The organism is Agrobacterium sp. rho-13.3, from assembly GCF_033957765.2.
Classification (GTDB): Bacteria; Pseudomonadota; Alphaproteobacteria; order Rhizobiales; family Rhizobiaceae; genus Agrobacterium.
Map to the genome: position 1 here is coordinate 342,045 of NZ_CP192774.1, position 223,555 is coordinate 565,599.

Sequence of the window (223,555 nt, forward strand, 5' to 3'; positions counted from 1 at the left end):
GGCGTCGATTTCGATGGCGTTGTCTTTAAAGTCCGCGCCGAGAATTTGCGCCATGCGCGCCAGATGGTCGTCACCGGTTGCCGGAAACTCCAGCGTCGAGCGGTCGGTGCCCGAAAGCACGAACCGGATGTGCGGAAAGGCAATTGCCATGCGTTTGACAATTTCGGTAATCGCCGCCGCTTCCGCCTTCTCTGTTTTCAGAAACTTCAGGCGCGCAGGTGTCGCGAAAAACAGGTCGCGCACTTCCACGATTGTGCCGGTGTTGGAGGCGGCTGGCCGCACCGGCGAAAGTTTGCCGCCCGCAACCGAAATAATCGCACCCTCTGCGGCCCCTTGCTGCCGGCTGGTGATCGTCAGCTTGGCGACGGAGCCGATGGAGGGCAGTGCTTCGCCACGAAAACCCAGGGTGCGAATATCGTCCAGCGTGGCCGAAATCTTGGAGGTGCAATGTCTGCGGATCGCCAGTTCCAGATCGGCTGGCGACATGCCACAGCCATTGTCGGTAATCCGCACCAATCCCTTGCCACCACCGGCGGTCGCAATCTCGATGCGCGTCGCACCGGCGTCAATGGCGTTTTCGATCAACTCCTTCGCGGCACTCGAAGGACGTTCGATGACCTCGCCGGCGGCGATCTGGTTGATGAGGGTTTCTGAAAGCTGTTTGATGGACATGCCGTCATTTTCGTGGATTCGGCTGCCGTATGAAAGCGAAATCCGATGAACGGACAAAGATGTCGTCGTTGTCCCGTAATATATTTCTCGTGCACAATGTTAAGCACCTTTTAAGGGGAAAACTCTAATATTCCACCAACTTGAAATGACTGCAGCATTATGTCCTTTCGGCATGGCCGAACGGGTGTGTGACGGAAAGCTGGGGACCGTTCACATTGTCTTGAAACGCTGCTTCAAGCCTCAAACCCGCATGTCCGACATCTTTCGCCGTGTCCCTATGGTCCGTGGCCGGTTTTTCGCGAGTGTATTGAGTTTTGAAACGTGCATGTGAGACTTCGCAATGAATGATATGGCGTCGCCTGTCGCAGCCATCCATGCTGCCATGCTTGACGTCGTTTGCGATGCGATTTCCTCTGCGCTCATCATTTACGATCGCGATGACCATATTGTTTTCATCAGCCGTGAGATTTTCAGTTATTTTTCCGCAGGCGGTATGCACGTCGCTGTGGGTATGCGCCTTCGCGACTTTATCGCTGTGGCCTATGATCTTCGTAAAACGACCAGCGGCGATCCGCTGCCGCGCGGTGTGGAACGGGAAGACTGGATTGCCGAGCAACTGGCATCCCATTGGAAAGAGCGCTCTGAAAATCTGGAGCAGCGCCCCGGCGACAGATGGGTTCGCGCCGCCAAAAGACGCCTCTCATCCGGCATGGGCATTTGCGTTTTCACGGACATTTCCGAGCAGAAAAAACGCGAGGATCAGTGGCGCTCAGACATCGAGCGGGTACAGCTGACCGAGGAAATTCTGGACACGCTGCCCCTTTCGGTTTTCGTCAAGGACCGAAATACCACCTATGTGGCCGTCAATAAGGCGGGTTGTGCGCTGCTGGAAACCCCTGCCGATCTTATTTTGGGACGCACGGTATCCGATATTCATGCCGATCCGCTGGCCTCGCGGATTGATGCCATGGATCATCATGTTCTTAAAACCGGCACACCCGCTATTTTGCCGGAACGGGTGACGCGCCTTACGGGCGAAGAAGTGCTCGTCATCACCAGAAAACAACGGGTGGGCAAGCCAGGCCGCTATTTTCTTGTCACGACCATGGATGACGTGACAGCCTTTGCAACGGTTGGAGCGGACGGCACAAGTGCCATTCCCGGTCTGGAACACCTGTCTTTCGTCCAGTCTTCTTATATGGATGATGAACATCATCAGGCCTCACAAATATTGAAGGGTCGCAGCATTCTGCTGGTCACGCCGAATGCCCATCTGGGCCAACTTGCGCACAAAAAAATGCTCTCCGTTGGCGTGGATTGTGCTGTTGCCGTCAGTCAGGCCGAACAGAAAGCCTTCATGGAGTTTGCCGCATCGGCGAACGTCCGCATTGATCTTGTGATCGTCGATGTCCAGATGAATATCGCCTGCCTCGATCTTCCGCAGGCCTATGGTGTGGAGGCGATGACTGCCGATGACTTCCAGCTGGAAAGTTCGCTCATCACCCAGATCACGCGGCACTTCCGGCTCAATAATCACCCCTTGTCAGCCGCGCCGACAGATGGAAACTGGGAAATATCCACCCAGCGGACGGCTGCAATCTCGAAAAAAGCATCGCTCGACGTTCTTGTGGTGGAAGACAACAACATCAACCAGATCGTCTTTTCGCAAATTCTCGAAGGTTTGGGCCTCAGCTATAAAATTGCCGCCACGGGGCAGGACGCCGTCCAGTTGTTCGAACAGGATCATCCCTCGTTTGTATTGATGGATACGACACTGCCGGACTTCGATGGTTTTGAAGCAACGCGCAGATTGCGAAAGCTCGCAGGCGCGGAGCGCCCGCGCACACCGGTCATCGGCGTCGTGGCCCAGGCATTTGAGGGGGATCGTCAGGCCTGTCTGGATGCCGGCATGGACGAGATGTTGTTGAAGCCGATTAGCCCGGATATGGTGGAGGTGCTATTCAGACGTTTTCTGCCGCAACAGGACCATCGTATTCGCGGCTGAGCGCGGTAAAATAGACCGTAGGGTTTACGATTACTGTTAATTTTGATGGCTATTTCACAGGCTTTCGAACTAGTGTTTTGTTAAGAATCAAATCTCATTGTCAGCGAAAATCTTCACAGTCTGTGGATCAGGATGCGCGAATGAAATCGCAGGGGCCAAATGTGCCGCAGGTAAGCCAGCATGAGCTGCAAGCGATGGCTTATAGCGATCCGCTGACGGGTTTGGGTAACAGATATCGGCTGCGCGATAAAATCCGCATGTTGGCGGCAGAACGCTCCAGTGATCCTGCGCCTTTTACCATCGGTGTCGCCAATATCGACGGTTTCAAGCCGATCAACGATCTTTTCGGCGTGGAAGCGGGCGACGAGATTCTCTGTCAGGTCGCACATCGGCTCAAGGCCTGCGTGCCGGATGGCGCCATCGTCACCCGCCATGATGGCGATGAATTCGCTTTTGTGCTGCCTTTGGTGTTCGAGCGCATGGGGGCAGAGCGTGTCGGCCAGATGATCAAGGATGTGCTTTCCGCGCCCTATGATCTCGGTGATCGAAATGTTCGATTGTCCTCGTCATTCGGCTTTGCCATCTACCCTTTTGCGGGCGAGGATTTCGAAGACCTGTTAAAGAGCGCGGAGACCGCCCTCTACCGCTCAAAGCGTCGCGGGCGCGGACAAATTACCGTCTATTCGCGGGAAATTGCGCAGGAAATGAAGCGCGCAACGCAGCTTGAGCAGGCGCTCAGAAACGCCATCATCACCGATGCGGTCGATGTGCATTTCCAGCCGATCGTGCGCCTCAATGATGGCACGCCGATTGGGTTTGAAGCTTTGGCGCGCTGGAACGACCCGGATCTGGGCTTCGTCACACCCTCGGTGTTTGTGCCCTTGGCGGAGGAACGTGGTTTTATCGATGCGCTTTCGGAAACATTGTTGCGAAAAGCAGCAGAAGCCGCGCTATCGTGGCCGCGTGAACTGTTCCTGTCATTCAATCTGTCCTCGGCGCAATTGATGGACCCCGGCACCTCGGAAAACATTCTCTCCATTCTGCGGCGGGTCGGTCTTGATCCCCGTCGTCTGGAGCTGGAAATCACCGAAACGGCGGTCATGACCTCCGCCGATACCGCGCAACGCATCATCTCCGACCTTCAAATGGCCGGTGTTCGCATTTCGCTGGATGATTTCGGCACTGGCCAGTCAAGCCTTGGCCGCCTGCGGGATTTTTCCTTCGACAAGGTCAAGATCGACCGCGCCTTCGTCTCTCGCATCAGCACCGATCGTCCGTCCGAACACATCATCAAGGCCATCGTCGCCATGTGCGACGGGTTGGATCTCCAGGTGGTTGCCGAGGGCATTGAAGACAAAAGCGAAGCCGAAAAACTGCGCGGCCTTGGCTGTGCGATGGGCCAGGGCTATTTTTACGGCCGCCCCGTGGATGCTGCCGCCACACAGCGCTACTTGCAGGAAAACTACCGGGATATCCCGCCATCTGGCCGGGATTTTGGGTGATTTTTTAGGTTGAATGCCGATCCCCCAAAACTCCGTCATCCCGGACCTGATCCGGGATCCAGTTCGATCAAGTCCTTGATCGAGAAAGACTCTTTCGCATCGCAGACGCGATGCTGCTGGATGCCGGGTCAAGCCCGGCATGACGGTGGGCAATCACCGAAGATCAGCGCTTAAACCCGATAAGCGCCGTCCAACACACCCTTCACCGATATTGCAAGATCAAACGTCGCACCATACAGAGGGTTCGCCTGCACGGTCGCCTCGTCCAGCCCTTCGCAAGCGGAGGTCACAGCCAAACGATCCGCCGCAGCGCCGAAAAAGGCCGGGCATGTCGATTGCAGCGCCGGCACTTCGTAGCGATCCAGATGTTGGCCTGCGGGCGAATAGCGATCCACAGCGCCGACACCCCAACAGGCATTCCAGATATTGCCATCCGCATCGCAGACAGAGCCGTCAATGCCACCCTTTTGCCCGGCCCGGTCGATGAGCACCTTGGCTGGGCCGGTCGGCAGGCCGGTGTCGGCGTTGAGCGGAACCGTCATGAGCTGGTTGGCCCGTGTGTCCACGTAATATCCCGTTGCACCGTCTGGCGAAAAGCAGATGGAGTTGGAGATGCTGATCGTGTCAAAAAGCGTTGTGACCACGCCCTTTGCGACGTGATAGATGGCTCCGGCGCCATCTTCCGCCTTTTTGCCCATGGTGCCGATCCACAATGCGCCGCTCTGGTGAATGCGGCCATCATTGGAGCGATTGCCGGGCTTGCCCGGTTCGAAATCGGCATGAAGGGACAGTTCGCCGGTTGCCCGGTCGCGAATGAAGATGCCATCTTCCGATGCCAGCAACTGCTGTTTATCATCGATGCGCGCCACCACGCTGGCCTTGAAGGGCAGGGCAATCACGGTCTTTTTGCCGGTGGCCGGGTCGAGTTCGTGAAGCTCTTTGCCCAGAATGTTGAGCCACCAGATCGAATTGGTGATCGGGTCGAAGCTCGGCCCTTCTCCCAACAGCAATTGCGTGGAATCCAGCACCGTGCCTAAAAATTTGTGAGTTTCAGCCATTCTTATGCTCCGATAACGGCGTCATAGGCCTTGACGGTAATCACTGCGCGTTCCCGCACGTCTGCCGCCGTCATGCCCGGCTTGTAAAGGCTGGTGCCGAGGCCGAAGGCTGTTACGCCGATGCTGGTGTAATCGCCAAAATTCTTGTCGGAAACGCCGCCAACCGCCGCAACCAGCGTATCCTTGGGCAGAATAGCCTTGATTGCGCTGATGCCGGATGGTCCAAGGACGCTCGCTGGGAAGAACTTCAGGCCCGTGGCTCCCGCTTTAAGGGCCAGAAGCGCCTCGGTTGGCGTCAGAACGCCGGGCAGGGTCACCATGCCTTTTTCGCGGGCGGCGGTGATAACCTCGACATCGACATTGGGGCTGACCATCAGCTTGCCGCCAGCCGCATCAAGTTTCGCAACGTCTTCAACCGTCAGCACGGTGCCCGCGCCAATCAGCGCGTCTGATGGGGCAAGCTTTGCGGCAATTTCGATGGAGCGGAAGGCGTCCGGTGAATTCAACGGAATTTCGATGGCGCGCAGGCCGCTTTCCAGAAGCGCAACAACGATACCTTCGGTTTCTTCAGGCTTGATGCCGCGCAAAATGGCGACCAGCGGGTATTTCATGGGAGGGAATGGAATGCGCATGATGGTGATCTCCTTGGAGCATCGGCCCGAAAATCGGAATCGATTTTCGGAAAGCACGATGCGTCATTTCAAAAAGTTAGAGCACCGCCGTGTGTCCAGTAGGACGCACGGCGCTCTAGTGCCAGATGGCGTTTGCGGCGGCAACAAGTCCACGGCGAACGGCCTCATCGGCATCTATCGTTACAAATTCAATGGAAAGAGCGTCAAAGGCGGCCTTGTAAAGCTCGCCCAGTGCGCCGGATGCAATCAGCACCACTTTTGATCCCTTAGGCGCGGTCGAATGCGCGCCTGCAATCTCCAGCCCAATCATGGTGCCGGACAGTTTTGCCTTCGCATCCGTGGCGGAAAGACCGTGTAGCAACTGGCCCGAGCGGACGGTGAACAGCCGGTTCGTTGCCATTTGCGGGTTGTTGTAGCTGTCGGCCACGGCAGCGCGGAAGGCTGGCAGATCGCCCGTAAAGAGTTCCGCCTCGGCAACGGCATGGGACAGGATGGAATGTTTCGAAATGACGTCGAACAGTTCCCCGGTCATGAAGGTGGAAAAACCAGTGACCTTGAGAGTGCTGACATTGACCCATTTGGAATGTGTGCCGGGCATACACACCAGTTGCTCGCCGGACCTGTAATCTGCCGATAGCGCGCCGAGAAGCTGGGTTTCCTCACCGCGAATGACGTCTGGCGTGTCTGTGCTGCGCTGGGCAAGTCCGGGCAGAATGCGAACATCGTCCTGCTGTCCGGGCACACGCACGGCGCCTTTCAAAACATCCGATAGGTCGGCGGGAACGTCCACATAGCCTGCTTCCACCCAGCCCTGACGCGCGCCTGCCATGCCGCAGATGATGACGGGAAGGCCAGAGGGTGCGGAAATTGCCGCAAGATGGGCGGCCAGCACCTCGGGAAATCCTGTCCGCATGGCGGTCGTCATGCCTTCGGCGCTGCGTCGCTCGGCCAGGATTTCACCGGATTGACCGATCAGCCAGAGCCGGAAACTGGTCGTACCCCAGTCCACGGCAACGAATGCGGCTTCAGACATTACAAAAGACCTCCATCAATGATGATTGTTTGAGCCGTCATTCCGGCAGATGCCGAAGAGGCCAGAAATAGGCAGGGGCCGACAAGATCGTCAGCCGTCAACGCGCGTTTGAGGCACTGGCGGGACACGGTGTGCGACACCGAATCCTCCGTCAGCCACAGTTCCTTCTGCCGCTCGGTCACGATCATGCCCGGCAGGATGGCGTTGACGCGAATGGTCTCGGGCCCAAGTCGTCCGGCGAGGCTTTTCGTCAGGCCGATAATGCCCGCTTTCGCAGTTGCATAGGCAGGCAAATCGCCCATATTCAACAGATAGGAAATGGACGAGAAATTGATGATCGACGCCGCTTGGGCCTTGCGCAGATAAGGCAAAGCCGCCTGCGTCACGAAAAACACCGGCTTCAGGTTCACCGCGTGGTTGGCGTCCCAATAGTCGCTGGTCACGGTGTCGATATCGTGCCGGTCATCCCACGCGGCATTGTTGATCAGAACACGAATGCCATCAGTCGCCTGAGCGGCGGTTTCCACCGCCTGCGCCAATTGTGGCTGGTCCCGAAGGTCCGCCCGCACAAATGTCACCGGATGCCGCGTATAGGTCGACAGCGTTTCGGCAAGGGCTTGGCTGGCTGGTTCATTGATATCGATGAACGCGACTTTCGCGCCCTGCTCTGCAAATGCAGTGACAAGCGATGCCCCAATGCCAGTGCCGCCACCGGTAATCAGCACGCCTTGATCCTGAAATTCGGACGTCCGTTCAGAGTTTTCCGTCGCCATGGCACCAGATAAGGATTGAAAGTTCCATTATTTGGAACTAAGTTTCATTGAATGGAATATTGCGCTTTGCCCGTTGCCAATGTCAAGGGTGGCAGATTGGCGCACGGAGAATAACATGTCCGTCAGCGATGGCGATAAAACAGAGGATAGCGCAACCGGCACGCTCGGCAAGGCCATCGCTTTGCTGGAAATCGTCGTCATGTCGCCCGTGCCGCTGCGGTTTACCGATCTTCTGCAGAAATCCGGCCAGCCACGCGGCACACTTCACCGGCAACTTGCCCATCTTCTGGAAGAGGGTTTGCTGGAGCAGAACGAAGACCAGACCTATGCGGCTGGCGTTCGGCTTTTGACGTTCGCATCGCAAGCCTGGAGTGGCAATGACCTGCGCTCCATCGCTGCACCCCACCTGCGTATCCTCCATGAAAAAACGCAGGAATCGGTCCACCTCGGCGTGCTGCGCGGCGCGGAAATCATCTATCTCGACAAGATCGATGGAAAGCACGCGGTGCGGATGTATTCGCAGATCGGTCGCGTCTCGCCCGTCTATTGTACGGGCGTCGGCAAGGCGGCGCTGTCTCTGTTGTCGGAAGCGGAGCTCACCGATGTCATCCGTGACGTGCAGTTTCGCGCCCACACGCCCAACACCATCCTGTCCGCCGACGCGTTGAAAACCGAGGTCGACCTCATTCGCCATCGCGGCTATGCGTTTGATCTGGAAGAGCATGAAAGCGGTATTCAATGCATCGCTGTTGCTGTGCCCGCGCCTGCAAAAAGATTTCAGGCGGCGATCTCCGTCACCGGTCCTGCCTATCGTCTGACGCGAGAACGTCTGGAGGAATGGGCCGATTTGGTCGTCGATGCCGCGCAGAATATTTCCAAAGATATGTCAGTACGTCTACCGCCAAATTAAGAGTGATTGAGCAGAGACAAAATACAATTATGTCTAAATTTTCGGGACTTGAGAAACTCTAGCAAATACTGGTCCAACTTTTGTTTGCAAAAAATTCATAAATTGATAATTGCGGTCATAGAAATTTAGTTTTACCGAATCCATATGAATTTAAGCTGACCTGTAAAGAATCATAATCAATGCCTAATACAGAAATTCCTCCTTCTGCCCCCATGGGAGCGGAATGTGCGCAAGAAGTGGCAGAAGCAAAAACGCAGTTTGATATTTTCCGCTTCATGAAAAGAATGGCGGAATCCTGGGGGATGACTACCTTCGTGGTTGCCAACTTTCCATCTCACCTCGCTCTTGAAATATCGCAATACACCGTCATCACCAATTGGCCGACAGAGCTTATCCATCAGTATGACGAGACGGGTCTTCTCCCGCGTAGCCATGTTATGCGCGAGTTGAAGCAATCCTCCGTTCCCTTTGTGGCCGATAAGGACTTTGTGGTCCGTGGGTACAAGGAGGACGAGGCAAAGATCGTGGTTGATCTTTTCGAACGCTTCGAAATGCTGAACGCGATGTGGTGCCCTGTTCAAGATGCCACGGGACAGAGAGGTGCGGTCGGAATGCACGGCAACAGGTCGACCTTCTCACCTCAGGAGATGGCCGAGATCGCTTATGTAGCGGCGCATGTTTTCAGCCGCCTTGCCTATATACGCAGCCTTGATTCACGCATCCCCGAAACACTGACCGATCGTGAAATCGACTGTCTGAACTGGACGGCGGCAGGAAAAACCAGCGCTGAAATCGCTGAAATTCTGGTTCTGTCGGAGCACACCGTCAATCATTATCTCAACCGCGCCACCAAGAAGCTGAGTACGGTCAATCGCACCCAGGCCGTAGCAAAGGCTTTGCGCGTGGGCTTGATAAAGTAGTAATATTTTCGTTTTTTTGATTGTTATCTGAACCAACGTGAGCAATTCTCGGATTGCTCACGGCAGAGGAGATTCGTTTGACGGGTGGGAATGGCTTCAAGGCTGGATTTTCTCCGACGATTGATTGCGCAGTCCTTGTTGTTGCTGCCGAAAAAGGCTTTGCCGCTGACGAGGGCATTTCCCTAGACCTTCTTAGAAAACCGTCTGTCCGTGATGTGTTGAGCGAGTGGAGCAAGAGCGAGCTTCACGGCCTCCATCTTCCGGCTTCACTTCCCGTCGCCTCTGCCCTTGGCCTGCCGGATTTGCCTGCCGGTCTGATTGCACCCTTCGTTCTGGCAACGGGCGGCGCCACGCTCGCCGTATCGCAAATTCTGCACGATGATCTGGCCGAACAGGGCATGAAAATCCCCGATCCCGGCACGGTCGCGCGCGCCTTGGCGCGCGTGTCGTCATCAAGGCGCGCCGCTAAATTGCCGTCACTGGTCTTTGCGGTCGAACATTTGCTGTCGGTCTCGTCATTCGAGTTTCGATATGTCATGGCAAGCGCCCGGCTGCTGAATGGGCGCGACTTTACCCTTGTCGATGCCGCGCCTGCCGAAATGCCGGATTTGCTGGAAAGCGGGCAGGTCGATGGTTTTTATGTCGCAGAACCCTATGGCTCCTTCGCCGTCTTGCGCGGCACCGCACGCATCCTGACCACGAAATCGCACATTTGGCAGAATGCGCCGGAAAAGGTTCTGGCTGTTTCACGTGCATGGGCAGACGCAAACTCCACGACGCTCGAAGCCCTGTTGCGTGCGCTTTACAGAGCGGGTGAATGGTGTTCCAGCCATGCCAATATTGAGGAACTTGCGGGCATTCTTGCCGCGCCCCACTATCTCGGAGTGGATGGTGATCTTATTTTGCCAGCACTGACAGGTTACATTTCCCATTCCCCGGCGCGAATGCTGGACTGTCCCGGTTTCTTTTCCACCAGCGGCAAGGCGGCAAACTTCCCTTGGCAAAGTCAGGCGCTGTGGTTCTTCAGCCAGATGCTGCAACGACAGGATTGCCCGGCAGATTTCATCGATGATGAAAAAGCCTATGAGGCGGCATGCGGTTCGTTTCGACCGGATATCTTCCGCAAGGCGGTAAAGCCAATTTTCGCGCCGGTGCCGTCTGCCAATATGAAGCTTGAGGGAACGTTGCACGCGCCCGTTCATGTTGGCGCATCGCGCTCCGGTCTCATGCTTGGGCCTGATGCTTTCTTCGATGGGCGGGTTTTCGACCCAGAAAAATTCCAGACCGAAAACGAAACCTGAGGATCCAGCGGAAGTTTGCGCTTTCCCATTGGCGAAGTGCGCCCGCTTGGTTATTGAGGGGTTAAAGCATGTCGCGCAAAAGTGTGCAGCGGTTTTGCGACAACGACATGCGCAAAACAAAAAAGCATAAAGCGTGTAGCGTGTTTTTTCACGCAACACGCTTTATCGGGCACAATGGAAGCTGGCATGACACAGGTTGACAAGAAGCAGATCGAACAGGCGTTGCAGAGCGTCGTCTATCCGGGCAGCGATAAAAACATTGTCGCGCTTGGCATGGTGTCGGAAATTTTCATTGCCGATGCCAAGGCTTTTTTCTCCATCACCGTTCCGGCGGATCAGGCCGATAGCATGGAGCCGTTGCGGCTCGCCGCTGAAAAAGCAGCGCTGAGTGTTTCCGGCATCAAGTCGGCCATGGTCGCGCTGACGGCAGATCGCAAACCCGGCGCAAATCCAGCCCCAAAACCCGCTGCGCCACAGGCCAAAGGCCCGCCGCAGCCGCGCACAAAAGCCGGCGTCCCCGGTATTGGCGCGATTATCGCGGTCGCCTCCGGTAAAGGCGGGGTGGGCAAATCCACCACTGCCGTCAATCTGGCGCTTGGCCTCCAGACGCTTGGCTTGCGTGTCGGCATATTGGACGCGGATATTTACGGCCCGTCGCTTCCCCGGCTTTTGAAGCTCTCCGGTCGTCCGCAACAGGGGGAAGGGCGCACCATCGTTCCCATGGAAAATTACGGCCTCAAGGTCATGTCCATGGGCTTTCTGGTGGATGAAGAAGCGGCAATGATCTGGCGCGGCCCGATGGTGCAATCCGCCTTGATGCAGATGTTGCGTGAAGTATTGTGGGGCGAGCTGGACGTGCTGGTGCTGGACATGCCGCCCGGCACGGGTGATGCACAATTGACCATTGCCCAGCAAGTGCCGCTGGCCGGTGCCGTCATCGTGTCCACCCCGCAGGATATGGCGCTGATCGATGCGCGCAAGGGCATCACCATGTTCGGCAAGGTCGAGGTGCCCATTCTCGGTGTGGTCGAAAACATGAGCTACTTTATCGCCCCGGATACGGGCAACCGATATGACATCTTCGGCCATGGCGGCGCGCGGGCGGAAGCAGAACGCATCGGCGTTCCTTTCCTCGGCGAAGTGCCGTTGACCATCTCTATTCGTGAGTTGTCGGATGCCGGAACGCCGGTCGTCGTGGCAGAGCCGGATGGGCCGCAGGCCCGTATTTATAAGGATATCGCACAAAAGGTGTGGACGGAGGTGAGTGCCGGGTCACGCAAACCCGCACCTCGCATCGTGTTTGAGTAGTTACCACAGGTAGTTCAGAGGCTAAAATACGCCCGAATGGCTGTGCTGTACGCATAGCTGTCATTCTTTTGTCTGGATTGACGGTTTGCAACACGAGAAATTTTTGCTGTAACCCTCTGTTTTGCTTCGTTTCTTCATGTCGTCACTGTGGTTTTCGATAATCGGCCACAACTGCACTGCAAAAATATCGCTTGCTTATTGGCCGTATTGGTCGCATAGGCCGCGCCGCTTGATCGCTCGCCCATTCCGGACGTTTGCGGAAGCTACACATGATGTGTTAGAGCAGCATTCCGGCAATAGTCCGGGTTGCTGACCGGAGAAACTGATTGATCAAAGCCTATCGCTCGAATTGCGAGGCAATCAGCCTGTCGGCGGACCATAAGGTCACGCAGATTTCGGACGATATTGTCTGGATCGACCTGATCAACCCCAGCAGAGCCGAGGAAATGCACGTCGAGAGCCTGCTTGGCATGGAGCTGCCGACCCGCGAAGACATGAAGGACATCGAGCCTTCCAGCCGTCTTTATATGGAAGACGGCAATGTGTTCATGACCGGCTCTCTGGTGTGGAATGCGGATTCCCGCGATCCACGGCTGACCGATGTTGCTTTCGTGCTGGCTGGCAAACGGCTGGTCACCATCCGTTATGCGGAACCCAAGTCCTTCAACCTGTTCATCGCTGCCATCACCCGCGTGCCGCACGAAATGCGCAGCGGCACGGCGCTGCTGATGAAGCTGCTCGAAACCATCGTGGATCGCACCGCCGAAATTCTGGAAAATTCCGTGGTCCGTATCGATACGGTTGCCGCAGGCATTTTCGGAGATCAGGCACGCAGCAAGCGCAAGGCACCGCGCTATCTGGAAGACAAGATTGCGGATATTTCCGCCTATCACCGGCTGATATCGAAGGTGCGTGATAGTCTGGCGTCTCTGTCACGCCTGCAATCGTTCCTGCACGCAACGCCAAATGTTCAGCAGGACAAGGAAGCCCGTGAAATGGGCCGTTCGCTCAGCCGGGATATCCAGTCCCTGTCGGAGCACGCGTCGTTCATTTCCGGCAATCTGACGTTCCTGCTCGATGCGGCGCTGGGCATTATCAATGTCGAGCAGAACGCCATCATCAAGATTTTCTCCATCGCATCGGTGGTTTTTCTGCCGCCGACGCTCGTGGCATCCGTTTACGGAATGAACTTTAATGTCATGCCGGAGTTGCAGTGGTCCTATGGTTATCCACTGGCAGTTTTCGTCATGCTCATATCGGCCATCATTCCGTTCATCTTTTTCCGCTGGAAGGGCTGGCTGTAACGAGCCAGAATCAACATGTCTCATGCCTTGGATAAGGACAATATCGACAAGCCCGAAGCGGATGATCACCGTAAGACCGGTTTGTTTGCCGCGATGCTTGGGTCTATCGGTGTCGTTTACGGCGATATCGGCACCAGCCCGCTTTACGCCTTTCGCGAAGCCTTGAAGCCCATTTCCTATGATGGCGTCACCGAAGCGGAAGTCATCGGCCTCATTTCGCTGATGATCTGGGCGCTTACCATCATCGTCACCATCAAATACATCTGTTTTCTGCTGCGGGCAGACAATGATGGCGAAGGCGGCACGCTGTCGCTTCTGGCACTGTTGATGAAAACGGCGGGCACAAAGCGCAGCCTTCTCATCATGCTTGGCCTCATTGGCGCGGCACTCTTCCTCGGCGACGCGATGATTACGCCGGCGCTCTCCGTCCTGTCGGCGGTGGAAGGCCTGAAGCTCGTCACACCGCAGATGGATTCCTTCATCATTCCCATCTCGGTCGGCATTCTGGTTGGCCTTTTTGCCATCCAGTCGCACGGCACGGAAGTTGTCGCCAAGTTCTTTGGCCCCATCACGGCCGTCTGGTTTCTCGTGATGGGCCTGGTCGGATTGCTGCATATTTCGGATGATTACAGCATTCTTTATGCCTTCAATCCCGTACACGCCGTCGAATTTCTGCTCAGCGAAGGTTTTTACGGCCTCGTGGTTCTCGGTGCCGTGTTCCTGACGATTACCGGTGCCGAAGCGCTCTATGCGGATTTGGGGCATTTTGGCCGCCGACCCATTCAGTGGGCGTGGTTCGTGCTGGTGTTTCCAGCCTTGACGCTCAATTATCTGGGGCAGGGCGCGCTCGTCCTGAAAGACCCGTCGGCCATGTCCAACCCGTTTTACCTGATGTTCCCGCAATGGGCCTTGTTGCCTGCGGTCATCTTGGCAACGGCGGCAACCATCATCGCAAGTCAGGCGGTGATAACAGGCGCGTTCTCGCTGGTGCGTCAGGCCATCAACCTTGGTTATCTGCCGCGCATGGAAATCCTGTTCACGTCTGAAACCAATACGGGGCAAATCTACCTGCCATCGGTCAACACCGTTCTTCTCTTCGGTGTCGTGGCACTGGTGCTGACATTCAAGAGTTCGGATGCGCTGGCCACCGCCTACGGCATCTCGGTCACAGGCGCGATGGTCGTCACCAGCCTGCTGTTCTTCCAGTTTGCACGCAGCCATTGGAAGTGGTCGAATTCGCTGGCGATGCTGGTCATCTTCCCGTTCATTTCGCTGGAGCTGATTTTCCTCGGGGCCAACCTTTTGAAAATCCATGATGGCGGTTACGTGCCGGTGCTGCTGGCGCTCGCTTTCGTCGTTATCATGACCACATGGCAGCGCGGCTCGAAAATCCTCTTCGCCAAAACCCGTCGCACGGACGTGCCGTTGAAGGCCTTCGTGTCATCGGTTGAAAAGGAAAGCTCGCACGCGCCGGTTCGCATTCCCGGCACGGCCATCTTCCTGACCGGCGACCCGGAAACCGCACCCGCAGCCCTGCTGCACAATCTCAAGCACAATCACGTCCTGCACGACAAGAACGTGATTTTGACGATCCGCACCGAAGACACGCCCCGCGTTCATCAGGAAAACCGCTATACGATCACCAAGGTCAGTGAGCGTTTTGTCATCGTGGAGCTGCACTTCGGCTTCATGGAAACGCAAAACGTGACGCAGGCGCTGGGCCATCTGCGCCGCACCGGTTACAAGTTCGATATCATGTCCACGTCGTTTTATCTGGGCAGACGAAAACTGGTGGCGGACCCCAAATCGGTCATGCCCGGTTGGCAGAACCGCCTGTTCATCGGGCTGGCCGAAACGGCGGCAGATCCTTCGGATTACTTCCGCCTTCCCACCAATCGCGTGGTGGAACTCGGCTCGCATGTGGTGATCTAAGCCACTCTGACCTGACACATTATAGTGGGCGCCATCTTCCAAACCGAAGGTGGCGCCTTTTTCGTGAACGGCCACACGTTAACGTGAAGCCGTGCCAAAGCGCGCCGTTAACCATGCATCAAGGTTAATGAGAGATTATCCGGCTGTATCCAAGTGTGTTGCGTGTGTCCGGAGTACTGGTTTTGCGTTCAAGAAATGTATCGCGTCGCGGGTCCTTCCTGTCGCTTGAGAAGTGGACATCGCCCGTTGTTTTTGGCCTCGCGGCTTGGCTCGCCTTTCCTTCATTTGCAGCACGGGCCGATCTGGCATCGCTGTTGGCCGGGCTGGATGCCGGTGGCCAGCAATGGCGCATGGTGCTGACCAATTCTCCCGCCGGTTCCGTGCACAGCGCATCGCTTGCATTCAACGATGCCGATGCCGCCTTGACACTCAGCGGTTCCGGCATGACCACGGCGGATGGCCGCAAGGTTGCCTTCGTCACGGGCAAAAGCGGCAAGGAAACCAGCCCCGATAGCGACCGCGTCAATCGCGCCGCCAAAAAGGGGCGGGTGGTCTCCAATGAAATCATGCAGCCGCCAAAATCCTTCACGGCAGGCTCCGTTCTGCAACGCACCAGCATGTTGGATATAGAGCCGCTGAAGCGCAAGGACCGCACCGCCTTCGTCAAAGACAAGAAGAGCAAGGATATCGAACTTGCCTCCTTCTATTTCCGCCGGGATGAAACCAAGTCGGAAAAAAGCGTCTCTCCCATGCTGGCGGAGCTGATCACCAATCGCAACGCCGATGTGCTGGCCACCGCCTATGCGCCGCCAGCCCCGGATTTCGCCCGCGAATCGCCGTTCGATGCCATTCTGAAAAAACCTGATGCGGGCCGCTTCATTCCAACGATTGACCCCGACGACCATTCCTGGGCGGCCACGCCTTTGCCAGCGGAGGTGTTTTCCGCCGCAGAACAGCAATGTCTGGCATCCGGCATCTATTTCGAGGCCAGAGGCGAATCGGTCAAAGGACAGGCTGCCGTCGCGCAGGTCATTCTCAACCGCGTCCGCAACCCCGCTTACCCCAAAACCATCTGCGGCGTGGTCTATCAGAACAAGGATTGGCGCAATCGCTGCCAGTTTTCCTTTGCCTGCGACAATATCAAGGACCGCATCAACTCCGAGCGCCATTGGAAAATGGCCCGTGAAGTGGCCATGGCGACCTCGGCTGGCAAGATTTGGCTGGCAGAAGTCGGGTCGGCCACCCATTATCACGCTGTTTATGTGCGCCCGGCCTGGGGCAAGAGCATGAAGAAGGTCGGTAGAATCGGCTTGCACGTCTTCTACCGCACCTATGGCGGCGGGTGGAGCTGATATTCCGGGCTTTTTGCCGGGATAAACGTGTCAAAATTGCCGATTCCGCGGGCCAACACTGTCATAAATCTTCAGATATACGGCAAGTAATTGTTTTAGCTCAATAATTTTGTGCTTAAACAAGGGCGTTGAGTGCCTTGACTACAGAAGCCCCTAAAACTATGTTGCGCGCGACTTCAGAGCGGGCTGGAACTGGCTTAAAGCCCTGCCGTTTACAACTCCAAAGAGTTCTGGCAACGCTGGAACGGAGCAAAAAGGCAGGATTTGAGAATGACCGGCAACCGTAACGATAGTCTGGATGAGCGCCGCAAGCACCTTGCCGAAGAACTGGCAAAAGTGCGGGTGGATGACGAGGCGGAGAAGCGGATAGAGCAGAACGCGCAGGAGAGCCGGAAAGGCTATGCACTCGCGATCAAGCTGTCTTCCGAATTTATCTCGGCCATTATCGTCGGTGCGATGCTGGGTTATCTTCTGGACTATTTTGCTGGCACGACGCCGTGGGGAATGATCATTCTTCTTCTTCTCGGTTTTTGTGCAGGCGTGCTGAACGTTCTGCGTTCTGCCGGAGTGGTGGCAAAACCGCCGCTTCTGGAAGGCGGACTGGGGAAAGACGAGGGTGGAAAGAAGGGCGAGTAATCGCCGCTTTCCATATAAAGAAGTAAGGCCGCATTTTGCGGCAATAGGTAAAGAGGGCATACGGTGGCAAACGATCCGACCCATCAGTTCATGGTAACGCCGATCATTCCGATTGAGATCGGTGGCGTCGATTTTTCGTTCACCAATGCGTCGCTTTTCATGGTCGCAACGGTGGCTGCTGCCTCCGGCTTCCTGTATTTCGCAACGTCGAACCGCGGTTTGATCCCAACCCGCATGCAGTCCGTTGCTGAAATGTCCTATGAATTCATCGCATCGATGCTGCGTGAAGGCGCTGGCAAAAAGGGAATGGTTTTCTTCCCGTTTGTCTTCTCGCTGTTCATGTTCGTGTTGACTGCAAACCTGCTCGGCATGTTCCCGTATTTCTTCACGGTCACCAGCCAGATCATCGTCACATTCGCGCTGTCATGCCTGGTTATCGCAACGGTCGTCGTTTACGGTTTCTATAAGCATGGCCTGCACTTCCTCGGCATTTTCGCTCCTGCGGGCGTGCCCAAGGTGCTGTTGCCGCTTGTGTCGTCGATTGAAATCATTTCCTTCCTGTCGCGTCCCATCAGCCTTTCCGTTCGTCTCTTTGCGAACATGCTGGCCGGTCACATCACGCTGAAGGTTTTCTCGGGCTTCGTCGCTTCCATGGGTGCTTTGGGCGCTCTGGGCATCGGTGGCGCAGTCCTGCCACTCATCATGACGGTCGCTATGACCGGTCTCGAATTTCTCGTAGCTTTCTTGCAGGCATATGTCTTTGCGGTACTCACTTGCATGTACCTGAACGACGCCGTGCATGGTGGTCACTGAGAATAAAGTCGCTGACCCCAAAACGGGTGTCAATAACAGCCGCAACAACCAGTTCTAAGGAGTCTTTACATGGAAGCGGAAGCAGCAAAGTACATCGGCGCAGGTCTCGCATGCCTCGGCATGGCTGGTACGTCCCTCGCTCTCGGCCGTATCTTCGGCGATTTCTTGTCCGGCGCACTGCGCAACCCGTCTGCCGCTGACAGCCAGTTTGGCCGTCTGGTATTCGGCTTCGCCGTTACCGAAGCTTTGGGCATCTTCTCGTTGCTCGTCGCTCTTCTTCTCCTGTTCGCTGTCTAATATCAGCATCAGGTATGGATCACGGCTCGCCAACAGCGTGCCGTGATCCTTCGCATTTGCAGTCCCCTGGAGGTGAGCATGTTCGTGACCGAGGCTTTTGCCCAGTCAGCACCGGCGTCAACTGAAACGAATACGGTAACACCGGCTGTCGGCCAAACAGCTCCGGAAGCCACACATACGGAAACCGGAGTGGCACATGATGCCGGTCACGGATCCCCTGTGTTCCCACCGTTCGATCAGTCCACTTATGCGTCCCAGCTTCTGTGGCTGGCAATTACATTTGGTCTTTTCTACGTCCTGATGAAAAAGGTCATCGTGCCCCGCGTTGGTGGCATTCTTGAAGACCGTCATGGCCGTATTGCACAGGATCTCGATGAAGCGTCCCGGCTGAAGGCCGAAGCGGATGCCGCTATCGAAACTTACGAAAAAGAACTCAGCGCTGCTCGCGCCAAGGCTGGCTCCATTGCCGCTGCCGCCCGCGAAGCCGCAAAGGTCAAGGCAGATGCAGATCGCGCCGCTATCGAAGCTTCGCTGGCTGAAAAGCTGGCCGCTGCGGAAGCACGCATCGCCGGCATCAAGCAGCAGGCACTTGCAGACGTCGGCACCATTGCCGAAGAAACTGCCACCGCGATCGTCGATCAGCTGATCGGCGTCAAGGTCAAGGATGCTGATGTCAAAGCAGCTGTAACAACTGCATCCGCAGTGAAGGGAGCTTGATATGGCGTTCGATGCAACATTTTTCGCACTCGTCGGCCTCGTTCTCTTCTTCGTCCTGATTGCCTATCTCAAGGTTCCAGGCATGTTGGCAGGCTCGCTCGATGAGCGCGCCGGCAACATCAAGGAAGAACTGGCAGAAGCCAAGCGGCTGCGTGAAGAAGCCCAGCACCTGTTGGCCGAATATCAGCGCAAGCGCAAAGAAGCCGAAGCTGATGCTGCCAACATCATCGCATCGGCTGAACGCGAAGCCGCAGCACTGACCGCAGACGCCAAGGTCAAGACGGAAGAGTTCGTCGCGCGCCGTAACGCTCTGTCGGAACAGAAGATCAAGCAGGCGGAAGCCGATGCCATCGGTGCTGTCCGCGCCGCTGCTGTCGACATCGCCATTGCCGCGTCCGAAAAGCTGATCGCAGAAAAAACAACTGCCGCAGCAAACGCAAAACTTTTCAAATCCGCCATCGGCGAAGTCAAGTCGCGCATGAACTGATAGGATCTTCGAGGGCGGTTATGCCGCTTGCGTTGTGAGGTCTGAAATTTCGAACCCCGTTGATGTTTATCGACGGGGTTTTTTGTTTGGTTTGTAGTTCAGTTGATTGATTCCGGGCAATGAGTTCAACGGACATGCGATGATGAAAATTGTCACGATAGCAGCCGCACAAACCCACGAGTATCAGGATGATTTTGAGGGCGCTCTATCCTGTTTGGTGGAGTTTTCGAGACAGGCAGAGATACGGGGTGCGAAATTACTGTGTTTCCCGGAAGCTTTCTTGCAGGGCTATGTAACCGAAGAGACATCAGCGAGAAAAATCGCCTTTGATATCGCGTCTGCGCGCTTCCAGCACATCCTTCAACTATTCTCGAAGACAACTCCCGTCATCGTTGTCGGATTTATTGAAGTGTCTGATGGTAAACTGTTCAACAGCGCCGCCGTCATCGAAGGTGGGAAAATGATCGGCTGTTATCGGAAGTCGTTTCTTTTACCCAAAGAGGCCGCCTTTTGCGCGGGGGAGGAAATGCCAGTTTTTAGCGTCGGTGCGCTGAAGTTCGGGATAAATATTTGCTACGATACGAACTTTCCCGCATCCGCTCGGCGGGTTGCCGACGGTGGTGCAACAGTCATCCTCTGTCCTGCGAACAACATGATGAGACGTGAGCGTGCTGAGACATTTCGCGACGTGCACAACGCTGTTCGCGGCAAGCGATGTCAGGAAACCGGCTTGTGGCTTTTATCTGCAGACGTGACGGGTGAAGGCAATGGCCGCGTTTCTTTGGGGCCAACCGCTTTATTAAACCCGGATGGTCAAGTTATCGCACAATTACCATTTGGGAAGCCGGGGCTGCTGGTGGTCGATGTTCCGATTGTTGTTTGAATAGAGTTCAATCCACCCTCAAAGGCCTGAAACTCATCCGATGCAGCGGGCAGGGGCCGTTTGTCTCAATGGCTTGCAAGTGGGCTGGCGTGCCGTATCCGGCGTGTTTTCCAAAACTGTATGCCGGATAAATCAAACCGGCCTTTTCCATCATCCGGTCTCTTGTGACTTTTGCGACGATGGAGGCGGCGGCGATGGAGACGGAGCGGGCGTCGCCCTTGATGACGGCCTTGGCGGCGCAGGGAATGCCGGGCGGCACGTCGCGGCCATCGGTCAACACCATTGCGGGCGCAATGTTCAGGCCCAGAACAGCGCGGCGCATGGCGTCCAGACTGGCGCGCAATATGTTCATCCTGTCGATCAGTTGTGGTCCGGATGAGGCGATGGAAACGATGGATGTTTCCATGATTTTTTCAAACAGCATTTCCCGTCGAGCTTTGGTCAGCTTCTTGGAATCATTCAGCCCATCGGGAATATGGTCGGGATCGAGAATCACAGCAGCGGCCACCACAGGCCCGGCCAGAGGGCCGCGCCCGGCTTCGTCCGTGCCGGCAACCGGCCAGTGGCCATGTTTTCTCGCCTCAAGCTCCAGACTGAAATCCGGGCCGGTGATGAGCAGATCAAAGAGGGCAGGAGAATCGGATGCTGTGCGTTGCTTCATGCGGCGGAAACTCGCACAGGCAACCGATCTCCTGCAAGCCCCCGGCCGCTGCGATATGTGCGGCAGCCGGATAAGGGGCGTGGCCACCGCGTGAGGTCGATCAAGATCTCGGGTGTTCTCTCAATTGGGGCGGAAAGAACACGAATCGCATGCGAGGCGGCAAATGCCGGGGGCATAGCCCGTAGCGCAGGGGTTAAGACACTACGGGTATTCTCAAAATGGCAACGACAAACATGCCATCATCAATATCAAAGCAGCGAAAGCTGCACGCCTGCACCTCCCGGCGCAATGAACAGATCATCACGCAGTTGAATGCCACGGCGAACGAGACCCAGCCTCTTGGTCGTCATCTCGAACCGACGGCCAATCTGCCAGGCATAGGGTCCAGCACCCTTCATGCGCTTGCCAAATTCCGCATCGTAATCCTTGCCATCGCGCATGGAGCGCACCAGCGACATGACGTGCTGGTAACGGTGCGGATAGTTGCGCAACAACCATTCGCGAAACAACGGGCTGACTTCCAGCGGCAGACGCAAAAGCACATAGGATGCTTCTGTCGCCCCGGCCGCTTTTCCGGCCTCCAGCACACGTTCGATTTCATGGTCGTTGAGCGCGGGAATGACAGGGGCCATCATCACGGCGGTGGGAATGCCCGCATCTGTCAGTGTCTTGATCGCTTCCAGCCGTTTGGAGGGCGTGGATGCCCTTGGCTCCATGCTGCGCGCCAGCTTCTTATCCAGCGTGGTGACGGAGATGCCGACCTTCAACAATCCCTTCTGCGCCATAGGAGCCAGAATATCGATATCGCGGGTGATCAGCGCCGATTTGGTGACGATGACCACCGGGTGTTCGGCCTTCGCCAATACCTCAAGGATCTGCCGCATGATGCGCCATTCCCGCTCGATGGGCTGGTAAGGGTCGGTATTGGTGCCGATGGCAATGACGCGGGCCTTGTAGCCCGGCTTTGCCAATTCCCGCTCCAGCACCTTTGCCGCATCCGGCTTGGCAAACAGCTTCGCCTCGAAATCCAGCCCTGGGGAAAGCCCCATATAACTGTGCGTGGGCCGTGCGAAACAATAGATGCAGCCATGTTCGCAGCCCCGATAGGGATTGATGGAGCGATCGAATGGAATATCAGGCGAATCATTGCGGCTGATGATCGTGCGTGGCTTTTCCACCTGCACTTCGGTGCGAAATTCCGGCAGTTCCTCCAGAATCTGCCAGCCATCATCGAAGGCTTCGCGCTGCAACGGTTCAAAACGTCCAGTCGGATTCATGCCCGCACCGCGCCCGCGGCGACGGTCTATCTCGATCCGCAAACCGGATGCGTCGGCCAGCGCATTGGCAATATCCGGCGTATGGCCCGGCTGAAAAGCAGCCTGCCCCGAAAGCACATCTTGTCTCATCTGGATACTCCTGCCAGCATTTGCCAGCTTGGTGGATAACCAGATTTCTAACTGAGAAGTGAGAACAATACAAGAACAAAATGAAATATCGGCAGATGGTATTTTGTTGTGCGTTGCAGTATGCTTTTGCTACTTTACCGACATAACGGCTCGCACACTGATAGGTACATGCTCACAGTCATCATGGAATGCCGGGACCAGGAACCGGAACTCGCGCACACGCTGTCTACACTTGTCTCTGGCGCCGTCGAAGGGCTGATCAGTGATGTGATCGTGCTTGACCACGCCTCGCAGGATGGCTCGTCACGGGTGGCGGAGGCAGCGGGCTGCCGTTTTTACACGGAGTGGGATATTGCCGATATCGTTGCTTCGGCGCGCGGCGAATGGATTTTGATGATGGAGCCGGGCAGCCGCCCGCAGAGCGGGTGGATCGAGGATATTCTCGAATATACCGCGCTCAATCAGGCATCGGCGCGGTTTTCGCCGTCGCGCCATTTCCGGCCATCGCTCATCGCCCGCTTCATACGCCGCAAGCCGCCGCTGGAGTATGGTCTGCTGTTGCGCAAGCAGGAGGCTTTGTCTCTGGCCAAATCCGGTATGTCGCTGGATCAGTTTCCAAAATCGCAAAAGCCGCGCCGCTTGAGCGCAGAACTCATTCCTTCTTCTGCGTTGCGGGCCGCACGATAATCAGGATTGCGCCTTGCCGCGTTTTAAATGCTCATCCAGACGCGGCATGATTTCCACGAAATTGCACGGCATGTGGCGGTAGTCGAACTGCGCTTTGAGAATGCCGTCCCACGCATCCTTGCAGGCACCCGGAGAACCGGGCAGCACAAAGATGAAGGTGGCATTGGCAAGCCCCGCCGTGGCGCGTGACTGGATGGTGGACGTGCCTATTTTGTCATAGGAAATGCGGTGGAACACGGCGGAAAAGCCATCCATGCGCTTCTCAAACAAAGGCTCCAGCGCGTCCGGCGTCACGTCACGGCCCGTAAAACCGGTGCCGCCGGTGGTGATGACCACGTCGATGTTGTCAGACAGCGTCCAGCCGCGAACCTTGTCCTGAATAGCTGCCTTGTCATCCGGCACAATCGCGCGGTCCACCAGCAGATGGCCTGCGTCTGCAATGCGGGCGGCCAGCGTATCGCCGGATTTGTCGTCAGCCAGCGTGCGGGTATCCGAAATGGTCAAAACCGCAATGCCAACGGGAATAAAGGGTCGCTCGGTGTTCATGTCTTTGGCCCTGTGATGGTTGCGGTCGCCTGAACATACCAGTCCGGGCGCTGGTCGCGAAGTCTGGTCGCGGCGGTTTCAGCCTCTGCCATTGTGGCAAAAAGCCCGAAACAGGTGGCGCCGGAACCGGACATCCGCACCAGCGATGCACCCGCTCGTGAAAGCTGATCGGAAACCTCTGAAATATCCGGCAGCACCACGCGCGCTGGCGGCTCAAGATCGTTGCGGCTTTTTTGAATGAATTCAAACCAACTGGTGTGGCCGCGCTCGCCAAGCGGCGGATGATTCTTCTCAGTCAAACGCCTGAAAATTTCCGGTGTCGAAACGCCCTTCAACGGATTGACCAGCACCATAAACAGCGTCGGCAGGTCATCAAGCAAATCGATGTGTTCGCCAATGCCGCGCGCGATCAGCGGCTGGCTGGCGAGGCACATCGGCACATCGGCCCCAAGCTTCACCGCGATGGTCTGGAGTGTCTCAGCATCTCGCGCGACGTTCCAGTGTCGCAACAATCCACGCAAAGCCGCCGCCGCATCTGCCGAGCCACCACCAATACCGGAAGAGATGGGCAGATTTTTTTCAAGGTGAATGGAAACGGGTCTTAGGTTTGAACCAAATGCTCCTCGCAGAAGATCACGCGCCTGAAGCACGAGATTGTTGCGCGGCTCACCTTGCGACAACAGGCGCGCGAATGGACCGGAGATGGAAAACCAATCCTCCGGCGCGTCCTGAATGCGGATCACATCACCCACCTCGGTGAAGGTCACCAGGGATTCGAGCAGATGATATCCATCTGCCCTCATGCCAACGACATGCAGAGCGAGGTTGATTTTGGCTGGAGCGGTCTCGATTGTCTCGACCGCTCCGATAGGCTCATGCGACCGCATACTGCGTCAGGATTTCTTGTCCGGGGTAGGGGCCGGTGCCACAGGCGGCGGTGGTGCCTGTTCCTTCTTGGCGGTGTTTTCCGCGTCTTTTTCCAAGGCTGGCAGGCCGTTGGCGATCTTTTCTTTCACCTTGGCCTTGTCCACATCGTCGCTATCGCCAATCAGCGCACGGTTCCACTGGTAGACGGCCTCGATCTTGCGGCCCACGCGCCAATAGGCATCGCCCAGATGGTCGTTGATCGTCGGGTCACCGGCGCGAAGCTCGATAGCACGCTCCAGTTCCGTCACCGCCTCATCGAAAGCGCCAAGGCGGAAATGTGCCCAGCCGAGCGAATCAACGATATAACCATCGTTGGGACGAAGCTCGACAGCACGGCGGATCATGTCGATCCCCTGATCGAGATTGATGTTCTTGTCGACCCAGGAATACCCCAGATAGTTCAGAACCTGCGGCTGTTCCGGGCTGAGTTCCAAAGCGCGCTTGAAGTTTGGCTCCGCCTTGTCCCAGTCTTTCAGGCGCTCATAGGCAATGCCGCGCTGGAAAAAGATCGTCCAGTCGGTTTTTTTCGGCACGGAACCGATAACCTCGACGGCCTTGTCATAATTCGCCGCCATGGCGGCGAAGTCCTTGGCATCTGATAGCACCGAGCCATAGGCAAGATAAGAGCGAAGGTCTGTGGGGTCGGATTCCAGCAAGGCTTTAAGGTGCGTGCGCGCCTCGCCAACCTTGTCGGTCTGCGCCAGCGTCAGGCCCAGTTGCAATTCGGAAATGCGGTGCATCGGCGAATCGGCCGGAACTTCACGGTAAAACTGAATGGCCCGATCAGACTGTTTCTGCGCCTCGGCCAGTCCGCCAAGCAGAATGAGCGTATCGGCACTTTTCGGGTCCAGCGCACGCGATGTCTGGAGGTAAAGCGTGACGATTTCTTCAGCGCCCTCGCGGTTCAGCGCACCGGCGATGGAGAACATCACGGCGGCGGCACCCTCAACGGCAGTTTCAACCTGCTGTGCTGGCTTGTCACCCTTGTCGATGCTCTGGCGCAGCGCCTTCAGCGGCGCATAATTGGGGGCAAAACCATCGCCCACGGCAATGGTGTCGAGTGCCTTCTGCTTGTTGCCGGCCTTGGCTTCCAGACGGGCCAACGCCATCACGGCGCGCATGTAGGTGTCGGTGGCGGTCGCGCCGCCTTCGCGGTCGGCCACGGCATCGTTCAGGCTCTTGCGTGCCGCTTCCGTGTTGCCGGTCACAAGGGCGATGGCACCTGCATGATATTTCTGGAAAATCGAGAACCAGCCCGGTCCCTTCATGCCGTTGACAAGAGCCAAGGCTTCCTTGCCTTTGCCGCTGCCTGCGCGTGCCCATGCCGTCAACAGCGTGTTGACCATGCGGTCCAGATCATTCGGACCGCTATATTTCAGGACTTTTTCCGCATTGGAAAATTCCTTGTTCTTGATGTCGGACAGCGCCCGAACGATGGTCGTCACGCGCTCCACGGAGCTGTCGTCTTTCAGCGAATCGGCAATCTTTGCGCCGGCGTCAAAATCACCGCTGAGCAATTGCGCGATCATCAGACGCTGGCGGATTTCCGAATTGGCCGTGTCGAAATCCAGCGCTTTTTTGTAAAGCGTGATGGCGGTCGCGTAATCCTGATCCACATCTGCGGTGCGGGCGGCAAGGAATGCGCCAGAAAAGGTGTTGACCTTGGCAGGGTCGAATTTGACGGTGTTGTCCGCCTTCGCGGTATCTTCTGCCTTGGCGGCGGCAGGCTTTGTCTGCGCAAACACGGTGCTGGGGCCAGCGCTGACAGAAAGTGCGGCAATGAACGCCGCGCCGCAGAGAAGACGAAATGCTGGTTTGCGCCGCATGAAGAAACCTTTGCTTTTGTGCATATGCACCGAAACGCCGTAATGCTTGAAGTGAAAATATGCCCGAACCGTTAAGTGATTCACGCGCTGACGCACCACGTCACGATAGAATGGCTTTTTTGGAGCAAGCCTGCAAGAAATTCCACCAGCGACTTTGGATTTGTAAAAAGTCAGCATCGCGGACAAACAGAACCGTTTGCCGCGACGCCCGGAAATCCGTCAGTTCACACGCTCGATGCAGAAGTCGATGACTTCCATCAATGCATCTTTCGAAGCGGAATGTGGCAGCGGTGCCAGCGCATCACGGGCAATGGTGCCGTAATGATTGGCGCGGGCAATGGTGTCGGACAGACCATTGTATTTTTTGATCAGACCCAGCGCCGTTTCCAGATTTTCATCCGTGCTTTCGCCGTTTTCGATGGCGCGTTTCCAGAAGGCGCGCTCCTGCTCCGTGCCGCGGCGATAGGACAGAATAACCGGAAGCGTGATTTTTCCTTCGCGGAAATCGTCGCCGGTGTTCTTGCCCAGATCAGCGGATTTGCCGCCATAATCCAGCACATCATCCACCAGCTGGAAGGCAAGACCGAGGTTCATGCCATAGGATTTCAAGGCGCTGCGGGTGGCCTTGTCGGTCTTGGCGACAATCGGCCCCACTTCGGCAGCGGCAGCGAACAAAGCTGCGGTCTTGGCGCGGATAACCTGAAGATAATCATCTTCGGTGGTTTCCATGTTCTTGGCAACGGAAAGCTGAAGAACCTCGCCTTCTGCGATAACGGATGCGGCGGTGGACAGCACATCCAGCGCATCCAGAGATCCGACATCCACCATCATGCGGAAGGCCTGGCCCAGCAGGAAGTCACCCACCAGAACGCTGGCCTGATTGCCCCAGATGGTGCGGGCCGTCGATTTGCCACGGCGCAGATCGCTTTCATCCACCACGTCGTCATGCAAAAGCGTCGCCGTGTGCATGAACTCCACGCTGGTCGCCAGCTTGATGTGGTTTTCGCCCTCGTAACCAAACATGGTGGCAGAGGCTAATGTCAGCATGGGGCGCAGGCGTTTTCCACCCGAAGAGATCAGGTGATTGGCCACTTCGGGGATCATCTGCACATCGGAACCGGCCTTGGAAAGAATAAGCTGGTTCACCCTTTCCATATCTGGACGGGTCAGGTCGACAAGCGGCTTGACGGATGCGAGTTTGTTTTTGCTTTCTTCAAGCGGTATGACGACGCCCAACGGACCGGACTCCTGTTCAGTAATTGGGGCCGACAATAGAAAGCGACGTGGAAAGCGGCAAGGGGCGAATTGCCTCACGCCGTTCAAAAAGATGGGAATTCTGGTGGAAATTGACCTATGCGTGAACTGATTCGGACAAATGATGCCGTTCTTCTGTCTTTTGCGGAAAGTCTTATGAAGGATGCCGGCATACATTGCTTCATCGCCGATCAAGGCATGAGTATTCTCGAAGGCTCTCTGGGGCTTCTGCCACGCCGCTTTCTGGTGGAGGATGAGCGCGCCGATGAGGCACGGCGTATCTTCATCGATGCCGGGCTTTCAGACGAGCTTCGCGAAGACAAGGCTTGAGAAAATCCATGGCTGACACCGTTTCCGAAACAATCGATGCGTTTCATCGCGGTCGCTTCCAAATTCTCCAACCCAAGGGTAGGGGCCACAGGGCGGGCATGGACGCCATGCTGCTGGCCTCGCTTGTGGCCGATGAAAGCGCGTGCCGGGTTGCGGATCTGGGTGCCGGGGCCGGTGCTGCTGGCATGGCCGTGGCGTCGCGTCTCAAAAACGCTCAGGTCACGCTGTTTGAAATGTCTCCAGAAATGGCCGATTTTGCCCAGCGAAGCCGCGAACTGCCCGCCAATGCCGAGTTTGCGCCGCGCATAACGGTGCGCCAGGCCGACGTAACACTCCGCGCCACGGCCCGCATCGAGGCTGGCCTGCTGGATAATCACTTCCACCACGTCATCATGAACCCGCCCTACAATGACGCGGGCGACCGCAAAACCCCGGATGCGCTGAAAGCCGCAGCCCACGCCATGACGGACGATCTGTTCGAACACTGGCTCAGAACCGCCGCAGCCATCATGGTTCCCGGCGGCCAACTGTCGCTCATCGCCAGACCCCAATCCATTGCCGACATCATCACCGCCTCCGGCCGCCGCTTCGGCGGCATCGAAGTCACCCTGATCCATCCGCGAGACGGTGAAGACGCGGTGCGTATGCTCCTCACCGCCATAAAAGGCTCCCGCGCCCGCCTCACGTTCCGCGCGCCGCTCATCATGCATGAAAATGGCAGCCATGCGTTTGCGCGTGTGGTGGATGATTTGAGCAATGGGCGGGTGGGGTATTTGCGGAATGATGTGCGAGAGCGGAAATAAAGACGATCTGAATCTTTGCTACTGCTCGTTAGCATAGGTTCAATTTTTATAATTTTATAAATTTCAGAATTTTTGAGGCCGTTTTGATTACGTTTACACCCGCTCGCGGTATGATTTTGATATGCAATTTCGATATGGCGACCGTGCCGCCAGAAATGCGAAAAATTCGCCGGGTCGTGGTTGTGTCTCCGAAATCATACAATAAGCGGCCCAGCATGGTCATCCCGGGGAAATGCGTTGTGGTGCCATTTTCAGCAACAGAGCCACGTACAACACAGCCATCTCATGTGCCGATACCCGCCGACGCGTATGAGAGTTTGACGAAGCCAGTGTGGGCGATATGTGAGATGGTCGCTCACGTGTCTCACGCCCGTCTCGATCGTGTAGCATCCGGGCAAAAATTCTTATCTGAGCCAATGACATCTACTGATATGGCGCTGATTGAGAAGGCCTTACGACATGCGTTAGGGCTTACAGTACCTTGACTTTTTAAGCGATGGGGGCTACAAAAAAGTCACTTCCCGAAAGGGGCTTGCGGGCCTGGCCAAAGCGAAAGCTTCGGTCAGGCCTAAATATTTTCAGCCTCTATTTGCCCAAATGAAGCTTCGCTAATGTTGGCGTCATAATCGCCCGTATCGCGCACATTGAGAGCTCAAGACACCGTCTTCTGCACCAAATTATCCCCACCCCGCCATTGCGTTTACCCACGCGATACATACATCCGTCATCAGAAACGAATTGAAATGAGGATAAGATGGCCGGATTTTTGAAGCGGTTGGTGCCGAAGCGGTTTCGCAAGACGGAGTTGGTGATTCCGGTTGTGCGGATGCACGGGGCCATCATGGCGGGCGGCAGTCAGCTTCGTCCGGCGCTCAATCTGGCATCTTATGCGCCGCTGCTGGACAAGGCGTTCGGCATGAAGGAAGCGCCTGCCGTTGCCATTTCGCTGAACTCGCCCGGTGGGTCGCCGGTGCAGTCGCGCATGATCTACAATCGCATTCGCCAGCTCGCCGAGGAAAAGAACAAGAAGGTGCTGATCTTCGTGGAAGATGTGGCGGCATCCGGCGGTTACATGATTGCGCTGGCAGGAGATGAAATCATTGCCGATCCCACCTCCATCGTCGGCTCTATCGGCGTTGTCTCCGGCGGCTTCGGTTTCCCTGAGTTGCTGAAAAAGCTTGGTATAGAGCGTCGCGTTTATACGGCGGGCCAGAACAAGGCCATTCTTGATCCTTTCCAGCCGGAAAAAGAAGGCGACATCGATTATCTGAAATCGCTTCAGCTCGAAATCCACAATGTTTTCATCGAGATGGTCAAGTTGCGTCGCGGGTCTAAACTCAAAGACGATCCGACAATCTTCTCCGGCCTGTTCTGGACGGGTATGCGCGGCCTCGATCTCGGCCTTATCGACGGGCTGGGCGACATGAAAGACGTGCTGCGCCGCCGTTACGGCGAAAAGGTCAAGCTTCAGCTCGTCAGCGGCGGCCGCAGCCTGTTTGGTAAAAAACTGCCGGGCGTTGGCTTCAACGCGGAAAGCATTGCCGCCTCTGCCGCTTCGGGACTTGCGGAAGTGGCGGAAGAAAAGGCATTGTGGGCGCGTTACGGATTCTGATGGAACAGACATAAATGGCCCAACTCATTACCATCGCCCTGCTCGTGTTCGGGGCGATCATTCTTTACAAGCGTTTCGTCCAAGACGCCGAAAAGCTGTCTTCCAAATCGAAGCGGCAGGAAAAAGAACGCGAAACAGGTGCCACCGGCACGCTGATCAAAGACCCGACAACGGGTGAATATCGCGTCAAGAAAGAGGACGAGGTTTAACCTTCGTCTGAGATTTCTGACAACTTAGGTTTGAAGCAAATTTACGGTGATTAAGCTTCCTTTTTTACGCCGTCATCCCGGACTTGATCCGAAAAGACTCTTTATCGCCGCAGACGCGAGGCTGCTGGATTTCGGTTGAAAGCCGGAGAGAACAAAGCGTTGGCGGTTACCAGCCGCCCCCACCACCGCCGCCGCCGCCAGACCCCGATGAACCGCCGCCGCCAGAAAAGCTGGAGGACGAGGAGGACGTGGTCGGCTGGGGAATGGTCGAGGCGATGGTGGATGCCATGGACGACGAAAAACCACCGATCCGGTCGCCGAAATTGCTGTAATTTCCGCTGTACCAGCCCGGCGCATAAGCGGCAGTCGCGACACCCGCTGCCGCAGTGGCCAGCCATGTTTCAAACGTGTTGCTCCATGGCTTTTCAACCCCCAGCGCCACGGCATAGGGCAAAAGCGTTTCAAAATGCTGCGGCGACATTTGCGGGGCACCCTGCATGTTCATCCGGTCTTTTTCAGCCAGCGTCAGATAGTTTCGCAAGCCTTCGATGCCATCCATCAACTTGCGTCCAAGCGGCGTCGGTGCGCCCATCAGAAACAGGAAAAGCACGTTGATGAGAACGATCAGCCCGATGGCCGCCACCGCCAGCGAATTGGCATCATGGACATGATCGAAGAAAATTTTTCCCAAAAGGCTGGCAACGAGGATGAAGCCCACAAAGCCTGAAACGGCCATGAAAAAGATGCTGCCGATGCGTGACAGCAGAGATCTGCCGGGTTTGCGCATCTTGCCAAAAATCGCCGCAGCCACGGCAAAAAAGATCGCCGTCATCAACAGCGTGATGATCCCGCCAATGTCGTTTTCATCGAAATCACCAACGATCAGCGTGGCAACGATAATGGCGATGCTGAGCGCCAGACCGCCAATGATGTAGACGATATTGCTCCTGTAATATTTGCCGCGATGCTCTTTTTCGATGGCTGATCGGAAATCGTCGCCTGCCTTCTGAACCTTCGTGCCATTTGCCTTGTCGATGGTCAGATCATCCCCCGGCGCACCGATCGAAGCCAGCAATGTGCGCTGTCCCACGGGCAAACTGTCCTCGATCTTTTTCTTCGTCCGTCGAATGACGATGGATTTTTTGAGGTCTTCCAGCGTCACATAGCCTTTCACCGCCAGATCAAGCGCGGTTGCCGCAAGCGCCGTCCATCCGGCACCGGAAAAACCTCTATTGTCGATGTAGTTGACCAGAGCGGGCGAGACACCATCCGGCGCATCCCAACGCGGCACGATGACGCCGCCTGCCGGGTCGCGCCCCACTGCCGCCCACGCTTTGTAATAATAGCCGAACACCACCAGCAGCCCGATGCCCGCAATGATAATCGCCAGATTATCCCGCAGCCACCAGCGTCTTTCCAGCGTGGAGGAAGGGGGCTCGATAGCGGCCTTCGGCAGCTTTACCGCCACGGTCATACCTTCACCCGCAGCGAAAGGCCGCGTTCCGGCAAAGAAAACCTCGTTGCCCTCCCGCAGCACTTTGGCGTCCTTGCCGGTCGCGCCGAGTACCCCGGTGTAAACCGCCGCATCGGTCGCGCTGACATCATCTGGCAGCGTGATGGTGGCCGAAATCTCACGCATCGGAAATTGCCAGCCATTGCCGGTCACGTTCCAGGTCAACTCGTCATAGCCATCGAAATAACGGATTTGCCGGTCGGTGGTGTAGGTGATCTGGAAAACGTGTTCGCCCGTGGCCAAAAACCGGTCGGCATTGCCGGTATAGATGCGGATGCCGCCATCAATGCTCTCCGTGCGCCAGTCCTCCGTCGAACCGTCACGCTCCACGGACACAACATCGAAACCGACTTTCGTGCGGCGATTGTTGCCATCCAGCGCGTAAAGCGGAAAATCGCGAAAAATCCCGCGCTTGATCTGGTCGCCCTCGGCGCGGGCGGTGATGGTTTCCGTCACCGTCAAGGTGCCGTCGCGGGCAACATCCACCACCGAATGGTAAGACCGGATAAACTCTTCCGCGTGTGCGGGCAGGGCCGCGAGGAAGAGGACGAGTAGCGCGAGACATCTGGCAGCAATGGTCTTCACGGGCGGCGTCCTCTTTGCGGTCAATCCTGTCCGGTTTCTTTATAGGTCACGCCCAGCGAAGCCAGTTCTTTCCAATAGGCCGGATAGGTCTTGCCCACGCAGGCCGGGTTCTGAATGGCAATGCCGCCGGTCTTCAAACCCGCCAGCGCAAAGCTCATGGCAATGCGGTGGTCGTGGAACGTATCGATGGAGGCCGAAACCGTCTGGCCCGCCAGAGCAGGGTCGGACTGCACGATCAGATCGTCGCCATCCTCATGCGCCAGCCCCTCGCGAATGCCATTAAGGCCGAGAGACAGCGCCCGAATACGGTCGCACTCCTTGACCCGCAGATTGGCAATGCCCACAAAACGCACCGGCGTGTTGTTGTAAGCGGCCAGCACGGCAATCGTCGGAATGGCGTCCTGCATCTGGCTGCCATCGATTTCGGCTGGCAGATTGGGAAATTGCGCCATGACAGCATAGGCTTTCGCATCCGGCTGCGTGAAGGCGTCGGCAGGCGTGCCGATGTCGATCTTGCCTTGTGTCAACAGTTCGGCGCCCCACAGATAGGTGGCGGCAGATGCGTCGGGTTCGATGTGGAAATCACTGGCCTTGTAGCCGGTCGGATGCACCCGCCAGATGGCGTTGCTCACCCGCTCCACCTTGGCGCCAAAGGCTTCCATGGCCGATACGGTCAGTTCGATATAGCCCTTCGCACCAATCTCTTCGCCCGCCAGAATAATGTCCAGCGGCTTTGACCCACAGGGCGCGGCCATCAAAAGGGCAGAGACATATTGGCTGGAAAGATTGGCGTCGATGGTGACGCTGTCCTTGGCAAAACCCTGTCCATTGCCCTTCACCGTCACCGGCGGGCAGCCAGTTGGTGCATCCGCTTCGATGCCCAGTGAAAGCAAAGCGTCCACCAGCGGCTTGATCGGGCGTTTGCGCATATGCTCATCGCCATCCACCACCACGGTGCCGTCAGCGGAAGCCACCGCCGCCGTCAAAAACCGCGTCGCCGTGCCAGCATTGCCGAGAAAAAGCGGCTCGGTGGGCGCAGTCAACACGCCGTTGCTTTCCACCACGAAGCTCGTCGCATCCGGCTCGGAAACCGTCACCCCCATGGCGCGCAGCGCCTGCGCCATAAATAGCGTGTCGTCGCTTTTCAGCGCGCCGGTCAGAACACTTTTGCCCTTGGCAAGACCTGCCAGCAGCAAAACGCGGTTGGTGATGGATTTGGAGCCGGGCGGCTCTACCTTGCCGGAAAGGGCGTGGTTTGGCGGAGTAATGGTCAGTTCGATCATGGCTTTATCGTCTTCTCGCCAGCTGCATCGCCAGCCTTGATTTTAGAATTTCACGGAAGGAACGGCGCGGTCCGCCTCGTTGGTAATCTCGAAATAGGGTGCCTTGGCAAAGCCGAATTGCCCCGCCACCAGATTGGACGGGAAGCTTTCCACCTTCACATTCAGGTCACGCGCCGCACCGTTGTAATACCGGCGTGACATCTGGATTTCACCTTCGATGGTTTCCAGCGAACGCTGCAATTCCAGAAAATTCTCGTTGGCTTTCAGATCGGGATAGGCTTCCGCCAGCGCAAACAACTTGCCCAGCGCTTGCCCGAGCAGACCTTCCGCCTGCGCCCGGCCTTCCACATCGCCCGCCGGCACGGCCTGCGCCCGGTTGCGCAGATTGACCACCTCCTCAAAGGTGCCCTTCTCGTGCGCGGCATAGCCTTTGACGGTTTCAATCAGGTTGGGAATAAGGTCAGCGCGGCGTTTCAGCTGCACGTCGATGCCCGACCATGCCTCTTCCTTCACCTGCCGCGCTTTGACGAGGCCGTTATAAATGAAGACGACATAGAGCGCGATTGCCGCAACGACGGCCAGTGCGATGAACATTTCAGATCCCCCTCATGAAACCCCAGATGAAATATTGTGCCGAACCGCACGTTACCGTGCAATCCGCTCCCCGTCATCACCCCGCCGCGTGCAAGACTCAGGCGGCTTTGTTCCAGTTCGCACCACCCGCATCCGTCATCAGGAACGCTTCGCCACACGCCTTGGACAGTGTGCGAACGCGCAAGATGTAGCTCTGCCGCTCCGTCACGGAAATCACGCCGCGCGCATCCAGCAGGTTGAAAACATGGCTTGCCTTGATGCACTGGTCATAGGCCGGAAACACGCATTTGTGCAGCATCTGGTTGGCATTGTCGCCCGGCGCGCCGGCATCCAGCAGCGCCTTGCATTCTTTTTCGGCGTCGATGAAGTGGCGATGCAGCATGGCCGTATCGGCATATTCAAAGTTATGGCGGGAATATTCCTGCTCGGCTTGCAGGAAAACATCGCCGTAAGAAATCTTCTCGTCGCCTTCGCGGCCGTTGAAGTTCAGGTCGTAAACATTGTCCACGCCCTGCACATACATCGCCAGACGCTCAAGACCATAGGTCAACTCACCCGCAACCGGGGAGCATTCAATGCCGCAAACCTGCTGGAAGTAGGTGAACTGCGACACCTCCATGCCGTCACACCAGCATTCCCAGCCCAGACCCCAGGCGCCCAGCGTCGGGCTTTCCCAATCGTCTTCCACAAAGCGCACATCATGCAGCAGCGGATCAAGACCAATGGCCTTCAACGAGCCGAGATACAGCTCCTGAAGGTTGGAAGGGTTGGGTTTGAGAATGACCTGATATTGGTAATAATGCTGCAACCGGTTGGGGTTTTCCCCGTACCGACCGTCAGACGGGCGGCGCGATGGCTGCACATAAGCGGCCTTCCACGGCTTGGGGCCGAGCGCCCGCAACGTGGTCGCCGGGTGAAACGTTCCCGCGCCCACTTCCATATCATAAGGCTGCAACACAGCACAGCCCTTGTCCGCCCAGTAATTGTGCAGCGTCAGGATCAGCGCCTGAAAGGAACGTTTCGGGTTCATATGGTCTGGAACGTCAGTCATTTCAGTCATCACGGTCAAAAGAGGGGTAGTAAGTGCTTACTTACTTCGATGCGGACAGGTGCCACGGGGAAGGGCTGCGGGTCAAGAACTTCTGTGTGGGTGGAGTGTGCAGCCCGATGCTTCGAGGCTCTGGCTTCGCCTGCGCACCTCAGCATGAGGGCGGAGGATTTGGCGAGGAGTGGGACGTAATAGCGAGGGTGCGGCCAAGGGTGCTATGGCAGCATCCCTCATCCCTCATCCATCATCCTGAGCTTGTCGAAGGAGAGGCGGGAGCGAAGCGACCCTCGAAGGACGAGGGATGCGGGCGACATGCGCCAACCAACCGATGCTTCGAGGCTTTGCCCTCCGGCCAAAGCACCTCAGCATGAGGATGGAGGGTAAGGCACGCCCATCAAAATTCCCACTGTCACAAAAATATAAAATAAAATCAATGCTTTATAAGATAAAACCACGTAATATGAAATTTTCGCAACTTTCTCCACACGCTCCAAACCTGAGAGATAATACCCCCGTTCCGCCCTCGGATACACCGCAAGGCGTTGCGGCGAGGCGGGATCGGTGCTGGCGGTGAAGGGGTTACGCAAACCTTCACCGCCGGGGCCGGGCAGCAAATCCCCCCGGCGGCAACGGGAGGAGGATGACGCCGGTTGCGGACCGGCTGGCGTTATCGTCCCGATGCCCGAAAGGCTTAACCGCCGCCGGGTGTACCGACAGCTCATCGTCTTGTGGTCGAACGCGACCATCGGGTGAGAGGCGAAAGTCAGGCGGTACACAGGAACACGCTGCATCTGCCCCGCACCGTAGCGATACGGCGCGGACGGATCGCGAGGACGACCCGCAGCCGTTGGTGCAGCGGGACGTCTTTGCGAAAAACGGATCGATCCTCCCGCCCCTTGATTATCGGCGCGGGAGCAAATCGAAGGCAGATGGGGCCGAACTGGCAGGCGGTGTTCTGGAAACAGGATATTGCCACCCGGATGGGAAGGGTTGGACCTTGATCATGTCCGACCGGTTCTCCGGCAAGGTTTTCCCTTCGCCCTCCGGGATTGCCAGCCATGGCAAGTGGATTGCTGTCCGGCAACAACAGCCGAGCGGGGCGCTGAGAGGTGCCATTCTTGAACTACCCAACGAGGCAACTTTCTGCGCCCCGTCCGACATACCATGGCCGATCAGGCGATGGACACTGAATGAAGATCACACCACGGGCAGATGATGCCGCGTGAACGGCGAAGCTTGGGTACGAGCAAGGCCGGGATTTTTGACATGGACATGAGGCAAGATTTGAGATGCAAGATGCAGAGCGCGACGGCAGTAACCCTCATCCTGAGGTGGGAGCGAAGCGACCCTCGAAGGACGAGGGTTACGGGCAGAGTGCGTGGGGCCGGATGCTTCGAGGGCGCTGCGCGCCACCTTGTATAAGAAAACCGTTGTAACATAGCCTCGCACTGAGGGGGCGGCCGCTTCCTGGGTGCGGCTGGTTTCGGATCGTTGCCACCTTAGCCTTCAGGGCTGTTGCTGAGCCGGATCGGACTGGCCTTTTCCCACAGGACCCGAATGGTTGTCTGAACTTTAGGTTCGCATGAACGCAAGGCGGGGTCGACGGAGAGGATCGCATGATCATGAAACATTCTGGTATCGACGTTTCCAAGAACAGACTGGATATTGCAATCGAAGGCATGAAAGCGGTGTTGAGCGAGAGCAATGACAGTGCCGGTCACCAGCGGCTGATTGACCGTTTCGCCAGCGAAGGCGTCACACGCATCGGCCTTGAGGCCAGCGGCAATTATGAGGCAGCGGCTGTTGCTGCCCTGCGAAGGGCGGGCTTTACCGTGCTTGTCCTTGATCCGCGCCAGATCCACGGCTTTCGCAAATTCCGCAATGGCAAGGCCAAGACCGACCGAATCGATGCCCAGCTCATTCTGGCTGCCGTCAGCCTCCTGGCTCCCGACCGTCAGGCACCGGACCCGCGCATGCCGTCGTTTGCAGAGGATCTGACCATGATCGAGCAGATTGCCGAGGATATTTGCCGTCTCAAAACACGGCGCGAGCGTTACAGTGCAAAGGCCAATCTGCAGCTCATCGATGACAATATCAAGCGGCTGGTCAAGCTCAAGGTCAAGCGGATGGCGCACCTGACCAAACGGCTGAAAGCCCATCCCGATCTGGCTGAAAAGCTGGACCTGCTGCAAAGCATCCCCACGATCGGACCGGCAACGGCGGTGACCTTCATCATCCGCATGCCCGAGCTCGGCCATCTCAGCCGAGCCGAGGCTGCAGCCCTTGTCGGCGTTGCGCCCTACAACAAGGACAGCGGCGCGTCCTCGTCCGACAGGCATATTGCCGGAGGGCGCGTGCGGCTGCGCAAGGTCGTCTTCATGGCCGCCTTCTCCGGCAGCCAGAAACACAATCCGGCCCTGCGCATTCTTTACAGGCGCCTCATCGATGCCGGCAAGAGCCACAAGGTCGCCGTGATTGCCTGCGCCAGAAAGCTCGTCCACTTCGCAAACGCTGTCCTCGCAAGACGCAAGCCGTGGACCGAAATTCCCCAATGACAGACAAACTTTGTCTCATGGTTGCTCAGCATGAGGGCGGAGGATGTGGCAAGGAGTGCAACGTTGAAAGTCAGAGGGGGGCGAGCTTGCTCCGGCACCAGCGATGAACCACCCCACCGATATTTACATTGTGCATCCGCCCAAAACTTTGCTAGCAGAGACCAACTGAAAATCTCCATGACACCGGAATATACATATGCCTGATCTTCTGCTCGAACTTCGCTCCGAGGAAATCCCGGCCCAGCCGTCCGCCCGCAGCGCCGAAGGCGTGAGGACGGACAAGACTGAAACAAGCATGCGGGCGAAGGAAATGAACAATGCCTGATCTTCTGCTCGAACTTCGCTCCGAAGAAATTCCTGCCCGTATGCAGCGCAAGGCGGCTGGCGATCTGAAGAAGCTCGTGACCGATGCGCTGGTGGAAGCAGGCTTGAGTTATGAGGGTGCGCGTGAATATTGGACGCCGCGCCGCCTGACGCTGGATATTCGTGGCCTCAACGCCCGCTCCGCCGATGTGCGTGAGGAAAAGAAGGGTCCGCGCACCGATGCGAATGAAAAGGCGATTGAAGGCTTTTTGCGCGGCGCAGGCTTGAGCGATATTTCGCAGGCGCAAGTCGTTTCCGACCCCAAGAAAGGCGATTTTTATATCGCCATCATCAACAAGCCCGGTCGCCCTGCGGAAGAGATTATTGCGGACGTGATGCCCGGCATCATTCGCGGTTTTCCATGGCCAAAATCCATGCGCTCCGGTCCGGCCTCCATGCCGAAAGGCTCAAGCTATGGCGGCATTGAAGGCAAGGGCTCGGAAAGCCTGCGCTGGGTGCGCCCGCTGCAATCCATCGTCTGCCTGTTTGGCCCCGAACATGATGAAACGCAGGTCATTCCCTTCGCGATTGACGGCATCGTCGCCAGCAACGTGACATACGGCCACCGCTTCCACGCACCAGACGCCATCACCGTGCGCCGCTTCGAGGACTATGTTTCGAACCTCGAAAAAGCCAAGGTCATTCTGGATGCGGAGCGCCGCAAGGACATCATCCTGCATGATGCCAAGGATCTGGCCTTCGCCAACGGTCTGGACCTTGTGGAAGACGAAGGCCTTTTGGAAGAAGTTTCCGGTCTCGTGGAATGGCCGCAGGTGCTGATCGGCACCTTCGAGGAAGACTATCTGCAAATCCCCGCGGAAATCATTCGCCTCACCATCAAGACCAACCAGAAGTGCTTCGTCACCCGCCCACAAGGCGCAGAAGAAGGCCTCTCCAACCGCTTCATTCTGGTGTCCAACATCGAAGCCAAGGATGGCGGCAAGGAAATCATTCACGGCAATGGCAAGGTCGTGCGCGCCCGCCTGTCCGACGCCAAGCATTTCTGGACCCGCGACCAGGGCGACCTGCCAGACCTCGAAACGCTGAACGATTCGGCCGCCAAATTCAGCCTCGACCTGAAAAAGCCGCTGGATCAGCGCATGGCAAAGCTCGACGCGCTGAACGTGACCTTCCACGCCAAGCTCGGCACACAGGGCGAGCGCGTGTCGCGCATTCGCGAACTGGCAAAGGCGCTCGCGCCGATCGTCGGTGCAGACGCAGCGCTTGTGGACCGCGCCGTGGTTCTCGCCAAGGCAGATTTGCGCACCGAGGCCGTCGGCGAATTCCCCGAACTTCAGGGCCTGATGGGCCGCAAATACGCGACGCTGCAAGGCGAAAACGAAAGCGTCGCCGCCGCCATCGAAGACCACTACAAACCGCAAGGCCCATCCGACCGCCTGCCTTCGGACAAGGTCGCCATCACCGTCGCACTGGCCGACAAGCTGGACACCCTCGCCGGCTTCTGGGCCATCGATGAAAAGCCGACAGGCTCGAAAGACCCGTTCGCTCTGCGTCGTGCGGCATTGGGTGTTGTGCGCATTCTATTGGAGCGCAGTGTAAGACTGCCATTACTCAGTGTTGTGAAGGATCAGGATTTGCTGTCCTTCTTCCACGACCGCCTGAAAGTCTACCTCCGCGATCTCGGCGCACGCTACGATCTGATCGATGCCGTGGTCACACCAGAGTCCGACGATCTGTTGATGATCGCCCGCCGCGTCGAAGCGCTGACGGCTTTCGTCACCGATCAGGATGGCATCAACCTTCTGGCGGGCACCAAGCGCGCCACCCAGCTTCTGGCCGCCGAAGAAAAGAAGGGCACTGTCGTTGCCGATCGCGTTTCGGAAGATCTGTTGAAGCTCGATGCCGAAAAAGCGCTTTATGCGGCGATCAAGACGGCCTCTGCCGATGCCGCTATGGCTGTCGCAACGGAGGACTTCCGCTCTGCCATGCAGGCGCTGTCCACGCTTCGCGCTCCGGTGGACAAATTCTTCGAGGACGTCCTCGTCAACGACGAAGACACGGCCATCCGCGCCAACCGTCTGGCCCTGCTGAAAGCCATCCGCGAAGCGACTGGAACGGTTGCCGACTTCTCGAAGATCAGCGGGTGATGCAAACTTGCCAATAGTAACGTTTATGGTACTATAGCGAATGCATATCGTTGAATATATCGACCGCTATGGTGCAAGTCCGTTTGGTCGGTGGTTCACGAAAATTGAAGCTCGTGCAGCTTCCAAAGTGACGATTGCCTTGACCCGGATGGGGCAAGGCAATTTTTCCAACGTCAAAACCGTCGGTTCGGGTGTGTTGGAATACAGGATCGATTATGGACCGGGCTATCGGATTTATTTCGGTCGGGATGGCGAGAAACTTGTGGTTCTCCTGGTTGGCGGAACCAAGACGCGGCAACAGAACGATATCGAAGCGGCTCATGCCTTCTGGCAGGATTATAAATCCAGAAAAGGTATTTGATATGGTACTCACGCGAGCATTCAAAGAGACAGTCAAGGCAAGGGCGCAAAAAGATCCCGGCTTTCGCGCCGCTCTGCTTTCGGACGCTGTAGAACTATTGCTGGAAGGTGATGTCGAGACGGGAAAAGCCGTCCTTCGGGATTTCATCAACGCCACAATCGGTTTTGAGGTGCTGGCAGGGCAGGTGGATATGCCCGCTAAAAGCCTGATGCGGATGTTCGGTCCGAAGGGCAATCCGCGTGCCGACAATCTTTTTAACGTCATTCATGCCCTTCAAAAAGACTCCGGTATTCACCTCGCAGTCGCCGCTGCCTGAGGAACGTTCGCCACGCTGCCGCATTTATTCCTGTAATCATCATGGATTTCAGGGAGGAATGCATCATGGCCAAGAATACGATTTGCGTCTGGTACGATAAGGACGCCGAAGCCGCCGCACGCTTTTATGCGGACACATTTCCCGATAGCGTGGTTGGTCGCGTTCATCGCGCACCCGGTGATTACCCGTCCGGCAAGGAGGGTGATGTGCTGATGGTGGAGTTTACGGTGGCGGGTGTGGCCTGTGTTGGCCTCAATGGCGGGCCTGTTTTCAAGCACAATGAAGCATTTTCGTTTCAGATTTCCACGGAAGATCAGGCGGAAACCGACCGTTACTGGAATGCCATCGTCGACAATGGCGGGCAGGAAAGTGACTGCGGCTGGTGCAAGGACAAATGGGGCATCTCGTGGCAGATCACGCCGCGCGTGTTGATGGAAGCCATGGCCGCCGGTGGTGCCGAGGCGAAACGAGCCTTTGATGCGATGATGACCATGAAGAAGATCGACGTCGCCAAGATCGAGGCCGCACGGCGCGGCTGATTGCTCACGCCTCGCCACCTGAAAAATAAAACGCCGTGGATTTCTCCACGGCGTTTTGCGTCATGCGATACTGGCCTTCAAGGCCGATCAGCTTGCTTTCCGCATCTGCTGGCCTACGCCGTGCAGTGACGACGTGGAAGATTGAGACACGCGGAATGTGCGGATCAGATCGAGCAGTTCTTCGGTGTCCGTCGCCAGCGCTTCTGCCGATGCGGTCGTCTCTTCGGCCATCGCAGCATTGTGCTGGGTGGCGGCGTCCAGCTGGTTCAGCGAAGAGGAAATGGAGCGCAGGGTGGTGTCCTGCTCTGCTGCCGAGTGGGCGATCTTGCTGACGATTTCGCTGGCGGATTTGATCTGGTCGGAAATCCGTTTCAATGCATCTCCGGCTTCACCCACCAGACGCACGCCATTGCCCACCTGAGTGGAAGAGCGGGAAATCTGGTCCTTGATGCCCTTGGCGGCAGAGGCGGATTTCTGGGCCAGTTCGCGCACTTCCTGTGCCACGACGGCAAAGCCCTTACCGGCTTCACCGGCGCGGGCCGCTTCCACGCCTGCGTTCAAGGCAAGCAGGTTGGTTTGGAAGGCGATGTCGTCGATGACGCTGATGATCTTGGAGATTTCTTCCGAAGACTGCTCGATGCCGCTCATGGCGCCAATCGCCTGCTCAACGATCATGTCGCTGCGGCTTGCGTCGGTGCTGATGGAGGTGACGCGCTTTGCGGCCTCGGATGCACCATCCGCCGTTTGGCGCACGGCAACCGTCAACTCGTCCAGAGCCGCTGAGGTTTCCTCAAGGCTTGCGGCCTGACGCTCGGTGCGCTGCGAAAGCTCGTTGGAGGCGTTGCGGATTTCGTCCTTGGAGCCACCGATATCGATGCTCTTGGAATTGACCTTCGCCATGGCGGCGTCCAGATGCGAAAGCGCCTCGTTGAAGTTGTCGCGCAGTGCGGCGTAGCGGGGACCGAGGTCGCGGCAACGCACGGTCAGGTCTCCCTGCGCCAACTGTTCCAGCGCTTCGCCAATGGTGGCAACGACGCGGGCCTGAACCTCGGCTTCGTTCCGCTGCATATCCAGATTGGTCTGGCGCTCGGAGTTGAGCTGCTGCTGCTGCTCTTCCTGGCGCTGCTCCATGGTATGACGCTCGCGCACCTTCTGTTGCAGGGATGCCGTTGCCTTGGCCATGAGGCCGATTTCGTTTTTCATGCCGGTGTGGGGAATGGAAAGATTGACATTCTCATTGGCAACTTCACCCAACGCCTTGTGAATATCGTCCAGCGGTTTGGAAATGCCACGGATGACGACATAGGCTGCGGCAAGGCCAAGCAGGAACACAACGATGCCGAAGGAAAGCGCATCGATGATGGTGGAGCGAACCTGGGCCTGAAGATCATCGATGTAAACGCCGGTGACGACGACCACCTGCCACGGCTCAAACGCCATGGCGTAGGAGCTTTTGGGGAATTGCAGATCTTCGTTTTCGCCCGGCTTCGTCGCCAGAAAATCAACCTGCCCGCCACCGGCACGGCCCAGCCGCACAAGCTCATCACGAAAAGCGAAACCAGCGCTGTCCGTCTTGCCCTTGAAGCCTTGTCCGATACGTTTCGGATCGGGATGGAACATCATCTTTACATCATAATCGTAACCGAACATGTAACCATCAGGCGTGTAACGCATCGCCCCGACGACCGCGTAGGCCTGCTTCATGGCCTCCTCACGCGTCAGCGTGCCTGCTTTTTCCTTGTCGTAAAATGACTGAAGGATCGAGATGGAGGACTGCACCTGCGTCCGCATCATGCCGTAACGCTCTTCGTAAATCGCGTTGGCCGATGATCTGATCTGGAAATAGGTCGCAGTCGCAAACGCTACCATCAGCGCAACGACGAGCAGGATGAGTTGTCGGGAAATCGGCAGGTTCTTCATGAGCGCTCACAAGGGGACGAGCACCGGCACCAGAGGCAACGGAGCGACATCAATTTCGGATGAGGGAATAGCGCGTCCTGCGCCTCACATGTGCTTTCATCGCACCGTTAAGGACAGATGAAGCGTGAGAACTTTGAATAAAGATTTAAATTTTGCGTGGCATCGGGCCATCTGTAGAAAATAAATTGCGATTCGTCAAACATATGACGATTATTTTCTATCATCGGTTGTTTCGAATATTAGAACGTGACTCAGGGTGTAAGTCTTGTGAGGGTTATTGCGACTGGCGCAGGCTCAAACCTTCAAGCGCCAGAGGTGCGGTAACACCGGCTGTCACTGGTGCAATGCCTGCGCTGGTGATCACAGGTTCGACCGCAGCTGTTTTTGTCGCCGCATCGACAACGGGTGCTTTTTCAGCGAGCGCCGTTCCCACATCTTCCGCTGGAAGCCATGTTTGATTGTTGCTGACATAGGTGACGGGCGAACCGCCAAGCCATGCTTCGGTCCGCACGATCTGCTTTTTGCCGTTCACGTCGCGAATGGAAATGTCTTGCGTGCCGGGCTGCAAAGAGGAGGGGGCTCCGGTGGCGTCAACCTTTGTTTTGAGCGGAGGGCAGCTTGCGCAGGATGCGTTGACGACGCTGTCGTTCCCTGTGCGACTACCGTGGATGACTTCAATCGAAGATGCCATGGCGGAGCCGCTTGTCAGCACCAGCGCGACTGTCAGCAAAATCTTGCGCATGAAAACCCCCATCGATCGCGGTCGCTTTGCCGCTCTAACATGGGGTTATATTAGCGTGAGTTCCTTTCGATCCGGTCAGGAACTTTGGTAAAAATTGAACGAAATTACGAGTTTGCTATTTCGCGTTTTCGCGGGCAATCGCCTGCCAGCCGATGTCGCGGCGGCAGAAGCCGTTGTCCCACTTCACCTTGTCCGTCAGGGCATAGGCACGCTTCTGCGCTTCGGTAACGTCCTTGCCAAACGCGGTGACGTTCAGCACACGTCCGCCCGTCGCAACCAGTTGGCCATCCTTGAGGGCTGTGCCAGCATGAAACACTTTTGCCTCCTCGCTGGCATCGGGAACATGGGCAATCGGCGTGTTCTTGTCATAGGAAGCGGGGTAGCCCTTGGACGCCAGAACGACCGTCAGTGCGGCGTCATCGCGCCATTCAGCACTCACCTGATCCAGCGTGCCGGTGGCGGTGGCGTGGAGGATGGGCAGAAGATCGCTCTTCAAACGCATCATCAGCACCTGACATTCAGGATCGCCGAAACGGACGTTGTATTCGATCAACTCCGGGCCTTTTTGCGTGATCATCAGACCTGCGAAGAACACGCCGGAAAACGGATTGCCGTCCTTTGCCATGCCGGTGATGGTCGGTTCGATGATGTCCTTCATCGTCCGTTCGACCATCTCGGGTGTCATGACCGGGGCGGGGGAATAGGCGCCCATGCCGCCGGTGTTGGGGCCGGTGTCGCCATCACCCACGCGCTTGTGGTCCTGCGCTGTGGCCAGCGCCAGCGCCGTCTTGCCATCAGACAGGCAGAAGAAGCTGGCTTCTTCACCGTCGAGGAAGGCTTCTACGACAACTTCCGCGCCCGCCGCGCCAAATGCACCATCGAAACAGTCATCGATAGCGGACAGCGCTTCCGCCTCACTCATCGCAACGGTCACGCCCTTGCCGGCGGCCAGACCATCCGCCTTGATGACGATGGGTGCGCCCTGTTCGCGCACGTAAGCCTTGGCCGGTTCAGCGGATTTGAAGCGCTGGTAAGCGCCTGTTGGAATGTCATAACGGGCGCAAAGATCCTTGGTGAAACCCTTGGAGCCTTCAAGCTGCGCTGCTGCTTTCGATGGGCCGAAGGTGGCGATGCCTGCGGCACGCAAATCATCCGCCAGACCGGCAACAAGTGGTGCTTCCGGGCCGATGATAACGAACGCGACGCCATTTTCCTTGGCAAATGCGATGACGGCGGCATGGTCTTCGACATCAAGCGAAACCAGCGTGGCGTGGTCTGCGATGCCGGGATTGCCGGGGGCTGCAAAAAGCTGTGTGAGCAGGGGGGATTGGGCGATTTTCCACGCCAGTGCATGTTCGCGTCCGCCGGAACCAATCAACAGAACTTTCATGGTCAATATCCCTGTAATCTCGCCTTTACCGTTCTTGGTGGGGCGTTAAGGGCAGGGGCGGGAAAGGTCAAGGAGAAAGCTGCTTTTCTGTGGAATCCTGTAAGCTTCTTGTTGTCATGCCATAATCAGTATCTATGTTCGGGCAGATTTCAAAACAGCCAGAGAACCATATGTCCGCAGATAATGCCCGCCTCGCCCCGATCATCGCTTCCGAGATCAATGCCCGCGCCGAACAGGTGAAGGCCGCGATTGCGCTGCTGGATGAAGGCGCGACCGTGCCCTTCATCGCCCGTTATCGTAAAGAAGTGACCGGCGGGCTGGACGACACGCAGCTTCGCACCTTGGCGGAGCGGCTGTCTTATCTGCGCGAGTTCAACGCGCGCCGCGCTTCCATCGTCGAATCCATCAACGGTCAGGGCAAGATGACGGATGAGTTGATGGTGAAGATCATGTCATCCGTGACCAAGGCGGAACTGGAAGACCTCTACCTGCCTTACAAACCCAAGCGCCGCACCCGTGCCGAGATTGCCCGCGAGCGCGGCCTTGGCCCGCTGGCAGAGGCGATTTGGGACAACCGCAGCGCCGACCCCGCCAAGTTGGCGGAAGCCTATGTGCAGGGTGAGGTTGCCGACGTGAAGGCGGCACTGGAAGGCGCACGCGATATTGTGGCCGAAACCATGACGGAAAATGCCGATCTGCTGGGGCGTCTGCGTGACTATATGCGCCAGAACGCGACCTTCCGCGCCAAGGTGGTGGACGGCAAACAGGCGGCGGGCGAGAAGTTTTCGGACTATTTCGACCACTTCGAAAAATGGGCGACCGTTCCCGGTCACCGTGCACTGGCCATGCTGCGCGGCTGGAACGAAGAGATTTTGACGCTGACCATCGATGTGGATGCCGATGATCCATCGCCGGTGAAGCCCGCGCAGCGCAGCGTGGCAAGCGCCTTCAACATTCGCAACCTTGGCCCTGCCGACCAATGGCTGATGGATGTGGCTGGCTGGACATGGCGCGTGAAGCTTTCCACATCGCTTTCGTTGGACCTGATGCGCGAATTGCGTGAACGCTCCGAGCTGGAAGCGATCAATGTGTTTGCCCGCAACCTGAAAGATTTGCTGCTGGCAGCGCCCGCCGGTTCCCGCGCCACCATGGGGCTGGACCCCGGCATCCGTACCGGCGTCAAGGTCGCCGTCATCGATGGCACCGGCAAGCTGATAGACACAACGACGGTTTATCCTTTCCCGCCGAAGAACGATATTCGCGGCGCACAGGCCGAACTCGCAAGCCTCATTCGCAAACACAATGTCGAGCTGATTTCTATCGGCAACGGCACCGGCAGCCGTGAAACGGAACGGCTGGTGGCGGATATGCTGACGCAACTGACCGGGCCGAAGCCCACCAAGGTCATCGTGTCGGAAGCCGGCGCGTCGATCTATTCGGCTTCGGCAAGCGCTGCTGCCGAGTTCCCCAATCTGGACGTCTCCATTCGTGGCGCAGTGTCCATTGCCCGCCGCCTGCAAGACCCGCTGGCGGAGCTGGTGAAGATCGAGCCGAAGTCGATTGGCGTCGGCCAGTATCAGCATGACGTGGATCAGGGCAAACTGTCCCGCTCGCTGGATGCTGTCGTGGAAGATGCGGTGAACGCAGTGGGTGTTGATCTCAACACGGCGTCCGCTCCGCTTCTGGCGCGTGTTTCCGGCCTTGGCAGTTCCATTGCTGACGCCATCGTTCTGCACCGCGACCAGACCGGACCGTTTGCCAGCCGCAAGGAACTGTTGAAAGTGCCGCGCCTCGGCCAGCGCACATTTGAACAATGCGCTGGCTTTTTGCGCATCCCCAATGGCAAGGAGCCGCTGGATTCGTCCTCCGTGCATCCGGAAGCCTATGGCGTGGCAAAGAAGATCGTTGCGGCCTGCGGTCGTGATCTGCGCACGGTGATGGGCGACAGCGCGACCTTGAAGGCGCTTGACCCGAAAGCCTTTATCGATGAGCAGTTCGGTTTGCCGACCGTCAAAGACATTATCGCAGAACTGGAAAAGCCGGGCCGTGACCCGCGCCCCAGTTTCAAAACCGCGACCTTTGCCGATGGTGTGGATGAAATTACCGACCTGAAACCCGGTATGCTGCTGGAAGGCACCGTGACCAACGTTGCCGCCTTCGGCGCATTCGTGGATATCGGCGTGCATCAGGATGGTCTTGTACATGTGTCACAACTTGCCGACCGTTTCATCAAAGACCCGCATGAGGTGGTGAAGGCCGGTGACGTGGTGAAGGTGCGCGTGGTGGAAGTGGACGTGAAGCGCAAGCGCATCGGCCTGACCATGCGCAAGGACGGCGGCGAGGCTGCACCCCAACCCATGCGGGAAAAGGGCAACAGCAGCGCCATGCGCCATGCCAGTGCCAAACCACAGACGCGTGATGAAGGCTCGCAAGCCGGCGGCGCCTTGGCGGCAGCTTTGGCCGAGGCGATGAAGCGGCGGTGATTGGGTGAAACCGGTATTGCGCGGCAGCGGGCGTGGCTTACCCCTCTCTGCCCTGCCGGGCATCTCCCCCACAAGGAGGGAGATTGGCGAGACGCACATTCATCACGCAATTTGCAGCGTTAGAGATATGCGAGGGCTTTCCACTTGCTGATCTCCCCACCTGTGGGGGAGATGCCCGGCAGGGCAAAGGGGGGGAGCCACGCCCGCCGCCCACCACTATTGCCGCAAAAATCAACATGAAATCATTCAATTTTTTTGAAAATACACCCGCTTGAAACTTTGTATGAAAGAGATAGCTTCACTACATTATGTAAGTGTGACTTAGCTTGTTGGGGGTAAGATGGCCTCGTCTCTGCACGCGTTGTTTGCGAAAATAGTCAAAATCGGCAATCTCGTTGTGACCGGCCCCGGCGGTCTTCAGGTGTTTGGGGATGGCACCGGCAAAAGGGTGGCGCTGAACTTTACCGACGATGCCGCGATGGAGGACATCGCTGCCGATCCCGCCCTGAAACTGGCTGAGGTTTACATGGAAGGGCGCATGGTTGTCATCGAAGGTGACATCTATGATTTCCTCGCGCTCATCAAAAGCAACACACTCAGCGAAGCCCTGACCTTTGGCATGGTGTGGCGCGGCATGGCGCGCATCATTGCCGCCCGCATCAAGATGCATCTGCCGGTCAACCACAACAAACACAATGTGTCTCATCATTATGATCTCAGCGCCAAGCTGTTCGATCTTTTTCTGGATGAGGACTGGCAATATTCCTGCGCTTATTTCAACCCACCCGGTATTAGTCTCTATGAGGCGCAACTTGCCAAGAAACGGCATATCGCCGCAAAACTGATGCCGGAACCGGGGCAGCGGGTGCTGGAAATCGGCTCCGGCTGGGGCGGTATGGCCATGTATCTGGCGGAAAGTTCCGGCGTGGATGTGACCGGCATTACGCTGAGCGAAGAGCAGCTTCGGGTCTCGCGTGATCGCGCCCAAAAGCGTGGGCTGACCGACACTGTACGCTTCGAGCTTCAGGACTACCGTTATCTGCCCGCCACCACGACATACGATCGCATCGTTTCCGTCGGCATGTTCGAGCATGTCGGTCCGACGCACTACCGGGAGTATTTCACCAAAGCCGCAGAGGTGCTGGACGATAATGGCGTGATGCTTCTGCATTCCATCGGTCAGCCTTCTCCACCCTTGGCGACCAATCCGTTTATCGAAAAATATATTTTCCCCGGTGGGTATATTCCGTCGTTGGCAGAAGTGCTGCCCGCCGTGCAGAAATCCGGCCTGCTGGTGCGGGATATTGAAATATTGCCCATGCATTACGCCCACACATTGCGCGAATGGCGGCAACGTTTCGTGGCGCGGAAAGCGGAGGCGGTCGCACTTTACGACGAGCGGTTTTTCCGCATGTGGGAGTTTTATCTGGCCGGATCGGAAATGGCGTTCACGCACGAAAATCTATATATTTTCCAGCTGCAACTTGCCAAGCGTGGCGATGTTGTGCCGGACAATCGTGACTATATCGCCCGTAACGAGGCGCTTCTGCTGGAGTTTGAAAAGACCCGTGTGCCGCTCGAAAAGGTGAGTTTCTGACCATCACAGTCGGGCCAAGTCTGGTCGTGCTGGTTAACAGAATGGAAACTGAATCCTTCTAATTCTAAAGACCTCTGGTGTGTATTGCGTTTTCGGGGGCTTGTTATGGTCAAATCAAGGACGGCACTTGCCGCCTGCATTTTTTCGCTTTTTGCTGCGGGGCAGGCCTCTGCCGATGGCTGGTTTTCTGGCGATTGGTATTTGAAGCTGGGCGGAAAAGGGTTCTCCGCGCCGAATTATCAGGGCGATAACAAGAACGAGTTTCGTTTCGCGCCGATCATCGCGCTTGGTCGCGCCGGGCAGGGTGCCCGTTTTACCTCGCAAAATGACAGCGCTTCGGTGTCGCTGCTGGACAATGGCCCGATCAGCGTCGGTATTGCCGGTCGTTTCGTGCCGTCTCGCGATGCGGGTGATTCATCGGATTTGCGGGGAATGCGTGATGTGAAATGGGGTGCCGAGGTGGGCGGTTTCGCGGAAGCCTATCCAACAGACTGGCTGCGTGTTCGCGGCGAAGTGCGCCAGGGCATCCGCAGCCATACCGGCATCGTTGCGGATCTTTCTGCCGACGTCTTCACGGATTTGACGCCGGACATTCAGATATCGGCCGGTCCACGCGCGACATGGGCCAGCAAGAAATACAATGAACGTTACTTCGGCGTCAGCGCCGCGCAGTCTGCTGCGGGCGGGCCTTCGCCCTATTCGCCCGATGGCGGTCTCAACTCTGTCGGCGTCGGCGCTGGCATCACCTGGAAAGTGACCGAAAAAGCCGAGCTTGGCTCATTTGCCGAATATCGCCGCCTGATGGGAGATGCGGGTGACAGCACGCTGGTCCATGAGCGCGGCTCCAGAAACCAGTTCGTCGTCGGCGTTCAGGCCAGCTATAAATTCGGCTTCGGTCTTTGATATAACCTCACCAGACTTCTACGCTTGACGCTTTATTAAGCCAAAGCGTAGAACGCTGGCATGATTGACCACAGCGATCTTTCGGGCCGCGTTTCTGACGCGCCATCCAACAATTGGGTCTATCGGATTTTACCGAGAACCCTTTGGCCTTATGCGCAACTTGCCCGTTGGGACCGCCCCATCGGTTGGCAATTGCTGATGTGGCCATGCTTCTGGTCTGCGGCATTGGCGGCAAATGTGGCGCAGCACAGCGGCACCTTCTCATGGCCGGTTTTGCTATTCCATCTTCTGCTGTTTTTTGTCGGTTCCGTCGCCATGCGCGGTGCGGGCTGCACCTATAATGATCTGGTCGACCACAAGATCGATATGGCGGTTGCCAGAACCCGCTCGCGACCCTTGCCATCCGGCAGGGTCAGCCGACGCCAAGCCAAGATATTCATTGCCGCACAGGCTTTGGCGGGTCTGGTCGTGTTGTTGTGCTTCAACGGATTTGCGATTGTCGTCGGCCTGTCATCGCTGGTGTTCGTGGCGATTTACCCGTTTGCGAAACGCTTTACGAATTGGCCGCAATTTTTTCTCGGCCTTGCCTTTTCATGGGGCGCACTGATGGGCTGGGCGGGTCAATTCGGGTCGCTGTCGATTTCGCCCGTGCTGCTTTATATCGGCGCGATTGTCTGGACGATCGGTTATGACACAATCTATGCCCATCAGGACAAGGAAGACGACACCCTCGTCGGCATTGGCTCCACCGCACTTCTGTTCGGAGATAAAACACATGGCTGGCTGATTGCTCTTTATGGCACAGCTCTGCTCTGTATTTTTCTGGCGTTCCTGACAGCGGGCGTTAACGTGGCCGCCTATAGCGGGCTTGCCATCGCGTCCTTCATGCTGTTCCGGCAGGTGAAGGTGCTGGACATAGACGACGTCGCGCAATGCCTCGCGCTGTTCAAATCCAACAATCGGGTTGGCTTGCTGGTGTTTGCCGGGCTGCTTTTGCCATTGTTCTTTTATTGAAACAAAAACCCGGTCGCGGGTGCGCCGGGTTTTTGTGCGTCCGTAACCAGAACGCGTCCATCTGGTGGACGCGTTGCGGGTGGATCAGTTACGGGCGATGATTTCTTTGCCTTCGATCTTCATCGTCAGCCCAAGCGAACCTGTGCTGCGACGGACCAGAAAACGAGGGCGACGTTCCGCGAAGTAGGAATGGCGACGGCGTGGACGCACGGACTTGGTACGCATCGTGCCGAGGTGATCTTCCAGCGGGCGGGCAACGCCATCGGCTTCCACCATCAGCATTGGAATGCGGTAGGCTTCAGACCAGCTGCGCCAGTCAGCGGCGATGTCGCAGAGATCATGCGCCACCAAAAGCGGAATGCACAGGCTCGGATCATCATGGTGTAGTTCAAGCGTCACAGTCACCTGTCCATCACCGTGGTCGATGGCGCGTGCCGCAACACCTTTGAAAGCGCGGGCAGGAAGAGCGAAAGAAAGCGGAAGACCGCTGGAATTCAAAACCTTGCGCAACACCGCGCCGCGCTCATCAAGCGTGATAGCAACATCGGCTGAGCCGTTGTCCTTGCCATAGGTCAGCTGCTGCGGAAACCGCGTCGGGTCCATCCGGAGTGTTGCGTCTGCCCATTCGGGCTTCAGAACAGTGTTGGTCATGTCATGCTATCCTTGTTTTACCTGAGAGCCGTTTCATGGTCTCGCTCGGGACTTTTCGTCCTCTGATAAGTTCAAGATAGCCGGGGTATCTTCGTGACAGCTTAAAAATTGAGGTTAAGAAAACTTTGCATTCCCAAATGGTTAGCAAAACGCAGAGCAACAGGGTTTCGAATTCCTGAACTGGAACAAGGCTTGGTTTCCCGACGGTAAACAGCATTGGTCAAATGTGTGAAACTTTCCAGTCGCCAAAAAGGATGACGCATAAAGGGGGAGCGCATCCCCCAAACGGGTGGATCAGCTTTGGGTGGACAGAACCTTGCCAGGGTTCATGATGCCTGCCGGGTCGAAAGCTTTTTTGATGCGGTGCATCAGCTCCATTTCGATGCCGGGGCGGATAGAGGCGAGTTCATCACGCTTCAGCTGGCCGATGCCGTGTTCTGCGGAAATGGAACCGCCGAGGGACAGCACGATGCCGTGGACAATTGTGTTCATGTCACGCCAGCGGGCGATAAAGTCCGCTTTGTCGGCTCCAACCGGCTGGGAGATATTGTAATGAATATTGCCATCGCCCAGATGGCCGAAGGCGCAGATACGTGCACCGGGCAGGGCTTGCAGAACGGCGGTTTCGGCCTCAGCCATAAATTCCGGGATTTTTGACACCGGCACGGACACATCATGCTTGATGGACCCACCTTCCGGTTTCTGCGCATCCGACATGCTTTCGCGCATATGCCACAGCGCCTGCCGCTGCGCTTCGGACGAGGCGATGACGGCATCCTGAACCAACCCAGCCTCGAAGCCGGATTCCAGCAGGGTCTCAATCATCGTTTGCGCGGTTTCGGCGGAATCCGAGGTCGAGATATCGATCAGCGCATACCATGCATGGCGCGTCTGCAAGGGGTCGCGAACACCGGGAATGTGTTTGGCGGTAAATTCGATCCCGATGCGGGGCATCAGCTCAAAGCCTGTCAGCGCTGTGCCGCAGAGCGTGGATGCCCGGTCAAACAGCTTTAACGCATCCGCTGGCGAATTCAGGCCCGCAAAGGCGACCTGATGACCTTTGGGTTTGGGGAAGAGTTTCAGCACGGCGCCGGTGATGATGCCAAGCGTGCCTTCGGAGCCGATGAAGAGATCGCGCAGATCATAACCCGTATTGTCTTTTTTGAGGCGGCGAAGGCCATCCCAGATTTCGCCGGTTGGCAGAACCACCTCAAGCCCAAGGCACAATTGCCGCATATTGCCATAGGCAAGCACGGCGGTTCCGCCTGCATTGGTGGCGAGATTGCCGCCGATGCGGCAAGAGCCTTGCGAGCCGAGCGACAGCGGAAACATGCGCTCGACCTTATCTGCGGCCTGATGGACGTTATCGAGAATGCAGCCGCCATCAACGACGATGACATTGGCAACCGGGTCGATATCGCGAACGCCGCTCATGCGCTCCAGCGATAGAATGATGTCGCTCTGGTCGCTGCGCGGCGTCTGCCCGCCCACAAGGCCGGTATTGCCGGTCTGCGGCACGATGGCCGTGCCGGTGTCGCTGGCGAGTTTCATGATGGCCGAGACTTCTGCCGTCGATGCCGGTTTCAGCAGCAGGGGCGAGGCGCCCTTATAAAGACCACGATTTTCCACCAGATGCGGGGCAAGATCTGCCTCATCACGCACAGCGTTTTTCTCGCCGACGATGTCCACGAAACGCTTGATCAAATCATCGGGCAAAGTGGTTATCGTCATGAAGTCCTCGTGATGAAAGTCGTCAGGGGCGGGGGGCTGCGGCGCGGGTCAGCCGGTCGTTGATGGCTTCACCCAGACCTGTATCGGGTATGGCGGTGATGGCGATGCTGGCAGCGCCGCTGGCATCTGCGGTTTTGAGGTGATCGAACAGATTGGCGGCGGCTTCCGCCAGGTCGCCCTGTGGGCTGAGGTCGAGAACGATTGCGGCCTGCTCTTCACCGGGAATGGGTTGACCACCAAACCGGATCAAAGCCTCACCCTTTTCAACGGAGGTTGCATTCAGCCGCACCGATGCGCCGGGTGCGTAGTGGGAGGCCAGCATTCCGGGCGCTTCGATGGCGGCGGATGCTTTTTTCGGGCGGATCAGTTTGATGCCCGCCACGCGCTCGATGTCCTTGGCAACCAGACCACCGGGCCGCAACAGGCGAACGGAGCCATCCTTTTCGACTTTGACGATGGTGGATTCAACACCGACCGGTGCTGCGCCGTCATCCAGAATAAGGCTGATCCTGTCACCCAAATCCGCTTCCACATGGGCAGCGCTGGTGGAGCTTATCTTGCCGGAACTGTTGGCGCTGGGGGCGGCCAGCGGTCTGCCGAATGCCGCGATCAAGGCGCTGGCGAAACCTTTGGGAATGCGGATGCCGACGCTGTCCAAGCCTGCGGTTGCCAGCGCGTGGATGCCGCTATCCGGCTTCAATGGCAATATCAGGGTAAGGGGGCCGGGCCAGAAAGCCTCCGCCAATTTGCGCGAAATCGGATCGAAGAGCGCATACTCTTCCGCCATCGCGATGCTGGCCATGTGGCAGATCAGCGGGTTGAACTGTGGGCGACCCTTGGTTTCATAAATGCGGGCAATAGCGGCGGGGTTCGTGGCATCTGCGGCCAGGCCGTATACGGTCTCGGTGGGGATCGCGACGGGATGGCCGGATAACAAAACGTCGACGGCGTCATGCAGAGCCGTTTCCCGCTGTTTTTCAATGTCGATATGACGCGCCATATATGCTCGCACCCTTCAGGCGTGCTGCCCAAGACGGCGCACACTTTTGCGCGTCATGCTTTAGAGCGTTTCAGCCGGATTGGAAAGCCGTTTAGGCGGGATCAGAGCTTGCGGATAAACTTGCGCATCTCATCGGAGCGCGTGCCCAGCATCAGCACATTTTTCAGCGCGATTTTGGGATCGTGGGTGCGAAACAACAGGCCGTCCTGATGAATGGACTTATCGATCTGCACGGTTTTGCTGCCGTCCATATCCATGGCGATTGCGAAATACATGCGCGAATGGCGCGGATCGATATTTTCGAAAAACTGCTCGCCACCACACAATTCCGCAAAGAAATTGGCGAAATAGAAAGACCAGATCACCTGTTTTTGCGCATCGAAACTGGTGCGGGACGCGGTGACGTGGCAGTAGCCCAGATGCGGGCTGTCGTCGATGGTGCGATTAAACACCATGTTGGGAAAGCGGATGGAGGGGTGGAAGGAATTGAGCCGGGTGTAGGTCATTTCCCCCGCAGCCTGCAATTTGCGGCCGGTGATTTCGGCAACCTGATCATGTGTCAGATAGCGCGTTTCGCGGGGAACCCATTTTTCTTCATAACGGGCAATTTTGCCGGTGCGCAGAAAGTCGGAATGAGCGGTTTTGGAACGCGCAGGTGCGACTGTTTTCGCACTCGCATCGAAATACCGAATTTGCGTTCCCTTCTGCATCGGGGTGCTCCTGTTGCCGACCTTCCCTGTTTTTATCGGAGTTAAGTTAAAATTCTGTTGTCGCTCAATGGTTTATGTTAACCGTCGAGGCCGATGTCATTTGCGTCATATTGCGACGTCATTTGCGGGAAAATGAGTATCAAGTTGCTGTTTTTGAATTAAAATTCGCAAAATTCCACTTTTATGCGCCATGTCGCAATTTGTCGCCAATGCGGAAGCCGATGTCGCTGTATGTGGTGCCGAATAGGGGCGGGAATGGTTAGATCATTTCATGTAAACGCGGCATGGCACAAGAGACGTACCGCGACCCGATCGAGGACATGTCCATGGATTTGCGTGAAACCGTATTGCGCCAACTGAAAAACCGTCGTGAGGGCTTCACACTGGAGCAGCCTTTCTACGTGGATCAGGATTACTTTCAGCTGGACATGGAAAACATCTGGTATCGTGACTGGCTGTTTGTGGCGCATGATTGCGAAGTGCCGAAAACCGGCACCTATCTCACGGTTCAGGTCGGTGCCTACTCGGTCGTGATCGTGCGCGGCAAAGATGGTGTGATCCGCGCCTTCCACAATTCCTGTCGCCATCGCGGTTCGCGCGTCTGCACCACGCAAAAGGGCCAATCGGCCCGTTTGGTCTGTCCTTACCACCAGTGGACCTATGATCTGGATGGCAAGCTTTTGTTTGCGCGCCACATGGGAGAGGATTTCGACAAGGGTGATTTCGGCCTGAAGCCCGTCGCCTGCGAATCGGTTTCCGGTTACATTTTTATCTGTCTGGCCGAGCAGCCGATGGATTTTGCGCCGGTTCGCGCCGAAATCGAATCCTACATGGCGCCGCACCGCATTTGGGAGGCGAAGGTCGCCCATGAAAGCACCATCATTGAAAAGGGCAACTGGAAGCTCGTCTGGGAGAACAATCGCGAGTGCTATCACTGCGCCGCGAACCATCCTGAGCTTTGCCGCACCTACCCCGAAAACCCGAGCGTGACCGGTACCGATGGTGGGGCAAGCGACCCGGAAATCGGCGGGCATTGGGCGCGCTGCGAGGCTGCTGGCCTGCCAAGCCGTTTCAAGATCGATCCCAAGGGCCAGTTCCGTGTGGCGCGTATGCCGCTGATTGGCGATGCGGAGAGCTACACCATGTCCGGCAAACGTGCGGTTCGCCGCCCGCTGTCGGACGATGTCACCATCGGCCATATCGGCGCGCTGCTGTTGTTCCATTACCCAACGACATGGAACCACTTCCTGGGCGACCACCTGATTTCCTTCCGCGTTCTGCCGCTGGGGCCACAGGAAACGCAGGTCACGACCAAGTGGATCGTCCACAAGGATGCGGTGGAAGGAGTTGATTACAATCTCGAAGACCTGACCCATGTGTGGAACGAAACCAACGATCAGGATCGCCGCATCGTGGAAGAAAACGCCTTCGGCATTCGGTCCCCGGCCTATGAGCCCGGCCCTTATTCGCCGGAAGACGAGGGCGGTGTGATGCAGTTCGTGAATTGGTATTCCGATTTCATGATCGATCGTCTCTCTGGCGACAGGCAAAAACTGTCGGCTGTGGCGTGACGTTGATGACCATGGCCGTGACATACAAACACATCGATGAAATGAAACCGTGGAGCGACAAGCTTCACATGCTGGAATGCATTTCGGTGACGCCGGAAACGCCTGACGTGATGACGTTTCTGTTTCGCTCGGAAGGCACAAACTGGTTTCGCTACGTGCCGGGGCAGTTCGTAACGCTGGAACTTCCGGTCGGGCCAGAGCCGTTGTTTCGCACCTATACGCTGTCGTCCAGCCCTTCGCGTCCTTACGCATTGGCTGTGACCGTCAAGGCGCAGGCCAACAGCATCGGCACGCGCTGGATGTTCAATAACCTCAAGCCGGGTATGCGTATCCGTGCGCTTGGGCCGCTGGGTGACTTCTCTTATGTGCGCCACCCCGGCGACAAATATCTGTTCATCTCGGCGGGATCAGGCGTTACGCCGATGATGTCGATGGTGCGTGATATGAGCGACCGCGCGCCGCAGAGCGATATTTCCTTCATCAACTGCTCGCGTTCGCCATCCGACATCGTTTTTCGGCATGAGCTGGAATATCTCGCCCGCTTCATGCCCAACCTGTCGCTCGGTTTCATCGTCGAGCAATGCGGACGCACCGATCTCTGGTCTGGCCTCAAGGGCATGGTGGACAAGGCCAAGATCGCGCTGCTCTCCCACGACTTCATGGATCGCACCGTGTTTTGTTGTGGTCCGGAACCCTTCATGGCAGCAGTTCGCTCCATGCTGGAAGCTTCCGGCTTTGATATGGATCGTTATCATCAGGAAAGTTTTTCCCCGGCAACGCCCGTTGCGGTGGGGGAAAGCGCTGTTGCCCATGATGGCGAAGTGTTGGCGAAAATCGGCTTCACGCTGTCCGGCAAGGATGTTGCGTGCCAGCCGGGGCAGACCGTGCTGATGACGGCGCGTGCCGCGGGCGTGCGGATTGGTGCTGCCTGCGAATCCGGCATTTGCGGAACCTGCCGTGTGCTGAAACTCTCCGGTGAAGTCGAGATGAACCACAATGGCGGTATTCTCGATGAAGACATCGAGGAAGGCTATATCCTCGCCTGCTGCTCACGGCCATTGACCGATGTTCAGATAGAAGCATGAGTTAGAATCGGGTTCATTTCCCGCGAAGTGGAACCAATTTGCAATTTCTCCGTTTGCACACCATCGAAGCGCGGTTCAACGCGCGGTGTACAAAACGGAGGAAATTCATGCTGAATTTACGCAAGACGAGCGTTGCGACAGCAATTGTTGTGTTTTTGACGAGCTTCACCCCGTCTCAGGCGTTTCAGGTGCCTATTCCGATGCCGAAGCCAATTCAGATGACGACAGACAATGTCGTACCTGTGCAGTATGGCGGATGGGACAGACGAGACTGGCGCCGAGGCCGCGATTATCGCAGCGACCGTGATTTCCGCCGCTTGCCACCCCGTCAGGGTTATTACAACGGCCACCGGGGCTATCGTGATCGTCGTCCGGGCTACCGTCAGCACAATGGCTACTGGTTCCCACTGGCAGCATTTGCAGCAGGCGCGATCATCGGCGGCGCGGCCAATCAGGCCCGTCCATCCTATGGCAGCAGCCACCAGTCATGGTGTGCAAATCGCTGGCGCTCATATCGCGCTTACGACAACACCTATCAGCCAAGCAATGGTCCGCGCAGACAGTGCGTTTCGCCGTGACGTTTGATGTTTTGAAGAAGCCCGATGCAAATCGGGCTTTTTTCAGTTTATAGATTCAGATCCCGTTCAAGTAGCTGTGATTGCACTGTTAATCCCGGGTTCAGATACACATTTCTATTCTTGATATCATATAAAATACCTCACTCTGCGTGAGGCATACAGTGAGAGCAATCGTCGTTATTCACAGTGAGCCGGTCTTCAAGAACCGGTCGTGGATGGAGGAAGTCAGATGCAGAATTATATGAAAACCATTTGGGCTGCCGGGTTCTCGGCACTTGCTGTCGCCGGGTCGATCGTTCCGGCGCAGGCAATGCCGATCACGGTTGCACCGGCTGGGGTCGGTAACACCAACAATGGCGTGGTGAATGTCCAATACTGGCAGGAACGCGGCGGGTATGGCCGTGATTACGGTCGCGGCTGGTATCGCGGTCATCAGGGTTATCGCGATTATCGCCCCGGTTATCGCCAGCACAACGGCTATTATTTCCCGCTGGCGGCTTTCGCCACCGGTGCGATCATCGGCGGTGCGCTGTCTCAGCCTCGGGAAGTCTATCGCCCGATCCCTGAATATCGTCCACGTCCGGTTTATCGCGAATACACCCCGGCCCCTCGCCGTGCGGCGGGACAAAACCATGTGAACTGGTGCTTTGGTCGTTATCGGTCCTACGATGCCTATAGCAACACGTTCCAGCCTTACAACGGCCCGCGCCAGACCTGCTATTCGCCATACGGCTGATAGCATCGGCTCAAATCAAAAACCGCTCGGAACGCTCCGGGCGGTTTTTCTATGTCTGGGCGCTACAAAATCCCAACCCGCCGCAGCAGCACCCATGCAAACAATATCGACGCCACGATAAAGCTGGCCGCATAGATCGTTCCCTCGGTGCCTTCGGTGAACGGCAATGCGCCGGTGTTCATACCGAAAAAGCCTGTAACTAGCGTTGGTGGCAAGAGAAATGCCGTCATCAGCGACAGAATATAAAGGTGGCGGTTGGTTTCCGAGGAAAGCTTTGAATCGATTTCTTCATGCAGAAGCCGCGCCCGTTCCTGAAGCGCGTAAACATCATGGTCGACCGCTTCCAAACGGCTGGTCAAACGGGCGGCGACGTCTTCAAACCCCGATGGCATCTCTTCATCATCCGCGGCAGAGGCGCGGCGCATCAGCGTCAGGACCGTGCGCAAATGCCGGTGCAGACGCACGACGGTACGGCGCACGGGAGCGAGCCTGCGGCGCTCGTCCCGCGGTGCGGTGTCATAAACGAAATCCTCAATGGCGTTCAGCTCCTCGGTCGTCTCCATGACGAGGCCGATCAGAGTGCGCTGGAATTCCGCGACCAAGCCCTCAAAAACATGGGATGGTGTTGGATAACGTTTGGGGTTTTTGTCGATGGCGGCGCGAAGACGGTCTACCGAACGGAGCGGTTGCAGGCGGGTGGTGATGATGTAGCGTTCACCCACGGCAAAATGCAGCCAGCCGATATTGCGCGTTTCCTGATCGAACTCGCGCTGGAAATCGACCAGCGTTCCGTAAAGCGCACCATCGTCCACCACGATGGACGGGTGGGTCTCATGGGTCGTCAGACTGACCCGCACGCTGTCATCAAGCCCTTGCATGTTCTCGATAAAAGCGGCAACGCGTGCATCGGCTATGTTGAGATGGAGCCAGAAAAACCCGTCCTCGACCTGTAGATCGTCGAGTCGAAAGTCCGGCGGAAGGCGGGTGCATGGCTCTATCTCGGGACGGAAACGATAGGCCCAGACCAATCCGGGAATAGTGGGGTGGGGAATGTCCATGGACGTTATCCTGAGGCGAGCGTCGCGAATTGCGTCGAGGGGGAGCCGCATTCGAGGTTCGAACATGCAGAGCAGAGTTTCATGACAGTTTTATAACAGTGAAGTTGATCGACGGTCGGATTTTTGAAATTGACGTTTACGTAAAAATCATTTAGCCCCGAAGACAATCGCATTGCAGGCAGACGCTTCGGGAGGAGGCAGGATGTATACCGCACCGGTAGACGATATCGCTTTTACGCTGAAACATGTGGCAGGTCTTCAGGCCGCGCTGGACGAAGGCGTGTTCGGTGATCTCAGCGATGACATCGTCGATGCCATTCTCCACGAGGCCGGCCGGTTTGCGACGGATGAGATTGCGCCGCTTGCCGAGATTGGCGACAAGCAAGGTTCCAAGCTGGTGGATGGCGCGGTGCGTACACCCGATGGCTGGGCTGATCTTTATCGCCGCTGGGCGGACGGCGGTTGGAACGGACTGACCGCACCGGAGGACTTTGGCGGGCAGGCCCTGCCGCATCTGTTGAACGTTGCCGCGTTGGAAATGTGGAACTCCGGTTCCATGGCGTTTGCGCTTTGCCCCACGCTGACCATGGGCGCGGTAGAGGCGATATCGGCCCACGGCAGCGATGATCTCAAGGCAACCTATCTCGAAAAGCTGGTGTCCGGTACATGGACCGGCACCATGAACCTGACAGAGCCACATGCAGGATCGGACCTCGCCGCCTTGAAGGCGAGAGCAGAGCGCGTTGGCGATGGCAGTTACCGGATTTTCGGCCAGAAAATCTTCATCACATGGGGCGAACACGACGCAGCGGACAACATCATCCATCTGGTGCTGGCCCGTCTGCCCGATGCGCCCGCGGGCACACGCGGTATTTCGCTGTTTCTGGTGCCGAAGTTCTTGCCGGATGCGGCTGGAAACCCAGGCGAGCGCAACGATCTGTTCTGCCACGCGCTGGAACACAAGCTCGGCATTCACGGCTCTCCCACCTGCACGATGATTTTCGGGGATGGCCGTTATGGCGCTGAAAAGGGCGCGATTGGCTGGATCGTCGGTGAAGAGAACAAGGGTCTGGCCTGCATGTTCACGATGATGAACAATGCACGTCTGGCCGTCGGTATGCAGGGTGTGGCCATCTGCGAGGCGGCAACGCAAAAGGCGATTGCCTATGCGAAAGATCGCACGCAGGGCAAGGCACCCGGCACAAAGGCAACAGGCATGAGCCCGATCATCGAACATCCCGATATCGCCAGAACCTTGCTGACCATGAAGGCGCTGACGCAAGGCTCCCGTGCCATTTCCTTCTCCTGCGCCCACGCCATCGACATGAGCCATGCGAAGACCGATGCGGCTGAGCGAAAATTCTGGCAGGAGCGCGCCGCTCTACTGACGCCGATTGCCAAATCCTTCTCCACCGATGCCGGTGTGGATGTGGCGTCTTTCGGCATTCAGGTGCATGGCGGCATGGGTTTCATCGAGGAAACAGGCGCTGCCCGTTATCTGCGGGATGCCCGCATCGCGCCGATTTATGAAGGCACGAACGGCATTCAGGCCATTGATCTCGTCACCCGCAAGCTGCCGCTTTCCGAAGGTAGGCAGGTGCGTGGTTTCATTGGCGAGTTGAAAGAATTGGCGGATGCGGTGCGTGCGTCCAACAGGCCAGAGCTTGGCGAAACCGCCCGTTATCTCGACCAAAGCCTTACGGATCTGGAAGAGGCAACCGACTGGTTGCTGGACGCCTTGGCCAAGGGTGAAGCCACCGCAGCGCTGGCGGGAGCAACGCCCTACCAACGGCTGTTCGGGTTGGCTCTGACGGGCGCTTATCTCGCAAAAGGTGCCTTGGTGTCGGTGGAGGATGGGCAGGGGTCACACCGTGCTGCACTCTGCCGTTTCACAGCCGAAAACCTGCTGGCGGAAACATCTGCCTTGAAGGATCGCGTTATAGCCGGTGCTGCCAGCCTTGAAGCTGCCCGCACTGTCTTGGGTTAAGGAGTGTCCATGTCCACTGACCATATTCTTCTGGAACGCCCGGAAACAGCACCCGGCGTGCAGGTTATCCGCTTCAATCGCCCCGACAAAAAGAACGCGATTACGGATGCGATGTATCGCACGATGATCGAGGCATTGCAGGCGGCGGATGGGGATGGCGATATCCGCGCCATCGTATTCCTTGGCTCCGAGGGCTGTTTTTCCGCTGGCAATGACATGGCCGATTTTATGGCCTTTGCCATGTCCGGCGGCAAGGGACGGCTGGCGGCGGGGGATTTTCTGCACGCACTGGTCAGCGTCCAAAAACCCATCATCTCCGGCGTCGATGGTTTGGCGATTGGCATCGGCACGACGCTGAACCTGCATTGCGATCTGACCGTTGCCTCCAGCCGCAGCCTGTTCAAAACGCCGTTCGTGGATTTGGCGCTGGTGCCGGAAGCGGCGTCCAGCCTGCTCGTGCCGCGGATCATGGGCCACCAGCGGGCTTTTGCTTTGCTGGCGGCGGGCGAAGGTTTTTCAGCGGAGCAGGCGCTTCAGGCCGGTTTGATCTGGAAAGTGGTTTCGGAGGCCGACGTCGAACGCGAAACATTGAAGATCGCAGCGTCGCTTGCGGCCAAGCCACCGCAGGCGCTGAAAATCGCCCGCGATCTGTTGCGTGGTGATGGTGCTGAGGTTCGCCAGCGCATCGATGCGGAAATCGTGCATTTTGCAGCACAGTTGCAGAGCACTGAGGCCCGCGCAGCCTTTGAGGCATTCATGCGCCGTTAAGCGTGGCTGGTGAAAGTTGGCGGCCTTTACGGAACCGGAAGAGAAGGCGGCTATTCTTCGCCACTATCGCCCATTGTCTTGAGAAAGCCGCCACCCATGCGCAACATCGTTTTCGCAACGCTCACCTTCATATCCCTCTCCAACATCGCAGGGGCGGCAAGTTTTCAGCCGCCATTGATGTCGCAACCCGCGCAAAGCGATGTGATTGAGGTGCAGAACTTCAACAGCAGCGCAGGCCAATCCAACCAGAACAACAATGGAGACCGCCGCCGCCCTCGCTTCGTCTGCGTGGTAACGCCGCCCGATAGCGCCAATCGCTCACGCCCCTATGTCTGCCCCGTGCAGCAGGGCCGTGTCGGCGGCCGCTGCCGCTGCAATGGCGTGGTGGGGAACGGGAATATCGATACGGCTTGGTAAGGAATTGCCTTTCCCGTCATTCCGGCCTTGAGCCGGAATCCAGTCGCCGCGTCTGCGGCGCAAAAGAGCCGTTCGCGATCAAGGATTTGATCGCACTGAACCCCGGATCAAGTCCGGGGTGACGGAGGGAGAGTCCCTACTTCTCCAGCGTCGCGACCGCTTCCACATGCGGCGACCACAGGAACTGGTCGATGGGCGTAACCTTGGTGACGCGGTAGCCACCCTCGATCAGAATGGCAAGATCGCGGGCCAGCGACAGCGGATTGCAGCTGACCGCAACAATCTTCTTCACCGTGCTGCGCGCCAGTTCCTTGCATTGCGCTTCGGCACCGGCGCGGGGCGGATCGAAAACCACGGCGTCGTAATTCTTCAGCTCTTTGAGATTGAGCGGATGGCGGAAAAGGTCACGCTTTTCCGTGGTGACGGGTTTCAGACCCTGAGTGTTGCGGGCCGCGAGATCCAGCGCTTTCAGTGCCTTGTCTTCGGTTTCCACCGCATGAACCTTGCCAAGTCGGGCAAGCCGCAGCGCGAATGTTCCGGAGCCGCAAAACAGGTCGGCGATGCGCTTGGATTTGCCCACATGCGCCAGCACCAGTTCCGCCATGGCATCTTCTGCCTGTTTGGTGGCCTGTGCAAAGCCGCCCGATGGCGGGGTGATCGGCACGCCGTCGAAATCGATGACGGGCTTTTGTGGTTCGATCAGGATTTCGCCAGCAATCGAAACGCGGGCGATGCCGCGCGTGGAAAGCGCGATTTCGGTCGCCGTTCTGCGCTGCTTGTCGTTCGGGGCTTTGATGCCTTCAAACGAGATATCAAGGCCGGACAGCGTTTCCATCACGGTAATGCGGAACGGTTCTGCACTGGACACCAGCGGGAAGCCGATGGCGCGAATGACATCCAGACGCGCGACGATGCCATCAACCGCGACGGGACATTCCTCAATGGCGACGATATGGTGGCTGCCTGCCTGGCTGAAACCCAGCAACAGGCCTTTTTCTGTCTTGCGGGCGGAGAAGACAACGCGGCGTCTCTGGCCGGGAAGACAGTGCACCAGTGCATCGACCTCCGCGTCCAGCCCCTTCGATTTCAGGGCTGCGACAACGAGGTTGCGCTTGAAATCATGATAAGGCTCGTCGGCCAGATGTTGCAGGGAACAGCCACCGCATGTGCCATTCTTGCCGTCTGGGCCGAAGTGGCGACAGACAGGCTGGCGCCGGTCGGGTGAGGCCTCGGTGATCGACATGATCGTGCCCTGATCCTTGACACGGGCAATGGCCACCGTTTCGCCAGCAAGCGAAAAGGGCACATAGACCGGGCCGTCGGGACAGTGCGCAACGCCATCGCCCTGCGCACCAAGGCTCTGAATCTTCACGGTCTGGGTGGTCATGGCTTTCTGCCCCCGAGAAGGAATTCCACATTGCCATCGCCACCCGCAATGGGCGAGGGGATGAGGCCAAGGCTCACCCAGCCCATATCTTCTACCAGCCAGCGCTCTAGCTCTGCGGCAACATCCGGCGCGGTTTCCGGCTCTTTCAACAGGCCAGCCTTGCTGATGGCATCGCGACCCGCTTCAAATTGCGGCTTTACCAGCAATACGGCCAGCGCATTGGGCTCTGCCAATTCCAGTGCAGGCGCAAGCGCCAGCTTCAGCGAAATGAAGGACACGTCCGACACAATGAAGCTGATCGGGCGATTGTCGATATCGTCGCTGGTCAGGAATCGCGCATTGAAACCTTCGATGCTGGTGACGCGCCGGTTGCCTTCGACACGCGGGTGGATTTGCCCGTGGCCGACATCGATCGCCGTCACATGCCCAGCACCACGGTTCAACAGCACTTCGGTAAAGCCGCCCGTGGACGCGCCGACATCCAGACACTCATGGCCGGAAGGATCGAGTTTGAAATGGTCCAGTGCCGCCGCCAGTTTCAGCGCAGCGCGCGAGACATAACCCTGTGCCGGATCACTGACCTCGAAGACCGAGTTGCCCGGAAATGTGAGGCTTGGCTTGGTCACGATGTTGCCGTTGACGCGCACTGTGCCGCGTTGCACCGCATCGCGTGCGCGGGAGCGGCTGGCAAACAGCCCACGAGAGACCAGAAGCTGGTCCAGCCGTTGATTTTCAGATGAATTTGACATGGTTCGTGTCAATGACTGTCAAAAGCCCGGAGCGCAAGCGTTTTATGCGGTTTGTGAGGAAAGCACGCATGACTGTGGCCCGCGCGCAATTTAATTGCGGAGCAACTATAATTAGAAATCACGTATTTAAGCGAAAATAAACGTGTTTGTAGCACTCTGCCCCCACGTTGAGTTGATCTCATCATTTCTGCCATGACGGCGGCCCTCCCTGATAAATTTAGTGTGGTGTCACAGACTGTTTTTCCCATGCAGTCGCACCGGAAGCGTGTCGAAAGAGTTCTCGATGTCTTTGAAAAATCTCCCTATTAATCTGAAACTGGTGGCCACCTTCATTGCCTTGATGGGGGTTTGCCTGGTGGCATCGGCAGTTGTTTTCATGCAGACGATCGATGCCAAGCGCATCTCGGAGCAACAGACCAACACGGGCCGGATTGTATCCAGCGTTGATGGTGCACTGGCCGCAATGCTGGAGCAGGCTGTCAATCAGCGCGGCTTTCTGCTTTTTCGCAGCGATAGCACGTATAAGGACGTCTTCGCCCAGCGGGAGCTGATGCTGAAGAAACTGGATGACGCACGCGGCTTTGCTGCCGGTCAGCCTGAAATCCTCAAAGCCATTGATGAGATGCAGGCGACGGCCACGGTTTTCTACAAGGAACTGGCAGAGCCGCAGATGGCGGCACGCAAGACCACCGAAGCACCCATTTCCGAGATCATCGAGATCGGACGTAATCAGGCCAAGGGCCAGCTGGATAACTTCCGTGCGGCGGCCGCAAAAATCAGGGAACAATTGGCAACCGCCTCTGCCAGCCAGATTGCCGCACAGGAAAAGGCGCATAGCAACCTTGAGCTGGCGCTTCTTGGTGGCGGTGCCGCTGCTGGCGTCGTTGCCGTGCTGTTGATCTGGGCGCTGTCTCGCACCATCGTTGCGCCGATTGTCGGCATGACCAACGCCATGAGCCGCCTTGCCGGTGGCGATATGTCCGTTGACGTTCCCGCGCTCGACCGTGGCGACGAAGTGGGCAAGATGGCAAAGGCCGTTTTGGTCTTCAAGGAATCCGGTATCGAAAAATCCCGCCTTGCGGACGAAAGCGATCGTATGCGCTTCTCAACGGAAGCAGAGCGTCGCCAGAACGAAGCGGAAAAAGAACGCGCCGAAGCCGAACAGATGTTTGCCCGTGAAGAACTGGCCAAGGGTCTACAAGCGCTCTCCGATGGCAATCTGGCTTACCGCATCGAAAGCCCTTTCACCCAGTTCATCGAACCACTTCGCATCAACTTCAACACCTCGCTGGACAAGCTGCAAGACGCTCTGCGCAACGTGGGTGAAAACGCGTCCGCCATCAATGCCGGTGCTTCTGAAATGTTGTCTGCCGCAGACGATCTTTCCCGCCGCACCGAACAGCAGGCTGCTTCCATCGAAGAGACAGCAGCAGCACTGGAAGAAGTGACTACCACGGTGCGCGACAGCGCCAAGGGTGCGGAAGAGGCAAGTGCCCTGGTTCAGCGTGCGCGGGCAGGGGCTGAAAAGTCCGGCACCGTGGTTCGCAGCGCCGTGTCCGCCATGCAGGAAATCGAGAAGTCTTCCGGCGAAATCACCAAGATCATCAGCGTCATCGACGATATCGCTTTCCAGACCAATCTTCTGGCGCTGAACGCCGGTGTGGAAGCAGCGCGTGCCGGTGAAGCCGGTAAGGGCTTTGCGGTTGTGGCGCAGGAAGTGCGTGAACTGGCACAGCGCTCTGCCAATGCTGCCAAGGAAATCAAGACCCTAATCAGCGCGTCGAGCCGACAGGTTGAAAACGGTGTGAACCTGGTTGGTGAAACCGGCAAGGCGTTGCAGTTGATCATTGCCGAGGTTGAGGAAATCAATTCTCACGTCAGCACAATCGTCACGGCATCCCGCGAACAGGCCACCGGCCTTCAGGAAATCAACACCGCCGTCAACACCATGGATCAGGGCACGCAGCAAAATGCCGCGATGGTGGAGCAGCAGACCGCTGCAAGCCATGCACTGGCACGCGAAGCTGCCGCTTTGAACGGCCTTATCGGTCAGTTCAATCTCGGGGGCGGTGCGCGTGGAGCCACAGGGTTTGCGGCGTCCGCGTCGTCCATCGCGTCACGCCCGGCATCGTTTTCGGCACCAGCACCGGCCTTCACACCAAAGGCACGCCCTGCTGCGAAAATAGCGCCTTCAACCGCACGTCCGGTTTCGTCACCTGCACGCGCGCTTGGCCAAAGTCTTGCCAAGGCTTTCTCGCCAAGCACCAGCGCTGCGGCAAAGCCTGCGGAGCAGAACTGGGAAGAGTTCTGAGAGTGATCAACGCCTGAAACAACAAACCCGCCGGAGCGATCCGGCGGGTTTCGTTTGTTTGGTGATGTCTCAGGCGGAAACGCCGATGGTGATCGTCGCGGACAAGACGCCGCTGTCGAGTTTTTCGAAATCGAAGATGTGGTCGGTCGCATTGTCTGGAACGATACTGTCATCACCATTGGCGGTATCGCGTAGTGGTCGCCCCACGTAATCGGGATGCTGGCCGTAGACGATATCGCTCAGCGTATCGTCAAAATAAAGCTGGCTGACCAGCAGTTCTTTGCCCTCGACCACAATGCGACAATGGATATGCGGCGTTCGGCCGCTATACCAGCCCGGATAGGCGGTGAGGAAAATTGCCTGACCCTCTGCTTTCGTCAGTTGGCGCCCGCGAAACGCAAGGCCGCTGAGCGCCTCGGCATCACCGCCCGTGCACATGTCGGCGGCTTCGCGGCCCGAATAAATGCCCCGGTGATCCGTATGCCAGATTTCCACGTCCGCGTTTTCGATGGGGCGGCAATCGGCGGCGTGAACGATCCTGACAGCGAGGCGCATCGGAAGACCGACCTGGTTTTCAGACACATCCTCCCGCACGGGCACGTTGTTGACATGGCAGGGGCCAAGTGTCTGGGCGGCGGTGACGATGCAATTCGGGCTGCTGCGAAACACCGGCGCTGGCAGTTTCGCAACGTCCACGGCCCTGGTGCCGCCGCTCAGAAAATCGGTGCCTTTCCAGGTGAATTCGCGGGCGGCGATGGCTCTATGATGGCGCGGCCACAGCGCTACGCCCGAAGCAGACGCGGCCACAATGACGCCTCCTCCCAGAATAAGAGTTCTTCTTTTCATCGGCCTTTTCCATTCTTCAAAGCCAGAGCTTTTACGAACCGGAACAGGGAATCCAAGTTAAATCTTGTCCATGCTTGCCAAGCAAAGGGGGTGGCAAGGGGCGCGCAGCTGTGACGTCAAAAGCGGCTCGCGATTACCCGGCAACGCCGACATCAACCTGTTTCTGGCCGAGTGCTTTGAAAACCGTGGCGACGATGCCAGCGCGGTCCAGACCGGCATTGGCATACATGATTTCCGGTTTGGCCTGTTCCACCCATTGATCCGGCAGGGTCAGGGTGCGAACTTTCAAGCCCGTATCCAGAAGACCGGCACTTGCCATGAAGTGCAGCACATGCGCGCCAAATCCGCCCGCAGAACCCTCTTCGATTGTGATCAGCACCTCGTGATGGCTGGCGAGTTGGCGAATAAGATCAAGATCAAGCGGCTTGGCAAAACGGGCATCGGCCACCGTGGTCGGCAGGCCCGCCGCATCCAGATCTTCCGCTGCCGCCAGGCATTCCGCAAGGCGCGTGCCGAAGGAAAGCAACGCGATTTTGGAGCCTTCCTTGACGATGCGACCCTTGCCGATTTCCAGAATTTCGCCACGGGCAGGCATTTCGATGCCCACGCCTTCGCCACGCGGATAGCGGAAGGAAATCGGGCCTTCGTCATAGGCCGCAGCGGTGCGCACCATATGTTTCAGTTCCGCCTCATCCGATGCCGCCATCACCACCATGCCGGGCAGGGTGGCAAGGAATGTCGTGTCGAATGAACCCGCATGGGTGGGGCCGTCGGCACCGACAAAACCAGCTCGGTCTATGGGGAAGCGTACGGGCAATCCCTGGATCGCCACATCATGCACCAGCTGGTCATACCCGCGTTGCAGAAAGGTGGAATAAAGCGCGCAAAACGGCTTGTACCCATCGGCAGCAAGGCCAGCCGCGAATGTCACGGCGTGCTGTTCGGCAATGCCGACATCGAAAGAACGCTTCGGAAAGAGTTCGGCCAGCTTGTCCAGACCCGTGCCATTAGGCATGGCGGCGCTGACGCCGACGATCTTGTCGTCAAGCGTGGCTTCCTGCACCAAGGCTTCGGCAAAGACGCTGGTGTAACTCGGCGCATTCGGCTTGGCTTTGGCCTGTGCGCCGGTGATGACATCGAACTTGTTGACGCCGTGATATTTGTCGGCAGCGGCTTCGGCAGGGGCATAACCCTTGCCCTTCTGCGTCACGACATGGATGAGAACCGGACCCTTTTGGTTGTCGCGCACATTGCGCAGCACCGGAAGCAGATGGTCGAAGGAATGACCGTCGATAGGGCCGATATGGTAGAAGCCCAGCTCCTCGAACAGCGTTCCGCCTGTCACATAGCCCCGCGCATGGGTCACGGCGCGGGTAATGGCCCGGTCGATGGTTTTGCCCAGATAAGCCGTCAGTTTTTTGCCGAAATCGCGGAAGCCCATGTATGTGCGGCCAGAGGCCAGACGCGCGAGGTAAGCGCTCATGGCGCCGGTTGGCGGCGCAATCGACATGTCGTTGTCGTTGAGAATAACGATCAGGCGCGCATCCAGCGCACCGGCATTGTTCAACGCCTCGAACGCCATGCCAGCCGACATGGAGCCATCGCCGATGATGGCGATCACCTTGCGGTCGCTGCCATCAAGCTCGGCAGCAACAGCCATGCCGAGACCGGCGGAAATCGAGGTGGAGGAATGCCCCGCGCCAAAATCGTCATATTCGCTTTCTGCACGGCGGGTGAAGCCGGAAAGGCCACCTTCCTGCCGCAGCGTGCGAATGCGCTCCCGGCGACCCGTCAGAATTTTGTGTGGGTAGCACTGGTGGCCAACGTCGAAGATCAACCGATCGTCCGGCGTGTTGAAAACCTTGTGGATAGCAATCGTCAGTTCCACAACGCCGAGACCAGCACCCAGATGCCCGCCGGTCGTAGACACAGCATCGATCATCTCATCGCGCAGTTCCCGTGCCAGTTGCGGCAGGTCGCGATCTTCGATTGCCTTGAGGTCGGATGGGAAATTTACCCGGTCAAGCAACGGTGTCTTTGGCATTCCGGTCAATCGTTCGGCTTTCTTCTAATAGTGCTTACACCGACTAGATGGTGGATCATCGAGCCTTCGGCAAGATAAAGAGGCTGCTATCACCTATGTCTCATACTTGCTCCAAACCATAGCTGATAGCAGCCTCTATTCGTTTTAACGAATTTCAACCCTGCGGCAAAGGGACAAACTCTTCCTCATCCCCCGGGACGATGTCGAAGCGCCCGGTTCTCCACTCGTCCTTGGCTTTTTCTATGCGCTCTTTTGATGACGAAACAAAGTTCCACCAGATATAGCGTTTGGAATTCACCGCCGCACCGCCGAAAATCATGATGTGGCAACCGCTGAGGCCACCCTTCAGCGTAATGTCATCGCCCGCACGAAACACGATCAATTGATCGGCAGCAAAAACGTCTCCGGCCACATCCAGCGAGCCGGACAAAATGTAGATCGCCCGTTCCTCGTGATCGGTGGACAACGGCACCTTCACCCCGGCTTGCAGCGTCAGATCGACATAGAGCGTATCGGTGAAGGTTTTGACGGGGGATTTATAACCTGCAAAGGCGCCGATCACGACGCGTCCCGTTGCGCCGACGGCATCGATCAATGGCAGCGCTTCACGGGCCGTGTGGTCAAAATCGGGGGCGATTTCTTCCTTGTTGTCGGGCAGCGCCAACCAAGTCTGCAGGCCGGACATGGACAGTGGATGGCCGCGCAGATTTTCCGGTGTGCGTTCCGAATGCACGATGCCACGCCCCGCTGTCATCAGATTGATATCGCCGGGGCGGATGACGAGTTCGGTGCCGAGGCTATCGCGATGTTTGATTTCGCCATCGAACAGATAGGTGACCGTCGAAAGCCCGATATGCGGATGCGGCTTCACATCCAGCGCTTCGCCCGCTTTCAAAATGGCCGGCCCCATCCGATCAAAAAAGATAAACGGCCCCACCAGCCGCCGCTCCCGCGTTGGCAGTGCCCGGCGCACGGCAAAGCCGCCAATATCGCTGGATCGCGGAATAATCAGATTTTCAATGGCGTCACAGGCAAAGGCATCACCCGCAGCGGGGTCGTTTCCGGGAAAAAATGACATGGCAAATCTCCTGCGCGATTTGGCCTAGATTACCACGATCCGCCATGGGTGCGAGACCTCGATATCGAACGGTCTGTTCAAGATCGTCCAACACGTCCAGATGTCCTCTCGACATCATCCTCTGTTCTTTCCCGAGGGACAGGCCCGAGCATGACGGAGGAAAGGCTTACAAGCCTTATTCGCCGTCCAGCGGCTCCACCCCCTGTGGTTTGCCCGTGCGGTCCAGCCGGATTTTTTCGATGCGCTTTTCAGCAGCCGTCAGCAGGGTTTCGCAATGTTTCTTCAGGGCTTCGCCGCGCTCGTAAATGGCGATGGATTCGTCCAGCGCCACGTCGCCACGTTCCAGACGGGCGACAATGCTTTCCAGCTCGGCGACAGCCTTTTCGAAAGAATAACCGCTGACATCGGCTGTGTTGGCATTTTCCGTCATGTTCAACCCTTCATCATTCTCAAAATATGCATGGCCGCCGATTCCGCCAGCCCTTCCAGATCATAACCACCTTCAAGCAGGCTGACGACCCGGTTGGAGGCATATTTGTCGGCCATCTCCAGAATTCGCCCGGTCGCCCAATCGAAATCCTCACCCACCAGATTGATCTGTGCCAGCGGATCGCGGTGGTGGGCATCAAAACCCGCCGAGATGATGATGAGGTCCGGCGAAAAGTCGGCAAGCGCTGGCAACACGCGGGATTTGAATGCCTCGCGGAAATGGTCGCTGCCGGTGTTGGGCGAAAGCGGCGCATTGACCACATTGTTCTTGATGCCGGTCTCGTTTTTATCGCCACTCCACGGATAAAGCGGCATCTGGTGGGTGGAGCAGAACAGCACGGATGGGTCGTTCCAGACAATATCCTGCGTGCCATTGCCGTGGTGCACATCCCAATCCACAATGGCCACGCGCTCTGCGCCATAGGTCTTTTGCGCATGGCGGGCAGCAATGGCGGCATTGTTGAAAAAGCAAAAGCCCATGGCCTTTTCAGTTTCCGCATGGTGGCCGGGCGGGCGGCTGGCCACGAAAACATTGTCTGCGGCGCCACTAAAAACATCGTCCACCGCCGCCATGGCAGCGCCGATGCCGGTGAGCGCCGCTTGCAGGCTTTTGGAGGAGGCGTAGGTGTCCGCCTCGATGCGGTTGATCTCGCCGTCCTCTTCCGGGATTTGGCGCATGACCGAAATCAGGTGGCTTTCAGGGTGTGCCAGCAACACCGCATCTTCATTGGCCTGAGGTGCTTCCTTCCGCTCCAGCCGCTCGAAATTCGGATGTTCCAGCGCAATGTTGAGTGAGCGCAGCCGGTCGGGGCGCTCCGGGTGCCCCGCTGGCGTAATGTGTTCAAGGAATATCGGGTGCTCGTAAAGCCGTGTAGCCATAGCCATTACTCCTGAACAATTTTGACGGCCGTGTCAGGCGCGCTGCGGCAGCAGTGGATATCCAGCCATCACGGCACGACCAGCCAAGGCTGCAAGCACGGCTTTTAACACGTCGCCTGGAATAAAGGCCATGGAGCCGATGAATGCCTTGGTAAAACCAATGCCAGCCGCAAAGCCGAGATAGGTGATGCCAAAAGCATACAGCACGGCAACGCCACCGATGACGCTGGCCAGAAAGAAGCCGACGCCTTGCACCAACGCCGTCTGATCACGGTTGACCAGACGCTCGGAAAGATAACCAGTGACGAATGCAGCGGCGATCCAGCCGATCAGATAACCGGTTGTTGGCGTATAAAAAATGGATAGACCGCCGCGACCACCGGAAAGAACCGGCAGGCCGATGGCGGCAATGAGGATGGTGAGCAGAACAGCCAGCGTTCCACGCTTTGCACCCAGCACCACACCGGCCAGCATGACGCCGAGCGATTGCGCGGTGATGGGCACCGGAATGAAACCGAGCGGAATAGGTGGCAACAGGCCAAGCGCAATGATGATGGCTGAAAATAGCGCGATCAAAACGAGGTCACGTGTCTTCATGGGTCTTATGCTCCCCTCTCAAGCATGTCGCGCAAAACTACGCTGCGGTTTTGCGAAACGACATGCGCAACAACAAAGATTTAAAGCGTGTTGCGTCAATCCTTGCACGCAATTGGCTTTAAATATCTGAAAACGAGGTTTGGCCTCTGAAACCGCGCGCGTCAATGGCATCGGCAATCGCATCGGCGTCCTTCAACGTCATTATAATCAGCGGCACCAGAATTGTGTGCAGCTTTGCCTCTATACCGCGTGCGCGGTGGGCATCGCGCAACGTCTCGTAGCGATTGACCACCTCCGGCACAAAGCGAATGACGAGGCCAACTGCAAGCCCGACATCGGCGGCTTTCGCCAAGCCGATTTTCTCCAGCGGACGCAACGCAAAGGTGATCTCGTCCATGAACTGCGAAATGCTGACGCTGGCGGTGATCGCCGTTGCCAAAAGGGTCAGGGCCGAGAGACGCAGCAGGGCAATCGTCGCATCAAGTGCGGAAATCAGCAGGAAACTAAACAGCGCGATGACGATGATGGTGAGAAAAACCGGACGTAATCGCAAAATCGTTTCGCGCCAGCCCAGATGTGCTTGCGACAGAACGAAGAGGGCAAGGCACAGGCCTGCGACCAACAACAGCGGGTCGCGCGTCAGAAACAAGCCGATGCTGAAGGCAGCAAGGGCAATGAGCTTGATGCGCGGCGACAGCCTGTAGAGCCAGCCGGTGCCTTCGACGTGCAGGCTTCTCATGTCAGCGCCAGCTCCCGATAGAGGCGGATGGCTTCCGAGGGAGAGGCATCTGCGCTGAGCCTGCCCTGATGGAACACAAGCACACGATCAAAGCTCTCCAGCAGTGGCAGATCGTGGGTGATGACGAACAAATCCTGCTCAAGCCCAGCCATGGTCTTTTCCACCAGCGCCCGGTTTTTGAGGTCAAGCTGATTGGTCGGCTCATCCATGATGAGGATTTTCGGGCCAGTGATGGTGAGTGCGGCAAGTGCCGCAAGTTGCAATTCACCACCGGAAATCTCGTGCGCGCGGCGCTTGGCCAGATGTTCTATGCCGAAGCGTTGCAATGTTGCTTCGACTGCGGCCTCGACCGAAGACTTGTCCACGCCACGATTTTTCAGGCCGAACGCGATGTCATCGCGGATAATCGGCAGGATGATCTGATTTTGCGGGTTCTGGAAAACAAAACCGACATCTTTTAAGACCGACGGACCATCCGTGACCGTATCCAGCCCGTTGACGGTCACGCGACCGCTGGTGGGTTTCGTCAGCCCGTTGATCATCCGCGCAAATGTGGTCTTGCCGGACCCGTTGAGACCAATAATGCCGATGCGCCGTTCATGGAGCGAAAGCGTCAGGGGCTCGACAGCCACTCGCCGCTCGAAGGCCACACCCGCATCGTGAAAACCTATGTCCAAACCCAATTCCCCAAAATCCCTTGCCGCTTCTATAAACATATGAACGGCCAAGTAAAATCAAGAACAAAAAAAGAACATTGATTTTTCGGGCGCGCAACCCTAGGCTTTTGCCATGGCGATTCTGATTTCGAATGAAGCAGCAAGACGTATTTTCCTCGCGCGGCAAGGGCTGTCCGAGCCGCCAGGTCGTGCCATGAACAAGGCGGACCTGTTGAGGTTGATCACGGATATCGGCTTTGTGCAGGTGGATAGTATTGCGACGGTGGAGCGCGCCCATCACCAGATCATCTTTTCGCGCAATCAGACCTATAAACGGCATCACCTCACAGAGCTGATCGAAAAAGACCGGGCGCTGTTCGAGCATTGGACGCATGACGCGTCGATCCTGCCATCGACCTTCTATCCCTATTGGAAACATCGTTTCCGCCGTCGCGAACCGATCATTCAGGAGCGCTGGCGCAAATGGCACGGCGAGGGTTTCGATGCCGCATTCGAGGAAACCTACCGGCGCATTGCCGAAAACGGGCCGCTGATGTCGCGGGACACCAAGGCCGAGGATCATCAATCCGGGGGCTGGTGGAACTGGCATCCCTCCAAAACGGCGCTGGAATATCTGTGGCACACCGGCAAACTGGCGATTTCCGGCCGGGTCAATTTTCAGAAGGTGTATGACCTTGCCGAGCGCGTCATTCCTGCTGAACATCATGCGTTGGACGTGCACCATGATGTCTTTGTGGACTGGGCTTGCCGTGAGGCGCTGACCCGGCTGGGTTTCGCAACATCTGGAGAGATCGCAGCCTTTTTCGACATCGTCTCGGCGCAGGAGGCAAGGGACTGGGTCGTGGCGCATCGGGATGAGCTTTGCGAGGTTTCGCTGATGTCAGCCGATGGCGGCAAAGAGCGACCGTCCTACGCGTTTGAAGGGTTCACGGGCGATGCCGCGGCGGAACCCGCGCCACCACAACGCATCCGGGTTTTAAGTCCGTTCGATCCCCTGCTGCGCAATCGCGCCCGCACGGAGCGGCTGTTTGGTTTCTTCTACCGCATCGAAGTGTTCGTGCCGGAGCCGAAGCGGCAATATGGCTATTACGTCTTCCCGCTTCTGGAGGGCGACAGGCTGATTGGCCGCATCGATATGAAGGCAGAGCGCAAAGGTGGAACGCTGGATGTGAGGCGGCTTTGGCTGGAAAAGGGCGTGCGGGCTTCGACTGGCAGGCTGGAAAAGCTTGATGCGGAGTTGAGCCGACTTGCGAAGTTTACGGGCGTGGAGAGTGTGCGTTATCTGGCGGGGTGGCTTGAGGGGTAACATCACGCCCGTCATGCCGGACTCGATCCGGCATCCAGTGCGATCAAGTCCTTGATCGCAAAACAGCCTTCTCCCCGCGCAGACGCGCGGCTGGATTCCGGCTCAAGGCCGGAATGACGGAAAATTTATGGGTACGGCGTCTAAGGATCACCCGATATCCGTCGAAGCAATCTCGATGCCGAAACCTTCGAGGCCCACATAGTGGCGTTCGCGAGAGGTTAGCAACTTGATCGAGCTGATGCCGAGATCCTTGAGAATCTGTGCGCCAAGGCCGATTTCCAGCCATTCATGTTCGCGGGAGCGGGCCTGCGCGTGGTCTTCGTCGATGCTGGTTTTCTTGCGGTTGCGGCTGGGGTCGCTGACCTGTCCAACGCCGACAGAACCTTCCCGCAGATAAATGATCACGCCGCGTCCCTGTTCGGCAATCTTTCGCATGTAATGCTGCACGGGCTGTTTGTTGCCGAAAATATCGTCGGCCACGTTTTCCGGGTGCAGGCGCACGGGAATATCCACGCCATCGCGAATATCACCAAAAATCACCGCCATATGCTGCATCGGATCCCAAGGCAGCGAATAGGTGTGCGCCTTTGCCGGGCCATAGGGAGTGGTGATGGTGAATTCCGATTCCAGCTGGACCAGCGTTTCCTTGCGCTGACGATAGGCGATGAGATCAGCAACAGACACCTGCTTCATGCCGTGGGTATCTGCAAAAGCAGACACTTGTGGTCCGCGCATGACGGTGCCGTCATCATTGACCAGCTCACTGATGACGCCGATCAGCGGCAGTCCGGCCAGCTTGCAAAGATCGACCGCGGCTTCCGTATGGCCAGAGCGCATCAGCACGCCGCCCTCACGCGAAATCAACGGGAAGATGTGGCCGGGACGCGTGAAATCGGCGGCACCCGCATTGGGATTGGCCAGATTGCGAACTGTCACGTTGCGGTCACTGGCGGAAATGCCGGTGGTGGTGCCGTGCTTGAAATCCACCGACACGGTAAACGCGGTGGTGTGGGCGCTGTCGTTTTCCGCGACCATGGCGTTGAGGTTGAGGCGCTTTGCTTCTTCACGCGGCATGGGCGCACACACGATGCCGGAGGTGTGGCGCACGATGAAGGCCATCTTTTCCGGCGTGCAATGCACCGCCGCAACGATCAGATCGCCTTCGTTTTCACGGTCATCATCATCCATGACGACAACGATCTCGCCTGCCTCGAAGGCGCGGATAGCTTCAACGACACGCTTTTGATCATACGCCATGGTCAGGCTCCTATTTCAAACGGCCGGTCTGGCCACGATCTCTCAGATAATGGTCGGCAACGGTACATGCCACCATCGCTTCGCCAATCGGCACGGCGCGAATGCCCACGCATGGATCGTGACGGCCCTTGGTGCGAACATCGACATTTTTGCCATCGGCATTGATGGACTGTCGTTCCGTCAGAATGGAGGAGGTGGGCTTGATGGCGAAACGCGCAACAACTGGCTGACCTGTGGCGATGCCCCCCAGAATGCCGCCCGCATGGTTGGACAGGAAAATCGGCGTGCCATCATTGCCCATCCGCATTTCGTCGGCGTTTTCCTCGCCGGTCAGTTCGGCGGAGGCGAAACCTTCACCGATCTCCACGCCCTTCACGGCGTTGATCGACATGAGGTTGGAGGCGATATCCTGATCGAGCTTGGCGTAAATCGGCGCACCGATGCCGGCGGGAACACCTTCTGCGATGACCTCAACGACCGCACCGATGGAGGAACCGGCCTTGCGGATACCATCCAGATACTCTTCCCAAACGGGAACCATCTGCGCATCCGGGCAGAAGAACGGGTTCTGGTCGACCTGCGCCCAATCCCAGTTGGCGCGGTTGATCTTGTGTTTGCCGATCTGCACGAGGGCACCACGCACATTGAGGCTCGGCACCACCTTGCGGGCCAGCGCACCGGCAGCAACACGCGCCGCTGTTTCGCGGGCAGAGGAGCGTCCACCGCCGCGATAATCGCGGATGCCATATTTCAGGTCGTAGGTAAAATCGGCATGACCAGGGCGGAAGCTTCTGGCGATTTCGCCGTAATCCTTGGAGCGCTGGTCGGTGTTTTCAATCAGCATGGACACCGGCGTGCCTGTCGTAATCATCGTCTCGCCATCCTCATCCAGCATCACGCCGGAGAGAACTTTGACGATATCATCTTCGCGGCGCTGGGTGACGAAGCGGCTTTGGCCGGGCTTGCGTTTGTCCATCCACGCCTGAACTTCGGCCAGTGTAAAGCGGATGCCGGGTGGGCACCCATCGACAACACAGCCAAGGGCTGGTCCGTGGCTTTCGCCCCAGGTGGACACGCGGAAAAGATGACCGAAGGTATTATGCGACATATGATCAGACCGAAGCAGCGGCATTCCGCAAGCGGAACGCGTTTTCTAGAAACAGGCGGCCTTTTCATAGTGTAAAAAGCCGGGAAGGCAAAAGCCTTTCTTTTGCGCAAACGGTTCGGGGACGCAGCTTCTTTACGAAACCTTGCGCCATTGCCCTCCGGTCGCAAATTCTGCGAATTCATGCGGGGGAAGCGGTTTGGCAAAGGCGTAGCCCTGAAGCATATCGCAGCCCATTTGTTTCAGCAAAACGGCATGGTCCTGCGTTTCCACACCCTCGGCAATGGTTTCCACGCCCAGCGAATGGGCGATATCGATGATGGAGCGCACAAGCGAACGCTCCTGCGGTGAGGTCAGGATCGGCATGACCAATTGCCGGTCAATCTTCAGCCGCTTAGGTTTCAGGCGCAAAAGGCTGATGATCGAGGTGTGCCCCGTACCGAAATCGTCGATTTCAATATCGATGCCCAGCGCCTTGATGCGCTCGATATTGCTGGTGGCGATATCTTCGTTCTCATCGAGGAAAATCGATTCCACCAGTTCGAACGTGACTTCACCGGGGGTGATGGACAGCGCCTTGAGGCTTTCGATCAGGTGGTCGTCATGCAGGCGGCGGATCGAGACGTTGACCGAAACACGCGGCACATCAATGCCTTTCATGCTCCAGATTTTCTTGTCATTCAGCGCGTTTTGCAGAACGATCTGATCGATCTTCGAGACGACGTTCAACTCCTCAGCAATTTTGAGGAACTTGTCGGGCGTCAGAATGCCACGGGTAGGGTGGCGCCACCGCACCAGTGCTTCCACCCCTGCGAGGTGATGGGAATGCGCGCAAAATTGCGGCTGATACCAAGCTTCGAATTCGCCGTTTTCAAGCCCGGACAAAATCTCGTCTGCAATTCTCTTGTGGCTGACAATTTCGGCCTGAAGGTTCTGTGTGAAGAACTCGTATCTGTTACGGCCCAACGCCTTGGCACGATACAGCGCCAGATCGGCGTTGATCAGTGTTCTGCGGGCATCTGCCGCGCTGACTTCCCCGAATGCAATACCGATGGACACACCGCAGCGACATGTAAATCCATCGAAATCAAAGGGTTGTGCAAATGACGTGATGATTTTCGTGGCGATGGACTTGATATGGTCCTTGTCGCCCAGATGTTTGATGAGAATAACGAATTCGTCACCGCCGATGCGCGCAACGACGTCTCCGGCTCTGACATTGCCATTCAGAATGCCGGCGGCGTGAACAAGCACGGCATCGCCTGCGGCATGGCCAAGCGTATCGTTGATTTGTTTGAAGCGGTCCAGATCAAGATGGAGAATCGCGAAACGTTTCCGCTCTCCGTGCGCTGGCAAAGACAGGGCATCCAGTTCCTCATCCAGCTTGCGGCGATTGGCAAGGCCGGTGAGGGGATCGTGAAGGGCGTTGTGCTCGATACGGGTCTTGGCCTGTTCAAGCTCGGTATTTTTCGCTTCCGCCTCGTCCTTGGCGGTTTTCAATTGATCGGACAGCAAAACGTCTGCGGTCACATCAAACGCAATGCCGACAACCTTTTTGGAGCCATCGCGTTTGGTGTGAAAACGGCCGACAACCCTGACATAACGCAGGCTGCCATCAGGCAATATGATACGTTGCGTGCTGGTGCGGCCGGGATTTATATCGGTGCCGCTAAAGTCGGTGAGACCGGCCAGAGCGTGTTCGCGGTCATCCTTGTGCAGACAATTGAGGTAGTCCTGAAGCGTCACGCGTCGTTCAGCCTGTGGCGGGACACCATACAATTCGCACATGCGCTCGTTCCAGACGGCGCTGGCATAATCGTGGCTGGCTTCCCAAATGCCGCAATTGTAGGATTCCAAGGCGAGTTTGAACCGCCCGGACAGTTCTTCCAGTTCATGCTCCCGGCTTGAGAGTTCCTGAAGCGCCAGTTCAAGCTCGGCATTTTTGATGTCGCTGGTGTCTTTTGATTCGCGGAGTCGCTGTGCCATCATCATGTCGGACGTCACGTCCCACAGAATGCCGGTGGTTTGATGTGACCCATCCGGCTTGATATAGCTTGACCCGGCAGAGCGAAGATAACGCACCGTTCCACCTGATACGGGAATTCTGTAGACCTCGGAAAAGGTCTGCTGCCCGGAGGAACAGTTGAAGAAAAAACGGGCGGCCTTTGAGCGGTCTTCCGCAACCAGCGTCGTCAGCCACTCATTCAGGATCGGGCGCTGCTCAAGCATCGGGTACCCATGCAGACTTGCGGCACGTTCGTCCAGGTAACAGCGCGAGCTATCGTTTTCGATTTCCCATATGCCGATATTGGACGAATCCATCGCCAGCTTGAAGCGCTGCGAGAGTTCAAGGAGTTTGGTTTCGCGAGCGCGAAGTGCCTGAATATTCCGGTTTCGCTCTGACAGAAGAAGGCCAGCCACGATAATCGGCAGCAACATCGAAACGGCTGCGATGCTGGCTGTGGCGCGCAGCGAACGATAGGACGGCTGTGCGGCTTCCCACCCGGTATAGGGTGTTGCGTGAATTTCCCACCGTGCGCCAGGCAAATCCACGGCTTTCGAAACGGGGTTTTCATCAAGTGGCCCATGCGCGGCGGCAATGAGCTCATTGGTAAACTTGTTTCTGATCTCAAACCTGATTGCGTTGGATTGACTGTCGAGGCTCGTTCCGGGCGTGTAGCCGATCGTCTTCAGAAGGTCTGGGGTGTCGACGACGGCAAGAATGGCACCAGCTTTGTCATCTGATGTTGCCACATTCCCCTTGATGCCGACAATCAGCATGAGCTTGCCGTCCGCAACCGCTTCTACGATTGGCGCGTCTGCCAGCGCCTTGCCTTCGTCCGTTCCGGCAAGCCGGGTGAGGCGCTCCGTCATCATCGCCGTGATCTTGTCGCGAGGGACATCGGATGCCGATTGCGATGGGTAGACATTGCGAAGCTGGAAATCGGGCGCAAAGCCGATGCTGATCAGATACTGGCTCTGCTGCAATTGGTAGTCGGCCATGTCGTCCAGACCGTGTGGCGCGGCTTGTGTCGTCAGGCTTGCGTAATATCCGAGCGACGTGAGTGTCCTGATATCGTGACGAACGCGTGTGACGAGGCTGTCGTGCAAAAGATCGACGGCGTACTGGGCGTGGACTTTCATATCCTCCCGCAGTGCCACAGCACTTCGGTGGTCTATGACGTTGAAAGCACAAACTATGATGCCAGCCATGGCCAGTGCCATAAGGGCGGAAATAGCCCTTTTTTTGAGAATTCCGTTAAGGCACGCACCAATGTTAGCCCAAACATCCACTCAGTTTGTCCTTCGAATATATTGCATTTGTCCCTGCTATACCGTGTAAAGCACAATATATTATAAATCGAAAACTATAGCCCATAACGTCATGTCCGGCTTGATTGACGATTCATGAGCCGGACAGGTGGTGCACGCATAATATAGGAAGTCGAACGTTCCTAAGGGCTTGATAAAAGGTTAAAATCCGTTCATCAATTGCACCGAAAATGTCATGCTTGCGGGCGAATTCCGCCACATTCGGGAGGCAAATCTTGTTGCAGACGAAGTTTTTCAGCAGCCTTAAGAAAGCTATAGCGATGCGCCTGATGATTGCAGCACTTTTTGCCACGGCAAGCCTGTTCGCTCCGTTCAACAGCTTCGCGCAAAGCGTCGATGTCGAGTCGACCATCAGCAAGATAGACGTGAAAGGCCTGACGATTACGTTGGCCGATGGCAAAAGCTATCGCGTGCCGGAAGAGTTCAATTTTGAAGGTCTGAAGACGGGCGTAAAGGTCGTGGTGTTCTACACGGAAGTGGATGGCAAGCGCGTCGTGGACGATCTTGAGGTAATCCAGTAGAGACAGTCTTCGGCACACGGCAGTGGCTTAGCCCTTCTGCCGTCTACCGCTAAAACCTCACTCCACCCACTCGGCAGTTCGCTTGTCCGTTTCCACCTTCAATATCTGGTCTTGCGGAATAGGGATTTCCGAGGCCTCATCCTTGTCCATGCCAGACACCAGCCGGAAGATGGAGCGTATGACGCCGCCGTGGCAGACGCACACCGTCTCGCGATCGACCGAAGCAAGCCATGCGCCGATGCGCCATGAGAGGATTTCGTAGCTTTCCGCATCCTGACCCGGTGGAATGAAATCCCACTTTGCGGCTTTGCGAGCCCTTACCTTTTCAGGATGGGCGATTTTAAGTTCTGGAAGCGTGTGGCCTTCCCAATCTCCGAACGACACTTCCACGAGGCGTTCGTCCGTGCGGTAGGCCTTTGGGTCCAGCCCCATCGCACCGCGAATCAATTCCATGGTTTCGCGCGTGCGGCCGAGCGGGCTTGCGACGTAATCGAAATCATTGACCTTTGGGCCGAGAATGCGGGAGAGGGTTTTGCCGTTACCGACCGCCTGTGAGCGGCCGAAATCATTGAGCGGAATATCTTTTTGGCCTTGCAGCCTGCGTATCGCATTCCAGTCTGTCTGTCCGTGGCGGATAACATAGACCAGCAAAGCGATACTCCCGTCTTACGCAAATATGATAAACGCGCCGCATTTCCGAAAAAGGCGACGCATCCACTTAAAGCACCTTGCGTGAATAAGGTTGCACGCAATGTGCTTTCAGTATTTCTTTCCGCGCAGGTCTTTGCCGCAAAACCGCTACGCACTTTTGCGCGACATGCTTCAGTCCTTTACGACAGAGATGTCCGGTGCGTCTACCGCTTTCATGCCGATTGTGTGGTAACCGGAATCGACATGGTGAATTTCACCCGTCACGCCGGTGGACAGATCGGACAGAAGATAGAGAGCGGACTTGCCGACTTCTTCGATGGACACGGTGCGCTTCAGCGGCGCGTTATATTCGTTCCACTTGAGAATATAGCGGAAATCACCGATGCCGGATGCGGCCAGCGTCTTGATCGGGCCAGCCGACACGGCGTTGACGCGAATGCCGCGATTGCCGAGGTCCACCGCCAGATAACGTACGCTGGCTTCCAGTGCAGCCTTGGCAACGCCCATGACATTGTAGTTCGGCATGACTTTTTCCGCGCCGTAATAGGTCAGCGTCAGCAGCGCACCGCCATCGTTCATGATCGGCTCGGCGCGCTTGGCAACGGCGGCCAGCGAATAGACCGAGATATCCATGGTGCGATTGAAATTGTCACGGCTGGTGTCGAGGTAACGGCCCGTCAATTCATCCTTGTCGGAGAAGGCGATGGCGTGAACGACGAAATCGATCTTGCCCCAATGGGCTTCGAGATTTGCGAAAACGGTATCGATCGTTCCCAAATCCGTCACATCACAGTGGCCCGCCATAAACGCGCCAAGTTCCTGCGCCAGTGGTTCGACGCGCTTCTTCAGAGCATCACCCTGCCAGGTGAAGGCCAGTTCAGCGCCCGCATCGGCACATGCCTTTGCAATGCCCCAGGCAATCGAGCGATTGTTTGCGACGCCCATGATGAGGCCGCGCTTGCCAGCCATAAAGCCGGATGTCTGAGCCATTGTATGCTCCCTATACTTAAATCGAACTTGCCTATGGCATAGGCCGAACGCCGGTTCAAGCAGGGGGAGGATCATCTCCTGTTAGGGAGCGTAACAAAGGGTCATTGTTCACGGTTTATGTATCAGAGATAAAGTCCTTCGCGCATGTGGCGCATCAGATCCGTGACTTTGGCATCAGGCGTTTCCAGAAGAACGATACGAAGTTCCACGACGAAATCGCCATATCCGCCGGTGGCATCCTGCAAGCCCTTGCCGTCAACACGAATGGCGCGGTCCGAACCAGACCATGCGGGAACGGTCACTTTCAACTCGCCATGCGGTGATTGCACGGTGGCTTCGCAGCCCAGCACGGCATCTGCCAGAGAAATTGGCAAGCTTGTGTGGATATCAAAATTATGGATGGTGAACGCATCTTCTCGCGACGCCAGAAGCGTCACGACCAGATCGCCACGCGCAGCGTCCGGCAGTTTCAATCCTTGCGCTTTCAACCGAACCACATGGCCATCCGTCATGCCGGGTTCCAGCTGGAAGCGGACTTCCCGGTCCTCGGGCATGGTGATCGTCACCCATTTCTGCTCGATCAGATTGGACACGGTGAAAATGGCTTCGGCTGTCATATCCGGCGCTTTTTCAGGCGCTGCGGCGATCGTGCCGCGAATTCGGCGCAAAAGAGCGCTGAAGAAGCTGCTGGCCTGAGCGGCACGGGCTTCCGCCTTTTCATTCTGTGCTGCCGCGTTTTCTTCTGGCGACAGATCGGGATTGTCCGCTTCCGGTTTTGCGCCTGCGGCTTTTGCCTTTGCGTCGGCGCCGAAAATGCGCTCCAGCATGTCCTCAGCGGATTCCGGCTTGGTGTTTTCTGCGGCGGGGTCAGCCCTGGCCGTGCGGGCTTGCGCCTTGGCCAGCTCTTCCATCAGCTTTTCGGCAGCCTTGGCACGTTGTGCGGCCTCTCTTGCCGCATTGCGTTGCTGCATGATGGTCTGCTCGCTTTTTCTGCTTTCGGCCGCACGTCTGGCCTGATCGTAAAGACCACGTTTTTTCGGGTCTTTGAGAAGATCATAGGCCTGACCGATTTCCGCAAAACGTGCATTTGCGTCCGGGTCGGCACGGTTTTGATCGGGATGCACGGCTTTTGCCTGAGATCGCCAAGCGGCCTTTATTTCGTCCGAACCGGCATCTCGTTGTACGCCCAGAATAGAATAAGGATCACGCATGCGAACCACCAGTTACGCTTGTCGGTTCAGGCCGAATTTTTCCATCATGAAAAGCCTGAAACACGAAGAACACCCATCTTGAACGTGCACGCGGTCTTTTGCGTTGCATCGTTCGTTTTAAATTGGGTTTGACTGTCGCAAGAACTTGCTAATCAGACCTTTACAGGCCAACGGCTGCGGCCAATGGCTGTCTTAATCTGGAAGACAAGGTAAATGGTTTATTTCTGGCTGAAGCTGGTCATCAACCATTCACCCGTTTCAGAAAGACATGCCTGCCCGCTATAGCTGGCAATGCCCTCGAAGGAATGGCGCGTGGTGTTGAAATTGCGGCAGACGAAGCCGGTGCTTCTGTCTTCGCGAATGGCGGTTACGACGCCTGCGCTGCCTGTGGCAGCATTTGCCCAGGGAAGGGGCGAATCGGAAATTTTTGCCAGATCGGCAGAGGTCACGGCATTGCGAATTGTCGCATCATCGGACACAGTCTGGGTGTTCTGCTGGTTGGGAACGGAGGCAGTGGACAGCGATCTATCGACCTTTTCACCCCCGAACAAATCAAGGCTTACACAACTGGTCAGCATCACGAGCACGAGAGCGGCGGTGGAAAGATCCACGACCGAAGACAAGAAGCTCTTTGTTCGACTGTTCGACTTTGCTATGACGTTCACCATCTTTGAACCAGAAACCATCTCTGGCGTGCAAATCAGCTCAGGAGCATTTAAATCAATATGTCGGAAAGTGGGTTAACATCCAGTGACTTTACTGAGGAAAATGAACCTTTCTCCCTTTTCGCGGAGTGGTTGCGGGATGCAACCGCGTCTGAGATCAACGATCCGAACGCGGTAGCACTGGCCTCGGTGGACGAGGAAGGCATGCCCAGCGTACGTATGGTTCTGCTGAAACATGCCGACGAGCGCGGCTTTGTTTTCTACACGAATTTCGAAAGCCGCAAGGGTCGCGAACTTTTGGGCCAGCAAAAAGGCGCCCTGTGTTTTCACTGGAAAAGCCTGCGCAGACAGGTGCGCGTGCGCGGCCTGGTGGAAGTGGTTAGCAACGAAGAAGCGGATGAATATTACGCTACCCGCCCACGCGGCAGCCGCATCGGAGCCTGGGCATCCAAACAGTCCCGCCCGCTGGAAAGCCGCTTTGCGCTGGAAAAAGCCGTGGCGGAATATACCGCCCGCTACGCCATCGGCGACATTCCCCGCCCGCCGCACTGGTCCGGTTTTCGCATTCAGCCGCTGACCATCGAATTCTGGCACGACCGCAAATTCCGCCTGCATGACCGGGTGGAATTCCAGCGTGAAACGCCGGATGGTCCCTGGTCCAAGGTTAGAATGTATCCTTGATTTTGCGTGATGCCGACATAAAATCATGCGGCATTTGACAGAGTCACGAAGCTCTCCACCGTCATCCTCGGGCTTGTCCCGAGGATTTGCGACGTCGAATTTTTGGTGACGTGATTGGATCCTAGGGACAAGCCCTAGGATGACGTCGAGTTGTGAGCAGCCTCCATCTCCATAAACTGCACCTGCACTTTTCGAATCGACACGGCTGAGGAATCGTGGTCAATATTGCGCAGGAACAAAGGAAGAACGAATGCTTTCTCAACTCATGCTGCAATTCGAGCTGGCCTCGCAAAAATATGCGCGCGCCAATGATATCGAGCGAGACCCGGACTGGTTTCTTCTGAAACTTCAAGAGGAGGTGGGAGAGGTGACGCAGGCTTGGAACCGCTTGAGCGGTCGCGGACGCAGCAAGGGCAAAACGCCAGAGGAAATGCGCCAGGACCTCGCGGACGAAACCGCCGATCTGCTCGGGCATGTGCTTTTGCTGGCCCACAATAGCGGGCTGGATATCGAAACTTCCATCAAACGCAAGTGGCGTTTCGAGCCGGTGGGTTGAGGGTTCAGGCGGTTTTCAAAAGCGTTGCGACATCAAACAGGCTGTCGCAAATCGCCACGCATTTCTCCCGCATGATATCCGTCGCAGGGGCAACATCTGGCACCATCACCGTTTGTGTGCCGGCACTATAGGCGGATTGGACGCCGTGATAGGAATCTTCCAAAGCGATACAATCCCTGGGATCGATGCCCAACAGCTTTGCGGCGGTGAGGTAGGGCATGGGTGATGGTTTTGGCTGGTCATAATCCCCACGCGCCACGATATGATTGAAACGCGGGATGAGATCGAACGGGCCGAGATGCCGTTGAACGGAATTATGCTGGGAAGACGTGGCAATGGCCCGAGGCAATCCGAGTTCATCCAGCAGATCGAGAATTTCAACGACGCCGGCCTTCAATGCCACGCCATCGGCCATCTGTATTGCAAGATGACGCAACCATGCCTCACGGAACGCCTCCATGGGGAAATCCCGCCCGTATTCGGTCAGGATCGTCTGGGTGATAACGTCCCAAGGGCTGCCGCACACGCGTTGATAAACCTCCACCTCCATGCCGTGCCCGCCTTCATCGGAGGCGGCAAGAAATGAGTCGCGGTAGTGTTTTTCGCTTTCGATCAGAAGCCCGTCCATATCGAAGATGACGGCTTTCGGCTTGCGTATCAATTGGGCCATGTCACTCAACCAAATCGGAAGGCGCGTTCGCCCAGATGTTCGAAAGGCCGGATCAGATAGCCATCCGGGTCCGCAACGACGAATTGCCGATTGCCCACTTCCGTCTCACCTTTACGATACCATTTTTCTTCCAGCGGAAGAAAAAGTGTGATGCTCGCGCGCTCAAGTCTTTCAAGAATGGCTTCCAGCGATGACACGGCAATTTGCAGGTTCATGCCACGGCCAAATGGAAACTGGATTGGCGCCTGCGCCTGCTCAAAGGTGCGCCCCACACCCACCTGATCGATCATCAGTTGCGCGTCTCCCAACGCCAAATAGGTAAACCCTTCCTCTGGCCGCTCGTAAACCACATGAAACCCCAGCAGATCGCAATAAAAGCTACGGCTTCTGGGCCAATCGCTGACGGCAAGTTCGGGAACGAGAGCATTCGCTATGAAGGTCATATTTTCCTAACGTCGCAGTTGGACTGGAGTAAATTGACTATTCCAGCAACGGCCAGAGATAACAAACGCTTTATCTAAAAAATATTTACGCCTTTGTTCCGCCGACCGTAATCTGGTCCATGCGCAAATGCGGCTGGCCGACGCCAACCGGCACCCATTGGCCGCCCTTGCCGCAATTGCCGATGCCGGTGTCGAGTTTCATGTCGTTGCCGATCATCGTCACGCGCTTCATGGCATCCGGCCCATTACCGATCAGCATCGCACCCTTCACCGGTGCACCGATCTTGCCGTTTTCGATGAGGTAGGCTTCCGTGCAGCCAAAGACGAATTTGCCAGACGTGATATCCACCTGACCGCCACCGAAGGACACGGCATAGATGCCCTTCTTGACCGAGGCGATGATTTCTTCCGGCGTCTTGTCGCCGCCCAGCATGTAGGTATTGGTCATGCGCGGCATCGGGACGTGCGAATAACCCTGACGGCGTCCGTTGCCGGTTGCCTTCATGCCCATGAGGCGCGCATTCTGCCTGTCCTGCATATAGCCGACCAGTCTGCCGTTTTCGATCAGCACATTATAGGCCGATGGCGTGCCTTCGTCGTCCACGGTCAATGAGCCGCGACGGTTATCGATGGTGCCGTCGTCTACCACGGTCACGCCCGGTGCGGCCACCATCTCGCCCAGAAGGCCAGCAAAGGCGGAGGTCTTCTTGCGGTTGAAATCGCCTTCCAGACCGTGGCCCACCGCCTCATGCAACATCACGCCCGGCCAGCCGGAGCCAAGTACGACATCCATGGTGCCCGCCGGGGCGTCGATGGCGGTGAGGTTGACCAAGGCCTGCCGAAGCGCTTCATCCGCGCCATTCTGCCAGTTCTCGGTGGTGATGAAGTCGCCAAAACCGACACGACCGCCAATGCCATAGGAGCCGCTTTCCTGCCGGTCGCCTTCGCCCGCAACAACGGAAATATTGATACGGGTCATGGGCCTGACATCGCTGACGCGATGCCCATCGGCGCGCAATATATCCACCACCTGCCAGCTTGCAGAGACGCTTGCCGTGACCTGGCGAACCTTCGGGTCTTTGTCGCGCAGATAGGTATCGATCTCGGTGAGCAGCTTGACCTTTTCTTCGAAGCTCGGCGCGCCAATCGGGTTCTCGTCGCCGTAAAGCTTCTTGTTGGTGCGCTGGGGTGCGGCTGCATAGGAGCCTGAGTAACCTTTGGTCACGGCACCAACGGCATCCGAGGCGCGTTTCAGGGCACTGAGCGAAAGTTCGCCCGCATGGGCGTAGCCCACGGTTTCGCTTGCCACCGCACGAAGCCCAAAGCCTTGATCCGTATTGAAACTTCCGCCTTTCAGGCGGCCATTGTCGAATGTGAGAGATTCGGACTGTGCGTGTTCGACAAACAATTCACCATCGTCCGCGCCGGAAAGAGCGTCCGCCACGGCAGTGCGCAACTGTCCTTCATCGCAATCGAAAAGGGTTAAAAGGTCTTGGGTCATCGCAGGCTCCAGTCTCAGCTACTCTTTCGCAAGCATAGGAATATCCGAAAACCGCTTCACGCTTTTCGGTCCTATGCTACGCAGCATTTAAGTGCTGGAGCCTTTGGGCGCAAGATTGATCAAGGAAGCGTGTCGTAACCTTCGGCAAAACCGCGCAGCTCGATGGGAATACCGACACGATCCTGATCGACGGATTCACGCAGTGCAAAAACCGCGTTCTTGCCGGCGCGCAGAACCTTCAGCAACTCATCATCGATATCGACTTCCACATAGCAGCCTTCGGAGAAGCAGCGGGTGAAATAGGCACGGCCGATATTATTATTGTCGATGTAAAGTTCCATACCGTCCTTCAGCAAAACGCCGAGAGGGGCCAGAATGCGCAGGATGCGGGATTTGCGATCCGCCGTTTTCAGTATGACAACCGACAGGCCGACTTCGGGCCGGTCGTCGGCAATGACGTTCTGCATCAGGGCGCATTGCTCTTCTGAGGCACCTGCGGGCTTGTCGCAGATGACAGACCACGCGCCATGCGTCGATTTCGGCGTTCCCGGCTGTTGCTGGGCAAAACCCGCAGCCGGAACGATAATGGAAAGACCGGCGGCGAAAAGAAAAGCGCGCGCAATCGGGGACAGACGCATGGATACCTCAGGAATTCGAATCAGTGTGGCTATTTTGACGTCCCGCCCGGGAAATGAAAGAGCCGACACCCTCAATTCCAAGCGAGTGCGGCCAAAATAGGACTTCGCCCCGGCACTCATGCGGAGTTTCCACGTCTTATGGTGCGTTTCGTACGTCTTCTTCCCTCGGCTTTGCAGAGGAAAGACGCGACAAATGCGGCGCTTGCCAACCAAGGCGATATTGCGGCGAAGGGCAAACTATGATTTGAAGTCTAGTCTATAAGCATGGATTCTGCGTTTGAGATTGATCATGATCAAGCGCGTGAGGGAGAGGTACCGTGACTAACAGAATTTACGCAAGCTTGGTGGGCATTATCTGTCTGCTCACGGCTGGCGGCGCAAGCGCCGATCAGCCGAGAGTGTGGCAGATGGGATTGCAGGAGGCGGCAACGCCCATCATGCATGAAATTCGCTGGTTCGAACAATATACGCTTTGGTTTATCGTTCCGGTCACGCTGTTCGTGCTCGCTTTGTTGATTGTCGTCGCGGTTAAATTCCGCGCCAAGGCCAACCCGGTTGCCTCGAAAACAAGCCACAATACGGCTATCGAGATCGTCTGGACGCTGGCTCCGGTTCTCATCCTGATGTTCCTGGCGTTCCCGTCCTTCAATCTGCTCAATGCGCAGCTGACGCAGCCGGAAAACCCGGACCTGACGTTGAAGGCAACGGCGACGCAGTGGCAGTGGAATTATGAATACACCGCCGCAGAAGGTGCCGAAGCGCTGGCGTTCGACAGCTATCTGCTGAAAGACGTCGACCGTGCCGCCGCCGGCAAGGAAGACAAGGCCCGTTATCCACGCCTTCTGGCCGTCGATAACGAGATGGTCGTTCCTGTCGGCAAAACCGTGCGTTTGCTGGTCACCGCAGCGCCGACGGACGTTATTCACGCCTTCGCCATGCCTGCCTTCGGCGTCAAGATCGATGCCGTGCCGGGCCGTTTGAACGAAACATGGTTCAAGCCTGAAAAAGAAGGTCTTTATTACGGCCAATGTTCCGAGCTTTGCGGCAAGGATCATGCCTACATGCCAATCGCCATACGGGTGGTTTCCGAAGAGCAATATAAAACCTGGTACGCTGCCGCCGCTTCAGATTTGAGCGGTGCGAACCGGGCGCTCATGGCTTCTGTGGATGGTGCACCAAGCGCCCTCCAGGTCGCCAACAACGAAACCAAATAACGTAAGGAGTGAGGACAAATGGCTGGACCTTCCGCACACGACGACCATCACTCTCATGGTCTTGAAGCACATCATGAAGATCACGCGCACCACGCGCATACGCCGAGCTTTGCTCAGCGCTGGTTCTTCTCCACGAACCATAAAGATATCGGCACGCTCTATCTGATCTTCGCGATCATTGCGGGCATCATCGGTGGCGGCCTGTCGGTCGTCATGCGTATGGAGCTGCAAGAGCCGGGCATTCAGATTTTCCACGGCCTTGCAGCCATGGTCTATGGCTTTGAAGGCGATGCGGCCATCGACGGCGGCAAGCACATGTACAATGTGTTCACCACCGCGCACGCGCTCATCATGATCTTCTTCATGGTCATGCCTGCCATGATCGGCGGTTTTGCCAACTGGATGGTGCCGATCATGATCGGCGCGCCGGATATGGCTTTCCCGCGCCTCAACAACATTTCCTTCTGGCTGATCGTTCCGGCGTTCATCCTGCTGCTGCTGTCGCTGTTCGTGGAAGGACCGGCAGGTGCTTACGGCGTCGGTGGTGGCTGGACGATGTATCCGCCGCTATCAACCAGTGGAGCGCCCGGACCGGCGGTCGATCTTGCGATCTTCTCGTTGCACGTCGCTGGTGCGTCGTCCATTCTGGGCGCCATCAACTTCATCACCACCATTCTCAACATGCGCGCTCCGGGCATGACGCTGCACAAGATGCCGCTTTTCGCCTGGTCGGTTTTGGTCACGGCATTTCTGCTGCTGCTCTCCCTGCCGGTTCTGGCCGGTGGCATCACCATGTTGCTCACGGACCGCAACTTCGGCACATCGTTCTTCGCGCCTGAAGGCGGCGGTGATCCGATCCTCTACCAGCACCTGTTCTGGTTCTTCGGTCACCCGGAAGTTTACATCCTGATCCTGCCCGGCTTCGGCATCATCAGCCACATCATCTCGACCTTCTCCAAGAAGCCGATCTTCGGTTATCTCGGAATGGCCTATGCCATGGTCGCCATCGGTGCGGTCGGCTTCATCGTGTGGGCGCACCACATGTATACGGTCGGTCTGTCGCTGGAAGCGCAGCGTTATTTCGTCTTCGCAACCATGGTCATCGCCGTGCCGACAGGGATCAAGATCTTCTCGTGGATCGCGACCATGTGGGGCGGTTCGCTGACCTTCTCCACCCCCATGATCTGGGCCATCGGCTTCATCTTCCTGTTCACGGTGGGTGGTGTTACGGGCGTTCAACTGGCCAATGCCGGTCTCGACCGCTCGCTGCATGACACGTATTATGTGGTGGCGCACTTCCACTACGTGCTGTCTCTGGGTGCCGTGTTCGCGATCTTTGCGGGCTGGTATTACTGGTTCCCGAAGATCACCGGCTACATGTACAGCCAGAAGATCGGCAATCTGCACTTCTGGGTCATGTTCGTCGGCGTGAACCTGATCTTCTTCCCGCAGCACTTCCTCGGATTGGCCGGTATGCCACGTCGTTATATCGACTACCCGGATGCCTATGCGGGCTGGAATGCGGTATCCTCTTACGGCTCGTATATCTCGGCTGTTGCCGTCGTCATCTTCCTTTTCGGCGTGTGGGAAGCCTTCGCCAAGAAGCGTATTGCCGGCAACAATCCATGGGGTGAGGGTGCAACGACGTTGGAGTGGCAGCTGTCTTCTCCACCGCCATATCACCAGTGGGAAGAACTTCCCCGCATCCGCTGAGGCATTTTGTCAGAGCGTATATCGTCGCTGAACATGATAAATGTCAGTTTACGCTCAGACAAAAGACAATAAGGAGCGCCGCACCCATGCGCGGCGTTTCCTATGAAAGCAGGAAAAATGACACTCATCGACAATCGCGATACGCTGGGAATTGAAAGCCCTGAGCTTTCCGAAGCGGGTGCGCGCGATTATTTCGAATTGCTGAAACCCCGCGTCATGTCGCTGGTGGTGTTCACTGGTTTTGCAGGCCTCGTTCTCGCGCCCGGCACGATCAATCCGATCCTCGCCCTTGTTGCGATCCTCTGCATCGCGGTCGGCGCTGGCGCGTCCGGCGCGCTGAACATGTGGTATGATGCCGATATCGACGCCGTGATGAGCCGCACTGCCAATCGCCCGATCCCGTCTGGACGTGTGGCGCCCGGCGAAGCGCTTGCATTCGGGCTGACGCTATCGGCATTTTCGGTCATCATTCTTGGATTGGCGGTCAACTGGTTCGCGGCTGGTCTGCTGGCATTCACGATTTTCTTTTACGCCGTCGTTTATACGATGTGGCTGAAGCGCTCGACGCCTCAGAACATCGTCATTGGCGGTGCGGCTGGTGCTTTCCCGCCCATGCTCGGCTGGGCCTGCGTTACCGGCGGCGTGTCGCTGGATAGTATCATTCTGTTCCTCATCATCTTCCTCTGGACACCGGCCCATTTCTGGGCGCTGGCCCTGTTCAAGATGCGTGATTATGGCTCCGTCGGCATTCCGATGATGCCGAATGTCGCGGGCGAACGTTCCACCAAAAACCAGATGATCGCTTATGCCGTGCTGACAGCCGTTGCAGCCGTCGCACCATATTTCACCGGGCTTGCGGGCGCCGGTTACGGCATCTTCGCAGCGGTTCTGAGCGTGATTTTCATCGTCTGTTCCATCTCGGTGCGTCGTATGCCGGATGGTGACGAGCACATGATGCAGGCGAAGAAGATGTTCGCCTATTCGATTTTTTATCTGTTCGCGATTTTTTCCGGCCTCTTGGCCGATCATCTCGCACCGTCATTTCTGACGTTGGTGGGAGGAGTGGCATAATGGAAACCATAAAACTGAACGATGCGCAGCGGCGGTCGAGACGCGGCCGCAACATCGCGCTTGGTGTGGTGTTGGCGGCGCTGGTCGTTCTTTTCTACGTGATCACGATCATCAAAATCGGCGGGTTCTGATCACCGTATGGCAGGAGGGGGAGGAAACATGGCAATAGCAGAAACAACGACGAAAAAGACAAGCAACAGCGCCATTCTCGTGCTCTGTGTTGTCTTCGTCTGTGGCATGGTCGGTATGGCCTATGCGTCCGTTCCGCTTTACCGCCTGTTCTGTCAGGTCACCGGCTATAACGGTACCACCCAGCGCGTCGAGCAATATTCGGATGTCATTCTGGATAAGACGATCAAGGTGACGTTCGATTCCAACACGTCCAACGGGTTGAACTGGGATTTCCGCCCGGTCGATCAATCCGTTCAGCCGAGAATCGGTGAAACCATCCAGGTCATGTTCAGGGCGACGAATCGCTCGCCAGTTGCAACGAGCGGAACGGCGGTGTTCAACGTGACGCCGATGGAAGCAGGCGCCTATTTCAACAAGGTCGAGTGCTTCTGTTTTACCGAAACGACGCTGCAAGCGGGTCAAACGCTGGAAATGCCGGTGGTTTTCTTCGTTGATCCCGAAATCGTAAAGGCTCGGGAAACCAAGAACATCCATACATTGACGCTGTCCTACACATTTTATCCGTCCAAGACGGAAAAACCGGTTGCGTCCTTGCCGGTAAAGACTGAACGTGACGAAAGTAAACTTTGAGAGAGGGAGGTGCGGCCATTTTTAGGTCGCGCTGCATGGGTGTCACTTGATCAAGTGATGCTGGATCGAGTGAGACTAGGGAAGAGCCTGCGGGGATCGTTCACATGGCAGATACACACCAGAAAAAACACGACTACCATATTATAGACCCCAGCCCCTGGCCGCTGCTGGCCTCGTTTGGTGCCTTTTGGCTGACCTTCGGCGGCGTCTGTTATATGCGCTATCTGCACGGCGGTTCGTTCAAGCTGTTCGGGCTGGAATTTGCAAATCCGTGGCTGTTCTACATCGGCTTGGTCATCGTGCTTTACACCATGTATGCATGGTGGGCCGATACGGTGAAGGAAGGCAATGAGGGCCACCACACCCGCGTCGTTGCGCTGCACCTGCGGTACGGCATGATTATGTTCATCGCGTCGGAAGTGATGTTCTTCGTGGCGTGGTTCTGGGCTTATTTCGATGCCAGCCTTTATCCGCATGAGGCGATACAGGCATCGCGCCTGGCGTTTACGGGCGGGCAATGGCCACCGAAGGGCATTGAAGTCATCGACCCGTGGCACCTGCCGCTTTACAACACGGTCATCCTGTTGTTGTCCGGCACCTGCGTAACGTGGGCGCACCACGCTCTGTTGAACAACGACCGTAAGGGTCTCGTCACCGGTCTGGCCTTGACCGTGGCTCTTGGCGCGTTCTTCTCCTTCGTACAGGTGTATGAGTACTTTCACGCGCCGTTCGACTTCAAGAATTCGATCTATGGTGCCACGTTCTTCATGGCGACGGGTTTCCACGGTTTCCACGTCTTCATCGGAACCGTCTTCCTGCTCGTCTGCCTTTTCCGCGCCATCGCGGGCGGGTTTACGCCGAAACAGCATTTCGGTTTCGAAGCCGCTGCCTGGTACTGGCACTTCGTTGACGTCGTATGGCTCTTCCTGTTTTTCGCCATCTATGTCTGGGGTGGCTGGGGCGCGCCGCTGGCGGATTGAGCCTCATGGATTGACGATAAGAAGGGCGGCGCGTGCCGCCCTTTGTTTGTTGAGGACGTTTTTTGAGGTGGAGGAATCCTCTCTCCCGTCATTCCGGCCTTGCGCCGGTATCCAGCGGCGTCGCATCTTGGACGCGAAAGAGCCTCCTGCGATCAAAGGCTGGATCGCACGCCATCCCGGATCAAGTCCGGGATGAAGGAATTGTCGTAATCATCTCAATCGAGGAGGATAAAGATGACGGAGAACGAGGAGGCGCTTTATCCGCCCGTGGACCCCATAAGGGTCGGGCTTCAGGGGTGCTGCCCGCGTTGCGGACGAGGCAGGCTGTTTGAAGGCTTTTTGAAACTCAAGCCACAATGCAGCGCTTGCGGTTTGGATTATGACTTTGCAGATGCGGGAGATGGCCCAGCGGTTTTCGTCATGCTGATCATGGGCTTTTTGATTATCGGTCTCGCACTGTGGTTCGACGCACGTTTTGCGCCGCCGGTCTGGCTGCACGCGTTGATCTGGGTGCCTCTGGCCACGATCCTGTCGCTCGTCCTCCTCAAAAAATTCAAGGGCATCATGATCGCTCTGCAATATCGCAACAATGCAAGTGAAGGCAGGATCGATCGTGACTAAAACTGCTGTCATAAAGCCATTGCATCGTGGCCTGTGGTTCGCCGCCCCGCTGGTGCTGTTGGTGCTGGCTATCCTGCTTTTGCTGGGCACATGGCAGGTCAAGCGTCTGTACTGGAAAGAGGCTTTAATGGCCGATATCCAGCAGCGCATTCACGCTGAACCCGCCCCACTTGCCGAGATCGAGGCACTCACCGCATCCGGCGGGGATATCGAATATCGCACTGTCGCCCTTTCCGGCACGTTTGATCACACCAAAGAGCAGCATTTTTTCGCGACCTTTCAGGGCCAGAGCGGTTATTACATCTACACCCCGCTGCGTCTGGCGGATGGCAGGTCCATTTTCGTCAATCGCGGTTTCGTGCCTTACGAGATGAAAGAGCCGGCAAAGCGCGCGGAAGGCGAGATCGCGGGTGTCGTTTCCATCGAAGGGCTGGCACGGGCACGGTTGTCCGCCAAGCCATCCAGCCTGGTGCCGGACAATGATCTGGCGAAAAATATCTACTATTGGAAAGACCTGACAGCCATGGCGGGCAGGGCCGGAATTTCGCCCGGCGCGCTGGTTCCGTTTTTCGTGGATGCCAATGCCGCGCCTAATCCCGGCGGTTGGCCGAAGGGTGGTGTCACGCTGATAGACCTGCCAAATAATCACCTTCAATATGCGATAACGTGGTACGGATTGGCCGCTGCCCTTGTCATCGTGGCCGGTTTTGCCTATGTCCGTGGCTCCAGAAATTCTAACGAATGAAGCACCGGGGAGGCAGAAGGAGAAGGAATGAATATCGCCGTTTCCAAACCGCCTTTGACCATCCGGCTGTGCGGCCCGCGCGGGTTTTGCGCCGGTGTTGACCGCGCCATCCAGATCGTCGTTCTGGCGCTGAAAGCCTATGGCGCGCCGGTTTATGTGCGCCACGAGATCGTCCACAACCGTTATGTCGTGGAAGGGCTGGAAGCCAAGGGCGCAATTTTTGTTGAAGAGCTGAACGAAATTCCGGCGGAGCACCGCCAGCAGCCCGTGGTGTTTTCCGCCCATGGCGTGCCGAAATCCGTGCCGGAAGATGCGCAGGCCAGAAACCTGTTCTATCTCGATGCGACGTGCCCACTGGTGTCCAAAGTTCACAAACAGGCCATGCGCCACCAGCGTCTTGGCCGCCATGTCGTTCTCATCGGCCATGCGGGCCACCCGGAAGTCATTGGCACCATGGGCCAATTGCCCGAGGGTGCTGTGTCTCTGGTTGAGACCGTGGAAGACGCGGCGCGTTACGAGCCGGTCGATACGCAAAATCTGGGCTTCGTGACGCAGACGACGCTGTCCGTGGATGACACGGCGGGCGTTATCGCCAAGCTTCAGGAACGGTTTCCGGCCATGCAGGCACCTGCCGCTGACAGCATTTGTTACGCCACCACCAACCGTCAGGATGCGGTGAAGCAGGCGGCACCCGGTTGTGATCTGTTCATCGTCGTCGGTGCGCCGAATTCGTCCAATTCCAAACGGCTTGTAGAAGTGGCGTTGCGCGCTGGCGCAAAACACTCTGTGCTGGTGCAGCGTGCCGCGGAAATCGATTGGGACCAGATCGGTGATATAAAGACGGTTGGCCTGTCGGCGGGTGCATCTGCGCCAGAGGTCATCGTGGATGAGATCATTCAGGCTTTCAAGGCGCGTTACGAAACCACGCTTGATCTGGCCGTGACAGTTGAAGAAACCGAGCATTTTCTGGTCAACCGCGAACTGCGCGAAATTGAGCTGACCACGCAGGACATGGCCTTCGTCAACGGCAGTGCCAGCGATGCCTTGCCACCGAAACCAGCCCCCGGCGTTTGATCTTTCGATAATCCTTCTACTCATAAGAGTTCAGCAATTGGCAGTTTATACGGATATCAGCGAAGACGATTTGAAGAGTTTTCTCGGCCAATATGATGTTGGCGAGCTGACATCCTATAAGGGCATTGCCGAGGGTGTGGAGAACACCAACTTCCTGCTGCACACCACAAAAGATCCGCTGATCCTGACGCTGTATGAAAAACGCGTCGAGAAATCCGACCTGCCGTTTTTTCTCGGCTTGAAGCAACACCTGTTCGCCAAAGGCCTGTCCTGCCCGCTGCCATTGCCACGCAAGGACGGCGAGTTGCTGGGCGAACTTTCCGATCGCCCTGCCGCCCTCATTTCGTTTCTGGAAGGCATGTGGCTGCGCAAGCCCGAGGCGCGCCATTGCCGTGAAGTGGGCAAGGCGTTGGCCGCCATGCATCTGGCGGGCGAAGGTTTCGAACTCAAGCGCCCGAATGCGCTGTCCGTCGAAGGCTGGAAAGTGCTTTGGGAGAAATCCGAAGCCCGCGCCGACGAAGTCGAAAAGGGTTTGCAGCAGGAAATCCGCGCCGATCTCGATTTTCTCGCCGCGAATTGGCCGAAGGATTTGCCAGCGGGTGTTATCCATGCCGATCTCTTTCAGGACAACGTCTTCTTTCTGGGCGATGAATTGTCTGGCCTGATCGACTTCTACTTCGCCTGCAATGATCTGCTGGCCTATGACGTGTCCATCTGCCTGAACGCCTGGTGCTTTGAAAAAGATGGCGCTTATAACGTCACCAAGGGTAAGGCGCTGCTGGAAGGCTATCAGTCCGTGCGGCCGATGAGCCAAGCCGAGCTTGATGCGCTTCCGCTGCTGGCGCGCGGTTCTGCGCTGCGGTTTTTCCTCACCCGTCTTTATGACTGGCTGACGACGCCGGAAGGCGCGCTGGTGGTCAAAAAAGACCCGCTGGAATATCTGCGCAAGCTGCGTTTTCACCGCACCATCAGCCATGTGGCTGAATATGGGCTGGTTGGCCCATGAAGCATGTTGAGATTTATACCGACGGTGCCTGTTCCGGCAATCCGGGGCCGGGCGGCTGGGGCGCTGTTCTTCGTTATGGCGAAACCGAAAAAGAACTCTGCGGCGGCGAGGCTGATACCACCAACAATCGCATGGAGCTAATGGCCGCAATCGAATCGCTCAATGCCTTGAAAGCACCTTGCGAAGTCGATCTCTATACCGACAGCGCCTATGTGAAAGACGGCATCACCAAGTGGATTTTCGGCTGGAAGAAAAAAGGCTGGAAGACCGCTGACAATAAGCCGGTGAAAAATGTCGAGCTTTGGCAGGCGCTGGAAATCGCCCGTGAGCGCCATAAGGTCACGCTGCACTGGGTGAAGGGCCACGCCGGACACCCGGAAAATGAGCGTGCCGATGAACTGGCGCGAAAGGGCATGGAGCCGTTCAAGCGGAAGTAACGGACGGTGCTTTGGGGTTGCGTATCACGCTTGGCTGCCTATGGTCTGCTAAAGCAGAAGAGGGACATTCTATGATTTTGCATTGCGTTTTCGTGCGCTTCAAATCCGCCACCGCCACATCCGAGAAACACGCTGTCTACGAGGCGATTACCGCTCTGAAGGATGTCATCCCCGGCATTATTGATGTGAAATGCGGGCAGAATGTTTCTTCCGAGGGGCTGAACGGCGGCTTTCTCGATGGCTTCATCGTGAAACTGGAAAGCCTTGAAGCGCGGGATGAGTATCTCTCCCATCCGCAGCACATCGATGTCGGCAAACGTTTGATCGGTCTGACGGATGGTGGCGCGGCGGGACTGCTGGTGTTTGATATGGCGGAGTGAGTGTGGATTGTGCGTTCGTGTCAATCACGGAAGCACACCCACCATCGTCATGCTCGGGCTTGTCCCGAGTATCCGCGAGGTTGAATGTGTGGCACATTGAGTGGATCCTCGCCACAAGGGCGAGGATGACGGATGAGAGGTTGGCGACCCTTGCTTTTGGTTAGCTGGACTTGCTCATCGCCGCAGCTATCTGCTCCACGTTGTAGCGGAACATTTTCTCATAGGTCGGGGCTGGCCCCTTTGTTTTGGACAGGGATTCCACATAAAGCTCGCCGCCTGGCTCTGCGCCGGTTGCTTTGGCCACCTGTTTCACCAGGCGTGGATCGTTGGAATTCTCGAAGAAATAGGTCTTTACGTGTTCGGCCTTGATCTGCTCGATCAGCTTGGCAACGTCGCCGGCAGAGGCTTCCGTTTCGGTTGAAACGCCCAGCGGCGACATGAATGTGACTTTATATTCGCGTCCGAAATAACCAAAGGCATCATGGCTGGTCAAAACCTTGCGGCGGTCTTCCGGGATGGCGTCGAACGTGGCATGTGCGAAGGCGTTGAGGTCGTCCAGCGTCTTGAGGTAGGCTTGCGCATTGGCCTTGAAATCTGCCTTATCCGCTGGGTCTGCGGCGGCAAGTGCTGCTTCAATGTTTTCCACCCAGACTTTGACGTTGACCGGGCTGTTCCACACATGCGGATCAGTCACGGTCTTACCGTCCTCTTCCATGCTGCGGGTTTTGATGCCTTGGGAAACGGTGACGGGCGTGCCTTTGTAGCCGGATGCGGAGATGAGGCGGTCCATCCAGCCCTCAAGGCCAAGCCCGCTGACGAACACCACGTCGGCTGCTTTCAGATTTTTGGCATCGGAAGGCGCGGGTTCGAATTCATGCGGATCGCCATCCGGCTTCACGAGGCTGGTGACGGTGACATGTTTGCCGCCCACCTGTTTGACGATGTCAGCAAGCACGGTGAAGGAGGCAACGGCCTTCAATTCCGCCGCCGAAACCGGGGCGGAGAAGGCGATGAGCGCGGGTATCGCAGCACTGAGAAGAAATATGCGGGACAACATTGGGCAAGTCTCCTGATTTAGCCCTTCAGATGAGGGCGGGTGAAATAGCGACCTGCAAGACCCGCCGGTGCTGCCAGAATGGATAGCCCGTAAAGGCAGGTTGCAGCCATGATGATGGTGGGGCCGGAGGCGAGTTCGAAATGATAGGACACGACGAGGCCGAAATAGCCGGAGATCGCCGCGCTCACAGCTGAAATCACCAGCATGGAGGGCAGGCTGCGCGTCCACAATTGCGCGGTTGCCGCGGGCAACATCATTAAGCCAACGGCCATCAGCGTGCCGAGCGCCTGAAAACTGGCGACCAGATTGATGACGACAAGCACCAGGAAGATGACGTGATAAACCGGCCCGCGCCCGCCCACCGCACGTAGAAATCCGGGGTCGAAACATTCCGTCACCAAGGGGCGATAGATAATGGCAAGAACGACGAGGGTGAGCGTCGTGATCGCACCGATCTGGTAAAGCGCTGGCGCATCGATGGCGAGAATGGTGCCGAACAGCACGTGCAGAAGATCGACATTCGATCCATGCAAGGAAACGATCAAAACGCCCAAGGCCAGCGAGGCGAGGTAGAAACTGGCAAAGCTGGCATCTTCCTGCAACGGCGTGATGCGGCTGACGATGCCCGAGAGTAACGCAACGGACAGCCCGGCAACCAAGCCGCCAACTCCCATGGCGGTCAGCGAGAGTGAACCGGCGATGAGGTAGCCGATGGCGGCACCCGGCAATATGGCGTGGCTGAGCGCATCGCCCATCAGGCTCATACGCCGCAACATCAGGAAAACGCCAATGGGGCTGGCACCCGCCGCCAGGCAAAAACAGGCGACAAGCGCCCGGCGCATGAAGCCGTAATCCTGAAACGGCGCAAGGAATATGTCATAGGCGGTCATGTGGTTGGCTCGCAGACGTCGCCAGTTTCATCCCACCGCTCTGCCATCATCCGCGCCCGCATCAGGTTTGTGGGCGACATGGCGTGCGGTGTCGGCCCCCACGCGATCAACTCGCGGGCCATCAGCAGCGTCTCTGGAAAATGTCCACGGACCTGATCGAAATCATGCAGCACGGCAACCACGGTGCGGCCTTCGCCATGCCAGTTCGTGACGATTTGCAGCAGATCGCGGGTCGTTCGGGCATCGATTGCGGTAAACGGTTCGTCCAGCAGAATAACGCTGGCATCCTGCATCAGCAGGCGTGCAAACAGCACCCGCTGGAACTGGCCAGCGGACAGCGCGCCGATGGGGCGGCGCTCAAAGCCCGCAAGGCCCACGGTTGCGAGCGCTTCTTTGGCTCGGGTTTCATCGCCCGTGCCGATGTTGCCAAAAGCACCAGCAGTTTTCCACGCGCCGAGCAATACCGTTTCCAGAACTGAAATCGGGAAACGACGATTGATATCGGCTGCTTGCGGCAAATAGCCAAACTCCGTGCGTTTCAGCCTATGGGAAATGCGGCCTTCGGAGACTTTGATATCGCCGATGATCGCCTTCAGCAGCGTTGATTTTCCAGCCCCATTCGGCCCGGCAATGGCCGTCAAACTGCCCGCCGCGAATGTGCCGGAGACGTGGTGCACCGCCGGGTGTCGGTCATAGGCCACCGTCAGATTGTCTATCGTCAGCACCGCCGCGCCACTCATGACAGCAAAACCGCCCATTGAATGGCAAGCCAAAGCGGAATGAGAATGACAAGTGCGATAAGAAGGCGCGTTAAGACCGATTGCCGCAAGAGGCGCCGAAGGAAAAAGTGGTGCAGCATGGGATGCTCAGGATAATGTTATATAGTTACTGTAATGATATAACAATTAAGGCGAAACGATGGCGCGCGGGCGGGACGGGTGAAGGGGCATTTTTTTTGAAAGGGTCGCTTGGCTTGTTCGACCGCGAGAGGACTCGGCGTCGCTGGCCAAACTCTCTGTCGTAATGCTCGGGCTTGTCCCGGGCATCTGCTACGTCGCGTTTTTTGTAGACGTGATTGGATCCTCGGGACAAGCCCGAGGATGACGGTGGAGGAGTGTCAGAGCTTGAGGGGAACCCTGAAAGCCCGTTATTTTTGACAACAGCTTAAAGCTGCTCAATCATCGTTGCGGCGGAAGAAACAGTTGCCTGTCCTGGATTTTCTTCAACATTCAGCGATTTCACAACGCCGTTGTCCACCAGCATGGAATAACGCTTGGAGCGCACACCGAGGCCGCCTGCGGAGAGATCGGCGTCGAGGCCGAGTGCCTTGGTGAAGGATGCATCCCAATCTCCAAGGAAGTGGATTTTGCCCTGTCCGCCAGACGCCTGCGCCCATGCGCCCATGACGTGCCAGTCGTTAACGGCAATAACGGCAATGTCATCCACGCCGCGCGCCAGAATGGCATCGCGATTTTCGAGATAGCCGGGCAGGTGGTTCAGTGTGCAGGTGGGGGTAAACGCGCCGGGAACGGCGAAAACGACGACTTTTTTGCCGCTGAAAAGAGCGTCTGTGGTGGTTTCCACCGGGCCGTCTGCCGTCTTTTCCCGGAAGGTTGCGGAAGGGAGGTGGTCGCCGATCTTGATGGTCATAATATCGCTCCTGTGGCAATGATGGCGGGACTATAAATCACGCATCTGAAAAGTCGCCACCAAATTTTTGAAATTATTGCGCCGGAAAATCCAGTGGCGCTTCCATGGTTGTCTCTGCGGATTTCACAAGAATGGTCCAGCGCTGACCCTTCGGATTGTAGGATTTCGGAAGGCCCTTGATGTTCATGTAGAATGAGAGCTTGCGCTTGTCCCGCACCATGTTTTGCGGCTCGAAATAGGCATATCCCGATGGACCGGCAATGAAGATGTCGACGTCTTTTGGTGCGTTTTCCGGCAAGCGCAACTCTACACCCAGCAGGGTCTTGTCCGGCGTGATGTGGAAACTCTGGACTTTGAAGTCCTCGGAAGCCGGCTCTGGCAGGGCGCCTTTTGCGGCCTGAAGCACGTCTGTTTCTTGAGGCGTCGCAATCTTGCCCTTGTCTTTGCTGAACGCGAAATTCGCTTCGAAGGGGATGCAGATGTTCAGACAAACGCCGATGAACGCGCTCAGACGGACGTTCTCATCGTCCTTGCCGGGTTCCGTTTGTAACGTGAAGGGCAGGCCGACGGATGTGTTGTAGCCAATATCTTCTATCTCGCCGTTCTTGATAAGCTTCGGCACGGGAAAGGAGAGGGAGGAGAGACTTGCAACGCTTGATGGCTCGATTTTCAACTGTGGCGGAATGCCGGATTCGCCCGGTTCACGCCAGTAGGTGATCCAGCCAGGTTTGAGATCGATCTGCAATACGGCTTCTATTTTACCGCTGTCATCCGCGGGCAGACTGACGACGCGCATACGCCCGCCCTCACTTGTTTCCCACTCCGTCGTGTCGGCAAATGCCCGCTGGGTGGTGCATGTGAGAACCAGCATCAAGGCAAATGAAGACAGAGATGCACGGCAGAGGGTGGTGATTTTAGCGCTCATGTCCCCCGGTCTAACCTAACATCCGTCACCGGGCCAGTTACGATTTTAACCCACTCATCATTTTCGGTTGATTGATTGGCCTCAATGCCGCATCCTGACCGGATGACCAACCATGATGCTCTACCTGTTTGAACCAGAGTATGGCAGACCGGAGGCGCGAGTGAACTTTTCGACCCTGATGGACAAGAGCGAACGCGGCTTTCTGGATGGCCACTTCCTCATCGCTATGCCGGGACTGGAGAGCGGGTCGTTTGAGCGTTCCGTGGTCTATATCTGCGCCCATTCCAATGCGGGCGCGATGGGCTTCATCATCAACCGCGCCCAGCAGATTACCTTTACCGATGTGCTGCTGCATCTGAAGATGATGGACCGTAACGACGCCATCATGCTGCCAAACCGCACCCGTGACTTTCCCATCCAGTGCGGTGGGCCGGTGGAATCCGGTCGTGGTTTCGTGCTGCATTCGGATGATTACAGCAGCGATTCCAGCATTCCGGTCAGTGATGATATCTCTTTGACCTCGACGCTGGATATCGTGCGCGCCATTTCCAGCGGGCGTGGGCCGGACAGAGCCACCATGCTGCTGGGTTATGCCGGTTGGGGACCGGGACAGCTGGAAAACGAGATATCGAACAACGGTTGGCTGAATTGCCCGGCATCCGAAGACCTGATCTTCGATCGGACACTGGATAATAAGTACGAGCGCGCGCTTGGCCTTATGGGTGTCGATCCGCGCATGTTGTCCGCGCAAGCCGGTCATGCGTGAGGCAATTAAAATTTAGCGGAACCAAAACGGAATCCTGACGTTTTTACCCCGGTTGCCAGCGCCAAGTCTGGTAAAAAACTAGGGAGAATATCATGGGTAGCACATCTGATAAAATCGCTGGCAAGGCTAACGAAGTTGCTGGCAAGGTGAAGCAGGGTGTGGGTTCCGCAACCGGCAACGACCGTTTGCAGGCTGAAGGTGCTGCACAGGAAGTTAAGGGCAAGGTCCAGACCGCAACCGGCAAGGCCAAAGATGCCGTCAAGGGTACTGTTGACCGCCTATAATCAATCCCGTCCGTTCAGTTTTGAGCGGTAGAGGTCCCATCCAAAGCGCATGTGTCATGAAGGCACATGCGCTTTTCTATCTCTGATTCTTCATATTTCTTTTTGGCGCCGGATAGGTCGAAAATCGCATTATGCTTTTCGTTTCCGTGCGCGCGTTCAGGAGCGGGAAATGCAGCTTTTTTCATGTGCGGCCTGCGGGCAGCCTGTTCATTTCGACAATCGATCTTGCGTAAAATGCGGCCACAGACTGGTCTTCGTGCCTGAAACATTATCCATGGAGGCGCTGGAACCGGCGGGGGAGCCCAACTGGACGCTTGTTTCCAGGCCACAAAAAACAATCCGTTTTTGCGCCAATGAAGTGAATGACATTTGCAATTGGTCCGTTCCGGCGGAAAGCGAAAACAAGTTCTGCCCCGCATGTAGCCACAACAGGCTGGTGCCGGATACGTCGATGGAAGAGGGCATCGAACAATGGCGGCGGTTGAGCCAGGCGCAACGCCATTTGTTTTATTCCATGCTGCGCCTGAACCTGCCGCACCCCAACCGTGATGTGGACCCACAGGGCGGGTTGGTTTTTGACTTTCTGGTGGATGAAGTAGCACCCGACGGATCGATCATTCCCGCCATGACCGGCCATGATGAAGGTCTGATCGCGATCCGCGCCGCAGAAGCGGATGACGCGACGCGTGAGCAGATTAAAAGCAACATGAATGAGCCCTATCGCACGATGCTGGGTCATTTCCGCCATGAGGTTGGGCATTTCATCTGGAACAAACTGGTGCGGGATGCCAACCGGCTGGAGCCGTGCCGCGCCGTGTTTGGGGATGATACCTTGGATTATGGGGAAGCGTTAAAACGCAATTACGAACAGGGGCCGCAGCCCGGCTGGCAGCAGAACTACATCAGTTCCTATGCCTCCGTGCATCCATGGGAAGATTTTGCGGAATGTTTTGCGCATTACCTGCACATCGTCGATACGCTGGAAACGGCGCACGCCTTCGGCATCGCCATTGAGCCGGAGGGGCATCAGGAACTGGATGCGGATGTGGCGTTTGAGCCCTACCGGGCAAGAAGCGCCCAGCAACTGGTCAACGCGTGGATACCGCTCAGCGTCGCGCTCAACTCCATGCAGCGCAGCATGGGCGAGGCGGATCTCTATCCGTTCGTGCTAACGCCCGCTGTTGTCGACAAGCTGCAATTCATGCACGACTTGCTGCATGGCAATGTCGCGTCGCAGCAGCAAAGCAACTTCCAATCCGTGTTTCAGCAGCCTCAAGAGCAGAATCAGGCCCTTTTGACCACCTGAAAACGCTCGCGCAGCAACTTCAGCGCCGCATCGCCGGTGTCTGGCGTGCCAAACAGGAAGCTTTGCCCGTAATGGCAGTTCATACGGGCAAGCTCAGCCGCATCTTCCGGCGTTTCGATGCCTTCGGCCACGACCTGCATTTCCAACGCCCGCGCCATGGCAATGATGGAGCGCAGCAGCACGTTGCGTTTATCGCTGGTGTTGGCAACCAGTGCCTTGTCCAGTTTGATCGTGTCGAACGGGAAGCGCGTCAGATAGGCAAGCGATGAGTAGCCGGTGCCGAAATCATCCAGAGCAAGGCTCAAACCCGTTTCCTTGAGCTTCGCCAGCACAAGCCGCGCCTGTTCCGGGTTTTCCATCACCACGGATTCGGTCAGCTCCAGCTTCAACTGCTTCGGGTTACAACGGGTTCGCTGCAACATGCTGCGGACATCGGTGTAAAGCTCGTTGTTGAGCAACTGCGCACTGGAAATATTGACCGAGATGAAAATCGGCAACTTGTCGATGGCGTGTTGCCAGTCCATCAGGTCGGTTGCGGCACGTTCCAGCGCAAACATGCCAAGCGGCTCGATAAGGCCGGACGCTTCCGCCACGGGAATGAACTCGCTCGGCGGAATATTGCCGCGCTTGGGGTGTTCCCAGCGCATCAGCGCTTCGAAACCGGCCAAATCGCCATTGTCCAGCTTGATGATCGGCTGATAGGCCAGCGACAGTTCCTTGCGCTCGATAGCGCGGCGCAGATCGCTTTCCATTTGCAGGCGGTCGGTGCCGGAGGTGCGGAAGGCGGGACGGAACGGCTCGACACGGTTGCCGCCCGCGCGCTTGGCGCGGTACATGGCAAGCTCGGCGTCGCTCAAAAGACCGGCAGCACTTTCCTGCTGATCGATCCATGAAACGAGGCCGATGGATGCGGTGAGGATGATTTCGCGGTTGGCGAAATTGATCGGCACCATGATCGCCTTGTTCACCGCATCGGCAAAATCCGCCACGCGCTGCGGGTCGCGTTCCGACACGAGGATCAGGCCAAATTCATCGCCGGACAGGCGTGCCAGCGTGTCCTGTGGTTTCAGCAGACGGCGCAGGCGGCGTGTGAGCGCAATCAGAATATTGTCGCCAGCGGCAATGCCCAGCGTATCGTTGACCAGCTTGTAGCGGTCGATATCGATCGCCATCACCGTAGGGCGCACGGTCTCGCCATCCGGGGCCAGATTGAGGACAGATTGCAGGCGGTCGAGGAAAACCTGACGGTTCGGCAGGCCGGTCAGATTGTCACTCAGCGCATCCTGCAAAAGCCGTTCGATCGAGTTTTTCTGCTCGGTAATATCTGTAATGGTGCCAACGCAGCGAATGATTTCGCCGTTGGAGCCGAGCACAGGGCGGGCGCGAATTTGCAGCCAGTGGAAATGCCCGTCTTCGGCGCGAATGCGGAATTCGTGGTTGAGGCGACCTTTGCGGTGGTCCAGCAACACGTCCAGCGTCGCCTTGAAGCGATCCCGGTCATCCGGGTGCAGGCGGGGAAGCCAGTTGCGCGCCGCGCCATGCATGGTGCCGGGGTGCAGGCCGAGCTTGATGGAGACATCAGGTGTGGTGACGATGCGGTCACGCGTCACATCCCAATCCCAAACCGTATCGCCGCTGCCGGTCAGAGCGAGAGACTGTCGCTCCAGATCGGAGAAAAGACCCTGTTGATAGGCGCTGCCGGCAAAGGCGTGCTGAATGACGGTGAAACCAATCAGCAGCACGATCAGAACCAGACCGCCGCCGAGGGCGGGCTGAACAATGTCATTGTCCAGTTGCCCGGTGACAGTCAGCCAGCCTCCAAACAGCCAGACAAGAATAAGCGCCCAGGAAGGCACCAGCAGAATTGCGCGGTCATAACGGTTGAAGCCGAGATACACGATCAGCACGATGCCAGCGGTTGCCGTCAGCGCGAAGGACAGGCGGGCAATGCCTGACGCAATGGATGGATCGTAGATGGCCACGCCAAACAGCGCGCCAAGGCCGATGATCCACGCAAAGGTCGCGTAACCCAGATGCGCGTGCCAGCGGTTGAGGTTCAGATAGGTGAACAGGAACACCACGAAACTAGATGCGAGTGCGACCTCCGCCCCCGCTCGCCATATTCGCTCGTCGCTGGAGGTGACGGTAATCAGCTTTTCCAGAAAACCGAAGTCGACGCAGACATAGGCCAGAACCGCCCATGACAGCGCTGCCGAGGCTGGCAGAACGGAGGTTCCCTTGACCACGAAAAGAATGGTCAGCAACACCGCCAGAAGGCCGGAAATGCCCAGAACAATGCCGCGATAGAGCGTAAAAGCGTTGATCGTGTCTTTATAGGCTTCAGGTTCCCACAGGTAAATCTGCGGCAATTGCGGCGTTGAAAGTTCGGCCACGAAGGTAATTACCGCGCCAGGGTTCAAAGTGATGCGAAACACGTCCGCATCCGCGCTGGGTTGGCGGTCCAGCGCGAAACCTTCACTCGGTGTGATGGCAATGATGCGCTGTGAGCCGAGATCCGGCCAAAACAGTTTGGAGTTTACCAGACGAAAATGCGGCGCGACGATCACGCGCTCGAGCTGTTCTTCCGACACGTTGGCAAGCGCAAATACTGCCCAATCGCCCTGGTGGGCAGGAGAGCTGGCGCGCACTTCGATGCGCCGGCGAATACCATCCGGGCCGGGGGCGGTGGACACCTGAAACGCTTCACCCTGATTGGCGTAGATATCGGTCGTTGCGGTCAAATCCAGCGCCGTGTCGTCGCGGGAAATTTTCACCGGCTCGAAAGCGCGCGCCTGATCTGCGAAAAACAGGCACAGCAACAACAGCGGCATAAGGCGCACTGCGGCCATAAAACGTCCAAAAAAACGCGACGCGAGGTTGATGTCTGTCATTTATCCAACTTGCGTCCCGTCGGGATTTTGTGTGTCGGTGATCAGGGAGAACATGACATGGTCTCGCCACTCACCGTTTATTTTCAGATATTCCCGCAAGAGACCTTCCCGCTGAAATCCGGCATTTTCAAGCAGCCGTATGCTTTTGAAGTTCTCTGGAATACAGGCTGCCTCAATTCGGTGCAACTGAAGTCCGTTGAAGATGTAGGGTATTACCAGTTTTAATGCGGCAGACATATGGCCTTGGGCCGCATAAGCCTCGCCTATCCAATATCCAATCATGCAGCTTTGCGCAGCGCCGCGGCGAATATAACCGATGGTGATGCCACCCAGCAGCGTGCCATCGGTTTTAAACAGCAGAAGAGACACCGCCATGCCGGAGGAAAATTCCTGTCCATTGCGCGTGACGCGCACACGAAAAGAACTTTCGGTCAGCTCGTCAGCGCGCCATGTCGGCTCCCAGGGTTGCAGGAATTTCCGGCTTTCCGAGCGCAGTCTGTACCACTGCCTATAATCGGAATAGCGCGGCAATCTCAGCAGATACTCGGCATTGCGCAGTTCTGGCGTGTCGCTATATCGGGAAAGAAAACGCAGCATGTAAGGTCAGACCTCATCCCCCTTGCCGCGGACACATGCCCTTGCCGTCAGCCGTTTGCCTGAATTTTGATGGATGGCGTCGCAGAAAGCTCGGCCGCAATGTCTGCCAGCGGCGCGAGGTTTTCCAGCGGGCCGATAGCGGACAATGTTGGAACTTTATCGAAAAACAGGCGGCCCGCAAGATCGGTCAGGCGTTGTGTCGTAATATCGCCCAGACGCTGCATCATTTCGTCATTGGGAATGGGGCGACCGTACAGCATCATCTGCCGTGCAATCTGCCCGGCACGTGCCGCAGGGCTTTCCTGGCCCATCAAAAGCTGAGCGCGGATTTGCGCACGGGCGCGGTCGATTTCCGACTGATGAATTTCCTGGGAAGACTTGCGCAGCTCATCGATGATAACAGGCACCAGTTCCGGCAGATCATTGCTGCCGGTGGCGGCATGGATGCCGAAAATACCGGTGTCCGAAAAACCCCAATGGAAAGCGTAGACCGAATAGCACAGGCCACGATATTCGCGCACTTCCTGAAACAGCCGCGATGACATGCCGCCGCCCAGAATGTTGGCAAGAATTTGCGAACAGTAAAAATCGCGGGCGTGATAGGCCTTGCCCTCGAAACCGAGCAGAACCTGCGCATCCATCAAATCGCGTGTTTCGCGAATTTCACCACCGGTATAGATGGCTTTTTCCAGAACGGGCGTTACCACTGGCAACTGCGGCAGACCGGCAAAACGCTGTTCAACCTGCTTCACGAATGTTTCGTGATCGACCGCGCCCGCGGCAACCACATAGATCCGATCCGTCGTGTAATTGCGGGCCAGATAATGGCGGATCTGATCCGTGGTGAAGGATTGTACGGTTTCCGGTGTGCCAAGAATTGGGCGGCCGATGGTCTGATCGCGGTAGGCGACACCGGAGAAATTGTCAAAAATCACATCGTCAGGCGTATCGGTTGCAGCACCGATTTCCTGGAGAATGACGTGCTTTTCCCGCTCCAGCTCGGCCTCATCGAAGGCCGATTCCGTCAGAATATCGGCAAGGATATCGACGGCAAGAGGAACGTGGTCTTTCAGAACGCGGGCGTAATAGGATGTGGTTTCGGTCGATGTCGCGGCATTCACTTCGCCACCGACATTCTCGATTTCCTCAGCAATCTGCCGTGCCGTGCGCCGCGCCGTGCCTTTGAAGGCCATGTGTTCGAGAAGATGGGCGATGCCATGCTCGCCATCGGTCTCGTTGCGTGAACCAGATTTGATCCACACCCCGAGAGCAACGCTTTCAAGGTGTGGCATTCTTTCCGTGACAACCGTCAACCCAGAGGAAAGCCGGGTCAGATTCACATTCATGTTTACGTCTTTCCGCGCTTCTTAAACCTTGGCGCGAGCATGGTTGCCGATGTACGTTTGTACGGCGTCCAGCTCAGCATCCAGAATATCGAAACGCTCCTCCCGGTTCATAAGATCAGCAAGCCATACTGGAAGCGCCGGATCGATTTCGCAAGCGGATTTTACAGCCGCTGGAAATTTCGCCGGATGCGCAGTGGACAAAGTCACCATCGGGCTGCTTGATTTTTCATACTTTTTCGCAACAAAAACGCCTGTTGCCGTGTGTGGATCAAGCAGATATCCGGTCTGCGCCAAGGTCTCGCGAATGGTTTCGGCAACCTGTTTTTCCGTTGCACGACCAGCGCGGAAGTCACGCTTGATGAACTTCATCGCCTTTTCGGGAATGTCGAAAGCACCCGATTGTTTCAGCCCATCCATGGAGCGTTTGACGGCAGACGCATCACGACCATAGGCCTCAAACAGCAGGCGTTCGAAATTGGACGAGATCTGAATATCCATGGACGGCGACGTCGTTGCCTGCACGCCACGCATTTCATAACGACCGGTTTTCAGCGTGCGTGCCAGAATGTCGTTATCGTTGGTGGCAACCACCAGCTTATCGATCGGCAGGCCCATCTGCTTGGCAACATAGCCCGCAAAAATATCGCCGAAATTGCCGGTTGGAACCGTGAAGGACACCTTGCGGTCCGGTCCACCCAGCGAAAGGGCCGCGGTGAAATAATAGACCACCTGCGCCATGATGCGCGCCCAGTTGATGGAGTTGACGCCGGAAAGCTTGACGCTGTCACGGAACTTCACGTCATTGAACATGTCTTTGACGAGGTTCTGGCAGTCATCGAAATTGCCATGAACGGCAACCGCATGAACGTTGGATGCCGTGGAGCTGGTCATCTGGCGCTGCTGCACCGGCGACACCTTGCCGTGCGGGAAGAGAATGAAAATATCGGTGCGCTCACGGCCCGCAAAGGCGTCGATGGCGGCGCCACCTGTGTCACCAGATGTTGCGCCGACGATGGTGGCGCGCTCATTGCGCGCAGTCAGCGTGTAGTCCATCAGGCGGGCGATAAGCTGCATCGCCACGTCTTTAAACGCCAGTGTCGTGCCGTGGAAAAGCTCCAGAATGAAGGAGTTCGGGCCGGTCTGCACCAAAGGCACCACGGCGGGGTGGCGGAAGGTGGCATAGGCATCGTCAATCATGGCGCGGAATGTATCAGCCGGAATTTCGCCGCCGGTAAAACGGTAAAGCACCTCGAAAGCGACATCCTGATAGGACTTGCCCCGCAGCGCACGAATCTCTTTTTTTGACATGGTCGGCCATTTGCTGGGAACGTAAAGTCCGCCATCACGCGCCAGACCCGCCAGAAGCGCGTCGGAAAAACCCAGCGAAGGGGCGCCGCCCCTGGTCGATACATATTCCACGAGAGTGTCCCTTGTCCGTCTTTCAGGCAAATATCGTCAGCCGCTTAACCTCTGGAAGCCTTTATGTCTCGGGTTTCGGAAGCATTTTGCAAATTTAGAGCAAATCCGAACACAACCAATCGATTTTTTCCAGCGCCGCTGCTATAGACCATCGCCGACAGGCATGAAAGGCCAATAAATAGGTTCTCCGGTCCTGTATCGGGATAGTTTTAAAGGGTTGAACAGAGTGACACGGAATATTGTACGTTTGTCCGCCACCATATCGCTTCTGGCCGTGCTTGCAGGTTGCAACTCTTCCAATCCAACGGATTCGCTGGCCGTGAATCCGCCAGCCGCGACGGCGACGGCCCCGGTCGTGCAGGCCAATTGCCCGACGATCACCATTCTCGACGCAAATGCCGTGCACCGTGTTGCCGCAGGCGGCGCGAAGGATGATCCGACAAAGCTGATCTATCAGGCGTCTCTTTCCGATACGACACGCTCATGCAGCATGAGTGAATCGACACTGACGGTAAACGTTCTGGCGCAAGGCCGCCTCGTTCCCGGTCCACTCTCCAAACCTGGCCGCATCACCCTGCCAATCCGCGTGACGGTGAAGGACGGCGATGGCGAGATTTATTCGCAGGTCACGAATTTCGCGGTCGACCTTCCGGCAGGTTCGGCAGGAACGCAGTTCATCTTCAACAACCCCAACGTCGCCATTCCCAATGCACCCGGCGGGGCATCCCGCCAGACGAGCGTGTTCATCTCGTTTGATGAAACGGGCTCCAAGGCTGCGCCGAAGAGGGCGCGCCGGGGTTAAGGTGCAGGATACGACGTGCTTTTCTCCAGTTGCATGAAAGACAAAAACTTTGCGTATCCTGTCTTTGAATGCGTGGGGCGGCACTTTTCATCATGAGATGGTCGCTTATCTGAAGGACGTTGATCCAGACGTCATCTGCCTTCAGGAAGTGATCCGCAGCGAAAAACGCCTGTCCGATTGGCTGGTGTATCGCGATCACGGCGTGGAGTTGCAACAACGCGGCAATATGTTCGAAGAGCTGCGCGCCGCGTTTCCGCAGCACGATATCCATTTCTGCCAGTCCATGCGCGGCGAACTCTATGACGGTGACGCCCCTGTGTGGACCGGCTTTGGTCTGGCGACGCTGGTGCGGCGATCTTACGCCGTGATCGGCCAAGCGATGGATTTCGTCCACGGAGATTTTTCGGCGCACGGATGGGGCGATCACCCTCGATCAAGACACGCCCATGTCTTGCGTCTGTTTGGAATTGAAGATTCCCGAACGATCGTGGTTGCGCACATGCACGGCCTGCGCATTCCATCTGGAAAGCAGGATAATCCTGAACGACTTGCGCAGGCGCAAGCACTGCGTGGTTTGATAGAGGGCGTTCGCCGTCCGAATGAAAGGATCGTGGCCTGCGGAGATTTCAACGTGCTGCCATTCAGCGCCACATTCGAAATTCTCGGCACACTGGGTCTGACTGACCTCGTCACGACGCGAGGCTTTACCGATACTCGCACGTCGCATTACAGCAAGCCAGAACGCTACGCAGACTACATGCTGGTGACGCCAAATGTGGACGTCGCGCATTTCGACGTGGTGAAAGAGCCCGAGGTGTCAGACCACAGGGCGCTTTTATTGGATATCCGGTAATCTCGGTGGCTAATAAGGCTATAAGCCAACCGCTTTGCGCAGGGCCTCATTCATGCGGCCTTGCCAGCCTTTTCCGCTCTGGCGGAAACGGGCAATAACGTCTTCGTCAAGCCGAAGCGTGACTTGTTTTTTTGGACTTTCCAGAGCCGGGCGTCCACGGGACTTTCGTTGCTCTTCCATCGCCTTGAAAAATTCAGCGGGCAAAATCTCTGTTGCAGGACGTGCGGTCTCAAGCTCCTGATCTGTCATCTCAGGAAAGTCCACTGCGCTCCAGTCGGCTTCGCTATAGCCTTTGCCGGCTTGAAACCGTTTCACTTCTGGGGTCTTTGCCATGGAAGCGCCCTTCTTTTTTCCTTTTCGCTGGCCCGTCTGAAGCTGACGATGGATATCGCCTCTGCTCCGAGCGTCGCGAAGATGATGGCAGGAGTGCCATCGCGACAATATCCAACAGCTTTGAAGCGCCGTTGGTTAAATTCAACCGCTTGGCTCTCCACCACCATGGCGTCTTCCCAGTCAAAATCGCCAATGTCGGCAAAATCAAAGCCCTGTTTGGCGATATTGGCCAGCCGCTTAGGCTCGTCCCAGACAATCTTCATGAATTAATGTAACTACATTTATTAAAATATCAATGCGGTTACAAAAATCATAAAAAAGGCAGTGCGGCAACTCAGGCCACGCCAGCCCATTCGGACAGCGCTGCAATCGTCGCGGGCAGGTCCTGCATGCGGGAGATCACGGTTTCTGCGCCGGCATCCGTCAGGCGGTCGGCGTGGCTTGGGTAGGTGTGGGATGCGCCGGTGAAGCCGATGACGCGCATGCCTGCGGCGCGGGCGCCCTTGATGCCGTGGACCGAATCTTCGATGACAATGGCGCGGTCAGGCGCAACGTTGAACTGCTTGGCGCCGTGCAGGAAGATGTCCGGCTTTGGCTTGACGCGATCAGGCCCTAAGTCTTTGGCGGAGTAGATATGCCCGTTGAAATAGGGCTTCAGACCAACCTTGGTCAGCATCATATCCAGTCGGTGACTGGAGGAGTTGGAGCAGATGCAGCTCTGCGTCGTCAGCTTCGACAGCGCGAACTTGACGCCTTCGATGGCTTTGACATCACGCTCCAGGCGGGCATCCAGCAGCTTTTCGGATTTTTCCAGCAGCGAGGCGGACAGTGGAATGCTCGCTTCGCGCTCCACTTCCAGCAGAATGTTCTTCCATGTCATGCCCGCAAAGCGCTCGCCCATTTCCTCGGTGGAGATGGGGTAGCCAGCGTCGGTCAGCAGACGCGACTCGACCTGTGCGGCGATGATTTCGGAATCGACCAGAACGCCGTCGCAGTCGAAAATGATGAGGTCGAAGCCGCTCATGGGCTCTCCTTAACGATTGGGAATTGGAAGATTTGAGCGCTTTTAGACTAACTAAGCGCCAAGCTCAACCGATGGCCTTGCAAACGAGCCGTGCAGCAGGAGAAGCTTGCTCGACAATCTCTACGCCGCGCCTTATGTCAAATCATGGCCAAGACTCCGAAAAGCAAACCCGAAGACACCATTGCTGCAAAAATCAGCCGCACGCTGGCAGATCGCATCGTGCGCGGTGAGCTGGCACCTGGTGAACGGCTGCGGCAGGACCATATTGCCGAAGAGTTTGGCGCATCGCATGTGCCGGTGCGCGAAGCATTTCGTCGCCTTGAAGCGCAGGGACTTGCCGTCAGCATTCCACGCCGGGGCGTGCGGGTGGCGGATTTTGGTTTGGCGGACGTGCGGGAAGTGGCGGAAATGCGGGCCGCGCTGGAAGTCTTGGCGCTTCGCCATGCCATTCCCAATATGACCGCCGCCATTCTGGATGAGGCCGAAGCGGCCACGCTGGAAGGGGACAAGGCGATGGATGTGCGGCAGTGGGAAGAGGCAAACCGCCGCTTCCACCGGCTGATTACCGCGCCCTGCAATATGCCGCGTCTGATGGAAGCCATCGACGGATTGCACGCCGCCAGCGCCCGTTTTCTGTTTTCCGCATGGCGGGCAGGGTGGGAGCGACGCACCGACAAAGACCACCGCGCCATCATCGATGCGCTTCGTGGCAACCGTGCAGAGGAAGCAATTCGAGTTCTGGATGGTCATGTCCAATGGATTGGCCGCACGGCAATTCGTACGGCAACCGGCTCGACACGTGACGCATTCGCAATCGTCGGATAAATTATAGATAATTTTATTTGACTACATCCTATTGAAATTATGAGATTTATGCGGACGCTGTCCACATAGGGCGCACACCTGTATGCGAATTTTCAGATCTGCGTCTGGATTTCGTAGTTTTTTCGGTTATCAATCATAACGTCTTTATCGATTATCTATAATTTAAAAAGGAAGACGTGATGACTGCTCAAGTGCGTGCCGCGACACCCGGCTTTTTCGACCTTTCCACCAAGTCCTATGTCCAGCAGGCGATGTTCGTTATGGCCGGTACGATGGTGCTGGCCCTGGCCTCAAAAATCTCCGTGCCGATGATCCCGGTGCCGATCACCATGCAGACCTTTGCGGTCACGATGGTTGGTGCGCTGTATGGCTGGCGGCTCGGCACTTTGACCGTGCTGGCATGGCTGGGTGAAGCCATGCTCGGCCTTCCCGTTCTGGCAGGCGCGTCATCCGGCTTGGCACCTTTCGTCGGCCCGACCGCCGGTTACCTCGTGTCCTTCCCCATCATGGCCGCACTGGTTGGCTTTCTGACGCAAAAGGGCATCAACGGACATCGCCCCGTTGCTGGTCTCCTCCTGCATCTTGCCGCCAATGCACTCGGCCTTACCCTTGGCTGGCTATGGCTCTCTGGCCTTCTGGGTGCTGAAAAGGCGTGGATCGCAGGTGTCGCGCCCTTCATCCTGGGTGCCGTGCTGAAATCGGCTCTTGCCGCTGCGGTTCTCAAAGTCATCGCGTTGCGCACAGAAAGCGCCAAGTGACGGTTCGTCTGAGGGCGCACCACCTGCTCTGTATGCTGACCTATGTTGGCAAAGGCTACACGCCCGGCTTCACGGTCAATTATGACCGTGTGGCCAGGCGGCTGAACCGGGGCGAAGAGATCGAAATCGTCTCGGGGCCGGACGATATCTGTGCGCCATTGCTGCCAGACAAAACCGCCCACTGCTTCAACGAAAGTGTGGTGGTGCGAGATGCAAAAGCGCTGGAAACGGTGTCTTTGCTTGTGGGCAAGGTGCTTGTTATCGGAAGCCGCATCGTCCCGGACGAAGCCCATATCCGCACGCTTCGCGCCGGGTTTTCGAGTGACGACAGACGCGCCGCCTGTTCAGGCTGTGAGTGGAGCAACCTTTGCGACCGGGTTTCCGCCGCAGATTTCAGCGGCGCAAAAGTCGCACCGCCTCAACCCGCGGACATCACTGCGTGATGTTCAATTCGGTGCGCTCAGATGCCGTTACCGTTGCGCTGACTTCTTTCGGTTCGCGCTGCGTCTTCTTGTCATAGGTAATTTTCACGGAATAGTTTCCGGGGCGAAGTGTTTCCTGATGCGAGATGCCGTAGCGCCCGGACACTTCCTTTTGCGTGCCCTGCAAATCCTTCGTCGTTTCCAGGATGTCGATACGCTGTGCATCCGGCGCGGAAATCGCCAGCACGCCGGCGTCCAGATTAACCGTCACATTGGTGCGTTGACCCGCAGTCACCTTAAACGGTGTTTCCACGGTCACTTTGCCCAGACGCGCCCGCATGATGAAATCGCCCGCAGGCATCTGCATCAGCTTGCCGACGCCATAGGTGCCGGCAATCGATTCGCGCGTTCCATCCAGAGTTTCGGTCGGTGAAATCGTTTCGAAGCGAATATTGTCGGTTTCAACGGGGCGGCCGCCATCCTTGTAGACCGCATTGGCCACGACAACGCCGCTTGGGATCACCAGATCATGGCTGACGATCTCACCCGCCTTCACGCTGATGGTTTCCTCGGCACGGGCCGGACCAATCCGGCCTTCCAGTTTCAGCTCTCCGGCAGGAACGAAAATTTCCTTTGATCCATAGATGCTGTCGCTAAATCCCGTGCCCTGTTTGATCTCGACACGCGCCTGCGGCTCGGCGTCCTTGCTGTCTGCGCTGCGCTTGGGAATGATGGTCAGTTGGGCTGCTTCGAAATTGGCTTTCAGCTCGGCCACCGCGCCGTCCTTCACGTCGAAGGGAATATCCCGGCTGATATTGCCAAGCGCCGCCACCGCCACATATTTGCCCGGCGGAATTTTCTCTTCGAACGTCGCGTCATAAGCGCCGCCCACGTTTTCATCGCTGCGCGCACCCGTGCTATCGGCCTTGTAAAAATCCCACCGTACCCGGTCGCTATTGCCAAGCGAAGGCCCGCCCTGAAAAAGCACGGCATCCGTTCTGACATTGATCTGCGGTTTCGGGACTTGTGGTTGTGCTTGCTGTGCAAGCGCCGTGCTCGCGAAAAGCACGGAAATGACAATCAACGAAATACGCATTCTGAATTACCCCTGCGACCCTTATCTTACCCATCATATAGATGACGCGCAAAATTCCGAAATCACAACGTTAAAAGCTCCATCTGGTTCCATCGCCTGTTTATTTTGACTTTTCCGCCACTTGTTCAGGCTTTGATAACCATCTTCGGTAACCATAGGGACCAGTTCAGTCGAGTAAGTGTATGGAGCGAGTACCTATGGCATCAGTGTTTCCGCTGGCCGATTTTCGGCGTGCCGGTTTTGACCTTGCAGGTGAAAGCGATGGCTGGAAAGACAGCATCATCAAGGGTGATTGCGTAGCCGCACTTGAAGCGCTGCCCAGCCAGTCCGTCGATGTTATTTTTGCTGATCCACCATACAATCTTCAGCTTGGCGGCTCTTTGCACCGTCCGGACCAATCGCTTGTCGATGCTGTCGATAATGATTGGGATCAGTTTGCCTCTTTCGAAGCCTATGATGCTTTCACCCGCGCCTGGCTGCTGGCCTGCCGCCGTGTGTTGAAGCCGAATGGCACGATCTGGGTTATCGGCTCGTACCACAATATTTTCCGCGTCGGCGCCATTCTTCAGGACATGAACTTCTGGATTTTGAACGACGTTGTCTGGCGCAAGACCAACCCGATGCCGAACTTCAAGGGTCGCCGGTTCCAGAACGCGCATGAAACGATGATCTGGGCCAGCCGCGATGCGAAGGCCAAAAGCTACACCTTCAATTACGAAGCGCTGAAAGCATCCAACGACGATGTGCAGATGCGCTCCGACTGGCTGTTCCCGATTTGCAGCGGCGGAGAGCGTCTGAAAGGCGATGACGGCAAGAAGGTCCATCCGACCCAGAAGCCGGAAGCGCTGCTCGCCCGCGTCATCATGGCGTCCACAAAGCCGGGTGATGTCGTGCTGGACCCATTCTTCGGTTCCGGCACCACGGGTGCAGTGGCAAAGCGCCTTGGCCGTCATTTCGTCGGTATCGAACGTGAGCAGGATTATATCGATGCCGCGTCAGCCCGCATCGCTGCCGTCGAGCCGCTGGGCAAGGCCGAGCTGACCGTGATGACCGGCAAAAAGGCCGAGCCACGCGTTGCTTTCAACGTGCTGCTGGAAAGCGGTCTGGTTCGCCCCGGCCAGGTTCTGACCGATGTGAAGCGCCGTTACAGCGCGATTATACGCGCCGATGGCACGATTGCATCTGGCGGCACTGCCGGTTCCATCCATCGCCTTGGCGCGAAAGTGCAGGGGCTGGATGCCTGCAATGGCTGGACATTCTGGCACTACGAGGATGGCGAGGCACTCAAGCCAATCGACGATCTTAGAACCGTTATCCGCAGCGAAATGGCAAGTGCCGGCTAAAAAGCGATCCACCGCTCGCGCCTTGTCCACACTCGGTCCGGTTTCGTATCTCCAGTCCCGGACAGAGATAGATCAACGCCCGACGCTCCCAGAGCGTCGGGCGTTGATGTTTTTGTTGTTCATCATAATCTTATTTTCCGTAATATATCAATTGCATGACAAGTTTCGAGCAAGTATGGCTCTATAGCTAATTGGTCCAAGGGAGACACAATCAGCCGAAAGCCCATCTGCCCGGAAATCGAAACGGATTTTCGGAGTGTCTGATGCGGACAGAAAAATACGGCGGCTTTCCCGTCAATGAGATTTAGAAATCTGGCCGTTCGCGGCTAGACTGGTGCAGGTTGAAGACCGCCATTTTCGCCTGCACCAGAACTTCTCTTTCACCACGCTTAATGAAGTTTATTCGCCTTTGCGAATGCTGTAATCGCGTGGAATTCCCTGCGTCACCGTAAACCAGTGAGAGCTTTTTATACGCTGTTGATGGGCATCGAAAGCGGCCTGATCGGAAAATATTTCCGAGACAAGATATCGTCCTTCGATGTCCTGGCTGGGCACGACCTCGAAGAACATGCAGCCCGGTTCGGCATGGGTCAGCTCTATGTGCTGCGGCAATGCCTCAGCCACAGCCTCTCTGCGTTCGACGGGGACATCGATATGGCCTTCCAGATAGATTTTTTCGTCTGACATGGGTGAAGTGATCCCGTCTCTCAGGCTTTGATGCCGAATTCAGCCAAATCCGCTTTCAACTTATCAGCACCGGTAAAATGCACGGCCTGCCATCCGGCAGCTTTCGCGCCTTCCACGTTGGGCAACGTGTCATCGATAAAAATGCTGCTTGCGGGGTCGAGGCCGAATGTATCCGCGTGCAGCTTATAGATCGCCACATCGGGTTTGATCAGGCCAACATCGCCGGAGACCGTCACGCCGCGTGAGAGGGTGAGGAATGGATACATCTTCTGCGCTTCACGGAATGTGTCTGAGGCAAAGTTCGTCAGCATCGTCACATCATGGCCAGCGTCGATCAGGCCGGTCAGAACATCAACCGAGTCATCATAGGAATGGGACACCATCTCGTGCCAGTTCAGGCGAAAGGCGCGGATCATCTCTTCGCGGTCAGGATGCTCCTGCAAAAGAAGCGCTTCGGCCTCTTCCCACGTCCGGCCACGGTCCTGCTCGATGTTCCAGTCGTGGGTGCAGACATTCTCGAAAAACCACGCCCGCTCCGCAGCATCAGGAATAAGGCGGCTGTAGGGAATATGCGGATCGTAGTGGATCAGAACCTTGCCGATGTCGAACACGATATGCTTGATTTCAGTCATTCATTTCACCTGCTGATTTTAAATGCGCATCGAATGATCCGAAAACCGCTCACACTTTTCGGTTCGATGCGTCGAACGCCAACGGAATAGCCTGCGAGATGGCTTTTTTCATCACCGTTGGCAGGGCTTGCGCATCAAGATTTGTGACCGGCTCCCACCATTCGTCATTGGCAGATGGTTTCACCGCACCAGAAACCTTGGCGCGATAGACGGAAAGCCTGAGTTCAAAGTGGGTGAACACATGCACGATGGTGCCCGCCGCTTCCCACTTCGCATCGAACGGCGCGTGTTCCGTGCCGGTGCTGCCATCGATGCGCGCCGTCCACGCGGTTGTCGGCACTTCGGTCATGCCGCCCAACAGTCCGGTTTCGATCCGGCGTCGCAGCAGAATTTCGCCATGGTCATTCACGGCAATGAAGGCCGCGCCGACGCGCACTGGTTTCTCTTTCTTTGCCGCCTTCACCGGCAAACGCTGCGGATCATCCTTTGCCAACGCCAGACAGTGGCTGTTGAACGGACAGAGCGCGCAGGCGGGGCGTTTGGGCGTGCAGATCGTGGCGCCGAGGTCCATCATCGCTTGGGCAAAATCACCGGGGCGTTCAGCGGGCGTAATCTCTGCGACCTTCGCTTTGATTGCCGGTTTGGAGCCGGGCAGGGGTGCGTCGATGAGAAACAGGCGTGAAATCACCCGTTCCACATTGCCATCCATGACAGCGGCCTGCCGGTTGAACGCAATCGCCGCCACCGCCGCTGCCGTATAATCACCAATGCCGGGCAGCTTTCTCAAGCCCTCTTCGGTATCAGGAAAAACACCGCCATGCTCCCGCGCCACGGCCTCGGCACATTTTTTGAGATTGCGCGCGCGGGCATAATATCCAAGCCCCGCCCACGCCGCCATCACGTCATCACTTGGTGCCGCCGCCAGGTCTTCGACCCTCGGCCACAGGGCCAGAAACTTGGCGAAATAGGGCTTCACCGCCTGCACGGTGGTCTGTTGCAGCATGACCTCGGAAAGCCAGACATGGTAAGGATCAGCCCGCAGACCCTTCGCCATCATGGGTGGCGATGTGCGCCACGGCAGGTCGCGGTGGTGCCGGTCGTACCATGCCAGCAGCATGTCCGCATAAGGCGGGTTTTCGATTTTCTGAAGCATGGTTTGCTGTGGCCCTCGTATTGCGCCTATACTTGGTTCATCCGCTTGCGCCGATCAAGCCACCAGTTCACGAGTTCAAAATGAAAAAGCCCCGCAAAGGCGTTATCCAGATTGCCGAAATTGCGAACGGCATCATCGATCCGGTTCTGGCAAAACGCGCCGGTATCAGCACCGCCTTGCTCGGGTCGTGGGATGAAATTGCCGGTGCGGATTTTGCAGATTGCACCCGGCCTGAGAAAATTACCTGGCCGCGCCGCGACGAGGGGCCGGATCGTGGTGGATATCAGGCGGGTGTTCTGACCATTGCCTGCGAAGGTGCGCGCGCCCTTTTTCTGACCCATGCGCAGGGCGAGTTGATTGCCCGCATCAACGGCTTTTTCGGTTTTCCGGCTGTGCGGCAAATCAGAATTGTGCAAAAGCCGGTGTCGCGAACGCTCAATCGTCGTCCCAAGCCGCAACCGTTGCGCGGCGAGGCCGCCAAGCGCCTTGAGGGCATGATGGACGGCATTGAAAGTGAAGCGTTGCGCAAGGCTGTCGAGCGCCTTGGCACGGCCGTTTTGCAGAAGCGCGCACGCGGGCGGACGATTTGAAGCAGGCTGAAAAACTGCACTGTCCTTGACTGGTCACAATTCTTTGACAAAAAGAAACGGAATGGCCGCTTGTTCTGAACAGATGGCCGCGATATCGCAATTGCAGACAATAGAGTCTTTCACACACAGGTGCGTTCATGCATTTCGCCGAACTTAACATTACCCGCCGCAGCCTTCTTGGTGGCGTTGCCTTTGCCGCAGTCGCCGCTGCCCTGCCATTCGCATTTGCGCCAAGCGTAGCTCTTGCGCAGGATTTGCCTGAATCCTCCGGCAATGTGGACATGGCTGAGGTGATGAAGCCCGGCCCGCTGCCAGACCGCGGTTTGGGAGACGTGAATGCACCGGTGAAGATCGTCGAATACATGTCCATGACATGCCCGCACTGCGCGCATTTCCACAACACGACGTTCGATGAGATCAAGAAGAAGTACATCGATACGGGCAAGGTCTATTTCGTCATCCGCGAATTCCCGTTCGATCCACGCGCCGCCGCTGCCTTCATGCTGGCGCGTTGCGCACCGGAACAGCAATATTACCCGTTCGTTTCCATGCTGTTCAAGCAGCAGCAGGGCTGGGCAACGGCGCAGGATGCACGCGGCGCACTGCTGCAAATGTCGAAACTGGCCGGTTTTTCACAGGAGACATTCGAGGCCTGCTTGACGAACCAGAAACTTCTGGATGATGTGAACGCAACGATGCAACGCGGTGCGACGGAATTCGGCGTCAACTCGACCCCGACCTTCATCATCAACGGAAAGCGCTACGCTGGAGATATGTCTGTTGAAAATATGTCGGCTCTGGTCGACAGCCTTCTCAAATAGACGTTACCGGATAAAAACGGGCGACGGATGGTTCCGTGCGCCCGTTTTTTCTGACTGCAGGGCGCTCGCATGAAGTTCAACAAGCTGCGCCTGCTGGGCTTCAAATCCTTCGTTGAGCCATCGGAATTCATCATCGAGCCGGGGCTCACCGGCGTGGTCGGCCCCAATGGCTGCGGCAAGTCCAATCTTGTCGAGGCGCTTCGCTGGGTGATGGGCGAAAACTCCTACAAGAACATGCGTGCATCCGGCATGGATGACGTCATTTTCTCCGGCTCCGGCAATCGACCGGCCCGCAACACCGCCGAAGTCGGCCTTTATCTCGACAATGCGGATCGCACCGCACCTGCCGCTTTCAACGATAGTGATGAAATTCAGGTCACACGCCGCATCGAGCGCGAAAACGGCTCCGTTTATCGCATCAATGGCAAGGAAGCCCGCGCCAAGGATGTGCAGCTTCTGTTTGCCGATGCTTCCACCGGCGCACGCTCGCCCTCCATGGTGGGGCAGGGGCGGATCGGTGAACTCATCAATGCCAAGCCACAGGCGCGACGGCAGTTGCTGGAAGAAGCGGCAGGCATTTCCGGCCTGCATTCCCGCCGTCACGAGGCGGAACTGCGCCTGCGCGCCGCCGAGGCCAATCTGGAGCGGCTGGAAGACGTTACCGCACAACTGGAAAGCCAGATCGAAAGCCTGAAACGTCAGGCGCGTCAGGCCAACCGCTTCAAAATGCTGTCGGCAGATATCCGCGCCCGTGAGGCGACGTTGCTGCATATTCGCTGGGTGGAGGCGAAACAGGCCGAGGGCGAGGCGGAAAGCGCGCTCAATCAGGCGACCAATGTTGTGGCGGAAAAAGCGCAAAGCCAGATGGAGCGGGCCAAGGCGCAAGGCATTGCCAGCTTCAAGCTGCCGGAACTGCGTGAGAACGAAGCCAAGGTTGCTGCCGCCTTGCAGCGCCTGCAAATTGCCCGCACGCAACTGGATGAAGAATCCAACCGCATTCTGCGTCGTCGCGATGAGCTTGCCCGCCGTCTGGCGCAATTGGGTGAAGACATTCAACGCGAAGAACGCATGGTGTCCGACAATGCCGAAGTGCTGGCGCGTCTGGATTCCGAAGAGGCGGACATTCTCGAAATTCTGGCTGATTCGGGCCGTTATGCGGAAGAAACCCGTGAGGCATTCGAAGAGGCTTCCGCAAAGCTTGCCCAAAGCGAACAGGCGTTTGCAGCACTGACAGCAGAACGCGCCGAAGCCTCTGCCAACCGCACCCAACTGGAACGCACCATCCGCGATCTGGCCGATCGAAAGCTGAGGCTCGAACGGCAGGCATCGGACGCCGCAGCGGAAATCGAAAACATCGATCAAAAGCTGTCTGGCCTGCCGGACCCTTCGGAAAAACGCGACAGTGTGGAAGCCGCCGAAATCGCCGTCGAAGATGCGATGATCGTGGTGGAAGAAGCAGAGACAGCGGTTGCGCAAGCCCGCTCTGCCGAAGCACTGGCGCGTGGCCCGGTGGATGCGGCCCGCAGCCGTCTGAATGCGCTGGAAACCGAATCCCGGACGATTTCGAAAATGCTGGCGGCGGGCGCGGCCTCCGGCTCCTTCACGCCGGTGGCGGAGGAGCTGAAAGTGGATCGCGGTTTTGAGGCGGCCTTGGGTGCGGCCTTGGGCGACGATCTTGAAAGCCCGCTTGATCCCGCTGCCCCGGCCTACTGGACGGCCAATGGCGATGGCGCTGATGATCCGGCTCTGCCAGCCGGTGTGCCGTCTTTGCTTGCCCATGTGTCGGGTCCGAATGCCTTGAAACGCAAGCTGCAACAGGTCGGCATTGTGGCCACTGCCGACGAAGCGCTGCGTTTGATGCCAGTGCTGAAACCCGGCCAGCGGCTCGTCACCAAAGACGGCGCGCTGTTGCGTTGGGATGGTCATATCACCGGTGCCGATGCACCCGGCAATGCCGCCCTGCGACTGGCCCAGAAAAACCGTCTGGCCGAGCTGGAAGGTGAAGTCGAAGAGGCGCGGTATGCGCTGGAGGAAGCACAGGAGCAGCTTGCGGCCAGCGCTGATGAGATTCGCATGGCTGAAAGCCAGCTCGCGGATGCGCGGGAACGCAGCCGCCTTGTATCGCGCCAGCTTGTCGAGGCCCGGGATGCTTTGTCCATGGCCGAACGAGCCTCCGGTGATCTTCTGCGCCGCCGCGATGTCGTGTCCGAAGCGATCAACCAGATCAGCGGCCAGATCGACGAGATTGCCGTTCAGGAAGAGACGGCACAGATTGAGCTTGAAGAGGCCGCCGATCTCTCTGACCTCGATTTCCGTCTGCGTGAAAGCCAGCTGGAAGTTGCGACGGATCGCAGCCTGTTGGCCGAAGCCCGCGCGCGTCACGAAGGGCTGAACCGCGAGGCGGAAGCTCACCAGCGCCGCATCAACGCCATCGCGCAGGAACGTGCCACATGGCAGGCGCGGGCAGCCAGCGCAAGCGGCCATATCGCAACGCTGCGGGAGCGCGAAGAAGAAGCCCGCGAGGAGCTTGCGGAACTGGATATCGCGCCGGAAGAGTTCGATGAGAAACGCCGCAATCTTCTGACGCAATTGCAAAAAACCGAGGAAGCGCGTCGTCTGGCCGCAGACCAGCTTGTCGAAGCCGAAAACCTGCAACGCGAGGCAGACCGCACCGCAGCTACCGCGTTGTCGGAACTGGCGGAAGCCCGCGAAAAGCGCGGACGTGCCGAAGAACGCCTCGTTTCCGCCCGCGAAAAACGGCAGGAAACCGAACATCGCATTCGTGAAGCGCTGAATGTCGAACCACATCTGGCCTTCCGTCTAACGGGCCTTGGCGCTGATGCCCCAATGCCGGAAGTACGCGATGTGGAGCGCGATCTGGACCGGCTGAAAATCGAGCGTGAACGGCTGGGCGCTGTCAACCTGCGTGCCGAAGAAGAGCAGGCCGAGCTATCGGATAAGCTGGCAGCACTCATCAAGGAGCGCGACGATATCATCGACGCGGTGCGTAAACTGCGCGCCGGTATCCAGAACCTCAACCGCGAGGGCCGGGAACGTCTGGTTGCCGCATTCGATGTGGTCAACACGCAGTTTCAACGCCTCTTCACCCACCTGTTCGGCGGCGGAACGGCGGAACTGCAACTGATCGAATCCGATGATCCGCTGGAAGCGGGCCTCGAAATCCTCGCCCGCCCACCCGGCAAAAAGCCGCAGACCATGACATTGCTGTCGGGCGGTGAACAGGCGTTGACGGCCATGGCCCTGATCTTCGCCGTGTTCCTCACCAACCCCGCACCCATCTGCGTGCTGGACGAAGTGGACGCACCGCTGGATGACCATAACGTCGAGCGTTATTGCAACCTGATGGATGAGATGGTGGCATCGACGGAAACCCGTTTCGTCATCATTACCCACAACCCCATCACCATGGCCCGCATGGACCGCCTGTTCGGCGTGACCATGGCAGAGCAGGGCGTGTCGCAACTCGTCTCCGTGGATCTGCAAATGGCAGAACAGCTTGTCGAGGTTGCCTGACGCATCCGACGTCGCTTCTTACACGCTCACCAGCCGCAGCTTCGTTCCCCATGGATCGATGGCTTCGACGCCGCCGGTGATGGAAGAGATGCCATAACCGCTGTCACGCAGCCGTTTTTCCTGCGCCGCAAACACGCCCTTGTCACTGACGGTCAACGAAAACCAGTCCAATCCGGTTTGTGCCGCATCGCGATTGCCGGCGCCTCGGCTGTTCCAGGAGTTGATCGCCAGATGGTGATGATAATGGCCTGACGACAGAAAAGCGGCATCGGCTCTTTCAGTCCGTGTCGATTGAAGGCCCACGGCGTTTTCGTAGAATGTTCTGCCCTTGGCCACATCACCGACCCGCAAATGCATATGCCCGATGCGCAGTCCCTGCGGAGCGAGCGTATAGTCATCGCGGCTGGTATCCGTCAGTGCCACCAGATTGTCGATGTCGAGCTGTTCCGTACCCATGGTGACGATGCCGCCGTTCCACGTCCACGCGTCGCGCGGCCGGTCGCTATAGACCTCGATGCCATTGCCTTCTGGATCGTTGAGATAAATCGCTTCGCTGACACTGTGATCGGCAACGCCCGTCAACGGCACCCGGTTTGTCACCGCGTGCACCAGCCACCGGGCAAGATCTTTCCGTGTCGGCATCAGATAGGCAATGTGAAATAACCCTGCCGCACTTTGGCTTTCATAGGACGCTGACGGTGCATGGATCAGCGTCAGCAAGGGCTTTCCGCCCGCTCCCAGAATGACGCTGCCAGTGTCAGTGGCGATTTTGGAAAGACCCAGAACCGAGCCGTAATAGGCGATCATCGCATCCATATCGCGCACTTTCAGTGCGGCCTGATCGACGTGAACGGGCGTTGTCAATGCAAAGGGCAGGGCGATTGATGAGGTGGGTATGTTGCCTTCAGCTCGAACAGCGCCAGCCATTGCAACAGATGCACAGGAAAGACCCGAAAGTTTCAATAGATTTCTGCGGCTCAATTTCATTTTAAATCTCTTAAAATCGTCAACCAAAAAACAGTACGTCACTACTGCGTGATGGCGCGGCCCGCATCTCACAAATGCGTCACTCTGTCACTTAAATCGGGTGCTTATTTCTGGTTGAGCAAAGGCCACCGCCGCATTTATGCTGCACTGCGATGTAATCTTGGTGGAACTGGCGTTCCCAACAGTATGACAATGCTGTAAGGGTCAAAAAACAGAACGCTTCTGGGTGGAGAGCGTAGAATGAAAAAATGGGCCTATACCTTCGGCAACGGTGCTGCCGAGGGACGCGCGAGCGATATCGCCATATTGGGCGGCAAGGGTGCAAACCTTGCCGAAATGGCGAGCCTCGGCCTGCCAGTTCCCCCCGGTCTCACCATCATCAGCGAAGCCTGCGCGCGTTATCACCAAGGCGGCCGCACGTTGCCGGAAGATTTGAAGCTGCAAGTCGCCAGCGGCATTGCCGGCATGGAAGCCATTACCGGTCGCAAATTTGGCTCCGGCAAACATCCGCTGCTGTTGTCCGTGCGATCAGGTGCACGCGCCTCCATGCCCGGCATGATGGACACCGTGCTCAATCTCGGCCTCAATGACGAGACGGTTCAGGCGCTGGGGCATGATTCCGGTGATGCCCGTTTCGCGTGGGATAGCTATCGCCGTTTTATCCAGATGTATGCCGATGTGGTCATGGGGCTGGATCACGAAATCTTCGAGGAAATTCTCGAAGATGAAAAAGGCCGTCTGGGCTACGAATATGACACGGAGCTTTCCGCCGTCGAGTGGCAGCATATCGTGTCGCTCTACAAGACCCTGATAGACGAGGAACTGGGCCAGCCTTTTCCGCAGGATACGCAGGTGCAGTTGTGGGGCGCCATCGGTGCCGTTTTCGCAAGCTGGATGAACCCGCGCGCCGTAACCTACCGCCACCTGCACAATATTCCCGGAGATTGGGGCACGGCTGTCAACGTCCAGGCCATGGTGTTCGGCAATCTCGGCTCGTCCTCGGCCACCGGCGTTGCCTTTACCCGCAACCCTTCGACGGGTGAAAAAGCGCTGTACGGCGAATTCCTCGTCAATGCGCAGGGTGAAGATGTGGTCGCGGGCATTCGCACGCCGCAGTCCATCACCGAAGAAGCACGTCTCGTTTCAGGCTCCGACAAGCCTTCGATGGAAAAGCTGATGCCGGAAGCATTTGCGGATTTCATGAGCATTTGCGGGCGGTTGGAAACCCACTACCGCGATATGCAGGACATGGAATTCACCATAGAGCGCGGCACTTTGTGGATGTTGCAGACGCGCTCCGGCAAGCGTACCACCCGCGCCGCGATGAAAATCGCCGTCGATATGGTGGAAGAGGGGTTGATCAGCACCGACGAGGCGATCTGCCGTATCGAGCCATCCTCGCTCGACCAGTTGCTGCACCCGACGATCGATCCATCCGTGGAACGCCCCATCATCGGCTCCGGCCTTCCGGCATCGCCGGGTGCTGCGTCCGGCGAGATCGTGTTTACCTCGGAAGAGGCCGTTGCTGCGGAAGCAGAAGGCCGTCGCGTCATCCTGGTGCGCATGGAGACCAGCCCGGAAGATATCCACGGTATGCACGCGGCGGAAGGCATTTTGACCACCCGCGGCGGCATGACCAGCCATGCGGCGGTGGTGGCACGCGGCATGGGCATTCCCTGTGTTTCCGGCGCAGGGTCCATGCGTGTGGATTTGCGCAGCGGCGTATTGATCGGCGTGGGTTGCATGTTGAAAAAGGGTGATATCATCACCATCGATGGTTCGTCCGGGCGCGTCATGAAGGGCGAAGTGCCGATGACGCAGCCGGAATTGTCCGGTGATTTCGCCAAGCTGATGCAATGGGCCGACGCCACCCGCCGCATGACGGTGCGCACCAATGCAGACACGCCGGCAGACGCCCGCGCTGCCCGCGCCTTTGGCGCGGAAGGCATTGGTCTATGCCGCACCGAACATATGTTTTTTGAGGGTGACCGCATTCAGGTGATGCGCGAAATGATCCTTGCCGAACATGAAGAGGGCAGACGCGCCGCACTCGATCAACTGCTGCCCATGCAGCGGCAGGATTTTACCGAGCTGTTTTCCATCATGCACGGCCTGCCGGTCACCATCCGCCTGCTGGACCCGCCTTTGCACGAGTTCCTGCCGAAGACAGATGGCGAGATCGTGGAAGTGGCAGCCGCCATGGGCATACCGCAAACGCTGTTCCGGCAGCGGCTGGATGCGCTGCACGAATTCAACCCCATGCTGGGGCATCGCGGTTGCCGACTGGCCATTTCCTATCCCGAAATTGCCGAAATGCAGGCCCGCGCCATTTTTGAAGCGGCAGTGGAAGCCGCTCGCCAGACCGGCGCTCCCATCGTGCCGGAAATCATGGTGCCGCTGGTCGGCCTTCGTTCGGAACTGGATTATGTCCGCGCCGTCATCGACCGTGTCGCCGCAGCCGTTGCGCAGGAAACCGGCGTTACGCTGGAATATCTGACCGGAACCATGATCGAACTGCCGCGTGCCGCCCTGCGCGCCCACGTCATTGCCGAGGCGGCAGAGTTCTTTTCCTTCGGCACCAACGATTTGACGCAGACCACATTCGGCATTTCGCGTGATGATGCCGCCCGTTTCATCGATACCTACCAGCGCAAGGGTATCATCGAGCGTGACCCGTTCATCTCCCTGGATTTCGACGGTGTTGGAGAACTGATCCGCATCGCGGCAGACCGTGGCCGCCAGACGCGGCCAGAGCTGAAACTCGGCATTTGCGGAGAACATGGCGGCGACCCGGCATCCATCCATTTCTGCGAGGATGCAGGGCTGGATTACGTATCCTGTTCGCCGTTTCGCGTTCCCATCGCGAGATTGTCCGCAGCGCAGGCAACCCTTGCCATGGCAGCAAAGGCGCCGACGGAGACACCATCCAAGGTGGTGCCGATCAGCGGTTTTGCACGATAATACGGCGTTCCACGACAACAGGACGATAGAACATATCGCGGTTTACCTGCGCCTGCCACGCGCGCGCATCGGCGCGTCGGTCCAGATCAATGTCCAGCAGGCAACCGGCCATCTGGTCTGTGTTGGGGCGGAACCCATAGCTTCGGCAGGTTGCCTCGTCACGCGCTCGCCGCTCTTCCGGCGACAGCGTCTGGCAGGCGGATAACGCCAGCGTGGCCGCAAGCGCGCCGAAAACGATGGAAATACGCATGATGATAACTCCCTGTAACAACAGCTCTGTATAGCCCACTGATACGACTGTTCTTCGGTGTAGAAAAGTCCGCGCAGGCGCAAAGGTTGCGTTATCAAAGCCGCAATTTTGGGTGAAGCGATTCCCTTCGGCGCTGAAACGCATTATGAATTGTTGAACCGGCGATTCCCTCAAAGTGTCATCTGTCGCTTCGAGCGCCATCGTCGCCAAAATTCGTGTCTCCGGGTGCCGCTTTATGACTGTGCGTTTCGTTCGGCCCGTGTCCTATGCGGCATATCTTTCCCGTTACCTCGGGCTGTCGGCGCTCGTGCTGTTTCTCATTGCCGCACCGCTGCACCGCTTTGGGCCACTGACCACACCCGACTTCATCTCTCTGGCATTGATTTCCGCCGCCATCGCCGGTGTCGCTTTCGTGCTTGCCATCATCGGCTTGCAGCGTCTGTGGTCTGCCGGTGCAAAGGGCGGCTTGTGGTCGCTTTATGCGCTGGTGCTGTCTGCCGTGCCTTTAGGCATCGTCGGTTTTGCAACATTTCTCTATTGGCAAAAACCACAGATTTACGATGTCTCCACAGATGTGGCAGACGCGCCGAACTGGCTTTCCATTCCCACCGCCAACCAGCAATGGCTGCCGCGCCCTGCCATCATCTCGAAAGCCGATCGGGATTTGCAGGCCGCCGCCTATCCAACCCTGGCAGGACACCGTTATGAAGGCGCGATAGACCGTGTTTACACGGCCGCCCGCAAGGTGGCGAAAGCGCAGCGCATTCGTATCATCCACACGGATGGCCTTATCGGCTCGCTGCCGGATGTGCAGCCCGGAATTCCCAAGCAAGACCAGACGGAAGGCGCGACAGACACGCCGGTGGAAGACCTTCCGACCAATGTGCCCGTGCCTTTGGCAAGACCCGCAGACGCTCCCGCACCCACCTTTTTCAACGGAAGCGGCATTGTGCTGTTGCAAGGCGACGTGCGCACCCTCATCTGGGGCCAGCGCTTCGATATCCTCATTCGCCTGCGGGAAGACACCGAAACAACCCTGGTAGACGTCCGCGTCGCCTCCCGCTTCGGCCCGCATGATCTGGGCATGGGTGCCGAAATTGCCGAGGCCTATCTCGATGCGCTGGACGCCGAAATGCAGGGCTTGAACGATAATTGAGTGGTCTCAAACGGGCAGATAGATCCCGGTCAGCGAAGGTGGGCCATTCGTCTGCACTTCGCCTTTTTCAATCAAATCTTCGATGTGAGCGAGAACGGAAAGAGCGGCGGCACCGTGAAGGCGCGGGTCGGTGCTTCTGTAGATGATTTTCACCATCTCCGGTATCGTCCGGTCGCCCGCCTTGATGCGGGTGAGAACCGCTTTTTCGCGCATACGACGGTGGGCGCGAAGGCCGCGCATGAAGGCAGTGGGGTCATTGACCGGCCCGCCATGACCCGGCAGAAACAGCCGGTCCTTGCGTTTCAGCAGCTTTGCCAGCGATGCCATATAATCGCTCATCGCGCCATCCGGCGGGGCGACGATGGTGGTTGCCCATGCCATGACGTGATCTGCCGAAAACACGATGCCGCTGCCCTCCAGCGCAAAGGCAGCGTGGTTGGCCGTGTGTCCGGGCGTGTGCAGCGCGGTTAGTGTCCAGCCATCGCCGGAGATGCTTTTGCCATCACCGAGCGCGATATCCGGCACAAAATCCATATCGGAGCTTTCGGCAAACGGGTTGCGCTCACCCTCATGCAAAGGCCGCGCAGCGCGGTGCGGCCCTTCGGCCACCGTCCGCGCACCCGTTGCTTGCTTCAAGCGCTTCGCCAGCGGCGAGTGATCGCGGTGCGTATGGCTGACGAAAATATGCGTCACCTCACGCCCCTCCAGCGCCGCCATCAGCGCCTGGAAATGCGCTTCGTCTTCCGGGCCGGGATCGATAACCGCGACGGATTCGCCGCCGACAATATAGCTGTTGGTGCCGTGAAAGGTGAACGCGGACGGATTGTTGACGGTGATGCGCTGGACATTGTCCGCCACAGGCATAGCTATGCCATAGGCGGGCTGAAAATCGCGGTTGAATTCCGGGTCAGTCATCGGTTTGGCAAGCGCCCTTATTTGTATTCGATCTCAATGAAAGACATCGGCTCGCTGCCCGCATTGACGACATTGTGCGAGATACCAGCCTCACGCCGATAAGCCGCGCCCTTGGCAATATCCACCCTGCGGCTGCCACCTTCCTCTTCAATCAGAAATTCACAATCGGTCATCGGCACCACCACATAACCAAGCCCATGCGTGTGATGACCGGTATCTGCACCGGGTTCAAAATCCCAACGGATGATGCGGACGACCGCATCATCCAGCAGCGTTGTGGGTATGGCAGGTGGACGGGCACTATATTTGCTCATGAGCGCTTTCACCGGAAAATGGCCTTAAAGGCCGGTTGTTTCCTGACGTAACATGAAGCTGGCACCCGACACACAAGAAATATTGCCGTTCTTTCAACTTAATCATTGCCGCTGCCGTTCTGCTTTGCTAATCAGGCGCCGTTCAGGCAGCGGCGTTTCGCCAATCTGCCCTGTTGGGGCGTCGCCAAGCGGTAAGGCACCGGTTTTTGGTACCGGCATTCCCAGGTTCGAATCCTGGCGCCCCAGCCATGTTTTCTCTCATAAAAAATAAATAGAGTTTCGGCGTGTTTGCGGTCATCCGCCTCCGCCCGCAATCGTTTCAACCATCGTTACCCTGAAACAAAAAAAGCGCCGCACACACAAATGCACGGCGCTTGATAGTCACGCTGCTTCGAAACGACGTCCGAAGCGATCTGGCTCGGTTACGGCGCCAAATCACCCACCGGCTTTGCCGGAGCAGTCTCCACCGCAACCGGCGCAGGCGCCGCAGCGGCAGGCTTTGAAAAGGCTGCAACATCGATCTGTGGTGGAGTTGGCAGTTGCAGGTGTTCGCTGGTGTAGGCCCATTCCTCAAAGACCTTCTGCGGGTCATCGTTCAGGTTGGTGCCGTAGCTTGGAACGATCTGACGGATTTTGGCCTGCCAGTCTGGTGATGCGACCTTTTCGGCGAAGACTTTTTCCAGAACCTTGAGCATGATCGGTGCTGCGGTGGAAGCACCCGGAGAGGCACCGAGAAGGGCTGCGATGCTGCCATCCTTGGCGCTGACGATTTCCGTGCCGAGTTTCAGCACGCCGCCCTTTTCTTCGTCACGCTTGATGATCTGCACGCGCTGGCCTGCCTGCCACAAACGCCAATCGCCCTGCTTGGCATTCGGGAAATATTCCTTGAGCGCTGCAAAGCGGTCGTCGTCGGACAGCATCAGCTGGCCGGCCAGATATTCCACCAGCGGATATTCATCGATGCCAACGCTGACCATCGGCCATGCATTGCTGATGGTCGTGGAGGAGAGAAGGTCGAAATAGGAGCCTTCCTTCAGGAACTTGGTGGAGAAGGTGGCGAATGGGCCAAATAGCAGCACGCGCTTGCCACCCAGAACGCGGGTGTCGAGATGCGGAACGGACATCGGAGGAGAGCCGACCGAAGCCTTGCCATAGGCCTTGGCCAGATGCAGCATGGTTACGTCAGGGTTTTCGTTGACGAGGAACGAGCCGCCAACCGGGAAGCCGGCGTAATCGTCACCTTCCGGAATACCGGACATTTGCAGCAGGTGCAGTGCGCCGCCACCTGCGCCGATAAACACGAACTTTGCATCCACCGTGTGCGCTGTGCCGTCCGTGGTCTTGCTGTAGCTGACGCGCCATGTGCCATCGGCGTTGCGCTCGATGGCATCGACTTCGCTGGACACCTGCAAATTGAAGTTTGGCTGGCTTTTCAGATGCGCAACGAACTGGCGGGTGATTTCGCCAAATTCCATGTCGGTGCCCAGAGGAGACCACGTCGCGCCGATTTTCTGGCTGGGGTCGCGCCCTTCCATCATCAGCGGAACCCACTTTTTGATCTGCTCCGGATCGGTGGAATATTCCATGCCGGCAAATAGCGGGCTGGCCTTCAACGCTTCGAAACGTTTGCCGAGGAATTCAACGTTTTCATCGCCCCACACAAAGCTCATATGCGGTGTGTGGTTGATAAAGGAGCGCGGGTTCTTCAGAACGCCGTTGCGCACCTGCCACGCCCAGAACTGGCGGGAGATCTGGAAGGACTCGTTGATGCCAACGGCCTGCGTGATCTTGACGCCACCCTTGCCGTCTTCCGGCGTGTAGTTCAATTCGGCAAGCGCCGAGTGGCCGGTGCCGGCATTGTTCCAGCCGTTGGAGCTTTCCAGCGCAACGGCGTCCAGACGCTCAAGCATCTCGACGGACCAATTCGGCTCCAGCTCGCGCAGCCACACGCCAAGTGTGGCACTCATAATGCCGCCGCCGATCAACAGAACGTCGACCTTCTTGTCCGCAGCCTGCGCCAATGCGGGTGCGCCGGGCACCGTGACTGCGGCCAGACCGGCAAGGGCCGTGCCCAGCACCTGGCGACGATTCATGGTGAAGTTGTCGTGCGAAAATCCGGTGGTCAGGCCGTTGCCTTTATCATCTTCGATCACGTCTTTTCCTAACCTCTTGATAATTTTCAAATTTGTGCGGCGCAATAACGCATACAGTCGACCAAGACAACTCACGCAGGTGGGAGCGCGGGGAGGGCGAGGCGGCATCTATGATTTTGAGGAACGAGGAAGAGGCGTGTTTAAATTCGGGCGGAAAAATGTCCTGTGCGACATTTTGCCTTAGTTTTCCGCATCATAAGCTCACTGGCGCTATCCAGATTACTGGCAGAGATAATATATTTCCAAGAATTATAATCGTTTATATAATACATGATGCGCTGTGCGCATGACAGCTGTGCGGGTGCAATTTTCGCCGCATACGACGAAGCGAAGCAGCGAAAAAGCCATCTGTTTTTGACATAAAAAAGCCCGCCGGAATGATCGCAGCGGGCTTTGTGAAGGCAATGATGCCTGTCTTTATTCGGCGGCAAGAAACTCTGCGCAATAGCTCGGTCCGTTCACGCCTGGGCGGTCGGACACTGTGCGAACGGAGCGGATTTTGTAATCGTCACCCACAACGACCTGTACGGTGCAGGAAAGATAGCTTGTGCGTGCAGCCGCAGTCTGGCGACCACGTTTGCCATCTTTGCCCTCTTCAAACTGGGCCGGAATCTTCGCAGTTTTGTAACCACCACGCCATGTGAACGTTGTGGTGCCGCCGGAGTCCACATCGCTCAATGGCGGGCCGAACTTGGCGAAAAATACGCCTGCCGACTGGCCAACCCAGCGTGTTTCCACTGGGTTTCTGGTTGCGATAGAAGGTGTGGTGGTGCAGGCGGACAAGGCAATGGCCAGCCCTGCGAATGTTACGCCGCGAAAACGCATGTCGAAAGATCCTTGTTGTGCCGTGTCCGGTGTTTTTGCCGGATGTCATGTTCCCCTAGCAGATTTGATGGGCCGCGGCAGGGGAGGATGACACTCTGCCGCATATTTTTTGCCACAATTGCTTTTTTGTAACGTTTTGCGGTGTGTGTGGCCCGTCGGGCAAGGTGTTTTCCATCCTTTGGAAACGCGTCACAAAATTTTCAAAAAGGCCGCTTGTCGAAGCCGAATGGCTGGTCTATAGACACGCCGTTGGCCACGGAGTGTAGCGCAGTCTGGTAGCGCATCTGGTTTGGGACCAGAGGGTCGGGAGTTCGAATCTCTCCACTCCGACCAGCCAAAGTCCTCGTATAAAAGGGCTTCTGGTTGTTGATTGCATTCGTCCAATAATAAATCTATCTCATAGGTGAACAGTTTCAGAATGCGTTTGCAGCGCTGTGTCGAAACCCCTGCGCATTGTGCAGGTATCCCGAACATTTGGCATCAGAATAGCCAGCTGGCCCAGGAAGTTGATATGTCTAAGAAAGCAAAACTGGAGCATTCCGAATTCTCGGGCGAGTTCGAAGATGACGGCGTCACCGTCCTCGTTGATATTTATCGACCCGCTGGCACCCAGAATGACTGGCGAATGGACGTGGTCAGCGAAGAGGATGATGTAACGTCGTGGGAGGAAGCTTTCACGACCGACAAGGACGCATGGGAAGAGTTTCTTGCCACCGTCGAAAAGGATGGCATTCGCACCTTTCTTGAGAGTGACGATCCAGCAGTGCATTGAACGCCAATGATCGTTTGAGCATCGTTGGGAATATCGATATCGACCAGAACAGATCACGGTGCCGTCATGCGGCACTCTTTAAACGCGCGGCTACGCTACGCGCAACCAACGTGACTATTTTTGGGCTACGCAAGATTTCCGTCATTTTTTACGTGAAAGCCATTGGATTACGTTAGGTAAGGTGTGGCGCTTTACAAAAAATAATAGTGTAATCGATTGCTACAAAAGCAGAAAAAACCTCGCTGTAACGTTTCAGATTAACTCTTGCGTTAATCTTCTCAGATCAAGGGCGCCTATATGCCGCACCGGAGCAAGCATAACATCACAACGAAAGTGACGTTGCAGGATGTGGCGAAGAGGACCGGTGTGAGCGCGATTACGGTTTCGCGCGCCCTGCGAGAGCCTGAAAAGGTGTCTGAGGCGCTACGGGATCATATTCTCGCCGTCGTCAACGAGATGGGTTACGTTCCAGATTTGAATGCAAGAGCTTTGGCCAGCGGCACTAGCGCGTTTATCGGCGTGCTTCTTCCGTCACTCTCGCACCCGGGGGTGAGTGCGGTGCTGAACGGCATCGAGGCGAGGGTGAGGGGAACCGAATATCGCATTCAATACGCCAACACGCATTATGATGCTGATGAGGAGATAAGGCAGTTACGCTCCTTTGCGGCACAGCGCCCCACGGGCATCATTGTGGCTGGCACTGAGAGCTGCGAAAATTTAAATGTGCTGGTGAATGAAGCCAAATGTCCTGTGGTGCAGACCATTGATTCCACTCTGGCCATGGACGGCATAGCCGTGGCGGTGGACCACAAGAAGGCGGCCATGGTCGCCACCCGACACCTGTTATCTCAAGGTTACAGGCGCTTCGGCTTGCTGGGCGGCGGGCAGGATATCAGAGTGCGCCTGCGTCAAGAGGGTTACACGGAAGTCATGCAGCAGGCGGGGCTGTTCGATGAGCGTCTCATCATCTGGCATGATGCGACGTCCAGTATCCATCTCGGCTCCCGGCTGATACGACGTTTCATCGAAGCCATGCCGGATGCCGATGGTGTGCTGTGCCACAACGACGATCTGGCCCTCGGCGCAATCTTTGAATGCCAGAGGCTGGGCATCCGGGTGCCGGAAGATTTCGGCATCTGCGGTTTCACCGACGTGGACTTCGCGGCCTCCATCGAACCACCCTTGACCACCATACGCGTGCCCCGCTTCGAGATGGGCTACACCGCCGCCGACATTCTGATCACGCTGGGCGAAGGCGGGGTTGTGAAGGAAAAAACACTGAACCTGGGCCTCGAACTGATGGAGCGAAGCACCACCCGGCGCGCCACCACAGCCTTGTCAGCCTAATCGACGACGGAACATTTCTCTCAAACAGCGCGTTACCTCTCCAACTTGAAAAGGAGAAGACATATGCTGAGAGCAATGATTTTATGGGCACTTGGCGTGCCGTTTTTCGTCGTATTGCTAATCTGGATGTTTTTCTTCTGATTACACGCTGAATATGCTGAAAATAATAGAAAAAGCGCGGGTTTCGACCTGCGCTTTTTGTTTGCACACCCAATTTTCCGAGGGGCGTGATATTTTCAGTGGAAGCATGTCGCGCAAAAGCGTTCAGCGGTCCGCGATACGCTTTTAGTTCAAGCCGCCCGGAATCGATGTTCGACGAACATCAATAATCAATCCTGTCGAATTGGCGGAGATTGCCGTTAGGGTGGTGCGGGCCACGTCATCCGGGTCCAGCAGTGTTAGCGGGTCTTCAATGCCAAAGTTTGCGGTGCGCATTGGCGTCTTCGTGCGCTCTGGATTGATGCAGTGAACGCGGATGCCATCATTGTGCCATTCCTCGGCAAGCGCTTGGGTCAGGTTCACAATCGCAGACTTTGTGGATGAGTAGATTGCGTAATATGCGCGGCCTCTCGTGTAAGAGCTCGATGTGAAATTGATAAGGGCTCCTCTTGACCGTATCAGATGTTCACGAGCAGCAGAGGCAACGTTGATGGCGCCATGGTAGTTGATTGCAACCATCTCGTTGATTTGCTGATGGGTCATTTGCGAAAGCGGGCGCTTGATCAAGATACCAGCGGTGTTGACGATTGCATCAATCGGGCGATCGTCGGAAGCAACTTTCGCAAGGAAACTATTCACTGAATTAAAATCAGCGACGTCCACGCTGTTGGATGAGCGGCTGGCGACGATGGCTTCGGCACCGTTGACGAGCGCCAAATCTCGAATGGACTTTCCAATACCGCTGCTGCCACCAAACAGCACAAGTCTCTTTCCGGCCAGCGATCTGAGATCAGCCTCGTTCGTCAAGTCGCTGGTGCGGGACTGCATGAGTTTTTCTGCAAGAAAAAGGTCTGTGGGTGTCGTGACCTTGATGTTGGTGTCGGCACCCTGAACCGTAGCGACGGGGAGATGGGGGAGCATTCCACGCACAACACCACAATCACATGTGAAGTCTTTCAGCCCCCCGGCGAGCGCTTTTTCATAGGCTTGCTTTAGCACGCCGAGAGTGAAGGCTTGAGGCGTCTGGCCTCTGCGCATCGTGCTTCTTGGCGGAATGCTGGAGATGCAGCCATTGTCATGGACGGCAACGATGGTGTCAGACGACGGAATAACCACGTCGACAGCGGGAAATACGTCCAATGCAGCGACGCAACGATGCAGAATTTCCTCGGTTACGAATGGTCGGACAGCATCGTGAAGCAGGACTTTTGTGCCGTCGTCATAATCATTCAGGGATTTGATGGCGGAATATGTCGAGTCCATCCGCTCATTGCCGCCGACGATGACCTTCGTAACCTTCGACCAACCGTTCAAATTGACGAGATGCCAGCATTGATCGACATAGTCCAAGCGGGTCACGACGACAATTTCGTCAATATGCGGGCTTTTTTCAAAGACGTCGACCGTATGCTCGATGACCATACGACCTGCCAGCTTCAAGAACTGTTTGGGGGTGGTTGCGCCAAAGCGCGCGCCAACGCCGCCACCCAAGATAACACCAACAGTCTTCATTTATGGCTCCGCTTGATTATGTCTGACGTATCGCGTGCGTCGTTTGAACGCTTCAGTTTAGACCGTCCCGGATACCTTCGGCGATCGTGTCGAGAATGACGGCAGAGGCTTTTCCGCGATGAGGAAGGATGTTGTCCAGGAGCGCTTTTCGTTCTTCTTCAAACTCCCACACCTTGCCGTCCTTGTATTCAAGAACGGCGTGCTTGAGCTGATCGAAGGTGGTGACGCGTCTGGAGGCTGCTTCTGCCAGCTTTCCTAAGCCATTGAACTCGACATGATTCTGGGAGTCGAAAAAGACCAATGGCTTGTTGAAGAGGTGGTATTCCGCAAGGAAGGATAGTCCATCCGATATCATAAGGTCCGATGCGGCAAAGAGCTGCCCGTACTGCTCCTCTGAAAAGGTGCAGTTTGGCAAATCATTCCATGCGTTTCTGATGATCGTACGCGCCTCAGGCGAGAGTACGCTGCCAAAAAGAGCCGGATGAGGTTTCAGCACGAAATCGATATCCGGGCTTTGTTTGGCCCACGACAACATCGATTCCCAGATGCGATCGAATACGCCAAAACCCAAACCGCCTCCGGTCCCTAGCGAATAGTGAGGTGCCCATACGACCTTGAAGTTCTGGCGATCCTTGTGAGAAATCGGCCAGGATGGCGCCTTATTGTCATCAAGCAAGCGGTCAAATTTTGGAAAGCCGCTGGTGATAAACTTCTTTGGGTCAGAATGCTCGAACGAACGGAAATACTCTTGTATTTTGGGCGTTTCGCAAAAAATCCGCCAAGCTGCGCGGTGAAAGGGCTGGTCAAAGCCGAACGCCGAAACATCTGTCACAACCGGATCGCCCAGCGACGCTGCGAGACTGAGCGCGTAGGGAACATAGCAAAGGCGGCTGAAGGTAAGCTCCTGAGTCCGAAATGCGGGCTGGACGCCCATATCCCACTGCTGCTGGCGGAATATTACGGCGGGTTTCAATGCCTTGAGAATATCCAGAGCGGCATAGGAATCGTCCATATTGAAGCGAAGATGGGGAATCCCTTTCTCCGAAAATGTGCTGCTCACCTTATCCTCACCCTCGAAAACGCCGCGCCCCAGAGTGGCGACATGAATGGAGATGATAATCGGATCGAACCTGTCATCCGCCACCATGGCATCATAGACGTCCGAAAGCGCATCCCACATGGGGATGGACTGGATGAGGAAAACCGTACGGATTGGAAAAATTCCGCGCGTCTGGTCGCGCAGGGCGATATTCGCGCTTTGCTTCAAGGAGGCGATCTCAAGTGCCTTCTGCCTGCTGTCATGTATGAAAGCCAGACCGATTTTTGATAGATCGCTGCGAAAGCTTCCGTCGGCGGTGGTCGTAACGGCGTTGGATAGCTCGGTGACTTTGCCGTCCAGCTCCAGTTGGACATGCTGCATATGTTGCAGCAGCTTCACCACTTCGATTTGGATTTCGCCGTGCGTTTCGGCGTTTTGCATCAAGGCATCCAGCCTCATGCCCATTTCGTCGATTTTCGCGGCGACAGAGTCAAGTCGGTCAGTCAATTGCAGAGAGATTGAAGCGTCCATAGAACCTGTTCCGAGTTTAACTGTGAATTCCGGAAGCGCGATCAGCGCATATACGGATTCGGACAGTGAATAAATTAACTACGGAAGTATCCTGCTGAACTGTAGTGGGGCTTGCGCGGCAACGCTCATCGACAAGATTGGGCTGTATGGCGGTAAAAAATATCTCGAAGCGCAAAAGGCACCGGTTTTGACCGATGCCTTTTATTGTGCGTCATCCAGATTTATCAATCCAGCTCGTTGATCAAACGAGATGCCGTGTCCGCGCTGACGCGGCGGACTTCGACTTCGTCGCGGCGGCTGGAGAGGAGCTCGTGGGCGAGCAGCGCTTCGGCCAGATCGGCGGGAAGGGAGACGATGACCCGTTCGCCTTGCGAGATTTTGCCCGTGTCGGCGCGTTTGCCGCTGATCATGCCGCCTGCCACCGTGTTGTTGGTGTCAGGGTCGATCAGGATGAAGGAGCCGGTCGCGCGGTTCTGCTCGTAGGCGTCGAAAATTGCGGTTTCGTCAAACGCGAGGCGCACCTTGCCGATGGCGTTCATCGGGAGCGTGTCCGTGTGCGCCTGCCATTGGCCATTTTTCAGGTCGAGCTGGGTCACGGGCTGCACGGTGACGCGCTGGCGGCGGCTGCCGCTTTTCAGCCAGTAACGCTTCGATGGTTCGATACCGCCCGGCTGCAAGGCCACGATCTGCGCATCGAACGCATGGCCGGTTTGCGGCTGTGCTTCGATGGACACAATCATATCGCCGCGCGAAACGTCCACCTGACGGTCCAGCACCAGCGTGATGGCATCGCCTGCAACGGCAGCGTTGCGCACCAGATCGAAGGTGACGATCTGCTTGACGTTTGCAACCATGCCGGATGGCAGGATGACGACGGAATCGCCGGGCTTCACAGATCCACCGGCCACGGTGCCCTGATAACCACGGAAGCTTTCGCCGGGGCGCGAAACGCGCTGGATCGGCAGGCGGAAACCACCCGTCTGCGTGGTGCGAACTGTCGCCAGTTCCAGCGCCTCGGCCAGTGTCGGGCCTTCATACCAAGGCATGGGTGCCTTGCCAGACAGAACGACATTTTCGCCCTTCAGCGCCGACATCGGAATAGAGGTGATCTGCTTGATGCCGAGCGATTTCGCAAATTCACGGAAGTCATGGGCGATCAGTTCGAAACCGGCCTTGTCATAATTCGTCAGGTCGATCTTGTTGACGGCCAGCACGAACTGACGGATGCCCATCAGCGCTGCGATTGTGGCATGGCGGCGGGTTTGTTCCAGAATGCCGGTGCGGGCGTCAACCAGCAGCACGGCCAGATCGGCCGTGGATGCGCCGGTTGCCATGTTGCGAGTGTACTGCTCGTGGCCGGGCGTGTCCGCCACGATAAAGGCGCGCTTGTCAGTCGCGAAATAACGATAGGCGACATCGATGGTGATGCCCTGTTCGCGTTCGGCCTGAAGACCATCCAGCAAGAGTGCGAAATCGGGCAGGCCGAGATCGTTCTGCTTGCCACTATCGCGGTGAAGCGTTGCGGCCTGGTCTTCCTTCACGGCCTTGGTGTCCCACAGCAGGCGGCCGATCAGGGTGGATTTGCCGTCATCAACGCTGCCGCAGGTGATGAGGCGCAATGGTCGTGTATCTCTCACGGCTTTTGCAGGCTCCACAAAAGGCAAAATGGTGGCGGATTGCGCATTGGTATTCTGTGTCATCAGAAATAGCCCTCACGCTTTTTCTTTTCCATGGAGCCGGACTGGTCGCGGTCGATAGCGCGGCCCTGACGTTCCGAAACGGTGGCGATTTCCAGCTCGGAAATCACCTCGTCCAGCGTTTTTGCTTCGGAGCGAATGGCGCCGGTCAGCGGGAAGCAGCCCAAAGTGCGGAAGCGGATCGTGTCCTCCTTCACCTCTTCGCCGGGTTGCAGTTCCAGGCGCTCGTCTTCGGCAAGGATCATCATGCCGTCACGCTCGACGTAACGACGGTTCTTGGCGTAATAGAGCGGCACGAGCGGAATGTTTTCCGCCTGAATGTAACGCCAGATATCCACCTCGGTCCAGTTGGACAGCGGGAAGGCGCGAACGCTCTCACCCTGACGAACCATGCCGTTATAGATGTTCCACAGTTCCGGGCGCTGGTTGCGCGGATCCCATTTGTGGTCGGGCGTGCGGAAGGAATAGATGCGTTCTTTGGCGCGGCTGGCCTCTTCATCGCGGCGTGCACCGCCGAATGCGGCGTCGAACTTGCCGGCATCCAGTGCCTGACGCAGCGCTTCGGTTTTCATGATGTCCGTATAGAGCGCCGAACCGTGACTGAACGGCGTCACGTTTTCGGTCTCGCCACGCGGGTTGGTGTGGGAAATCAGATCGAGATCGTATTCCTTGACGATATTATCGCGGAATTCGATCATTTCCTTGAATTTCCAGCCTGTATTGACGTGGAGCAGCGGAAAGGGAATGCGACCTGGGAAAAACGCCTTGCGCGCCAGATGCAGCAGCACGGACGAATCCTTGCCGATGGAATAAAGCATCACGGGATTGTCGAACTCTGCGGCGACTTCGCGGAAAATATGAATGGCTTCGTTTTCAAGGGCTTTGAGATGAGGATCGAGCGGCTGCTTGGGTGTGCTTACGCTGTTGCCTTCCGTTTCCGGAACTGCATTGGACATTTTAAACTCCGGCAAATACTGAATTTCAATTATCGGGAGAAGCTGATGGAATTGTGGAAGCTTGACGCTCGTCGGCCACATGCAGGCCGCACTCGCGCGTCTCGTCATTTTCCCACCACCATCGACCGGCGCGTTCTGGTTCGCCGGGTTTGATGGAGCGTGTACACGGCTCGCAGCCGATGGAGGGATAGCCTCTGCCATGCAGCGGGTTCACGGGAATGTTTTCCACGGAGACATGCGCCTTGATGGTGTCTATGTCCCAATCCGCCAGCGGATTGATTTTGATCAGATTGCGCTCTGCATCGAATTCCGCAAATGGCGTTGTCGCCCGGTTGCCGGATTGGCCACGGCGCAGGCCAGTGACCCAGAAACTTGCACCGTCCAGTGCTTTGGCCAGCGGCACCAGCTTGCGCACATGACAGCAGGCATGGCGCGCTTCAACACTGTCATAAAAACCGTTCAGACCGAATTTCGCGGCATAGGCGTCAATGTCATCCTGTTCAGGATAAAAGCGCTTGATCTTAATATCGTAACGCTCTTCCGTTTCAGAGATGAGGTTGACGGTTTCGGGAAACAGACGCCCGGTTTCCAGCGTGGAAACATCCACCGGCAGGCGATGCGTGCCGATCGCTGCCGTGATAACCTGATCTTCGATGCCGAGGCTGGTGGTAAACACCACACGTCCACCAAGCCCCGCAACACATGCGAGACGTCCCGCCAAATCAAGGCCCGCAAGCGTATCATCAAGCGATGCAACATCGTGGCTGGAAAGGGCATGTGGCGGGGTATTGATGGTCATTTCACCGGGTCCGAACTCTACTGGCTCGGATAATCCCAGAAATGCGCAAATTTTAACAGGAATGGCTATGCTTCTGCGCGCCGCTAAAGAGTAAATATCTCTCCTTCAAAGGCAATATGCGCAAAAGACTCCCATGGCCGCAATATATCAGCCCAACCGCACCGCATAAAACCAATTCGGCTTCGAAATGCAAGATGTTTTTGCGATATTTTCTGTAATTTTTGTAGATTTCTACTTCGAGGGATGAATGTGTACGGTGAACCAATAACCGCCAAAGATGCAGGCGGGGAGGATGGTTGTAGGAAAAACATTCCATTCACGGAAAATTTTAGCGCGGATGTGGCGAAAATACGGTAAAAATACGAACTGATTTTGCTCGTCGTGGTAATTTTCCACGTTACTTATTGCGTGTTTTGCGCAGAGCGCGGTGCATTTGTTGCCGTTGAAGTAACCTGAAAGGAAACACTTTTGCGAACGCGCCCAGCCTGATTGACCAACTCGACTGAACAAGTAGTGTTAAGCCCAGAGCATCTAGGAGGGTACCGATGTCCAAACTTCTTTCCAGCCTCAGCGCCATCGCGCTCAGCCTGTCATTCACTCTGGGTGCTGTTGCCACGGCGTCGGCAGAGACAAAACTTCTCAACGTGTCTTATGATCCGACCCGCGAGCTGTACAAGGATTTCAACGAGGCTTTCGCTAAAAATTGGAAAGCCGACACGGGTGAAGACGTCACCATTCAGCAGTCGCACGGCGGTTCCGGCAAGCAGGCCCGGTCGGTTATCGACGGCCTTGAAGCCGATGTCGTCACGCTGGCGCTTCAGAGCGACATCGACGCGATCGTCGCCAACAGCGGCAAGATCAATGCCGACTGGCGCACCCGCCTGCCGCACAACTCTTCGCCATACACATCCACAATCGTTTTCCTCGTCCGCAAGGGCAACCCGAAGGGCATCCATAACTGGGGTGATCTCGTCAAGGGCGACATCCAGATCGTCACGCCAAACCCGAAGACGTCCGGTGGCGCACGCTGGAACTACCTTGCTGCATGGGCATGGGCAAACGAAGAGTTCAAGGGCGACAAGGACAAGATCAAGGCCTATGTCGGTGAAGTGTACAAGCGCGCTCCAGTGCTCGACACCGGTGCTCGTGGTTCCACGGTCACCTTCGCACAGCGACAGATTGGTGACGTGCTGCTGGCTTGGGAAAACGAAGCCTATCTGGCCGGTGAAGAATTCGGCAAGGACGCTTTCGAAATCGTCGTTCCACCAATCTCCATTCTTGCCGAGCCTCCGGTTGCCGTCGTTGACAAGAACGTCGATGCCAAGGGAACACGCAAGGCGGCTGAAGCTTACCTGAACTATCTCTATTCGGACGAAGGCCAGAACATCGCTGCCAAGCACTTCTACCGTCCGTCCAACCCGGCGGTGGTTTCCAAGGATCTGTTGAAGCAGCTTCCGGATATCAAGCTCGTCACCATTGACGATCCACAGTTTGGTGGTTGGGCAAAGGCACAGCCGGAACATTTCGGTGACGGCGGCATCTTCGACCAGATTTACAAGCCCGCCAAGTAAGCGGATGATGTGAACAGACTGGACAGTTCGCACCACGTGCGGTCTGCACCGGAACGGATAAAAGATCGACCGGCCACAAGCCGGTCGTTGGCGCATAAGAGCATCGGACCGAAAAGCGTGCAGCGGTTTTCGTTTCGATGCTCAGACAAAAGCTGGTAGCGGACCGCTGCCTCGACTTTACCCCGGAGCCTTGATGAGCAATACCCCATCGCCAAGCAGATGGAAGTGGCGTCAGTCGAGTGTCCTGCCAGGATTTGGCCTGACGCTCGGTTACACGATTACCTACCTGTTTCTGATTATCCTTATTCCACTTGCCGGTCTGGTCTGGTCCACGGCACAACTGGGTCTGGCGGATTTTATCGCCATCGCCACAGACAGCAGAACACTCAATGCGCTGCGCGTCAGCTTCGGTACCGCCTTTCTGGCCGCACTCGTCAACGCCGTTTTCGGTGTCATCATCGCCTGGGTGCTGGTGCGGTATCGCTTTCCCGGTCGCCGTTTCGTGGACGCCATCGTGGATTTGCCATTCGCGCTGCCCACGGCTGTTGCCGGTATCGCGCTGACGGCGCTCTATTCCAATCGCGGCTGGGTTGGTTCGCTGTTTGAACCCTTCGGCATCAAAATCGCCTTCACACCATCCGGCATCGTCATCGCGCTGATCTTCATCGGTCTGCCTTTCGTGGTGCGCACGGTTCAGCCCGTCATGGAAGAAATCGACCGGCAGGTGGAAGAGGTTGCGGCCACACTTGGCGCAAACCGTTTCCAGACCATTTCCCGCATTCTGCTGCCGGGTCTGGTGCCTGCCATTTTGACCGGATTTGCGCTGGCCTTCGCGCGTGGCGTGGGTGAATACGGCTCGGTCATCTTCATCGCGGGCAACATTCCCTATGTCTCGGAAATCGCACCGCTTTTGATCGTCATCCGGCTGGAAGAATTCAATTATGCCGGTGCCACGGGCATCGCTACGATCATGCTGATCATTTCTTTTGCCATGCTCTTCGTCATCAATCTCATTCAGGCGTGGAGCCGCAAGAGGTACGGTTATGCCTGATAACGCGCACGCCATCAAAACCCGTCCGTTTCAAGACCCGGCAAGCGAAAGCCCGACGGCGAAGCTGGCGCTCATCGCCATCGCCTTTCTGTTTTTGGCGCTGGTCCTGTTTCTGCCTCTGGTCTCGGTGTTTTTCGAAGCTTTCCGCAAGGGGGCAGGTGCTTTCTGGGCCGCAATCGTTGAGCCGGATGCGCTATCCGCCATCCGCCTGACGCTGCTTGTCGCAGCCATTTCCGTTCCACTGAACCTTGTGTTCGGTGTTGCCGCCGCATGGGCCATTGCGAAATTCGAGTTCAAGGGCAAGGCGTTTCTGATCACGCTGATCGACCTGCCATTCTCTATTTCGCCGGTTATATCAGGCCTCGTCTACGTCATCCTGTTTTCATCGCACAGCCTGCTTGGCCCGTGGCTGAAAAGTTATGGCATCGACATTCTGTTCGCCGTGCCGGGCATCGTGCTGGCCACCATTTTCGTGACCTTTCCCTTCGTGGCGCGTGAATTGATCCCGCTGATGCAGGACCAAGGTACGGGCGATGAGGAAGCGGCGATTTCGCTCGGTGCGACCGGCTTGCAGACCTTCTGGTATGTCACGTTGCCCAACATCAAATGGGGGCTGCTCTACGGGGTGTTGCTGTGTAATGCGCGTGCCATGGGCGAGTTCGGTGCCGTCTCGGTGGTCTCCGGCCACATTCGCGGCGAAACCAACACCATGCCGCTGCACGTCGAAATTCTCTATAACGAGTACAATCTCAGCGCGGCCTTTGCAGTGGCGACATTGCTTGCGGGTCTGGCGCTCGTTACCCTCGTTCTCAAAACCATTCTTGAAATTCGCTTTGGCGCGGGCAACGCCGCCAGCAAGCATTAAAGGGCATTTTTATGGAAGTAAAAGTTTCCGGTATCACCAAGCAGTTCGACCGCTTTCCGGCGTTGAACGATGTGTCTCTGAACATTCGTTCCGGTGAGTTGATCGCACTTCTTGGTCCATCCGGCTCCGGTAAAACGACGCTTCTGCGCCTGATTGCCGGTCTGGAACAGCCGACACATGGCCAGATATTTTTTGGCGATGAAGATGCTTCCCACCGCACGGTTCAGGAACGCAATGTCGGCTTCGTGTTCCAGCACTACGCGCTGTTTCGCCACATGACGGTGGCCGAAAACATCGGCTTTGGCCTCAAGGTTCGGCCTTCATCCAGCCGTCCGCCGAAAAAGGAAATCCGCAAGCGCGTGTCCGATCTTCTGGACATGGTGCACCTTTCCGGCCTTGAAAAGCGTTACCCCAACCAGCTTTCCGGCGGCCAGCGCCAGCGCGTGGCGCTTGCCCGGGCCGTTGCCATCGAACCCAAGGTTCTGCTTCTGGATGAGCCGTTTGGCGCGCTGGATGCAAAGGTGCGCAAGGAACTGCGCCGCTGGCTGCGCGAATTCCACGACCGCACGGGCCACACCACCGTTTTCGTCACGCATGATCAGGAAGAAGCGCTGGAACTGGCCGACCGCGTGGTCGTCATGAGCCAGGGCAAGATCGAACAGGTCGGCACGGCGGATGATGTCTATGACACGCCCAACTCGCCCTTCGTCTTCTCCTTCATCGGCGATTCGTCCAACCTGCCGATTACCATCCGGGATGGCCATGTGCTGTTCCAGGGGGAAAGCATCGGTATCAGCGAAAGCGAAGCAGGCGAGGGCGATCTTTTCTTCCGTCCCGAAGATGTGGTGCTGACGACCGAGCGCGACGCGCTCTACGGCAAAGTCACCACCTGTCGCCGCCTCGCCGGCACCCGCATTGCCGAAATCGACATCGCCAATAACGGCCACGAGCCCTATCACCTCGAAATCGAAGTGCCGCTCGACGCATCTGTCGCGGTGGGTAACGAATTGCGCTTTCGCCCAACGCGATGGAAAGTGTTTCGTAAGTAAGAGCCGACACAGCCCGAAATGCCGTCGTCTGCTGTAGGCACAATAGGAAAAGGGCCGCTTTTGGCGGCCCTTCCATGAGTTTGGTCATTGTTACAGACCCGAAACGTTTATCAACGTTTCATTGGAAGGCGGATCAAGCCGAGGGCTGCCTCGTCAAAATCAAATCCTTTCCACTGCCTGCTACGAAGACCGAAATCTCATTAGACATTGGATCACCTTCCTTTCACTACGTTGAACATAAGAAGAAGGTAATACGATTCGGCGAGATTGCAAGAGGGTTGAGAAGCAGAAAGGCTGCGCCTGACAAATGCGCAACGGGTCGCTCTTTACAATAATACGCAAATTACGTATTTTGCGTATTATTAGAGGAGATACGCTATGGCACATTCAATACAAGTTCCGGCCACCGCTTTTTCCCGCAGCTTCGGAAAATATCGGGATGAAGTCTATAAGGCTGGTGTGATTGAGGTTACCTCGCACGACCGCGTTGTGGGCGCCTACATCAGTCCGAAAGAGCTCGACCATTTCAATGAGCTGAAAAAGCGTGAACGTCAGGCAATCCACGTTAGCGAAGCCGATGACGATCTAATTGAGGCGATCAAGAACGCTCGATGGGGTGAAGTTTCCGAGTGAAGTATCCCGTTCCATCTCAAGGTTTGGTTGTTCGATATAATTATCTTTGGCATAAAGATCACATCGCAGGTGTGTCCGATAGTGGAAAGGATAGACCTTGTGCTATTGTCCTCTATTCATCCAAAAAGGGAAACGCTGCTGTCGTGCCGATTACTCATTCTCCTCCGGAGGTGGGTGAGGAGGATTTGTCGATGGAAATTCCTCCCGATATCTGCAAGGCGATTGGTCTTGATGAAGACGTGAATTGGATACGGGTAAGCGAGCTTAATATGTTCGACTGGCCGAGTGTGCATCTTCGGCCTCTCCCGAATGATCCGTCCCGGTTTGATTATGGTTTGATGCCACGCGAGTTCTTTGAGCAGGTTCGCGATCGTGTGGTTGAACTGATGATGCAGAAACGTGTCGTTCAGACGAAGCGATAAACTCGTTCTTGGTGCAAACCAATGACCCTCACGAAACCCGCATCACAATCTTGCCGATATGCCCGCTGGTTTCCATCAGCCTGTGCCCATCCGCCACCTTGTCAAAATCAATCACATCGTGAATGACCGGCGCGATCTCGCCCGCTTCCAGCAGTGGCCAGACCTCTGCCACCAGCTCATCACGAATGGCGCGTTTTTCATCTGCGGTGCGCGGGCGCATGGTGGAGCCGGTGATGGTCAGGCGTTTGACCATGATGGGGCCGAGGTTGACCTTTTCGGCCACGGCGCCACCCAGAAACGCGATGATGGACAGGCAGCCGTCCTTGGCAAGAGAGGCGATGTTCTTCTCGAAATAGGACGCGCCGATCATGTCGAGAATGACGTCCACACCCTTGCCGCCGGTCTCAGCCTTGATGACCGTGGCGAAATCGTCCTCGCGGTAATTGATCGCCCGTTTTGCACCTAATGTCTCGCAGGCATCGCATTTGTCCTTCGAACCCGCTGTCACATAAACCTCTGCGCCAAAGGCTTTGGCGAGCTGAATGGCGGTTGTGCCAATGCCGCTGCTGCCGCCGTGGATCAGCACGCTTTCGCCTTCCGTCAGCCCCGCCATCTGGAACAGATTGGCCCAGACGGTGAAGAAGGTTTCCGGCAGGGCGGCGGCTTTCACCGCGTCATATCCCTTGGGAAACGGCAGGGCCTGCCCGGCTGGCACAACGCAATATTCCGCATAACCGCCACCATTAGCCAGTGCACAGACGGGATCACCGAGCTTGAACTCGTTCACCCCTTCGCCAACGGCCACGACTTCTCCGGCAATTTCCAGTCCCAGAACCGGGCTTGCATCCTTTGGCGCGGGATAGGTGCCCTGGCGCTGTGCCACATCGGGCCGGTTGATGCCTGCTGCCTGCACCTTCACCAGAATTTCGCCTGCCTTGGGGGAGGGAACCGGGCCTGTTGCAAATGTCATTACGTCGGGTGCGCCGAAGCTTGGCAAATCAACAAATCGCATGGTCGTGGGCAAAGTCATGGCGGGCCTCCATCGAGTTTCATAGCGGCAAACTTAAAGCATGTCGCGCAAAAGTGTGCAGCGGTTTTGCGATAACGACATGCGCAAAAACAAAGAGCTAACGCGTGTTGCGTGAATCCTTTGTCACGCAATACGCTTTAGGCGAGGTATGGGGCGGATGAAAGGAGGCGTTTTGACGCTGACGCTTTAACGTTCCGATTTTGCTGCTAGGGTGGGGCGGACAAACAGCGCCTCGAAAGGACGATGGATGAGCAAGGTGAGCGTTCGGCCAGTGAGCGTTGATGATCGTGCGGAATGGGACGTGCTATATCAAGCCTATGCGGCTTTTTACAACGTCACTCAAACCGTCGAAATGCGGGACACGGTATGGGCGTGGCTGCACGATGAAGCCAAGGAATCACGCGGCCTTGTGGCCTTAAACGCAGATGGAAAACTCATCGGGCTTACGCATTTCCGGCCCTTCGCACGTCCGCTGTCTGCCACGACTGGCTGCTTCCTCGATGACCTTTTCGTTTCGCCCGATGCGCGTGGCACTGGCTGCGCCGACGTGCTGATAGACGGCGTGCGCGCCATTGCCGCCCGCGAGGGATGGTCAGTTGTCCGGTGGATCACCGCCGAGAATAATTATCGCGGCCGTGCCCTCTACGACCGCGTCGCCACGAAAACCAACTGGGTCACCTACGACATCAAGGTGTAGATGTTAATTGGTCGTGCTGTGACTGTGCAGCACCAAGCCTGTGTCGCTCTCCTTGGCCGCTTTCTTGATGGCCGCGATCTCGGTGCCAATGCGTTCGGGATTGGCAATGATATGGCCCTTGGGAAGCTGCAAAACACCAATCGAGCAGCGTAAAAGGGCAAAATCGCGCTCGATACCGAAACGGTCATGACCTCTGATCTGGCCGGCTTCACGGTCCTCATCGGAATAAAGCTCGATGACGTCCTCATGGAAATCGCTGAGCAGCCGTTCGAGAATTTCCGTCACCTCTTCGCTCGTCCAGTCGCGTACGCCGATGAAGAAATCGTCACCGCCAATATGGCCGAGAAAGCAGTCGCCGGAAAAGAAATAGCGCTTTAGCAGAGCTGAAAACAGCGTGATGGCGTGGTCGCCAACGTGGAAACCGTATTTGTCATTGAATGGTTTGAAGTTGTCGAAATCGCAGTAACAAAAGAAGCGATCATCATCGCTGTCGTGGCAACTGTCTTCAATGAAACTGCTGATGGCGCGGTTGCCGGGAAGGGCTGTCAGCGGGTTCTGTTCCTGCGCCAGTTTCAACTGTTTTTCGTTGATAACCTTGATGAGAGACGCGGCGGAAACCACGCCGATATAACGCATATTTTCCGTGAGGATAACGCAGGCGCTGCCGCCGGTATTGGCAAAGATATTCATCAACTGGTCGGCATCGGCATCCAGCCCGACAATCGGTGCACCATCCACGAAGTGCGAAATCGTCCGCTCATACACCTTGTTTTTCAACAGGTCGCGCCCAAACGGCTGGTAGATGTATTCCTTCAGATGATGCTCGTTGATAACGCCGCGCGGCTCGCCATTGGCATTCAGAACCGGGAAGAAGGCTTGCGCCGGGTTGCGGCGAAACAGCTCGAACACCGTGTCGATGCTGTCGTTTTCGTAAACGGTCGGAAGCCGCTCGATCTGGCGGCGGATGAGGATTTCATCCAGCGTTTGGCGACTGCGACGGGTTTCGCCAAGGTGCTGGAGATGCGGAAACGCACTTTGCAATTCACTGACGAAGGTGGTGGGGCGAGAGATGAACCAGCCCTGCACCAAGTCCACGCCATATTCGCGGCAGGCCAGAAATTCCGCTTCGGTTTCAATGCCTTCGGCGATGACCCTCACGCCCAGGACATGGGCGATGTTGACGATGTTTTTCACCAGATGGCGCTTGCGCGGGTTGCGGTCCACACCGTCGATGAAATAGCGGTCGATCTTCAGGTAATCGACCGGGAATTCGCACAGAAGCTTCATCTCGCCGTGACCGACGCCAAAGTCGTCGATGGCCAGCTTGAAGCCCTCCTTACGCATACGGGCAATCAGCGCGCTGAACTCCGGCACGCTGGTATTGTCGAAACGTTCCGACAGTTCAAAGCAGATGGAGGAGGGCGGAATGGAGGCCTTGGCAAGATGCTCCAGAAGCTTGTCCAGAATAGCATCGCCATGCGGTATCAGCCGCACATCCAGATTGAGGAACAGCGTGGCGGAGGAAAACTCCGGCAGTGTGGAGAATTTTGTCAGCGCCCGTCCGGCCAGCATCTGCTCCAGCGTCACCAGCTGGCCATCAGCCTCGACATGGTCCAGCAATTCCAGCGGATTGGAAAAACCGATGCGGTCAAAACCGCGCATGAGCGACTCGTAACCAAACACGGTTCCGGTCGTTGCCTCGACTATGGGCTGAAACGCCGTTTCTAAAACCAGTTTTGCCATGGACACCATCTGCCCGCTGGCAAACCGCCGTATTACGTCAGGGTCGATCGCCGTCGACAGCATACGTTCTCTCCACTGTTGCACCCATATAATTGGACGCATTTTGGAATGGAGAGTGACCGATAACCCTCAACAAAAACTTATCCGCAGATGAAAGTTTTTTGAAGCTTTTATGACAGCATAATAACATGCTTAAATAGCGTTAGCCGTGCCGCCTTTTTGTCGTGTGTGCCGCATAGAGTTCAGCGACATTCAAGCGTTCTTCCACGGCTGTGTGGGGGCGAAGGGTGCTGGCGCCGTTTTCTCGTTCAAAAGATGTCGCCCATAGGCGCAGTGCTTCACGGACAACTTCACTTCCCGAAGCATAGGCCCCGCCATCGACAGCGTCCCGCATCTTTGCTGCCTGTTCCGGGGAAATGGATACTGTCACCATCGGCATCGTGTTTCTCCCTATCATGACGGCACGCCTCCAACATTCATGTGGACGCCATGCCGTATTGGCCGTTTTTGTGTGTTCGCCACTGGCCAGATGTCAGCGAACTTAAGCGATTTATTATATTAGCACGCACTCGTTACGCGGACAAAGAAACGCCAGTCTTCGCGGAAGGTTCCAAGCGAAACGTCATTTTACGAGAGTGAGAAGGGGTGGCAAAAACCACCAGGTCGCCAGTCGTTGCGCAGGTGTCTGCCTGCCTCCGGCGTTCAACGTTTTTTATCAAGCGAATGCTGTCGGTCATGTCTCGACATTCCATCGGCTGTCTGGCCAGACCCTATCACATTCACATCTTGGGGCAAAGTGTTCCCGCCGCCTTGATATGGCGCAAGTCACACATTTTCGTGTCGCATTTATTATTGATTGATCAGTCAATCAATAATAAATAGAGGACAAGGAGATTGCTATGCCGAAACTCGGAATGGAGCCGTTACGCAAAAAGGCGCTGGTGGATGCAGCCCTGCGCGCCATCGGCCACCACGGTTCGTTGAATGTCACGATGTCGGATATCGCCCGCGAGGCGGGGGTCTCGGCAGCGCTTGCGCATCATTATTTCGGCAGCAAACAACAGCTTTTGCTGGAAACCATCCGCAGCCTGCTGCGGGAGCTTCGCCGGGATGCGATTGCAGCTTTGGCCCATGTGTCTGGCCCGCGGGCGCGGTTGAGCGCCATTGTGCGCGTGTCGTTCCAAAGCGATCAGTTTACCAATGAAACCGTGGCCGCCTGGCTTGCCTTTTACGTGGAAGCACAGCGGTCAGAAGAGATGCGCCGCCTGCTCGTCATCTATAACAGGCGGCTTCGTTCCAACATCATGGACAGCCTCAACCGCCTGTGCCCGCCGGATGATGCGGCGCGGATTGCGGAAGGTGCCGCCGCCCTTATCGATGGGCTTTACATTCGCCACAGTCTTCAGGCCGCGCCGCTCGGCATCTCCGCCGCACCCATGCTGGTGGAGAATTATTTCGACACGCAGCTCAAATCTTTTGTCGACGCAAAGCCGTCCATCCGTATTCTTTGAGGACCGTTCTTATGACTTTGAAAGCCCAGCCCGTTGCCTCGCATTTCATTGATGGCGCGTATGTGGAAGACACCAACGGCACCGTGTTTGAAAGCATCTATCCGGCAACGGGCGAGGTTATCGCCAGGCTCCACGCCGCAACGCCCGTCATTGTGGAACGTGCCATCGCCTCCGCCAAGCGCGCCCAGAAAGAATGGGCCGCGCTAAGCCCCACCGCACGCGGTCGCATTCTGCGCAAGGCAGCAGACATGATCCGCGAGCGTAACCGCGCGCTTTCCGAGCTTGAAACGCTGGATACGGGCAAGCCCATTCAGGAAACAATCGTTGCCGATTCCACCTCCGGTGCGGACGCCTTCGAATTTTTCGGCGGCATTGCACCATCGGCATTGAACGGCGATTACATTCCGCTCGGAGGTGATTTTGCCTATACCAAGCGCGTGCCGCTGGGCGTTTGCGTTGGCATCGGCGCATGGAACTACCCGCAGCAGATCGCCTGCTGGAAGGCGGCTCCGGCGCTGGTGGCGGGCAATGCCATGGTGTTCAAGCCCTCGGAAAACACGCCGCTTGGCGCGCTGAAAATCGCCGAAATTTTGCATGAGGCCGGGTTGCCCAAAGGTCTGTTCAACGTCATTCAGGGCGACCGGGACACAGGCCCGTTGCTGGTCAACCACCCAGATGTCGCGAAGGTGTCGCTCACCGGCTCGGTGCCGACAGGCCGCAAGGTGGCTGCCGCCGCCGCCGGTCAGTTGAAGCATGTGACGATGGAACTCGGCGGTAAATCTCCGCTGATCGTTTTTGACGATGCGGATATCGAAAGCGCCGTCGGTGGCGCGATGCTGGGGAACTTCTACTCGGCGGGTCAGGTCTGCTCCAACGGCACCCGCGTTTTCGTGCAGCGCGGTGCAAAACAGCGCTTCCTCGAAAACCTGAAAAGCCGCACGGAAGCGATATTGCTGGGCGATCCGCTGGATGAGGCCACACAAATGGGGCCGCTGGTGTCCAAGGCGCAGCAGGAAAAAGTCCTGTCCTATATGGCAAAGGGCAAGGCAGAAGGCGCAACCCTGATCACCGGTGGCGGCATTCCCAACAACGTGTCCGGCGAGGGGGCCTATGTGCAGCCGACCGTGTTTGCCGATGTGACGGATGGCATGACCATCGCCCGCGAAGAAATCTTCGGGCCTGTCATGTGCGTGCTGGATTTCGACACTGAGGAAGAAGTCATCACCCGCGCCAACGCCACCGAATTCGGTCTGGCCGGTGGTGTGTTTACCGCCGACATTTCCCGCGCCCACCGGGTTGTCGATCAACTTGAGGCGGGGACGTTGTGGATCAATACCTACAATCTCTGCCCGGTGGAGATGCCGTTTGGTGGTTCGAAGCAATCGGGTTTTGGGCGCGAGAATTCAGCGTCGGCGCTCAATCATTATAGCGAGTTGAAGACGGTGTATGTGGCGAGCGGGAAGGTTGACGCGCCGTATTGAGGAAGGCTCACCGGCTCATCCTCGCCCTTCGAGGCCCGTTTCACGGGCACCTCAGGATGAGGATGAAAGTGAGCGTCCCGTGATGAGGTGCTCGACGACAGTGTTTCCTAACCTCGTCTTGATGCGCCTATGACGCGGGCGTCGAGGGGACACAGAACGCACTTCCATATTCTCTCCACCTTATCCCGAGGTACCCATAAGGCGGGTATCAAGGGAAGAGGCAAACAAGACAAACGCCATGTTCTCTCCACTTCATCCTGAGGTGCCCGTGCAACGGGCCTCGAAGGACGGGGTGGCCACAACAGCAGAGACCTCTCCATGCAACAAGCAGATTTCGTCATCGTTGGCTCCGGTTCAGCAGGCTCTGCCATGGCATACCGCCTGTCGGAAGACGGCCGCTATTCCGTCATCGTCATCGAGGCCGGCGGCAGCGATTTCGGGCCTTTCATCCAGATGCCCGCAGCGCTGGCATGGCCGATGAGCATGAAGCGCTACAATTGGGGTTATCTCTCCGAACCGCAGGCCAACCTCAACAACCGCCGCATCACCGCGCCGCGGGGCAAGGTTATTGGCGGCTCGTCTTCCATCAATGGTCTTGTTTATGTTCGCGGCCATGCGGAAGATTTCAACCGCTGGGAAGAGCTTGGCGCGCACTGCTGGTCCTATGCGGATGTGCTGCCATACTTCAAGCGTATGGAACACAGCCATGGCGGGGAAGAGGGTTGGCGCGGCACGGATGGGCCTTTGCATGTGCAGCGCGGACCGATGAACAATCCGCTCAACCACGCCTTCGTGAAAGCAGGGTCGCAGGCCGGTTTTGAACTGACGGAGGATTACAACGGCTCCAAGCAGGAAGGTTTCGGCCTGATGGAACAGACCATCCACAATGGTCGCCGCTGGTCCGCCGCCAATGCCTATCTGAGACCTGCGTTAAAGCGCGGCAATGTCACGCTGGTGCATGGCTTTGCGCAGAAAATTATCATTGAAAACGGGCGCGCAACGGGCGTCGAGATCGAGCGCAAGGGCGTGGTGGAGGTCATCAAGGCCAACCGTGAAGTCATCGTGTCTGCATCATCCTTCAACTCGCCCAAGCTGCTGATGTTATCCGGCATCGGCCCGGCGGCGCATTTGCAGGCGATGGGGATCGAGGTGAAGGCTGACCGCCCCGGCGTCGGTGAAAACCTTCAGGATCATATGGAAATTTATTTCCAGCAGATATCCACCAAGCCTGTCTCGCTTTATTCCTGGTTGCCTTGGTTCTGGCAGGGTGTTGCGGGCGCGCAGTGGTTGCTGACGAAAAGCGGGCTTGGCGCATCCAACCAATTCGAAGCCTGCGCCTTCCTGCGCTCCGGGCCTGATGTAAAGCAGCCGGATATCCAGTTCCACTTCCTGCCCGTCGCCATTTCCTATGATGGCAAAGCGGCGGCGAAAAGCCATGGTTTTCAGGTGCATGTGGGTTACAACCTGTCCAAATCCCGTGGCAATGTCACGCTGCGCTCAGCCGATCCGAAGGACGATCCGGTTATTCAGTTCAACTATATGAGCCATGCGGAAGACTGGGAAAAGTTTCGTCACTGCGTGCGCCTGACGCGCGAAATCTTCAGCCAGCAGGCTTTCGATGAGTTTCGCGGGCCAGAAATTCAGCCGGGTGACAAGGTACAGACGGACGAGGAGATCGATGCCTTCCTGCGCGAGCATCTGGAAAGCGCCTATCACCCCTGCGGCACCTGCCGGATGGGCGACCGCAACGACCCGATGGCCGTCGTCGATCCCGAATGCCGGGTGATTGGTGTGGATGGCCTGCGCGTGGCCGATAGCTCCATCTTCCCGCATGTCACCTACGGCAACCTCAATGGCCCATCGATCATGACGGGCGAAAAGGCGGCGGACCATATTCTCGGAAAGCAGCCATTGCCGCGCTCCAATCAGGAGCCGTGGGTCAATCCGCGCGTCGGAGTGAGTGATCGATAGGGCTTAATGATAATCGTCTTCGCGCTGGTGGCGCACGGCAGCAATTGTGACCGTTTGGGCATCATCAATGCGAAATAGAACGATGTAGCCAGATGATCCGAAAGGTACGAGAAGTTCGCGTATCAGGCTGTTGCCACCTTCTACCTTGCGACAACTGAATGGAAATTCTGTCAGAAGCTGCAAGCCTGCTCGGACAGCATGGATCGCTCTTTCCGCAAGTTCGATATCATAAACAACAAGAAAATCGTAAATCCTGTCGAAGTCTTCCAATGCGGCTGTGGTGTAACGGAGATCATAACTCATTGATCTTTTTGGGCCTTAGCAGCCTTTGCGGCATCCAGTTTTCTCTGCATCATAGAGAGAACGTCTTCAGTCGTGTAATAAATGCCGGTCCGTTCTGCTTCGTTCAACGAAGCAAGTCCACGCGCAATAAACTCTGACTGTGATCTACGAATTTCGACTTGGCGGCGTATGGAATCCTCTGCGAAAGCTGAAAGGGTTTCACCGTCCTTCAAAACACTTTCCACGGCCTCGCGAAAATCGGATGTTACCCGAAGCGATGGGATCGTCGCGGTTTTCATAAACACAACTCCTTGCGTTGCAATTGCGATGCACGATCTTGCCTTCCGATTTCCAGATTGTCAAATGCTCGTCGCCTGCCTCTCCGGCGCGGGTCCGAACGACTTGGTTCCGAAGTAACCCAGTCCCGGAATTTTGATGCCGGGGTTCATGATGTCGACACCGGCCACCAGTCCAAGAAAGTTGACCTCGAAGCCGCTTCTGGCGCCCGCCGAGATGCCGAAAAGGCCGCCGAGGGACAGGTTTACATCTTTCCAGTCATCAGCGATGTGGATCAATTCGCCATTCGGCAAATAGTCGCGCCCGACCGCATCCGGCGGCAATACCACGCCGAGTTCAGGGACGCTGCGCAGCACGTGCGCCACGAAAGTGTTGGAGTTCGGGCCGGGATAGATGCGATAGCCACCGGGTTGAGCGTAGGGGTAATCGGCAATGGCTTTCTGGATTTTGGGGATCAGCCGTTCGGCCTCTTCGCCATGCAGTTCCAGCACCCGTCGCGGCATGTTGGAGTACCAGTAGGCGTCTGGCGCATAGGCATTGCGGCGGATGGGGGTGCCCCAGCCGACCTTGTCGTAACGCTCATAAGCGAGGGCATTTTCCTGCTTCATGACGATCCACGCGTGGCTGGCAATCGAGCCTTTGAAACCGCCGGTCATGGCAGAATAGACGTAGATGGCTGCGGGCTTGTCGACCTTGGCTTCTGGCAGAATACCTGCGGAAGACCACCGTGCATTCCGAAAGCCGGTCGGATGCTCCTTCATGGCCCACAGACCCGCCGAGGCCAGCGCGGGCAGGAGATAAATAACGAAAACGACAGCTAAAAAACGTTTGGCGAATTTCAATGAAGGAGCCTCGTGCATCATTCGTATAATTTGGATAGAACGATCCCAATTTCGTATTTTTTGAGGCCGAAACCATGCACAACCCCGTTACCGTTGAAGTCACCCGCGGAAATCTGGTCGAAAGCCGCCATCGTGGCATGGCCGTGGTGGTGGATGGCAGCGGGAAGGTTCTGTTTTCAGCCGGTGATGTGGAGACCGGCGTGTTTCCGCGTTCCGCCTGCAAAGCCATGCAGGCACTGCCGCTGGTGGAAAGCGGTGCGGCGGACGCTTACGGATTTGGCAATCGGGAACTTGCGCTCTCCTGCGCGTCCCACTCCGGAGAGGACGCCCATGTGGACCTCGCTGCCGCCATGCTGGCAAAGGCGGGCAAGGATGTCGAGGCGCTGGAATGCGGTGCACATTGGTCATCCTTGAGCCAGCCCACCCTCATTCATCAGGCTCGCACGCTGGACAAGCCCTCGGCGCTTCACAACAATTGCTCCGGAAAACATTCCGGTTTCGTCTGCGCCTGCGCCCACACCGGTATAGAGACAAAGGGTTATGTTGAATACGACCACCCTCTTCAGCAGGAAATCCGCGCCACCATGGAAAGCCTGACGGGTTCTGCAATCGGTTATGACAATTGCGGCGTGGATGGCTGCTCCATTCCCAACTACGCAGTTCCGCTGAAAAATCTTGCCCATGGTTTCGCCAAGATGGTGACGGGGCAGGGGCTGGAAACGGCGCGGGCAACGGCCTCCCGTCGCCTGATCGACGCGTGTATGGCCGAGCCATTTTATGTGGCCGGAACCGGGCGCACCTGCACAAAGCTGATGGATATTGCTCCGGGCCGCATCTTTGCCAAAACCGGCGCGGAAGGCGTGTTTGTTGCGGCCTTGCCGGAACAGGGCATCGCCATGGCGGTAAAATGTGAGGATGGCACCACCCGCGCCGCAGAGGCCATGATATCAGCTCTGCTGGCGCGGTATGTGGAAAAGGGCAGCGCCGAACAATCCGCGCTCTCCAGCATGGCAAACCGTCCCATGAAAAACTGGAACGGCATCCATGTCGGCGATATTCGCGTTACGCCGTTTTAAAGCATTCCGCTTTGACTACGCCGCTTCCCGACCGCGTGCCTCCCACATGGCTTTGAAAGCGGGGCGGTCCTGGCAGCGCTCCAGCCATGCCTTCACTGACGGGTTGGCAGTGAACAGGGGCGTATGCTCTTGCGCGTAGCGCACCACTTCGGCGGCGTTGATATCCGCGACACTGAACCTGTCGCCCACCAGATAATCATGGTTGGCAAGGTGCTGATCCAGAACCTTGAACGGCCGCCGCAACATGCGCGCCGCCACCTCGATCACGGCGCGGCCTGCTTCGCTGTTGGCGAGACCCTCGGCAAAGGCGGACGAAATCTTGAGCGCGTTGGTTTCAATCTCCGTGGCCGCAAAGAAGGACCACTGCATCATGTGGGCGTCTTCCGCCAAATCCACCGGGGCCAGCGATGTGCCATGCTTGCGCGCAAGGTAGAGATTGATCGCCATGGATTCATAAAGAACCATCCCGTCATCATCGATGCAGGGAATGGTGCCCATCGGGTTGACGGTGAGATAAGACGGCGTCAACGTGTTGATCTGCGCGCCCTCTGCAAGAGGGTCTGTCACGCGCCTGGCCTGAACAACCGGTACGTGTTTGAAATCGAGTTTCAGTTCTCCCGCCAGCCACAATGTGCGCGTGGCGCGTGAGCGGTAGACCCCATAAATGGTCAGCATTCTAAATCCCCTTCGATGACGTGGCAGCAACCTATTGCCGAGCATCGCAAAACGAAAGCACGAAATATCTCTTTTACGGTTGATTTATCGAACCACTTTGTGCATCTTGCGATTGCACTCATTTCAGATCAGTGGTACTTGCATCTATATTGTGCTAATATAGTTATTCGTAAATATATATCGTCAATATAGACAGCGTTACGACCAATTTTAATGCAACTTAAGTAATTTTACTCCATTGTTGAGTCCGCTGAACTGTGTTCGTAAAGTATGGTGTGCGGCCATTTGAGCAATTGTGAGTGGGGGAGACTCAAGATGGTTGGAGGTCCTTTGGCGATGCGTGACGAAAATGGCGCTCGTTCGTTCAGCGTTCAATCATCGGTCATAGATTTGCTTCAGGCTGGCCTGACGGATACGCCATTGGCTCATCTTCTCGATAATATCCCGGAACTCGTGTTCGTGAAGGATATCGCGGGATATTATACTTACATGAATGTGGCGGCTCGTAAGGGTTTCGGCTGCGGTTCAGAGTGCGTAAAAGGTCGCAAACTGACGATATTCGATGTGGCGCCGCATGATTTTGCGCACAGCGTTGATGAGATCGATCGCCGCATCATGTCCACAGGCGTCGGTTCATTTAATACAGAGGAATGCCTGCCCGGCCCGGATGGGCAAATTCAGTGGTTCTCCTGCACCCGTATACCCATCCACAATGCCAAGTGCGAGGTGATTGGTATTGCCGGCATCATGCGCGATATCACCGCCACGAAACGGCAGGAAACCCTGCGCCGCAGCCACGCTGCCCTTTTGGAAATGATCGTCCAGGGCGACCCTTTGCCTATCATCCTCGACGCTGTGGTCAACACGGTCGAGAGCCTGCTGGATAATCTCTGCGGCTCCATCATGTTGCTGGATGAAAAGCAGGCCGTGTTGCGGAATGGGGCCGCGCCATCGCTTCCGGAAAACTACCTTTCGCTGGTCGATGGTGTGAAGATCGGTCCGAATGTCGGTTCCTGCGGAACGACGGCATGGCGGCGTGAAGCGGTTTATGTGTGCGATACGTTTCAGGATGTGCTCTGGAAGGACTATGTTGAAATCGTCATGCGCCATGGCCTTCGTTCCTGCTGGTCCACCCCCATCATGGGCAATGGCGGCGTGTTGCTCGGCACATTCGCGCTGTATTCCGGCACGGTGAGGCTGCCATCTGCTCTGGAGCAGGAAATCATTGAAATGGCGACGAATATCGCCGGTATTGCCATTGACCGCCGCCGCGCCGAAGAGCGCGTGCATTTCATGGCGCATCATGATCCGCTCACCGGCCTGTCCAACAGAAACCTGTTCTGGACGCAGTTCTGCCGCGCCCTTCACGAAGCCAAACGTGAAAACCGGTTGGTCGCCATTACCTATATCGATCTGGATAATTTCAAGCAGATCAATGACATGCATGGACATGCGGCGGGCGACGAGGTTCTTCGCAATGTGGCGGAACGTATCATGGGCTGCATCCGCGCTTCGGATATTGCGGTCCGGCTGGGTGGCGACGAATTCGCCATCATTTTCAGCAATGTCGTCCATGATGAGCCAGGAATTCTGCGGCGACTGGAAGCAATCCGCGAACGTGCGGCAGAGCCGATTGTGCTGGAAAACACCTCTGTTACCGTAACCTGTTCATCCGGTACGGCCTTTTATCCGCAGGATGGCGATACGCCTGAAAGCCTGTTGGCCAAGGCGGATGCAGCAATGTACGAGGCCAAGAAAACCGGACGAAATCGGGTACGCATCTTCCAGCAGGAATATGGTTCTGGCATCTGAAGATTTTAGCGTGCTTTGAGTGTCTTCAATATTTTTACGATGCGGGTGGGGTTCACCCCCCCCTGTGCCCTGCCGGGCATCTCCCCTACAGGTGGGGAGATCATCTGGGCGCGCGCCCCTCGTTTCATTCGTAGCGTTCAAGATGGCCAAGAGATTGCCGCGGCTTGATCTCCCTCCTTGTGGGGGAGATGCCCGGCAGGGCAGAAGGGGCGGGCTACACCCACTGTCACCGACTTCAAAAAACACACACAGAAAACTCACTTATTCAAAGCAAGAGCCGTCAGCTCCCACCGTCTTTCGAAAATGTAGTCAAAGCGATAGCGTCCGGGGAGAGGCGCTTTTCGAACCGCCCGATGAAACGATCGAACAGTTTTGCGAATTCTGCCACGTCCTCATGTGGCCAGTCGCTGACCACGTCGCGAATAATGCCGATCTTGGCGCTGCGCATCTCTTCCAGAATACTGTGACCAAGTGGCGTGATGTCGATGATGCTGCGCCGTCCGTCTTCCTGCGAAACCTCGCGTTTCAATAGGCCTCTTCCCACCATTTCCGCCACCACGCGGCTACCGCGGGATGGGTCGAGGCGCATGGCCTCGGCAATGGCACCGACGGTCACGTCACCATCCGTGCGGTTGACGATATCCAGCACATCGATGTGTGAAAGCTCCAGCCCCGGTGCCAGCTTGGCAATGGCCATGCGGCCGATGACCCGCCGCCCGATCATCAGGCGCATACGCGTCATGGTGTGGCTGATATCCAGCACCTCATCGCTGCCGGGCTTGTCACATGGTTTGGAAATTCGTGCCTGTTCGTTCATTCGTGCCATTCCGTGGAGATTTGGGTCAGCATAACACAGGTGTAAAAATATGCCATTGACATATATATGCGAAAGGCACATAAATTGCCCATCAAATGTGAGAGTTCCCCATGAACATGTCCGTTACGCCTGTGGCACCTCTTGTCGCGGATCCCCGTCGCAGGCTCGTCGTTTTTTTCTTTTTGATGTTTGCCATGTTCATGGCCACGCTGGATAACCAGATCGTCTCCACGGCCCTGCCGACGATTGTGGGCGAGTTCGGCGCGCTGGAGCGTTTTGGCTGGATCGGCTCTGCCTATCTTCTGGCAACCAGCGCGGTCATGCCGGTGTATGGAAAGCTGGGCGACCTGTTCGGGCGCAAATACGTCATGATATCGGCCGTCGTGATTTTCACGCTCGGCTCTCTGGCCTGCGGCCTCGCATGGTCCATGAATTCGCTGATTGCGGCGCGCGTGCTTCAGGGCCTGGGCGGCGGCGGCATCATGGTGTCGATCTTTTCCGTCAATGCCGATCTGTTCGAGGCACGGGAGAGGGCGCGGTATCAGAGCTATTCCAGCCTTGTCATCATGGCATCGGGCAGCGTCGGGCCAATTCTCGGCGGAACGATGAGCGATCTGTTCGGCTGGCGCTCCATCTTCCTCATCAACCTGCCCATCGGTATCCTCGTCATCACCGGACTTGCGCTGCTGCTGCCCTATCGCCGCCCGGATCGTCAGCCGAAGATCGATTATATCGGTGCGATTCTGCTGGCCGCGACGATTTCCAGCGTGGTGTTCTGGGCCGATAGCGGCGAAATTTTCGGTTCGCTGTTTGCCTGGCAAAGCCTTGCCATCGTCGCTTTTGCCGTCGTGACCGCGTCTCTGTGGGTGCAGGTGGAACGCCGTGCGCCAGAACCCATCGTGCCGCTGCGGCTGTTCAAGGACAGCAGTTTTCCGCTGTTCATGGTCATTTCCCTGGTCAGTGGCGCTCTGGGCATCGGCATGGTCAATTATTATGCGCTGTTCTTGCAAACGACGACCGGCCTTTCGCCGTCTTCGGCGGGTCTGTTCTTCATCGCCATCACCAGCGGCATTGTCATGGGGTCGTTGACGGCAGGACGGCTGATCTCGAAAACCGGCAGTTACAAGCCGTTTTCCATCATAAGCCTCAGCATGGCCGTGGTGACGATGCTGGTGTTTTCGCAGCTCCACGCGGGTACACCGCTGCCGCTTCTGGCCATCGTCATGTGGATGCAGGGCCTTGGTGTGGGTCTTGGGCAGCAGGCACCGATTATCGGTGTGCAAAACTCTGCGCTCAAGTCAGATATCGGCGCCGCCAGCGGTGCGGTTGCCCTGACGCGCATGGGCGGCGCTGCCATCGGCATCTCCATCTATGGCGCGATCATTTCCTCCAACCTGAAAAGCGTTGCCGTGGATATTCCCGGTGTCGGCAGAATTCAGGAACTGACGCCGAAGATGCTGGCAGAACTGCCTGCCGCCTCGCAAAGCGCTGTTGCCAGTCTTTACTCCGGTGCGTTCACACCGTTGTTTTACGCAGCAGCCATCACCGCAGTGGTCGGTTTGATTGCGGCTTTGGGTCTGAAGAATGTCAGGCTGCCGGTGGCGTCTGGTGAAAAGGCTGCCGCCAAGACATAAATCGGCTTGTTTGGATGTAAAACCTGACATCAGAAGGAACGTGTTCATCAGGTCCGCGTTTCCTTTTGTCATCCAACAGCCGATAGTCCCCTATGAAGCCTGAAAAACTGCTGAACCCCACGCCGAAAGGGCTTTATTGCCCGGCGGGCGACTTTTATGTGGACCCGGTGCGCCCTGTGCCAAGGGCGCTGATTACCCACGGTCATGCCGACCATGCGCGGGCCGGACATGAGAAGGTTTTGGCGACCCGTCAGACACTCGACATCATGCGTATTCGCTATGGCGAAGACTTTACGACCAGCGAACAGGCGGTCGGTTTTGGCGAAACTGTCGACATCAATGGCGTCACGGTGGGTTTTCATCCTGCTGGTCACGTGCTGGGTTCGGCGCAAATCTCCATTGACCATGGCGGAACGCGCATCGTTGCATCTGGCGATTACAAACGCGGTGTGGACCCCACCTGCGCACCGTTTGAGCCGGTGGCGTGTGATGTCTTCATCACCGAAGCAACTTTCGGGCTTCCGGTGTTTCACCACCCCAAACCGGCCACGGAAATTGCCAAGCTTCTGACCTCCATCAAACAGTTTCCGGATCGCACCCATCTCGTCGGCGCGTATTCGCTGGGCAAAGCGCAGCGCGTATTGCGGCTGTTGCGCGACAATGGATATTCCGAGCCGGTCTATATCCACGGCGCACTGGCAAAGCTCTGCGACTATTATGTTTCGCAGGGCATCGACCTTGGCGACCTTCGCCCGGCGACATTGGAAAAGAGCAACCCCGCCCAGTTCAAAGGCGCCATCGTCGTCGGCCCACCCTCGGCGTTTCAGGAAAAATGGGCGCGCCGTTTCAACGAACCCCTGATTGCTTTCGCCTCCGGCTGGATGATGGTGCGCCAGCGCGCCAAACAGGGCGGCGTGGAACTGCCACTGGTCATTTCCGACCATTGCGATTGGCCGGAACTGCTGGAAACCATCAAGGAAGTCGCGCCCTCACAGGTCTGGGTGACGCATGGGCGCGAGGAGGCGCTGGTGCGGTGGTGCGAGCTGGAGGGCATTCCGGCCCGGCCATTGCATCTGGTGGGCTATGAGGATGAGGGGGATTGATGGCCATGTGGAACTGCGTGCTTTGCAACACCCCTCTCCAACTCCTCCCCGCAAGGGGGAGGGGCTTAACCCAGCCTCGTCGCCATTGCCTTAATGGAGCCGGGTGCTTGCCGCACGGTTTCTCTCCCCTTGTGTGGGAGATGCGCGGTAGGGCAGAAGGGGTTCTCTTGCGCGGTGAGGCCACATGAAAGCCTTCGCGACCCTCCTGGACCGCCTCGTCCTCACCCCATCCCGCAACGGCAAACTCAAACTGCTCACCGACTACTTCCGCGACACGCCCGACCCGGATCGGGGTTACGGCCTTGCGGCCATTGCCGGAACGTTGGACCTTAAAAGCGTCAAACCCGCGATGCTGCGCGAACTCGTTCTGGAACGCATGGACGAGGTGCTGTTCCGCTATTCCTATGATTACGTCGGCGATCTGGCCGAAACCATTTCTCTGGTGTGGGACACAAGCCAGACAGCCGACCAGCCTGAATTGACCGATCCGGGCCTTGGCGACGTCGTCACTTTGATGAATTCACTCGGGCGAACCGAGGTCCGCTCTGCTGTTCGCGATTTGCTGGACAGGCTGGAGACGTCCTCCCGTTTTGGCTTCCTGAAGCTCGTCACCGGTGGGCTGCGCATCGGCGTTTCCGCCCGCATGGCACGGCAGGCGCTGGCGGATTTTGCGGGCAGGGACATCACCGAGATCGAAACCCTGTGGCATGGTCTGACCCCGCCCTATGAGCCGCTGTTTGCATGGCTGGAGGGCAAGGCGGATCGCCCGGTTCTCGCCACGCCCGCCATCTTCCACTCCGTCATGCTGTCCACGCCGGTGGGTGACAATGACCTGACCAACCTCGACCCGAAGGACTTTGTCGCAGAGTGGAAGTGGGATGGCATTCGCGTGCAGCTTTCCCGCTCCGGCGATACGCGAAAACTCTATTCCCGGTCCGGTGACGATATTTCCGGCGCCTTCCCCGATGTTCTTGAGCAGATCAACTTCGAGGGCGTGATGGACGGCGAGTTGCTGATCGGCGGCACCGCCCGTTCCAACAGTTCCACCCGCACCTTCTCCGACCTTCAGCAACGCCTGAACCGCAAGACGGTGACGGGTCGGATGATCGAGGAGTATCCCGCCTTCATCCGCGCTTATGATCTCCTGTTCGAAGGCGAGGAGGATATTCGTGGCGAAGGCTTTTTGCAGCGCCGCGAAAAGCTCACGCACCTCATCGACAACGCCCCGCATGATCGCTTCGACCTTTCGCCGCTCGTACCTTTTTCAAGCTGGCAAGAGCTGGATGATCTGCGAAAAGCGCCGCCCGATGCCGTCATCGAAGGGGTGATGATCAAACGCAAGGACAGCATCTATCAGGCCGGGCGGGCCAAGGGGCCGTGGTTCAAATGGAAACGTGATCCTTACAACATCGATGCCGTGATGATGTACGCGCAGCGCGGCCACGGCAAACGCTCCAGCTATTATTCCGACTTCACCTTCGGTGTCTGGTCGGAAAATGAAGATGGCGAACAATTGGTGCCTGTTGGCAAGGCCTATTTCGGCTTTACCGATGCGGAGCTGGAAGTGCTGGATAAGTTCGTGCGCGACAACACGGTGGAGCGTTTCGGCCCGGTGCGCTCCGTGCGCGCCAAACCGGATTTCGGTTTTGTGTTGGAAATCGCTTTTGAGGGTATAAATCGCTCCAATCGCCACAAATCCGGCGTTGCCATGCGTTTTCCTCGAATCGCAAGACTGCGTGCCGACAAACTGCCATCAGAGGCAGATCGTTTGTCCACGCTGGTTGCGATGATTGATGAGAAGTCGGAATAGAATATGGCTGCTTCGCGAAACAGTGAGTGGACAATTGGATTGCTGAATGTTGAAATTGAAACGTGCGCAACGCTGACTTGGGTTATCGCATATGGAGGATAAAAACATATCCTGTTCCCCAAACGGCCTATCACGCCGCACGCTTCTAGCGGGAGCCGCCGGACTTTCTGTGGCGGCAGTGCTGCCGGGCGCAGCGCGTGCCAGTTTGACGATACCGGAAAGTTTGCCGTTGGAAACGCAGGACTATGCGGAGGCGCGCACGCATTTTCGCACCCGTTTGCTGCGCAGAATTTCTGCACCGGAACTGTCCGGGCCGCTTGGCACGCCACCAGGGGCTACGCGGGTGACATATCCCGGCGGGCCGCATGGCTCGATAGAGCTGGTTGCGTGGCTTTCACATTATGAACCATCGAAAAAGCTGAAACCGGCCGTTCTTTTTCTGCACGGTGGAAATGCCACGGGTGATGGGCATTGGGCGTTGATGAAGCCCTATTGGGACGCGGGTTATGTGGTTCTTTTGCCGTCATTTCGCGGTGAAAACGGCCAGAAGGGCGATTATTCCGGCTTTTACGATGAAACGGCGGATGCGCTGGCTGCGGCCTCCTATCTCGAAAACCTGCCGGGAATCGACAAGGACAGGCTGTTTTTAGCAGGACATTCAAATGGCGGCACATTATCGCTGCTGGCGTCCATGGCCCGTAAATTCCGGGCAGCGGTTCCCATGTCCGCTGGTGTCAATTCGTGGCGTTATTTCAACCGTTATTCCGATGAGCTTTGTTTTGACGATGCCAACCCGAAAGAGTTCATCATGCGCTCTTCGGTGTGTTTCGGGCCGAGCCTGAAATGCCCAACGCTGTTGTTGCGCGGCTCGGAAGAACGCCCCTTCGATGCGGACCATAAGCTTCTGATGAATCGTGTCCTTTCGGCAGGCATCATGATCGATAACATGGTGTTGCCCGGCACCCACAACGGCGTCGTGCCGGCTGCTGTGGCGCAAAGCATCCATTTCTTCGATCACTTCTCGTAAATGTCGCTGTAACCTGTCGGTTTCTCCAGCCTCGCGCCAGCCGGGCGAGTCATTGTCGCGCCAACGATGACTCCAGTGAAGCGGTTCAATGACAGTTCTACTCTTAAAAAGCTGCCGTCGCCTTGTGTCCCTGATGGCGCTTGCGCTCCTGCCATTTTTGAGCGGCTGCCTGTTGGTGACCGATACCAGCCGCATGAACCCGGATGTTTTCGTGCGGGAAACGGCGCCCGTGTTCAATTACAACAATGTCGGCTCCATTCCGCGCGAGCCGCTGCCACCGACGCCCGGTTCGATCAACAGCCGTCCGCCAGACCTCTTCCGTTCGCAGTTCCAGCAGCTTTACGGTCCGCCATCCACGGCCCGCCCAACAGGTTCGGGTCTATCGCCCGCCTACGGCAATAACACCGTTGGCTACGGTCTGCCGGTGTCCAATCCCCTGCACCGCGCCATGTATGACCAGGTCAGTGATGAAGGCCACACGCTGCCCGCCATTCCCTACAGCCGCGTCGATCCGCGTTTTCTGCGCCAGGAAGTACGCTACCAGACGGCGGAAGCGCCCGGCACGATCGTGGTCGATACCAAGCAGCATTTCCTCTATCTGGTGCAGTCGGATGGCAAAGCCGTTCGTTACGGTGTCGGGCTTGGCCGGGATGGTTACGCCTGGGCCGGTCGCGGCAAGATACAGTGGAAAGCAAAATGGCCGCGCTGGACGCCGCCGGATGAGATGGTGCAGCGACAACCGGAGCTGGCCTCCATCTCTGCTGCCAATGGCGGCATGGTTCCCGGTCTCAACAATCCGCTCGGTGCCCGGGCGCTTTACATTTTTAAGGATGGCAAAGATACGCTGTACCGCGTTCACGGCACGCCGGACTGGCAATCTGTGGGCAAGGCCACGTCATCCGGCTGCGTGCGGATGCTCAATCAGGATGTCATCGATCTGTTTGACCGGGTGCCCCAGGGTGCGCCAATTGTGGTTATCTGATCACGCACTCGAATAATGCTTGGTGAATGGGGCCATGTTGCAAAGGCGCAACTGGCCTTTAGTTATGTATTAACTACTATACCAATACGTGATCTGTCGTGGAACAAACGACGTACAGCGAAATTGAAGGACGGTTCTGCAAATCCGCGTAACCTTCGCCATTCGCTTCGATGTGAGAAAAAACGGCCTTATGATGAGCACCGACACAGATTTTTCCAGACGCACCTTTCTTTCCCTTCTTGGCCTTTCCTCTGCATCGCTTCTGGCGGGCTGCGCGTCTACGGGCGTCAGACCGTTCAATAGCGCGCAGCCGGGCGGTTTTGCAGGTGGTTTCGCGAGCGATGTTCGCCAGATGTTTTCGCCCGGCATTTCCGATGCCGAGCTGGCCGTGATGTATGGCACGGTTGAGGATGGCGGCTTCGTCATTCCGGCAGTGCCGTACCAGAAAATCGATTCCCGGTATTACCGCCAGCGCGTGGTAGACCCAACCGGCGAACGCCCCGGCACGATTGTCGTCGATACCCGTTCGCGCTTCCTTTATGTCGTTGAGCCGGGCGGTTCCGCCATGCGCTACGGCGTTGGCATCGGCCGCGAAGGTTTTGCATGGTCGGGTGAGGGCGTTATCCAGTGGCGTCAGAAATGGCCAAAATGGACCCCGCCAGACGAAATGGTGGCCCGCCAGCCAGAACTCGTAAAGTTTTCCTCCAAGAACGGCGGAATGCCACCGGGCCTCAAAAACCCGCTGGGCGCACGCGCGCTCTACATTTTCCAGAACGGTCAGGACACGCTGTATCGCCTGCACGGCAACCCGGAATGGAACTCCATCGGCAAGGCCGTGTCCTCCGGCTGCGTTCGCCTGATGAACCAGGATATCATCGATCTCTATGACCGCGTGCCGAATAAGGCGCGGGTTGTGGTTTGGCAGTAAGAACGAACTGTAAATCTGATGTCATAAAGCCGCAGGCGATCAAACATCGTCTGCGGCTTTATTTAATATTATTCGGTCATGGCGCGTCGGTCGTCTGGTATGGGATAGTGCTCTCCGTCATAGATCAGGCGCAGTATCTGCGGCTTGCTTGTGACGGTCGTGTCCTTGCAGCTCTGGTCTTTTTCGACAAAGCTGGTCTTTGTCGACTTCGTTTCAACTGTCATGATCTCCGCAAACTCGCGGGTTTTGTTCGCAGCCATGGAAAGCGTGGTCTGCTTGGACTGAAATTCACCGGCACAGTTGGTATCCCATTCGCCAGTCCTCTCCGAAACGATCATGCCGTCAAGCACGGGGCGAAGCGAACCCTTGTCGATAACGTAAAGCCACAAGCTCACATTATCATAAGGGTTTGGTCTCGAACTGTTTGCCGTGGATATGCGCAAGCCAAAGGCAATCTGGTCTTTCGCCAGCCTGTATGGCGCCGTGTCGAATTCGATTGCGCTGATGCTCACGGCATCGTCGGTCATTCTGTTGTCGAGAAGCAGGCGATGTTTCACCGCGTCAGTGGCCGTGTCGATGACCAGAAGCTCAAGGTCGCCCATCGTCCCGTCGTCGTTCGAGGACTTGATCAAAGGCACTGCGACCAGCGTGAGGTGCGGATTTGCTGGCCAGACACGGCATTTGATCATGTGCGGCGTGTCGCTGACGGTTTCGCCTTCTTTGATCGAGATTGTTGATCCGCCGAACTGAAATGTTTCGTCGTCACGCTTCGTCGCATCAGGATAGGCGTTATGGATAATGATCTCAGCTCTGCCATCGCAACTCGGACCATTTGCGGCCTGTGCCTTGTCCAGCCCAAGCAAGCCCAGGGTAGCGAATAATAGAACGACCCTGATAAATTGAGCAGGCATTGGTGAGTTCCATGAGGCTTGATTGGGTGCGCGTGACAGTACCGGGATCACCCCATGTTTCAAACCTGGTCCTTCACCAAATTCTCCTTCAGCGCATTCAGCCGATCCCGCAACTGCCCCAATTCCTCAAGGCTGCACCCCGTCGCCTCACCGATGGAGCGCATGACATTCGCTGCTTTTTTCTTCAAATCCGCACCTTCCGTCGTCAGCGCAATCACAACCTGCCGCTCATCCACCGTGCCGCGTTTGCGGGTTATCAGACCTGCCTGTTCCAGACGTTTTAGGAGCGGGGAGAGCGTGCCGGAATCGAGGCCGAGCATTTCGCCCAGGGTTTTGACGGTTGCCGTTTCTTTTTCCCACAGCGCCATCATCACCAGATATTGCGGATAGGTCAGGCCCAGAGGCTCCAGCAGCGGTTTATAGGCGCGGTTGAAGGCATGTGCGGCACCATAAAGCGCGAAGCATATTTGCACGTCCAGCCTCAAAAGGCCTTCCATCGTCCCGTCATCCATAATGTGAGCTCCAAAATGCGGCTGGACAGGGAACAATTTATCCCGTCACTCGGTTCCTGCCACATGCAAAATGCACAGCAATCTCTCATCCCTTATCGCAGAAGCCTGAAAATTTCTCAATGTGCAAAATTGTATTGCGCGCAATTTAATTGTGAGCTATATGGTATTCAACATCAACCCGAAGGAAGTAATTGACATGGCAATTCTCTACACCACCAAGGCAAGCGCAACAGGCGGCCGTGCAGGCAACGCCAAGTCTGAAGACGGCGTTCTGGACGTCACGCTGACCGTTCCCAAGGAATTGGGTGGCGACGGCGCAACCGGTACAAACCCTGAGCAGCTGTTTGCCGCCGGTTATTCCGCTTGCTTCCTCGGCGCGCTGAAAGCGGTCGGCGGCAAGGAGAAGGTAAAGATTCCTGAAGACACGACTGTGACGGCCACCGTGGGCATTGGCCCGCGTGACGATGGCACCGGCTTCGGCATCGACGTTTCCCTCAAGGTAAACATTCCCGGCATCGACAAGGACGTCGCAGAGGATTTGATCAAGAAGGCGCATATCGTTTGCCCTTACAGCCACGCGCTGCGCACCTCGACTGAAGTTCCAGTTTCTTTGGCGTAATTTCGTCCCCACGACTTGCGCTAAAGGGAAGGGCTGGCCCGTTGCCAGCCCTTCTTGTTTTTAGAAATAAATTTGCTATATTCTTTCCATGGAAAGGATTTTGCCATGAACATACAGATCAAGCCCGTTGCCGAACCGGTAGCGCAGGGCAGGGTGGTCACGAAGGCCGTGATTGCCGCCGCAGATCATCTCGGTCTCAACGCGGCGCGTCTTGCCGATGTTCTTGGCGTTTCCGCGCCCACCGTCTCACGCATGAAGCGGCAGGATTTTGTGCTGGAGCAGGGCAGCAAATCCTTCGAGCTGGCAGTCCTGCTCATTCGTGTTTTCCGTTCGCTGGATGCCATTGTCGGCGGTGATGAAGCCGTGGCGCGCACATGGCTGCGCAATCACAACGAAGCCTTGATGGCTGTTCCCGCAGAAAAAATCACCCAAATCACCGGATTGCTCGATGTCCTTGCCTATCTGGACGCTAGACGCGCTCCAATCTGAAACGCGTAAAATCTCCGGCCTCTGGTGGCGGTTGGTGGAGGCGCAACACCATGTCTCCACCATGAAGCTGGTCGACACTGTGGATGAGCAATCGCTGCTGGAAGATATTCTGGAAGGCAGCAAGCGCCGTTTTCCGCCGGAATGCGCTGGTCTGGATTATCTGCTTGCCACCCCGTTTCGGTATGATGCGGCCTATCCCTATGGCTCACGCTTCCGCCGAGCTGGATACACAAAGGGCGTTTATTATGCGGCGGCCAAGGTGGAAACGGCGCTGGCCGAAATGGCGTTTTATCGGCTGTTGTTCTACGCCGAATCACCTGCCACACCGTTTCCCGCCAATGCGGCGGAATACACCGCTTTTTCCGTCGAGATCGGCACCAGCGCAGCAATCGATCTGACGCTGCCGCCTTTGTCCGACAACGACGCCGTCTGGACACATCCCACCCAATACGAACCATGTCAGGCGCTTGCAGATGTGGCGCGAGAGGCGGAGGTCGAGGCGATCCTCTATCGTTCCGTGCGCGATCCCGAAGGCGGGCAGAATGTGGCACTTCTGACGCCGCTCGGTTTCAAGAAAAAACAGCCGGTGGAGCGGATAAGCTGGCGCATAAGACTGGCGAAAACCGGCATTCAGGCGCTCTGCGAATTTCCCATGCGGCGCATCGGGTTTGCCGTGGAGGATTTTGCTGGAGACCCGCGTATTGATCGTTTGCTGAATACCTAACCCAAATCCATCAAATCCCGCCGAAGCCGGTTGGCATCGCCACTTTCAATCTGTGCCTCCACCTCGCCATGAGTCCGCGTCCAGATGGGAACGGCAGACGCAAGCACGGCCACGCCTTGCGGTGTCAATCTCAGCCGCTTACCGCGCTTGTCCTTCGGGTCGGCTTCAATCGAAAGCAAACCGCGCTTTTCGAGTGGCTTTAGCGCTGCCGTCAGCGTGGTGCGGTCCATGGCCAGCAGGTTGGCGACTGGCCCCATGGGCGGCGGCTCTGGCCGGTTGAGAGACATCAGCAGCGAAAATTGTCCGTTCGTCAGGCCCACGGGCTTTAACGCCGCATCGAAACGGCGCGCCAAGGCGCGTGCAGCACGCTGCGCATGCAGGCACAGGCAGGTGTCACGCACCAGAAGAGTTGTCGCAAATGGAATCACGGCTGCATTTGACATCGTCGATTTATGTTGATATCAACCTAAATAGTCAAGCGAATTCCGTTGTCCGGCGCTCACCATTTCGCATCCGTGATGCACCAAATCCGTGCGCTGATCGTTATTCTCAATTCGCACTGACCGTGGAAGATCAAAGGAGGAATGATCATGCCGCATGCCGTTGTTTCCAGAGAGGAATGGTTGGAGGCCCGCAAGGCGCTTCTCGTTCAGGAAAAAGAACACACCCGCGCCCGTGATAGGTTGAATGAAGCGCGCCGCGCTTTGCCGTGGGAGCCGGTGACGAAGGAATATATCTTCGATACGCCATCCGGCCCGAAATCGCTGAAAGAACTCTTTGGTGATTGCAGCCAGCTGATTGTCTATCACTTCATGCTGGCGCCGGATTGGGAAGAGGGCTGCGTCGGCTGCTCATTCCTTGCCGACCATCTGGATGGTGCGATTGTTCACCTGAAACAAGGGGATGCCGCTTTCGTGGCCGCTTCCCGCGCGCCGCTGGACAAGATCGAGGCTTACAAAAAACGCATGGGCTGGAAATTCCCATGGGTGTCGGCCAGCGGCAGCGATTTCAATTATGATTATCAGGCCTCGTTCCGCGACGAAGACATCGCTTCCGGCACCATCAACTACAATTACACCGAGATGCCTGCCATGGGCGATCTGAAGGATCTGCACGGCACCAGCGTTTTTGCCAAGGGCGAGGACGGCAGGATTTACCACACCTATTCCACCTATGCCCGCGGCGCGGAGCAAACGCTGACGACTCTGATGCTGCTGGACCTCGTGCCTAAGGGCCGCAACGAGGAAGGCACCATGAACTGGGTGCGCCGCCACGATCAATATGAGGATGCGCCCAAGCCTGCCAGCTGCTGCCATTAGAGCATTTCCGCCTTTCTCTGAAACGCGAAAACGCTCTATCTATTTGTGTTTACGCATTGTCCGGACGCAAAACCGCTTCGCACTTTTGCTGGAAATGCTCTGAAATGCAAGGGAGGAGACGATGATGGAAAGCGCCAGACCGCAGAAGGAACACGCGTTCCTGCAACGCCTTGTCGGCGAATGGGAAATGGTGTCCAGCACGGGTTATGACAACTTCGATCCCGATGACCCCGAACAGCGTTTTACCGAATCGGTCCGCTCCATTGGCGGCGTGTGGATCATCAGTGACGGCAAGGGAAAGATGCCGGATGGCACGCCCATGGAAGCGGTCATCACACTCGGCTTCGATCCCGCCAAAGGCCAATATGTCGGCACCTGGGTTGGGTCGATGATGGCCAATCTGTGGGTCTACAAAGGGTGGCTGGAACCGGACGGCAAAACGCTGACGCTGGAGGCCGAAGGGCCGTCCTTTGATGGAACGCCCGGCACCTCGGTCTATCATGACGTTGTGACATTGCATGACGATAATCGCCGCAGCTTTTCCGGCAGTGTCCGCCAGCCGGATGGAAGCTTCAAGGAATTCATGTCTTCGGAATTACGCCGTAAACAATAACGGAGAAAAACAATGTCGGATTCGCATGGAAAGTTTATCTGGGCCGAATTGATGACGCCGGACAAGGATGTCGCAGGCCGATTTTACAGCCACGTTGTTGGCTGGCAGATCAAGGATTTCGGCTCACCCGAAATGGGCTATAAAATATTCGAGGCCAATGGCATTGGCGTCGGCGGCATGATGGAACTGACGGACCAGCACAAGGCCGAAGGCATTCCACCCAACTGGACGCGTTATGTCGCCGTGGATGATGTGGATGCCTCCGCCAAATTGTTCGAGGACAAGGGCGGTAAAATCATGCGCCCCCCCAGCGACATACCAGAGGTCGGACGTTTCGCCGTGGTGACAGACCCTTACGGCGCGGTGCTGTGCATCATGAAACCGTTGCCGATGGACGGTGGCACGAATTTTCCAGAAAACCCGCAGAGCCTTGCCGGCCATGTCGGCTGGAACGAGCTTTTCACCGATGATGTGGACGGCGCCATGGCCTTCTACAGCGATGTCTTCGGCTGGGCGAAAGACCATGACTTCGACATGGGCGAGATGGGTCCATACCGCATCTTCACCTATGACGGCAAACAGATCGGCGGCATCATGAAACGGATGCCGCAAATCCCGGTCTGCCATTGGGGATATTATTTCAACGTCGATGGCTTGGATGACGCCATAACCCGCGTCAGCACCGGCGGCGGCAAGGTCGTAAACGGCCCGATGCAGGTGCCTGGCGACATGTGGATCGTCAATTGCCAAGACCCGCAGGGCGCGTATTTCTCGCTGTTATCGCAGCGGAAATAACACCTCTGTTCAGGCGGGATCGTTCGCGAGCCGCGCTGATATCAGGCGCGTCTCGGCAAACGAACATGATCGATGAAAGCGCGCAGTTTCGGCGCCAGATTGCGGCGGCTGGGATAATAGAGATAGAAGCCCGCGAACGGGGGTGAGTAGTCTTCCAGCATGGAGATGAGCTGTCCGCTCTCCAGATAGGGGCGAAATGTCTCTTCCATTCCGAAAGTGATGCCAGCGCCGGCACAGGCGAGTTTTGTCATCAATTGCATGTCGTTGGTGGTAAATTCCGGCTGCACCGCCACGGCAAATTCCCGGTCATTCTCTGCAAACTCCCATCGATAGGGCGCAACGCCGGGGCGGGGACGCCAGCCTATACATTTGTGGCCGATCAGTTCGGCTGGATGCGAAGGCAATCCATGGCGATCCCTGTAGGCGGGCGAGCAGACTGCAAGCTGCCGCTGTTCTCCCGAAACCGGAACGGCAATCATATCCTGCGCGATCAGTTCACCCAGCCGCACCCCCGCATCATATTGCTCCGCGACGATATCGAATTCATCATCGGTGACGACGATGTCCAGTTGGACTTGCGGGTGCGCCTCGGCAAAACTTGCCAGCAGCGGGCCTGATAAAAACCGCTCCGCAATGGAGGACACGGCCAGCCGCAATTGTCCGCGCACGGCTCCACTCAGCGACGAAGCGGCCAGCGTTGCTTGTACCAGATTACCAATGGACGGAGACACGTCGGCATACAGTTGTTGCCCTGCTTCCGTCAGGCTCACACTGCGCGTCGTGCGCTGCACCAGCGCGATGCCCATCGTTTCTTCCAGCTTGCGGATGGTCTGGCTGACCGCAGAACGGGTGACGCCCAGCCGATCGGCAGCAGCCCGGAAATTGCGCTCTTCGGCGACCATGCAGAAAATGGAGAGTGCGTTGAGGTCAATGTTCATTGGTTAGAATTTCTACCCATTGAGGTTATGATTGAGATAGTTATCACGACAATGGCAAAGCTTTATCTCTGTTGCAACGGTGCTGCCCAGCGAAAACGGGCGGGCCGGAACATCAAGGAGATCAGTCATGACATTGAACAAAGTCGTTCTCATCACAGGTGCATCAAGCGGTATTGGCGCGGGCATCGCGCGTGAACTTGCCGCCGCAGGCGCAAAACTGGTCATCGGCGCACGCCGCATGGACCGTCTGGACGCCTTGGCGGACGAGCTTCGCCAGTCGGGCGCAGAGGTGATCACCCATCCGTTGAACGTGACGGACCGGGAAAGCGTTGCTGAATTTGCCGAGGCAGGCCGCAAGGCTTTCGGACGGATCGACGTCATCGTCAACAATGCCGGCGTCATGCCTTTGTCGCTGATGTCGTCACTCAAGGTGGCCGAGTGGGACCGCATGATCGACGTCAACATCAAGGGCGTGCTGTACGGCATTGCTGCCGTCTTGCCTGACATGACCAGCCGCCGTTCCGGCCAGATCATCAACATCGCCTCCATCGGCGCGCTTGCCGTTTCACCCACGGCTGCGGTCTATTGCGCGACCAAATTTGCGGTCCGCGCCATTTCCGATGGTTTGCGTCAGGAAAACAAGGATATCCGCGTCACCTGCATCCATCCCGGCGTGGTGGAAAGCGAACTGGCCGACACGATCACCGATCCCGCTGCTGCGGAACTGATGAAGGTCTACCGCGCAATCGCTCTCAAGCCCGACGCCATCGGAAGGGCCGTGCGCTTTGCCATCGAGCAACCGGACGACGTGGACATCAACGAAATCGTCGTTCGTCCCACCGCAGGTTAAGGAGGGATGGCGATGAGCATGGTTTCAACATCGATTGTTCTGGCCCTTGCGACAGCAGCCATCGATGCCAATTCACCAAGAACGAACTCCGGCATGGAGGCAAGCATGAGCAACCAAACGTCCCAGAAACAGACCCACCCTTATATCGGGATGTGGGTGACGGGCGATGGCCATATCCGTCAGGAGCTCTTGCCGAGCGGACGATATGACGAGGCGCGTGGCAACCGCAAAAGCGCCTATCAGGGCCGATATGAGGTCAAGGGAAATCATATCGACTATTGGGACGATACGGGTTTCACCGCCGATGGGGAGTTCATCGATGATGTGCTCCACCATGGCGGGATGATCTTCTATCGGGAGAAGTAGCCCCTTACGACGCAAACGCACTCCCCATCATTCCTGTACTCGTCACAGGAATGATGGGGATGCTGCGGCAGATTCTCGCGGTGGCTTTTACCGCCGCAAACTCCCCAAAATACCCCGCACCAATGCCCGTCCAACAGAGGTCGCAACAGACCGTGCGGCGCTTTTCATCGCCGCCTGGATGACCGTTTCGCGCTGATAACCACTGGCCTTTTTGGATGCGCCTCCGGTGGAGGCTTGGGTTGGCTCGTCATCGCCAAAGCCGGGAAGTTTCCAGCGGCCTGCGGCCGTGTCGGGCTGGCTTGCCTGTTCTTCTGCCGCGCGCTTGGCGGCTTCCGCATCGGCTGCTTTTTGTGCTCTGGCCGCCAGAATTTCGAAAGCCGATTCGCGGTCGATATCCTGATCATAGATACCCGCCACGGCGCTGGAGGCGATGAGGCTGCGGCGCTCGTCATCCGTCAACGGGCCAACGCGGCCGGATGGGGGGCGGATGAGGGTGCGTTCCACGATGGAGGGTGCGCCTTTGTCGCCCAGCGTCGACACCAGCGCTTCGCCGGTGCCCAGCGTGGTGATGGCATCTGCGGTGCTGAAAGCCGGGTTCTGGCGGAATGTATCGGCGGCGGTGCGCACGGCCTTCTGCTCACGCGGCGTATAGGCGCGCAGCGCGTGCTGCACGCGGTTGCCAAGCTGTGCCAGCACGGTTTCAGGCACGTCCAGCGGGTTTTGCGTGACGAAATAAACGCCCACACCCTTGGAGCGGATAAGGCGAACCACTTGCTCCACACGCTCCACCAGCACCTTTGGCGCGTCGTTGAACAGCAAGTGGGCTTCATCGAAAAAGAAGACGAGTTTCGGCTTGGCCGGATCACCCACTTCCGGCAGTTCCTCGAACAGTTCAGACAGCATCCACAGCAGGAACGTGCCGTAAAGGCGCGGGTTCATCATCAGCTTGTCTGCGGCCAGAACGGAAATCGTGCCGCGACCATCGCTGGTTGTGCGCATGATGTCGGAAATTTTCAGCGCCGGTTCGCCGAAGAAATGTTCCGCACCCTGTTGTTCCAGCACCAGCAAGCCGCGCTGCAAGGAACCGACGGAGGATTTGGAAATCAGGCCGAACTGGCTGGAAAGCTCCGACGCATGGTCACCCATATAATTCAGCAGCGCCTGCAAATCCTTCAGGTCCAGCAGCGGCAAGCCGCCCTGATCGGCAATCTTGAAGGCAATGTTCAACACACCTTCCTGCGCCTCGGAGGCATCCATCAAACGCGCCAGCAGAAGCGGCCCCATTTCCGCGATGGTGGCGCGAATGCGGTGGCCTTTTTCGCCGTACAAATCCCAGAAAATCACCGGAAACTGCTCGAAGACGAGGTCGGAAAAGCCGATCTGTTCGGCACGTTTCGTCACCCAGTCTTTCGCTTCGCCCTTGGCCGCGATGCCGGAAAGATCGCCCTTGATGTCGGCGCAGAACACCGGCACGCCGGCCTTGGCAAAGCCTTCTGCCAGCACCTGCAACGACACGGTTTTGCCCGTACCCGTTGCCCCGGTGATAAGGCCGTGGCGGTTGCCGAATTTGAAATCCAGATATTCACCTTTGTTGAGGCTGTCGTCGGGATTGCGGCTCGTGCCGATATAAAGCTTACCATCCTGCAACATGTCGGCATTTCCTCCAAAGGCAGGGCAACAGTGCCCTTTATCCAATCTTTGCGATACACTTATAGGAACTGTTGTGGCTCTCAACAACTGTTTGATAAGGCTGTTGAAGTCGGTAAGACAAACTTGTTTTCGGCGCGGCCTGCATCTTGAGTCCGTTTCTCATTTGATTTACGTTGACGTGAACGTAATTTTATTCTCAGGAGGAAGACTATGAGCGAGATCGTCACCCAGGTGGCTGACAAGGTGGGCATTGCGCCTGACGTGGCGGAAAAAGCCCTTGGCATGATGCTGGGTTTCCTGCAACGCGAAGCCGATGACGGCGCGGTTGCCAAGATGATTGAAGCCATTCCCGGTGGCCCGGATCTGGTCGCCCGCTTCAATGGCGCAGGCCAGGGCGGCGGCGGTTTGCTGGGTGGCCTGATGAGCGCCATCGGCGGCGGCGGCATCATGGGTCTTGGCCAGCAGTTGATGAGCCAGGGTCTCGGCATGGGCGAAATCTCCGCACTTGCCAAAGAAACCATCGCCATCGCCCGCCAGTATGCAGGCGACGAAGTGGTGGATCAGGTTATCGCGTCCGTTCCGGGCCTGAGCCAGTTCGCCTAATCCAAACTTTAAATTGCCGGGCGTGGAGGGTGTTTCAAAAATGCCTCCCGCGCCTTTTCTATCTCGGCATGGTGCGCTTCCGCCCATATCCACACGCCGCAAAACGCACTGCCGAGGCTTCGCCCGAGTGCCGTCAGGCTGTAATCCACATGCGGCGGGATAACGGGATGCACGATGCGGCGCACCAGCCCGTCGCATTCCATCTGCCGTAGTGTTTTCGTCAGCATTTTCTGGCTGATGCCGTGGACATGATGGCCGATCTGCGTGAAGCGCAACGTGCCATTGTCTTCCAGAACCTCCAGAATAAGCATCGTCCACTTGTCCGCCACCTTGGCGATAATGTCACGCACCAGCGCCTCGATGACCGGGTTCGTCTCTTCCGGCGGTGGAAATTCACGCCGCATTTCAATGGCGGGATCAGCGGAATGCCTTTTCATCCAGACACTCTCCTTTGGGTAAGTATAGATATTTCGGGTGCCTACTTTCACATGGAGAGCAATCTACCTAATCTTTACCCATACAACAAGGAAAGGTATTCCCATGAACCTCACAGGAAACACGGTTCTCATCACTGGCGGCGGTTCCGGCATTGGCAGGGCGCTGGCCGAAGCGTTTCACGCGCTCGGCAATCAGGTCATCATTTCCGGTCGTCGCGCAGCCGTTCTGGAAGAGGTGACGAAGGCCAATCCCGGCATGGCATGGCTGTCGATGGATGCGACGGACGCCGAAGGCATCCGCACCTTTGCGGATCAGCTGATTGCCGCTCATCCTGATCTCAATGTCGTCATCAACAATGCCGGCATTATGAAGAACGAGCATATCAAAGCGGCGCCGGATTATCTGGATATTGCCGAAGAAACGATTGCCACCAATCTCCTCGCGCCTATCCGGCTCACGGCGGCACTGCTGCCGCATTTTCTGCAAAAGCCGCGAGCCGCAGTGCTGACCGTATCCTCCGGTCTCGCCTTCGTGCCCATGGTCGCGACCCCCACCTACAGCGCCACCAAATCCGCCATCCACGCCTATTCCGTTGCGTTGCGCGAACAGCTTAAAGGCACATCCGTCGAAGTGATCGAAATCGTACCGCCCTATGTGCAGACCACATTGCAGGGCGATCATCAGGCAACGGATGAACGCGCCATGCCGCTGGATGCCTATATTTCAGAAGTGATGGATATCCTCACCAACCGACCCGATGAAAAGGAAGTGGTGGTGGAACGCTGCAAGCCGCTGCGCTTTGCCGCGCAAAACGGCAATTTCGATCAGGTGTTTGCAATGGTAAATGGGGTGCATTCTTGAGGTGTTGAGGGGCGCGAGGCTCAACCTAAAAACACCGTCACCCCGGCCTTGAGCCGGGGTCCAGCCAACCCAAGTCCTTGGGTTGGAAGACTCCTTTGACCTGACAGACGTCAGGTCGCTGGAATCCGGCTCAAGGCCGGAATGACGCAGAGTTTAAGCCATCAGTTAACCCAGGCCTAGTTATCCCATTCCGGCGCCAGATGGCCGGGGTTGACGATGCGGCTGCCGCTTTTTGCCAGGCCGTGAATGGCTGTCATCTCACCGCTGGACAGTTCGAAATCGAAGATATCGAAGTTTTCCTTGAGGCGGCTTTCGGTTGCCGTTTTGGAAAGCGCGATGATATCGGGCTGCTGGACAGCCCAGCGCAAGGCCACCTGCGCGGCGGTTTTGCCGTGTTTGGCACCGATGTCGTTCAAAACCGGATCGCTTGGCACCTTGCCGTCTGCCATCAGGAAGTAGGCGGTGGTCGAAATGCCGTGTTTGCGCGCGGCTTCGATCACTTTTTTCTGGTCCAGATAGGGGTGATATTCGATCTGGTTGTTGGCAATCGGCGCGTCTGAGAGCTTGACCGATTCCTCCAGCAGCGCGACGTTGAAGTTGGAAATGCCGATATTGCGCACTTTTCCGGCCTTATGAACCTCGTTCAGCGCGCCGATGCGTTCCGCAAGCGGAACATCGCTTTTGGGCCAGTGCAGAAGAAGCAGATCGACATAGTCGGTTTTCAGCTTTTTCAGGCTTTCATCCACGGATGCGATGAACTTGTCGTGCTTGTATTCATCCACCCACACCTTGGTGGTGAGGAAAATGTCGCCACGCGCAATGCCTGAATTGGCGATGACATCACCGACCGAAGCCTCGTTCTTGTAAATCTGCGCGGTATCGACATGGCGAAAGCCAAGCGCCAGCGCCTGCGGCAGAATGCGGTGGACATCCTCGTCCGGCATACGGAATGTTCCGAAACCCAGAGCCGGAATATTGGCTCCATTGGCGTTGATCGTCTGCATGGTAGTCTCCATTGTGGGAGGTGGCCCCGCATGTGCGGGGCAGGATGGACGCTTCTATTAAGTGTATCAGCGCGGAGTTAGTTCAAGCGGGCTGTTGAAACTTTACGGTGCGACGGTCCAGCGAACCGCTGAAAATGGTAAGACCCAGAGCGCCCGCCACATCGACAGCGCCGGGACGGAAACGGTTTGCCAGTTGCACGACATAAAGCTGAAAGCCGGATGCGTTGGTGGGGCGGATTATCGCGCCCGTTGCGGGGCCTAGCCAGTTCGCTTGATTTCGAATTAAAATTGCGAAAAGCGGAGGGCGTTCATTAAGTCTTCCGTTTTCATGTCGGGATACGTGAATAAAGTGCCGTTTATTACGATTGTTATTTACAAAAATATAATTCTAGGTTGAGGCAAGCTTCGTGTGTCAACCTCCCTCAATAACAATTTGGGAGTTTTCAAAATGACATCAATTGCGGCAGCAACGTATTCGAATAGCACGGTAAACTCTGGTTCCTCTGGCAAAGATCAAACTGGTGCAGGAGGTACTCAAGAATTCAGTGAACTGGTCGGAAGTGATGAAAATTTGACCCCTAATGGCAACGGCTTTGTCGCCGCATCCGCCTCGCATGGCCCTATAGCGATCACAAGTCTCATGTCGGTTTTGAGCCTTGCCGATTTCATTGAGAAAAATCCATCTGCCGGTTATCGCCTCGCAGAATTGCCGGAAGATCAATTCCAAGTCTATTTAGAGGGCGAAGTGCGCACTATTGACTCGCTGAAGACCAAGCTTGAAAATGATCACCCGGATTTTTCGTTTTCTGAATTCCAGATTGATCAAAAGACGGATAATGAGTTACTGAAAAACGACCCCTTATATGAAGAGTTTCAAAAGATATACTCCAGTTATCATGATATTCAGCGGGATAGGATGGAGTACTTAGAGAAAAATAACTATTAAATATACATGGAAAAAATTTAAATCTGTCAGTCAATTTTTAGAGAATGAAGGCGGTATATCCAAAAATATACTGCCTTCATCTATGTTATGTTCAAAATTTAAGCTGCGAATGCGGTAGGGAATATATCTGAGAAATTATAAACACCATTCGCTGTTTGTAGACTTTCAATAGCGTAGTGTCCCCCTGCAAAGAAATTTTCAATGACAATGTAGTTTTCGATGAGGCCATCCGCGGCGTCGATTGCCGAGGTGATCAAGAGGTTTTGGTTTTCTAAAGAGGTGTAGAATTCAATCTCATTCGACGTATAGCTGACAACAAGCCTGTCAGCGGTATCGTATGCTGTATCCGACCTCACGCTTCCACTACTCGTTAAGCCATCGTTAATAATGTCTTGTCCCTGACCACTAAAGTAATATGTGTCGTTTCCCGCTCCGCCCCAAAGGCGATCATTTCCGGCTTCGCCTCGCATAATATCGGCACCCGCCTCTCCAAATATGACATCATTTCCCGCGCCGCCCCAGATGACGTCATTTCCGGCACCGCCAACCACCGTGTCATCTCCAGCACGACCGTAAATTGTATCATTGCCGTTATCGCCAAAAAACCAATCGTCGCCGTTCCCGCCGTCGAGATTATCATTGCCCTCGCCTCCGCGAAGCCAATCATTCCCTTCGCCGCCGAAGAGATTGTCAATTCCTGCGCCGCCATCGAGTGAATCATTTCCGGCATTGCCGTAGAGCGTATCACTGCCGTCGCCGCCGTAAATGTCATCTTTGAACGGGCTGCCATAAATGGTGTCGTTGCCGCCAAGTCCATTGATCGTGAGCCATATCTGCACCTCTGGCCAATCCGCAGGTGGCCCATACGGATGTGCACTGTAGTCCATGATGTCATTGCCAGACGTTCCGTTGAATGCCATTTTGCTTTTCCTCAGGTTGCCGGCGAATTATTCGCCGGTTTCAGGCGGGCGCGGCAGCCTTGGGTTCCAGCTTCAGGCCTGCTGCGTCCGTATCTCGTGCGGGCACGTTCGCCGAATGGTTACGTCAATACACTCTGGCGTTATGCAACACGCGAATTTTCAAAGGATGTTGATTTTGGTTGGGGCAGGTCACTGGCAACTAAAGCCAGTGACGCCAAACTTTAACTTGTTTGAAAAATTGATTTTATTTGATGCTTTGGGTTCTAAAATCTTCATCCCAGTTCCAACCTAAAATCGTGTACTGCTGGAGATTAGCGCGCATAAAGTGTTTTATGCAATCTTAAAATTTATCATTGAAAAATTAAATCTAGGATTGATATTTTTGTAGGTCACGGGCTCGAATGTCTATTCCGTCGCTCGTTATGTTAAGGCTCCTCTCATCGGCTTCAACGCAGATAACAGGAGCCTATGGCAACTCAACTCGTCAAACGGGGCGACGTGATAACCCGTTTGAACAGCGCCGACATGGCTTCGGTGATGCCTTCCGTGGGGCTGACTTCGAAAAACAGGCCGGGGGAGGCGCATTCCTGCATTTTGCTGCTGATCTGGGTCTGGAAAGGGCTGATCCAGGTGTTGTACCAGCTGTTTGTCGGCAAAGGCAGGTAGGTGGTGTACAGCACCGCGATCCGGTAACCCTTGTCCTTCAACGTTGCGCAGAACTTGGTGTCGATGGGTTCCTGACAGCGGCCACCGGTGGTCTTTTTCGTGCAGCTTGAAGGCTTGTAGCTATCGCCGACGCCGTCCGACACGAAGAATACGACCTTGTCGGGCGTGGCTGCACTTGTGCCATTGCCGGGCTTGCCCATCTTGTCGGTGATCTGCGTCAGGGCGCGGTCGAAATCCGTCTGCTGGTCGTTGTTGTAGCCCTGCTGCGGAATGGACATGAGATCGATGCCGCTTGCCTTCTTTTTCGCGACCGCCAGATCGGTGGTCAGCGGCACGACTTCCAGAAGTTTGGTGTCTTCGGCCTTTTCACCGAAAGTGTAGACGGCCATTCTATACTGGTTGCTGCTTTTTCTGGCGTCGACGGCGGTGTCCATCAGGCTGGCTGTCGCCTTTGCCACCACGTTGATGCGCGTTGTGACGCCAAGCTGCTTTGCCTTGAAATAATAGCTGTTCGGGTCTGCAACGCCGTCTTTGACGATGTGACAGGCAAAGGCGCATTTATCGCTGGTGTTGGCCACCAGTTTGGAGACGTCCGCAGGCGTGGCGCCCACACCCATGGACGGCGTGTTGTCGAGCAGCAGATAGAAATCGCTGAACATTTCCGTCTCGTATTTCGCAGTGGCTCTGCCGGAAACGGTGACAAACTCTTTGCCCAGCAACCGCGTCAGCGTGGTGTTGACCGTGGCCTGATAGGTCACGACCGCTTCTACGAGGTTACCTTTTTTCTCTACCGAAACTTCGACGGAGTCGACCTCGAAATCCTCACGGCCCACGGTGTCGCTTTTGAAAAAATTCAGTGCCTCATCGTCTGGCAGTACGATTTTGCCATCACCAGACATTTTCCGCGCCGCTTCAACATGAGCCGACATTTTGGCGACCGATGACAGAACGGCGGCGTCTGCGGCGTTCTGCAAATCTGACTTCACCGCCATGGCCTGGCCGATATCCAGCGCGACACCGGCGGAGCCGAAAATCGGCACCACGAGCAATGCCGTGAGAACACCGAAGTTACCTGATCTGTCACGCCAAAAATTTCGCACGTTTCGCCCCCGAAGCTGAACTTTCGAAAAGCATAAACAAGTAAAATTGAAAACTCGTTTCTTTAGATAACTAACGTCTGGTGAATATGTTTTATCAATATACTGATGTCTGTAATGCATCAGTTGTCTCTAAAATAGTTGTCGCCCATCAGGAAGTGTCCCTTGTCCCGTTCCCAACGCCTGCTTGATCTTCTGCAAACATTGCGCACACACCGCAGGCCGGTCAGCGGTGCGGAACTGGCGCAAGCAACGGGTGTCAGCCTGCGAACCCTTTACCGCGACATCGCAACGCTTCAGTCGCAGGGTGCCAACATCGAAGGCGAAGCGGGCGTGGGATATGTGTTGCGCCCCGGTTATCTCCTGCCGCCCTTGATGTTCAGCGAAGCGGAAATCGAAGCGCTGGTGCTGGGCTCACGCTGGGTGGCGGGCCGGGCGGATGGACCGATGGCAGCGGCTGCGCGAGCCGCACTGGCAAAAATATCCGCCGTTTTGCCGAAAGAGCTTTCCGAAGAATTGGAAAATTCCACGCTGCTGATTGGCCCCGGCAAGGTGCTGGACATGGATCACGTCGATCTATCCGCTGTTCGCGCGACGATCCGCAGCCAGTTGAGAGCGGATATCGATTACGGCGACGAAGGCGGGCGCAGTTCGAAACGCACCATCTGGCCCTTCGCATTGGCGTTTTTCGATCAGGTGCGGGTGGTCGTGGCCTGGTGTGAGCTGCGACAGGATTTTCGCAGCTTTCGGGCAGATCGCATCACGTCCTTTCAGCCGCTGACCACGAAATACAGCCGCAGCCGTCAGTCTCTTTTGAAGGAATGGCGCAGCAGGCAAGTCAAGGCTGCTGACAAAAACTGACAGTAGGCCGCGCTAGTGTCTCCTCATCATCACAAAGGAGACAGACAGATGACAAACCCATATTTCACAATTTTGTTCGTTGATAGCCCGGTCAAAAGCGCCGTTTTTTATGAGACCCTGCTTGGCATCAAACCCGTCGAGGCGTCTGAGACGTTCGGGCTTTTCATTTTGAAATCGGGGTTGAAGCTCGGCCTGTGGTCCCGCCACACGGCAGAACCGACCGTTTCCGTGACGGGCGGCGGCACGGAACTGGCCTTTCAGGTGGAAAAGGACGAAGAGGTGGATCAGCACCATGCGGCGTGGGTGGCGAAGGGGTTGCCCATTCTGCAATCCCCGGCGCTTGTGGATTTTGGCTATACATTTCTCGCCGCCGATCCTGACGGGCACCGCCTGCGCGTTTACGCCCCTCACGACTAAATCATGTCTTTATCGCAAAACGGCTGCACTTTTTTGCGAGACACGCTTTAACTTTTCGTGGCCACCACGAACAGCCGTGGAAAACGCAACAGCCGCCGCCCGTCCGCCATGGGCGGGTAGGCGGCGTCGATGCGTTTCAGGTAATCATCCAGAAGAGCGGCGCGGTTTTCTTCGCCCGCCGTGTCGAGATAAGGCCGAAGGCCCGTGCCTTTCACCCATTCCACAATGGCCTGTGCGTCGCGCATGGGGTGGTTGTACACGGTGTGCCAGACATCGACCCGGGCGGATTTTGGCGAAAGCCGGTCAAAATAATCGACGGGGGAGGGCAAGGGTTGCCGGCGCAAATTTGCGTTCTCAATTGCATGTTTCCACGGGCCGGAGGCGCCGGTTTCCTGCATCGCAATGTGCGTTGGTTCGTTTAGATTATCCGGCATTTGCACGGCCAGAACGCCACCGGGTTTCAGCTGGTCCATAAGCGCCACCAGCACGTCGATATGGTTCGGCACCCACTGAAAAACCGCGTTGGCGTAAAACAGGTCCGCTTTTTGTGTCGGCTTCCAGCGGGCAATATCGGCCTTTTGAAACTCCGTATTGGGAAGCCGAATGCGTGCCTTTTCCAGCATATCCTCGTCACTGTCGATGCCGGTGATGACGTTGACGCCAAAGCGTTCGGCCAGAAGCTCGGTGGAATTGCCAGGCCCGCAGCCCAGATCATATCCGGTGATCAGCCGCTCCAGCGGCACCTGCGCCAAGAGATCGCGGGCAGGGCGGGTGCGCTCATCTTCGAACTTCAGATATTGCTGCGCGGACCAAACCATGGCGATCTCCCTTATCACGCGCCAAGGATGGCATGGCGCTGTGGCATCGGCCAGAGGCTGACCTATCAAAACTTGTGATGAGTGTATCGCTCCTGCTTTTGGCTTGGCGCAATAAAATCCAAGCAGGGGGCCGATTTTCTGCAACTTTCCATCAATTTCATAGATCGGCTGAATTTGGTCTTGACGCACAGGGTGCGGCAGCATTCATTCCAGCCGCATAAGCTTAAGGAGAGTTCCATGTCCGTCGATACCGCACCCCGTTCCACCACCTGGACTTATGTGGATGGTCAATGGCTGCCCGGCAACCCGCCGCTGATTGGGCCAACCTCGCACGCCATGTGGCTGGCATCCACGGTGTTCGACGGCGCACGCTGGTTCAACGGTCTGGCACCGGACCTCGACCTGCACTGCCAGCGCGTCAACCGCTCTGCCATCAACATGGGCATGAAGCCGACCATGACGCCTGAGGAAATCGAGCAGCTGGCGCTGGAAGGTGTCACGAAATTCGACGGCAATATCGCCATTTACATCAAGCCGATGTATTGGGCCGAACATGGCACACGCGGCAGCATCGTAGCACCCGATGCCGAATCCACCCGCTTCGCGCTCTGCCTGTTCGAAGCGCCGATGGATGCCGGAGCGCCGGTTACCCTCACCGTATCATCACTGCGCCGCCCGTCGCCGGAAACGGCCATGACCGATGCCAAGGCTGGCAGCCTTTATCCCAACAGCGGTCGCGCCATTCTGGAAGCGCGCGCCCGTGGTTTCGACAACGCGCTGATGCTGGACATGAATGGCAACGTCGCCGAATCCGCATCCTCCAACGTCTTTATGGTGAAAGACGGCGTGGTGTTTACGCCCGTGCCCAACCGCACCTTCCTTGCCGGCATCACCCGCTCCCGCGTCATGGGTCTGCTCCGCCAGGCCGGTTTCGAGGTGCGCGAAGCCACGCTTTCGGTCGAGGATTTCCGCAATGCGGACGAAATTTTCTGCTCCGGCAACTACTCCAAGGTCTCGCCGGTGACAAAGCTGGATGAGCGGGAGTTGCAGGCCGGTCCCGTGGCGCGCAAGGCACTGGATTTGTATCTGGAATGGGCCGGGGCTGCGACATCTGAGTCGGAGTGAGGTTTTCACTATTTCTCCATCATCCCGGACTTGATCCGGGATCCAGCCACCGCGCGTCCGCGCGGTGATGAAGGGTCTTCGCGCCGCAGACGCGGTGCTGCTGGATGCCGGGTCAAGCCCGGCATGACGGATGTATGTGCCGCAAAGCTTATTGCACCAACTCCCCCCGCGCCACATCCACCACCGCCCGCGTCAACTCCTTCAGCCCATCCGCCGCCAGTCTGTTGACCTGCCAGTACAGTGGAATGTCCAGCGGCGTATCCGGCATAACCTCCACCAAACGGCCAGTGGCAAGGTGGTCTTTCACCAACAGATGCGGGTTCATGCCCCAGCCCATGCCCAGAAGGGCGGCATCTACGAAGCTCTGTGTGGAGGGCAGCCAATGGGTGGGGTGAACCACCGGCACGCCAAAAACCTGCGAAATCCATTGCTGTTGCAGCCGGTCTTTCTGGTTGAAGGTTATTGACGGAGCTTGCGCCAGCCGCGCTGTCGTCACGCCGCCAGCGAAATACCGCTCCATAAATTCCGGGCTGGCCGTTGCGTGGTAGCGAAGCGAACCCAAGGGTGTGACGCGGCAACCCTGCACCGGCTTTTCAAGGCTGGTGACGGCGGCCAGAACGCGGCCGCGTTGCAGCCATTCAGCGGTATGGTCCTGATCATCCACCGCGATATTCAATAAATAACCCGAGGTCTTTGCAAAGCCGGACGCCGCCTCCAGAAACCATGTGCCAAGGCTATCGGCATTGGTGGCAATGTGCAGCGTGACCTTCTGCCCCGGTTGCTCCGGTGCCAGAAGCGATGGCAGCTGGCCGAAAAGCTCGGTTTCCAACATGCCCACATGCTCCATGTGGCGGCAGACCCATTCACCTTTTTCTGTCGGCGTGCAGGGGTTTCCGCGCAGAATAAGAACGGCCCCAAGCCGTTCTTCCAACTGCTTGACCCGTTGGGAAATGGCAGACGGGGTGACATGCAGCACGATCGCCGCTTTTTCAAAGCTGCCCGTTTGCACCACCATGGCCACCGCACGCAGCGCCGCATAATCCAGCATGACATTAGCCTGACTTAACTCGTGTAAGCATATTTAACTGGATTAATGTGTTGGCGCCACCTACCGAAAGTGCAAATTGAGGGCAGGGCATGGATTTTTCGGTTTATATAACGGGTCTGACAATGGGGTTGACGCTGATTGTCGCGATCGGCGCGCAGAATGCCTTCGTGCTGCGGCAGGGCTTGCGGGGCGATCACGTCTTTGCCGTGTGCCTCGCCTGTGCCGTGTCGGATGCAATCCTCATCACCGTCGGCATCACCGCGTTTAGGCAGATATCCGCCGTCATGCCGGCACTGGAACCCGCGATGCGCTATGCGGGCGCGGCATTTCTGTTCTGGTACGGTGCCAAAAGTCTGCAATCGGCGCTGCGCTCGTCGCATGTGCTGGTCGCAGCCTCGGGGAATGCCGTTTCCCTATCCACCACGCTCGCCACATGCCTTGCGCTGACATGGCTCAACCCGCATGTCTATCTGGATACGGTCGTGCTGCTCGGGACCATCTCCACCCAGTTTCCTGGTGCCGAAACGGCGTTCTGGGCTGGCGCGGTCACGGCCTCTTTTGCGTTCTTCTTCTGCCTCGGTTACGGCGCTCGCTGGCTGCGCCCCATCTTCGCCAACCCCGCCGCATGGCGGGTGCTGGAAGGGGTAATCGCGCTGACCATGTGGCTCATTGCCATCAAGCTTTTGACGGGCGGTTGATGGCGGATGAAAGCGCCCGCAACGGCGCGGTCATATGTTTGTCCCGGCGCAAGGCGAGTGCAAGTGTGCGCTCAAGTTTCGGGAAAAGAGGGCGGACGACGAGTGGCGAGGACGTAGCGTTATGCTGCATGGCCATGGCGGGAATGATGGCAACCCCAAGGCCAGCTTCGCACAGTTTTTTCAGTGCTTCCACACTGCCCAGTTCCATCACCGGCTTGACCCGCTTGCCGCTGGCTTTCAGCCATTCATTCACCAGTCTCCGCGTGTTGCCGCCTTCGTATAACAGCAGCGGTTGGGTCGACAGAAAATCGGCCGTGATTTCACGGGGTGGAATATCCGCATCGGCCGGAAATATCGCCACCAGTTCATCCTGATGGATTTCAAGCATATCAAGGCTGCGCCCGCTGGCGGGCAGGGTCACGATGGCCGCATCGACACTGTTGTCTTCCAGAAGCCGCAGAATATCCGGCGTATTGCCGGTTTGAACCTGTATCTCGATGCCCGGCATGGCATGACGAATCTGGCCAAGAATGGCGGGCAGAAAGTAGATAAGCGCGGTCGCGCCGGTGCCGATCCGTAAGCGTCCGGTCGCGTCACTGCGGTGCGGAGCCACGGCCTCTATGGCCTGCGCCACATCCTCCGCAATCCGTCGCGCATGGACAAGCAGATCGCGACCCGCCGATGTGGGTTGCGCACGCCGCCCCACACGCTCGATCAACCGTGTCCCCAATTGTTTTTCAAGCAGGCGAATGTGCAGGCTGATCGCCGGTTGGGTGACGCCCACCTTGTCCGCCGCTGCTGAAAAACTGCCCAGATCCGCCACATCGATAAAGCTGCGAAGCTGCTTGAGATCGAAATCCATAAACAAAGAAATCCTTATGGTTTGCATAAGATGGATAATCTTTATTTTGGTTTCTCTCTGGTGCAAACTGTTTGCGTGAAAATACCTCAGGACATTGAAATGCATTCCCATCCCAAACCCGTCGTCACCATCCGCCCCTGCGAAGAGGGCGATATCGTCATCATTACCGAAATTTACAGCCACGCGGTGCTGCACGGCACAGCCAGCTTCGAACTGGAGCCACCCTCCGTGGAAACCATGATCGAGCGCCGCAAAGCACTGGTTTCAGGCGGTTTTTCCTATCTGGTGGCGGAAGTGGACGGTGTGGTTGCGGGATACGCCTATGCCGGTGCCCACCGCGCCCGCCCGGCCTATGGTGCAACGGTCGAAGATTCGATCTATGTCGACCCAGACCGCAAAGGCCTCGGCATCGGTAAAGCTCTGCTGCTGGCCTTGATCAAAGACTCAACCGCACGCGGTTTTCGCCAGATGGTGGCGGTGGTGGGAGATTCGGACAACGCGGCTTCTGTCGGCGTCCACCGTGCCGCCGGTTTCGAAATGGTCGGCACGCTGAAATCCGTCGGCTGGAAACATGGTCGCTGGCTGGATATCGTTTTGATGCAGCGCCCGCTGGGCGAGGCGGATGCGACGCCGCGTTTTTAGCATCGAGACATCGGCATTCAGGCAGGGCGAACCGTTTGCCCATTAACGGTACGCAAGTGCGCCCACTTGAGACGAATTTTCTCTTTTGCCGGAACATTTTGATATTTCACAGGTTGCCTCAACTGACGTCGGCTTTTATGGTCCGCGCACACGGTTTCAAGGAGCGGTCAACGCCGCTGCAACAAGGAGTAACACCATGGCCTTTGAACTTCCCGCACTGCCTTACGATTATGATGCGCTTGCGCCTTACGTATCGCGCGAAACGCTTGAGTTTCACCACGACAAGCACCACAAGGCCTATGTAGACAACGGCAACAAGCTTGCTGTGGAAGCAGGTCTTGCTGATCTGTCTCTGGAAGAGATCGTCAAGAAGTCCTTCGGCACCCATGCTGGCCTGTTCAACAATGCAGCCCAGCATTACAACCACCTTCACTTCTGGAACTGGCAGAAGAAAGACGGCGGCGGAAACAAGCTGCCGGGCAAGCTGGAGCAGGCTTTCGCGTCTGACCTCGGCGGTTACGACAAGTTCAAGGCCGACTTCATCGCCGCTGGCACAACACAGTTCGGCTCTGGCTGGGCATGGGTTTCCGTGAAGGATGGCAAGCTCGAAATCTCCAAGACACCAAACGGCGAAAACCCGCTGGTTCACGGCGCAGAGCCAATCCTCGGCGTCGACGTATGGGAACACTCCTACTACATCGACTACCGCAACCTGCGTCCAAAGTACCTCGAAGCTTTCGTCGATAATCTCATCAACTGGGATTACGTTCTGGAGCGCTACGAGGCTGCTACCAAGTAAGCTTTCGACGATTGATCGACGTGAACACCCGGCCTCAGCGCCGGGTGTTTTCGTTCTGTCATATGGGTGTCATTCACCCGGCCTATGCGGGGGCATCATGACAGACACATCCGCACCGCTTTTCTCCTTCGGCATCGTCGCCGATCCGCAATATGCCGATATCCCGCCGCGCCCGGAAATGGGCCGTTATTATGCGCAAAGCCCGGCCAAGCTGGCAGAGGCGATTGAGGTGTTCAACACGCAAGACCTCGCTTTCGTCGTGACGTTAGGGGATATCATCGACCGTGGCTGGGAGAGTTTCGACGCCATTCTGGCCTGTTATGACAAGCTCAAGCACCGCTCCGTCCTGCTGCCGGGAAACCATGATTTCGCAGTTGAGCCGGAACATCTCGCAAAAATCCATGCGCGGCTGAACATGCCATCGCCATGGTATGATTTTGCGCTCGGGGGCATGCGTTTCGTGGTGCTGGATGGCAATGATGTCAGCCTGTTTGCTCCGCCGCCCGGTGATTTAAGGCGCGATCTGGCCGAGAAGCGGCTGAACGAATTGAGAGAGGCGGGTGCTATCAACGCCCATGACTGGAACGGTTCTTTCAGCGATGAACAGTTGCATTGGCTGGCTGATACGCTGGACGCGGCGGATGCGGCGGGTGAAAACGTCATCCTGTTTTGCCATTATCCGCTCTACCCGGAAAACGCCCATAACATGTGGGATGCACCGGAAATCCTGACGCTTCTGAACCGGCACAAAAGCGTCAAAGCATGGTTCAACGGTCATAATCACGAGGGCAATTACGGGCTGCTGGACACCAGGCATTTTGTGAATTTCAAAGGCATGGTGGATACGCCAGACGAAAACACCTTCGCCATTGCCGATGTTTACGAAGACCGCATCGATATTCGCGGCTTTGGCCGGGAAGACAGTCGCACTTTGTCATTTTGAGCTTTGCGGTTGGTATGTCTGCCAGCCGCTCATCCACAATTGCCGCAGGCTTTCGCCTTCACCTTTGAAGCGCTCTCCCGTCACTTCGCAGGCCAAAACCCTGTCGCCGCGAAAATTGCGGATGGCTTGGCGCAACTCGCACCACGCCACGATATTCGCGACCTCCGAATAATAGATGACGGCGATGGGGCGAACAACGCGCTCGGTCTGTGCGCCGCTCTCATCGCGGTAGGTCAGGCGCAGCTTTTCCTCATCCCGCACTGCACGGCGCACGAGACCCAGATCCATCACGGTTGATGTCGCGGAAAAACCCCATGCGTGTAACGCCGTGGTGGAGAGAATGCGGCCCAGCGGGTCCGGCAGTGACGCGGCAATTTTGCCGCTGACCCGCTGTGCCGCTTGCGCCAGTTCCCTGTCACCTGCACGCTCCACCATGGCCAGCGCCAGCACGATGGCCTCGGTCTCTTCGATGGTAAACATCAGCGGCGGCAGGTCGAAGCCGGGTCGCAATATGTAGCCAATACCGCGCTCCCCTTCGATTGGCACGCGCATCCCCTGAAGCACAACGATATCGCGATAGACCGAGCGCGCCGTCACCTCCAGCTGCTCGGCAATGCGCTGCGCCGTCACCGGTTTTTTCGCCTGCCGCAAAATCTGTATGATTTCAAAAAGGCGGGATGCCTTGCGCATGAATTTCTTTCGCCACCAACTGTTACTACTGACAATACGCTGTCAGTTGCCCTTTTCTATAAACGGGTGGATTTCACTGGAAAACAAGTGGAATCATCAATTTCACCCGCCGCCGCATTTTAGGAATACTGACATGACCTACACCGAAAACCTCTGGCTTTATTTCACCCTGCTGTTCGGCATCATCATTCTGCCGGGCATCGATATGCTGTTCGTGCTGGCCAGTTCGTTGACCGGCGGAAGAAGGGTGGGGCTGGCGGCGACATCGGGCATCATGGCGGGCGGCGCGGTGCATTCGCTTTATGGCGCGGTCGGCATCGGCCTGTTGGCCAGCCTCATTCCGGTACTGTTCACGCCCCTGCTGGTGTTCGGGGCTGGCTATATGATCTGGATCGGCATTGGCCTCATGCGCAGTTCCATCGTCATCGAGGGGGATGAGGTGAATGCCAGTGCATCCGCATGGCGGGCCTTTCGGCGCGGCATGGTGACGTGCCTCAGCAATCCAAAAGCCTACCTCTTCATGATGGCCGTTTACCCGCAATTCTTGAAGCCGGTGTACGGGCCGATCTGGATACAGGGCCTTATCATGGGGCTGATGACGGCGGCAACGCAGCTTGCGGTTTATGGTGCTTTGGCGCTCACGGCGGGCAAAAGTCGCGATTTGCTGATTTCCTCGCCCCAAATCACGATTTTTATCGGTCGTGCGGCGGGTCTATTGCTGGTTCTGGTGGCCGGTTTCACACTTTGGGAGGGTATCGGGCATCAATGATATGCGTCTGATTTTGCTTCAAAAATCACCGGAATGTGACTTCTTTTTGCCATGGGAAACGGGCATCTTCTCTCTCGTTCATCAACAGACCAGCCGGCGTGCCGGACCCAGGAGAGAGACATGAAACTTAAAACCATTGCCGCATCCCTATTGATAGGCTGTCTTTGCGCCGGTGCGGTTTCCGCAGCCGGCGAGGTTGAAAAGCGCGAAGGACTGATGAAGGGCATCGGCGGTGCCATGGGCGCGCTGGGCGCCATTGCCAAGGGTGAAAAGCCCTTTGACGCCGAAGCGGTCAAAACTGCCGTCACCACCATCAGCGCCAATGCCAAGGCGTTTCCGGACCAGTTCCCTGCCGGTTCTGAAGGCGGCGCAGCGGCCCCTGCCATCTGGCAGAACTTTGCTGATTTCAAGTCGAAGTCCGAAAAGCTGGGCACAGATGCCGATACGGTTCTAGCACAATTGCCGACAGATCAGGCCGGCGTTGGCGCAACCCTGAAACTGTTGGGTGCAGATTGCAGCAGCTGCCACCAGACATATCGTTTGAAGAAATAATCCGGTTCCATGCGGTCCGCCTTAACTGGCGGACCTTTTTTATGATGAATAGAGAAGAATCGGAGACGGCGATGGCTTCCATCTGGGCGAAGCTGGCGGGTGGCGCTGTTATTGCGGGCGTTGCCGGGTTTGGCGTTTTCATGTGGGTGACGGCACCGCAACGGCAGGCACCCAGCCACTGGGCAAATCTGGGTGAGCCTAACCTTGCCAATGGCGAAACGCTGTTTTGGGCCGGTGGTTGCGCCAGCTGTCACGCCGCACCGGATGCGACGGGCGATGCGCTGAAAACACTGTCCGGCGGACAGCCGTTGCCAAGCCCGTTCGGCACGTTCCACATGCCCAATATCTCGCCTGATCCACAGCACGGCATCGGCGCATGGACGGTCGCTGAATTCGGCGATGCGATGACGCGGGGCGTGGGCAAAGATGGTGAGCATCTTTATCCGTCCTTTCCCTATGCGTCCTATGCGCGGATGACGCCGCAGGACATCAACGATCTTTTCGCCTATCTGAAAACGCTGCCCGCCAGCGCCAATGATGCGCCGGGGCATGATCTGCCGTTTCCGTTCAACGTGCGCCTGTCGCTGGGCGGCTGGAAATTCCTGTATTTCGACAAGGGACAGCCCCGCGTTCAAATTGCCAATGCGGATGCCGAAGTGGTTCGCGGGCAATATCTGGTGGAAGGTCCGGGCCATTGCGGCGAGTGCCACACGCCGCGCGATGCGCTGGGTGGTTTCCTGAAAGATCAATGGCTTGCCGGTGGGCCGAACCCGGAAGGGGAAGGACGCATTCCCAGCATCACGCCCGGCTCTCAAGCCATCGGTTCGTGGACGAAGGACGATATCGCCAATTATCTCGAAACCGGCTTCACACCGGATTTCGATAGCGCCGGCGGGTCCATGGTCAAGGTGCAGCAGAACATGGCGCGTCTTTCCGCAGAGGACCGCAACGCCATTGCGGCCTATCTCAAAGCGGTGCCTTCGCGTTGATTGGTCATTGACTCACGCCACGTTGCGCCGGATAACTCAAGCGTGATGGTCTTTCCGGGTTCGCCCGGAAAGTGAAAAGGGAACACGATAGAAGCGTCTGCTTTCATTCGTGGCTGCCCCCGCAACTGTGAGCGGATAGCCTGAAAACGCAAAACCACTGGCATCAACGTGTCGGGAAGGTGTTTTCAAGGTCGAGACCCGTGAGCCAGGAGACCTGCCATCACGAAAGTGTCGTCAATACCGGCGGGGTGTCCGGAACAGCACGGTTGGCAGGTCGGATTATTCCGGCCTTTAAAACCATGTGTCTCTTTCCCCGTGGTGAAAGTTGAATGCGGTCGTGCGGCTTTTGATCAGCAATGCGCCCACCCGCACAGGAAAGGGTCACCATGTCTATCCAGCAGAATACGGCGTCATCAGCCGTCTCTTCCAAAACATCGAAAATTACGCAATCGCTGACGGCAGCCGTGCTCGGCCTGTTCATCGTTGGCTTTGTCGGCTTTTCGCATGTCGAGGCCGTGCACAATGCGGCGCATGACACGCGCCACGCCAACGCTTTCCCTTGCCATTAAGGGGAAACGCCATGCCATTTTTTCGCAATATTGTTTTTACCGCCGTCCTCGTCGGGCTGATTGCGGGTCTCGCCGTCAGCGCCATGCAGGCCATCGGCACCACACCGCTCATTCTTCAGGCGGAAACTTTTGAAAACGCCGGTGGCGAAGCCGCTCCCGCCCACAGCCACGATGCCGCCACGCCGGCAGACCACCACCATGATGCCGAAGCCTGGGCGCCTGCCGATGGTTTCGAGCGCAATGCCTATACCATTGCCGCCAATGTGCTGACCGCTATCGGTTATGCGTTGGTATTGACGGGATTGATTTCCCTTCGTGGATCGCAGGGTGGCTGGCGTGAAGGCCTGTTCTGGGGTCTTGCAGGTTTTGCCGCCGTCATGCTGGCCCCGATGATCGGCCTCCCGCCGGAACTGCCGGGAAGCCCGGCCGCTGAACTCGGCGCACGCCAAATCTGGTGGATTTCAACCGTCGCCGCAACAGCGGGTGGTCTGGCACTTCTCGTCTTCAAACGCGGTGAACCGTGGGCAGCCATTCTGGCCGTGCTGCTGATCGTTGCTCCGCACGTCATCGGCGCGCCGTTGCCGCCAGAGGGCGAACATGCGCTGGCGCCTCTGCCGCTGGAGCGTCGTTTTGTGGTTCTTGCCACCGTCACCAGCTTTGTCTTCTGGCTTATTCTCGGCACGTTGAGCGGGTTTTTCTTCAAGCGCTTCGACGCGACAGCGCAATAAGACGATGCCCGACAAGAGGAAGGACGCAGCGGAATGGAGTGATGAACTCGATGCGTTGCGTTTTTCCGTCCCCGGTCATGGCGCGCCCTGTGCCATGCACCGGCTGGCCTTCAAGGCGCTGCTGGCCGCAGAGCCGCTTAAAGAGGCTTGCCTCGCATTTTTTGCAGCCAATGAGCAGGCGTTTTTCACTGCCGCCGCAACCAAGATCACACGGCTCTCGCTTCCTGCCGACCGCAGCCTGCATATCAACAGCCGAGATCTCAGGCGCGCTATGACGGTGGATCACGCCGAAGGACCGCTTCGCGCCTGCCGCGTTCTGGGCCGACGGCCTTGATGGTCTCACAAAGACCCAAAGGGCGGCGCGGATGGGAGCTAGCGGCTATTAGCACCCGCTCACGCTCGCGTTGCTCTGAAAACAATCATTAGGATAGTGCCTCTAAAGATTGACGTAATTATATTTAAAAGTTACTTTTGATTGAAATTTAATTGATAAATTCTACTTTAGAAATTTATAATTTGATAGATTGCGCTTAGGTTGAGAATATCCTTGGATTCCATAGTCAGTGGTATCGAGGTGGCTCCCGGACCGTAACCTCAGGTCGGCGGTACATGTGTTGGAGGCGATAGTCTAGCCGGTGCAATTACACCAGTGATCACCAGATAACGTCTCAGATGAAAGTAGGAAACGTCAGCGGCGGATTGTTAAATCGACCTTCCATTGAAAGCTGTGACGTAACTGCACGGTACAATGACTGCGTTAATGAGAAGGTGGCCAGACCTTCTTCCAAGTGGGGAACTATATATGACGGTTTCAGGAGTGGACGCAACAAGATCACTTCAGCTTAGCGGGTCGCGTTCCCGTCGGGAAAAAGGCGATTGTGATTTTGGGCAGTTTCTGGAAAAAGAGCTCGTCCAAAATGCCGATTCTGATATCGGGGCCAATACCTCCCCTGAGAACGAGTGGAGTGAGACAACAGGACCGAGCGAAGGCGTGACTATGTACACGGCTCCAGATGGGACCGTGTGGACACATTACGATATTGGAGCCATCCTGACAGATCACGATAAAATGGTTCTTGGCTGGCCTATTTCGCCAGATGATGAACAGCGTGGCATGATAGCGGGTATGGTTGCGATGGACCGGGCTGATGGAACGCTCACCGGCGCGATTTCGACTGATTACATTCTCGGAAATAAACTGACGGGAACTGTGGGCCTTTTCGAACGCTGGCCATCTGGCGTCATAGATGGCGCCACTCTTTCCGATATACTTTCATACCTTTAATCACTGCAACAGCACACACCTCGGCTCTCGCTTCCTGCCGACCGCAGCCTGCATATCAACAGCCGCGATCGCAGGCGTGCGATGACGGCGGATCACGCCGAAGGACCGCTTCGCGCCTGCCGCGTTCTGGACCGGCGGCCTTGATGGTCTTCTTTGCGTAGAACGCTTTAACAGCGTGGCCCTTCGTTGCCCGTCACTCTCTCCACGTTTCTTATGGAGCTGTCCAGATTGCGCATGGTTTCGACGCGGGGGTGCAGATGTTCGCGCGGCGCGGGCTTTTCCGGTGGCAGGATGGTGTAAGGCTGAGGCTCCTGCCTTGCAGGTCGAACATGCTGCCGTAAATGATAGAGATAGAGCGCCGCAAAACTCAAAGCGAAAACACCGGGCATATAGATCAGCAGCACCTTTACACTGTCTGACATCATGCGGAATGTGTGCAGCAGATCTGCCCAGACGCTGTAATTTTCCATTTCATGTCTCCCATCGGCGGCCCCCCCCGGCGAGCGTAGCGCCATGGGAAGCCATCAAGCTGAAACGGAAACGACCACCGGAGGACAAACCTCTGGTGGCCGGGGAGTTAGAAAGCCGTACACAAACGACCACCCTGACCTTTAGGCGTGAACCTTGGACATACGACAGGGCCTCCCCAGCCATAGAGAAAGGCAGCGGAGCTATATAGTCACAATGGACCGCCTCAGCCACACATATATATGGCTGAGGGGTGTCATCACGGTCGACACCGACCGTTGTGTAAGGGGTTTCTATGCCCCAAGACCGGCCCGTTACTTCCGGTCTCGATGCAACCTTAACGAAAGTTGCGCCGCGATGAAATGGCTATTTTTAGGAGGGTAGGGACGTAAAATGCTTGGCACACACAGATTATGGAAGACCACGTTCTGACGTCAATTTTACGGGTGTTCAGCCGTTGCCCGGGACACGAACAGATAAGTAGCGTCATCCGATAGATGACCGACCTCGCCAAACACTCTGCCGTCATCCTCGGGCTTGTCCCGAGGATCTGCAACCGATCGTTTTTGTTGACAGTCGTAGATCCTCGGGACAAGCCCGAGGATGACGTCGAGAACAGGCGCACCGTTTTTCGTCAATTCTAACGCCATGGAATACGTCGACGACGTTAAGCCAGCGCCTGCATGAAGCGCATACCCGTGACGGGGCGGGGCACGAAATCCATATTTTCGTAGAACTTGTGTGCGGCGAAATTACCGGTCGCGGCACCCACGGAAAGGAAATCACAGCCGCAACGCTTGGCGACATCACGGGCGCGGCCAACCAGATGCTGGCCGGTGCCGTGTCCACGGTGTCCATCCCGCACGAAAAGATGGTGCAGCTCCATGCCGCGACGGCCTTCCTGCGCGCGGTACAGCGGCACCAGAATGGCGTAGCCGATCAAATCACCATCCGCTTCCGCAACCAGCGCCGTAATCCATGGAATCTGGCCAAACAGATCACGTTCCAGCTTTGCAGCGGTAATCGCCGCCGCATCACCATGATGTTCGGCAAGCAGGGTAATCATCTCGTTGAGTTCGGGCAGATCAGCCTTACGCGCACCACGAATGGTGACAACCGGCGGTCTGGGCAATGTCAGGAGGCTATCCTCGTTCATTTCAGTCGTCCTTCGGGTTCTTGGTAATTTCGCCGTCAGGACATTTGAAAACAACAAAGCCGCCTGACGGCGGCTTGTTGACAAAGTGATCTGTCGAGCCGCCCTTAAAGGAAGGCCCAAAAATACGTGCAGGAAATGGGTGCGCGTGCGTTGATCATGCACGATTCAATGCGCTCGAATCGAAAAGCTGTCAAGTGGGTTTTGACGCTTCAATGCTCATGCTCGCACAAGCTATGGTCGGACAGCGCCCGGATGACATAACAATCCTCCATCGAGTGCCCTTCGCAATGGGAGAGGATACGCTCCAGTTCGTGTTCCAGCTTTTTCAGCCGGGCAATCTTTTCGCGGACATCGGCAAGGTGATCGGCGGCGATGCGGTCGGCGCCGTCGCAGGGCATTTCGCGGTGCTGGCTGAGCGCAATCAATTCGCGGATGGCCTCGATGTTGAGGCCAAGGTCGCGGGCGTGGCGCACGAAGGCCAGACGTTCCAGGTCGGACTTTTCATACCGCCGCTGATTGCCCTCGGATCGCTCCACCGCACGCAGCAGGCCCATCTGCTCATAATAACGAATGGTCGGCACCTTGACGCCGGTGTGTTTTGAAAGATCGCCGATGGAATACATGGTGGCCTCATAGCTATAGCTTCTAGAGATATAGCTATGGCCGAGACGACTGGCAAGCCGGCGGAGAAGTCCGCGTTGCAAAATTTCTGATCTCATATACTATACCCCCCTATACTATATGGAAAGAAAGCCATGTCACATACGGTTCAGAATAAAGACAAGCTGCTGGCCCGTGTCCGGCGCTTGAAAGGGCAGATGGACGCCGTTGAACGGGCGTTGGAAACTGGCAAGCCGTGCGGTGATGTTTTGCAGCTTCTGGCGTCCGTACGGGGCGCGCTGTCCGGACTGACCAATGAGGTCATGCTGGAGCATCTGCATGAGCATGTGGTTCATGCCGAAAACGACGACGAGCGCGCCAAGGCTGCCGATGAACTGGCGCAGGTGCTCAAGACCTATCTGCGATAAGGAAAAAGCGATGACGACGATGGTTGAACATCCTGATGTCCCCGGCACGCATGGGCATGTGTTTCTGGGTCGCGACCATGAGCGCAATGAGCGCCGCGTTTGGACGGTGATCGCGCTGACGACAGCGATGATGGTGGCGGAAATTGCGGCCGGAAGCTGGTTCGGCTCCATGGCGCTGACGGCGGATGGCTGGCACATGGCCACCCACGCGGGCGCGATGCTGATTTCGGCGCTGGCGTATCTTTATGCCCGCCGCCAATCCAAAAATCCGCGCTTCACCTTCGGAACCGGCAAGTTTGGCGACCTGGCCGGTTTTGCAAGTGCTGTCGTTCTGGGCGTTGCGGCGCTGATGATTGCGTGGGAAAGCCTGCTGCGGTTCTTCGCGCCGGTGACGATCGATTTCAATCAGGCGATTGCCGTTGCGGCCATTGGCCTGGCCGTGAACCTCATCAGTGCATGGCTGCTGAAGGACGACCATCATCATGGGTACGACCACGACCATGGCCATTCCCATGGCAGCCATGCCCATCACGGGCACCACGGTGAACACGCGCACCATGGCGACCACGGGCACCACGGGCACCACGCCCATCATGGAGGCCACGGCGGCAGGGACAATAATCTGCGCTCCGCTTATCTGCATGTGCTGGCCGATGCGCTAACCTCGGTTCTGGCCATCGCGGCGCTGTTGTTGGGTAAGTGGAACGGCTGGACATTTCTTGACCCGGCCATGGGCATCGTCGGCGGCATTGTGATTGCCCGCTGGTCGTGGGGGCTGGTGCGCTCAACGGCAACCGTGTTGGTGGATGCGGCCCCGGAGGCGGCGGATATATCCAGACAGGTTCGAACAGCCGTCGAGACGGATGAGGAGCGCATCACGGATCTGCATATCTGGCAGGTAGGGCCGGGGCATCATGCCGCCATCGTCGCCATTAAAGCGCCATCACCCAAAGCACCGGCATTTTATCGGCAAAAACTGGCAGAGATAAAAGCGCTCTCGCACATCACGCTTGAAATCAACACAACAAGCGACGCTTAACACGCCTGTCACACTTGTATTTCGAGGATTGATTGAGCCGCCTGTGTGCGGCTTTTTCGTAAATATTAATCAGAAATTAATGTCAAATATGTTTGGTGCGTAGGTCTTGGGTGGTTCGGTCTAGGCAGACGTGCAGCAGATATCAGTGTTCCGTATAGGCTTGGCGAAGCCAGGCAGATTCGAGCTGGGCAGAGGTTTCTGCGCCGCCCTGTTCAGGTGCGCCGTCCGCAGCTTCATTGTTGACGGTCCACAAAACGTTGGCAAGCGACGTGGCTTGCAGCACGTTTACGAACGAAATCCTGTCGCCGCTCATCGTCGTTGGCAATTGTTCGGAAACCACTGCCTCACTCTGCCGCTTTTCAAGGTGTTGGGAGCGGTTTTGGTGTGCAGAGCCGCCGATGTTGTTATCGATATTCATCGCAAGCCTCATCTATGACTGGTTAACGATTTATTAACTGCCGAAGCTTGCGCGAAACTTGCGTCATGGCGTTTTGGGCGTGTTCTTCGCTTGACAGCAGCAAAGGTGCTGCTTCGTTTTTGCAATTTTGCCGCTTGCAAAATCCAAAAACAGCGCGTTTTGGCCGATTCCCTAACGTGAAGCACCCTCCGCACCGTGAGTCGCGAAGGGTGAGGGGAGAATCAGGCGATCTGCTTTTCCGGCTCCGCCGTTTCGGGCGGCAGAATCACGGACGGTTCGGAGTCTTGCGCGGCGGGCGTGACCATGGCCGCCACCAGCGTTTCGATGCCGATGCTGCCCACCGCCTTGCCATCTTCATCCACCACATGCGCGGTGGTCTCGTTGGCGTCGGTCATGTCGCGGGCAATGGTTTCCAGCGTGTCGGTTTCCAGCACGGACATGCTTTCCGGTGCAGTCATCACCGGCTCCATGACGGTGGTTGCCTGAAGCACACGGCCGCGATTGACGTCACGCACGAAGTCGCTGACGTAATCATTGGCGGGAGACAGAATAATGCTCTGCCCATCGCCCTGCTGCACCATCTCGCCGTCCTTGAGAATGGCGATGTGGTCGCCCAGCCGCAAAGCCTCGTCCAGATCATGGGTGATGAACACCACGGTCTTCTTCAACTCCTGCTGAAGATTGAGCAGCATGGTTTGCATATCCACGCGGATCAGCGGGTCCAGTGCGGAGTAGGCCTCGTCCATCAACAGAATGTCGGCATCGTTGGACAGCGCCCGCGCCAGGCCCACGCGCTGCTGCATGCCGCCGGACAGCTGGTTGGGGTAATGATCCTCGTAGCCGTCAAGGCCCACACGCTCCAGCCAATAACGGCCTTTCGGTTCGCTCTCCTTGCGTGGCACACCTTGAATATCCAGACCATACAGGCTGTTTTCCAGAACGGTGCGGTGCGGCAAAAGGCCGAATTTCTGAAACACCATCGCCGTTTTGTGGCGGCGGAATTCCCGCAGACTGGAGGTGTTCATGGAGCAGATATCCTGCCCGTCATAAAACACTTCGCCAGCGCTCGGCTCGATCAGCCGGTTGATGTGGCGGATCAGCGTTGATTTGCCGGAGCCGGAAAGCCCCATGACAACGGTAATCTTGCCGCTCGGCATGGTCAGGTTGATGTTGTTGAGACCCAGAACGTGGTTATGCGTATCGTTCAGCTCGGTCTTGCTCATCCCGTTTTGAACGGCTTTAAGATGTTTCTCAGGGTGCTTGCCAAAGATCTTGTAAAGACTCCTGATTTCAATGTCCTTAGCCATGCTGCACCTCGCGATATTTCTGTAAACGCTTGCCGAAGGCCTGACTTGCGCGATCAAACATGATGGCGATGGCCACCAGCGCAAAGCCGTTCAGAAAGCCGATTGTAAAGAACTGGTTGTTGATGGCCTGAAGCACGTTTTTGCCCAGACCGCCGACGCCGACCATGGAGGCGACCACGACCATGGCCAGCGACATCATGATGGTCTGGTTGATGCCGGTCATGATGGTGGGCAGCGCCAGGGGCAGTTGCACGTTCATCAGCTTTTGCATGTTGGATGAGCCAAAGGCGTCCGCCGCTTCCAGCGTTTCCCGGTCCACCATGCGAATGCCCAGATTGGTCAGGCGGATCATCGGCGGCACGGCGTAAATCACGACAGCAATCAGGCCCGGCACCTTGCCGATACCGAAAATCACCACCACGGGAATGAGGTAAACGAAGCTCGGCATCGTCTGCATCACGTCCAGACCGGGGTTGATGAAGCGCTGTAGCTTCTCGGAACGTGCCATCAGAATGCCAAGCGGCAGGCCGATCAGAACCGCGATCAATGTCGCAATCGCCACGATCGACAGCGTCACCATGGAATCGCGCCACAGGCCAACCGCGCCGATCAGACACAGCGAAATGGCCGTGCCGATGGTGATGCGGGTGCTGCGCCCGACAATATGGACGAGTGCCAGCAGCCCGAGAAAAATGACGATCCACGGTGTCTGGGTAAAAAAGCGTTCGGATGCATTCAGAAACAATTGCAGCGGATGCACGATGGTATCGATGACATCGCCGTAACTGCGAACAATATCGCGAAATCCGTCGTCGATTGTCTTGCGTGCCACGCGCATGGAGCCGTTGCTGATGGCCGGAAACTTGCACAGCATATCCGGCATGAAATCACAGAGGGCCATTATTGTTGTTTTCCCTTGTTGGTTTTGGAGGGGCGGGTGTGGCGAAGACCCCCTCTGCCTGCCGGCATCTCCCCCACAAGGGGGAGAAAACGAGCGGCAGCCTCTCATCCATCTCGAACGTCGATATTGGAGAGAAGGGCATACCACCAGCGCTCTCCCCCCTTGTGGGGGAGATGCCGGCAGGCAGAGGGGGAGCCACGAGTGTCGTAGGCCGCGATCAGGCGCGGCCCCTGACACTCACCTCAAATCGAAGCCTTGATCTTCTCCGCCACATCAGGCGAAACCCACTTCGTCCAGATTTCCTCGTGGTTTTCGAGGAAATAGGCAGCACCGTCTTCATTGGTGCCCTGGTTTTCATCCATCCAGGCAAGAACGCCGGCAACCGTGGCGTTGTCCCACTGGCGCTTCTTGACGTATTCGGCCGAGACACCGGCCTTTTCCGCGAATTTCGGCGTCACGACGGTATAGACTTCGGCAACCGGGTAGGCGTTCGGCTTGGGGTCGGCGCAGTCGGCTTTGGCGATGCAGCTGTCGTAAGCCGCACGGTCCAGTTCTACGCCGTCATCCAGTTTGACCATGTCGTATTTGCCGAGAATGGCCGTGGGCGCCCAATAGTAACCGAGCCAGCCCTGCTTCTTCTCATAGGCATTGGAAATGGAGCCATCGAGGCCTGCCGCAGAGCCGGTGTCGACCAGCGTAAAGCCCTTTTCATCCGCTTTGCGCGCCTTGAAAAGATTGGCTGTGGTGGGCTGGCAGCCCCAGCCGGGAGGGCAACCGAAGACGGCGCCTTTGCTGGCATCTTCCGGTGCGGGAAACAGTTCGGGGTGCTTGAGCGCATCTTCTACCGTTTTGATGTCCGGGTGCGCGTCGGCAAGGTATTTGGGAATCCACCAGCCTTCTACGCCGCCTTCATTGAGGATTTTAACCTCCTGAATGACAGTGCCCTTCTTGACGGCGTCGCCATAAGAGGTGCCAAGCGTGTTCACCCACATTTCAGGCGCCATATCCGGCTGGCCTTTTTCATTCATGGAGGTGAATGTCGGCGTGGTGTCACCGGTCACGATGTTGACCGTGCAGTCATAGCCGTTTTCCATAATGAACTTATCGACATAAGCCGCAACACCTGCGGATGCCCAGTTCATTTCTGCGATGGAGATATTGCCGCAGTCTTCAGCGGCGTTGGCGGAGCTTGCAGCCGCAGCGGCAAGGGTGAAGCCCGTTACAAGAATGGTCGAGGCGAGGAGTTTCTTCATTTGTAAGACCCCCAAGTCTGATGCAGTGTTTTCAAAAGGCGCACCGGGGCACTGCAAAGCCCGGCTCGCCAAAGCACCGGCCAGAAAATCACGGGGATTTTCGTAAGGACACGATGCAGAGCTATGCTCATAGAACGATGGTTCCGCATGGGTTTATGCGGACGTTCTAGAACCAAATGACACGGCGCGGAAAAGACGAGCGAGAGCTCGCCAAAGAATAGCCGCCAAACAGCGACAGAAAATGCCACGGCCAGCGCGGCAGAAAAGCGCAAAAATATGTCAACGTCGCTATAATACGGCGAGAAAATGATATTGCAACGCAAAATGCCGCATTGCAGCCATGCGCGGCATTGTGGAACCATTTTGCGGAATATACAATACTATCCAGTCGTCGTTTTTTACTGATAAAATTCAGCGCTTAACTGCATAAAAAATTAAAATGCGATTAATATCGATGCTATATTACAATAGATCATAGTTTTGATTTTTTGTGGAAAAAAATCTCGAAAAATGGATTTTAGAAAGTATTTTTCTCCATTTGGAGGGGGGTTCGTCGTCCTCGGACTTGTCCCGAGGATCCCATCACCTCTCCAAAATTTTAACGTCGCGATGCTCGGGACAACCCCGAGCATCACGATTTGTGCGGTTCCTGTTGCGTCAAACAGTAGCCTTGCCAGCCACCTTCAGCGCGAACGCGTATTCAAACGCGATCTCTTCAAGCCGCTGGAAACGGCCAGACTTGCCGCCATGGCCCGCCGCCATGTTGGTTTTCAGCAGAATGGGCGCATCGCCCGTCGTGTGCTCGCGCAGCTTCGCCACCCACTTGGTCGGTTCCCAATAGGTCACACGCGGGTCGGTGAGGCCGGAAATGGCCAGCAGCGGCGGGTAGGGTTTTGCGCTGACATTATCGTAAGGCGAATAGGCGGCGATCCACTGATATTCCTCTTGCGATTCCAGCGGGTTGCCCCATTCCGGCCATTCCGGCGGCGTCAGCGGCAGGGTATCGTCCAGCATCGTTGTCAGCACGTCGACGAAAGGAACGGCGGCGATGATGCCGGCGAATTTTTCCGGCGCGATGTTGGCAACCGCCCCCATCAACATGCCGCCCGCAGAACCACCCTCCGCGATAATGCCGGTGTAAGAGGTAAATCCATCCTTCACCAGATGGTCGGCAGCGGCGATGAAGTCTTTGAACGTGTTCTGCTTGTGCTCCATCTTGCCGTTTTCATACCACTCGAAGCCCTTGTCCTTGCCGCCGCGAATATGCGCGACCGCATAGACAAAACCACGATCGGCCAGCGACAGGTTGTTGGTGCTGAACGAAGCCGGAATGGAAATCCCGTAAGCGCCATAACCATACAGCAGGCAGGGTGCGGAACCATCCAGCGGCGTATCCTTGCGGTATAGCAGGGACACCGGCACCAGCGCGCCATCATGCGACGTCGCCATAACGCGGCGCGTCACGTAATCATCCGGGTTGTGGCCGGAGGGGACTTCCTGTGTTTTTAACAGCACACGCTCACGCGTTACCATGTTGTAGTCAAACAACTGGCTCGGCGTGGTCATGGAGGAATAGCTGAAGCGGATGACGTCCGTGTCGTATTCCGCAGCGCCGTGCAGACCCAGCGAATAGGCCTCTTCGGCAAAGGCAATCGCATGTTCTTCACCGCTTACACGATCACGAATGACGATCCGCGGCAGACCATCGCGGCGCTCCAGCCACAGCAGGTGACGGGCATAGGCATCGATATCCAGAATGAGGCGGCCCGGTTCGTGCGGCACCAGTTCCTTCCAGTTGTCCTTGCCCGGTGCGCCAACCGGCGTTTCCATGATGCGGAAGTCCTTGGCATCGCCTTCATTGGTCAGAATGAAGAACACATCGCCGCCTTCGCACAGCGAATATTCGATGCCCTCTTCACGCTCCGCCACGATCTGCGGCTCAGCGGTCAAGTCCTTGGTGGACAGAAGACGGTACTCGCTGGTTTCGTGGTCGTGGATATCGATGAAGATAAAGTCGTCCAGAACCGATGCGCCCACGCCCATGAAAAAGCCGGGGTCGGTTTCTTCATAGACCAAACGGTCAGACGATTGCGGTTGGCCAACGATGTGGTGAAACACCTTGGAAGGACGATGGTTTTCGTCCTGAAGCGTGTAGAAAAAGCTTTTGCCATCCGGTGCCCAGGCACCGCCACCGCCGGTGTTTTCAATCACATCGGCCAGATCGTGCCCGGTTTCCAGCTCGCGAATCCGCAGCGTGTAATATTCCGAACCCTTGTCGTCATAACCCCAGATGCCACGGCTGTGGTCCGTGGATTGGTCAAGCCCGGCCAAACGGAAATAATCCTTGCCTTCGGCTTCCTTGTCACCGTTCAACAAAACGTGCTTTTCACCGCCACCGCGTGGGGTGCGGAAATAATGCGGCTGCTCACCGCCGGTCACGAAGAGCGTGCCGTAAGCATAAGGCCCGTCATTGACCGGAACGGAGGAATCATCCTGCTTGATGCGGCCTTTCATTTCCTCAAACAGCGTTTCCTGCAACGGCTTGGTGTCCGCCATCGCCGCTTCCATATAGGTGTTTTCCGCTTCCAGATGGGTGCGGATGGCCGGGTCAAGCAGGGTCGGGTCCTTGAACATGGCCTGCCAGTTATCGGCCCGGAACCAGGCGTAATCATCCGTGCGGGCAATGCCGTGATGCGTATCCGTCACCGGCTTTTTTTCGGCGACAGGTGCGGCGGGCAGGTTTTTAAAAATGGACAAGGTCACTCGCTTTCGTAGGGAAATCGGTCTGCGTGTTTTAAGATGTAGAGTGCGCCCAAGGGTGTATCAAGTTTGAAATCTCTGTTGAGCAATAAACAGTCGGGCACAATTTGGTCGGGTTTCGATCACATTTTAGCAATAGAGCGCATGTCCTCGGTGCCCGTTGTTGCTGATGTGCGCTGAAGACAGATGATTTGCGACGCGAATCGAAAAGAAGAAACGAAAAGCCCGACAGGATCTCATGCACAAGCTTCTCCCCGTTGCCCTTCTTGCAGCCCTTACCTGCTCGGCCGTCGCCATGCCCGCCATGGCCATAGACAGCAGCATCCTGCGCCAGTTGAATGCGCTGGCACCGGAAGAGCGGCTTGAGCAACGCTGCGATATCGAAGCCATGGAGCGTATCGCCAAGGAGCAGACGGGCATGAAGCCCGACAAGGTCATCGCCTATGCCTTCGGCGACCCCGATGTCACCCCCGATTCCATCAAGGCATCAGGTGCCGTGTTCCGCAGCGCCGGAGAATGGTATCGCCTGCGCTACAAATGCCAGATCGCCCCGACCACGCTGGGCATTCGCAATTTCGATTATAAGGTGGGGGAAAAGGTGCCGGAAGAGCAGTGGGCGAAGCATTATTTGTATGATTGAGAAGGGCTTTTACTCTCCGTCATCCCGGACTTGATCCGGGATCCAGTCAACCCAAGTCCTTGGGTTGCAAGACTCTTTTGCACCGCAGACGCGGCGGTGCTGGATACCGGGTCAAGCCCGGTATGACGGAATAGAGGTGGCCTTGTTATAATCCCATCCAACTTCATCCACATTCCTATTGCCGCCCGCTCAATCCCCGCTTAATCCTCGTTCCCAGAGGGTTTTTAGGGGCGGGTTGCATGAGCGTCAAATTTCACGGGCTTTCGGCGTTTCCGCTGACACCGGCAGACGAAAACGGCCATGTCGACGTGGAAGCACTGTCGCGTCTCATCGAGCGGCTGGATGCAGCGCACGTCGATTCCATCGGTCTGTTGGGCAGTACCGGCAGCTACGCCTATCTCTCCCGCGAACAGCGCCGCCGCACGGTGCAGACCGCCGCCGAAACGCTGAAAGGCCGCCGCCCGCTGATCGTGGGTGTTGGCATATTGCGCACGGATGAGGCGATTGCTTTGGCGAGGGATGCGGAGGAGGCGGGTGCCGATGCGCTGCTCCTCGCCCCGGTTTCCTACACACCGCTGACGCAGGAAGAGGTGTACCACCACTTTGCCGCCATCGCCGGTTCCACCGCCTTGCCGCTCTGCATTTACAACAATCCGTCCACCACGCATTTCTCGTTCAGCGATGAGTTGCTGGTGCGGCTTGCCTATATTCCGCATATCCGCGCCGTTAAAATGCCGCTGCCTGCCGACATGGCATTCAAAGCGGAGCTGGAGCGGCTGCGCCCACGCTTGGGCGAGGATTTTGCGATTGGTTATAGCGGAGACTGGGGTTGCGCGGAGGCTGTGCTGCAAGGTGGCGATAGCTGGTACAGCGTCATCGCCGGGCTGCTGCCGGTGCCGAGCCTTCGCCTGCTGCGCGCCGCACAAGCGGGCGATGCTGCCGAAGTCAGCCGCGTGGAGGAATATTTTCAACCGCTCTGGGCGCTGTTTAAAGAATTCGGCAGTTTCCGCGTGGTCTACGCCGCCGCCAACCTGCTCTCGCTCACCCACCGCCAACCGCCTTTGCCGGTCATGCCGCTCAGCGTCAGCGATAACCAGCGGGTGGAAGAGGCCTTGGCAAAGCTTAGTGAGCTGGATGGTCTGCCCGCCGCCACGCCATAATTCCGGCACTTTGCGGGCAGAATGCCGTTGTTATTGACTGATCGAAAGCCTCTGAAATGCTGAAAAATCTGCCCATTGCCGCATTCCTGCTTGCCATGGCGTCTCCCGCTTTTGCGGGATCCGGCCTTGTTGAGCCGACCTTGAAAATGCAGGGCAAGACGACGCCACCGCGTGTTGCCATCACGTTGGATGCCTGCATGGGCAAAACGGATTTCCGCATTCTCGATACGCTGGTCGGCGAAAAAATCCCCGCCACCATCTTCGTCACCGCGCGCTGGCTCAAACACAATCCGCAAGCGCTGGGCGTGCTGATGTCTCACCCCGATCTTTTCGAAATCGAAAACCACGGCGAAAACCACGTTCCAGCCGTCGATAAACCAGTCTTGATCTACGGCATCGCGGCTGCGGGCTCCGAGGCGGCGGTGGAACAGGAAGTGGAAGGCGGCAGACTGGCCATCGTGGCGGCCACCGGCAACCAGCCGCACTGGTTTCGCGGCGCAACGGCCAAATACACCCAGTCCTCCATGGCCACCATCAATCACCTCGGCGAACGGGTGGCGGGATACTCCATCAACGGCGATGGCGGCTCACTGCTGGGTGCGGGCATGACGGCCAAACACATCGCCTCCGCAAAAGACGGCGACGTCGTCATCGCCCACATCAACCAGCCCACCCATGAAGCCGGCGAGGGCGTGGTGCGCGGGCTGCTGGCGCTCAAGGCCCGCGGCGTAACGTTCACACGCCTCGACGACCCAGCGTTCCACTCGCCATCGAATTGACAGGTCTTAAGAGACCGCACGCTCCAGCGCCATAGCAACCCATTTGTTGAGGCTTACGCCCTCGCGTCTGGCAGCGCTGGACACGGCCTTGTGAAGCTTTGGTTCGGTGCGGACAACGAACTGGCCTGAGAATGGCTTTTCAGGTTCTTCGCCGCGCTCAGTGCAAAAAGCGATGTAGTCTTCGATGGATTCGGCCAAGGCTTTTTTAAGCTCGCTGGCAGATTCGCCTTGAAAGGTGATGACATCGCGCAGGTTGATGACCTCGCCGTGAAAAATCTCGGCATCCTCATCAAACTCTATAACCGCCTCATACCCCTTATAATGCATCATGTTCATGGTCTTATTCCTGCTTCACTGAGGAAACGCCGAACGGATTTCACAGCGCCCTTGTCGGTTTCCTTGTGGGGATGCGGGCGGTGGAAAACCGCACGCACGTCGTTAAGCGCTACCCGCACCCGTGATCCCTGTCCCTCGGTGATTTCGGCTCCACATGCGACAAACAGCGCTTCTATATCGCGCCACGCGATGCCAGCTCGAACGGGATCAGAAAAAACAGCTTCCAGCACGGCCAAATGCTTCTTGCTCAAGTCCATATGATATCACTTTTCAGTATCATTTTCAATATTGCTGTCAGCGCTTGGCTTACAACTTGAAATGATATCGAAATCAACTTTTGATAGAATTTACAAGTCGGATAAAACTTGATCAGGACGGCAAATTCGGCACCACGCGGCGGGAGGGGAACAGTTCTCTTGCCACTGTCATGCCGATGAGCGAGAGGGGCAGGGCCAGCATGGCGCCTGCGGCGCCCCACATCCACGTCCAGAAAATGATGGCGACGAAAACGAGGAAGGGGTTGATTTCCATGTTTTTGCCAACGACCGTCGGAAACACCAGATTTTCCATCAAAAGGTGGATGGTGAAGAACACGATGGCGGGCAGCAGGCCGAGAAGCAGGCTGTCATGGGTCAAAATTCCAGCCACGGTCAGTGACAGCGTCATCACGGTGACGCCAAGGAACGGCACGAAGCTGGAGAGAAATGCGAACAGCCCCCATAGAAATGGCATGGCAAGGCCACCGACCATAGCGATGACCACCATCGTAACGCCAAGCCCGGCATACATCAGCGAGGCGGTTGCGAAGTAGGAGCTGAGCACGTGCTCGATGGAGGCGATGGTGCGGATTGTTCTCAAACGCTGGTGCCGCTGTGGAAACGCCATAATCATCGCCTTGCGCAGCCGCACGCGGCTGTAAAGAAACATCAACAGGGCGGCGAAGAATATCAAGCCCTGCACAATGGCGGGTGTGAGGTTCGATCCGATGACGGAAATCACGTCGCCGCTGCGCGAAATGAGCGATTCCATCGACATCGAACTCAGGCTGAATGTGGATGATGAGATATTCACCCAACGCAGGCTTTGCAGGTAGGGCATAAAGCGATCGATCGCTTTTTCAACAATACCCGGCCCTTCCGATGCCAGCGTAGACAGCGGATCGATCAGCGAATTCACGACGAAAAACAGCACCAGTGCCACGGCGGAAGACAGAATAATCGCCACGACAGAGCCCGGAATTCCGTAGGAACTCAGCTTGCTGGCTGCCACGCCCAAAATCATGCCCACCACGATGGCCAAAACGATGGGAATAAGGATGAGCTGCAAGGCGTGAATGACGCCAAGCAGGATGATGACAAAAATGCCAACAATCGACCAGGCGACCGCCACATCCAGAGCTTCACGCCCCAATGGTTGCTGGCTTCGTTCATCATCATGGGCAGCCCCCAAAGCCCCGCGCATGACCGGGTCCTTGTGATCGATATTTGCCGTGTTTTTTCGGCTGGTTATCGCCTGTTCATTCATCGATCTGTCCCCCATCAAATCCTATAACGCTCGACGTGTGGCGCGGTTCCGGGGGATGGGAAATTTCGGTTGGCGGGTGTGGCTTACCCCCTCTGCCATGCCGGGCATCTCCCCACAAGGAGGGGAGATTCAATTGCCGTAACCTCTCGATCATCTTAAACTTTGAGAGAGAAGTGATGTCGGTGCGCCCAGCACATCTCCCCACCTGTGGGGGAGATGCCCGGCAGGGCAGAGGGGGCAGCCACGCGGCAAAACGCTAGCTGCCCGACAAAGCCCTCAAGCCGAAAGCTTCAAGCCAATTCCCCATGGGTCTTTCACCACAATGCCGTCACTCTGTCGCTCACTGGCAATTTCCAGTCTGTCCAGTGCTGCGATGGCGTTATCCAAGGCGGTTTTATCGTTGAACTTCAGTGAATAACCGGAAAGCCCTGTCATGGTCTCTGAACGCGCCTGAGCGCCACGGCTGTTCCAGATGTTGGCTGCGACGTGGTGATGGTAGGCACCGGAACCGAAGAAGCTTGCACCGGGATACCGCGCCATGATCTTCAGCCCAAGAACGTCCTGATAGAAGGCATCCGCCTGCGGAATATCGCCCACCTGCAAGTGAATATGGCCGATGGCGGTGCCGTCTGCGGCCTTTGTAAAGGTCGCTTTCGGTGCGCTGTTGTAAAGCTCCTGAAGGTCCAGCCGCAGCGTGGACATGCTGACCGTGCCATCCGGCTGATATTTCCATTCGTCAGGGTGGCGGTCGCGGTAGACCTCGATGCCGTTGCCTTCCGGATCGGCCAGATAGATGGCCTCGCTGACCAGATGGTCGGATGCGCCCTGAAGCTGCACATTGTGTTGCGCCACATTCGTCAGCCACAGGGCAAGATCGTCGCGGCTCGGCATCAGGAATGCGGTGTGGAACAGACCGGCTGCGCCGCTTGGCGCGCGCGTGGCATTGCCAGAGGTCGTCAGTGTCAAAAGCGGTTGGCCGTTCACGCCCAGCACTTCGCCGCTCGGTGATTTTTCGATGACCGAAAGGCCGATGATCTTCTGGTAAAACTCTGAAACGCGTGGCAGATCCCGCACGACGAGATGTGCCTGCCCGACGTAAGCGGGCCGCGTCAGCGCAAATTGTTGGTTTTCACTCATTCCCTGCACTCCGATCTTGCCGCCGTTTCACGGCGATGTTGAGGGGACTATGCGCGCAGTTCATCGTTCAGAAAAGATAGCCATTTGGTGATGCAGCGTGCACTATTTGTTGACAGTGAAAAAGATGCGCGCCTTGATGCGGATCAATTCCCTCTACGCCCATACCGTGTAAATATAAGCAGCTTCGAAAGAAGAAGACGTCTTTTCATGGTTGAAGGGAGAAACACATGTACAAGAAAATCCTCGTTCCAGTGGATTTGAGCGCCCCGGAAAAAGCAGACAAAGCACTGAAAAAAGCCGAGGCGCTTCTGGATCATGGCGGCCAGATCGCGCTTTTGAACGTGGTGGAAGATCTACCCGGTTATCTCGCCATCGACCTTCCCGTGGACCTGATTGAAAACGCAATCAACGACGCCAGAACCAAACTGACTGACCTCAAGAAAAAATCAGCCTTTGTCGGCCCCGTCGAAATTCGCAGCGGCGCGCCCGCCCGCGAAATTCTGGCCGCAGCGGAAGACCTGAAGGCAGACCTGATCATCATCGCGTCTCACACGCCGGACTTTTCCAACTATTTCATCGGTGCAACCGCGGACCGCGTTGTGCGCCACGCCAAATGCTCCGTGTTGGTAGATCGGTAACCGTAGTTTCGTTTTGCAACAGTCGTGAACGCAAAGTGATCGCGATTTGCAGCACTCGTCTTGTTCCGGTCTCATATTGCCTGCATGATCTGAGCAACATTATGCGGGAATGAACTATGAGTGACCTTTGGCGGTTTGGACGCCGTTACGATCTTCATGAAATCGTCGCCGATGGCATCGTTCATGGCGTCGGCATCGTCTTTGCGCTGATTGGCGCAACGGCGCTCATATTCTATGTCACGCTGTGGGGCAGTCTCAGCGCCATCGCGGCGGTGTGGGTGTATGCGTTTGGCCTCATTCTGTGCCTGTCCATTTCATTTACCTATAACATCTGGCCGCATTCCAATGTGAAATGGTATCTGCGCAGGCTGGATCATTCCGGCATCTTCATTCTCATCGCCGCAACCTACACGCCCATTCTCCAGCGTGGCATCGAAGACCCGTTGATTGCCTTTACGCTGGCCGGGATTTGGGTGGCGGCGCTGTCGGGCATTCTTCTGAAATGTTTCTTTCCGGGCCGGTTCGATCGCCTGACGATCCTGCTTTATCTGTTGATGGGCTGGAGCGGCGTGATGGTTGCCGAGCGACTGTCCACCCACCTGCCGCCCATCACCCTGTGGCTGGTCATCATCGGCGGCATTATTTATTCCATGGGCGTTATTTTCCATGTGTGGGAAAGGCTGCGTTTCCAGAATGCCATCTGGCACGGCTTCGTCGTGGTCGCCGCCGCCGTGCATTACACCGCCGTCATGACCAGTTTCAGCCTCGCACCATCCGTATTGTCCTAAACCGTACGCGATCTTTCAGATTCGCTCCTGACGCTTTAGATTTTTGTTTTTTCGCATGTCGTTATCGCAAAACCGCGGCACACTTTTGCGCGACATGCTCTGATGACTTGAATACCGCAACATGCTTTATGGTCGCGAAAACTCTGATTTGCAGCGGACCTGAAAAAGCATGACCATCGAACTGCGCGACGCCACCATCGACGACCTTTCCGGCATCATGGATATCTACAACGACGCGGTGCTGAACACGACCGCGATCTGGAACGAGGTTCTGGTCGATCTGGAAAACCGCAAAGAGTGGTTCAAAGCCCGCAAGGATCGCGGCTTTCCGGTCATCGTCGCCATCAAAGACGGCGCGGTTGCCGGTTACGCCTCCTACGGAGACTGGCGCGCTTTCGATGGTTACCGCCACACCCGCGAACATTCCATCTATGTTCATAAGGATGCGCGCGGTTCCGGCATCGGCAAATTGTTGATGCTGGCGCTGATCGATCACGCCAGAACCAACGACGTCCACGTCCTCATCGGCGCCATCGAATCCGAAAACACCGCCTCCATCCGCCTTCACGAAACGCTCGGCTTTCGCGTTGCCGGTCGCTTTTCCGAAGTCGGCACCAAGTTTGGCCGCTGGCTGGACCTGACATGCATGGAACTCAAGCTTCCAGTGGCGTGACGTTTTTCGTGCCGAAGCT

228 protein-coding genes, 2 tRNA genes and 1 riboswitch (2 of these 231 only partly in view) are annotated in these 223,555 nt (G+C 56.9%); of the genes, 125 read left to right on the top strand and 105 right to left on the bottom strand.

From position 1 onward, the window contains the following. A protein-coding gene (gene mutL / locus RMR16_RS01590; RefSeq protein WP_320200832.1) for a DNA mismatch repair endonuclease MutL crosses the window boundary here: on the bottom strand, nt 1-672 show its 5' end (the start). It extends 1,146 nt beyond the left edge of the window; 672 of the gene's 1,818 nt are visible here — the first part of the coding sequence; it begins with the start codon at nt 670-672; its stop codon lies off the left edge, out of view. 340 nt (nt 673-1,012) lie between these two features. Between mutL and RMR16_RS01595 the strand changes: the two genes are divergently transcribed. After that, nucleotides 1,013-2,677: a response regulator gene (locus RMR16_RS01595; protein ID WP_320200831.1), complete on the top strand. Its 1,665-nt coding sequence runs from the start codon at nt 1,013-1,015 to the stop codon at nt 2,675-2,677. Between the two features lie 140 nt (nt 2,678-2,817). Then, nucleotides 2,818-4,179 (top strand): putative bifunctional diguanylate cyclase/phosphodiesterase, encoded by a 1,362-nt coding sequence (locus RMR16_RS01600; RefSeq protein ID WP_320200830.1) that lies wholly within the window; start codon nt 2,818-2,820, stop codon nt 4,177-4,179. A gap of 170 nt (nt 4,180-4,349) precedes the next feature. On the opposite strand, the gene RMR16_RS01605 is transcribed toward RMR16_RS01600, so the two are convergent. From RMR16_RS01605 to RMR16_RS01620, 4 genes are all read right to left on the bottom strand, one after another. Continuing rightward, complete coding sequence (locus tag RMR16_RS01605) at nt 4,350-5,237, bottom strand: SMP-30/gluconolactonase/LRE family protein (protein WP_320200829.1); 888 nt, start codon at nt 5,235-5,237, stop codon at nt 4,350-4,352. Nucleotides 5,238-5,239: 2 nt separating this feature from the next. Continuing rightward, nucleotides 5,240-5,869 carry a 2-dehydro-3-deoxy-6-phosphogalactonate aldolase gene (locus RMR16_RS01610; protein ID WP_320200828.1) on the bottom strand — a complete coding sequence of 210 codons (630 nt, stop codon included), beginning with the start codon at nt 5,867-5,869 and terminating at the stop codon, nt 5,240-5,242. A gap of 115 nt (nt 5,870-5,984) precedes the next feature. Beyond that, on the bottom strand, nt 5,985-6,902 hold the full coding sequence (locus tag RMR16_RS01615) for a 2-dehydro-3-deoxygalactonokinase (RefSeq protein WP_320200827.1): 918 nt from the start codon (nt 6,900-6,902) through the stop codon (nt 5,985-5,987). Next, the gene (locus RMR16_RS01620) at nt 6,902-7,675 is read right to left on the bottom strand and encodes an SDR family NAD(P)-dependent oxidoreductase (protein WP_320200826.1); all 774 of its coding nucleotides are present in this window, start codon (nt 7,673-7,675) and stop codon (nt 6,902-6,904) included. The genes RMR16_RS01615 and RMR16_RS01620 overlap by 1 nt, the downstream gene beginning before the upstream one ends. Before the next feature lie 115 nt (nt 7,676-7,790). Here RMR16_RS01620 and RMR16_RS01625 point away from each other — a divergent pair, with 115 nt between their 5' ends. From RMR16_RS01625 to RMR16_RS01685, 13 genes are all read left to right on the top strand, one after another. Beyond that, on the top strand, nt 7,791-8,585 hold the full coding sequence (locus RMR16_RS01625; protein ID WP_320200825.1) for an IclR family transcriptional regulator: 795 nt from the start codon (nt 7,791-7,793) through the stop codon (nt 8,583-8,585). A gap of 179 nt (nt 8,586-8,764) precedes the next feature. Further along, entirely contained in the window at nt 8,765-9,505 is a 741-nt protein-coding gene (locus RMR16_RS01630) for a helix-turn-helix transcriptional regulator (protein WP_320200824.1), read from the top strand. 77 nt (nt 9,506-9,582) lie between these two features. After that, nucleotides 9,583-10,806 carry a CmpA/NrtA family ABC transporter substrate-binding protein gene (locus RMR16_RS01635; RefSeq protein WP_320200823.1) on the top strand — a complete coding sequence of 408 codons (1,224 nt, stop codon included), beginning with the start codon at nt 9,583-9,585 and terminating at the stop codon, nt 10,804-10,806. A gap of 186 nt (nt 10,807-10,992) precedes the next feature. Further along, complete coding sequence (apbC, locus tag RMR16_RS01640) at nt 10,993-12,114, top strand: iron-sulfur cluster carrier protein ApbC (RefSeq protein ID WP_320200822.1); 1,122 nt, start codon at nt 10,993-10,995, stop codon at nt 12,112-12,114. 326 nt (nt 12,115-12,440) lie between these two features. Further along, the gene (locus RMR16_RS01645) at nt 12,441-13,418 is read left to right on the top strand and encodes a magnesium transporter CorA family protein (protein WP_320200821.1); all 978 of its coding nucleotides are present in this window, start codon (nt 12,441-12,443) and stop codon (nt 13,416-13,418) included. A gap of 93 nt (nt 13,419-13,511) precedes the next feature. Then, nucleotides 13,512-15,350, top strand: a complete 1,839-nt coding sequence (locus RMR16_RS01650) for a potassium transporter Kup (RefSeq protein WP_413786027.1) — start codon at nt 13,512-13,514, stop codon at nt 15,348-15,350. 182 nt (nt 15,351-15,532) lie between these two features. After that, the gene (locus RMR16_RS01655; protein WP_320200820.1) at nt 15,533-16,702 is read left to right on the top strand and encodes a cell wall hydrolase; all 1,170 of its coding nucleotides are present in this window, start codon (nt 15,533-15,535) and stop codon (nt 16,700-16,702) included. 270 nt (nt 16,703-16,972) lie between these two features. Beyond that, nucleotides 16,973-17,338, top strand: a complete 366-nt coding sequence (locus RMR16_RS01660; RefSeq protein ID WP_320200819.1) for an AtpZ/AtpI family protein — start codon at nt 16,973-16,975, stop codon at nt 17,336-17,338. Nucleotides 17,339-17,401: 63 nt separating this feature from the next. Then, nucleotides 17,402-18,151, top strand: a complete 750-nt coding sequence (locus RMR16_RS01665) for a F0F1 ATP synthase subunit A (protein WP_320200818.1) — start codon at nt 17,402-17,404, stop codon at nt 18,149-18,151. 69 nt (nt 18,152-18,220) lie between these two features. Beyond that, on the top strand, nt 18,221-18,448 hold the full coding sequence (locus tag RMR16_RS01670; RefSeq protein ID WP_027673924.1) for a F0F1 ATP synthase subunit C: 228 nt from the start codon (nt 18,221-18,223) through the stop codon (nt 18,446-18,448). A gap of 78 nt (nt 18,449-18,526) precedes the next feature. Then, nucleotides 18,527-19,165, top strand: coding sequence for a F0F1 ATP synthase subunit B (locus RMR16_RS01675; RefSeq protein ID WP_320200817.1), 639 nt, complete (start codon nt 18,527-18,529; stop codon nt 19,163-19,165). 1 nt (nt 19,166) lies between these two features. Then, entirely contained in the window at nt 19,167-19,652 is a 486-nt protein-coding gene (locus tag RMR16_RS01680) for a F0F1 ATP synthase subunit B (protein ID WP_320200816.1), read from the top strand. A 139-nt stretch (nt 19,653-19,791) separates the two neighbouring features. Next, nucleotides 19,792-20,535: a carbon-nitrogen hydrolase family protein gene (locus RMR16_RS01685; RefSeq protein ID WP_413786022.1), complete on the top strand. Its 744-nt coding sequence runs from the start codon at nt 19,792-19,794 to the stop codon at nt 20,533-20,535. A 7-nt stretch (nt 20,536-20,542) separates the two neighbouring features. On the opposite strand, the gene RMR16_RS01690 is transcribed toward RMR16_RS01685, so the two are convergent. Together RMR16_RS01690 and RMR16_RS01695 are read right to left on the bottom strand one after the other, a co-directional pair. After that, on the bottom strand, nt 20,543-21,196 hold the full coding sequence (locus tag RMR16_RS01690; protein WP_320200815.1) for a ribonuclease HII: 654 nt from the start codon (nt 21,194-21,196) through the stop codon (nt 20,543-20,545). Nucleotides 21,197-21,444: 248 nt separating this feature from the next. Then, nucleotides 21,445-22,602, bottom strand: a complete 1,158-nt coding sequence (locus RMR16_RS01695) for a PA0069 family radical SAM protein (protein ID WP_320200814.1) — start codon at nt 22,600-22,602, stop codon at nt 21,445-21,447. Between the two features lie 168 nt (nt 22,603-22,770). Here RMR16_RS01695 and RMR16_RS01700 point away from each other — a divergent pair, with 168 nt between their 5' ends. After that, the gene (locus RMR16_RS01700) at nt 22,771-23,289 is read left to right on the top strand and encodes a glycosyl transferase (RefSeq protein WP_320200813.1); all 519 of its coding nucleotides are present in this window, start codon (nt 22,771-22,773) and stop codon (nt 23,287-23,289) included. Here RMR16_RS01700 and moaB read toward each other — a convergent pair whose 3' ends face one another. The 4 genes from moaB to RMR16_RS01720 all read right to left on the bottom strand — a co-directional run bounded on the left by moaB (nt 23,290) and on the right by RMR16_RS01720 (nt 27,824). After that, nucleotides 23,290-23,835 (bottom strand): molybdenum cofactor biosynthesis protein B, encoded by a 546-nt coding sequence (gene moaB / locus RMR16_RS01705; protein ID WP_320200812.1) that lies wholly within the window; start codon nt 23,833-23,835, stop codon nt 23,290-23,292. After that, nucleotides 23,832-24,722, bottom strand: coding sequence for a 4-(cytidine 5'-diphospho)-2-C-methyl-D-erythritol kinase (locus RMR16_RS01710; protein ID WP_320200811.1), 891 nt, complete (start codon nt 24,720-24,722; stop codon nt 23,832-23,834). The genes moaB and RMR16_RS01710 overlap by 4 nt, the downstream gene beginning before the upstream one ends. Before the next feature lie 6 nt (nt 24,723-24,728). Beyond that, nucleotides 24,729-26,588, bottom strand: a complete 1,860-nt coding sequence (locus RMR16_RS01715; RefSeq protein WP_320200810.1) for a tetratricopeptide repeat protein — start codon at nt 26,586-26,588, stop codon at nt 24,729-24,731. A 219-nt stretch (nt 26,589-26,807) separates the two neighbouring features. Beyond that, a complete protein-coding gene (locus tag RMR16_RS01720; protein ID WP_320200809.1) occupies nt 26,808-27,824 on the bottom strand; it encodes a polyprenyl synthetase family protein in 1,017 nt (338 codons plus the stop codon). Nucleotides 27,825-27,941: 117 nt separating this feature from the next. Between RMR16_RS01720 and RMR16_RS01725 the strand changes: the two genes are divergently transcribed. From RMR16_RS01725 to RMR16_RS01745, 5 genes are all read left to right on the top strand, one after another. Further along, nucleotides 27,942-28,172: a DUF2007 domain-containing protein gene (locus tag RMR16_RS01725; protein WP_320200808.1), complete on the top strand. Its 231-nt coding sequence runs from the start codon at nt 27,942-27,944 to the stop codon at nt 28,170-28,172. 8 nt (nt 28,173-28,180) lie between these two features. After that, nucleotides 28,181-28,975, top strand: a complete 795-nt coding sequence (locus tag RMR16_RS01730) for a tRNA1(Val) (adenine(37)-N6)-methyltransferase (protein ID WP_320200807.1) — start codon at nt 28,181-28,183, stop codon at nt 28,973-28,975. Nucleotides 28,976-29,130: 155 nt separating this feature from the next. Continuing rightward, nucleotides 29,131-29,460 carry a type II toxin-antitoxin system PemK/MazF family toxin gene (locus tag RMR16_RS01735; protein WP_432354696.1) on the top strand — a complete coding sequence of 110 codons (330 nt, stop codon included), beginning with the start codon at nt 29,131-29,133 and terminating at the stop codon, nt 29,458-29,460. 269 nt (nt 29,461-29,729) lie between these two features. Continuing rightward, nucleotides 29,730-30,587, top strand: coding sequence for a S49 family peptidase (locus RMR16_RS01740; protein WP_320200806.1), 858 nt, complete (start codon nt 29,730-29,732; stop codon nt 30,585-30,587). A 14-nt stretch (nt 30,588-30,601) separates the two neighbouring features. Then, the gene (locus tag RMR16_RS01745) at nt 30,602-30,796 is read left to right on the top strand and encodes a hypothetical protein (protein WP_320200805.1); all 195 of its coding nucleotides are present in this window, start codon (nt 30,602-30,604) and stop codon (nt 30,794-30,796) included. A gap of 166 nt (nt 30,797-30,962) precedes the next feature. Here the strand turns inward: RMR16_RS01745 and RMR16_RS01750 are convergent, their stop codons facing one another. The 4 genes from RMR16_RS01750 to RMR16_RS01765 form a co-directional block, all read right to left on the bottom strand. After that, nucleotides 30,963-32,894: a DUF2207 domain-containing protein gene (locus tag RMR16_RS01750; protein ID WP_320200804.1), complete on the bottom strand. Its 1,932-nt coding sequence runs from the start codon at nt 32,892-32,894 to the stop codon at nt 30,963-30,965. A 20-nt stretch (nt 32,895-32,914) separates the two neighbouring features. Further along, nucleotides 32,915-34,177 (bottom strand): 3-phosphoshikimate 1-carboxyvinyltransferase, encoded by a 1,263-nt coding sequence (locus RMR16_RS01755; protein ID WP_320200803.1) that lies wholly within the window; start codon nt 34,175-34,177, stop codon nt 32,915-32,917. 42 nt (nt 34,178-34,219) lie between these two features. Then, nucleotides 34,220-34,771, bottom strand: a complete 552-nt coding sequence (locus RMR16_RS01760; RefSeq protein WP_320200802.1) for a LemA family protein — start codon at nt 34,769-34,771, stop codon at nt 34,220-34,222. 97 nt (nt 34,772-34,868) lie between these two features. Further along, nucleotides 34,869-35,822, bottom strand: coding sequence for a glycine--tRNA ligase subunit alpha (locus RMR16_RS01765; protein ID WP_320200801.1), 954 nt, complete (start codon nt 35,820-35,822; stop codon nt 34,869-34,871). A 637-nt stretch (nt 35,823-36,459) separates the two neighbouring features. On the opposite strand from RMR16_RS01765, the gene RMR16_RS01770 reads away from it, so the two are divergent. From RMR16_RS01770 to RMR16_RS01800, 7 genes are all read left to right on the top strand, one after another. After that, on the top strand, nt 36,460-37,035 hold the full coding sequence (locus tag RMR16_RS01770; protein WP_432354084.1) for a hypothetical protein: 576 nt from the start codon (nt 36,460-36,462) through the stop codon (nt 37,033-37,035). Nucleotides 37,036-37,435: 400 nt separating this feature from the next. Continuing rightward, nucleotides 37,436-38,374, top strand: a complete 939-nt coding sequence (locus tag RMR16_RS01775) for an IS110 family transposase (protein ID WP_320202252.1) — start codon at nt 37,436-37,438, stop codon at nt 38,372-38,374. 196 nt (nt 38,375-38,570) lie between these two features. Next, nucleotides 38,571-38,699, top strand: a complete 129-nt coding sequence (locus tag RMR16_RS01780) for a hypothetical protein (protein WP_320199023.1) — start codon at nt 38,571-38,573, stop codon at nt 38,697-38,699. After that, complete coding sequence (gene glyS, locus RMR16_RS01785; RefSeq protein WP_320199024.1) at nt 38,692-40,845, top strand: glycine--tRNA ligase subunit beta; 2,154 nt, start codon at nt 38,692-38,694, stop codon at nt 40,843-40,845. Before RMR16_RS01780 ends, glyS begins: the two co-directional genes overlap by 8 nt. A 40-nt stretch (nt 40,846-40,885) precedes the next feature. Continuing rightward, entirely contained in the window at nt 40,886-41,206 is a 321-nt protein-coding gene (locus RMR16_RS01790) for a type II toxin-antitoxin system RelE/ParE family toxin (protein ID WP_320199025.1), read from the top strand. Nucleotide 41,207: 1 nt separating this feature from the next. Continuing rightward, a complete protein-coding gene (locus tag RMR16_RS01795; RefSeq protein ID WP_320199026.1) occupies nt 41,208-41,522 on the top strand; it encodes a DNA-binding protein in 315 nt (104 codons plus the stop codon). Nucleotides 41,523-41,587: 65 nt separating this feature from the next. After that, nucleotides 41,588-42,061 (top strand): VOC family protein, encoded by a 474-nt coding sequence (locus RMR16_RS01800; RefSeq protein ID WP_320199027.1) that lies wholly within the window; start codon nt 41,588-41,590, stop codon nt 42,059-42,061. A gap of 87 nt (nt 42,062-42,148) precedes the next feature. Here RMR16_RS01800 and RMR16_RS01805 read toward each other — a convergent pair whose 3' ends face one another. The 3 genes from RMR16_RS01805 to purD all read right to left on the bottom strand — a co-directional run bounded on the left by RMR16_RS01805 (nt 42,149) and on the right by purD (nt 46,113). Beyond that, nucleotides 42,149-43,981 carry a methyl-accepting chemotaxis protein gene (locus RMR16_RS01805; protein WP_320199028.1) on the bottom strand — a complete coding sequence of 611 codons (1,833 nt, stop codon included), beginning with the start codon at nt 43,979-43,981 and terminating at the stop codon, nt 42,149-42,151. A gap of 274 nt (nt 43,982-44,255) precedes the next feature. Beyond that, on the bottom strand, nt 44,256-44,723 hold the full coding sequence (locus RMR16_RS01810; RefSeq protein ID WP_320199029.1) for a plant virulence effector HPE1-like domain-containing protein: 468 nt from the start codon (nt 44,721-44,723) through the stop codon (nt 44,256-44,258). 115 nt (nt 44,724-44,838) lie between these two features. Continuing rightward, complete coding sequence (gene purD, locus RMR16_RS01815; RefSeq protein ID WP_320199030.1) at nt 44,839-46,113, bottom strand: phosphoribosylamine--glycine ligase; 1,275 nt, start codon at nt 46,111-46,113, stop codon at nt 44,839-44,841. A gap of 170 nt (nt 46,114-46,283) precedes the next feature. Here purD and RMR16_RS01820 point away from each other — a divergent pair, with 170 nt between their 5' ends. From RMR16_RS01820 to ubiA, 4 genes are all read left to right on the top strand, one after another. Further along, complete coding sequence (locus RMR16_RS01820; protein ID WP_320199031.1) at nt 46,284-48,596, top strand: Tex family protein; 2,313 nt, start codon at nt 46,284-46,286, stop codon at nt 48,594-48,596. Nucleotides 48,597-48,936: 340 nt separating this feature from the next. Beyond that, nucleotides 48,937-50,193, top strand: a complete 1,257-nt coding sequence (locus tag RMR16_RS01825; RefSeq protein ID WP_320199032.1) for a cyclopropane-fatty-acyl-phospholipid synthase family protein — start codon at nt 48,937-48,939, stop codon at nt 50,191-50,193. Nucleotides 50,194-50,277: 84 nt separating this feature from the next. After that, on the top strand, nt 50,278-51,096 hold the full coding sequence (locus tag RMR16_RS01830) for a MipA/OmpV family protein (RefSeq protein WP_413785970.1): 819 nt from the start codon (nt 50,278-50,280) through the stop codon (nt 51,094-51,096). 60 nt (nt 51,097-51,156) lie between these two features. Further along, the gene (gene ubiA / locus RMR16_RS01835; protein WP_320199034.1) at nt 51,157-52,110 is read left to right on the top strand and encodes a 4-hydroxybenzoate octaprenyltransferase; all 954 of its coding nucleotides are present in this window, start codon (nt 51,157-51,159) and stop codon (nt 52,108-52,110) included. Between the two features lie 84 nt (nt 52,111-52,194). On the opposite strand, the gene RMR16_RS01840 is transcribed toward ubiA, so the two are convergent. The 4 genes from RMR16_RS01840 to RMR16_RS01855 form a co-directional block, all read right to left on the bottom strand. After that, nucleotides 52,195-52,761 carry a DUF6101 family protein gene (locus RMR16_RS01840; protein WP_320199035.1) on the bottom strand — a complete coding sequence of 189 codons (567 nt, stop codon included), beginning with the start codon at nt 52,759-52,761 and terminating at the stop codon, nt 52,195-52,197. A 294-nt stretch (nt 52,762-53,055) separates the two neighbouring features. Beyond that, the gene (locus RMR16_RS01845; RefSeq protein ID WP_320199036.1) at nt 53,056-54,492 is read right to left on the bottom strand and encodes an FAD-binding oxidoreductase; all 1,437 of its coding nucleotides are present in this window, start codon (nt 54,490-54,492) and stop codon (nt 53,056-53,058) included. 22 nt (nt 54,493-54,514) lie between these two features. Continuing rightward, the gene (locus RMR16_RS01850; RefSeq protein WP_320199037.1) at nt 54,515-55,492 is read right to left on the bottom strand and encodes an L-threonylcarbamoyladenylate synthase; all 978 of its coding nucleotides are present in this window, start codon (nt 55,490-55,492) and stop codon (nt 54,515-54,517) included. Between the two features lie 101 nt (nt 55,493-55,593). Beyond that, complete coding sequence (locus RMR16_RS01855) at nt 55,594-56,202, bottom strand: DUF6656 family protein (RefSeq protein ID WP_320199038.1); 609 nt, start codon at nt 56,200-56,202, stop codon at nt 55,594-55,596. Between the two features lie 326 nt (nt 56,203-56,528). On the opposite strand from RMR16_RS01855, the gene RMR16_RS01860 reads away from it, so the two are divergent. From RMR16_RS01860 to RMR16_RS01875, 4 genes are all read left to right on the top strand, one after another. Continuing rightward, nucleotides 56,529-57,773, top strand: coding sequence for an aromatic ring-hydroxylating oxygenase subunit alpha (locus RMR16_RS01860; protein ID WP_320199487.1), 1,245 nt, complete (start codon nt 56,529-56,531; stop codon nt 57,771-57,773). A gap of 5 nt (nt 57,774-57,778) precedes the next feature. After that, nucleotides 57,779-58,858, top strand: a complete 1,080-nt coding sequence (locus RMR16_RS01865) for a hybrid-cluster NAD(P)-dependent oxidoreductase (RefSeq protein WP_320199039.1) — start codon at nt 57,779-57,781, stop codon at nt 58,856-58,858. A 107-nt stretch (nt 58,859-58,965) separates the two neighbouring features. Continuing rightward, entirely contained in the window at nt 58,966-59,436 is a 471-nt protein-coding gene (locus tag RMR16_RS01870; protein ID WP_320199040.1) for a BA14K family protein, read from the top strand. Between the two features lie 229 nt (nt 59,437-59,665). Then, nucleotides 59,666-60,172 carry a BA14K family protein gene (locus RMR16_RS01875; RefSeq protein WP_320199041.1) on the top strand — a complete coding sequence of 169 codons (507 nt, stop codon included), beginning with the start codon at nt 59,666-59,668 and terminating at the stop codon, nt 60,170-60,172. Between the two features lie 62 nt (nt 60,173-60,234). On the opposite strand, the gene RMR16_RS01880 is transcribed toward RMR16_RS01875, so the two are convergent. Then, nucleotides 60,235-61,230, bottom strand: a complete 996-nt coding sequence (locus RMR16_RS01880) for a transporter (RefSeq protein ID WP_320199042.1) — start codon at nt 61,228-61,230, stop codon at nt 60,235-60,237. A 202-nt stretch (nt 61,231-61,432) separates the two neighbouring features. On the opposite strand from RMR16_RS01880, the gene RMR16_RS01885 reads away from it, so the two are divergent. The 3 genes from RMR16_RS01885 (at nt 61,433) to RMR16_RS01895 (ending at nt 64,402) form a co-directional block, all read left to right on the top strand. Further along, nucleotides 61,433-63,217 (top strand): acyl-CoA dehydrogenase, encoded by a 1,785-nt coding sequence (locus RMR16_RS01885; protein WP_320199043.1) that lies wholly within the window; start codon nt 61,433-61,435, stop codon nt 63,215-63,217. 9 nt (nt 63,218-63,226) lie between these two features. Beyond that, nucleotides 63,227-63,985 carry a crotonase/enoyl-CoA hydratase family protein gene (locus RMR16_RS01890; protein WP_320199044.1) on the top strand — a complete coding sequence of 253 codons (759 nt, stop codon included), beginning with the start codon at nt 63,227-63,229 and terminating at the stop codon, nt 63,983-63,985. A 96-nt stretch (nt 63,986-64,081) separates the two neighbouring features. Continuing rightward, nucleotides 64,082-64,402 (top strand): hypothetical protein, encoded by a 321-nt coding sequence (locus RMR16_RS01895; protein ID WP_320199045.1) that lies wholly within the window; start codon nt 64,082-64,084, stop codon nt 64,400-64,402. Between the two features lie 136 nt (nt 64,403-64,538). On the opposite strand, the gene RMR16_RS01900 is transcribed toward RMR16_RS01895, so the two are convergent. Beyond that, on the bottom strand, nt 64,539-65,789 hold the full coding sequence (locus tag RMR16_RS01900; protein ID WP_320199046.1) for a class I SAM-dependent RNA methyltransferase: 1,251 nt from the start codon (nt 65,787-65,789) through the stop codon (nt 64,539-64,541). Beyond that, on the bottom strand, nt 65,786-66,538 hold the full coding sequence (locus RMR16_RS01905; protein WP_320199047.1) for a TlyA family RNA methyltransferase: 753 nt from the start codon (nt 66,536-66,538) through the stop codon (nt 65,786-65,788). The genes RMR16_RS01900 and RMR16_RS01905 overlap by 4 nt, the downstream gene beginning before the upstream one ends. A gap of 283 nt (nt 66,539-66,821) precedes the next feature. Between RMR16_RS01905 and RMR16_RS01910 the strand changes: the two genes are divergently transcribed. Continuing rightward, on the top strand, nt 66,822-68,849 hold the full coding sequence (locus tag RMR16_RS01910) for a methyl-accepting chemotaxis protein (protein ID WP_320199048.1): 2,028 nt from the start codon (nt 66,822-66,824) through the stop codon (nt 68,847-68,849). Between the two features lie 69 nt (nt 68,850-68,918). Here the strand turns inward: RMR16_RS01910 and RMR16_RS01915 are convergent, their stop codons facing one another. From RMR16_RS01915 to RMR16_RS01950, 8 genes are all read right to left on the bottom strand, one after another. Then, a complete protein-coding gene (locus tag RMR16_RS01915; RefSeq protein ID WP_320199049.1) occupies nt 68,919-69,695 on the bottom strand; it encodes a protocatechuate 3,4-dioxygenase in 777 nt (258 codons plus the stop codon). 133 nt (nt 69,696-69,828) lie between these two features. Beyond that, nucleotides 69,829-71,748, bottom strand: coding sequence for a 1-deoxy-D-xylulose-5-phosphate synthase (dxs, locus tag RMR16_RS01920; protein WP_320199050.1), 1,920 nt, complete (start codon nt 71,746-71,748; stop codon nt 69,829-69,831). A gap of 145 nt (nt 71,749-71,893) precedes the next feature. Further along, a complete protein-coding gene (locus RMR16_RS01925) occupies nt 71,894-72,817 on the bottom strand; it encodes a pirin family protein (protein WP_320199051.1) in 924 nt (307 codons plus the stop codon). A gap of 175 nt (nt 72,818-72,992) precedes the next feature. Beyond that, on the bottom strand, nt 72,993-73,247 hold the full coding sequence (locus tag RMR16_RS01930; protein WP_320199052.1) for an exodeoxyribonuclease VII small subunit: 255 nt from the start codon (nt 73,245-73,247) through the stop codon (nt 72,993-72,995). A 2-nt stretch (nt 73,248-73,249) separates the two neighbouring features. Next, nucleotides 73,250-74,185, bottom strand: a complete 936-nt coding sequence (locus tag RMR16_RS01935) for a histone deacetylase family protein (protein ID WP_320199053.1) — start codon at nt 74,183-74,185, stop codon at nt 73,250-73,252. Nucleotides 74,186-74,218: 33 nt separating this feature from the next. After that, nucleotides 74,219-74,782 carry a biotin transporter BioY gene (locus RMR16_RS01940; protein WP_320199054.1) on the bottom strand — a complete coding sequence of 188 codons (564 nt, stop codon included), beginning with the start codon at nt 74,780-74,782 and terminating at the stop codon, nt 74,219-74,221. A gap of 118 nt (nt 74,783-74,900) precedes the next feature. Further along, entirely contained in the window at nt 74,901-75,521 is a 621-nt protein-coding gene (locus RMR16_RS01945; RefSeq protein ID WP_320199055.1) for an energy-coupling factor transporter transmembrane component T family protein, read from the bottom strand. After that, complete coding sequence (locus RMR16_RS01950; RefSeq protein WP_320199056.1) at nt 75,518-76,198, bottom strand: energy-coupling factor ABC transporter ATP-binding protein; 681 nt, start codon at nt 76,196-76,198, stop codon at nt 75,518-75,520. The genes RMR16_RS01945 and RMR16_RS01950 overlap by 4 nt, the downstream gene beginning before the upstream one ends. Nucleotides 76,199-76,310: 112 nt before the next feature. Between RMR16_RS01950 and RMR16_RS01955 the strand changes: the two genes are divergently transcribed. Beyond that, nucleotides 76,311-77,504, top strand: a complete 1,194-nt coding sequence (locus tag RMR16_RS01955) for a winged helix-turn-helix domain-containing protein (protein WP_320199057.1) — start codon at nt 76,311-76,313, stop codon at nt 77,502-77,504. A gap of 147 nt (nt 77,505-77,651) precedes the next feature. Here the strand turns inward: RMR16_RS01955 and ribB are convergent, their stop codons facing one another. The 3 genes from ribB to RMR16_RS01970 all read right to left on the bottom strand — a co-directional run bounded on the left by ribB (nt 77,652) and on the right by RMR16_RS01970 (nt 83,079). Then, nucleotides 77,652-78,761 carry a 3,4-dihydroxy-2-butanone-4-phosphate synthase gene (gene ribB / locus RMR16_RS01960; RefSeq protein WP_320199058.1) on the bottom strand — a complete coding sequence of 370 codons (1,110 nt, stop codon included), beginning with the start codon at nt 78,759-78,761 and terminating at the stop codon, nt 77,652-77,654. A 10-nt stretch (nt 78,762-78,771) separates the two neighbouring features. Continuing rightward, the gene (gene aroC, locus RMR16_RS01965) at nt 78,772-79,869 is read right to left on the bottom strand and encodes a chorismate synthase (protein WP_320199059.1); all 1,098 of its coding nucleotides are present in this window, start codon (nt 79,867-79,869) and stop codon (nt 78,772-78,774) included. Between the two features lie 132 nt (nt 79,870-80,001). Beyond that, nucleotides 80,002-83,079, bottom strand: a complete 3,078-nt coding sequence (locus RMR16_RS01970) for a bifunctional diguanylate cyclase/phosphodiesterase (RefSeq protein WP_320199060.1) — start codon at nt 83,077-83,079, stop codon at nt 80,002-80,004. A 380-nt stretch (nt 83,080-83,459) separates the two neighbouring features. On the opposite strand from RMR16_RS01970, the gene RMR16_RS01975 reads away from it, so the two are divergent. After that, nucleotides 83,460-83,720, top strand: coding sequence for a DUF1344 domain-containing protein (locus tag RMR16_RS01975; RefSeq protein ID WP_320199488.1), 261 nt, complete (start codon nt 83,460-83,462; stop codon nt 83,718-83,720). A 57-nt stretch (nt 83,721-83,777) separates the two neighbouring features. On the opposite strand, the gene RMR16_RS01980 is transcribed toward RMR16_RS01975, so the two are convergent. From RMR16_RS01980 to RMR16_RS01995, 4 genes are all read right to left on the bottom strand, one after another. Then, a complete protein-coding gene (locus RMR16_RS01980; RefSeq protein WP_320199061.1) occupies nt 83,778-84,371 on the bottom strand; it encodes a histidine phosphatase family protein in 594 nt (197 codons plus the stop codon). Nucleotides 84,372-84,542: 171 nt separating this feature from the next. Continuing rightward, nucleotides 84,543-85,361: an enoyl-ACP reductase FabI gene (fabI, locus tag RMR16_RS01985; RefSeq protein ID WP_320199062.1), complete on the bottom strand. Its 819-nt coding sequence runs from the start codon at nt 85,359-85,361 to the stop codon at nt 84,543-84,545. A gap of 122 nt (nt 85,362-85,483) precedes the next feature. Then, a complete protein-coding gene (locus tag RMR16_RS01990) occupies nt 85,484-86,572 on the bottom strand; it encodes a DnaJ C-terminal domain-containing protein (RefSeq protein ID WP_320199063.1) in 1,089 nt (362 codons plus the stop codon). Nucleotides 86,573-86,790: 218 nt separating this feature from the next. Next, entirely contained in the window at nt 86,791-87,195 is a 405-nt protein-coding gene (locus RMR16_RS01995; RefSeq protein ID WP_320199064.1) for an RT0821/Lpp0805 family surface protein, read from the bottom strand. Between the two features lie 102 nt (nt 87,196-87,297). Between RMR16_RS01995 and pdxH the strand changes: the two genes are divergently transcribed. Beyond that, a complete protein-coding gene (gene pdxH / locus RMR16_RS02000; RefSeq protein WP_320199065.1) occupies nt 87,298-87,918 on the top strand; it encodes a pyridoxamine 5'-phosphate oxidase in 621 nt (206 codons plus the stop codon). A gap of 250 nt (nt 87,919-88,168) precedes the next feature. Further along, the gene (locus tag RMR16_RS02005; RefSeq protein ID WP_320199066.1) at nt 88,169-88,474 is read left to right on the top strand and encodes a MazG nucleotide pyrophosphohydrolase domain-containing protein; all 306 of its coding nucleotides are present in this window, start codon (nt 88,169-88,171) and stop codon (nt 88,472-88,474) included. Between the two features lie 4 nt (nt 88,475-88,478). Here RMR16_RS02005 and RMR16_RS02010 read toward each other — a convergent pair whose 3' ends face one another. The 4 genes from RMR16_RS02010 to RMR16_RS02025 form a co-directional block, all read right to left on the bottom strand. After that, entirely contained in the window at nt 88,479-89,144 is a 666-nt protein-coding gene (locus tag RMR16_RS02010; protein ID WP_320199067.1) for an HAD family hydrolase, read from the bottom strand. A 5-nt stretch (nt 89,145-89,149) separates the two neighbouring features. Beyond that, entirely contained in the window at nt 89,150-89,587 is a 438-nt protein-coding gene (locus RMR16_RS02015; RefSeq protein ID WP_320199068.1) for a bleomycin resistance protein, read from the bottom strand. A gap of 85 nt (nt 89,588-89,672) precedes the next feature. After that, complete coding sequence (gene tldD, locus RMR16_RS02020) at nt 89,673-91,088, bottom strand: metalloprotease TldD (protein ID WP_320199069.1); 1,416 nt, start codon at nt 91,086-91,088, stop codon at nt 89,673-89,675. 119 nt (nt 91,089-91,207) lie between these two features. Continuing rightward, nucleotides 91,208-91,726 (bottom strand): invasion associated locus B family protein, encoded by a 519-nt coding sequence (locus RMR16_RS02025; RefSeq protein ID WP_320199070.1) that lies wholly within the window; start codon nt 91,724-91,726, stop codon nt 91,208-91,210. A 317-nt stretch (nt 91,727-92,043) separates the two neighbouring features. Here RMR16_RS02025 and coxB point away from each other — a divergent pair, with 317 nt between their 5' ends. The 12 genes from coxB (at nt 92,044) to RMR16_RS02085 (ending at nt 101,729) form a co-directional block, all read left to right on the top strand. Continuing rightward, entirely contained in the window at nt 92,044-92,940 is an 897-nt protein-coding gene (coxB, locus tag RMR16_RS02030) for a cytochrome c oxidase subunit II (protein ID WP_320199071.1), read from the top strand. Between the two features lie 18 nt (nt 92,941-92,958). Next, nucleotides 92,959-94,653 carry a cytochrome c oxidase subunit I gene (ctaD, locus tag RMR16_RS02035; protein ID WP_320199072.1) on the top strand — a complete coding sequence of 565 codons (1,695 nt, stop codon included), beginning with the start codon at nt 92,959-92,961 and terminating at the stop codon, nt 94,651-94,653. Nucleotides 94,654-94,770: 117 nt separating this feature from the next. Continuing rightward, nucleotides 94,771-95,724, top strand: a complete 954-nt coding sequence (locus RMR16_RS02040; protein WP_320199489.1) for a heme o synthase — start codon at nt 94,771-94,773, stop codon at nt 95,722-95,724. Next, complete coding sequence (locus RMR16_RS02045; RefSeq protein WP_320199073.1) at nt 95,724-95,855, top strand: hypothetical protein; 132 nt, start codon at nt 95,724-95,726, stop codon at nt 95,853-95,855. The genes RMR16_RS02040 and RMR16_RS02045 overlap by 1 nt, the downstream gene beginning before the upstream one ends. 28 nt (nt 95,856-95,883) lie before the next feature. Further along, nucleotides 95,884-96,486 carry a cytochrome c oxidase assembly protein gene (locus RMR16_RS02050; RefSeq protein ID WP_320199074.1) on the top strand — a complete coding sequence of 201 codons (603 nt, stop codon included), beginning with the start codon at nt 95,884-95,886 and terminating at the stop codon, nt 96,484-96,486. 104 nt (nt 96,487-96,590) lie between these two features. Further along, nucleotides 96,591-97,466 (top strand): cytochrome c oxidase subunit 3, encoded by an 876-nt coding sequence (locus tag RMR16_RS02055; protein WP_320199075.1) that lies wholly within the window; start codon nt 96,591-96,593, stop codon nt 97,464-97,466. Between the two features lie 234 nt (nt 97,467-97,700). Next, a complete protein-coding gene (locus RMR16_RS02060) occupies nt 97,701-98,087 on the top strand; it encodes a DUF983 domain-containing protein (protein WP_320199076.1) in 387 nt (128 codons plus the stop codon). Continuing rightward, nucleotides 98,056-98,832, top strand: a complete 777-nt coding sequence (locus RMR16_RS02065) for an SURF1 family protein (protein WP_320199077.1) — start codon at nt 98,056-98,058, stop codon at nt 98,830-98,832. The genes RMR16_RS02060 and RMR16_RS02065 overlap by 32 nt, the downstream gene beginning before the upstream one ends. 27 nt (nt 98,833-98,859) lie before the next feature. Continuing rightward, the gene (gene ispH, locus RMR16_RS02070) at nt 98,860-99,906 is read left to right on the top strand and encodes a 4-hydroxy-3-methylbut-2-enyl diphosphate reductase (protein ID WP_320199078.1); all 1,047 of its coding nucleotides are present in this window, start codon (nt 98,860-98,862) and stop codon (nt 99,904-99,906) included. Nucleotides 99,907-99,943: 37 nt separating this feature from the next. Beyond that, a complete protein-coding gene (locus RMR16_RS02075; RefSeq protein ID WP_320199079.1) occupies nt 99,944-100,912 on the top strand; it encodes a homoserine kinase in 969 nt (322 codons plus the stop codon). Then, nucleotides 100,909-101,349 (top strand): ribonuclease HI, encoded by a 441-nt coding sequence (gene rnhA / locus RMR16_RS02080; RefSeq protein WP_320199080.1) that lies wholly within the window; start codon nt 100,909-100,911, stop codon nt 101,347-101,349. Before RMR16_RS02075 ends, rnhA begins: the two co-directional genes overlap by 4 nt. A 71-nt stretch (nt 101,350-101,420) precedes the next feature. Then, the gene (locus tag RMR16_RS02085; protein WP_320199081.1) at nt 101,421-101,729 is read left to right on the top strand and encodes a Dabb family protein; all 309 of its coding nucleotides are present in this window, start codon (nt 101,421-101,423) and stop codon (nt 101,727-101,729) included. A gap of 160 nt (nt 101,730-101,889) precedes the next feature. On the opposite strand, the gene RMR16_RS02090 is transcribed toward RMR16_RS02085, so the two are convergent. The 5 genes from RMR16_RS02090 to RMR16_RS02110 all read right to left on the bottom strand — a co-directional run bounded on the left by RMR16_RS02090 (nt 101,890) and on the right by RMR16_RS02110 (nt 106,251). Further along, on the bottom strand, nt 101,890-102,786 hold the full coding sequence (locus RMR16_RS02090) for a metal ABC transporter solute-binding protein, Zn/Mn family (RefSeq protein WP_320199082.1): 897 nt from the start codon (nt 102,784-102,786) through the stop codon (nt 101,890-101,892). Nucleotides 102,787-102,803: 17 nt separating this feature from the next. Beyond that, nucleotides 102,804-103,676, bottom strand: coding sequence for a metal ABC transporter permease (locus tag RMR16_RS02095; protein WP_320199083.1), 873 nt, complete (start codon nt 103,674-103,676; stop codon nt 102,804-102,806). After that, complete coding sequence (locus tag RMR16_RS02100; protein WP_320199084.1) at nt 103,673-104,434, bottom strand: metal ABC transporter ATP-binding protein; 762 nt, start codon at nt 104,432-104,434, stop codon at nt 103,673-103,675. The genes RMR16_RS02095 and RMR16_RS02100 overlap by 4 nt, the downstream gene beginning before the upstream one ends. A 406-nt stretch (nt 104,435-104,840) precedes the next feature. Next, complete coding sequence (locus RMR16_RS02105) at nt 104,841-105,326, bottom strand: peroxiredoxin (RefSeq protein ID WP_320199085.1); 486 nt, start codon at nt 105,324-105,326, stop codon at nt 104,841-104,843. A 73-nt stretch (nt 105,327-105,399) separates the two neighbouring features. Next, nucleotides 105,400-106,251 (bottom strand): protein-disulfide reductase DsbD domain-containing protein, encoded by an 852-nt coding sequence (locus RMR16_RS02110; RefSeq protein ID WP_320199086.1) that lies wholly within the window; start codon nt 106,249-106,251, stop codon nt 105,400-105,402. A 160-nt stretch (nt 106,252-106,411) separates the two neighbouring features. Here RMR16_RS02110 and RMR16_RS02115 point away from each other — a divergent pair, with 160 nt between their 5' ends. From RMR16_RS02115 to RMR16_RS02125, 3 genes are all read left to right on the top strand, one after another. Next, nucleotides 106,412-107,017 (top strand): YqgE/AlgH family protein, encoded by a 606-nt coding sequence (locus tag RMR16_RS02115; RefSeq protein ID WP_320199087.1) that lies wholly within the window; start codon nt 106,412-106,414, stop codon nt 107,015-107,017. A 92-nt stretch (nt 107,018-107,109) separates the two neighbouring features. Continuing rightward, nucleotides 107,110-107,301 carry a CsbD family protein gene (locus RMR16_RS02120; RefSeq protein WP_320199088.1) on the top strand — a complete coding sequence of 64 codons (192 nt, stop codon included), beginning with the start codon at nt 107,110-107,112 and terminating at the stop codon, nt 107,299-107,301. A gap of 169 nt (nt 107,302-107,470) precedes the next feature. Continuing rightward, complete coding sequence (locus tag RMR16_RS02125; protein ID WP_320199089.1) at nt 107,471-108,607, top strand: zinc-binding metallopeptidase family protein; 1,137 nt, start codon at nt 107,471-107,473, stop codon at nt 108,605-108,607. On the opposite strand, the gene RMR16_RS02130 is transcribed toward RMR16_RS02125, so the two are convergent. Genes RMR16_RS02130 through thrC form a run of 4 tightly spaced genes read right to left on the bottom strand, consistent with a single transcriptional unit; the run spans nt 108,586 to nt 114,860 of the window. Then, on the bottom strand, nt 108,586-111,438 hold the full coding sequence (locus tag RMR16_RS02130; protein WP_413785977.1) for an EAL domain-containing protein: 2,853 nt from the start codon (nt 111,436-111,438) through the stop codon (nt 108,586-108,588). The two genes, RMR16_RS02125 and RMR16_RS02130, sit on opposite strands and share 22 nt — an antisense overlap. Nucleotides 111,439-111,498: 60 nt before the next feature. Continuing rightward, entirely contained in the window at nt 111,499-112,095 is a 597-nt protein-coding gene (locus RMR16_RS02135; protein WP_320199090.1) for a GNAT family N-acetyltransferase, read from the bottom strand. A gap of 47 nt (nt 112,096-112,142) precedes the next feature. Further along, nucleotides 112,143-113,441, bottom strand: a complete 1,299-nt coding sequence (locus RMR16_RS02140; protein WP_320199091.1) for a M16 family metallopeptidase — start codon at nt 113,439-113,441, stop codon at nt 112,143-112,145. Between the two features lie 21 nt (nt 113,442-113,462). Further along, nucleotides 113,463-114,860: a threonine synthase gene (gene thrC, locus RMR16_RS02145; RefSeq protein ID WP_320199092.1), complete on the bottom strand. Its 1,398-nt coding sequence runs from the start codon at nt 114,858-114,860 to the stop codon at nt 113,463-113,465. 247 nt (nt 114,861-115,107) lie between these two features. Here thrC and RMR16_RS02150 point away from each other — a divergent pair, with 247 nt between their 5' ends. Together RMR16_RS02150 and RMR16_RS02155 are read left to right on the top strand one after the other, a co-directional pair. Then, a complete protein-coding gene (locus RMR16_RS02150) occupies nt 115,108-115,662 on the top strand; it encodes a PilZ domain-containing protein (RefSeq protein ID WP_320199490.1) in 555 nt (184 codons plus the stop codon). A gap of 49 nt (nt 115,663-115,711) precedes the next feature. After that, entirely contained in the window at nt 115,712-116,515 is an 804-nt protein-coding gene (locus RMR16_RS02155) for an endonuclease/exonuclease/phosphatase family protein (RefSeq protein ID WP_320199093.1), read from the top strand. Between the two features lie 18 nt (nt 116,516-116,533). Here the strand turns inward: RMR16_RS02155 and RMR16_RS02160 are convergent, their stop codons facing one another. From RMR16_RS02160 to RMR16_RS02170, 3 genes are all read right to left on the bottom strand, one after another. Next, nucleotides 116,534-116,848, bottom strand: a complete 315-nt coding sequence (locus tag RMR16_RS02160) for a BrnA antitoxin family protein (protein WP_320199094.1) — start codon at nt 116,846-116,848, stop codon at nt 116,534-116,536. Further along, entirely contained in the window at nt 116,827-117,111 is a 285-nt protein-coding gene (locus RMR16_RS02165) for a BrnT family toxin (RefSeq protein ID WP_320199095.1), read from the bottom strand. Before RMR16_RS02165 ends, RMR16_RS02160 begins: the two co-directional genes overlap by 22 nt. Nucleotides 117,112-117,182: 71 nt before the next feature. Next, nucleotides 117,183-117,872: an HAD family hydrolase gene (locus tag RMR16_RS02170; protein WP_320199096.1), complete on the bottom strand. Its 690-nt coding sequence runs from the start codon at nt 117,870-117,872 to the stop codon at nt 117,183-117,185. A gap of 144 nt (nt 117,873-118,016) precedes the next feature. On the opposite strand from RMR16_RS02170, the gene RMR16_RS02175 reads away from it, so the two are divergent. From RMR16_RS02175 to RMR16_RS02185, 3 genes are all read left to right on the top strand, one after another. Then, nucleotides 118,017-118,697 (top strand): GntR family transcriptional regulator, encoded by a 681-nt coding sequence (locus RMR16_RS02175; protein WP_320199097.1) that lies wholly within the window; start codon nt 118,017-118,019, stop codon nt 118,695-118,697. A gap of 179 nt (nt 118,698-118,876) precedes the next feature. Continuing rightward, complete coding sequence (locus RMR16_RS02180; RefSeq protein ID WP_320199098.1) at nt 118,877-119,455, top strand: biotin transporter BioY; 579 nt, start codon at nt 118,877-118,879, stop codon at nt 119,453-119,455. Then, nucleotides 119,452-119,898 carry a DUF1284 domain-containing protein gene (locus tag RMR16_RS02185; protein WP_320199099.1) on the top strand — a complete coding sequence of 149 codons (447 nt, stop codon included), beginning with the start codon at nt 119,452-119,454 and terminating at the stop codon, nt 119,896-119,898. The genes RMR16_RS02180 and RMR16_RS02185 overlap by 4 nt, the downstream gene beginning before the upstream one ends. Here RMR16_RS02185 and RMR16_RS02190 read toward each other — a convergent pair. Continuing rightward, the gene (locus RMR16_RS02190; protein WP_320199100.1) at nt 119,888-120,973 is read right to left on the bottom strand and encodes a hypothetical protein; all 1,086 of its coding nucleotides are present in this window, start codon (nt 120,971-120,973) and stop codon (nt 119,888-119,890) included. The genes RMR16_RS02185 and RMR16_RS02190 overlap by 11 nt on opposite strands. Nucleotides 120,974-121,170: 197 nt before the next feature. Between RMR16_RS02190 and RMR16_RS02195 the strand changes: the two genes are divergently transcribed. Next, entirely contained in the window at nt 121,171-122,316 is a 1,146-nt protein-coding gene (locus RMR16_RS02195) for a site-specific DNA-methyltransferase (protein WP_320199101.1), read from the top strand. A gap of 399 nt (nt 122,317-122,715) precedes the next feature. On the opposite strand, the gene RMR16_RS02200 is transcribed toward RMR16_RS02195, so the two are convergent. Genes RMR16_RS02200 through mutY form a run of 3 tightly spaced genes read right to left on the bottom strand, consistent with a single transcriptional unit; the run spans nt 122,716 to nt 124,788 of the window. Next, nucleotides 122,716-123,003: a putative quinol monooxygenase gene (locus RMR16_RS02200; RefSeq protein ID WP_320199102.1), complete on the bottom strand. Its 288-nt coding sequence runs from the start codon at nt 123,001-123,003 to the stop codon at nt 122,716-122,718. Nucleotides 123,004-123,023: 20 nt separating this feature from the next. Further along, entirely contained in the window at nt 123,024-123,635 is a 612-nt protein-coding gene (locus RMR16_RS02205; protein ID WP_320199103.1) for an HAD family hydrolase, read from the bottom strand. Between the two features lie 49 nt (nt 123,636-123,684). Further along, nucleotides 123,685-124,788, bottom strand: a complete 1,104-nt coding sequence (gene mutY / locus RMR16_RS02210) for an A/G-specific adenine glycosylase (protein ID WP_320199104.1) — start codon at nt 124,786-124,788, stop codon at nt 123,685-123,687. A gap of 80 nt (nt 124,789-124,868) precedes the next feature. Between mutY and RMR16_RS02215 the strand changes: the two genes are divergently transcribed. The 3 genes from RMR16_RS02215 to RMR16_RS02225 all read left to right on the top strand — a co-directional run bounded on the left by RMR16_RS02215 (nt 124,869) and on the right by RMR16_RS02225 (nt 129,733). Next, nucleotides 124,869-125,378: a DUF721 domain-containing protein gene (locus RMR16_RS02215; protein WP_320199105.1), complete on the top strand. Its 510-nt coding sequence runs from the start codon at nt 124,869-124,871 to the stop codon at nt 125,376-125,378. A 137-nt stretch (nt 125,379-125,515) separates the two neighbouring features. After that, a complete protein-coding gene (locus RMR16_RS02220; protein ID WP_320199106.1) occupies nt 125,516-126,199 on the top strand; it encodes a DsbA family protein in 684 nt (227 codons plus the stop codon). Nucleotides 126,200-126,268: 69 nt separating this feature from the next. Next, nucleotides 126,269-129,733, top strand: coding sequence for a chromosome segregation SMC family protein (locus RMR16_RS02225; protein ID WP_320199107.1), 3,465 nt, complete (start codon nt 126,269-126,271; stop codon nt 129,731-129,733). An 18-nt stretch (nt 129,734-129,751) separates the two neighbouring features. On the opposite strand, the gene RMR16_RS02230 is transcribed toward RMR16_RS02225, so the two are convergent. Further along, nucleotides 129,752-130,720, bottom strand: coding sequence for a VOC family protein (locus RMR16_RS02230; RefSeq protein WP_320199108.1), 969 nt, complete (start codon nt 130,718-130,720; stop codon nt 129,752-129,754). A gap of 240 nt (nt 130,721-130,960) precedes the next feature. On the opposite strand from RMR16_RS02230, the gene ppdK reads away from it, so the two are divergent. Continuing rightward, nucleotides 130,961-133,681: a pyruvate, phosphate dikinase gene (gene ppdK, locus RMR16_RS02235; protein ID WP_320199109.1), complete on the top strand. Its 2,721-nt coding sequence runs from the start codon at nt 130,961-130,963 to the stop codon at nt 133,679-133,681. On the opposite strand, the gene RMR16_RS02240 is transcribed toward ppdK, so the two are convergent. Continuing rightward, a complete protein-coding gene (locus RMR16_RS02240; protein WP_320199110.1) occupies nt 133,662-133,931 on the bottom strand; it encodes a hypothetical protein in 270 nt (89 codons plus the stop codon). The two genes, ppdK and RMR16_RS02240, sit on opposite strands and share 20 nt — an antisense overlap. Before the next feature lie 235 nt (nt 133,932-134,166). Here RMR16_RS02240 and RMR16_RS02245 point away from each other — a divergent pair, with 235 nt between their 5' ends. Then, a complete protein-coding gene (locus RMR16_RS02245; protein ID WP_320199111.1) occupies nt 134,167-135,087 on the top strand; it encodes a DUF1499 domain-containing protein in 921 nt (306 codons plus the stop codon). A 6-nt stretch (nt 135,088-135,093) separates the two neighbouring features. Here RMR16_RS02245 and RMR16_RS02250 read toward each other — a convergent pair whose 3' ends face one another. Beyond that, on the bottom strand, nt 135,094-136,002 hold the full coding sequence (locus tag RMR16_RS02250; protein ID WP_320199112.1) for an MBL fold metallo-hydrolase: 909 nt from the start codon (nt 136,000-136,002) through the stop codon (nt 135,094-135,096). Nucleotides 136,003-136,019: 17 nt separating this feature from the next. Continuing rightward, a complete protein-coding gene (locus RMR16_RS02255; RefSeq protein ID WP_320199113.1) occupies nt 136,020-136,316 on the bottom strand; it encodes a cupin domain-containing protein in 297 nt (98 codons plus the stop codon). 174 nt (nt 136,317-136,490) lie between these two features. Between RMR16_RS02255 and RMR16_RS02260 the strand changes: the two genes are divergently transcribed. After that, a tRNA-Gln gene (locus RMR16_RS02260) sits at nt 136,491-136,565 on the top strand. 173 nt (nt 136,566-136,738) lie between these two features. Here the strand turns inward: RMR16_RS02260 and mqo are convergent. Both mqo and RMR16_RS02270 read right to left on the bottom strand, forming a co-directional pair. Next, nucleotides 136,739-138,409, bottom strand: coding sequence for a malate dehydrogenase (quinone) (gene mqo, locus RMR16_RS02265; RefSeq protein WP_320199491.1), 1,671 nt, complete (start codon nt 138,407-138,409; stop codon nt 136,739-136,741). A gap of 477 nt (nt 138,410-138,886) precedes the next feature. Next, on the bottom strand, nt 138,887-139,294 hold the full coding sequence (locus tag RMR16_RS02270) for a hypothetical protein (RefSeq protein ID WP_320199114.1): 408 nt from the start codon (nt 139,292-139,294) through the stop codon (nt 138,887-138,889). A gap of 256 nt (nt 139,295-139,550) precedes the next feature. Between RMR16_RS02270 and RMR16_RS02275 the strand changes: the two genes are divergently transcribed. The 3 genes from RMR16_RS02275 to RMR16_RS02285 all read left to right on the top strand — a co-directional run bounded on the left by RMR16_RS02275 (nt 139,551) and on the right by RMR16_RS02285 (nt 141,413). Continuing rightward, nucleotides 139,551-139,627 (top strand) — tRNA-Pro (locus tag RMR16_RS02275). A gap of 178 nt (nt 139,628-139,805) precedes the next feature. After that, on the top strand, nt 139,806-140,066 hold the full coding sequence (locus RMR16_RS02280) for a hypothetical protein (RefSeq protein WP_320199115.1): 261 nt from the start codon (nt 139,806-139,808) through the stop codon (nt 140,064-140,066). A 366-nt stretch (nt 140,067-140,432) separates the two neighbouring features. Beyond that, complete coding sequence (locus tag RMR16_RS02285) at nt 140,433-141,413, top strand: LacI family DNA-binding transcriptional regulator (protein WP_432354141.1); 981 nt, start codon at nt 140,433-140,435, stop codon at nt 141,411-141,413. Between the two features lie 285 nt (nt 141,414-141,698). Here the strand turns inward: RMR16_RS02285 and RMR16_RS02290 are convergent, their stop codons facing one another. The 5 genes from RMR16_RS02290 to RMR16_RS02310 form a co-directional block, all read right to left on the bottom strand. Then, a complete protein-coding gene (locus RMR16_RS02290; protein WP_320199117.1) occupies nt 141,699-143,084 on the bottom strand; it encodes a bifunctional cytidylyltransferase/SDR family oxidoreductase in 1,386 nt (461 codons plus the stop codon). 52 nt (nt 143,085-143,136) lie between these two features. Next, a complete protein-coding gene (locus tag RMR16_RS02295) occupies nt 143,137-144,654 on the bottom strand; it encodes a CDP-glycerol glycerophosphotransferase family protein (protein WP_320199118.1) in 1,518 nt (505 codons plus the stop codon). Between the two features lie 224 nt (nt 144,655-144,878). Further along, entirely contained in the window at nt 144,879-146,354 is a 1,476-nt protein-coding gene (gene cysN, locus RMR16_RS02300; protein ID WP_320199119.1) for a sulfate adenylyltransferase subunit CysN, read from the bottom strand. After that, nucleotides 146,354-147,307: a sulfate adenylyltransferase subunit CysD gene (gene cysD, locus RMR16_RS02305; RefSeq protein ID WP_320199120.1), complete on the bottom strand. Its 954-nt coding sequence runs from the start codon at nt 147,305-147,307 to the stop codon at nt 146,354-146,356. The genes cysN and cysD overlap by 1 nt, the downstream gene beginning before the upstream one ends. A gap of 25 nt (nt 147,308-147,332) precedes the next feature. Continuing rightward, entirely contained in the window at nt 147,333-148,106 is a 774-nt protein-coding gene (locus RMR16_RS02310) for a phosphoadenylyl-sulfate reductase (protein WP_320199121.1), read from the bottom strand. A gap of 545 nt (nt 148,107-148,651) precedes the next feature. Between RMR16_RS02310 and RMR16_RS02315 the strand changes: the two genes are divergently transcribed. The 6 genes from RMR16_RS02315 to RMR16_RS02340 all read left to right on the top strand — a co-directional run bounded on the left by RMR16_RS02315 (nt 148,652) and on the right by RMR16_RS02340 (nt 153,697). Beyond that, on the top strand, nt 148,652-149,677 hold the full coding sequence (locus RMR16_RS02315) for a sulfate ABC transporter substrate-binding protein (protein ID WP_320199122.1): 1,026 nt from the start codon (nt 148,652-148,654) through the stop codon (nt 149,675-149,677). Between the two features lie 193 nt (nt 149,678-149,870). Next, nucleotides 149,871-150,728 carry a sulfate ABC transporter permease subunit CysT gene (cysT, locus tag RMR16_RS02320; protein ID WP_320199123.1) on the top strand — a complete coding sequence of 286 codons (858 nt, stop codon included), beginning with the start codon at nt 149,871-149,873 and terminating at the stop codon, nt 150,726-150,728. Beyond that, nucleotides 150,721-151,593 (top strand): sulfate ABC transporter permease subunit CysW, encoded by an 873-nt coding sequence (cysW, locus tag RMR16_RS02325; RefSeq protein WP_320199124.1) that lies wholly within the window; start codon nt 150,721-150,723, stop codon nt 151,591-151,593. Before cysT ends, cysW begins: the two co-directional genes overlap by 8 nt. An 11-nt stretch (nt 151,594-151,604) precedes the next feature. Then, nucleotides 151,605-152,642 carry a sulfate/molybdate ABC transporter ATP-binding protein gene (locus RMR16_RS02330; RefSeq protein WP_320199125.1) on the top strand — a complete coding sequence of 346 codons (1,038 nt, stop codon included), beginning with the start codon at nt 151,605-151,607 and terminating at the stop codon, nt 152,640-152,642. A 378-nt stretch (nt 152,643-153,020) separates the two neighbouring features. Next, a complete protein-coding gene (locus RMR16_RS02335) occupies nt 153,021-153,275 on the top strand; it encodes a hypothetical protein (RefSeq protein WP_320199126.1) in 255 nt (84 codons plus the stop codon). Next, nucleotides 153,272-153,697 carry a hypothetical protein gene (locus tag RMR16_RS02340; protein ID WP_320199127.1) on the top strand — a complete coding sequence of 142 codons (426 nt, stop codon included), beginning with the start codon at nt 153,272-153,274 and terminating at the stop codon, nt 153,695-153,697. The genes RMR16_RS02335 and RMR16_RS02340 overlap by 4 nt, the downstream gene beginning before the upstream one ends. A gap of 28 nt (nt 153,698-153,725) precedes the next feature. Here the strand turns inward: RMR16_RS02340 and RMR16_RS02345 are convergent, their stop codons facing one another. Then, nucleotides 153,726-154,727, bottom strand: a complete 1,002-nt coding sequence (locus tag RMR16_RS02345; protein WP_320199128.1) for an NAD(P)H-quinone oxidoreductase — start codon at nt 154,725-154,727, stop codon at nt 153,726-153,728. Nucleotides 154,728-154,974: 247 nt separating this feature from the next. Between RMR16_RS02345 and RMR16_RS02350 the strand changes: the two genes are divergently transcribed. Continuing rightward, nucleotides 154,975-155,424, top strand: a complete 450-nt coding sequence (locus RMR16_RS02350) for a GNAT family N-acetyltransferase (RefSeq protein WP_320199129.1) — start codon at nt 154,975-154,977, stop codon at nt 155,422-155,424. Nucleotides 155,425-155,427: 3 nt separating this feature from the next. Here the strand turns inward: RMR16_RS02350 and RMR16_RS02355 are convergent, their stop codons facing one another. Next, a complete protein-coding gene (locus RMR16_RS02355) occupies nt 155,428-157,230 on the bottom strand; it encodes a bifunctional diguanylate cyclase/phosphodiesterase (RefSeq protein ID WP_320199130.1) in 1,803 nt (600 codons plus the stop codon). Between the two features lie 139 nt (nt 157,231-157,369). Further along, a complete protein-coding gene (locus RMR16_RS02360; RefSeq protein WP_320199131.1) occupies nt 157,370-157,606 on the bottom strand; it encodes a ribbon-helix-helix domain-containing protein in 237 nt (78 codons plus the stop codon). Between the two features lie 460 nt (nt 157,607-158,066). On the opposite strand from RMR16_RS02360, the gene betI reads away from it, so the two are divergent. From betI to betA, 3 genes are all read left to right on the top strand, one after another. Beyond that, nucleotides 158,067-158,678, top strand: a complete 612-nt coding sequence (gene betI, locus RMR16_RS02365) for a transcriptional regulator BetI (protein ID WP_320199132.1) — start codon at nt 158,067-158,069, stop codon at nt 158,676-158,678. A gap of 17 nt (nt 158,679-158,695) precedes the next feature. Continuing rightward, nucleotides 158,696-160,159: a betaine-aldehyde dehydrogenase gene (betB, locus tag RMR16_RS02370; protein ID WP_320199492.1), complete on the top strand. Its 1,464-nt coding sequence runs from the start codon at nt 158,696-158,698 to the stop codon at nt 160,157-160,159. 318 nt (nt 160,160-160,477) lie between these two features. Continuing rightward, a complete protein-coding gene (gene betA, locus RMR16_RS02375; protein WP_320199133.1) occupies nt 160,478-162,130 on the top strand; it encodes a choline dehydrogenase in 1,653 nt (550 codons plus the stop codon). A gap of 3 nt (nt 162,131-162,133) precedes the next feature. Here betA and RMR16_RS02380 read toward each other — a convergent pair whose 3' ends face one another. The 3 genes from RMR16_RS02380 to RMR16_RS02390 are packed head-to-tail and all read right to left on the bottom strand — an operon-like array spanning nt 162,134 to nt 163,551. Beyond that, the gene (locus RMR16_RS02380) at nt 162,134-162,433 is read right to left on the bottom strand and encodes a type II toxin-antitoxin system RelE/ParE family toxin (RefSeq protein ID WP_320199134.1); all 300 of its coding nucleotides are present in this window, start codon (nt 162,431-162,433) and stop codon (nt 162,134-162,136) included. Further along, nucleotides 162,430-162,711 carry a YlcI/YnfO family protein gene (locus RMR16_RS02385; RefSeq protein ID WP_320199135.1) on the bottom strand — a complete coding sequence of 94 codons (282 nt, stop codon included), beginning with the start codon at nt 162,709-162,711 and terminating at the stop codon, nt 162,430-162,432. Before RMR16_RS02385 ends, RMR16_RS02380 begins: the two co-directional genes overlap by 4 nt. 60 nt (nt 162,712-162,771) lie before the next feature. After that, nucleotides 162,772-163,551, bottom strand: a complete 780-nt coding sequence (locus RMR16_RS02390; protein WP_320199136.1) for a DUF3750 domain-containing protein — start codon at nt 163,549-163,551, stop codon at nt 162,772-162,774. A gap of 74 nt (nt 163,552-163,625) precedes the next feature. Here RMR16_RS02390 and RMR16_RS02395 point away from each other — a divergent pair, with 74 nt between their 5' ends. Further along, nucleotides 163,626-164,627, top strand: a complete 1,002-nt coding sequence (locus RMR16_RS02395) for an asparaginase (protein ID WP_320199137.1) — start codon at nt 163,626-163,628, stop codon at nt 164,625-164,627. A gap of 15 nt (nt 164,628-164,642) precedes the next feature. Here the strand turns inward: RMR16_RS02395 and RMR16_RS02400 are convergent, their stop codons facing one another. Next, entirely contained in the window at nt 164,643-165,302 is a 660-nt protein-coding gene (locus RMR16_RS02400) for a glutathione S-transferase family protein (protein ID WP_320199138.1), read from the bottom strand. A 336-nt stretch (nt 165,303-165,638) separates the two neighbouring features. On the opposite strand from RMR16_RS02400, the gene RMR16_RS02405 reads away from it, so the two are divergent. Further along, nucleotides 165,639-167,114, top strand: a complete 1,476-nt coding sequence (locus RMR16_RS02405) for a diguanylate cyclase domain-containing protein (protein ID WP_432354152.1) — start codon at nt 165,639-165,641, stop codon at nt 167,112-167,114. 280 nt (nt 167,115-167,394) lie between these two features. On the opposite strand, the gene RMR16_RS02410 is transcribed toward RMR16_RS02405, so the two are convergent. After that, nucleotides 167,395-167,856, bottom strand: a complete 462-nt coding sequence (locus RMR16_RS02410; RefSeq protein ID WP_320199493.1) for a MarR family winged helix-turn-helix transcriptional regulator — start codon at nt 167,854-167,856, stop codon at nt 167,395-167,397. Nucleotides 167,857-168,041: 185 nt separating this feature from the next. On the opposite strand from RMR16_RS02410, the gene RMR16_RS02415 reads away from it, so the two are divergent. From RMR16_RS02415 to RMR16_RS02440, 6 genes are all read left to right on the top strand, one after another. Next, the gene (locus tag RMR16_RS02415) at nt 168,042-169,565 is read left to right on the top strand and encodes an MDR family MFS transporter (protein WP_320199140.1); all 1,524 of its coding nucleotides are present in this window, start codon (nt 168,042-168,044) and stop codon (nt 169,563-169,565) included. 92 nt (nt 169,566-169,657) lie between these two features. Continuing rightward, nucleotides 169,658-170,668 carry a ligase-associated DNA damage response exonuclease gene (locus tag RMR16_RS02420; RefSeq protein WP_320199141.1) on the top strand — a complete coding sequence of 337 codons (1,011 nt, stop codon included), beginning with the start codon at nt 169,658-169,660 and terminating at the stop codon, nt 170,666-170,668. 184 nt (nt 170,669-170,852) lie between these two features. After that, on the top strand, nt 170,853-172,478 hold the full coding sequence (locus tag RMR16_RS02425) for a cisplatin damage response ATP-dependent DNA ligase (protein ID WP_320199142.1): 1,626 nt from the start codon (nt 170,853-170,855) through the stop codon (nt 172,476-172,478). Nucleotides 172,479-172,569: 91 nt separating this feature from the next. Beyond that, on the top strand, nt 172,570-173,505 hold the full coding sequence (locus RMR16_RS02430; protein ID WP_320199143.1) for an alpha/beta hydrolase family protein: 936 nt from the start codon (nt 172,570-172,572) through the stop codon (nt 173,503-173,505). Nucleotides 173,506-173,593: 88 nt separating this feature from the next. Further along, a complete protein-coding gene (locus tag RMR16_RS02435) occupies nt 173,594-174,487 on the top strand; it encodes a L,D-transpeptidase (protein WP_320199144.1) in 894 nt (297 codons plus the stop codon). A 190-nt stretch (nt 174,488-174,677) separates the two neighbouring features. Then, complete coding sequence (locus RMR16_RS02440) at nt 174,678-175,415, top strand: L,D-transpeptidase (protein ID WP_413785971.1); 738 nt, start codon at nt 174,678-174,680, stop codon at nt 175,413-175,415. 68 nt (nt 175,416-175,483) lie between these two features. On the opposite strand, the gene RMR16_RS02445 is transcribed toward RMR16_RS02440, so the two are convergent. Next, on the bottom strand, nt 175,484-176,326 hold the full coding sequence (locus RMR16_RS02445; protein WP_320199146.1) for a hypothetical protein: 843 nt from the start codon (nt 176,324-176,326) through the stop codon (nt 175,484-175,486). Nucleotides 176,327-176,385: 59 nt separating this feature from the next. Further along, nucleotides 176,386-176,838, bottom strand: a complete 453-nt coding sequence (locus RMR16_RS02450) for a MarR family winged helix-turn-helix transcriptional regulator (protein WP_320199147.1) — start codon at nt 176,836-176,838, stop codon at nt 176,386-176,388. 196 nt (nt 176,839-177,034) lie between these two features. On the opposite strand from RMR16_RS02450, the gene RMR16_RS02455 reads away from it, so the two are divergent. The 3 genes from RMR16_RS02455 (at nt 177,035) to RMR16_RS02465 (ending at nt 178,670) form a co-directional block, all read left to right on the top strand. Continuing rightward, nucleotides 177,035-177,457 carry an organic hydroperoxide resistance protein gene (locus RMR16_RS02455; RefSeq protein WP_320199148.1) on the top strand — a complete coding sequence of 141 codons (423 nt, stop codon included), beginning with the start codon at nt 177,035-177,037 and terminating at the stop codon, nt 177,455-177,457. 105 nt (nt 177,458-177,562) lie between these two features. After that, the gene (locus RMR16_RS02460; RefSeq protein WP_320199149.1) at nt 177,563-177,946 is read left to right on the top strand and encodes an MbcA/ParS/Xre antitoxin family protein; all 384 of its coding nucleotides are present in this window, start codon (nt 177,563-177,565) and stop codon (nt 177,944-177,946) included. Next, nucleotides 177,906-178,670, top strand: coding sequence for an RES family NAD+ phosphorylase (locus tag RMR16_RS02465; protein WP_320199150.1), 765 nt, complete (start codon nt 177,906-177,908; stop codon nt 178,668-178,670). The genes RMR16_RS02460 and RMR16_RS02465 overlap by 41 nt, the downstream gene beginning before the upstream one ends. Here the strand turns inward: RMR16_RS02465 and RMR16_RS02470 are convergent. Then, a complete protein-coding gene (locus tag RMR16_RS02470; RefSeq protein ID WP_320199151.1) occupies nt 178,667-179,113 on the bottom strand; it encodes a MarR family winged helix-turn-helix transcriptional regulator in 447 nt (148 codons plus the stop codon). The two genes, RMR16_RS02465 and RMR16_RS02470, sit on opposite strands and share 4 nt — an antisense overlap. A gap of 147 nt (nt 179,114-179,260) precedes the next feature. Here RMR16_RS02470 and RMR16_RS02475 point away from each other — a divergent pair, with 147 nt between their 5' ends. The 3 genes from RMR16_RS02475 (at nt 179,261) to RMR16_RS02485 (ending at nt 181,397) form a co-directional block, all read left to right on the top strand. Next, entirely contained in the window at nt 179,261-179,989 is a 729-nt protein-coding gene (locus tag RMR16_RS02475) for a DUF899 domain-containing protein (protein WP_320199152.1), read from the top strand. Between the two features lie 124 nt (nt 179,990-180,113). Continuing rightward, entirely contained in the window at nt 180,114-180,602 is a 489-nt protein-coding gene (locus RMR16_RS02480) for a DUF1579 domain-containing protein (protein ID WP_320199153.1), read from the top strand. 12 nt (nt 180,603-180,614) lie between these two features. Beyond that, nucleotides 180,615-181,397, top strand: a complete 783-nt coding sequence (locus RMR16_RS02485; protein WP_320199154.1) for a VOC family protein — start codon at nt 180,615-180,617, stop codon at nt 181,395-181,397. Nucleotides 181,398-181,438: 41 nt separating this feature from the next. Here the strand turns inward: RMR16_RS02485 and RMR16_RS02490 are convergent, their stop codons facing one another. Next, on the bottom strand, nt 181,439-182,335 hold the full coding sequence (locus tag RMR16_RS02490; RefSeq protein ID WP_320199155.1) for a LysR family transcriptional regulator: 897 nt from the start codon (nt 182,333-182,335) through the stop codon (nt 181,439-181,441). A gap of 127 nt (nt 182,336-182,462) precedes the next feature. Between RMR16_RS02490 and RMR16_RS02495 the strand changes: the two genes are divergently transcribed. Together RMR16_RS02495 and RMR16_RS02500 are read left to right on the top strand one after the other, a co-directional pair. Continuing rightward, complete coding sequence (locus tag RMR16_RS02495) at nt 182,463-183,185, top strand: SDR family oxidoreductase (protein ID WP_320199156.1); 723 nt, start codon at nt 182,463-182,465, stop codon at nt 183,183-183,185. Nucleotides 183,186-183,197: 12 nt separating this feature from the next. Further along, nucleotides 183,198-183,551 (top strand): Atu4866 domain-containing protein, encoded by a 354-nt coding sequence (locus RMR16_RS02500; protein ID WP_320199157.1) that lies wholly within the window; start codon nt 183,198-183,200, stop codon nt 183,549-183,551. 87 nt (nt 183,552-183,638) lie between these two features. Here RMR16_RS02500 and RMR16_RS02505 read toward each other — a convergent pair whose 3' ends face one another. Further along, nucleotides 183,639-185,201 carry a helicase HerA-like C-terminal domain-containing protein gene (locus RMR16_RS02505; protein ID WP_320199158.1) on the bottom strand — a complete coding sequence of 521 codons (1,563 nt, stop codon included), beginning with the start codon at nt 185,199-185,201 and terminating at the stop codon, nt 183,639-183,641. A 210-nt stretch (nt 185,202-185,411) separates the two neighbouring features. Between RMR16_RS02505 and RMR16_RS02510 the strand changes: the two genes are divergently transcribed. Next, complete coding sequence (locus RMR16_RS02510; RefSeq protein ID WP_320199159.1) at nt 185,412-185,804, top strand: hypothetical protein; 393 nt, start codon at nt 185,412-185,414, stop codon at nt 185,802-185,804. An 8-nt stretch (nt 185,805-185,812) separates the two neighbouring features. Here RMR16_RS02510 and RMR16_RS02515 read toward each other — a convergent pair whose 3' ends face one another. Continuing rightward, on the bottom strand, nt 185,813-186,241 hold the full coding sequence (locus RMR16_RS02515; RefSeq protein WP_320199160.1) for a winged helix-turn-helix transcriptional regulator: 429 nt from the start codon (nt 186,239-186,241) through the stop codon (nt 185,813-185,815). Between the two features lie 103 nt (nt 186,242-186,344). On the opposite strand from RMR16_RS02515, the gene RMR16_RS02520 reads away from it, so the two are divergent. Then, a complete protein-coding gene (locus RMR16_RS02520) occupies nt 186,345-187,103 on the top strand; it encodes an SDR family oxidoreductase (RefSeq protein ID WP_320199161.1) in 759 nt (252 codons plus the stop codon). Between the two features lie 176 nt (nt 187,104-187,279). Here the strand turns inward: RMR16_RS02520 and RMR16_RS02525 are convergent, their stop codons facing one another. Continuing rightward, a complete protein-coding gene (locus RMR16_RS02525; RefSeq protein WP_320199162.1) occupies nt 187,280-188,107 on the bottom strand; it encodes an aldo/keto reductase in 828 nt (275 codons plus the stop codon). A gap of 448 nt (nt 188,108-188,555) precedes the next feature. Here RMR16_RS02525 and RMR16_RS02530 point away from each other — a divergent pair, with 448 nt between their 5' ends. Beyond that, on the top strand, nt 188,556-189,053 hold the full coding sequence (locus RMR16_RS02530) for a hypothetical protein (RefSeq protein ID WP_320199163.1): 498 nt from the start codon (nt 188,556-188,558) through the stop codon (nt 189,051-189,053). A gap of 98 nt (nt 189,054-189,151) precedes the next feature. On the opposite strand, the gene RMR16_RS02535 is transcribed toward RMR16_RS02530, so the two are convergent. Together RMR16_RS02535 and RMR16_RS02540 are read right to left on the bottom strand one after the other, a co-directional pair. Continuing rightward, entirely contained in the window at nt 189,152-189,973 is an 822-nt protein-coding gene (locus RMR16_RS02535) for a calcium-binding protein (RefSeq protein ID WP_320199164.1), read from the bottom strand. 476 nt (nt 189,974-190,449) lie between these two features. After that, nucleotides 190,450-191,739, bottom strand: a complete 1,290-nt coding sequence (locus RMR16_RS02540; RefSeq protein WP_320199165.1) for a TadE/TadG family type IV pilus assembly protein — start codon at nt 191,737-191,739, stop codon at nt 190,450-190,452. A gap of 162 nt (nt 191,740-191,901) precedes the next feature. Between RMR16_RS02540 and RMR16_RS02545 the strand changes: the two genes are divergently transcribed. Both RMR16_RS02545 and RMR16_RS02550 read left to right on the top strand, forming a co-directional pair. After that, on the top strand, nt 191,902-192,597 hold the full coding sequence (locus tag RMR16_RS02545; protein ID WP_320199166.1) for a helix-turn-helix transcriptional regulator: 696 nt from the start codon (nt 191,902-191,904) through the stop codon (nt 192,595-192,597). A gap of 48 nt (nt 192,598-192,645) precedes the next feature. Continuing rightward, the gene (locus RMR16_RS02550) at nt 192,646-193,014 is read left to right on the top strand and encodes a VOC family protein (protein WP_320199167.1); all 369 of its coding nucleotides are present in this window, start codon (nt 192,646-192,648) and stop codon (nt 193,012-193,014) included. A gap of 47 nt (nt 193,015-193,061) precedes the next feature. Here RMR16_RS02550 and tam read toward each other — a convergent pair whose 3' ends face one another. After that, nucleotides 193,062-193,832 (bottom strand): trans-aconitate 2-methyltransferase, encoded by a 771-nt coding sequence (gene tam / locus RMR16_RS02555; protein ID WP_320199168.1) that lies wholly within the window; start codon nt 193,830-193,832, stop codon nt 193,062-193,064. Between the two features lie 237 nt (nt 193,833-194,069). On the opposite strand from tam, the gene RMR16_RS02560 reads away from it, so the two are divergent. Beyond that, on the top strand, nt 194,070-194,957 hold the full coding sequence (locus RMR16_RS02560; protein ID WP_320199169.1) for a branched-chain amino acid aminotransferase: 888 nt from the start codon (nt 194,070-194,072) through the stop codon (nt 194,955-194,957). 148 nt (nt 194,958-195,105) lie between these two features. Here the strand turns inward: RMR16_RS02560 and RMR16_RS02565 are convergent, their stop codons facing one another. After that, a complete protein-coding gene (locus RMR16_RS02565; RefSeq protein ID WP_320199170.1) occupies nt 195,106-196,005 on the bottom strand; it encodes a LysR family transcriptional regulator ArgP in 900 nt (299 codons plus the stop codon). A gap of 89 nt (nt 196,006-196,094) precedes the next feature. Here RMR16_RS02565 and RMR16_RS02570 point away from each other — a divergent pair, with 89 nt between their 5' ends. Then, nucleotides 196,095-196,703: a LysE/ArgO family amino acid transporter gene (locus tag RMR16_RS02570; RefSeq protein WP_320199171.1), complete on the top strand. Its 609-nt coding sequence runs from the start codon at nt 196,095-196,097 to the stop codon at nt 196,701-196,703. Here the strand turns inward: RMR16_RS02570 and RMR16_RS02575 are convergent. Further along, the gene (locus RMR16_RS02575; RefSeq protein WP_320199172.1) at nt 196,681-197,565 is read right to left on the bottom strand and encodes a LysR family transcriptional regulator; all 885 of its coding nucleotides are present in this window, start codon (nt 197,563-197,565) and stop codon (nt 196,681-196,683) included. The genes RMR16_RS02570 and RMR16_RS02575 overlap by 23 nt on opposite strands. A gap of 99 nt (nt 197,566-197,664) precedes the next feature. On the opposite strand from RMR16_RS02575, the gene RMR16_RS02580 reads away from it, so the two are divergent. The 3 genes from RMR16_RS02580 (at nt 197,665) to RMR16_RS02590 (ending at nt 199,949) form a co-directional block, all read left to right on the top strand. Then, entirely contained in the window at nt 197,665-198,207 is a 543-nt protein-coding gene (locus RMR16_RS02580) for a GNAT family N-acetyltransferase (protein ID WP_320199173.1), read from the top strand. 196 nt (nt 198,208-198,403) lie between these two features. Next, nucleotides 198,404-199,006, top strand: a complete 603-nt coding sequence (locus RMR16_RS02585) for a superoxide dismutase (protein ID WP_320199174.1) — start codon at nt 198,404-198,406, stop codon at nt 199,004-199,006. A 97-nt stretch (nt 199,007-199,103) separates the two neighbouring features. Next, complete coding sequence (locus RMR16_RS02590; protein ID WP_320199175.1) at nt 199,104-199,949, top strand: metallophosphoesterase; 846 nt, start codon at nt 199,104-199,106, stop codon at nt 199,947-199,949. Here the strand turns inward: RMR16_RS02590 and RMR16_RS02595 are convergent. Next, nucleotides 199,941-200,639, bottom strand: coding sequence for a helix-turn-helix transcriptional regulator (locus RMR16_RS02595; RefSeq protein ID WP_320199176.1), 699 nt, complete (start codon nt 200,637-200,639; stop codon nt 199,941-199,943). The two genes, RMR16_RS02590 and RMR16_RS02595, sit on opposite strands and share 9 nt — an antisense overlap. Nucleotides 200,640-200,772: 133 nt before the next feature. Between RMR16_RS02595 and RMR16_RS02600 the strand changes: the two genes are divergently transcribed. The 7 genes from RMR16_RS02600 (at nt 200,773) to RMR16_RS02630 (ending at nt 205,531) form a co-directional block, all read left to right on the top strand. Next, a complete protein-coding gene (locus RMR16_RS02600) occupies nt 200,773-201,408 on the top strand; it encodes a LysE family translocator (protein ID WP_320199177.1) in 636 nt (211 codons plus the stop codon). A gap of 120 nt (nt 201,409-201,528) precedes the next feature. Beyond that, entirely contained in the window at nt 201,529-201,960 is a 432-nt protein-coding gene (locus RMR16_RS02605; RefSeq protein WP_320199178.1) for a c-type cytochrome, read from the top strand. Nucleotides 201,961-202,031: 71 nt separating this feature from the next. Further along, nucleotides 202,032-202,949 (top strand): cytochrome c, encoded by a 918-nt coding sequence (locus RMR16_RS02610; RefSeq protein WP_320199179.1) that lies wholly within the window; start codon nt 202,032-202,034, stop codon nt 202,947-202,949. A gap of 29 nt (nt 202,950-202,978) precedes the next feature. After that, nucleotides 202,979-203,185: riboswitch (cobalamin riboswitch) on the top strand. 150 nt (nt 203,186-203,335) lie between these two features. After that, nucleotides 203,336-203,518 (top strand): CbtB domain-containing protein, encoded by a 183-nt coding sequence (locus RMR16_RS02615; RefSeq protein WP_320199180.1) that lies wholly within the window; start codon nt 203,336-203,338, stop codon nt 203,516-203,518. Between the two features lie 11 nt (nt 203,519-203,529). Continuing rightward, the gene (locus RMR16_RS02620) at nt 203,530-204,246 is read left to right on the top strand and encodes a CbtA family protein (protein WP_320199181.1); all 717 of its coding nucleotides are present in this window, start codon (nt 203,530-203,532) and stop codon (nt 204,244-204,246) included. 4 nt (nt 204,247-204,250) lie between these two features. Further along, on the top strand, nt 204,251-204,580 hold the full coding sequence (locus RMR16_RS02625) for a hypothetical protein (RefSeq protein WP_320199182.1): 330 nt from the start codon (nt 204,251-204,253) through the stop codon (nt 204,578-204,580). 468 nt (nt 204,581-205,048) lie between these two features. After that, nucleotides 205,049-205,531, top strand: a complete 483-nt coding sequence (locus tag RMR16_RS02630; protein WP_320199183.1) for a hypothetical protein — start codon at nt 205,049-205,051, stop codon at nt 205,529-205,531. A gap of 167 nt (nt 205,532-205,698) precedes the next feature. Here RMR16_RS02630 and RMR16_RS02635 read toward each other — a convergent pair whose 3' ends face one another. The 3 genes from RMR16_RS02635 to RMR16_RS02645 form a co-directional block, all read right to left on the bottom strand. After that, on the bottom strand, nt 205,699-206,001 hold the full coding sequence (locus tag RMR16_RS02635; protein WP_320199184.1) for a hypothetical protein: 303 nt from the start codon (nt 205,999-206,001) through the stop codon (nt 205,699-205,701). Between the two features lie 665 nt (nt 206,002-206,666). Then, the gene (locus RMR16_RS02640) at nt 206,667-207,155 is read right to left on the bottom strand and encodes a GNAT family N-acetyltransferase (RefSeq protein ID WP_320199185.1); all 489 of its coding nucleotides are present in this window, start codon (nt 207,153-207,155) and stop codon (nt 206,667-206,669) included. A gap of 209 nt (nt 207,156-207,364) precedes the next feature. Then, nucleotides 207,365-207,778 (bottom strand): MerR family transcriptional regulator, encoded by a 414-nt coding sequence (locus tag RMR16_RS02645; protein WP_320199494.1) that lies wholly within the window; start codon nt 207,776-207,778, stop codon nt 207,365-207,367. A 132-nt stretch (nt 207,779-207,910) separates the two neighbouring features. Between RMR16_RS02645 and dmeR the strand changes: the two genes are divergently transcribed. Continuing rightward, on the top strand, nt 207,911-208,183 hold the full coding sequence (dmeR, locus tag RMR16_RS02650) for a Ni(II)/Co(II)-sensing transcriptional repressor DmeR (RefSeq protein WP_320199186.1): 273 nt from the start codon (nt 207,911-207,913) through the stop codon (nt 208,181-208,183). A 10-nt stretch (nt 208,184-208,193) separates the two neighbouring features. After that, nucleotides 208,194-209,222 carry a CDF family Co(II)/Ni(II) efflux transporter DmeF gene (gene dmeF / locus RMR16_RS02655; protein WP_413785972.1) on the top strand — a complete coding sequence of 343 codons (1,029 nt, stop codon included), beginning with the start codon at nt 208,194-208,196 and terminating at the stop codon, nt 209,220-209,222. A 142-nt stretch (nt 209,223-209,364) separates the two neighbouring features. Here the strand turns inward: dmeF and RMR16_RS02660 are convergent, their stop codons facing one another. From RMR16_RS02660 to RMR16_RS02680, 5 genes are all read right to left on the bottom strand, one after another. Then, nucleotides 209,365-209,640: a hypothetical protein gene (locus RMR16_RS02660; protein WP_320199187.1), complete on the bottom strand. Its 276-nt coding sequence runs from the start codon at nt 209,638-209,640 to the stop codon at nt 209,365-209,367. A 221-nt stretch (nt 209,641-209,861) separates the two neighbouring features. Next, nucleotides 209,862-210,947, bottom strand: a complete 1,086-nt coding sequence (locus RMR16_RS02665) for a quaternary amine ABC transporter ATP-binding protein (protein ID WP_320199188.1) — start codon at nt 210,945-210,947, stop codon at nt 209,862-209,864. Then, the gene (locus tag RMR16_RS02670) at nt 210,940-211,848 is read right to left on the bottom strand and encodes an ABC transporter permease (RefSeq protein ID WP_320199189.1); all 909 of its coding nucleotides are present in this window, start codon (nt 211,846-211,848) and stop codon (nt 210,940-210,942) included. Before RMR16_RS02670 ends, RMR16_RS02665 begins: the two co-directional genes overlap by 8 nt. Nucleotides 211,849-212,090: 242 nt before the next feature. Next, a complete protein-coding gene (locus RMR16_RS02675) occupies nt 212,091-213,101 on the bottom strand; it encodes an ABC transporter substrate-binding protein (RefSeq protein ID WP_320199190.1) in 1,011 nt (336 codons plus the stop codon). A gap of 657 nt (nt 213,102-213,758) precedes the next feature. Further along, nucleotides 213,759-215,858: a S9 family peptidase gene (locus RMR16_RS02680; protein ID WP_320199191.1), complete on the bottom strand. Its 2,100-nt coding sequence runs from the start codon at nt 215,856-215,858 to the stop codon at nt 213,759-213,761. Nucleotides 215,859-216,099: 241 nt separating this feature from the next. On the opposite strand from RMR16_RS02680, the gene RMR16_RS02685 reads away from it, so the two are divergent. The 3 genes from RMR16_RS02685 to RMR16_RS02695 all read left to right on the top strand — a co-directional run bounded on the left by RMR16_RS02685 (nt 216,100) and on the right by RMR16_RS02695 (nt 218,440). Further along, nucleotides 216,100-216,501: a DUF930 domain-containing protein gene (locus tag RMR16_RS02685; protein ID WP_320199192.1), complete on the top strand. Its 402-nt coding sequence runs from the start codon at nt 216,100-216,102 to the stop codon at nt 216,499-216,501. A gap of 239 nt (nt 216,502-216,740) precedes the next feature. Beyond that, nucleotides 216,741-217,661, top strand: a complete 921-nt coding sequence (locus tag RMR16_RS02690; protein WP_320199193.1) for a dihydrodipicolinate synthase family protein — start codon at nt 216,741-216,743, stop codon at nt 217,659-217,661. A gap of 56 nt (nt 217,662-217,717) precedes the next feature. Continuing rightward, the gene (locus RMR16_RS02695; RefSeq protein WP_320199194.1) at nt 217,718-218,440 is read left to right on the top strand and encodes a polysaccharide deacetylase family protein; all 723 of its coding nucleotides are present in this window, start codon (nt 217,718-217,720) and stop codon (nt 218,438-218,440) included. Between the two features lie 6 nt (nt 218,441-218,446). Here the strand turns inward: RMR16_RS02695 and RMR16_RS02700 are convergent, their stop codons facing one another. From RMR16_RS02700 to RMR16_RS02715, 4 genes are all read right to left on the bottom strand, one after another. Then, on the bottom strand, nt 218,447-218,776 hold the full coding sequence (locus RMR16_RS02700; protein ID WP_320199195.1) for a type II toxin-antitoxin system HicB family antitoxin: 330 nt from the start codon (nt 218,774-218,776) through the stop codon (nt 218,447-218,449). Then, nucleotides 218,773-219,033: a type II toxin-antitoxin system HicA family toxin gene (locus RMR16_RS02705; RefSeq protein WP_320199196.1), complete on the bottom strand. Its 261-nt coding sequence runs from the start codon at nt 219,031-219,033 to the stop codon at nt 218,773-218,775. Before RMR16_RS02705 ends, RMR16_RS02700 begins: the two co-directional genes overlap by 4 nt. A 112-nt stretch (nt 219,034-219,145) precedes the next feature. Beyond that, on the bottom strand, nt 219,146-220,300 hold the full coding sequence (locus RMR16_RS02710) for an AI-2E family transporter (RefSeq protein ID WP_320199197.1): 1,155 nt from the start codon (nt 220,298-220,300) through the stop codon (nt 219,146-219,148). Between the two features lie 276 nt (nt 220,301-220,576). Beyond that, nucleotides 220,577-221,437, bottom strand: coding sequence for a VOC family protein (locus RMR16_RS02715; protein WP_320199198.1), 861 nt, complete (start codon nt 221,435-221,437; stop codon nt 220,577-220,579). 227 nt (nt 221,438-221,664) lie between these two features. On the opposite strand from RMR16_RS02715, the gene RMR16_RS02720 reads away from it, so the two are divergent. From RMR16_RS02720 to RMR16_RS02730, 3 genes are all read left to right on the top strand, one after another. After that, entirely contained in the window at nt 221,665-222,075 is a 411-nt protein-coding gene (locus tag RMR16_RS02720) for a universal stress protein (RefSeq protein WP_320199199.1), read from the top strand. A gap of 116 nt (nt 222,076-222,191) precedes the next feature. Then, nucleotides 222,192-222,863 (top strand): PAQR family membrane homeostasis protein TrhA, encoded by a 672-nt coding sequence (gene trhA, locus RMR16_RS02725; protein ID WP_320199200.1) that lies wholly within the window; start codon nt 222,192-222,194, stop codon nt 222,861-222,863. 169 nt (nt 222,864-223,032) lie between these two features. Beyond that, nucleotides 223,033-223,536, top strand: a complete 504-nt coding sequence (locus RMR16_RS02730; RefSeq protein WP_320199201.1) for a GNAT family N-acetyltransferase — start codon at nt 223,033-223,035, stop codon at nt 223,534-223,536. On the opposite strand, the gene ftrA is transcribed toward RMR16_RS02730, so the two are convergent. Next, a protein-coding gene (gene ftrA, locus RMR16_RS02735) for a transcriptional regulator FtrA (RefSeq protein WP_320199496.1) crosses the window boundary here: on the bottom strand, nt 223,517-223,555 show its final stretch. Its footprint extends 963 nt past the window's final position; the window shows 39 of its 1,002 coding nt (coding positions 964-1,002); its start codon lies off the right edge, out of view — the gene reads right to left on this strand; the stop codon is at nt 223,517-223,519. The two genes, RMR16_RS02730 and ftrA, sit on opposite strands and share 20 nt — an antisense overlap.

What these genes read in the sequence shown, in the direction of transcription:
- RMR16_RS01595 (WP_320200831.1), top strand. Translation starts at nt 1,013, where the DNA reads ATGAATGATATGGCGTCGCCTGTCGCAGCCATCCATGCTGCCATGCTT.
- RMR16_RS01600 (WP_320200830.1), top strand. Translation starts at nt 2,818, where the DNA reads ATGAAATCGCAGGGGCCAAATGTGCCGCAGGTAAGCCAGCATGAGCTG.
- RMR16_RS01605 (WP_320200829.1), bottom strand. Translation starts at nt 5,237, where the DNA reads ATGGCTGAAACTCACAAATTTTTAGGCACGGTGCTGGATTCCACGCAA.
- RMR16_RS01610 (WP_320200828.1), bottom strand. Translation starts at nt 5,869, where the DNA reads ATGCGCATTCCATTCCCTCCCATGAAATACCCGCTGGTCGCCATTTTG.
- RMR16_RS01615 (WP_320200827.1), bottom strand. Translation starts at nt 6,902, where the DNA reads ATGTCTGAAGCCGCATTCGTTGCCGTGGACTGGGGTACGACCAGTTTC.
- RMR16_RS01620 (WP_320200826.1), bottom strand. Translation starts at nt 7,675, where the DNA reads ATGGCGACGGAAAACTCTGAACGGACGTCCGAATTTCAGGATCAAGGC.
- RMR16_RS01625 (WP_320200825.1), top strand. Translation starts at nt 7,791, where the DNA reads ATGTCCGTCAGCGATGGCGATAAAACAGAGGATAGCGCAACCGGCACG.
- RMR16_RS01630 (WP_320200824.1), top strand. Translation starts at nt 8,765, where the DNA reads ATGCCTAATACAGAAATTCCTCCTTCTGCCCCCATGGGAGCGGAATGT.
- apbC (WP_320200822.1), top strand. Translation starts at nt 10,993, where the DNA reads ATGACACAGGTTGACAAGAAGCAGATCGAACAGGCGTTGCAGAGCGTC.
- RMR16_RS01650 (WP_413786027.1), top strand. Translation starts at nt 13,512, where the DNA reads ATGCTTGGGTCTATCGGTGTCGTTTACGGCGATATCGGCACCAGCCCG.
- RMR16_RS01660 (WP_320200819.1), top strand. Translation starts at nt 16,973, where the DNA reads ATGACCGGCAACCGTAACGATAGTCTGGATGAGCGCCGCAAGCACCTT.
- RMR16_RS01670 (WP_027673924.1), top strand. Translation starts at nt 18,221, where the DNA reads ATGGAAGCGGAAGCAGCAAAGTACATCGGCGCAGGTCTCGCATGCCTC.
- RMR16_RS01675 (WP_320200817.1), top strand. Translation starts at nt 18,527, where the DNA reads ATGTTCGTGACCGAGGCTTTTGCCCAGTCAGCACCGGCGTCAACTGAA.
- RMR16_RS01680 (WP_320200816.1), top strand. Translation starts at nt 19,167, where the DNA reads ATGGCGTTCGATGCAACATTTTTCGCACTCGTCGGCCTCGTTCTCTTC.
- RMR16_RS01685 (WP_413786022.1), top strand. Translation starts at nt 19,792, where the DNA reads ATGATGAAAATTGTCACGATAGCAGCCGCACAAACCCACGAGTATCAG.
- RMR16_RS01690 (WP_320200815.1), bottom strand. Translation starts at nt 21,196, where the DNA reads ATGAAGCAACGCACAGCATCCGATTCTCCTGCCCTCTTTGATCTGCTC.
- RMR16_RS01695 (WP_320200814.1), bottom strand. Translation starts at nt 22,602, where the DNA reads ATGAGACAAGATGTGCTTTCGGGGCAGGCTGCTTTTCAGCCGGGCCAT.
- RMR16_RS01700 (WP_320200813.1), top strand. Translation starts at nt 22,771, where the DNA reads ATGCTCACAGTCATCATGGAATGCCGGGACCAGGAACCGGAACTCGCG.
- moaB (WP_320200812.1), bottom strand. Translation starts at nt 23,835, where the DNA reads ATGAACACCGAGCGACCCTTTATTCCCGTTGGCATTGCGGTTTTGACC.
- RMR16_RS01710 (WP_320200811.1), bottom strand. Translation starts at nt 24,722, where the DNA reads ATGCGGTCGCATGAGCCTATCGGAGCGGTCGAGACAATCGAGACCGCT.
- RMR16_RS01715 (WP_320200810.1), bottom strand. Translation starts at nt 26,588, where the DNA reads ATGCGGCGCAAACCAGCATTTCGTCTTCTCTGCGGCGCGGCGTTCATT.
- RMR16_RS01725 (WP_320200808.1), top strand. Translation starts at nt 27,942, where the DNA reads ATGCGTGAACTGATTCGGACAAATGATGCCGTTCTTCTGTCTTTTGCG.
- RMR16_RS01730 (WP_320200807.1), top strand. Translation starts at nt 28,181, where the DNA reads ATGGCTGACACCGTTTCCGAAACAATCGATGCGTTTCATCGCGGTCGC.
- RMR16_RS01735 (WP_432354696.1), top strand. Translation starts at nt 29,131, where the DNA reads ATGCGAAAAATTCGCCGGGTCGTGGTTGTGTCTCCGAAATCATACAAT.
- RMR16_RS01740 (WP_320200806.1), top strand. Translation starts at nt 29,730, where the DNA reads ATGGCCGGATTTTTGAAGCGGTTGGTGCCGAAGCGGTTTCGCAAGACG.
- RMR16_RS01745 (WP_320200805.1), top strand. Translation starts at nt 30,602, where the DNA reads ATGGCCCAACTCATTACCATCGCCCTGCTCGTGTTCGGGGCGATCATT.
- RMR16_RS01755 (WP_320200803.1), bottom strand. Translation starts at nt 34,177, where the DNA reads ATGATCGAACTGACCATTACTCCGCCAAACCACGCCCTTTCCGGCAAG.
- RMR16_RS01760 (WP_320200802.1), bottom strand. Translation starts at nt 34,771, where the DNA reads ATGTTCATCGCACTGGCCGTCGTTGCGGCAATCGCGCTCTATGTCGTC.
- RMR16_RS01765 (WP_320200801.1), bottom strand. Translation starts at nt 35,822, where the DNA reads ATGACTGACGTTCCAGACCATATGAACCCGAAACGTTCCTTTCAGGCG.
- RMR16_RS01770 (WP_432354084.1), top strand. Translation starts at nt 36,460, where the DNA reads ATGACGCCGGTTGCGGACCGGCTGGCGTTATCGTCCCGATGCCCGAAA.
- RMR16_RS01775 (WP_320202252.1), top strand. Translation starts at nt 37,436, where the DNA reads ATGATCATGAAACATTCTGGTATCGACGTTTCCAAGAACAGACTGGAT.
- RMR16_RS01780 (WP_320199023.1), top strand. Translation starts at nt 38,571, where the DNA reads ATGCCTGATCTTCTGCTCGAACTTCGCTCCGAGGAAATCCCGGCCCAG.
- glyS (WP_320199024.1), top strand. Translation starts at nt 38,692, where the DNA reads ATGCCTGATCTTCTGCTCGAACTTCGCTCCGAAGAAATTCCTGCCCGT.
- RMR16_RS01790 (WP_320199025.1), top strand. Translation starts at nt 40,886, where the DNA reads ATGCATATCGTTGAATATATCGACCGCTATGGTGCAAGTCCGTTTGGT.
- RMR16_RS01795 (WP_320199026.1), top strand. Translation starts at nt 41,208, where the DNA reads ATGGTACTCACGCGAGCATTCAAAGAGACAGTCAAGGCAAGGGCGCAA.
- RMR16_RS01800 (WP_320199027.1), top strand. Translation starts at nt 41,588, where the DNA reads ATGGCCAAGAATACGATTTGCGTCTGGTACGATAAGGACGCCGAAGCC.
- RMR16_RS01805 (WP_320199028.1), bottom strand. Translation starts at nt 43,981, where the DNA reads ATGAAGAACCTGCCGATTTCCCGACAACTCATCCTGCTCGTCGTTGCG.
- RMR16_RS01810 (WP_320199029.1), bottom strand. Translation starts at nt 44,723, where the DNA reads ATGCGCAAGATTTTGCTGACAGTCGCGCTGGTGCTGACAAGCGGCTCC.
- purD (WP_320199030.1), bottom strand. Translation starts at nt 46,113, where the DNA reads ATGAAAGTTCTGTTGATTGGTTCCGGCGGACGCGAACATGCACTGGCG.
- RMR16_RS01820 (WP_320199031.1), top strand. Translation starts at nt 46,284, where the DNA reads ATGTCCGCAGATAATGCCCGCCTCGCCCCGATCATCGCTTCCGAGATC.
- RMR16_RS01825 (WP_320199032.1), top strand. Translation starts at nt 48,937, where the DNA reads ATGGCCTCGTCTCTGCACGCGTTGTTTGCGAAAATAGTCAAAATCGGC.
- ubiA (WP_320199034.1), top strand. Translation starts at nt 51,157, where the DNA reads ATGATTGACCACAGCGATCTTTCGGGCCGCGTTTCTGACGCGCCATCC.
- RMR16_RS01840 (WP_320199035.1), bottom strand. Translation starts at nt 52,761, where the DNA reads ATGACCAACACTGTTCTGAAGCCCGAATGGGCAGACGCAACACTCCGG.
- RMR16_RS01845 (WP_320199036.1), bottom strand. Translation starts at nt 54,492, where the DNA reads ATGACGATAACCACTTTGCCCGATGATTTGATCAAGCGTTTCGTGGAC.
- RMR16_RS01850 (WP_320199037.1), bottom strand. Translation starts at nt 55,492, where the DNA reads ATGGCGCGTCATATCGACATTGAAAAACAGCGGGAAACGGCTCTGCAT.
- RMR16_RS01855 (WP_320199038.1), bottom strand. Translation starts at nt 56,202, where the DNA reads ATGCAGAAGGGAACGCAAATTCGGTATTTCGATGCGAGTGCGAAAACA.
- RMR16_RS01860 (WP_320199487.1), top strand. Translation starts at nt 56,529, where the DNA reads ATGGATTTGCGTGAAACCGTATTGCGCCAACTGAAAAACCGTCGTGAG.
- RMR16_RS01865 (WP_320199039.1), top strand. Translation starts at nt 57,779, where the DNA reads ATGACCATGGCCGTGACATACAAACACATCGATGAAATGAAACCGTGG.
- RMR16_RS01870 (WP_320199040.1), top strand. Translation starts at nt 58,966, where the DNA reads ATGCTGAATTTACGCAAGACGAGCGTTGCGACAGCAATTGTTGTGTTT.
- RMR16_RS01875 (WP_320199041.1), top strand. Translation starts at nt 59,666, where the DNA reads ATGCAGAATTATATGAAAACCATTTGGGCTGCCGGGTTCTCGGCACTT.
- RMR16_RS01880 (WP_320199042.1), bottom strand. Translation starts at nt 61,230, where the DNA reads ATGGACATTCCCCACCCCACTATTCCCGGATTGGTCTGGGCCTATCGT.
- RMR16_RS01885 (WP_320199043.1), top strand. Translation starts at nt 61,433, where the DNA reads ATGTATACCGCACCGGTAGACGATATCGCTTTTACGCTGAAACATGTG.
- RMR16_RS01890 (WP_320199044.1), top strand. Translation starts at nt 63,227, where the DNA reads ATGTCCACTGACCATATTCTTCTGGAACGCCCGGAAACAGCACCCGGC.
- RMR16_RS01895 (WP_320199045.1), top strand. Translation starts at nt 64,082, where the DNA reads ATGCGCAACATCGTTTTCGCAACGCTCACCTTCATATCCCTCTCCAAC.
- RMR16_RS01900 (WP_320199046.1), bottom strand. Translation starts at nt 65,789, where the DNA reads ATGACCACCCAGACCGTGAAGATTCAGAGCCTTGGTGCGCAGGGCGAT.
- RMR16_RS01905 (WP_320199047.1), bottom strand. Translation starts at nt 66,538, where the DNA reads ATGTCAAATTCATCTGAAAATCAACGGCTGGACCAGCTTCTGGTCTCT.
- RMR16_RS01910 (WP_320199048.1), top strand. Translation starts at nt 66,822, where the DNA reads ATGTCTTTGAAAAATCTCCCTATTAATCTGAAACTGGTGGCCACCTTC.
- RMR16_RS01915 (WP_320199049.1), bottom strand. Translation starts at nt 69,695, where the DNA reads ATGAAAAGAAGAACTCTTATTCTGGGAGGAGGCGTCATTGTGGCCGCG.
- RMR16_RS01925 (WP_320199051.1), bottom strand. Translation starts at nt 72,817, where the DNA reads ATGTCATTTTTTCCCGGAAACGACCCCGCTGCGGGTGATGCCTTTGCC.
- RMR16_RS01930 (WP_320199052.1), bottom strand. Translation starts at nt 73,247, where the DNA reads ATGACGGAAAATGCCAACACAGCCGATGTCAGCGGTTATTCTTTCGAA.
- RMR16_RS01935 (WP_320199053.1), bottom strand. Translation starts at nt 74,185, where the DNA reads ATGGCTACACGGCTTTACGAGCACCCGATATTCCTTGAACACATTACG.
- RMR16_RS01940 (WP_320199054.1), bottom strand. Translation starts at nt 74,782, where the DNA reads ATGAAGACACGTGACCTCGTTTTGATCGCGCTATTTTCAGCCATCATC.
- RMR16_RS01945 (WP_320199055.1), bottom strand. Translation starts at nt 75,521, where the DNA reads ATGAGAAGCCTGCACGTCGAAGGCACCGGCTGGCTCTACAGGCTGTCG.
- RMR16_RS01955 (WP_320199057.1), top strand. Translation starts at nt 76,311, where the DNA reads ATGGCGATTCTGATTTCGAATGAAGCAGCAAGACGTATTTTCCTCGCG.
- ribB (WP_320199058.1), bottom strand. Translation starts at nt 78,761, where the DNA reads ATGGCGTATGATCAAAAGCGTGTCGTTGAAGCTATCCGCGCCTTCGAG.
- aroC (WP_320199059.1), bottom strand. Translation starts at nt 79,869, where the DNA reads ATGTCGCATAATACCTTCGGTCATCTTTTCCGCGTGTCCACCTGGGGC.
- RMR16_RS01970 (WP_320199060.1), bottom strand. Translation starts at nt 83,079, where the DNA reads ATGGCTGGCATCATAGTTTGTGCTTTCAACGTCATAGACCACCGAAGT.
- RMR16_RS01975 (WP_320199488.1), top strand. Translation starts at nt 83,460, where the DNA reads ATGCGCCTGATGATTGCAGCACTTTTTGCCACGGCAAGCCTGTTCGCT.
- fabI (WP_320199062.1), bottom strand. Translation starts at nt 85,361, where the DNA reads ATGGCTCAGACATCCGGCTTTATGGCTGGCAAGCGCGGCCTCATCATG.
- RMR16_RS01990 (WP_320199063.1), bottom strand. Translation starts at nt 86,572, where the DNA reads ATGCGTGATCCTTATTCTATTCTGGGCGTACAACGAGATGCCGGTTCG.
- pdxH (WP_320199065.1), top strand. Translation starts at nt 87,298, where the DNA reads ATGTCGGAAAGTGGGTTAACATCCAGTGACTTTACTGAGGAAAATGAA.
- RMR16_RS02005 (WP_320199066.1), top strand. Translation starts at nt 88,169, where the DNA reads ATGCTTTCTCAACTCATGCTGCAATTCGAGCTGGCCTCGCAAAAATAT.
- RMR16_RS02010 (WP_320199067.1), bottom strand. Translation starts at nt 89,144, where the DNA reads ATGGCCCAATTGATACGCAAGCCGAAAGCCGTCATCTTCGATATGGAC.
- RMR16_RS02015 (WP_320199068.1), bottom strand. Translation starts at nt 89,587, where the DNA reads ATGACCTTCATAGCGAATGCTCTCGTTCCCGAACTTGCCGTCAGCGAT.
- tldD (WP_320199069.1), bottom strand. Translation starts at nt 91,088, where the DNA reads ATGACCCAAGACCTTTTAACCCTTTTCGATTGCGATGAAGGACAGTTG.
- RMR16_RS02025 (WP_320199070.1), bottom strand. Translation starts at nt 91,726, where the DNA reads ATGCGTCTGTCCCCGATTGCGCGCGCTTTTCTTTTCGCCGCCGGTCTT.
- ctaD (WP_320199072.1), top strand. Translation starts at nt 92,959, where the DNA reads ATGGCTGGACCTTCCGCACACGACGACCATCACTCTCATGGTCTTGAA.
- RMR16_RS02040 (WP_320199489.1), top strand. Translation starts at nt 94,771, where the DNA reads ATGACACTCATCGACAATCGCGATACGCTGGGAATTGAAAGCCCTGAG.
- RMR16_RS02045 (WP_320199073.1), top strand. Translation starts at nt 95,724, where the DNA reads ATGGAAACCATAAAACTGAACGATGCGCAGCGGCGGTCGAGACGCGGC.
- RMR16_RS02050 (WP_320199074.1), top strand. Translation starts at nt 95,884, where the DNA reads ATGGCAATAGCAGAAACAACGACGAAAAAGACAAGCAACAGCGCCATT.
- RMR16_RS02055 (WP_320199075.1), top strand. Translation starts at nt 96,591, where the DNA reads ATGGCAGATACACACCAGAAAAAACACGACTACCATATTATAGACCCC.
- RMR16_RS02060 (WP_320199076.1), top strand. Translation starts at nt 97,701, where the DNA reads ATGACGGAGAACGAGGAGGCGCTTTATCCGCCCGTGGACCCCATAAGG.
- RMR16_RS02065 (WP_320199077.1), top strand. Translation starts at nt 98,056, where the DNA reads ATGCAAGTGAAGGCAGGATCGATCGTGACTAAAACTGCTGTCATAAAG.
- ispH (WP_320199078.1), top strand. Translation starts at nt 98,860, where the DNA reads ATGAATATCGCCGTTTCCAAACCGCCTTTGACCATCCGGCTGTGCGGC.
- rnhA (WP_320199080.1), top strand. Translation starts at nt 100,909, where the DNA reads ATGAAGCATGTTGAGATTTATACCGACGGTGCCTGTTCCGGCAATCCG.
- RMR16_RS02085 (WP_320199081.1), top strand. Translation starts at nt 101,421, where the DNA reads ATGATTTTGCATTGCGTTTTCGTGCGCTTCAAATCCGCCACCGCCACA.
- RMR16_RS02090 (WP_320199082.1), bottom strand. Translation starts at nt 102,786, where the DNA reads ATGTTGTCCCGCATATTTCTTCTCAGTGCTGCGATACCCGCGCTCATC.
- RMR16_RS02095 (WP_320199083.1), bottom strand. Translation starts at nt 103,676, where the DNA reads ATGACCGCCTATGACATATTCCTTGCGCCGTTTCAGGATTACGGCTTC.
- RMR16_RS02100 (WP_320199084.1), bottom strand. Translation starts at nt 104,434, where the DNA reads ATGGGCGGTTTTGCTGTCATGAGTGGCGCGGCGGTGCTGACGATAGAC.
- RMR16_RS02105 (WP_320199085.1), bottom strand. Translation starts at nt 105,326, where the DNA reads ATGACCATCAAGATCGGCGACCACCTCCCTTCCGCAACCTTCCGGGAA.
- RMR16_RS02110 (WP_320199086.1), bottom strand. Translation starts at nt 106,251, where the DNA reads ATGAGCGCTAAAATCACCACCCTCTGCCGTGCATCTCTGTCTTCATTT.
- RMR16_RS02120 (WP_320199088.1), top strand. Translation starts at nt 107,110, where the DNA reads ATGGGTAGCACATCTGATAAAATCGCTGGCAAGGCTAACGAAGTTGCT.
- RMR16_RS02125 (WP_320199089.1), top strand. Translation starts at nt 107,471, where the DNA reads ATGCAGCTTTTTTCATGTGCGGCCTGCGGGCAGCCTGTTCATTTCGAC.
- RMR16_RS02130 (WP_413785977.1), bottom strand. Translation starts at nt 111,438, where the DNA reads ATGCCGCTGTTGTTGCTGTGCCTGTTTTTCGCAGATCAGGCGCGCGCT.
- RMR16_RS02135 (WP_320199090.1), bottom strand. Translation starts at nt 112,095, where the DNA reads ATGCTGCGTTTTCTTTCCCGATATAGCGACACGCCAGAACTGCGCAAT.
- RMR16_RS02140 (WP_320199091.1), bottom strand. Translation starts at nt 113,441, where the DNA reads ATGAATGTGAATCTGACCCGGCTTTCCTCTGGGTTGACGGTTGTCACG.
- RMR16_RS02160 (WP_320199094.1), bottom strand. Translation starts at nt 116,848, where the DNA reads ATGGCAAAGACCCCAGAAGTGAAACGGTTTCAAGCCGGCAAAGGCTAT.
- RMR16_RS02165 (WP_320199095.1), bottom strand. Translation starts at nt 117,111, where the DNA reads ATGAAGATTGTCTGGGACGAGCCTAAGCGGCTGGCCAATATCGCCAAA.
- RMR16_RS02170 (WP_320199096.1), bottom strand. Translation starts at nt 117,872, where the DNA reads ATGAGCGGCTTCGACCTCATCATTTTCGACTGCGACGGCGTTCTGGTC.
- RMR16_RS02175 (WP_320199097.1), top strand. Translation starts at nt 118,017, where the DNA reads ATGGCCAAGACTCCGAAAAGCAAACCCGAAGACACCATTGCTGCAAAA.
- RMR16_RS02180 (WP_320199098.1), top strand. Translation starts at nt 118,877, where the DNA reads ATGACTGCTCAAGTGCGTGCCGCGACACCCGGCTTTTTCGACCTTTCC.
- RMR16_RS02190 (WP_320199100.1), bottom strand. Translation starts at nt 120,973, where the DNA reads ATGCGTATTTCGTTGATTGTCATTTCCGTGCTTTTCGCGAGCACGGCG.
- RMR16_RS02195 (WP_320199101.1), top strand. Translation starts at nt 121,171, where the DNA reads ATGGCATCAGTGTTTCCGCTGGCCGATTTTCGGCGTGCCGGTTTTGAC.
- RMR16_RS02200 (WP_320199102.1), bottom strand. Translation starts at nt 123,003, where the DNA reads ATGTCAGACGAAAAAATCTATCTGGAAGGCCATATCGATGTCCCCGTC.
- RMR16_RS02205 (WP_320199103.1), bottom strand. Translation starts at nt 123,635, where the DNA reads ATGACTGAAATCAAGCATATCGTGTTCGACATCGGCAAGGTTCTGATC.
- mutY (WP_320199104.1), bottom strand. Translation starts at nt 124,788, where the DNA reads ATGCTTCAGAAAATCGAAAACCCGCCTTATGCGGACATGCTGCTGGCA.
- RMR16_RS02215 (WP_320199105.1), top strand. Translation starts at nt 124,869, where the DNA reads ATGAAAAAGCCCCGCAAAGGCGTTATCCAGATTGCCGAAATTGCGAAC.
- RMR16_RS02220 (WP_320199106.1), top strand. Translation starts at nt 125,516, where the DNA reads ATGCATTTCGCCGAACTTAACATTACCCGCCGCAGCCTTCTTGGTGGC.
- RMR16_RS02225 (WP_320199107.1), top strand. Translation starts at nt 126,269, where the DNA reads ATGAAGTTCAACAAGCTGCGCCTGCTGGGCTTCAAATCCTTCGTTGAG.
- RMR16_RS02230 (WP_320199108.1), bottom strand. Translation starts at nt 130,720, where the DNA reads ATGAAATTGAGCCGCAGAAATCTATTGAAACTTTCGGGTCTTTCCTGT.
- ppdK (WP_320199109.1), top strand. Translation starts at nt 130,961, where the DNA reads ATGAAAAAATGGGCCTATACCTTCGGCAACGGTGCTGCCGAGGGACGC.
- RMR16_RS02240 (WP_320199110.1), bottom strand. Translation starts at nt 133,931, where the DNA reads ATGCGTATTTCCATCGTTTTCGGCGCGCTTGCGGCCACGCTGGCGTTA.
- RMR16_RS02245 (WP_320199111.1), top strand. Translation starts at nt 134,167, where the DNA reads ATGACTGTGCGTTTCGTTCGGCCCGTGTCCTATGCGGCATATCTTTCC.
- RMR16_RS02250 (WP_320199112.1), bottom strand. Translation starts at nt 136,002, where the DNA reads ATGACTGACCCGGAATTCAACCGCGATTTTCAGCCCGCCTATGGCATA.
- RMR16_RS02255 (WP_320199113.1), bottom strand. Translation starts at nt 136,316, where the DNA reads ATGAGCAAATATAGTGCCCGTCCACCTGCCATACCCACAACGCTGCTG.
- mqo (WP_320199491.1), bottom strand. Translation starts at nt 138,409, where the DNA reads ATGAATCGTCGCCAGGTGCTGGGCACGGCCCTTGCCGGTCTGGCCGCA.
- RMR16_RS02270 (WP_320199114.1), bottom strand. Translation starts at nt 139,294, where the DNA reads ATGCGTTTTCGCGGCGTAACATTCGCAGGGCTGGCCATTGCCTTGTCC.
- RMR16_RS02280 (WP_320199115.1), top strand. Translation starts at nt 139,806, where the DNA reads ATGTCTAAGAAAGCAAAACTGGAGCATTCCGAATTCTCGGGCGAGTTC.
- RMR16_RS02290 (WP_320199117.1), bottom strand. Translation starts at nt 143,084, where the DNA reads ATGAAGACTGTTGGTGTTATCTTGGGTGGCGGCGTTGGCGCGCGCTTT.
- RMR16_RS02295 (WP_320199118.1), bottom strand. Translation starts at nt 144,654, where the DNA reads ATGGACGCTTCAATCTCTCTGCAATTGACTGACCGACTTGACTCTGTC.
- cysN (WP_320199119.1), bottom strand. Translation starts at nt 146,354, where the DNA reads ATGACACAGAATACCAATGCGCAATCCGCCACCATTTTGCCTTTTGTG.
- cysD (WP_320199120.1), bottom strand. Translation starts at nt 147,307, where the DNA reads ATGTCCAATGCAGTTCCGGAAACGGAAGGCAACAGCGTAAGCACACCC.
- RMR16_RS02310 (WP_320199121.1), bottom strand. Translation starts at nt 148,106, where the DNA reads ATGACCATCAATACCCCGCCACATGCCCTTTCCAGCCACGATGTTGCA.
- RMR16_RS02315 (WP_320199122.1), top strand. Translation starts at nt 148,652, where the DNA reads ATGTCCAAACTTCTTTCCAGCCTCAGCGCCATCGCGCTCAGCCTGTCA.
- cysT (WP_320199123.1), top strand. Translation starts at nt 149,871, where the DNA reads ATGAGCAATACCCCATCGCCAAGCAGATGGAAGTGGCGTCAGTCGAGT.
- cysW (WP_320199124.1), top strand. Translation starts at nt 150,721, where the DNA reads ATGCCTGATAACGCGCACGCCATCAAAACCCGTCCGTTTCAAGACCCG.
- RMR16_RS02330 (WP_320199125.1), top strand. Translation starts at nt 151,605, where the DNA reads ATGGAAGTAAAAGTTTCCGGTATCACCAAGCAGTTCGACCGCTTTCCG.
- RMR16_RS02335 (WP_320199126.1), top strand. Translation starts at nt 153,021, where the DNA reads ATGGCACATTCAATACAAGTTCCGGCCACCGCTTTTTCCCGCAGCTTC.
- RMR16_RS02345 (WP_320199128.1), bottom strand. Translation starts at nt 154,727, where the DNA reads ATGACTTTGCCCACGACCATGCGATTTGTTGATTTGCCAAGCTTCGGC.
- RMR16_RS02350 (WP_320199129.1), top strand. Translation starts at nt 154,975, where the DNA reads ATGAGCAAGGTGAGCGTTCGGCCAGTGAGCGTTGATGATCGTGCGGAA.
- RMR16_RS02355 (WP_320199130.1), bottom strand. Translation starts at nt 157,230, where the DNA reads ATGCTGTCGACGGCGATCGACCCTGACGTAATACGGCGGTTTGCCAGC.
- RMR16_RS02360 (WP_320199131.1), bottom strand. Translation starts at nt 157,606, where the DNA reads ATGCCGATGGTGACAGTATCCATTTCCCCGGAACAGGCAGCAAAGATG.
- betI (WP_320199132.1), top strand. Translation starts at nt 158,067, where the DNA reads ATGCCGAAACTCGGAATGGAGCCGTTACGCAAAAAGGCGCTGGTGGAT.
- betA (WP_320199133.1), top strand. Translation starts at nt 160,478, where the DNA reads ATGCAACAAGCAGATTTCGTCATCGTTGGCTCCGGTTCAGCAGGCTCT.
- RMR16_RS02380 (WP_320199134.1), bottom strand. Translation starts at nt 162,433, where the DNA reads ATGAGTTATGATCTCCGTTACACCACAGCCGCATTGGAAGACTTCGAC.
- RMR16_RS02385 (WP_320199135.1), bottom strand. Translation starts at nt 162,711, where the DNA reads ATGAAAACCGCGACGATCCCATCGCTTCGGGTAACATCCGATTTTCGC.
- RMR16_RS02395 (WP_320199137.1), top strand. Translation starts at nt 163,626, where the DNA reads ATGCACAACCCCGTTACCGTTGAAGTCACCCGCGGAAATCTGGTCGAA.
- RMR16_RS02400 (WP_320199138.1), bottom strand. Translation starts at nt 165,302, where the DNA reads ATGCTGACCATTTATGGGGTCTACCGCTCACGCGCCACGCGCACATTG.
- RMR16_RS02405 (WP_432354152.1), top strand. Translation starts at nt 165,639, where the DNA reads ATGCGTGACGAAAATGGCGCTCGTTCGTTCAGCGTTCAATCATCGGTC.
- RMR16_RS02410 (WP_320199493.1), bottom strand. Translation starts at nt 167,856, where the DNA reads ATGACGCGTATGCGCCTGATGATCGGGCGGCGGGTCATCGGCCGCATG.
- RMR16_RS02415 (WP_320199140.1), top strand. Translation starts at nt 168,042, where the DNA reads ATGAACATGTCCGTTACGCCTGTGGCACCTCTTGTCGCGGATCCCCGT.
- RMR16_RS02420 (WP_320199141.1), top strand. Translation starts at nt 169,658, where the DNA reads ATGAAGCCTGAAAAACTGCTGAACCCCACGCCGAAAGGGCTTTATTGC.
- RMR16_RS02425 (WP_320199142.1), top strand. Translation starts at nt 170,853, where the DNA reads ATGAAAGCCTTCGCGACCCTCCTGGACCGCCTCGTCCTCACCCCATCC.
- RMR16_RS02430 (WP_320199143.1), top strand. Translation starts at nt 172,570, where the DNA reads ATGGAGGATAAAAACATATCCTGTTCCCCAAACGGCCTATCACGCCGC.
- RMR16_RS02435 (WP_320199144.1), top strand. Translation starts at nt 173,594, where the DNA reads ATGACAGTTCTACTCTTAAAAAGCTGCCGTCGCCTTGTGTCCCTGATG.
- RMR16_RS02440 (WP_413785971.1), top strand. Translation starts at nt 174,678, where the DNA reads ATGATGAGCACCGACACAGATTTTTCCAGACGCACCTTTCTTTCCCTT.
- RMR16_RS02445 (WP_320199146.1), bottom strand. Translation starts at nt 176,326, where the DNA reads ATGCCTGCTCAATTTATCAGGGTCGTTCTATTATTCGCTACCCTGGGC.
- RMR16_RS02450 (WP_320199147.1), bottom strand. Translation starts at nt 176,838, where the DNA reads ATGGATGACGGGACGATGGAAGGCCTTTTGAGGCTGGACGTGCAAATA.
- RMR16_RS02455 (WP_320199148.1), top strand. Translation starts at nt 177,035, where the DNA reads ATGGCAATTCTCTACACCACCAAGGCAAGCGCAACAGGCGGCCGTGCA.
- RMR16_RS02460 (WP_320199149.1), top strand. Translation starts at nt 177,563, where the DNA reads ATGAACATACAGATCAAGCCCGTTGCCGAACCGGTAGCGCAGGGCAGG.
- RMR16_RS02465 (WP_320199150.1), top strand. Translation starts at nt 177,906, where the DNA reads ATGTCCTTGCCTATCTGGACGCTAGACGCGCTCCAATCTGAAACGCGT.
- RMR16_RS02470 (WP_320199151.1), bottom strand. Translation starts at nt 179,113, where the DNA reads ATGTCAAATGCAGCCGTGATTCCATTTGCGACAACTCTTCTGGTGCGT.
- RMR16_RS02475 (WP_320199152.1), top strand. Translation starts at nt 179,261, where the DNA reads ATGCCGCATGCCGTTGTTTCCAGAGAGGAATGGTTGGAGGCCCGCAAG.
- RMR16_RS02480 (WP_320199153.1), top strand. Translation starts at nt 180,114, where the DNA reads ATGGAAAGCGCCAGACCGCAGAAGGAACACGCGTTCCTGCAACGCCTT.
- RMR16_RS02485 (WP_320199154.1), top strand. Translation starts at nt 180,615, where the DNA reads ATGTCGGATTCGCATGGAAAGTTTATCTGGGCCGAATTGATGACGCCG.
- RMR16_RS02490 (WP_320199155.1), bottom strand. Translation starts at nt 182,335, where the DNA reads ATGAACATTGACCTCAACGCACTCTCCATTTTCTGCATGGTCGCCGAA.
- RMR16_RS02495 (WP_320199156.1), top strand. Translation starts at nt 182,463, where the DNA reads ATGACATTGAACAAAGTCGTTCTCATCACAGGTGCATCAAGCGGTATT.
- RMR16_RS02500 (WP_320199157.1), top strand. Translation starts at nt 183,198, where the DNA reads ATGAGCATGGTTTCAACATCGATTGTTCTGGCCCTTGCGACAGCAGCC.
- RMR16_RS02505 (WP_320199158.1), bottom strand. Translation starts at nt 185,201, where the DNA reads ATGTTGCAGGATGGTAAGCTTTATATCGGCACGAGCCGCAATCCCGAC.
- RMR16_RS02510 (WP_320199159.1), top strand. Translation starts at nt 185,412, where the DNA reads ATGAGCGAGATCGTCACCCAGGTGGCTGACAAGGTGGGCATTGCGCCT.
- RMR16_RS02515 (WP_320199160.1), bottom strand. Translation starts at nt 186,241, where the DNA reads ATGAAAAGGCATTCCGCTGATCCCGCCATTGAAATGCGGCGTGAATTT.
- RMR16_RS02520 (WP_320199161.1), top strand. Translation starts at nt 186,345, where the DNA reads ATGAACCTCACAGGAAACACGGTTCTCATCACTGGCGGCGGTTCCGGC.
- RMR16_RS02525 (WP_320199162.1), bottom strand. Translation starts at nt 188,107, where the DNA reads ATGCAGACGATCAACGCCAATGGAGCCAATATTCCGGCTCTGGGTTTC.
- RMR16_RS02530 (WP_320199163.1), top strand. Translation starts at nt 188,556, where the DNA reads ATGACATCAATTGCGGCAGCAACGTATTCGAATAGCACGGTAAACTCT.
- RMR16_RS02535 (WP_320199164.1), bottom strand. Translation starts at nt 189,973, where the DNA reads ATGGCATTCAACGGAACGTCTGGCAATGACATCATGGACTACAGTGCA.
- RMR16_RS02550 (WP_320199167.1), top strand. Translation starts at nt 192,646, where the DNA reads ATGACAAACCCATATTTCACAATTTTGTTCGTTGATAGCCCGGTCAAA.
- tam (WP_320199168.1), bottom strand. Translation starts at nt 193,832, where the DNA reads ATGGTTTGGTCCGCGCAGCAATATCTGAAGTTCGAAGATGAGCGCACC.
- RMR16_RS02560 (WP_320199169.1), top strand. Translation starts at nt 194,070, where the DNA reads ATGTCCGTCGATACCGCACCCCGTTCCACCACCTGGACTTATGTGGAT.
- RMR16_RS02565 (WP_320199170.1), bottom strand. Translation starts at nt 196,005, where the DNA reads ATGCTGGATTATGCGGCGCTGCGTGCGGTGGCCATGGTGGTGCAAACG.
- RMR16_RS02570 (WP_320199171.1), top strand. Translation starts at nt 196,095, where the DNA reads ATGGATTTTTCGGTTTATATAACGGGTCTGACAATGGGGTTGACGCTG.
- RMR16_RS02575 (WP_320199172.1), bottom strand. Translation starts at nt 197,565, where the DNA reads ATGGATTTCGATCTCAAGCAGCTTCGCAGCTTTATCGATGTGGCGGAT.
- RMR16_RS02580 (WP_320199173.1), top strand. Translation starts at nt 197,665, where the DNA reads ATGCATTCCCATCCCAAACCCGTCGTCACCATCCGCCCCTGCGAAGAG.
- RMR16_RS02585 (WP_320199174.1), top strand. Translation starts at nt 198,404, where the DNA reads ATGGCCTTTGAACTTCCCGCACTGCCTTACGATTATGATGCGCTTGCG.
- RMR16_RS02590 (WP_320199175.1), top strand. Translation starts at nt 199,104, where the DNA reads ATGACAGACACATCCGCACCGCTTTTCTCCTTCGGCATCGTCGCCGAT.
- RMR16_RS02595 (WP_320199176.1), bottom strand. Translation starts at nt 200,639, where the DNA reads ATGCGCAAGGCATCCCGCCTTTTTGAAATCATACAGATTTTGCGGCAG.
- RMR16_RS02600 (WP_320199177.1), top strand. Translation starts at nt 200,773, where the DNA reads ATGACCTACACCGAAAACCTCTGGCTTTATTTCACCCTGCTGTTCGGC.
- RMR16_RS02605 (WP_320199178.1), top strand. Translation starts at nt 201,529, where the DNA reads ATGAAACTTAAAACCATTGCCGCATCCCTATTGATAGGCTGTCTTTGC.
- RMR16_RS02610 (WP_320199179.1), top strand. Translation starts at nt 202,032, where the DNA reads ATGGCTTCCATCTGGGCGAAGCTGGCGGGTGGCGCTGTTATTGCGGGC.
- RMR16_RS02615 (WP_320199180.1), top strand. Translation starts at nt 203,336, where the DNA reads ATGTCTATCCAGCAGAATACGGCGTCATCAGCCGTCTCTTCCAAAACA.
- RMR16_RS02620 (WP_320199181.1), top strand. Translation starts at nt 203,530, where the DNA reads ATGCCATTTTTTCGCAATATTGTTTTTACCGCCGTCCTCGTCGGGCTG.
- RMR16_RS02625 (WP_320199182.1), top strand. Translation starts at nt 204,251, where the DNA reads ATGCCCGACAAGAGGAAGGACGCAGCGGAATGGAGTGATGAACTCGAT.
- RMR16_RS02630 (WP_320199183.1), top strand. Translation starts at nt 205,049, where the DNA reads ATGACGGTTTCAGGAGTGGACGCAACAAGATCACTTCAGCTTAGCGGG.
- RMR16_RS02635 (WP_320199184.1), bottom strand. Translation starts at nt 206,001, where the DNA reads ATGGAAAATTACAGCGTCTGGGCAGATCTGCTGCACACATTCCGCATG.
- RMR16_RS02640 (WP_320199185.1), bottom strand. Translation starts at nt 207,155, where the DNA reads ATGAACGAGGATAGCCTCCTGACATTGCCCAGACCGCCGGTTGTCACC.
- RMR16_RS02645 (WP_320199494.1), bottom strand. Translation starts at nt 207,778, where the DNA reads ATGTATTCCATCGGCGATCTTTCAAAACACACCGGCGTCAAGGTGCCG.
- dmeR (WP_320199186.1), top strand. Translation starts at nt 207,911, where the DNA reads ATGTCACATACGGTTCAGAATAAAGACAAGCTGCTGGCCCGTGTCCGG.
- dmeF (WP_413785972.1), top strand. Translation starts at nt 208,194, where the DNA reads ATGACGACGATGGTTGAACATCCTGATGTCCCCGGCACGCATGGGCAT.
- RMR16_RS02660 (WP_320199187.1), bottom strand. Translation starts at nt 209,640, where the DNA reads ATGAATATCGATAACAACATCGGCGGCTCTGCACACCAAAACCGCTCC.
- RMR16_RS02665 (WP_320199188.1), bottom strand. Translation starts at nt 210,947, where the DNA reads ATGGCTAAGGACATTGAAATCAGGAGTCTTTACAAGATCTTTGGCAAG.
- RMR16_RS02670 (WP_320199189.1), bottom strand. Translation starts at nt 211,848, where the DNA reads ATGGCCCTCTGTGATTTCATGCCGGATATGCTGTGCAAGTTTCCGGCC.
- RMR16_RS02675 (WP_320199190.1), bottom strand. Translation starts at nt 213,101, where the DNA reads ATGAAGAAACTCCTCGCCTCGACCATTCTTGTAACGGGCTTCACCCTT.
- RMR16_RS02685 (WP_320199192.1), top strand. Translation starts at nt 216,100, where the DNA reads ATGCACAAGCTTCTCCCCGTTGCCCTTCTTGCAGCCCTTACCTGCTCG.
- RMR16_RS02690 (WP_320199193.1), top strand. Translation starts at nt 216,741, where the DNA reads ATGAGCGTCAAATTTCACGGGCTTTCGGCGTTTCCGCTGACACCGGCA.
- RMR16_RS02695 (WP_320199194.1), top strand. Translation starts at nt 217,718, where the DNA reads ATGCTGAAAAATCTGCCCATTGCCGCATTCCTGCTTGCCATGGCGTCT.
- RMR16_RS02700 (WP_320199195.1), bottom strand. Translation starts at nt 218,776, where the DNA reads ATGAACATGATGCATTATAAGGGGTATGAGGCGGTTATAGAGTTTGAT.
- RMR16_RS02705 (WP_320199196.1), bottom strand. Translation starts at nt 219,033, where the DNA reads ATGGACTTGAGCAAGAAGCATTTGGCCGTGCTGGAAGCTGTTTTTTCT.
- RMR16_RS02710 (WP_320199197.1), bottom strand. Translation starts at nt 220,300, where the DNA reads ATGAATGAACAGGCGATAACCAGCCGAAAAAACACGGCAAATATCGAT.
- RMR16_RS02715 (WP_320199198.1), bottom strand. Translation starts at nt 221,437, where the DNA reads ATGAGTGAAAACCAACAATTTGCGCTGACGCGGCCCGCTTACGTCGGG.
- RMR16_RS02720 (WP_320199199.1), top strand. Translation starts at nt 221,665, where the DNA reads ATGTACAAGAAAATCCTCGTTCCAGTGGATTTGAGCGCCCCGGAAAAA.
- trhA (WP_320199200.1), top strand. Translation starts at nt 222,192, where the DNA reads ATGAGTGACCTTTGGCGGTTTGGACGCCGTTACGATCTTCATGAAATC.
- RMR16_RS02730 (WP_320199201.1), top strand. Translation starts at nt 223,033, where the DNA reads ATGACCATCGAACTGCGCGACGCCACCATCGACGACCTTTCCGGCATC.